The 230686-nt window shown below is 71.7% G+C and carries 206 protein-coding genes and 7 tRNA genes (2 of these 213 cut by a window edge); 153 read left to right on the top strand and 60 right to left on the bottom strand.

Features of this window, described 5'->3' with window-relative positions; genetic code table 11:
- The 5 genes from B0675_RS34380 to B0675_RS34360 all read right to left on the bottom strand — a co-directional run.
- Positions 1-557: the 5' portion of a FadR/GntR family transcriptional regulator gene (locus tag B0675_RS34380; protein WP_081223507.1), read on the bottom strand. Its footprint begins 115 nt before the window's first position; 557 of the gene's 672 nt are visible here — the first part of the coding sequence; its start codon is at positions 555-557; the stop codon falls past the left edge of the window.
- A 217-nt stretch (positions 558-774) separates the two neighbouring features.
- Positions 775-2391, bottom strand: a complete 1617-nt coding sequence (locus tag B0675_RS34375; RefSeq protein ID WP_081223506.1) for a glycerol-3-phosphate dehydrogenase/oxidase — start codon at positions 2389-2391, stop codon at positions 775-777.
- A 19-nt stretch (positions 2392-2410) separates the two neighbouring features.
- A complete protein-coding gene (glpK, locus tag B0675_RS34370; protein ID WP_081223505.1) occupies positions 2411-3949 on the bottom strand; it encodes a glycerol kinase GlpK in 1539 nt (512 codons plus the stop codon).
- Positions 3950-4010: 61 nt separating this feature from the next.
- Entirely contained in the window at positions 4011-4802 is a 792-nt protein-coding gene (locus B0675_RS34365) for an MIP/aquaporin family protein (protein WP_081223504.1), read from the bottom strand.
- Between the two features lie 388 nt (positions 4803-5190).
- A complete protein-coding gene (locus B0675_RS34360; protein WP_081223503.1) occupies positions 5191-5955 on the bottom strand; it encodes an IclR family transcriptional regulator in 765 nt (254 codons plus the stop codon).
- A 269-nt stretch (positions 5956-6224) separates the two neighbouring features.
- On the opposite strand from B0675_RS34360, the gene metH reads away from it, so the two are divergent.
- From metH to B0675_RS34335, 4 genes are all read left to right on the top strand, one after another.
- On the top strand, positions 6225-9752 hold the full coding sequence (metH, locus tag B0675_RS34355; RefSeq protein WP_081223502.1) for a methionine synthase: 3528 nt from the start codon (positions 6225-6227) through the stop codon (positions 9750-9752).
- Between the two features lie 141 nt (positions 9753-9893).
- Positions 9894-10595, top strand: coding sequence for an HAD family phosphatase (locus B0675_RS34350; protein ID WP_081223501.1), 702 nt, complete (start codon positions 9894-9896; stop codon positions 10593-10595).
- Between the two features lie 465 nt (positions 10596-11060).
- Positions 11061-12665 (top strand): ABC transporter substrate-binding protein, encoded by a 1605-nt coding sequence (locus tag B0675_RS34340; protein WP_081223500.1) that lies wholly within the window; start codon positions 11061-11063, stop codon positions 12663-12665.
- 69 nt (positions 12666-12734) lie between these two features.
- Positions 12735-14315: an ABC transporter substrate-binding protein gene (locus B0675_RS34335; protein ID WP_081224045.1), complete on the top strand. Its 1581-nt coding sequence runs from the start codon at positions 12735-12737 to the stop codon at positions 14313-14315.
- A gap of 126 nt (positions 14316-14441) precedes the next feature.
- Here B0675_RS34335 and B0675_RS34330 read toward each other — a convergent pair whose 3' ends face one another.
- Both B0675_RS34330 and B0675_RS34325 read right to left on the bottom strand, forming a co-directional pair.
- A complete protein-coding gene (locus B0675_RS34330) occupies positions 14442-15113 on the bottom strand; it encodes a response regulator transcription factor (RefSeq protein ID WP_081223499.1) in 672 nt (223 codons plus the stop codon).
- A 14-nt stretch (positions 15114-15127) separates the two neighbouring features.
- Positions 15128-16075, bottom strand: a complete 948-nt coding sequence (locus B0675_RS34325; protein ID WP_081223498.1) for a PD-(D/E)XK nuclease family protein — start codon at positions 16073-16075, stop codon at positions 15128-15130.
- A gap of 296 nt (positions 16076-16371) precedes the next feature.
- Here B0675_RS34325 and B0675_RS34320 point away from each other — a divergent pair, with 296 nt between their 5' ends.
- The 3 genes from B0675_RS34320 to B0675_RS34310 all read left to right on the top strand — a co-directional run bounded on the left by B0675_RS34320 (position 16372) and on the right by B0675_RS34310 (position 20036).
- On the top strand, positions 16372-18120 hold the full coding sequence (locus B0675_RS34320; RefSeq protein WP_081223497.1) for a site-2 protease family protein: 1749 nt from the start codon (positions 16372-16374) through the stop codon (positions 18118-18120).
- Between the two features lie 48 nt (positions 18121-18168).
- Positions 18169-19071: a tRNA (adenine-N1)-methyltransferase gene (locus tag B0675_RS34315; RefSeq protein WP_081223496.1), complete on the top strand. Its 903-nt coding sequence runs from the start codon at positions 18169-18171 to the stop codon at positions 19069-19071.
- A 389-nt stretch (positions 19072-19460) separates the two neighbouring features.
- A complete protein-coding gene (locus B0675_RS34310; protein WP_081223495.1) occupies positions 19461-20036 on the top strand; it encodes a hypothetical protein in 576 nt (191 codons plus the stop codon).
- Positions 20037-20154: 118 nt separating this feature from the next.
- Here the strand turns inward: B0675_RS34310 and B0675_RS34305 are convergent, their stop codons facing one another.
- Positions 20155-20460: a ferredoxin gene (locus B0675_RS34305; protein ID WP_081223494.1), complete on the bottom strand. Its 306-nt coding sequence runs from the start codon at positions 20458-20460 to the stop codon at positions 20155-20157.
- 253 nt (positions 20461-20713) lie between these two features.
- Between B0675_RS34305 and arc the strand changes: the two genes are divergently transcribed.
- From arc to prcA, 6 genes are all read left to right on the top strand, one after another.
- Complete coding sequence (gene arc, locus B0675_RS34295) at positions 20714-22480, top strand: proteasome ATPase (protein WP_081223493.1); 1767 nt, start codon at positions 20714-20716, stop codon at positions 22478-22480.
- Positions 22481-22714: 234 nt separating this feature from the next.
- Complete coding sequence (dop, locus tag B0675_RS34290; protein WP_343244288.1) at positions 22715-24226, top strand: depupylase/deamidase Dop; 1512 nt, start codon at positions 22715-22717, stop codon at positions 24224-24226.
- A 164-nt stretch (positions 24227-24390) separates the two neighbouring features.
- Positions 24391-24609: a ubiquitin-like protein Pup gene (locus B0675_RS34285; RefSeq protein WP_081223491.1), complete on the top strand. Its 219-nt coding sequence runs from the start codon at positions 24391-24393 to the stop codon at positions 24607-24609.
- Positions 24610-24646: 37 nt separating this feature from the next.
- A complete protein-coding gene (locus B0675_RS34280; protein ID WP_081223490.1) occupies positions 24647-25240 on the top strand; it encodes an endonuclease VII domain-containing protein in 594 nt (197 codons plus the stop codon).
- Positions 25192-26037, top strand: coding sequence for a proteasome subunit beta (prcB, locus tag B0675_RS34275; RefSeq protein ID WP_081223489.1), 846 nt, complete (start codon positions 25192-25194; stop codon positions 26035-26037). The genes B0675_RS34280 and prcB overlap by 49 nt, the downstream gene beginning before the upstream one ends.
- A gap of 57 nt (positions 26038-26094) precedes the next feature.
- Entirely contained in the window at positions 26095-26841 is a 747-nt protein-coding gene (gene prcA / locus B0675_RS34270; RefSeq protein ID WP_081223488.1) for a proteasome subunit alpha, read from the top strand.
- 79 nt (positions 26842-26920) lie between these two features.
- On the opposite strand, the gene B0675_RS34265 is transcribed toward prcA, so the two are convergent.
- Positions 26921-28000, bottom strand: a complete 1080-nt coding sequence (locus B0675_RS34265; protein ID WP_081223487.1) for a LacI family DNA-binding transcriptional regulator — start codon at positions 27998-28000, stop codon at positions 26921-26923.
- A gap of 66 nt (positions 28001-28066) precedes the next feature.
- Here B0675_RS34265 and B0675_RS34260 point away from each other — a divergent pair, with 66 nt between their 5' ends.
- The 12 genes from B0675_RS34260 to B0675_RS34205 all read left to right on the top strand — a co-directional run bounded on the left by B0675_RS34260 (position 28067) and on the right by B0675_RS34205 (position 40276).
- Positions 28067-29326, top strand: coding sequence for an MFS transporter (locus B0675_RS34260; RefSeq protein WP_081223486.1), 1260 nt, complete (start codon positions 28067-28069; stop codon positions 29324-29326).
- Between the two features lie 9 nt (positions 29327-29335).
- Positions 29336-30697: a Pup--protein ligase gene (gene pafA, locus B0675_RS34255; RefSeq protein WP_081223485.1), complete on the top strand. Its 1362-nt coding sequence runs from the start codon at positions 29336-29338 to the stop codon at positions 30695-30697.
- 128 nt (positions 30698-30825) lie between these two features.
- Positions 30826-31827 carry an FKBP-type peptidyl-prolyl cis-trans isomerase gene (locus B0675_RS34250; RefSeq protein WP_081223484.1) on the top strand — a complete coding sequence of 334 codons (1002 nt, stop codon included), beginning with the start codon at positions 30826-30828 and terminating at the stop codon, positions 31825-31827.
- Between the two features lie 57 nt (positions 31828-31884).
- Positions 31885-32256: an FKBP-type peptidyl-prolyl cis-trans isomerase gene (locus tag B0675_RS34245; RefSeq protein ID WP_081223483.1), complete on the top strand. Its 372-nt coding sequence runs from the start codon at positions 31885-31887 to the stop codon at positions 32254-32256.
- A 123-nt stretch (positions 32257-32379) separates the two neighbouring features.
- A complete protein-coding gene (locus B0675_RS34240; RefSeq protein ID WP_081223482.1) occupies positions 32380-33333 on the top strand; it encodes a WYL domain-containing protein in 954 nt (317 codons plus the stop codon).
- A gap of 16 nt (positions 33334-33349) precedes the next feature.
- Positions 33350-34375, top strand: a complete 1026-nt coding sequence (locus tag B0675_RS34235) for a WYL domain-containing protein (RefSeq protein WP_081223481.1) — start codon at positions 33350-33352, stop codon at positions 34373-34375.
- A gap of 95 nt (positions 34376-34470) precedes the next feature.
- Positions 34471-34731, top strand: a complete 261-nt coding sequence (locus B0675_RS34230) for a hypothetical protein (protein ID WP_081224044.1) — start codon at positions 34471-34473, stop codon at positions 34729-34731.
- A 10-nt stretch (positions 34732-34741) separates the two neighbouring features.
- On the top strand, positions 34742-34936 hold the full coding sequence (locus tag B0675_RS34225) for a hypothetical protein (RefSeq protein WP_081223480.1): 195 nt from the start codon (positions 34742-34744) through the stop codon (positions 34934-34936).
- A 238-nt stretch (positions 34937-35174) separates the two neighbouring features.
- On the top strand, positions 35175-35459 hold the full coding sequence (tatA, locus tag B0675_RS34220; protein ID WP_028801604.1) for a Sec-independent protein translocase subunit TatA: 285 nt from the start codon (positions 35175-35177) through the stop codon (positions 35457-35459).
- 47 nt (positions 35460-35506) lie between these two features.
- Entirely contained in the window at positions 35507-36454 is a 948-nt protein-coding gene (gene tatC, locus B0675_RS34215) for a twin-arginine translocase subunit TatC (RefSeq protein WP_081223479.1), read from the top strand.
- A gap of 29 nt (positions 36455-36483) precedes the next feature.
- Entirely contained in the window at positions 36484-37374 is an 891-nt protein-coding gene (locus B0675_RS34210; RefSeq protein WP_081223478.1) for a diacylglycerol kinase, read from the top strand.
- A 40-nt stretch (positions 37375-37414) separates the two neighbouring features.
- Positions 37415-40276: a DEAD/DEAH box helicase gene (locus B0675_RS34205; protein ID WP_081223477.1), complete on the top strand. Its 2862-nt coding sequence runs from the start codon at positions 37415-37417 to the stop codon at positions 40274-40276.
- A 60-nt stretch (positions 40277-40336) separates the two neighbouring features.
- On the opposite strand, the gene atzF is transcribed toward B0675_RS34205, so the two are convergent.
- The 4 genes from atzF to B0675_RS34185 form a co-directional block, all read right to left on the bottom strand.
- Positions 40337-42028: an allophanate hydrolase gene (gene atzF / locus B0675_RS34200; RefSeq protein WP_081223476.1), complete on the bottom strand. Its 1692-nt coding sequence runs from the start codon at positions 42026-42028 to the stop codon at positions 40337-40339.
- 105 nt (positions 42029-42133) lie between these two features.
- Positions 42134-45661 (bottom strand): 5-oxoprolinase/urea amidolyase family protein, encoded by a 3528-nt coding sequence (locus tag B0675_RS34195; protein WP_081223475.1) that lies wholly within the window; start codon positions 45659-45661, stop codon positions 42134-42136.
- A complete protein-coding gene (locus tag B0675_RS34190) occupies positions 45658-46257 on the bottom strand; it encodes an urea amidolyase associated protein UAAP2 (protein ID WP_081223474.1) in 600 nt (199 codons plus the stop codon). Before B0675_RS34190 ends, B0675_RS34195 begins: the two co-directional genes overlap by 4 nt.
- Positions 46254-47078 carry an urea amidolyase associated protein UAAP1 gene (locus B0675_RS34185; protein WP_081223473.1) on the bottom strand — a complete coding sequence of 275 codons (825 nt, stop codon included), beginning with the start codon at positions 47076-47078 and terminating at the stop codon, positions 46254-46256. The genes B0675_RS34190 and B0675_RS34185 overlap by 4 nt, the downstream gene beginning before the upstream one ends.
- Positions 47079-47291: 213 nt before the next feature.
- On the opposite strand from B0675_RS34185, the gene B0675_RS34180 reads away from it, so the two are divergent.
- The 6 genes from B0675_RS34180 (at position 47292) to B0675_RS34155 (ending at position 52838) form a co-directional block, all read left to right on the top strand.
- On the top strand, positions 47292-47918 hold the full coding sequence (locus B0675_RS34180; RefSeq protein ID WP_081223472.1) for a TetR/AcrR family transcriptional regulator: 627 nt from the start codon (positions 47292-47294) through the stop codon (positions 47916-47918).
- Between the two features lie 316 nt (positions 47919-48234).
- A complete protein-coding gene (locus B0675_RS34175; protein WP_081223471.1) occupies positions 48235-49830 on the top strand; it encodes an ATP-binding protein in 1596 nt (531 codons plus the stop codon).
- Positions 49827-50234, top strand: a complete 408-nt coding sequence (locus B0675_RS34170; protein WP_081223470.1) for a roadblock/LC7 domain-containing protein — start codon at positions 49827-49829, stop codon at positions 50232-50234. Before B0675_RS34175 ends, B0675_RS34170 begins: the two co-directional genes overlap by 4 nt.
- The gene (locus tag B0675_RS34165) at positions 50231-50695 is read left to right on the top strand and encodes a DUF742 domain-containing protein (RefSeq protein ID WP_081223469.1); all 465 of its coding nucleotides are present in this window, start codon (positions 50231-50233) and stop codon (positions 50693-50695) included. The genes B0675_RS34170 and B0675_RS34165 overlap by 4 nt, the downstream gene beginning before the upstream one ends.
- Positions 50676-51296 (top strand): ATP/GTP-binding protein, encoded by a 621-nt coding sequence (locus B0675_RS34160; protein WP_081223468.1) that lies wholly within the window; start codon positions 50676-50678, stop codon positions 51294-51296. The genes B0675_RS34165 and B0675_RS34160 overlap by 20 nt, the downstream gene beginning before the upstream one ends.
- 72 nt (positions 51297-51368) lie before the next feature.
- Positions 51369-52838, top strand: a complete 1470-nt coding sequence (locus B0675_RS34155) for a cytochrome P450 (RefSeq protein ID WP_081223467.1) — start codon at positions 51369-51371, stop codon at positions 52836-52838.
- On the opposite strand, the gene B0675_RS34150 is transcribed toward B0675_RS34155, so the two are convergent.
- The 4 genes from B0675_RS34150 to B0675_RS34135 all read right to left on the bottom strand — a co-directional run bounded on the left by B0675_RS34150 (position 52832) and on the right by B0675_RS34135 (position 57574).
- Entirely contained in the window at positions 52832-53791 is a 960-nt protein-coding gene (locus tag B0675_RS34150; protein ID WP_081223466.1) for an RluA family pseudouridine synthase, read from the bottom strand. The two genes, B0675_RS34155 and B0675_RS34150, sit on opposite strands and share 7 nt — an antisense overlap.
- Positions 53792-53795: 4 nt before the next feature.
- Positions 53796-55346 (bottom strand): amino acid permease, encoded by a 1551-nt coding sequence (locus tag B0675_RS34145; RefSeq protein WP_081223465.1) that lies wholly within the window; start codon positions 55344-55346, stop codon positions 53796-53798.
- Positions 55347-55698: 352 nt separating this feature from the next.
- On the bottom strand, positions 55699-56535 hold the full coding sequence (locus B0675_RS34140; RefSeq protein ID WP_081223464.1) for a siderophore-interacting protein: 837 nt from the start codon (positions 56533-56535) through the stop codon (positions 55699-55701).
- Positions 56536-56635: 100 nt separating this feature from the next.
- A complete protein-coding gene (locus tag B0675_RS34135) occupies positions 56636-57574 on the bottom strand; it encodes a 5'-3' exonuclease (protein WP_241540123.1) in 939 nt (312 codons plus the stop codon).
- A gap of 170 nt (positions 57575-57744) precedes the next feature.
- Here B0675_RS34135 and B0675_RS34130 point away from each other — a divergent pair, with 170 nt between their 5' ends.
- The 4 genes from B0675_RS34130 (at position 57745) to B0675_RS34110 (ending at position 63293) form a co-directional block, all read left to right on the top strand.
- On the top strand, positions 57745-58824 hold the full coding sequence (locus B0675_RS34130) for a glycine betaine/L-proline ABC transporter ATP-binding protein (RefSeq protein WP_081223463.1): 1080 nt from the start codon (positions 57745-57747) through the stop codon (positions 58822-58824).
- A complete protein-coding gene (locus B0675_RS34125; RefSeq protein WP_081223462.1) occupies positions 58817-61432 on the top strand; it encodes an ABC transporter permease/substrate binding protein in 2616 nt (871 codons plus the stop codon). Before B0675_RS34130 ends, B0675_RS34125 begins: the two co-directional genes overlap by 8 nt.
- A 499-nt stretch (positions 61433-61931) precedes the next feature.
- On the top strand, positions 61932-62513 hold the full coding sequence (locus tag B0675_RS34115) for an XRE family transcriptional regulator (RefSeq protein ID WP_081223460.1): 582 nt from the start codon (positions 61932-61934) through the stop codon (positions 62511-62513).
- Between the two features lie 66 nt (positions 62514-62579).
- Positions 62580-63293 carry a helical backbone metal receptor gene (locus B0675_RS34110; RefSeq protein ID WP_241540074.1) on the top strand — a complete coding sequence of 238 codons (714 nt, stop codon included), beginning with the start codon at positions 62580-62582 and terminating at the stop codon, positions 63291-63293.
- Here B0675_RS34110 and B0675_RS34105 read toward each other — a convergent pair.
- Positions 63262-64413, bottom strand: coding sequence for a TDT family transporter (locus B0675_RS34105; protein ID WP_081223458.1), 1152 nt, complete (start codon positions 64411-64413; stop codon positions 63262-63264). The two genes, B0675_RS34110 and B0675_RS34105, sit on opposite strands and share 32 nt — an antisense overlap.
- A gap of 70 nt (positions 64414-64483) precedes the next feature.
- On the opposite strand from B0675_RS34105, the gene B0675_RS34100 reads away from it, so the two are divergent.
- Complete coding sequence (locus tag B0675_RS34100) at positions 64484-65407, top strand: LysR family transcriptional regulator (protein ID WP_081223457.1); 924 nt, start codon at positions 64484-64486, stop codon at positions 65405-65407.
- Positions 65408-65466: 59 nt separating this feature from the next.
- Here B0675_RS34100 and B0675_RS34095 read toward each other — a convergent pair whose 3' ends face one another.
- Together B0675_RS34095 and B0675_RS34090 are read right to left on the bottom strand one after the other, a co-directional pair.
- On the bottom strand, positions 65467-66147 hold the full coding sequence (locus B0675_RS34095) for a gamma-glutamyl-gamma-aminobutyrate hydrolase family protein (RefSeq protein WP_081223456.1): 681 nt from the start codon (positions 66145-66147) through the stop codon (positions 65467-65469).
- 158 nt (positions 66148-66305) lie between these two features.
- Positions 66306-67043, bottom strand: coding sequence for an FCD domain-containing protein (locus B0675_RS34090; RefSeq protein WP_081223455.1), 738 nt, complete (start codon positions 67041-67043; stop codon positions 66306-66308).
- A gap of 77 nt (positions 67044-67120) precedes the next feature.
- On the opposite strand from B0675_RS34090, the gene B0675_RS34085 reads away from it, so the two are divergent.
- The 5 genes from B0675_RS34085 to B0675_RS34065 are packed head-to-tail and all read left to right on the top strand — an operon-like array spanning position 67121 to position 72944.
- Positions 67121-68491, top strand: coding sequence for a glutamine synthetase family protein (locus B0675_RS34085; RefSeq protein ID WP_081223454.1), 1371 nt, complete (start codon positions 67121-67123; stop codon positions 68489-68491).
- An 8-nt stretch (positions 68492-68499) separates the two neighbouring features.
- Positions 68500-69900: an aldehyde dehydrogenase family protein gene (locus tag B0675_RS34080; RefSeq protein WP_081224042.1), complete on the top strand. Its 1401-nt coding sequence runs from the start codon at positions 68500-68502 to the stop codon at positions 69898-69900.
- The gene (locus tag B0675_RS34075) at positions 69897-70688 is read left to right on the top strand and encodes a 3-oxoacyl-ACP reductase (protein ID WP_081223453.1); all 792 of its coding nucleotides are present in this window, start codon (positions 69897-69899) and stop codon (positions 70686-70688) included. The genes B0675_RS34080 and B0675_RS34075 overlap by 4 nt, the downstream gene beginning before the upstream one ends.
- Positions 70689-70714: 26 nt before the next feature.
- Positions 70715-71989, top strand: coding sequence for a hypothetical protein (locus B0675_RS34070; protein WP_081223452.1), 1275 nt, complete (start codon positions 70715-70717; stop codon positions 71987-71989).
- 28 nt (positions 71990-72017) lie between these two features.
- Entirely contained in the window at positions 72018-72944 is a 927-nt protein-coding gene (locus tag B0675_RS34065) for a DUF2510 domain-containing protein (RefSeq protein ID WP_107482908.1), read from the top strand.
- A gap of 34 nt (positions 72945-72978) precedes the next feature.
- Here the strand turns inward: B0675_RS34065 and B0675_RS34060 are convergent, their stop codons facing one another.
- On the bottom strand, positions 72979-74181 hold the full coding sequence (locus tag B0675_RS34060; protein ID WP_081223450.1) for an amino acid deaminase/aldolase: 1203 nt from the start codon (positions 74179-74181) through the stop codon (positions 72979-72981).
- A gap of 1622 nt (positions 74182-75803) precedes the next feature.
- On the opposite strand from B0675_RS34060, the gene B0675_RS34050 reads away from it, so the two are divergent.
- Both B0675_RS34050 and mycP read left to right on the top strand, forming a co-directional pair.
- The gene (locus B0675_RS34050; protein ID WP_241540122.1) at positions 75804-76904 is read left to right on the top strand and encodes a hypothetical protein; all 1101 of its coding nucleotides are present in this window, start codon (positions 75804-75806) and stop codon (positions 76902-76904) included.
- Positions 76901-78178: a type VII secretion-associated serine protease mycosin gene (mycP, locus tag B0675_RS34045; RefSeq protein WP_081223448.1), complete on the top strand. Its 1278-nt coding sequence runs from the start codon at positions 76901-76903 to the stop codon at positions 78176-78178. Before B0675_RS34050 ends, mycP begins: the two co-directional genes overlap by 4 nt.
- A 51-nt stretch (positions 78179-78229) precedes the next feature.
- Here the strand turns inward: mycP and B0675_RS34040 are convergent, their stop codons facing one another.
- On the bottom strand, positions 78230-79198 hold the full coding sequence (locus B0675_RS34040; protein ID WP_081223447.1) for a serine hydrolase: 969 nt from the start codon (positions 79196-79198) through the stop codon (positions 78230-78232).
- A 149-nt stretch (positions 79199-79347) separates the two neighbouring features.
- Here B0675_RS34040 and B0675_RS34035 point away from each other — a divergent pair, with 149 nt between their 5' ends.
- Complete coding sequence (locus tag B0675_RS34035) at positions 79348-80079, top strand: SseB family protein (RefSeq protein WP_081223446.1); 732 nt, start codon at positions 79348-79350, stop codon at positions 80077-80079.
- A 10-nt stretch (positions 80080-80089) separates the two neighbouring features.
- Here B0675_RS34035 and B0675_RS34030 read toward each other — a convergent pair whose 3' ends face one another.
- Positions 80090-80446 carry a DUF1844 domain-containing protein gene (locus B0675_RS34030; RefSeq protein WP_081223445.1) on the bottom strand — a complete coding sequence of 119 codons (357 nt, stop codon included), beginning with the start codon at positions 80444-80446 and terminating at the stop codon, positions 80090-80092.
- Positions 80447-80837: 391 nt separating this feature from the next.
- Here B0675_RS34030 and infC point away from each other — a divergent pair, with 391 nt between their 5' ends.
- From infC to B0675_RS33975, 10 genes are all read left to right on the top strand, one after another.
- Complete coding sequence (infC, locus tag B0675_RS34020; protein ID WP_107482907.1) at positions 80838-81554, top strand: translation initiation factor IF-3; 717 nt, start codon at positions 80838-80840, stop codon at positions 81552-81554.
- A gap of 106 nt (positions 81555-81660) precedes the next feature.
- Positions 81661-81855, top strand: coding sequence for a 50S ribosomal protein L35 (rpmI, locus tag B0675_RS34015; protein WP_003947156.1), 195 nt, complete (start codon positions 81661-81663; stop codon positions 81853-81855).
- A 95-nt stretch (positions 81856-81950) separates the two neighbouring features.
- Positions 81951-82334 (top strand): 50S ribosomal protein L20, encoded by a 384-nt coding sequence (rplT, locus tag B0675_RS34010; protein WP_024494113.1) that lies wholly within the window; start codon positions 81951-81953, stop codon positions 82332-82334.
- Between the two features lie 107 nt (positions 82335-82441).
- Positions 82442-83302, top strand: a complete 861-nt coding sequence (locus B0675_RS34005; RefSeq protein WP_081223443.1) for an RNA methyltransferase — start codon at positions 82442-82444, stop codon at positions 83300-83302.
- 53 nt (positions 83303-83355) lie between these two features.
- Positions 83356-84531 (top strand): ATP-binding protein, encoded by a 1176-nt coding sequence (locus B0675_RS34000; RefSeq protein ID WP_081223442.1) that lies wholly within the window; start codon positions 83356-83358, stop codon positions 84529-84531.
- A gap of 174 nt (positions 84532-84705) precedes the next feature.
- On the top strand, positions 84706-85833 hold the full coding sequence (pheS, locus tag B0675_RS33995) for a phenylalanine--tRNA ligase subunit alpha (RefSeq protein ID WP_081223441.1): 1128 nt from the start codon (positions 84706-84708) through the stop codon (positions 85831-85833).
- Positions 85833-88337: a phenylalanine--tRNA ligase subunit beta gene (pheT, locus tag B0675_RS33990; protein WP_081223440.1), complete on the top strand. Its 2505-nt coding sequence runs from the start codon at positions 85833-85835 to the stop codon at positions 88335-88337. The genes pheS and pheT overlap by 1 nt, the downstream gene beginning before the upstream one ends.
- 285 nt (positions 88338-88622) lie before the next feature.
- Positions 88623-89879 carry a PP2C family protein-serine/threonine phosphatase gene (locus tag B0675_RS33985; RefSeq protein WP_081223439.1) on the top strand — a complete coding sequence of 419 codons (1257 nt, stop codon included), beginning with the start codon at positions 88623-88625 and terminating at the stop codon, positions 89877-89879.
- 380 nt (positions 89880-90259) lie between these two features.
- Positions 90260-91600: a transcriptional regulator gene (locus tag B0675_RS33980; RefSeq protein ID WP_081223438.1), complete on the top strand. Its 1341-nt coding sequence runs from the start codon at positions 90260-90262 to the stop codon at positions 91598-91600.
- Between the two features lie 161 nt (positions 91601-91761).
- Complete coding sequence (locus B0675_RS33975) at positions 91762-92307, top strand: NUDIX hydrolase (protein ID WP_081223437.1); 546 nt, start codon at positions 91762-91764, stop codon at positions 92305-92307.
- 10 nt (positions 92308-92317) lie between these two features.
- Here the strand turns inward: B0675_RS33975 and B0675_RS33970 are convergent, their stop codons facing one another.
- A complete protein-coding gene (locus B0675_RS33970) occupies positions 92318-92575 on the bottom strand; it encodes a hypothetical protein (protein WP_081223436.1) in 258 nt (85 codons plus the stop codon).
- Between the two features lie 199 nt (positions 92576-92774).
- Entirely contained in the window at positions 92775-93638 is an 864-nt protein-coding gene (locus B0675_RS33965) for a 3-hydroxybutyryl-CoA dehydrogenase (RefSeq protein ID WP_179165494.1), read from the bottom strand.
- 168 nt (positions 93639-93806) lie between these two features.
- Here B0675_RS33965 and B0675_RS33960 point away from each other — a divergent pair, with 168 nt between their 5' ends.
- Positions 93807-95066 carry a family 10 glycosylhydrolase gene (locus B0675_RS33960; RefSeq protein WP_081223434.1) on the top strand — a complete coding sequence of 420 codons (1260 nt, stop codon included), beginning with the start codon at positions 93807-93809 and terminating at the stop codon, positions 95064-95066.
- A gap of 157 nt (positions 95067-95223) precedes the next feature.
- Here B0675_RS33960 and B0675_RS33955 read toward each other — a convergent pair whose 3' ends face one another.
- Positions 95224-96354, bottom strand: a complete 1131-nt coding sequence (locus tag B0675_RS33955; RefSeq protein ID WP_179165493.1) for a DMT family transporter — start codon at positions 96352-96354, stop codon at positions 95224-95226.
- Between B0675_RS33955 and B0675_RS33950 the strand changes: the two genes are divergently transcribed.
- Entirely contained in the window at positions 96353-97789 is a 1437-nt protein-coding gene (locus B0675_RS33950) for a PLP-dependent aminotransferase family protein (RefSeq protein WP_081223433.1), read from the top strand. The genes B0675_RS33955 and B0675_RS33950 overlap by 2 nt on opposite strands.
- Before the next feature lie 186 nt (positions 97790-97975).
- Complete coding sequence (locus tag B0675_RS33945) at positions 97976-98569, top strand: histidine phosphatase family protein (protein ID WP_081223432.1); 594 nt, start codon at positions 97976-97978, stop codon at positions 98567-98569.
- On the opposite strand, the gene B0675_RS33940 is transcribed toward B0675_RS33945, so the two are convergent.
- From B0675_RS33940 to B0675_RS33925, 4 genes are all read right to left on the bottom strand, one after another.
- Positions 98566-99102 (bottom strand): DUF6314 family protein, encoded by a 537-nt coding sequence (locus B0675_RS33940; RefSeq protein ID WP_081223431.1) that lies wholly within the window; start codon positions 99100-99102, stop codon positions 98566-98568. The two genes, B0675_RS33945 and B0675_RS33940, sit on opposite strands and share 4 nt — an antisense overlap.
- Before the next feature lie 85 nt (positions 99103-99187).
- Complete coding sequence (locus tag B0675_RS33935; protein ID WP_081223430.1) at positions 99188-99640, bottom strand: carboxymuconolactone decarboxylase family protein; 453 nt, start codon at positions 99638-99640, stop codon at positions 99188-99190.
- The gene (locus tag B0675_RS33930) at positions 99637-100056 is read right to left on the bottom strand and encodes a MerR family transcriptional regulator (RefSeq protein ID WP_081223429.1); all 420 of its coding nucleotides are present in this window, start codon (positions 100054-100056) and stop codon (positions 99637-99639) included. Before B0675_RS33930 ends, B0675_RS33935 begins: the two co-directional genes overlap by 4 nt.
- A 346-nt stretch (positions 100057-100402) precedes the next feature.
- Positions 100403-101209: a LysR family substrate-binding domain-containing protein gene (locus tag B0675_RS33925; RefSeq protein WP_081223428.1), complete on the bottom strand. Its 807-nt coding sequence runs from the start codon at positions 101207-101209 to the stop codon at positions 100403-100405.
- An 80-nt stretch (positions 101210-101289) separates the two neighbouring features.
- On the opposite strand from B0675_RS33925, the gene B0675_RS33920 reads away from it, so the two are divergent.
- The 6 genes from B0675_RS33920 to B0675_RS33895 all read left to right on the top strand — a co-directional run bounded on the left by B0675_RS33920 (position 101290) and on the right by B0675_RS33895 (position 106710).
- Entirely contained in the window at positions 101290-101682 is a 393-nt protein-coding gene (locus tag B0675_RS33920; RefSeq protein WP_081223427.1) for a DUF5997 family protein, read from the top strand.
- A 172-nt stretch (positions 101683-101854) separates the two neighbouring features.
- A complete protein-coding gene (gene argC / locus B0675_RS33915; protein ID WP_081223426.1) occupies positions 101855-102883 on the top strand; it encodes an N-acetyl-gamma-glutamyl-phosphate reductase in 1029 nt (342 codons plus the stop codon).
- On the top strand, positions 102880-104034 hold the full coding sequence (argJ, locus tag B0675_RS33910; protein WP_081223425.1) for a bifunctional glutamate N-acetyltransferase/amino-acid acetyltransferase ArgJ: 1155 nt from the start codon (positions 102880-102882) through the stop codon (positions 104032-104034). The genes argC and argJ overlap by 4 nt, the downstream gene beginning before the upstream one ends.
- Positions 104031-104945, top strand: coding sequence for an acetylglutamate kinase (gene argB / locus B0675_RS33905; RefSeq protein WP_081223424.1), 915 nt, complete (start codon positions 104031-104033; stop codon positions 104943-104945). Before argJ ends, argB begins: the two co-directional genes overlap by 4 nt.
- A complete protein-coding gene (locus B0675_RS33900) occupies positions 104942-106150 on the top strand; it encodes an acetylornithine transaminase (RefSeq protein WP_081223423.1) in 1209 nt (402 codons plus the stop codon). Before argB ends, B0675_RS33900 begins: the two co-directional genes overlap by 4 nt.
- A 23-nt stretch (positions 106151-106173) precedes the next feature.
- Positions 106174-106710: an arginine repressor gene (locus B0675_RS33895; RefSeq protein WP_081223422.1), complete on the top strand. Its 537-nt coding sequence runs from the start codon at positions 106174-106176 to the stop codon at positions 106708-106710.
- A gap of 85 nt (positions 106711-106795) precedes the next feature.
- On the opposite strand, the gene B0675_RS33890 is transcribed toward B0675_RS33895, so the two are convergent.
- From B0675_RS33890 to B0675_RS33870, 5 genes are all read right to left on the bottom strand, one after another.
- Positions 106796-107587 carry an FAD:protein FMN transferase gene (locus B0675_RS33890; RefSeq protein WP_081223421.1) on the bottom strand — a complete coding sequence of 264 codons (792 nt, stop codon included), beginning with the start codon at positions 107585-107587 and terminating at the stop codon, positions 106796-106798.
- On the bottom strand, positions 107580-108395 hold the full coding sequence (locus B0675_RS33885; protein WP_179165492.1) for an FMN-binding protein: 816 nt from the start codon (positions 108393-108395) through the stop codon (positions 107580-107582). Before B0675_RS33885 ends, B0675_RS33890 begins: the two co-directional genes overlap by 8 nt.
- A 19-nt stretch (positions 108396-108414) precedes the next feature.
- Positions 108415-109752 carry a ferredoxin reductase family protein gene (locus B0675_RS33880; protein WP_081224038.1) on the bottom strand — a complete coding sequence of 446 codons (1338 nt, stop codon included), beginning with the start codon at positions 109750-109752 and terminating at the stop codon, positions 108415-108417.
- Positions 109753-109907: 155 nt separating this feature from the next.
- Complete coding sequence (locus tag B0675_RS33875; RefSeq protein ID WP_081223420.1) at positions 109908-110603, bottom strand: L,D-transpeptidase family protein; 696 nt, start codon at positions 110601-110603, stop codon at positions 109908-109910.
- Between the two features lie 3 nt (positions 110604-110606).
- Complete coding sequence (locus B0675_RS33870) at positions 110607-111194, bottom strand: pyridoxamine 5'-phosphate oxidase family protein (RefSeq protein WP_081223419.1); 588 nt, start codon at positions 111192-111194, stop codon at positions 110607-110609.
- Between the two features lie 143 nt (positions 111195-111337).
- Between B0675_RS33870 and B0675_RS33865 the strand changes: the two genes are divergently transcribed.
- The 5 genes from B0675_RS33865 (at position 111338) to B0675_RS33845 (ending at position 117373) form a co-directional block, all read left to right on the top strand.
- Complete coding sequence (locus B0675_RS33865) at positions 111338-112531, top strand: argininosuccinate synthase (RefSeq protein ID WP_081223418.1); 1194 nt, start codon at positions 111338-111340, stop codon at positions 112529-112531.
- A 128-nt stretch (positions 112532-112659) separates the two neighbouring features.
- Complete coding sequence (gene argH, locus B0675_RS33860) at positions 112660-114093, top strand: argininosuccinate lyase (RefSeq protein WP_081223417.1); 1434 nt, start codon at positions 112660-112662, stop codon at positions 114091-114093.
- Positions 114094-114213: 120 nt separating this feature from the next.
- Entirely contained in the window at positions 114214-115185 is a 972-nt protein-coding gene (locus B0675_RS33855; RefSeq protein ID WP_081223416.1) for an aldo/keto reductase, read from the top strand.
- A gap of 122 nt (positions 115186-115307) precedes the next feature.
- On the top strand, positions 115308-115859 hold the full coding sequence (locus B0675_RS33850; protein ID WP_179165491.1) for a TetR/AcrR family transcriptional regulator: 552 nt from the start codon (positions 115308-115310) through the stop codon (positions 115857-115859).
- A complete protein-coding gene (locus B0675_RS33845) occupies positions 115856-117373 on the top strand; it encodes an MFS transporter (protein WP_081223414.1) in 1518 nt (505 codons plus the stop codon). Before B0675_RS33850 ends, B0675_RS33845 begins: the two co-directional genes overlap by 4 nt.
- Before the next feature lie 85 nt (positions 117374-117458).
- Here the strand turns inward: B0675_RS33845 and B0675_RS33840 are convergent, their stop codons facing one another.
- Entirely contained in the window at positions 117459-118130 is a 672-nt protein-coding gene (locus B0675_RS33840) for a lysophospholipid acyltransferase family protein (RefSeq protein ID WP_081223413.1), read from the bottom strand.
- Positions 118131-118538: 408 nt separating this feature from the next.
- Between B0675_RS33840 and B0675_RS33835 the strand changes: the two genes are divergently transcribed.
- From B0675_RS33835 to B0675_RS33825, 3 genes are all read left to right on the top strand, one after another.
- Positions 118539-119702 carry a glycerophosphodiester phosphodiesterase gene (locus B0675_RS33835; RefSeq protein WP_081223412.1) on the top strand — a complete coding sequence of 388 codons (1164 nt, stop codon included), beginning with the start codon at positions 118539-118541 and terminating at the stop codon, positions 119700-119702.
- 125 nt (positions 119703-119827) lie between these two features.
- On the top strand, positions 119828-120322 hold the full coding sequence (locus B0675_RS33830) for a sigma-70 family RNA polymerase sigma factor (RefSeq protein ID WP_081223411.1): 495 nt from the start codon (positions 119828-119830) through the stop codon (positions 120320-120322).
- Positions 120323-120379: 57 nt separating this feature from the next.
- A complete protein-coding gene (locus B0675_RS33825) occupies positions 120380-120883 on the top strand; it encodes a GNAT family N-acetyltransferase (RefSeq protein ID WP_081223410.1) in 504 nt (167 codons plus the stop codon).
- A gap of 64 nt (positions 120884-120947) precedes the next feature.
- Here B0675_RS33825 and B0675_RS33820 read toward each other — a convergent pair whose 3' ends face one another.
- The gene (locus B0675_RS33820; RefSeq protein WP_081224037.1) at positions 120948-121316 is read right to left on the bottom strand and encodes a hypothetical protein; all 369 of its coding nucleotides are present in this window, start codon (positions 121314-121316) and stop codon (positions 120948-120950) included.
- 109 nt (positions 121317-121425) lie between these two features.
- Positions 121426-121785 (bottom strand): hypothetical protein, encoded by a 360-nt coding sequence (locus tag B0675_RS33815; protein ID WP_081223409.1) that lies wholly within the window; start codon positions 121783-121785, stop codon positions 121426-121428.
- A gap of 69 nt (positions 121786-121854) precedes the next feature.
- Here B0675_RS33815 and B0675_RS33810 point away from each other — a divergent pair, with 69 nt between their 5' ends.
- The 9 genes from B0675_RS33810 (at position 121855) to B0675_RS33770 (ending at position 134146) form a co-directional block, all read left to right on the top strand.
- Positions 121855-122502: an HAD family hydrolase gene (locus B0675_RS33810; protein WP_081223408.1), complete on the top strand. Its 648-nt coding sequence runs from the start codon at positions 121855-121857 to the stop codon at positions 122500-122502.
- Positions 122503-122871: 369 nt separating this feature from the next.
- A complete protein-coding gene (locus B0675_RS33805; RefSeq protein ID WP_081223407.1) occupies positions 122872-123915 on the top strand; it encodes an ATP-binding cassette domain-containing protein in 1044 nt (347 codons plus the stop codon).
- Complete coding sequence (locus B0675_RS33800) at positions 123912-124649, top strand: methionine ABC transporter permease (RefSeq protein ID WP_081223406.1); 738 nt, start codon at positions 123912-123914, stop codon at positions 124647-124649. The genes B0675_RS33805 and B0675_RS33800 overlap by 4 nt, the downstream gene beginning before the upstream one ends.
- Positions 124650-124750: 101 nt before the next feature.
- Positions 124751-125587: a MetQ/NlpA family ABC transporter substrate-binding protein gene (locus B0675_RS33795; RefSeq protein WP_081223405.1), complete on the top strand. Its 837-nt coding sequence runs from the start codon at positions 124751-124753 to the stop codon at positions 125585-125587.
- A gap of 183 nt (positions 125588-125770) precedes the next feature.
- Positions 125771-126409, top strand: coding sequence for a GNAT family N-acetyltransferase (locus B0675_RS33790; RefSeq protein ID WP_081223404.1), 639 nt, complete (start codon positions 125771-125773; stop codon positions 126407-126409).
- Positions 126410-126581: 172 nt separating this feature from the next.
- Positions 126582-127793, top strand: coding sequence for a precorrin-6y C5,15-methyltransferase (decarboxylating) subunit CbiE (gene cbiE, locus B0675_RS33785; protein WP_081223403.1), 1212 nt, complete (start codon positions 126582-126584; stop codon positions 127791-127793).
- A gap of 345 nt (positions 127794-128138) precedes the next feature.
- On the top strand, positions 128139-131876 hold the full coding sequence (gene cobT / locus B0675_RS33780) for a nicotinate-nucleotide--dimethylbenzimidazole phosphoribosyltransferase (RefSeq protein WP_081223402.1): 3738 nt from the start codon (positions 128139-128141) through the stop codon (positions 131874-131876).
- A gap of 155 nt (positions 131877-132031) precedes the next feature.
- Complete coding sequence (gene cobA / locus B0675_RS33775) at positions 132032-133264, top strand: uroporphyrinogen-III C-methyltransferase (RefSeq protein ID WP_081223401.1); 1233 nt, start codon at positions 132032-132034, stop codon at positions 133262-133264.
- Positions 133265-133327: 63 nt separating this feature from the next.
- Positions 133328-134146 carry an RNA methyltransferase gene (locus B0675_RS33770; protein ID WP_081223400.1) on the top strand — a complete coding sequence of 273 codons (819 nt, stop codon included), beginning with the start codon at positions 133328-133330 and terminating at the stop codon, positions 134144-134146.
- A 36-nt stretch (positions 134147-134182) separates the two neighbouring features.
- Here the strand turns inward: B0675_RS33770 and B0675_RS33765 are convergent, their stop codons facing one another.
- Positions 134183-135499, bottom strand: a complete 1317-nt coding sequence (locus B0675_RS33765) for a serine/threonine-protein kinase (RefSeq protein WP_081223399.1) — start codon at positions 135497-135499, stop codon at positions 134183-134185.
- Between the two features lie 196 nt (positions 135500-135695).
- On the opposite strand from B0675_RS33765, the gene B0675_RS33760 reads away from it, so the two are divergent.
- The 4 genes from B0675_RS33760 (at position 135696) to B0675_RS33745 (ending at position 137952) form a co-directional block, all read left to right on the top strand.
- The gene (locus tag B0675_RS33760) at positions 135696-135929 is read left to right on the top strand and encodes a hypothetical protein (protein WP_081223398.1); all 234 of its coding nucleotides are present in this window, start codon (positions 135696-135698) and stop codon (positions 135927-135929) included.
- Between the two features lie 241 nt (positions 135930-136170).
- Positions 136171-136380 (top strand): hypothetical protein, encoded by a 210-nt coding sequence (locus tag B0675_RS33755; protein WP_081223397.1) that lies wholly within the window; start codon positions 136171-136173, stop codon positions 136378-136380.
- Positions 136381-136633: 253 nt separating this feature from the next.
- Complete coding sequence (locus B0675_RS33750; RefSeq protein WP_081223396.1) at positions 136634-137575, top strand: aminoglycoside phosphotransferase family protein; 942 nt, start codon at positions 136634-136636, stop codon at positions 137573-137575.
- Between the two features lie 74 nt (positions 137576-137649).
- On the top strand, positions 137650-137952 hold the full coding sequence (locus B0675_RS33745) for a zf-TFIIB domain-containing protein (protein WP_081223395.1): 303 nt from the start codon (positions 137650-137652) through the stop codon (positions 137950-137952).
- 117 nt (positions 137953-138069) lie between these two features.
- Here the strand turns inward: B0675_RS33745 and B0675_RS33740 are convergent.
- From B0675_RS33740 to B0675_RS33720, 5 genes are all read right to left on the bottom strand, one after another.
- A tRNA-Val gene (locus tag B0675_RS33740) sits at positions 138070-138144 on the bottom strand.
- 41 nt (positions 138145-138185) lie between these two features.
- Positions 138186-138257, bottom strand: a tRNA-Val gene (locus tag B0675_RS33735).
- 19 nt (positions 138258-138276) lie between these two features.
- Positions 138277-138348 (bottom strand) — tRNA-Val (locus B0675_RS33730).
- A gap of 1 nt (position 138349) precedes the next feature.
- Positions 138350-138423, bottom strand: a tRNA-Cys gene (locus B0675_RS33725).
- 39 nt (positions 138424-138462) lie between these two features.
- Positions 138463-138535, bottom strand: a tRNA-Gly gene (locus B0675_RS33720).
- Between the two features lie 156 nt (positions 138536-138691).
- Between B0675_RS33720 and B0675_RS33715 the strand changes: the two genes are divergently transcribed.
- From B0675_RS33715 to B0675_RS33705, 3 genes are all read left to right on the top strand, one after another.
- Positions 138692-139738 (top strand): chorismate-binding protein, encoded by a 1047-nt coding sequence (locus B0675_RS33715; RefSeq protein WP_081223394.1) that lies wholly within the window; start codon positions 138692-138694, stop codon positions 139736-139738.
- A gap of 83 nt (positions 139739-139821) precedes the next feature.
- Positions 139822-140643 (top strand): aminodeoxychorismate lyase, encoded by an 822-nt coding sequence (locus B0675_RS33710; protein WP_081223393.1) that lies wholly within the window; start codon positions 139822-139824, stop codon positions 140641-140643.
- Between the two features lie 81 nt (positions 140644-140724).
- Positions 140725-141549, top strand: coding sequence for a GNAT family N-acetyltransferase (locus B0675_RS33705; protein ID WP_081223392.1), 825 nt, complete (start codon positions 140725-140727; stop codon positions 141547-141549).
- A gap of 96 nt (positions 141550-141645) precedes the next feature.
- Here B0675_RS33705 and B0675_RS33700 read toward each other — a convergent pair whose 3' ends face one another.
- A complete protein-coding gene (locus B0675_RS33700; protein ID WP_081223391.1) occupies positions 141646-142176 on the bottom strand; it encodes a DsbA family protein in 531 nt (176 codons plus the stop codon).
- Positions 142177-142345: 169 nt separating this feature from the next.
- On the opposite strand from B0675_RS33700, the gene B0675_RS33695 reads away from it, so the two are divergent.
- Both B0675_RS33695 and B0675_RS41605 read left to right on the top strand, forming a co-directional pair.
- Positions 142346-142807, top strand: a complete 462-nt coding sequence (locus tag B0675_RS33695; RefSeq protein WP_081223390.1) for a hypothetical protein — start codon at positions 142346-142348, stop codon at positions 142805-142807.
- A gap of 248 nt (positions 142808-143055) precedes the next feature.
- Positions 143056-143208 (top strand): hypothetical protein, encoded by a 153-nt coding sequence (locus tag B0675_RS41605; RefSeq protein WP_179165490.1) that lies wholly within the window; start codon positions 143056-143058, stop codon positions 143206-143208.
- Positions 143209-143324: 116 nt separating this feature from the next.
- Here B0675_RS41605 and B0675_RS33685 read toward each other — a convergent pair whose 3' ends face one another.
- Positions 143325-143882 carry a CGNR zinc finger domain-containing protein gene (locus tag B0675_RS33685; RefSeq protein ID WP_081223388.1) on the bottom strand — a complete coding sequence of 186 codons (558 nt, stop codon included), beginning with the start codon at positions 143880-143882 and terminating at the stop codon, positions 143325-143327.
- Between the two features lie 221 nt (positions 143883-144103).
- Positions 144104-144517, bottom strand: a complete 414-nt coding sequence (locus B0675_RS33680; protein WP_003959770.1) for an SsgA family sporulation/cell division regulator — start codon at positions 144515-144517, stop codon at positions 144104-144106.
- A gap of 191 nt (positions 144518-144708) precedes the next feature.
- Between B0675_RS33680 and B0675_RS33675 the strand changes: the two genes are divergently transcribed.
- The gene (locus B0675_RS33675) at positions 144709-145143 is read left to right on the top strand and encodes a TIGR02611 family protein (RefSeq protein WP_081223387.1); all 435 of its coding nucleotides are present in this window, start codon (positions 144709-144711) and stop codon (positions 145141-145143) included.
- A gap of 79 nt (positions 145144-145222) precedes the next feature.
- Positions 145223-145294, top strand: a tRNA-Val gene (locus tag B0675_RS33670).
- Between the two features lie 1437 nt (positions 145295-146731).
- Here the strand turns inward: B0675_RS33670 and B0675_RS33665 are convergent.
- Positions 146732-149203: a hypothetical protein gene (locus tag B0675_RS33665; protein ID WP_081224036.1), complete on the bottom strand. Its 2472-nt coding sequence runs from the start codon at positions 149201-149203 to the stop codon at positions 146732-146734.
- Positions 149204-149367: 164 nt separating this feature from the next.
- Here B0675_RS33665 and B0675_RS33660 point away from each other — a divergent pair, with 164 nt between their 5' ends.
- Together B0675_RS33660 and B0675_RS33655 are read left to right on the top strand one after the other, a co-directional pair.
- Positions 149368-149814, top strand: a complete 447-nt coding sequence (locus tag B0675_RS33660) for an SRPBCC family protein (protein ID WP_081223386.1) — start codon at positions 149368-149370, stop codon at positions 149812-149814.
- Positions 149815-149853: 39 nt separating this feature from the next.
- Positions 149854-149925, top strand: a tRNA-Val gene (locus B0675_RS33655).
- Between the two features lie 131 nt (positions 149926-150056).
- Here the strand turns inward: B0675_RS33655 and B0675_RS33650 are convergent.
- Entirely contained in the window at positions 150057-150785 is a 729-nt protein-coding gene (locus B0675_RS33650) for a 3'-5' exonuclease (protein WP_081223385.1), read from the bottom strand.
- 170 nt (positions 150786-150955) lie between these two features.
- Between B0675_RS33650 and B0675_RS33645 the strand changes: the two genes are divergently transcribed.
- From B0675_RS33645 to thrS, 3 genes are all read left to right on the top strand, one after another.
- Positions 150956-151522: a DUF4365 domain-containing protein gene (locus tag B0675_RS33645; protein ID WP_081223384.1), complete on the top strand. Its 567-nt coding sequence runs from the start codon at positions 150956-150958 to the stop codon at positions 151520-151522.
- Positions 151519-152736 carry a hypothetical protein gene (locus tag B0675_RS33640; protein WP_081223383.1) on the top strand — a complete coding sequence of 406 codons (1218 nt, stop codon included), beginning with the start codon at positions 151519-151521 and terminating at the stop codon, positions 152734-152736. Before B0675_RS33645 ends, B0675_RS33640 begins: the two co-directional genes overlap by 4 nt.
- A gap of 137 nt (positions 152737-152873) precedes the next feature.
- Complete coding sequence (gene thrS / locus B0675_RS33635; RefSeq protein ID WP_081223382.1) at positions 152874-154850, top strand: threonine--tRNA ligase; 1977 nt, start codon at positions 152874-152876, stop codon at positions 154848-154850.
- Between the two features lie 33 nt (positions 154851-154883).
- Here the strand turns inward: thrS and B0675_RS33630 are convergent, their stop codons facing one another.
- A complete protein-coding gene (locus tag B0675_RS33630; protein ID WP_081223381.1) occupies positions 154884-155543 on the bottom strand; it encodes a potassium channel family protein in 660 nt (219 codons plus the stop codon).
- A 67-nt stretch (positions 155544-155610) separates the two neighbouring features.
- Between B0675_RS33630 and B0675_RS33625 the strand changes: the two genes are divergently transcribed.
- Both B0675_RS33625 and B0675_RS33620 read left to right on the top strand, forming a co-directional pair.
- Positions 155611-156171 (top strand): HIT domain-containing protein, encoded by a 561-nt coding sequence (locus B0675_RS33625; RefSeq protein WP_081223380.1) that lies wholly within the window; start codon positions 155611-155613, stop codon positions 156169-156171.
- A 143-nt stretch (positions 156172-156314) separates the two neighbouring features.
- Positions 156315-156830 carry a DUF4232 domain-containing protein gene (locus tag B0675_RS33620; protein WP_081223379.1) on the top strand — a complete coding sequence of 172 codons (516 nt, stop codon included), beginning with the start codon at positions 156315-156317 and terminating at the stop codon, positions 156828-156830.
- Between the two features lie 42 nt (positions 156831-156872).
- On the opposite strand, the gene B0675_RS33615 is transcribed toward B0675_RS33620, so the two are convergent.
- Both B0675_RS33615 and B0675_RS33610 read right to left on the bottom strand, forming a co-directional pair.
- Complete coding sequence (locus tag B0675_RS33615) at positions 156873-158540, bottom strand: hypothetical protein (protein ID WP_107482903.1); 1668 nt, start codon at positions 158538-158540, stop codon at positions 156873-156875.
- A 157-nt stretch (positions 158541-158697) separates the two neighbouring features.
- Positions 158698-160893 (bottom strand): elongation factor G-like protein EF-G2, encoded by a 2196-nt coding sequence (locus B0675_RS33610; protein WP_081223378.1) that lies wholly within the window; start codon positions 160891-160893, stop codon positions 158698-158700.
- 219 nt (positions 160894-161112) lie between these two features.
- Between B0675_RS33610 and pgsA the strand changes: the two genes are divergently transcribed.
- The 15 genes from pgsA (at position 161113) to B0675_RS33535 (ending at position 176731) form a co-directional block, all read left to right on the top strand.
- Positions 161113-161835: a phosphatidylinositol phosphate synthase gene (pgsA, locus tag B0675_RS33605; protein ID WP_081223377.1), complete on the top strand. Its 723-nt coding sequence runs from the start codon at positions 161113-161115 to the stop codon at positions 161833-161835.
- Entirely contained in the window at positions 161832-162833 is a 1002-nt protein-coding gene (locus B0675_RS33600; protein ID WP_081223376.1) for a phosphatidylinositol mannoside acyltransferase, read from the top strand. Before pgsA ends, B0675_RS33600 begins: the two co-directional genes overlap by 4 nt.
- Complete coding sequence (locus B0675_RS33595) at positions 162830-163990, top strand: glycosyltransferase family 4 protein (RefSeq protein WP_081223375.1); 1161 nt, start codon at positions 162830-162832, stop codon at positions 163988-163990. The genes B0675_RS33600 and B0675_RS33595 overlap by 4 nt, the downstream gene beginning before the upstream one ends.
- A 157-nt stretch (positions 163991-164147) precedes the next feature.
- On the top strand, positions 164148-164702 hold the full coding sequence (locus B0675_RS33590; RefSeq protein WP_179165489.1) for a hypothetical protein: 555 nt from the start codon (positions 164148-164150) through the stop codon (positions 164700-164702).
- Between the two features lie 152 nt (positions 164703-164854).
- Positions 164855-165775 carry a pyridoxal 5'-phosphate synthase lyase subunit PdxS gene (gene pdxS, locus B0675_RS33585; protein ID WP_081223373.1) on the top strand — a complete coding sequence of 307 codons (921 nt, stop codon included), beginning with the start codon at positions 164855-164857 and terminating at the stop codon, positions 165773-165775.
- 6 nt (positions 165776-165781) lie between these two features.
- Entirely contained in the window at positions 165782-166387 is a 606-nt protein-coding gene (gene pdxT, locus B0675_RS33580) for a pyridoxal 5'-phosphate synthase glutaminase subunit PdxT (protein WP_081223372.1), read from the top strand.
- 75 nt (positions 166388-166462) lie between these two features.
- The gene (locus B0675_RS33575; RefSeq protein ID WP_081223371.1) at positions 166463-167215 is read left to right on the top strand and encodes a YebC/PmpR family DNA-binding transcriptional regulator; all 753 of its coding nucleotides are present in this window, start codon (positions 166463-166465) and stop codon (positions 167213-167215) included.
- 105 nt (positions 167216-167320) lie between these two features.
- The gene (gene ruvC / locus B0675_RS33570) at positions 167321-167917 is read left to right on the top strand and encodes a crossover junction endodeoxyribonuclease RuvC (protein WP_081223370.1); all 597 of its coding nucleotides are present in this window, start codon (positions 167321-167323) and stop codon (positions 167915-167917) included.
- Positions 167914-168525 (top strand): Holliday junction branch migration protein RuvA, encoded by a 612-nt coding sequence (gene ruvA, locus B0675_RS33565; RefSeq protein WP_081223369.1) that lies wholly within the window; start codon positions 167914-167916, stop codon positions 168523-168525. Before ruvC ends, ruvA begins: the two co-directional genes overlap by 4 nt.
- Positions 168526-168622: 97 nt before the next feature.
- Positions 168623-169693 carry a Holliday junction branch migration DNA helicase RuvB gene (gene ruvB, locus B0675_RS33560; protein ID WP_081223368.1) on the top strand — a complete coding sequence of 357 codons (1071 nt, stop codon included), beginning with the start codon at positions 168623-168625 and terminating at the stop codon, positions 169691-169693.
- Positions 169694-169857: 164 nt separating this feature from the next.
- Positions 169858-170379, top strand: coding sequence for a preprotein translocase subunit YajC (yajC, locus tag B0675_RS33555; protein ID WP_081223367.1), 522 nt, complete (start codon positions 169858-169860; stop codon positions 170377-170379).
- Between the two features lie 141 nt (positions 170380-170520).
- Positions 170521-172281 carry a protein translocase subunit SecD gene (gene secD, locus B0675_RS33550; RefSeq protein WP_081224034.1) on the top strand — a complete coding sequence of 587 codons (1761 nt, stop codon included), beginning with the start codon at positions 170521-170523 and terminating at the stop codon, positions 172279-172281.
- 1 nt (position 172282) lies between these two features.
- Positions 172283-173401 (top strand): protein translocase subunit SecF, encoded by a 1119-nt coding sequence (gene secF / locus B0675_RS33545; RefSeq protein ID WP_081223366.1) that lies wholly within the window; start codon positions 172283-172285, stop codon positions 173399-173401.
- Entirely contained in the window at positions 173398-173937 is a 540-nt protein-coding gene (locus B0675_RS33540; RefSeq protein ID WP_081223365.1) for an adenine phosphoribosyltransferase, read from the top strand. The genes secF and B0675_RS33540 overlap by 4 nt, the downstream gene beginning before the upstream one ends.
- A 271-nt stretch (positions 173938-174208) precedes the next feature.
- Positions 174209-176731 (top strand): RelA/SpoT family protein, encoded by a 2523-nt coding sequence (locus B0675_RS33535; protein ID WP_107482959.1) that lies wholly within the window; start codon positions 174209-174211, stop codon positions 176729-176731.
- 102 nt (positions 176732-176833) lie between these two features.
- On the opposite strand, the gene B0675_RS33530 is transcribed toward B0675_RS33535, so the two are convergent.
- Together B0675_RS33530 and B0675_RS33525 are read right to left on the bottom strand one after the other, a co-directional pair.
- Positions 176834-178063: a DUF349 domain-containing protein gene (locus tag B0675_RS33530; protein WP_081223363.1), complete on the bottom strand. Its 1230-nt coding sequence runs from the start codon at positions 178061-178063 to the stop codon at positions 176834-176836.
- A gap of 135 nt (positions 178064-178198) precedes the next feature.
- Positions 178199-179017 (bottom strand): peptidylprolyl isomerase, encoded by an 819-nt coding sequence (locus B0675_RS33525; RefSeq protein WP_081223362.1) that lies wholly within the window; start codon positions 179015-179017, stop codon positions 178199-178201.
- A gap of 179 nt (positions 179018-179196) precedes the next feature.
- Between B0675_RS33525 and B0675_RS33520 the strand changes: the two genes are divergently transcribed.
- Together B0675_RS33520 and hisS are read left to right on the top strand one after the other, a co-directional pair.
- Positions 179197-179919 (top strand): MBL fold metallo-hydrolase, encoded by a 723-nt coding sequence (locus B0675_RS33520; RefSeq protein ID WP_081223361.1) that lies wholly within the window; start codon positions 179197-179199, stop codon positions 179917-179919.
- Between the two features lie 10 nt (positions 179920-179929).
- Entirely contained in the window at positions 179930-181192 is a 1263-nt protein-coding gene (gene hisS, locus B0675_RS33515; protein WP_081223360.1) for a histidine--tRNA ligase, read from the top strand.
- A gap of 108 nt (positions 181193-181300) precedes the next feature.
- Here the strand turns inward: hisS and B0675_RS33510 are convergent, their stop codons facing one another.
- Positions 181301-182146, bottom strand: coding sequence for an ABC transporter permease (locus B0675_RS33510; protein ID WP_081223359.1), 846 nt, complete (start codon positions 182144-182146; stop codon positions 181301-181303).
- The gene (locus tag B0675_RS33505) at positions 182143-183009 is read right to left on the bottom strand and encodes an ABC transporter ATP-binding protein (protein ID WP_081224033.1); all 867 of its coding nucleotides are present in this window, start codon (positions 183007-183009) and stop codon (positions 182143-182145) included. The genes B0675_RS33510 and B0675_RS33505 overlap by 4 nt, the downstream gene beginning before the upstream one ends.
- A 139-nt stretch (positions 183010-183148) precedes the next feature.
- On the opposite strand from B0675_RS33505, the gene B0675_RS33500 reads away from it, so the two are divergent.
- From B0675_RS33500 to rpsD, 3 genes are all read left to right on the top strand, one after another.
- The gene (locus tag B0675_RS33500) at positions 183149-183784 is read left to right on the top strand and encodes a vitamin K epoxide reductase family protein (protein WP_081223358.1); all 636 of its coding nucleotides are present in this window, start codon (positions 183149-183151) and stop codon (positions 183782-183784) included.
- 44 nt (positions 183785-183828) lie between these two features.
- A complete protein-coding gene (locus B0675_RS33495) occupies positions 183829-185184 on the top strand; it encodes a replication-associated recombination protein A (protein ID WP_081223357.1) in 1356 nt (451 codons plus the stop codon).
- Between the two features lie 340 nt (positions 185185-185524).
- Positions 185525-186139 carry a 30S ribosomal protein S4 gene (gene rpsD, locus B0675_RS33490; RefSeq protein ID WP_081223356.1) on the top strand — a complete coding sequence of 205 codons (615 nt, stop codon included), beginning with the start codon at positions 185525-185527 and terminating at the stop codon, positions 186137-186139.
- Positions 186140-186178: 39 nt separating this feature from the next.
- On the opposite strand, the gene B0675_RS33485 is transcribed toward rpsD, so the two are convergent.
- Positions 186179-188347, bottom strand: coding sequence for an AAA family ATPase (locus tag B0675_RS33485; RefSeq protein WP_081223355.1), 2169 nt, complete (start codon positions 188345-188347; stop codon positions 186179-186181).
- A 161-nt stretch (positions 188348-188508) separates the two neighbouring features.
- On the opposite strand from B0675_RS33485, the gene B0675_RS33480 reads away from it, so the two are divergent.
- From B0675_RS33480 to nusB, 13 genes are all read left to right on the top strand, one after another.
- The gene (locus B0675_RS33480) at positions 188509-188943 is read left to right on the top strand and encodes a DUF948 domain-containing protein (protein WP_081223354.1); all 435 of its coding nucleotides are present in this window, start codon (positions 188509-188511) and stop codon (positions 188941-188943) included.
- Between the two features lie 7 nt (positions 188944-188950).
- Positions 188951-189307, top strand: coding sequence for a DUF6167 family protein (locus B0675_RS33475; RefSeq protein WP_081223353.1), 357 nt, complete (start codon positions 188951-188953; stop codon positions 189305-189307).
- Positions 189307-191979: an alanine--tRNA ligase gene (alaS, locus tag B0675_RS33470; protein WP_081223352.1), complete on the top strand. Its 2673-nt coding sequence runs from the start codon at positions 189307-189309 to the stop codon at positions 191977-191979. Before B0675_RS33475 ends, alaS begins: the two co-directional genes overlap by 1 nt.
- 13 nt (positions 191980-191992) lie before the next feature.
- A complete protein-coding gene (gene ruvX / locus B0675_RS33465; RefSeq protein ID WP_164369973.1) occupies positions 191993-192457 on the top strand; it encodes a Holliday junction resolvase RuvX in 465 nt (154 codons plus the stop codon).
- Positions 192458-192580: 123 nt separating this feature from the next.
- A complete protein-coding gene (gene mltG, locus B0675_RS33455) occupies positions 192581-194395 on the top strand; it encodes an endolytic transglycosylase MltG (protein ID WP_081223350.1) in 1815 nt (604 codons plus the stop codon).
- On the top strand, positions 194376-195215 hold the full coding sequence (locus tag B0675_RS33450; protein WP_081223349.1) for a shikimate dehydrogenase: 840 nt from the start codon (positions 194376-194378) through the stop codon (positions 195213-195215). Before mltG ends, B0675_RS33450 begins: the two co-directional genes overlap by 20 nt.
- A gap of 234 nt (positions 195216-195449) precedes the next feature.
- Positions 195450-196634, top strand: coding sequence for a chorismate synthase (aroC, locus tag B0675_RS33445; protein WP_081223348.1), 1185 nt, complete (start codon positions 195450-195452; stop codon positions 196632-196634).
- 29 nt (positions 196635-196663) lie between these two features.
- Positions 196664-197146 carry a shikimate kinase gene (locus B0675_RS33440; RefSeq protein ID WP_081224031.1) on the top strand — a complete coding sequence of 161 codons (483 nt, stop codon included), beginning with the start codon at positions 196664-196666 and terminating at the stop codon, positions 197144-197146.
- Positions 197143-198234, top strand: coding sequence for a 3-dehydroquinate synthase (gene aroB / locus B0675_RS33435; protein ID WP_081223347.1), 1092 nt, complete (start codon positions 197143-197145; stop codon positions 198232-198234). The genes B0675_RS33440 and aroB overlap by 4 nt, the downstream gene beginning before the upstream one ends.
- A gap of 190 nt (positions 198235-198424) precedes the next feature.
- Positions 198425-199327: a Pro-rich N-terminal domain-containing protein gene (locus tag B0675_RS33430; protein WP_081223346.1), complete on the top strand. Its 903-nt coding sequence runs from the start codon at positions 198425-198427 to the stop codon at positions 199325-199327.
- 125 nt (positions 199328-199452) lie between these two features.
- A complete protein-coding gene (locus B0675_RS33425) occupies positions 199453-200562 on the top strand; it encodes an aminopeptidase P family protein (RefSeq protein ID WP_081223345.1) in 1110 nt (369 codons plus the stop codon).
- A 60-nt stretch (positions 200563-200622) separates the two neighbouring features.
- A complete protein-coding gene (gene efp / locus B0675_RS33420; protein WP_081223344.1) occupies positions 200623-201189 on the top strand; it encodes an elongation factor P in 567 nt (188 codons plus the stop codon).
- A 2-nt stretch (positions 201190-201191) separates the two neighbouring features.
- Positions 201192-201626, top strand: a complete 435-nt coding sequence (gene nusB / locus B0675_RS33415; protein ID WP_081223343.1) for a transcription antitermination factor NusB — start codon at positions 201192-201194, stop codon at positions 201624-201626.
- Positions 201627-201880: 254 nt separating this feature from the next.
- Here nusB and bldD read toward each other — a convergent pair whose 3' ends face one another.
- The gene (bldD, locus tag B0675_RS33410) at positions 201881-202381 is read right to left on the bottom strand and encodes a transcriptional regulator BldD (protein WP_037621142.1); all 501 of its coding nucleotides are present in this window, start codon (positions 202379-202381) and stop codon (positions 201881-201883) included.
- Positions 202382-202635: 254 nt separating this feature from the next.
- Here bldD and pyrR point away from each other — a divergent pair, with 254 nt between their 5' ends.
- From pyrR to B0675_RS33340, 14 genes are all read left to right on the top strand, one after another.
- Complete coding sequence (gene pyrR, locus B0675_RS33405; protein ID WP_081223342.1) at positions 202636-203226, top strand: bifunctional pyr operon transcriptional regulator/uracil phosphoribosyltransferase PyrR; 591 nt, start codon at positions 202636-202638, stop codon at positions 203224-203226.
- 82 nt (positions 203227-203308) lie between these two features.
- The gene (locus B0675_RS33400; RefSeq protein WP_081223341.1) at positions 203309-204286 is read left to right on the top strand and encodes an aspartate carbamoyltransferase catalytic subunit; all 978 of its coding nucleotides are present in this window, start codon (positions 203309-203311) and stop codon (positions 204284-204286) included.
- 5 nt (positions 204287-204291) lie between these two features.
- The gene (locus B0675_RS33395; protein WP_081223340.1) at positions 204292-205578 is read left to right on the top strand and encodes a dihydroorotase; all 1287 of its coding nucleotides are present in this window, start codon (positions 204292-204294) and stop codon (positions 205576-205578) included.
- The gene (locus B0675_RS33390; protein WP_081223339.1) at positions 205575-206141 is read left to right on the top strand and encodes a hypothetical protein; all 567 of its coding nucleotides are present in this window, start codon (positions 205575-205577) and stop codon (positions 206139-206141) included. Before B0675_RS33395 ends, B0675_RS33390 begins: the two co-directional genes overlap by 4 nt.
- Positions 206138-207295 (top strand): glutamine-hydrolyzing carbamoyl-phosphate synthase small subunit, encoded by a 1158-nt coding sequence (carA, locus tag B0675_RS33385; protein ID WP_081223338.1) that lies wholly within the window; start codon positions 206138-206140, stop codon positions 207293-207295. Before B0675_RS33390 ends, carA begins: the two co-directional genes overlap by 4 nt.
- On the top strand, positions 207288-210596 hold the full coding sequence (gene carB / locus B0675_RS33380) for a carbamoyl-phosphate synthase large subunit (RefSeq protein ID WP_081223337.1): 3309 nt from the start codon (positions 207288-207290) through the stop codon (positions 210594-210596). The genes carA and carB overlap by 8 nt, the downstream gene beginning before the upstream one ends.
- A 94-nt stretch (positions 210597-210690) precedes the next feature.
- Positions 210691-211797: a quinone-dependent dihydroorotate dehydrogenase gene (locus tag B0675_RS33375; protein WP_081223336.1), complete on the top strand. Its 1107-nt coding sequence runs from the start codon at positions 210691-210693 to the stop codon at positions 211795-211797.
- Complete coding sequence (gene pyrF / locus B0675_RS33370; RefSeq protein ID WP_081223335.1) at positions 211794-212636, top strand: orotidine-5'-phosphate decarboxylase; 843 nt, start codon at positions 211794-211796, stop codon at positions 212634-212636. Before B0675_RS33375 ends, pyrF begins: the two co-directional genes overlap by 4 nt.
- A 274-nt stretch (positions 212637-212910) precedes the next feature.
- Positions 212911-213234 carry an integration host factor gene (locus tag B0675_RS33365; protein ID WP_081223334.1) on the top strand — a complete coding sequence of 108 codons (324 nt, stop codon included), beginning with the start codon at positions 212911-212913 and terminating at the stop codon, positions 213232-213234.
- 37 nt (positions 213235-213271) lie between these two features.
- Positions 213272-213829, top strand: a complete 558-nt coding sequence (gene gmk / locus B0675_RS33360) for a guanylate kinase (protein WP_081223333.1) — start codon at positions 213272-213274, stop codon at positions 213827-213829.
- 37 nt (positions 213830-213866) lie between these two features.
- Positions 213867-214139 carry a DNA-directed RNA polymerase subunit omega gene (rpoZ, locus tag B0675_RS33355; protein WP_003982715.1) on the top strand — a complete coding sequence of 91 codons (273 nt, stop codon included), beginning with the start codon at positions 213867-213869 and terminating at the stop codon, positions 214137-214139.
- Between the two features lie 91 nt (positions 214140-214230).
- A complete protein-coding gene (coaBC, locus tag B0675_RS33350) occupies positions 214231-215433 on the top strand; it encodes a bifunctional phosphopantothenoylcysteine decarboxylase/phosphopantothenate--cysteine ligase CoaBC (RefSeq protein ID WP_081223332.1) in 1203 nt (400 codons plus the stop codon).
- A 239-nt stretch (positions 215434-215672) separates the two neighbouring features.
- Positions 215673-216881, top strand: coding sequence for a methionine adenosyltransferase (gene metK / locus B0675_RS33345; RefSeq protein WP_081223331.1), 1209 nt, complete (start codon positions 215673-215675; stop codon positions 216879-216881).
- A gap of 426 nt (positions 216882-217307) precedes the next feature.
- Entirely contained in the window at positions 217308-219509 is a 2202-nt protein-coding gene (locus B0675_RS33340) for a primosomal protein N' (RefSeq protein WP_081223330.1), read from the top strand.
- A 136-nt stretch (positions 219510-219645) separates the two neighbouring features.
- Here B0675_RS33340 and B0675_RS33335 read toward each other — a convergent pair whose 3' ends face one another.
- On the bottom strand, positions 219646-220185 hold the full coding sequence (locus B0675_RS33335; RefSeq protein WP_081224030.1) for a hypothetical protein: 540 nt from the start codon (positions 220183-220185) through the stop codon (positions 219646-219648).
- 348 nt (positions 220186-220533) lie between these two features.
- Between B0675_RS33335 and fmt the strand changes: the two genes are divergently transcribed.
- Complete coding sequence (gene fmt / locus B0675_RS33330) at positions 220534-221466, top strand: methionyl-tRNA formyltransferase (protein ID WP_081223329.1); 933 nt, start codon at positions 220534-220536, stop codon at positions 221464-221466.
- A 79-nt stretch (positions 221467-221545) separates the two neighbouring features.
- Positions 221546-222979, top strand: coding sequence for a transcription antitermination factor NusB (locus tag B0675_RS33325; protein ID WP_081223328.1), 1434 nt, complete (start codon positions 221546-221548; stop codon positions 222977-222979).
- Positions 222980-223013: 34 nt separating this feature from the next.
- Here the strand turns inward: B0675_RS33325 and B0675_RS33320 are convergent, their stop codons facing one another.
- The gene (locus B0675_RS33320) at positions 223014-225194 is read right to left on the bottom strand and encodes an MMPL family transporter (RefSeq protein WP_107482900.1); all 2181 of its coding nucleotides are present in this window, start codon (positions 225192-225194) and stop codon (positions 223014-223016) included.
- A gap of 134 nt (positions 225195-225328) precedes the next feature.
- Between B0675_RS33320 and rpe the strand changes: the two genes are divergently transcribed.
- The 6 genes from rpe to B0675_RS33290 all read left to right on the top strand — a co-directional run.
- Positions 225329-226015: a ribulose-phosphate 3-epimerase gene (gene rpe / locus B0675_RS33315; protein ID WP_081223326.1), complete on the top strand. Its 687-nt coding sequence runs from the start codon at positions 225329-225331 to the stop codon at positions 226013-226015.
- Between the two features lie 78 nt (positions 226016-226093).
- Positions 226094-227137, top strand: coding sequence for a sugar-binding domain-containing protein (locus B0675_RS33310; protein WP_081223325.1), 1044 nt, complete (start codon positions 226094-226096; stop codon positions 227135-227137).
- 49 nt (positions 227138-227186) lie between these two features.
- On the top strand, positions 227187-227633 hold the full coding sequence (locus tag B0675_RS33305) for a ribonuclease domain-containing protein (RefSeq protein WP_081223324.1): 447 nt from the start codon (positions 227187-227189) through the stop codon (positions 227631-227633).
- The gene (locus B0675_RS33300) at positions 227630-228007 is read left to right on the top strand and encodes a barstar family protein (RefSeq protein WP_081223323.1); all 378 of its coding nucleotides are present in this window, start codon (positions 227630-227632) and stop codon (positions 228005-228007) included. Before B0675_RS33305 ends, B0675_RS33300 begins: the two co-directional genes overlap by 4 nt.
- A gap of 107 nt (positions 228008-228114) precedes the next feature.
- Positions 228115-229557, top strand: coding sequence for a GuaB1 family IMP dehydrogenase-related protein (locus tag B0675_RS33295; protein ID WP_179165531.1), 1443 nt, complete (start codon positions 228115-228117; stop codon positions 229555-229557).
- Positions 229558-230033: 476 nt separating this feature from the next.
- On the top strand, positions 230034-230686 hold the 5' end (the start) of the coding sequence (locus tag B0675_RS33290) for an amino acid permease (protein WP_081223321.1). It continues 829 nt past the right edge of the window; the window shows 653 of its 1482 coding nt (coding positions 1-653); the start codon lies at positions 230034-230036; the stop codon falls past the right edge of the window.

The following is a 230686-nucleotide window of genomic DNA, read 5'->3' as shown; positions in this document are numbered from 1 at the left end:
AGGGTGCGGCTGACGGCGTCCTCCTGGGTCAGCCCCCGCCAGACCCGCGCCCGGGTGGTGGGCCCGGACAGCCCGTCGAGGAGCGAACAGAGCACCGAGTTGCCCGAGGCCCGCACGATGCCCCGGTGGAAGTCCAGGTCCGCGGCGACGAGTTCCTCCACGGACGGCTCCGGACCCAGCTTGGCCAACTGATCCGCGAGGGCGTCCAGTTCCGCCTCGCCGATGAGCGTGGCCGCCATCGCGGTGGCCGCGGGCTCCAGGATGCGGCGCACCGCGAGGAACTCCAGGACCGTGTCGTCGCGGTGGAAGTCCACGACGAAACTCAGGGCCTCCAGCAGCAGTTGCGGGTCGAGGCTCGTGACGTACGTGCCGTCGCCCTGGCGCACGTCCAGGATGCGGATGAGAGACAGGGCCCGGACGGCCTCCCGCAGGGAGTTGCGGGACAGCCCCAGGTCGGCCGCCAGCTCGCTCTCCTTGGGGAGCCGGTCGCCGGGACGCAGCGCGCCGGAGACGATCATTGCCTTGATCTTCTCGATCGCCTCGTCGGTGACTGCCATGGCGGGGCCTCCTGGTGGCTCAGGATGTCCCCTCAGACATCCGATGTCTCAGCCGTCATTATGCGGGGTGCGCCGGCCCGCACAGGGAGCATCCGGAGGCGGGACGCCCCACGCGCCCGCCGAGGGCCGGGACCGCGGGTCCGACCCGGAGGAACCCCGGGCGCGGGTGAGGGGCGGCACCCCCCGTGGGAGCCGCCCCTCACACCGCCGCGATTGCCTACTTCCGGTCGAGCAGGTCCTGCACGCGAGCACGGACGTCGTCCGTGGCCAGGCCGCGGATCGTCAGGGTGGTGCGGCGGCGCAGCACGTCGTCCGCCGTCTCGGCCCACTCGTTGTCGCGCGCGTAGACGACCTGCGCCCAGATCTCCGGGGCGTCCGGGTGGACGCGCTCGGCGAGTTCGGGGTTCTCGTTCGCCAGGCGCGCGATGTCGAAGGCCAGCGAGCCGTAGTGGGTGGACAGGTGCCGCGCGGTGTCGGCGGCCATACGGGGGCCGGGCGCGGGCCCGTCCACCAGGAGGCGGTGCGCGACGGCGCGCGGGTTGGCGACGCCGGGCAGCGGCATCTTCTTCGGCAGCTCGGAGATCGGTTCGAAGTCCTCACCCAGCGGGTGGCCGGGCAGCGACTCCAGCTTCTTCATGACGGTGCGGCCGATGTGCCGGAAGGTGGTCCACTTGCCGCCCGCGACGGACAGCATGCCGCCGCGGCCCTCGGTGACGACCGTCTCCCGCTTGGCCTTGGAGGTGTCGCCGGGACCGCCCGGCAGCACCCGCAGACCGGCGAAGGAGTACGTGATCAGGTCCCGGTCGAGCTGCTGGTCGCGGATGGAGAACGCGGCCTCGTCGAGGATCTGGGTTATGTCCTTGTCGTTGACCGCGACATCGCCCGGGTCGCCCTCGTACTCCTCGTCGGTGGTGCCGAGCAGGAGCATGTCCTCCCAGGGGAGGGCGAAGGTGATGCGGTACTTGTCGATCGGGGTCGCGAGCGCGGCCTTCCACGGCGCGGTCCGCTTGAGCACCAGGTGCGCGCCCTTGGACAGCCGGATCGACGGAGCCGCGTTCGGGTCCTCCAGCTTGCGCAGGTGGTCGACCCACGGCCCGGTCGCGTTCAGCACCAGACGGGCGTCCACACCGAACTCGTCCCCGGAGAGACGGTCCCGCAGCTCGGCGCCGGTGACCCGGCCCCGGGTGAAGCGCAGCCCGGTGACCTCGGCGTGGTTGAGGACCGCGGCGCCGGACTCGACGGCCGCGCGGACCGTCATGAGCGCCATGCGGGAGTCGTTCATCTGGTCGTCGCCGTAGACGGCGACGGCCTTGAGGTTGTCGGTGCGCAGCTCGGGCACGTCCTGCGCGGCCTTGGCGGGGCTGAGCAGGTGGCCGACGCCGTCGCCGAAGGCGGAGAGGGCGGAGTAGGCGAAGACGCCCGCTCCGAGCTTCGCCGCGCCGTGCGGCCCGCCCTTGTACACGGGGAGGTAGAAGGTGAGCGGATTCGCCAGGTGGGGGGCTACCTGACGGGAGACCGCACGGCGCTCGAAGTGGTTCTCCGCCACCAGCTTCACCGCGCCGGTCTGCAGGTAGCGCAGGCCGCCGTGCAGAAGCTTGGAGGAGGCGGAGGAGGTGGCGCCGGCGAAGTCACCGGCGTCGACCAGGGCCACCCGCAACCCGGACTGCGCGGCGTGCCAGGCGGTGGAGATGCCCAGGATGCCGCCGCCGATCACGAGAAGGTCGTACGTCGCCTTGGAAAGCTGCTCCCGGGTCTCGGCGCGGCTCGGGTTGGAGCCGGAGGCCGGGTGCGTACCGAGGGCAGGCACGGACTGCAGGGTGGACTGGCTGGTCATTGCGGGTTCTTACTCCTCGTCAGTTCTCGTCTTCGATCCAGCCCATGGTCCGTTCCACGGCCTTGAGCCAGCTCTTGTACTCACGGTCGCGGACGTCCGCGGCCATGTTCGGGGTCCATTCCGCGGCCCGGCGCCAGTTGGCGCGCAGGTCCTCGGTGTTGGTCCAGAAGCCGACGGCCAGACCGGCGGCGTAGGCGGCGCCGAGGCAGGTGGTCTCGGCGACCATCGGACGCACCACGGGGGCGTCCAGGACGTCGGCCAGGGTCTGCATCAGCAGGTTGTTGGAGGTCATGCCGCCGTCGACCTTGAGCGCCGTGAGTTCGACGCCGGAGTCCTTGGTCATGGCGTCGCTGATCTCACGGGTCTGCCAGGCGGTGGCCTCCAGGACGGCGCGCGCGATGTGCGCCTTGGTGACGTACCGGGTGAGGCCGGCGATCACACCGCGGGCGTCGGGACGCCAGTACGGGGCGAACAGGCCGGAGAAGGCCGGCACGAAGTAGGCGCCGCCGTTGTCCTCGACCGAGGAGGCGAGCGTCTCGATCTCGGCGGCGGACTTGATCAGGCCCATCTGGTCGCGCATCCACTGCACCAGGGAGCCGGTGACCGCGATGGAGCCTTCGAGCGCGTAGACCGGCTGCTGGTCGCCGATCCGGTAGCCGACCGTGGTCAGCAGGCCCGAGTACGAGTTGATGATCTTGTCGCCGGTGTTCATCAGCATGAACGTGCCGGTGCCGTACGTGGACTTGGCCTCACCCTCGGCGAAACAGGTCTGGCCGAACAGGGCCGCCTGCTGGTCTCCGAGCGCGGAGGCGACCGGGATGCCGCCGAGCAGCTCGCCGAGCGGGCCGCCGGTGACCTCGCCGTACACCTCGGCGGAGGAGCGGATCTCGGGCAGCATCGCCAGCGGGACGCCGATCGACTCGGCGATCTGCTCGTCCCAGGCCAGGGTGTGCAGGTTCATCAGCATGGTGCGCGACGCGTTCGTCACGTCGGTGACGTGCTTTCCGCCGTTCACTCCGCCGGTCAGGTTCCAGATGACCCAGCTGTCCATGGTGCCGAAGAGGATGTCGCCGGCCTCGGCGCGCTCCCGCAGGCCCTCGACGTTGTCCAGCAGCCAGCGGGCCTTGGGGCCGGCGAAGTACGAGGCGAGGGGCAGCCCGGTCTGGCGGCGGAAGCGGTCCTGGCCGACGTTGCGGCCCAGTTCCCGGCAGAGGGCGTCGGTGCGGGTGTCCTGCCAGACGAGGGCGTTGTGGACGGGCTCGCCGGTGTTCTTGTCCCAGAGCAGCGTGGTCTCGCGCTGGTTGGTGATGCCGATGGCCTTGATGTCGTCGCGGGTGATGCCGGCCTTCGAGATGGCTCCGGCGACGACCTCCTGGACGTTGGTCCAGATCTCGGCGGCGTCGTGCTCGACCCAGCCCGGCTTCGGGAAGATCTGCTCGTGCTCCTTCTGGTCGACGGAGACGATGCGTCCGTCGCGGTCGAAGACGATGCAGCGGGAGGAGGTGGTGCCCTGGTCGATCGCGGCGATGAAGGGCCCGGCGGTGTGGGCGTCGGTCACGGTGTGCTCCGTAGCTCTCGGGTGTCGTTCTCAGGCGTGATGACGAGTGACGGCCGTCGTGTCACTTGAAGGCGATGTTGTACAGGCCGCCGGCTATGGCGCCGCCGATGAGCGGGCCGGCCACCGGTATCCAGGCGTAGCTCCAGTCCGAGCCGCCCTTGTTGGGCAGCGGCAGCAGGGCGTGGACGATGCGCGGCCCCAGGTCGCGGACCGGGTTGATGGCGTAGCCGGTCGGTCCACCGAGCGAGAGACCGATCCCCACGACGACCAGCGCGGTCACCATGGCGCCGAGGACGCCGAGTCCGTTGCCGTTGTCGTTCAGACCCTGGGTGAGGATCGCGAGGACCAGGACGACGGTGGCGATGATCTCCGTCGCGAGGTTCTGCACCGCGTTGCGGATCTCGGGGCCGGTGGAGAAGATCCCGAGCACCGGACCGGCCTTCGGCGCGGTCTTCTGGTCGACCAGGCCTTCCTCGGCCGGCTGCTCGGCGAGGATCTCCGGGTCGGTGAGGTGCGCCTGGAACTGTCCGTAGTACGTGATCCAGACCAGGACGGCGCCGATCATCGCGCCGAGGAGCTGGGAGCCGAGGTAGAGCGGGACATCGCTCCACTTGGTGCCGCCCTCGATCGCGAGACCGATGGTCACCGCCGGGTTCAGATGGGCGCCGGAGACTCCGCCCGCGAGATACGCACCGGTCAGGACCGCGAAGCCCCAGCCGAACGTGATCGCGAGCCAGCCGGCGTTCTGCGCCTTCGAGCGCTTGAGAGTGACGGCGGCGCACACGCCGCCGCCGAGCAGGATGAGTACGGCGGTACCGATGGTCTCGCCGATGAAGATGTCGGAGCTGGACACCCGCGACTCCTTTGTCCTTCGTCCAGGGGAAGCCGAACCCCGGGTCCCACCGGTGGTTCGTGCTCTCGGGAAGTGAGAGCGGTGTCGGCCCTGGCATTGCCACACTGTAACTCTTATTGCCGGTAACTGTTCGACAATGCCGACCGATGGACGGGAGTCTTGCTCTCGCGTTACCAGCTCGTCAAGAGTCCTGTTATCGAAAACACGATCGTTATTGATTGCCGTGTGCTATCGATCGAGGCCGGCCGGTCGCGCTCCGGCGAGCGCCCGGCCCGGGGCACGGCGAAGGCCGGGAAGCGGAACGCTTCCCGGCCTCGTGCCGTACGAACCTCCCCGCGACGCCCGGCGCCCGGCGCCCCGCGTCCGGGACGACCCGGCGCCCCGCGCCTCAGAAGCGCCCGGCGCCCAGGTCCCGCGACACCGCGCGGGCGCAGTCGCGGACCGCGGCGATCAGGTCCGGGCGTAGCTCCCCGTCCTGGCAGACCCGCTCCACGGCCCCCGTGATGCCCACCGCGCCCACCGGCATCCGCCGCCGGTTGTGGATGGGGGCGGCGACGGAGGCCACGCCCGTCCAGGTCTCCTCGACGTCGGCCGCGTACCCGCGTGCGCGGGTGATGTCCAGGACGCCCTCGAACTGGTCGAGCGCGCTGACCGTCCGCGGTGTGAACGCCGTGCGTTCGACCTCCAGGACCTCGCTGTGCGCCACCGGGTCGTAGGCCGACAGCACCTTGCCGAGGGCGGTCGAGTGCAGCGGCTGCATCGCCCCCACCTCCAGGACCTGGCGGCTGTCGTCGGGCCGGAAGACGTGGTGCACGATCAGGACGCCCTGCTGGTGCAGCACGCCCAGATAGACGCTCTCGCCGCTGGAGCGCGCCAGGTCGTCGGTCCACACCAGGGCGCGCGCCCGGAGTTCGTGGACGTCGAGATAGGTGGTGCCGAGGCGCAGCAGTTCGGCGCCCAGTTGGTAGCGGCCGGAGGCCGGGTCCTGCTCCACGAACCCCTCCTGCTGGAGGGTGCGCAGGATGCCGTGGGCCGTACCCTTGGCCAGGCCCAGCGAGGAGGCGATGTCCGACAGGCCGAGCTGGCGCTCGCCGCCCGCGAGCAGCCGCAGCATCGCCGCCGCCCGTTCGAGCGACTGGATGTTCCGTGCCATCGCCGTGCTGCCTCCGTCCCCTTCGACCGTCGGCATGCGCCTGACCGCCACCGTTCGGCAATGTCGAACACTACCGGTCGTAGCCGGGCTCTCGCCAATGGGTGGTCGCCACATGTTTCGCCGTTCTCCACACCTTCGTCACCCGCGCCACGCCCGTCCGTCCCGTGGACGCCCACGACCGTTCCCCGGTGCTCCGGGCTACCCTGACGGCGTGCGCCTTCCACGGGAAGCGCAAAGCCGACAGCCGTCGCACTCCAGGGAGCACCTTCATGGCCTCGTTGCCGACCCCGTCCCTTTCGTCCGGTCCCGAGGAGGGCCGCAGGCGAACCGACGCACTCCGAGAGGCGCTCGCCACCCGTGTGGTGGTGGCCGACGGCGCCATGGGCACGATGCTGCAGGCGCAGGACCCGACGCTCGAGGACTTCGAGAACCTCGAAGGCTGCAACGAGATCCTGAACGTCACCCGTCCGGACATCGTCCGCTCCGTCCACGAGGCCTACTTCGAGGTCGGCGTCGACTGCGTGGAGACGAACACCTTCGGCGCGAACCACTCCGCGCTGGCCGAGTACGACATCCCCGAGCGGGTTCACGAGCTCTCCGAGGCGGGGGCCCGGCTGGCCCGCGAGGTCGCCGACGCGTTCGGCGCCCGTGACGGCCGCCAGCGCTGGGTCCTCGGCTCCATCGGTCCCGGCACCAAGCTGCCGACCCTCGGCCACGTCGCGTACGGCACGCTCCGCGACGGCTTCCAGGCCAACGTCGAGGGCCTGCTCGCCGGCGGCGCCGACGCCCTGATCGTCGAGACCACCCAGGACCTCCTGCAGACGAAGTCGTCCATCCTCGGGGCGCACCGCGCGATGGAGGCGACCGGCGTCCAGGTGCCCCTGCTCGTCTCCATGGCCTTCGAGACCACCGGCACCATGCTGCTGGGCTCCGAGATCGGCGCCGCGCTGACCGCGCTGGAGCCGCTCGGCATCGACATGATCGGCCTCAACTGCTCGACCGGCCCCGCCGAGATGAGCGAGCACCTGCGCTACCTCACCCGGCACTCCCGCATCCCGCTGCTCTGCATGCCGAACGCCGGCCTGCCCGTCCTCACGAAGGACGGCGCCCACTTCCCGCTCGACGCGGAGGGGCTCGCCGACGCCCAGGAGAACTTCGTCCGCGACTACGGCCTGTCCCTGGTCGGCGGCTGCTGCGGTACGACGCCGGAGCACCTGCGCCAGTTGGTGGAGCGCGTCAACGGAGTGGCGCCCGGCGAGCGCGACCCGCGCCCCGAGCCCGGTGCCGCCTCGCTCTACCAGACCGTCCCGTTCCGCCAGGACACCGCCTACATGGCGATCGGGGAGCGCACCAACGCCAACGGCTCGAAGAAGTTCCGCGAGGCCATGCTGGAAGCCCGCTGGGACGACTGCGTGGAGATGGCCCGCGACCAGATCCGCGAGGGCGCGCACATGCTCGACCTGTGCGTCGACTACGTCGGCCGCGACGGCGTCGCCGACATGGACGAACTGGCGGGACGCTTCGCCACCGCCTCGACGCTGCCGATCGTCCTCGACTCCACCGAGGTCCCCGTGATCCGCGCGGGCCTGGAGCGGCTCGGCGGCCGCGCGGTCATCAACTCGGTCAACTACGAGGACGGCGACGGCCCCGAGTCCCGGTTCGCGAAGGTCACGCGGCTCGCCCAGGAACACGGCGCCGCGCTGATCGCGCTGACCATCGACGAGGAGGGCCAGGCCCGTACCGTCGAGACCAAGGTCGCCATCGCCGAACGGCTCATCGAGGACCTGACGGGCAACTGGGGCATCCACGAGTCCGACATCCTCATCGACACCCTCACCTTCACCATCTGCACCGGCCAGGAGGAGTCCCGCAAGGACGGCATCGCGACGATCGAGGCGATCCGCGAACTCAAGCGCCGCCGCCCGGACGTCCAGACCACGCTGGGCCTCTCCAACATCTCCTTCGGCCTCAACCCGGCCGCCCGCATCCTGCTCAACTCGGTGTTCCTGGACGAGTGCGTCAAGGCCGGCCTCGACTCGGCGATCGTGCACGCGTCCAAGATCCTGCCGATCGCCCGCTTCAGTGAGGAAGAGGTCACCACCGCCCTCGACCTCATCCACGACCGCCGCGCCGAGGGCTACGACCCGCTCCAGAAGCTGATGGCGCTGTTCGAGGGCGCCACCACCAAGTCCCTCAAGGCCGGCAAGGCCGAGGAACTGGCCGCGCTGCCCCTGGACGAGCGCCTCAAGCGACGGATCATCGACGGTGAGAAGAACGGCCTGGAGGCCGACCTGGAAGCCGCGCTCCAGGACCGCCCCGCCCTCGACATCGTCAACGCGACCCTCCTGGACGGCATGAAGGTCGTCGGCGAGCTGTTCGGTTCCGGCCAGATGCAGCTGCCGTTCGTGCTCCAGTCCGCCGAGGTCATGAAGTCGGCCGTGGCCTTCCTCGAACCGCACATGGAGAAGTCGGACGCCGAGGGCAAGGGCACCATCGTCCTCGCGACCGTGCGCGGCGACGTCCACGACATCGGCAAGAACCTCGTCGACATCATCCTGTCGAACAACGGCTACAACGTCGTCAACCTCGGGATCAAGCAGCCGGTCTCCGCGATCCTGGACGCCGCCCAGGAGCACCGGGCCGACGTCATCGGCATGTCCGGCCTCCTGGTCAAGTCCACGGTGATCATGAAGGAGAACCTGGAGGAGCTGAACCAGCGCGGCCTGTCCGCCGACTACCCGGTGATCCTCGGCGGCGCCGCCCTGACCCGGGCCTACGTCGAACAGGACCTGTACGAGATCTACCAGGGCGAGGTCCGCTACGCCCGGGACGCCTTCGAGGGCCTGCGCCTGATGGACGCGCTGATCGGCGTCAAGCGCGGCGTGCCCGGCGCGGTGCTCCCGGAGCTGAAGCAGCGCCGGGTACGGGCCGCGGTGGACACGGTGGTCGAGGAGCGCCCCGAAGAGGGCCACGTCCGCTCCGACGTCTCCACCGACAACCCGGTGCCGACCCCGCCCTTCGCGGGCACCCGCGTCATCAAGGGCATCCAGCTCAAGGAGTACGCCTCCTGGCTGGACGAGGGCGCCCTGTTCAAGGGCCAGTGGGGCCTCAAGCAGGCCCGCGCGGGCGACGGCCCCACGTACGACGACCTCGTCGAGACCGAGGGCCGGCCGCGGCTGCGCGGTCTGCTGGACCGGCTCCAGACCGACAACCTGCTGGAGGCGGCCGTCGTCTACGGCTACTTCCCGTGCGTGTCCAAGGACGACGACCTGATCATCCTGGACGAGCGGGGCAACGAGCGGACCCGCTTCAGCTTCCCTCGCCAGCGCCGCGGGCGTCGGCTGTGTCTGGCCGACTTCTTCCGCCCGGAGGAGTCGGGGGAGACCGACGTGGTCGGCTTCCAGGTCGTCACGGTCGGCTCCCGCATCGGCGAGGAGACCGCCAAGCTCTTCGAGGCCAACGCCTACCGCGACTACCTCGAACTCCACGGCCTGTCCGTGCAGCTGGCCGAGGCGCTCGCCGAGTACTGGCACGCGCGCGTGCGTTCCGAACTGGGCTTCGCGGGGGAGGACCCCGCCGGGATCGAGGACATGTTCGCGCTGAAGTACCGCGGCGCGCGCTTCTCGCTCGGCTACGGGGCCTGCCCCAACCTGGAGGACCGCGCCAAGATCGCGGACCTGCTGCAGCCCGAGCGGATCGGCGTCCACCTCTCCGAGGAGTTCCAGCTCCACCCGGAGCAGTCCACCGACGCCATCGTGATCCACCACCCGGAGGCGAAGTACTTCAACGCACGGTGACCGCTCCGACGCGCTCCGCCGCGCGCCGCTCAGCACACTGATCGGATAAGTCGTACACTGGTCGGTCCACCGCAGGCCGGTTGTCCCTTGCACGAAAAAAGGGGCGACCGGCCTGATCGTCCCTCAAGGAGGTGCGCCAGGATGACCAGTACGGTCCCCGCGCTCGGAACCCGTACGGCCGAAGGCTCCGCCCTGCAGGCCGTTCTCCTCGACATGGACGGAACCCTGGTCGACACCGAGGGATTCTGGTGGGACGTGGAGGTCGAGGTCTTCAAGGCCCTCGGGCACACCCTGGACGAGTCCTGGCGGCACGTGGTGGTCGGCGGCCCCATGACCCGCAGCGCGGGTTTCCTCATCGAGGCCACCGGCGCCGACATCACCCTCGCCGAGCTGTCCGTGCTGCTCAACGACGGTTTCGAGGCCCTGATCGGGCAGTCGTTGCCCCTGATGCCGGGCGCGACCAGACTCCTGGCCGAACTGGCCGCCCACGAGATCCCCACGGCCCTGGTCTCCGCCTCGCACCGGCGGATCATCGACCGCGTCCTCGGCTCCATCGGCCCCCACTTCTTCACCCTGACCGTCGCGGGCGACGAGGTGGAACGGACCAAGCCGTTCCCCGACCCCTATCTCCTCGCCGCCTCCCGGCTCGGCGCGCAACCCGGTCGCTGCGCCGTCATCGAGGACACCGCGACGGGTGTCGCCGCGGCCGAGGCCGCCGGATGCCATGTGGTCGCCGTCCCCTCCGTCGCCCCCATCGAGCCCGCGTGGCGCCGCACGGTGGTCACCTCGCTGGAAGAAGTCGACCTGCCTTTCCTGCACGGGCTGATGACGGAAATGAACTGACCCTTCACCGAGGGTGCGCCGTCGAATCACTCCCTGTGCGGAGTCGAATACCGGAATTCGACCCGGGGGTTCCCTGTGGTAACCGCGGGCGAGGGCTCCCCGGGAACGCGCAATCGGGCGGATGGCTGAATTCCGGTACTCTCCAACCGAGTTGACACTGTGATGTTCGTCACTTAACGGGGGGTCGACAGGGGGACCGACTTGTGTGTTGACCCCCCATTCGTGAAGGCCCGGCACGCCCTTGTGTCCCGATTGATGGAACGCTGCACGAATCCTTCCCGTGTCGGGTTATCGGTGCGTCCGCGCCCGGTTTCGCAGCGTGAGCGCACCACAACTCCAGTGCCTGCGGGCCGTCCTGGCGGCGCGGACTAATGTCATCGCGAGAACGTCGCCGTAACCCCGTGACCCGCCGCGCCACCCCTGCATGCCGGCTCGCGGAAACTACAGCTCTGGAGAAACTCGAGCATGAACCGCAAGACTTTGGTGCTGCCGGCCGTGGTCGGTCTGCTCGCCCCGGTGCTCGCTGCGTGTGGTGGGTCCGACAGCGGCAGCAGCAGTGGCGATGCCATCGTTGTCGGCACCACGGACCGGTTCACCGCGTCGAAGGACGCCCCGGCTCCGTTCGACCCCGCCTACGCGTACGACGTCGGCACCTGGAACGTGCTGCGCCAGACCGTGCAGACGCTGATGATCCAGCCGCGCGGCGACGGTGAGCCCGAGCCCGAGGCCGCGGAGAAGTGCGGGTTCAGCGACAGCGGCAACGAGCGTTACTCGTGCACGCTGCGCGAGGGTCTGAAGTTCTCCAACGGCGACGCGGTCACCGCGAAGGACGTCAAGTTCTCCATCGACCGTGCGCGCGCCATCAAGGCCGACAGTGGTGTGTTCGCCCTGCTGTCCACCATCGACACGGTCGAGACCCAGGGCGACCGCCAGGTGATCTTCCACCTCAAGAGCGCGGACGCGACCTTCCCGTTCAAGCTGTCGACCCCCGTCGCCGGCATCGTGAACCCGAAGGACTACGACAAGGGCAAGCTGCGCGACGGCTTCTCCGTCGACGGCTCCGGTCCCTACACCCTGGAGTCCGAGGTCAAGGACGACGCGGTCGTCAAGGCCGTCTTCAGCAAGAACCCGAACTACAAGGGTCAGCTGAAGGTGAAGAACTCCAAGGTCGAGATGCGGTCCTTCGCGGACGCCGACACCATGGGAACCGCCCTCGAAAAGGGCGACATCGACCTGATGACCCGCTCGATGACGCCCACGCAGATCACCAAGCTGTCGAACGCCGCGGGCGGCAACGTCAACCTGAACGAGATGCCCGGTCTCGAGATCCGCTACCTGGCCTTCAACACCAACGCCCCGTCGGTGAAGAACAAGGCCGTCCGCCAGGCCATGGCACAGGTCATCGACCGCGGTGAACTCGTCGCCAAGGTCTACGGAACGCAGGCCGAGCCGCTCTACTCGATGGTCCCCGCGACCATCACCGGCCACTCCAACGCCTTCTTCAACAAGTACGGCGACCCGAGCGTCACCCGCGCCCGGACCGCGCTGAACAAGGCCGGCATCACCTCTCCGGTCAAGGTCACCCTGCACTACACGACCGACCACTACGGCTCGATCACCAAGCAGGAGTTCGAGATCCTGAAGAAGCAGCTCAACGCGAGCGGCCTCTTCGACGTCAGCATCCAGGGCACCGCCTGGGACAAGTTCGTCCCGGCCGAGCGCGCCAACGACTACGACGTGTGGGGCATGGGCTGGTTCCCCGACTTCCCCGACGCCGACAACTACCTGGCGCCGTTCCTCGACAAGGACAACTTCCTCAAGTCGCCCTACTCGAACAGCAACATCATCAACAACCTGATCCCGGAGTCCCGCCGCGAGGCCGACCGCCTCAGCGCGTCGAAGAGCCTCACGCAGATCCAGGACATCGTCGCCGACGACGTGCCGCTGATCCCGCTCTGGCAGGGCAAGCAGTACATCGCCGCGCGCGACGACATCACGGGTTCGGAGTGGGCGCTCAACTCCTCCTCCACCCTTCAGCTGTGGGAGCTCGGCCGCGGTGTGAGCGGCTGACCGACCGATCCGACCCGGGGCCCCTCGCGGGCCCCGGGTGCACCAGTTCCAACGACAAGGCACTTGCACGTGAACATGCGCAACCAGTGGCCAGTCCTGCCGATCGTGGCGGGGCTGGCCTCCGGCCTGTTGACCGGATGCGGCTCGGAGACGGGCGATTCCGGGAGCGACGGCTCCTCCGTGGTGATGGGGATGTCCGACGACGTCCTCGCCACCGACCCCGCCTCCGGCTACGACCCAGGATCGTGGCTGCTGTTCAACAACGTCTTCCAGTCGCTGTTGAGCTTCCCCAAGGGCGGCACCGAGCCCGAGCCCGAGGCGGCCAAGGAGTGCGCGTTCACCGACACCGGGACCAAGGTGTACAAGTGCACGCTCCAGGACGGTCTGAAGTTCAGCAACGGTGACGCGCTCACCTCCGCGGACGTGAAGTACTCCTTCGACCGCACCATGAAGATCGACGACTCCGCCGGTCCGGCCATCATGTTCCCCATGCTCGACTCGGTCGCGACGCCCGACTCCAAGACCGTCGTCTTCCGGCTCAAGTACGCCGACGCCACCTTCCCGAGCAAGATCGCCTCCGGTGCCGGCTCGATCGTGGACCACCGTGAGTACGCCACCAACGGCCTCCGCAAGGACCACACCGCCGTCGGCTCCGGGCCGTACCAGCTCGACTCGTTCGGCGACGACCAGGCCGTCTTCTCGGTCAACCCGCACTACAAGGGCACCGCGGAGGTCCAGAACTCCGGCGTCACGCTGAAGTTCTTCCACGGCGACCAGAAGGCGCTGAAGAACGCCGTCCTGAAGAAGCAGGTCGACCTCGCCTACCGAGGCCTCGCCGCCGACGACATCGCGGAGATCCAGAACGACTCCGCGAACAGCGGCATCAGCGTCATCGAGGGCAACAGCGCCGAGGTCCAGCACCTGGTCTTCAACATGAACGACCCGGTCGCCGGCAAGCTCGGCGTCCGCAAGGCCATCGCCTACCTCCTGGACCGCGACGCCCTCGTCGACGACGTCTATGAGGACACCGCCACCCCGCTGTACTCGATCATCCCGACCGGCATCACCGGCCACAGCACGTCCTTCTTCGACACCTACGGCGCCCGCCCCTCGCCGTCGAAGGCCGAGGCCGCCCTGCGCGACGAGGGCATCACCGGCAAGGTGAAGATCACCCTCTGGTCGACCCCCTCGCGCTACGGTCCCTCCACGGACCAGGAGTTCAAGGCGATCGCCAAGCAGCTCAACGCCAGCGGACTGTTCGACGCGACCGTGAAGTCCGTCGCCTACGACCAGTACGAGAAGGACATCGCCCACGGCAAGTACGGCGTGTACGTGAAGGGCTGGGTCCCCGACTACCCGGACCCGGACAACTTCACGGCCCCGTTCTTCGGCAAGGGCAACGTGCTGAGCAACAACTTCAGCAACAGCACGATCACCGGCAGCCTCATCCCGAAGACGGCCGCCGAGAGCGACCGCTCCTCCACCGACGGCTCCTACGGCAAGCTCCAGGACCTGGTCGCCGAGGACCTCCCGATCATCCCGATCTGGCAGGCCAAGCAGTACGCCGTGGCGCGCGACAACGTCTACGGCCTCGAATACTGCCTCGACGCCTCGACGGTGTTCCGCTTCTGGGAGATCAAGAAGGACTGACCTCGGCCCGACGCCGTACGCGAAGGGCGCCCGTTCCGCCAGGGAACGGGCGCCCTCCGCGTTGTCCGGGCCGTCCCGTCCGCCGCCGGGCCGATGCGGGCGCGCGAGCGGTCGGGCCCGGAGAGGTCACTGCGCCCCGGGACGCACCAGCCCGCTCTCGTACGCGTACACCGCCGCCTGCACGCGGTCGCGGAGCCCCAGCTTCGTCAGGACGTGCCCCACATGCGTCTTGACCGTGGTCTCGCTGACGAAGAGGTCGGCCGCGATCTCCGCGTTCGACAGGCCGCGCGCGACCAGCTTCAGCACCTCGACCTCACGGTCCGTCAGCGTGTGCAGGGTGTCCGGCACCGGCTCGTCACCGGACGGCAGATGGCCCGCGTACTTGTCGAGCAGCCGGCGCGTGATGCTCGGCGCGAGCATCGCCTCGCCCCCCGCCACCACCCGGATCGCCTGCACCAGCTCGTTGGCGGGCGCGTCCTTGAGGAGGAAACCGCTGGCGCCCGCGCGCAGCGCCTCCACCACGTACTCGTCGAGGTCGAACGTCGTCAGGACGAGCACCTTCGCCGGACCGTCCCGGCCGGGGCCGGTGATCTGCCGGGTCGCCTCGACACCGTCCATCCGCGGCATGCGGATGTCCATGAGAACCACATCGGGCTGCAGCGCCCGCACCTGATCCAGTGCCTGGAGACCGTCACCGGCCTCGCCGACGACCGCGAGATCCGGCTCCGCCTCCAGAATCATCCGGAAGCCGGTGCGCAGCAGCGGCTGGTCGTCGACCAGTAGGACGCGGATGGCCACGTAAGTCTCCTTCGCTAGTCCGGCCCCATTCTGCCCTGCTCGCGGGGACCCGACCCGGGCGCCCTGACCGCGAGCGGATACGGCGGGGGAGTACCGCCGAATTCCGGACACACCGCCTGGTGGTCGCACCAGCCGCAGAGCTTGGTGGGACGCGGCCGCCACTCGCCCGTCTCCGTCGCCAGCCGGATCGCCTCCCACAGCGCCAGCAACTTGCGCTCCACCCGCTCCAGGTCGGCGATCACCGGGTCGTACGTCAGCACGTCACCGCTTCCCAGATACACGAGCTGAAGACGGCGCGGGACCACCTGCTTCAGCCGCCACACCACCAGCGCGTAGAACTTCATCTGGAACAGGGCGCCCTCGGCGTACTCCGGACGGGGAGCCTTGCCCGTCTTGTAGTCGACGATCCGGACCTCGCCCGTCGGCGCGACATCGACCCGGTCGATGATGCCGCGCAGGGTGAGACCGGAATCCAGCCGCGCCTCGACGAACAGCTCCCGCTCCGCCGGCTCCAGCCGGGACGGGTCCTCCAGCGTGAACCACCGCTCCACGAGCTGCTCGGCCTCGGTCAGCCAGCGCGCCAGCCGCTCGCCCTCCGGGTCGTCGGCGAACAGCTCCACGACCTCCGGACGCGTCTCGCGCAACCGGTCCCACTGACCGGGGATCAGCGACTTGGCCCGCGGCGCGGTCCGGTCCGCGGCCGGGGCGTCGAACAACCGCTCCAGCACCGCGTGCACCAGCGTGCCTCGGGTCGCCGCCGCGCTCGGCTTCTCGGGCAGCTTGTCGATCACCCGGAAGCGGTACAGCAGCGGACACTGCATGAAGTCACTGGCACGCGAGGGCGACAGCGACGCGGGCGCACGCGCGACCGCCGGGGCCGGTCCGTCCGCGACAGGCACGACAACGGCCTCGCCGACCGCGGCCACTTCTTCGGGCGCGGCGCCCTCGGTGCTCGTTTCCATGACGACAGACCTTACGGCCCGCCACTGACACCCGGTGATCCCGTTCGGATCGGTCCATCCCGAATGCGCACACCACCCCGCCGGGCGTCGCGCCGCACACCGCGACCCGGGCCCGCACGGCCCCGGCACCCCTCCGCTATCCGTGCCGGCGTCCGACCGCCCCCGACACGGGCGACGGCACGGAAAACAGAGGGGGTGCCGGGGCGGAACGCGCCGCGACGGACGCATACCATCGACCACAGACCCTCCTGCTCCGCATGATCGGGGCGGGGAGACGCTTCGAACGAGGGGACATCGTGGACGAGAGCGGCGGGAGCGGGCAGCCGCGGTCCGGCACCGGCGAGGCGACCGAGGGCCCCGAGAGGCCCGGAGCCTCCGCCGGCCCGGCCGCCGACGCCCAGCGCCCCGGACCGGCCGGACCCGAGACCTCCACCGGGCCGGCGCCCACAGCCCCCGGACACGACGGCAGGACCGAGCCGGCCGACAGCGGCACGACACCGGCCCGGCCCGAGACCTCCACCCCCCGCCCCGCTCCGGGACAGAGCCCCGCACCCTCCACGCGCGAGACGCCGATCACCGCCTCGGCCCCCGACGCCCCCGGACCCACGCCGCACGACAGCTCCGCGACGCACACCCGGTCACGTTCCGAGGCGGACGACGACCCCGCCGCGCGCACCCGCTCCACGGCCGAGACCGCCGACGGAGACGACTCCCCGACCCCGCCGCACCAGGACCACGGGCACCACGACCCCACCGGTACCGGAAACACCCCCGGAACACCGCCCGAGCACCACGACGCCCACCGGACCCTCGCCCACAGCGGCAACACAGGCGGCGGAACCGGCGGCGACAGCGGTGGCGGCAAGGGCGGTCGCCCGCCCCGCCGCCCCAAGGAGCCCGGTGGCGGCCTTCTCATGGGACGGCCGTTCGGCGTCCCCGTGTACGTCGCACCCAGCTGGTTCCTCGTCGCCGCCCTGATCACCTGGGTGTTCGGCGGGCAGCTCGACCGCGTCCTGCCCGAACTCGGCGCCGCCCGCTACCTGGTCTCACTGTTCTTCGCGGTCGCCTTCTACGCCTCCGTACTCGTCCACGAACTCGCCCACACCGTCGCCGCCCTGCGCTTCAAACTGCCGGTGCGCCGCATCCAGCTCCAGTTCTTCGGCGGCGTCTCCGAGATCGAGAAGGAAGCCGAGACCCCCGGCCGCGAGTTCGTGCTGGCCTTCGTCGGCCCCCTGCTCTCCCTCGTCCTGTCCGGCGTCTTCTACCTCGCCATGCTCCCCGTCGAGCCCGGCACCGTCCCCGGCGTCCTGCTGGCAGGCCTGATGATCTCCAACCTCATCGTCGCCGCGTTCAACCTGCTGCCCGGCCTCCCCCTCGACGGCGGCCGGATGCTCCGCGCCGTCGTCTGGAAGATCACCGGCAGGCCGATGAGCGGAACCGTCGCCGCCGCCTGGGTCGGCCGCGCCCTCGCCGTGTCCGTCCTGATCGGACTGCCCCTGCTCACCCAGTCCTCCGTCCTCGGCGCCGCCCCCGAGGACATCAGCGGCATGGACACCGTCACCGACGCCCTGCTCGCCGCCATCCTCGCGGCGATCATCTGGACCGGCGCCGGCAACAGCCTGCGCATGGCCCGCCTCCGCGAACACCTCCCGGATCTGCGCGCCCGCTCCCTCACCCGGCGCGCCGTCCCCGTCGAGACCAGCACCCCGCTCTCCGAGGCCCTGCGCCGCGCCAACGACGCCGGAGCCCGCGCCCTGGTCGTCGTCGACGCCGACGGCGAACCCCTCTCCCTGGTCCGCGAAGCGGCCATCGTCGGCGTCCCCGAACACCGGCGCCCCTGGGTCGCCGTCAGCGGCCTCGCCCAGGACCTCACCGACGGCATGCGCGTCTCCGCCGAACTCGCCGGCGAGGAGCTCCTCGACGTCCTGCGCGCCACCCCCGCCACCGAGTACCTGGTGGTGGAGGACTCGGGCGACATCTACGGCGTCCTGTCCGCCGCCGACGTCGAGCGCGCCTTCGTGAAGGCCATGGCCCGGCCCTCCTGACCCTCCACCGTGGTCGGCGGCCCCGCCCCGGACCGGTAGGCTGTTCACATGTCCGAACCGACCGGTGCCGCCCGCAGGCGCGGGCCCTTCAAGGTCGGGGACCAGGTTCAGCTGACCGACCCCAAGGGCCGCCACTACACGTTCACGCTCGAGGCCGGGAAGAACTTCCACACCCACAAGGGTTCCTTCCCGCACGACGAGCTGATCGGCGCACCCGAGGGCAGCGTTGTCCGCACCACCGGAAACGTCGCCTACCTCGCGCTGCGCCCCCTGCTCCCCGACTACGTCCTGTCCATGCCCCGCGGCGCCGCCGTGGTCTACCCCAAGGACGCGGGGCAGATCCTGGCCTTCGCCGACATCTTCCCCGGCGCCCGCGTCGTGGAAGCGGGAGTCGGCTCCGGCTCGCTCAGCAGCTTCCTGCTGCGCGCCATCGGGGACCAGGGCATGCTGCACTCGTACGAGCGCCGCGAGGACTTCGCCGAGATCGCCCAGCAGAACGTCGAGCGCTACTTCGGGGGCCCGCACCCCGCCTGGCAGCTCACGGTCGGCGACCTCCAGGACAACCTGAGCGACGCCGACGTGGACCGCGTCATCCTCGACATGCTCGCCCCCTGGGAGTGCCTGGAGGCCGTCTCCAAGGCGCTCGTCCCCGGCGGCATCCTCTGCTGCTACGTGGCGACCACCACCCAGCTCGCGCGGACCGTCGAATCGATCCGTGAGATCGGCTCCTTCAACGAGCCGACCGCCTGGGAATCGATGATCCGCAACTGGCACATCGAGGGCCTGGCCGTCCGCCCGGACCACCGGATGATCGGCCACACCGGCTTCCTGCTCACCGCCCGCCGCCTCGCGGACGGCGTCGAGCCGCCCATGCGCCGCCGACGCCCCTCCAAGGGCGCCTACGGCGACGACTACACCGGCCCGAACGCCGACGGCGGCTCCGGCCGCTGAGCCACCCAACGCACCACGGCCGTGGCCGAGTTCCCGAATGTCCCGGGGAACTCGGCCACGGTGCTTTTCCGTTGACCCCGCTCAAGGACACCATCGGCGGCCCTCTTCACGACCCTTGTCAGGGGCGCCGGCCTTAGAAGCGTCGGGCCGGCCGGTCCGCGCGCCCCGGGCCCCCTCCACGAGCCGTTGGAGGCCGGCGCGGCCCCTCGGTCCGCCGTGGTCCACCCCCGCACCCCGGCTGCCGCCCGACCGTCGAGGGGACGCCTTCCCCGACAGGCTGAGAACTCGCTCAGAAGTCCGGACCCCGCCGTTCCCCAGGGCTGTGACGTGTGGCACCATGCGGGACACCCCACCCCCACCGGCACAGCCCCTCACGGGAGACACTCCTAGTGCAGCAATCCGCCGTCCCGGAACTGGCACACACGCACACCAGCCCCCTCCAGTGGGTCGCCACGGCCACCGCCATCGCCGGAGTCGTCGCGTTCTCCTCCGTCCTCCAGCCCGGTCCCGCTCGAGCCGCCCAGCCCGCCACCGGAGCGAAGGCGGCCGCGGCCCCCGTCACCGCCCCGGACCCGTCCGGTGTCGAGTTCCCGATCACCTGCGGGCCCGCCAAGGCACTCGTGACGAAGAAGGCCTCGGGCGACCTCGACGGCGACGGCCGCCCCGAGACCGTGGCCGTCGTCCGCTGCGACGCCGGCTCCGGAACCCCGCCCAGCGGCGTCTACGTCCTCACCCAGGGTGAGGACGCGAAGAAGCCCCGCGTCGTCGCGACCCTGGTCGACCCCAAGGACCGCCTCAGCGTCACGGACTTCGCGGTCCGCGACGGAGCCGTCACCGCCACCCTGCTCGGCTACTCCTCCGCCGACGTCCCGAGTTGCTGCCCGGACGTCAAGGACGAAGCCAAGTGGCAGTGGAAGAACGGCGCGTTCGTGCGCTCCACCCCCTCGGGCGCCCGGAGCGTCTGAGCCCGGACCCGGCTCCGGCACCTCCGCCGGGCCCGGCAGGCACGCACGGAAAAGACACCCCCCGCCGCGGCGGAGGGTGTCTGGAAGCGGACAACGGTGACACGGGGTGCCCCACGCGTCACTCCGCGTCGGGCCCGTACACCTCGACCTTGTCCGAAACCCTACGGACGTGGATGCAGTCGCCCGGACATTCCTTCGCCGAGTCCGCCACGTCACGCAGAAGCGTCAGCGGTACGGCCGTTGTGGCACCCACGGCCTGCAACAGCTCGTCGTCACCGCTCTTCACATAGGCCAGGCCGTCGATGTCCAGCTCAAAGACCTCGGGGGCGTACTGGGCACAGATCCCGTCGCCCGTACACAGATCCTGGTCGATCCAGACCTCGAGCGCCTCGCCGTCGGTTCCGGCCTCCTGCTGCACGGTCATTTCTCCTGCCGTTTTCTGCGTCGAGCGAACCGAAGATTGGGGAATCGGGCCAGCTCTGACGGGTGTTGAACACTTCGACCCTACCTCCGCCCGCTTCCCAATCATGTTCGGTGGGTATTCCCCTGGCGTGAGGGAGAGCGCAAGGGTGAAGATCGGACACACCCCGACAGTCTTTGTGATCTAGGGGTTTCAATCGACACCCACCCAGGTAGGGTCTGGAAGCGTCCAGCTCCCCTTGGAGGAGGTGAGGACCGTGGCAGCCCACGACGACGACATGAACCGCGGCATCCGCCCGGGAAGAGGGTCCGATGACCCCGCCGGGCAGATTGCCTACCTTGAGCAGGAGATCGCCGTCCTGCGACGCAAGCTCGCCGACTCTCCGCGGCACACGAGGATTCTCGAAGAGCGGATCGTCGAGCTGCAGACCAACCTGGCCGGCGTGTCCGCGCAGAACGAACGGCTGGCGAACACGCTCCGTGAGGCCCGCGACCAGATCGTGGCCCTCAAGGAAGAGGTCGACCGGCTGGCGCAGCCTCCGGCAGGCTTCGGTGTCTTCCTCGTGGCGAACGAGGACGGCACGGCGGACATCTTCACCGGGGGCCGCAAGCTCCGGGTGAACGTCAGCCCCAGCGTGGAGCTCCCAGAGCTCCGGCGCGGCCAGGAAGTGATGCTGAACGAAGCTCTCAACGTGGTCGAGGCCATGGAATACGAGAGCGTGGGCGACATCGTCACCCTCAAGGAGATCCTCGAGGACGGCGAGCGAGCCCTGGTGGTGGGGCACACCGACGAGGAACGGGTGGTGCGGCTCGCCGAGCCGCTCCTGGACGTCACCATCCGTCCCGGCGACGCCCTCCTCCTGGAACCCCGATCCGGCTATGTCTACGAAATCGTTCCCAAGAGCGAGGTCGAGGAGCTCGTCCTCGAAGAGGTCCCGGACATCGGCTACGAGCAGATCGGCGGTCTGGGCGGCCAGATCGAGATGATCCGCGACGCGGTCGAGCTCCCGTACCTCTACCCCGACCTCTTCAAGGAGCACGAACTGCGGCCGCCCAAGGGCGTCCTGCTGTACGGGCCCCCCGGATGCGGAAAGACGCTCATCGCCAAGGCCGTGGCCAACTCGCTGGCCAAGAAGGTCGCGGAAGTGACCGGACAGGCCACCGGCAAGAGCTTCTTCCTCAACATCAAGGGCCCCGAGCTCCTGAACAAGTACGTCGGCGAGACCGAGCGGCAGATCCGCCTCGTCTTCCAGCGCGCACGCGAGAAGGCCAGCGAGGGCACACCCGTCATCGTCTTCTTCGACGAGATGGAATCCCTCTTCCGCACCCGCGGATCCGGCGTCAGCTCGGACGTGGAGAACACCATCGTCCCGCAGCTGCTCGCCGAGATCGACGGCGTGGAGGGCCTGCAGAACGTCGTGGTCATCGGCGCCTCGAACCGCGAGGACATGATCGACCCCGCCATCCTGCGGCCCGGCCGGCTCGACGTGAAGATCAAGATCGAGCGTCCGGACGCCGAAGCGGCGAAGGACATCTTCCAGAAGTACCTCACCGAGCGTCTCCCCCTGCACCCCGAGGACGTCGGAGAGCACGGCGGCGACAGGGCGGCCACCGTCCACGGCATGATCCAGACCGCCGTGGAGCAGATGTACGCCGAATCGGAGGAGAACCGCTTCCTGGAGGTCACCTACGCCAACGGTGACAAGGAAGTCCTGTACTTCAAGGACTTCAATTCCGGCGCAATGATCGAGAACATCGTCGGCCGCGCCAAGAAGATGGCCATCAAGGACTTCTTGGAGCACAGCCAGAAGGGCCTTCGCGTCTCCCATCTCCTCCAGGCCTGCGTGGACGAGTTCAAGGAGAACGAGGACCTGCCGAACACCACCAACCCGGACGACTGGGCCAGGATCTCCGGAAAGAAGGGTGAACGGATCGTCTACATCCGTACGCTCATCACCGGAAAGCAGGGCGCGGACACCGGACGCTCCATCGACACCGTGGCCAACACCGGCCAGTACCTGTAAAAAGCAGGCCGGCTGCGGGTGCCCGACGCGGGTACCCGCAGCCGACTGCTTTTCGGGCCACGGCCGGAGTACAGCAATGACGCAAATGATCTCCCCACCACCGCAAAGGCGTTCTAGGCTCTTTCGTACCGCCGAATCGCGCAGTGCGGGGACGGGCACCGCACACGCACCGGAGCGCCAGCGGTACTTGAGCAGCGCCCCCGACCGAGGGCGCCGCCGGGCAAGGAGGGCCGCATGACCGTACGGCGAGTAATGGGCATCGAGACGGAGTACGGAATCTCCGTCCCCGGTCACCCCAACGCCAATGCCATGCTCACCTCGTCCCAGATCGTCAACGCCTACGCGGCGGCGATGCACCGGGCGCGCCGCGCCCGCTGGGATTTCGAGGAGGAGAACCCGCTGCGGGACGCGCGAGGCTTCGACCTCGCCCGGGAGACCGCCGACTCCACCCAGCTCACCGACGAGGACATCGGCCTGGCCAATGTCATCCTCACCAACGGAGCACGGCTCTACGTCGACCACGCACACCCCGAATACAGCGCCCCCGAGGTCACCAACCCGCGGGACGCGGTCCTGTGGGACAAGGCCGGCGAGCGCATCATGGCCGAGGCGGCCGAGCGCGCGGCCCAGCTCCCCGGAGCCCAGCCCATCCATCTGTACAAGAACAACACCGACAACAAGGGCGCCTCCTACGGCACGCACGAGAACTACCTGATGAAGCGGGAGACCCCCTTCTCGGACATCGTGCGCCACCTGACGCCGTTCTTCGTCTCCCGCCAGGTCGTCACCGGAGCGGGCCGCGTCGGCATCGGCCAGGACGGGCACGAGCACGGCTTCCAGCTCAGCCAGCGTGCCGACTACTTCGAGGTCGAGGTGGGCCTGGAGACCACGCTCAAGCGCCCCATCATCAACACCCGCGACGAGCCGCACGCCGACGCCGAGAAGTACCGCCGCCTGCACGTGATCATCGGGGACGCCAACCTCTCCGAGATCTCGACGTACCTCAAGCTCGGCACCACGGCCCTCGTCCTCTCGATGATCGAGGACGGCTTCATCGCCGTCGACCTGGCCGTCGACCAGCCGGTCCGCACGCTCCACCAGGTCTCCCACGACCCGACCCTCAAGCACCTCGTCACGCTCCGCAGCGGACGCACACTCACCGCGGTCCAGCTCCAGATGGAGTACTTCGAGCTGTCCCGCAAGTACGTCGAGGAACGCTACGGCGCGGACGCCGACGAACAGACCAAGGACGTCCTGCTGCGCTGGGAGGACACCCTGAACCGTCTGGAGAACGACCCGATGAGCCTCTCCGGAGAGCTCGACTGGGTCGCGAAGAAGGAGCTCATGGAGGGCTACCGCCGCCGCGACGACCTCGACTGGGACGCCGCCAAGCTGCACCTCCTGGACCTCCAGTACGCCGACGTACGGGCCGACAAGGGCCTCTACAACCGCCTCGCGGCCCGCGGCCGGATCAAGCGCCTGCTGGACGAGAACGAGGTCGAGCGGGCCCGTACGAAGCCGCCGGAGGACACACGCGCGTACTTCCGCGGCCGCTGCCTGGAGCAGTACGCGGACGACGTCGCGGCGGCCTCCTGGGACTCGGTGATCTTCGATCTGCCGGGCCGGGACTCGCTCCAGCGCGTCCCAACCCTGGAGCCGCTTCGCGGAACGCGTAATCACGTCAAGGAGCTCCTGGACCGCTGTCGCACGGCGGAAGACCTGGTCAAGGTCCTTTCGGGCAATTGAGCCCCCGCCCGGCCGGCACAGGACGGGCGGGCGCGACAGGGTGGAACACGTGGCGGACGGGAATCATCGAGATGGCCCCCGTACGTTGGTGAAACTGCGGGGCCGATGTCGGACCCTGCTTGTAGGGTCTGATCAAGAACGTCGAACCGAGCGGGGTGAGGGTTATGGCGACCAAGGACACCGGCGGCGGACAGCAGAAGGCGACGCATTCCACCGAGGAGGTCGAGGAGCAGGCGCAGGACGCGCAGGCGACCGACGACCTCAAGGAACGCCAGGAGAAGCTGAGCGACGACGTCGACTCGGTTCTGGATGAGATCGACGATGTCCTCGAAGAGAATGCCGAGGATTTCGTGAGGTCCTTCGTTCAGAAGGGCGGGCAGTAAGCCGCCTTTTCCTTCGAATCGTAGGTTCGAGTCGAGTATGACCGCCGAGGCGGAAATGCGGGGCTGCTCGCGGTGCAAGCAGAACAAGCCGCGGGCAGCCTTTGCCCGTCACACGTCGAGGCCTGATGGCCTTCAGGCGTACTGCCGAGAATGCTCCGCGGAGTACTACCGACAGCGTCAGGAGGCCAAAGGGCGGACCGTGCGGGTAAAAGTGCCCGTACCGAGAGGTCACAAGCGCTGCCCGCGGTGCCACGTCGTGAGACCGCACTCCGAGTGGGAGCGCAACAAGTCGTCGTCGGACGGCTGGGCGAGTTACTGCCGCGAGTGTCGGGCGGAGCGGAATCGCATCAGCTATTTCCGACGCAAGTACGGCCTCTCACCGGCCGAGTTGGATGCGATGGTCGCGGAGCAACGGGGAATCTGTTGCATCTGCCTCACTGCCCCCGCCGAGCATGTGGATCACTGCCATGAGACGGGTAGGGTCCGAGGCGTACTGTGCTTCAGCTGCAACGCCGCACTGGGGCAGTTCAAGGATCGGCCCGATGTCATCAGGCGGGCTGCGACATACCTGGAAGGAAACGCGTGGAAGCCAACACTCGTAGCACCGGGCGTCTACCGGCTGCCTTCCTGACGCCCGGGTCGTCGTCCTTCATGGACTTCCTCTCCGAGCAGCAGCCGGAGATGCTCCCCGGCAAGCGCCAGTTGCCGCCCGTCCAGGGCGTGATCGAGGCGCCGCACGGGACGACCATCGTCGCCGTCACGTTCGCGGGCGGTGTCGTCCTCGCCGGTGACCGGCGGGCCACGATGGGCAATGTCATCGCGCAGCGCGACATCGAGAAGGTCTTCCCGGCCGACGAGTACTCGGCGGTGGGCATCGCCGGTACGGCGGGTCTGGCCGTGGAGATGGTGAAGCTGTTCCAGCTGGAGCTGGAGCACTTCGAGAAGGTGGAGGGCGCGCAGCTCTCCCTGGAGGGCAAGGCGAACCGCCTGTCCACGATGATCCGTTCGAACCTCGGCATGGCCATGCAGGGACTCGCGGTGGTTCCTCTCTTCGCGGGCTACGACGTGGACCGCGAGAGGGGCCGCATCTTCTCGTACGACGTCACCGGCGGTCGCTCCGAGGAGCACGGGTACGCGGCCACGGGCTCCGGCTCGATCTTCGCGCGCGGCGCCATGAAGAAGCTCTACGCCAAGGGTATGACGGAGGATCAGGCCACGACGCTGGTCGTCCAGGCCCTGTACGACGCCGCCGACGACGACTCGGCGACCGGTGGTCCCGACGTGGCCCGCAGGATCTACCCGATCGTCACCGTGATCACCGAGGACGGCTTCCGCCGGCTCACGGACGATGAGTCCTCCGAGATCGCCCGCGCGATTCTGGAGCGACGTCTGGAGCAGCCCGACGGTCCGCGCGCCGCGCTGCTCTGAGCCCGGCTTCTTCAGCCCTGTGATCCAGTGACCTCGACAGAAAGGGACGGGTAGCCGGTGTCGACTCCGTTCTATGTCTCACCCCAGCAGGCCATGGCGGACCGGGCGGAGTATGCCCGCAAGGGCATCGCCCGCGGCCGGAGCCTGGTCGTGCTGCAGTACGCCGACGGCATCGTGTTCGTCGGGGAGAACCCGTCCCGCGCGCTGCACAAGTTCAGCGAGATCTACGACCGGATCGGCTTCGCGGCCGCCGGCAAGTACAACGAGTACGAGAACCTCCGGATCGGTGGCGTGCGCTACGCCGACCTGCGGGGCTACACGTACGACCGCGACGACGTGACCGCCCGAGGTCTCGCCAACGTGTACGCCCAGACGCTGGGCACGATCTTCTCGTCGGCGGCGGAGAAGCCGTACGAGGTGGAGCTGGTGGTCGCCGAGGTCGGTGACACGCCCGAGGGCGACCAGATCTACCGGCTGCCGCACGACGGTTCGATCGTGGACGAGCACGGTTCGGTCGCCGTCGGTGGCAGTTCCGAGCAGATCAGCACCTATCTGGACACCGAGCACCGTGAGGGCATGTCGCTGGCGGAGGCGCTGAAGCTGGCCGTCCGCTCGCTGTCCCGCGAGGCCAACGGCGGGGAGCGGGAGATCCCCGCGGAGCGTCTGGAGGTCGCGGTGCTGGACCGTACGCGTCCGCAGAAGCGCAAGTTCAAGCGGATCGTGGGGCGTCAGCTGGCCCGGCTCCTGGAGGCCGGGGGAGCGGAGACCGCGACCGAGGCGGAGGACGCCGACGACGAGGAGTGAGGTCCCGGCAGGGGCCTGAGGCGAGGGGTCGTTCCGGTGTACGCCGGGGCGGCCCCTTCCGTGTCGGCGCGGTCCGCCGTCACAGCCTGGTCTGTGCCGGGGCGGGGCGTGGCGGGGCCGTGGAGCCCCGTACGACGAGGTGGACCGGGATGTCCTCCTCGGGGGGTGTGCGGCCGTCCAGGACGGCCAGGAGGGCCTTCATCCCCTGTTCGCCGAAGAGTTCGGCGTCCAGGCGCACGGTCGTGAGTTCGGGGTCGAGCGCCTGGGCCAGGGCGAGGTCGTCGAGGCCGGTGATGGAGATGTCGTCCGGGATGCGCAGGCCGAGGCGCCGGGCCGCCTTGTAGACGCCCGCCGCCAGTTTGTCGTCGTCGCAGATGACGGCGGTGGGGCGCGGTCCGGCGGGGTCGGAGAGGGCGGCGTGCGCGGCGGCCAGGGCGTCCTCGAAGGAGATGGGGGCGCGGGCGGTGCGCAGATCGGTCCCGGGGGCGTCGGCGAGTCGGGCGGCGAGTGCGCGGGCGCGGACCTCGAAGGTCCAGGAGGGGATGTCGGCGGCGAGGTGCAGGAAGCGCCGGTGGCCCAGCGCGAGGAGGTGGTCGGTGACCTGGCGTACGCCGTCCTTGATGTCGAGGTTGACGGTGGCGGCGCCCTGGCTGCCGTGCGGGTCGCTGTCGAGCATCACGAGGGGGAGCTGGTCGCCGCGGATGGCGGTGAGGGCGTCGGCGGCCATCGAGGAGGCGATGACGCCGTCCAGGGCGGCCTGGGCGGAGCCGAAGGGGTCGCGGGCGGGTCCGATGCCCTCGGGGGAGGGGTACAGGACGACGCCGAAGCCGTGTTCGGCGGCCACCCGGGCCGCGCCGGTGTAGACGCCGGCGAAGAACTCCGTGGTGAGTGCCGGGACGACCAGGAGGACGGTGCGGGTGCGGCCGAGGCGGAGGTTGCGGGCGGCCAGGTTGGGCCGGTAGCCGAGCTCCTGGGCCGCCTCTCGAACCCGTTCGGCGGTCGTCTCGGAGACGCGGCCGCGCCATTTGTCGCCGAGCACCAGCGAGACGGCGGCCTGGGAGACCCCGGCGGCCTGGGCGACGTCCCTGCTCGTGGGGCGCGTACTACCTCGTGCCACCGTCGGCCTGCTCCTTCGTCTGGACTCCCGGACTGCGCACATGGTACGTATGAAAGACGACGTTATACGTAAAACTTGAGACGTCACGCGCTACGAGAAGGGCTCGACATGGCCGCGGGATACCTGGAGATCCTCAGGGCGAGGCATGCCGCCCGGCTCCTCGTCGGCACGCTCGTGGGGCGGCTGCCGAACGCCACCGCGGCCATCGCCGTCGTGCTGTTCGTGCGGGCCGAGGGCGGCACGTACAGCCTGGCCGGCGCGCTCGCCGCCGTGTACGGGGTGGCCAACGCGGTGGGGCAGCCGCTGCTCGGACGGCTCGTGGACCTCTACGGACAGCCCCGCGTGCAACTGCCCGCCGCGCTCGTCTCGGCCCTCGGGATGGCCGCCTTCGCCTTCCTCGGGTCGGATCCGGTACTGCTCGGCTGCGCCGCGATGGCCGTGGCGGGCCTGTTCACGCCGCCGCTGGAGGGCGGCCTGCGGGCGCTGTGGCCCTCCGTGCTCCGCAAGGAGGAGCAGGTGCACACCGCGTACGCGATGGACGCGGTGGCCCAGGAAGTCATGTTCACCGTCGGGCCGTTGCTCGTGACGCTGTGCGCGGCGCTCTGGTCCCCGCGGGCCGCGCTCCTGATCCTCGGTGTGATCGGCGTCCTGGGCGCCCTCTCGGTGGTGATCTCGCCGCCCTCGCGCGCGTGGCGCTCGGCTCCGCGTGAGGCGCACTGGCTCGGCGCGTTGCGTTCCCCGGGGCTGCTGGCCCTGCTCGGCGCGTTCCTGTTCGTCGGGATCGCGCTCGGCTCGATCACCGTCGCCGCGGTGTCCTACGCCGACGACCACGGCGGGGACGCCGTGTACGGCTGGCTCATGGCGGGCATCGGGCTGGGCGCGCTGCTCGGGGGAGTGGTCTACGGGGCGCGGCAGTGGGCGGGGGCGCCGGAGCGGCGACTGCGGGTGCTGGTGGCCCTTCTGGCGCTGTGTTACCTCCCGCTGACGCTCGCGCCCGGTCCGGTCGCGATGACCGCCCTCGCCACGCTCGCCGGTGTGTTCCTGGCGCCGTGCATCGCGTGCGCCTTCGTGCTGGTGGACCGGCACGCCCCGGTGGGTACGGTCACGGAGGCGTTCTCCTGGCTCGTGACGACGTTCACCGTGGGCGCGTCGGTCGGGACGGGCCTCGCGGGGCCCGTGGTGGAGTGGGGCGGGGCGGCCCGTGGTTTCGCCGTCCCGGGGGCCGCGGGTGCCGCCGCGCTGGTGGTTCTGCTGGCCACGGGGCGGGTCCTCGCAGCTACCGGCAGGGGCGCGGTTGTTGCGGTCTCATCGGAAAATGATCCAAACCGTGCCGTCGAACCCCGTTTCAGCTCAGGGGATCGGGCGTAATGTTCAGTCATGGACCGCCGCATTTTCGGGCTGGAGAACGAGTACGGCGTCACGTGTACGTTCAGGGGACAGCGGCGCCTGTCTCCCGACGAGGTGGCGCGGTACCTCTTCCGCCGTGTCGTGTCATGGGGCCGCAGCAGCAATGTCTTTCTGCGGAACGGCGCCCGCCTCTATCTCGACGTGGGATCACATCCGGAATACGCAACACCGGAATGTGACAACGTGACGGAACTCGTCACCCACGACAAGGCCGGCGAGCGCATTCTCGAAGGACTCCTGGTGGACGCCGAACGACGCCTGCACGAGGAAGGAATCGCGGGCGACGTCTACCTGTTCAAGAACAACACCGACTCGGCGGGCAACTCCTATGGTTGTCACGAGAACTATCTGGTGGCCCGGCACGGGGAGTTCTCCCGGCTCGCGGACATCCTCATCCCGTTCCTCGTGACGAGGCAGTTGCTGTGCGGTGCCGGCAAGGTGCTGCAGACACCGCGGGGCGCCGTCTACTGCGTCAGTCAGCGGGCCGAGCACATCTGGGAGGGCGTCAGCTCCGCGACGACCCGCTCCCGGCCCATCATCAACACCCGCGACGAGCCGCACGCGGACGCCGAGCGCTACCGCCGGCTGCACGTCATCGTCGGCGACTCGAACATGTCCGAGACGACCATGCTCCTCAAGGTCGGTGCCACCGACCTCGTGCTGCGCATGATCGAGGCGGGCACCGTCATGCGCGACCTCACCCTGGAGAACCCCATTCGGGCGATCCGTGAGGTGAGCCACGACATCACCGGCCGCCGCAAGGTGCGGCTCGCCAGCGGCCGCGAGGCCTCCGCGCTCGAGGTGCAGCGCGAGTACTACGAGAAGGCCGTGGACTTCGTCGACCGCCGCGGCATTCGCACCGGCACCGTCGAACAGGTCCTCGAACTGTGGGGCCGGGTGCTCGACTCGATCGAGGCCGAGGACCTCGACCGGATCGGCACCGAGATCGACTGGGTCATGAAGTACCAGCTCATCGAGCGGTACCGGGCCAAGCACAACATGACCATGTCCCACCCGCGGGTCGCGCAGATAGACCTCGCCTACCACGACATCCACCGCCGTCGTGGCCTCTACTACCTGCTGGAGAGGAAGGGGCAAGCCGCGCGGATCTGCAACGACTTGAAGATCTTCGAAGGCAAGTCGGTGCCGCCGCAGACCACTCGCGCGCGGTTGCGCGGTGACTTCATCCGCCGGGCCCAGGAACAGCGACGGGACTTCACCGTCGACTGGGTCCATCTGAAGCTCAACGACCAGGCACAGCGCACCGTGTTGTGCAAGGACCCCTTCCGATCCGTGGACGACCGGGTGGAGAAGCTCATCGCCGGAATGTGAGCCGGGTGTTCCGCGAGGGACGCGGAACGCAACGCGGGGCGCCGTACGTTTTCCGTACGGCGCCCTTCTCACGTCGTAGAGTTGCGCGCACGCCATCAACCAAGATCGACCGATACGAGGCCCCCACCGTGCGCCGACGCTCACTCCTCATCGCCGTTCCCGCCGGACTGGTCACACTCGCCGGATGCGGTGACGACGACAAGTCCGACACGGCCAAGTCCAGCAGCAGTCCGTCACCTTCGGCCTCCGCGTCGGCCCCGCCCCCGCCGAAGATCGTCGACGGACCGCTGCCGGCGATCACGGCCGGTACGAAGTTCGGGGAGAAGCCGACCGTCGCGAAGGGGTCCGGGGACCCCTCGAAGGACCTCGCGGTCAAGACGGTCATCGCGGGTGGCGGGAAGACGGTCGCGGAGAACGACTACATCCAGGCCAACTACCTCGGCCAGGTGTGGTCCACGGCGAAGGTCTTCGACAACTCCTACGACCGCAAGACGCCGCTGGTCATCCAGCTGGCGCAGGGCGGCATCATCGACGGCTGGCGCTACGGCCTGGTGGGCAAGAAGGCCGGCAGCCGCGTCGAGATGTCCGTCCCGCCGACCTGGGGCTACGGCACGCAGGGCAATGCGCAGGCGGGCATCAAGGGCACCGACACGCTGGTGTTCGTCGTCGACATCGAGAACACGTTCAACTCGAAGAGCTCCGCCAAGGGCAAGGACGTCCCGCAGAGCGACGCCGCGCTGCCCAAGGTCGGGACCAACACCGACGGCAAGGCCCCCTCCATCGACGTCCCGAAGACGGACGCGCCCACCAAGCTCGTCGCGGAGTACGTGATCGAGGGCGACGGCGAGACGGTCGCGGCCGACAGCAGCGTCCTCGTGCAGTACAAGGGCGTGCTGTGGGACGGCGGCAAGGAGTTCGACTCCACCTACAGCCGGGGACAGTTGACGTCGTTCTCGCTCCAGCAGGTCGTCAAGGGCTGGGCGCAGGGCCTCACCGGCAAGAAGGTCGGCAGCCGCGTCCTCATCGTCATCCCGCCGAAGCTGGGCTACGGGGACAAGCCGCCGGCCGGCAGCGGCATCAAGAAGGACTCCACCCTCGTCTTCTCGGTCGACATCCTGGCGAAGATGTGACCTCGGGGATGTAAGACTGTCAGCGTCGCCTTTACGTAGACAAGCAGGAGCAAAGACGTGAGCATCGAGAAGCCCGAGATCGACTTCCCGGGTGGCGAGCCCCCGGCGGACCTCGAGATCAAGGACATCTGGGAGGGCGACGGCGAGGTGGCCGAGGCGGGACAGACCGTCACGGTGCACTACGTCGGCGTGGCCTTCAGCACGGGCGAGGAGTTCGACGCCAGCTGGAACCGGAACTCTCCGTTCCGCTTCCCGCTCGGTGGCGGCCGCGTCATCAAGGGCTGGGACCAGGGTGTGCAGGGCATGAAGGTCGGCGGCCGTCGCCAGCTGACCATCCCCGCCCACCTCGCCTACGGCAACCAGAGCCCGACCCCGTTGATCCAGCCCGGTGAGACGCTGATCTTCGTGGTCGACCTGCTCGGAGTCTGATCACAGCGGACCGGACCCGATCATCCGGGGCCCATGCCTGTCCGGGCATGGGCCCTCGGCTTTTGTCCGGACACGTCGGAGCGGTACGGTCATCGGTCGGAAGCACCATAGGGAAGGGCGTCGATGGCCATTGCCAAGGCCGAGCGGCTGATGAACCTCGCGCTGTGTCTGCTCGGGACGCGGCGACCGCTCAGCAAGCGCGAACTCCGCGAGTCCATCGAGGCCTACCTGGAAGCCGGATCGGACGACTCCTTCAACCGGATGTTCGAGCGCGACAAGGACGACCTGCGCGAACTCGGTCTGGTCATCGAGACCGTCGAGAACCTCGACGGTGAGGTCGGCTACCTCGCCCGTCGCGACAGCAACCGCCTGCCGCCGATCACCCTCGACGCCGAGGAGGCCGCCGCCCTGGGCCTCGCCGCCAAGGTGTGGCAGCAGGCCCGGCTGGCCGGGGCGGCGAGCGGGGCCCTCCAGAAGCTGCGCGCCGCCGGACTGCCCGAGGACGTCGACCCCTACGGCTCGTTCGGCGCGCTGGAACCGCACATCCCCGTCCACGAAGCGGCCTTCGAACCCCTCATGCTGGCCTGCCGCGACCGTCGCCCGGTCGTCTTCGACTACCGCAAGGCCACCGCCGCGCACCCGGAGACCCGGCACGTCGAGCCGTGGGCCCTGGAGTGCTGGCGCGGCCACTGGTACCTCGCGGGCTGGGACCGCGACCGCGGCGCCGAGCGGGTCTTCAGGCTCTCCCGGATCACGGGCAAGGTCCGCGCGCGGGCCGGCCGGTACACCGCCGAGGTGCCCGACGTGGTCACCGTGCGCGAGACCGTCGCCGGCTGGGCCGGGGAGATCGCCGACCGCTCCGCGCTGATCCGGCTGCGCTCCGGCTCGGGCTACCCGCTGCGCGCCAAGGCCGTCTCCGTCCGGGAACTGGGAGAGGGCTGGGACGAGTTGGAGATTCCGTACGGGCACGGGCTGGACGCCTGGCTCGTCGAGTTCGGGCCGGACGTGGTGGTCCTGGAGCCCGCCGAACTGCGGGCCGAAGTGGTCGACCGGCTGCGCGCCGTGGCCAAGGGCTGAGGGGGAACGTAGGAAAGTGGCAGGAAAACCGGCCAGGCCCACGAACGCGATCGACCAGACCCGGCGCATGCTCTCCCTGGTGACGTATCTGCGTGAGCGCCCCGGCGCCCGCGTCGGCGACGTCGCCCGGGCCTTCGGGATCACCGAGGACGAGCTGATCTCCGACCTCGACGTGCTGCCGCTGTGCGGTACCAGCTTCCGCGGCGGCGACCTGCTCGACATCGACACCGACGGCGACCGGATCTGGTGGCACAACCCCGACGACGTGGCCGAACCGCTGCGGATCGCCGCCGACGAGGCGACCGCGCTCCTGGTGGCCGCCCGCGCCGTCTCCACCCTGCCCGGCCTGCGCGAGGGCGACCGGCAGGCACTGCTGCGCGCCACCGCCAAGGTCGAGGCGGCCTCGGGCGAGGCCGCCGGCGCCAGCGCCCGGCTGTCGGTGACCTTCGAGTCCGAGGGCGGTGTCTTCGCCGACGTGGACCGGGCCATCGCCGAGCGGCGCCGGCTCTGGATCCGCTACTACTCGCCGTCGCGGGACGAGCTGAGCGAGCGCGAGATCGACCCGATCCGCCTGGTCACCGTCGGCCACACGTACGTCGAGGCCTGGTGCCGCCGCTCCGAGGCGCGCCGCACCTTCCGGCTCGACCGGGTCGCCGAGATCCGCATCCTCGACGAGCCCTCCGCCCCGCCCGAGATCGAACTGCGCGACCTCTCCGAAGGACTGGTGCAGCCCGCCGCCGAGGACCCCGAGGTGGTCGTCGAGGTCGGTCCCGCCGGGCGCTGGGTCGCCGAGTACTACCCGCACGACAGCGCCGTTGAACTGCCCGACGGCGGATTGCGTATCACTCTGCGGACCCCCGACCCGACGTCGCTGCGGCGCCTCGCCCTGCGGCTCGGCGGTGACGGCCGGATCGTCGCACCGCAGGACCTCGCGGACAGCGCCCGCGGCGCGGCCCGCGAGGCGCTCGCCGCCTACGACGTGCCGGACGGGCCCACGGGGGCACAGTACGAACCGTACGAGAGGCGGGAGCGGGCGCTTTGAGCACGTTGTCGAGGTCGGACGCGCCGGGCGGGCCGGGCACCTCGGAGCGAACGGGTGCCGTGCGCCGGGCCGGGTCCCTCCCGGGCGCCGCCGAGATGTCGGTCGGGACCGCGTTCGCCGGGATGAGGAGGGCGGTCGACGTGATGTTCAAGGCCGCCTGTCCCGACTGCCGTGCCGGCTTCGAGCTCACCCCGGGCGCCCTGCGGCTGGCCATCGGCGCCAGCAGCCGGACCACGTTCTACTCGTTCACCTGTCCCGAGTGCGGCTCCGCCGTGCGCAAGCCGGCGGGGGAGCGGATCGTCGAGCTGCTCACCGGCGGTGGGGTGCGCACCCTGCGGCTGCACTCCACCCTCTAGGGTCGTCGTCATGTTCTGGCCGATGTTTGCCATCGCTGTGGGCTTCCTGGGCATCACCGTGCTCGGCGTGCTCGCCGTCCGTGTCTTCCTGGAAGCGGAGCGTCTCGGGAAGCAGGTCACCGAGGCGGCGCGCCGCATCGACCGCGCCGCCGCTGACCTGGAACAGGCCGCGGAGGGGGCCGCGCGCTCCATGGATGCGGTATGAGTCGTTCCATGGTTGCGCAATGAGTCACTTCGCCCTGTCAACTTCATGCTGCGGCCAGGTACGCTCAAGGTCGCGGGTCCGGATAACGAGGCGCGGACCGCGAACTGGGAGTACGCACAGGGATTGCCCCGCGTTCACCCCTGAGCGTTACGATCGCTGTCACCACGACGATCGGACACAAGTCCGACCGTTCGGACAGCACCCCGACCATGCAGCCTCGGTGAGAAGGTAAAGACTTATGTTCGGAAGGCTCGGCGCTCCCGAGATCATTCTCATCCTCGTCGTCATCATCCTGCTGTTCGGCGCGAAGAAGCTTCCGGACATGGCGCGGTCGCTCGGCAAGTCCGCCCGCATCCTCAAGAGCGAGGCGAAGGCGATGAAGGACGAGGGCAGCAACCCCGCCCCGGCCGGCCCGCCGAACACCGACGAGCAGCCCCCGGCGCAGCGCACCATCCAGGCCGCCCCCGGCGACGTGACCAGCTCGCGGCCGGTCAGCGAACCGACGGACACGACCAAGCGCTGACGCAGGGCCGGCGACGTCCGGCTCGCCGCATGAGATGAGGATGTGGGTTGCCCAAGCCTGCCCGCAACATGGAGAAGGATCCCGAGGGGCGCATGCCCCTCGCGGACCACCTTCGCGAGCTCCGCAACCGGCTCGCGAAGGCGATGCTGGCCATCGTCCTCGTGACGATCGTCGCCGCCTTCTACTACAACGACATCATCAACTTCTTCACCAAGCCGGTCCTGGACTCCGTCGGATGCCCGGAGACGTTCGCGGAGCTGGCGAAGCAGCCCAAGAACCACCAGTGCGCGCAGATCACCATCAACGGCCTGCTCGCACCGTTCACCCTGGCGCTGAAGGTCTCCCTGATGGCGGGCGTCGTGCTCGCCTCCCCGGTCTGGCTGTACCAGCTCTGGGCGTTCGTCGCGCCCGGCCTGCACAAGAACGAGAAGAAGTACGCGTACGCGTTCGTCGGAACCGGCGTGCCGCTGTTCCTCGGCGGTGCCTTCTTCGCCTACAAGGTGCTCCCCACCACGGCGAAGGTCCTGATGGAGTTCACTCCGCAGGGCGTCGACAACCTCCTGCCGCTCGACGACCTGCTCGACCTCGTCACGCGCATGGTGGTCGTGTTCGGCCTTTCCTTCGAGCTGCCGCTGCTCCTGGTGATGCTCAACCTCACGGGGATCCTCACCGGTCGGCGCATGCTCGGCTGGTGGCGCGGCATGATCATGGGCATCACGGTCTTCGCCGCCGTCGCCACCCCCAGTACCGACCCGCTGACCATGCTGGCGCTGGCCGGACCGATCTGGATCCTGTACTTCGGCGCGGTCGCCTTCTCGCTGTTCAACGACCGGCGCAAGCGTCGGCGCGACGAGGCGGGACCGGCCGACGACGAGGCGTCCGAGCTGGACCTCACGCCCGAGGACGTCGGCGCGATCGAGCCCGTCTCGGCGAGCCGGGCCCTGCCCGAGCAGGCGACCTCCGAGCGGGTCAACGGTTATGACGACGTGACCTGACGGAGGTCCGGACCTCGTAGGGTCAGCCTGTGACCAGCGAGATCACCCTCTTCGTCAACCCCACCGCGGGCCGCGGCCGGGGCGCCCACGCGGCGCAGCCGGCCGCTTCCGCGTTCCGGGCCGCCGGGTTCTCCGTACGGATCCTGCGGGGCGAGGACGCCGCGGACGGCCTCGCCCGTGCGCGGGCCGCCGTCGCGGACGGGACCGGGGCGCTGGTGGCCGTCGGCGGGGACGGCATGGCGAACCTCGCGCTCCAGGCCGTGGCCGGCACCGGCACGCCGTTCGGTCTGGTCCCCGTCGGCACCGGGAACGACTTCGCGCGCGCCCTGGGCCTGCCGCTCAACGCCCCGGCCGCCGCGGCGCGCCTGACGGCCGACGCGCTCAAGGAGGACCGGCTGCGCGCCGTCGACCTCGGGCGCGTCGACGGCACCTGGTTCGGCACCGTCCTCGCCTCCGGCTTCGACTCCCGGGTCAACGACCGGGGCAACCGCATGCGGCTGCCGGTCGGGCGGTTCAGGTACGACCTCGCCATGCTCGCCGAACTGGCGGCCTTCCGTCCCTTCGCGTACCGCCTGACCCTCGACGGCGGCGAGACCCGCGAGATCGAGGCGACCCTCGTGGCCGTCGGCAACGGATCCTCGTACGGCGGCGGCATGAGGATCTGCCCCGGCGCCGATCTCGGCGACGGGCTGTTCGACGTCACCGTGGTCGGGAACTGCGGCCGTGCCACGCTGCTCACGGTGTTCCCGAAGGTCTACCGCGGCACCCACGTCGACCATCCCGTGGTCACCGTGCACCGGGCCGCCCGCGTCGAGCTCGTCGCCCAGGGAGTCACCGGGTACGCGGACGGCGAGCCGCTGGGCGCGCTGCCGCTGACCGCGGAGTGCATACCCGGGGCCGTGCGCGTCGCACTTCCCTGAGCTGCGGGGATCCGAGGTTTCACAGGATCCGATCCGGATAATGATCGTCCCCATGTCAGTGGCTCCCGGTAGTCTCGAAAGCACGATGACAGAGGACCTCTCACCGGCCGAGCGGTACGCGGCAGCACGCAGGCGCGCTGTCGAGCAGGCCACCGCACTCGCACCCTTCCGCGAGATGTACGACTTCGGTCTCGACCCCTTCCAGATCGAGGCCTGCCAGGCGCTTGAGGCGGGCAAGGGGGTGCTGGTGGCGGCGCCCACCGGCTCGGGCAAGACGATCGTCGGCGAGTTCGCCGTCCACCTCGCCCTCCAGCAGGGCAAGAAGTGCTTCTACACCACGCCGATCAAGGCGCTCTCCAACCAGAAGTACGCCGACCTGTGCCGTCGCTACGGCGCGGACAAGGTCGGCCTCCTCACCGGTGACAACAGCGTCAACTCCGAGGCACCGGTGGTGGTCATGACCACCGAGGTCCTTCGGAACATGCTGTACGCGGGATCGCAGACCCTCCTCGGCCTCGGGTACGTGGTGATGGACGAGGTGCACTACCTCTCCGACCGCTTCCGGGGCGCCGTCTGGGAGGAAGTGATCATCCACCTCCCCGAGTCGGTGACCTTGGTGTCGCTCTCGGCGACCGTGTCGAACGCGGAGGAGTTCGGCGACTGGCTGGACACCGTCCGCGGCGACACCCAGGTGATCGTCTCCGAGCACCGGCCCGTCCCGCTGTTCCAGCACGTGCTGGCCGGGCGCCGGATGTACGACCTCTTCGAGGAGGGCGAGGGCCAGAAGAAGGCCGTCAACCCCGACCTCACGCGCATGGCGCGCATGGAGGCCAGCCGCCCGTCGTACCAGGACCGCAAGCGCGGCCGGGCGATGCGCGAGGCCGACCGGGAGCGGGAGCGCCGACAGCGCTCGCGGATCTGGACCCCGGGCCGCCCCGAGGTCATCGAGCGGCTCGACTCCGAGGGCCTGCTCCCCGCCATCACCTTCATCTTCAGCCGCGCGGCCTGCGAGGCCGCCGTCCAGCAGTGCCTGCACGCGGGCCTTCGGCTGAACGACGACGCGGCGCGGGCACGGGTCCGTGAGATCGTCGAGGAGCGCACCGCCTCCATCCCGGACGAGGACCTCCACGTCCTCGGCTACTACGAATGGCTGGAGGGCCTGGAGCGCGGCATCGCCGCCCACCACGCGGGCATGCTCCCCACCTTCAAGGAGGTCGTCGAGGAACTCTTCGTCCGCGGCCTGGTGAAGGCCGTCTTCGCGACGGAGACCCTCGCGCTCGGCATCAACATGCCCGCCCGCTCGGTCGTGCTGGAGAAGCTCGTCAAGTGGAACGGCGAGCAGCACGCCGACATCACCCCCGGCGAGTACACGCAGCTCACCGGCCGCGCCGGACGCCGGGGCATCGACGTCGAGGGCCACGCGGTCGTGCTGTGGCAGCGCGGGTTCAGTCCCGAGCACCTCGCCGGCCTCGCGGGCACCCGCACGTATCCGCTGCGCTCCAGCTTCAAGCCGTCGTACAACATGGCGGTGAACCTGGTGGAGCAGTTCGGGCGGCACCGCTCGCGCGAGCTGCTGGAGACGTCCTTCGCGCAGTTCCAGGCCGACAAGTCGGTCGTCGGGATCTCCCGGCAGGTGCAGCGCAACGAGGAGGGTCTCGAGGGCTACAAGGAGTCCATGACCTGCCACCTCGGGGACTTCGACGAGTACATGGCGCTGCGCCGCCAGCTCAAGGACCGTGAGAGCGAGCTGGCCCGGCAGGGTGTCTCCCTGCGCCGCGCGGAGGCCGCCGTCGCCCTGGAGAAGCTGAAGCCGGGCGACGTGATCCACGTGCCGACGGGGAAATACGCCGGGCTCGCGCTGGTCCTCGACCCCGGACTGCCCGCGGGCCGGTCGAACGGCCACCGGGGCTTCGAACAGCACGACGGCCCGCGCCCGTTGGTCCTCACCGCCGAGCGTCAGGTCAAGCGGCTCGCCTCGATGGACTTCCCCGTGCCGGTCGAGGCCCTGGACCGCATGCGGATCCCCAAGTCGTTCAACGCGCGCTCGCCGCAGTCCCGTCGTGACCTGGCGTCCGCGCTGCGCACCAAGGCCGGGCACATCGTCCCGGACCGGCACCGCAAGAAGCGCGCCGAGGCGGCCGACGACCGGGAGATCGCCCGGCTCCGCACGGCGATCCGCGCGCACCCCTGCCACGGGTGCAACGACCGCGAGGACCACGCCCGTTGGGCCGAGCGCTACCACCGGCTGCAGCGCGACACCTCGCAGCTGGAGCGCCGGATCGAGGGCCGGACGAACACCATCGCCCGTACCTTCGACCGGATCGTCGCGCTGCTCACCGAGCTGGACTACCTGCGCGGTGACGAGGTCACCGAGCACGGCAAGCGGCTCGCCCGGCTCTACGGCGAACTCGACCTGCTGGCCAGCGAATGCCTGCGCGCCGGCGTCTGGGACGGTCTGAGCCCCGCCGAACTGGCCGCCTGCGTCTCGGCGTTGGTGTACGAGTCTCGGGTCGCCGACGACGCGATGGCGCCGAAGGTCCCGTCCGGCCAGGCCAAGGCCGCACTCGGTGAGATGGTCCGCATCTGGGGCCGTCTCGACGCGCTGGAGGAGGACTTCGGGATCAGCCAGACCGAGGGTGTCGGCCAGCGCGAGCCGGATCTCGGCTTCGCCTGGGCGGCCCACGAGTGGGCGTCCGGCAAGGGCCTCGACGAGGTGCTTCGCGAGGCGGAGATGCCCGCGGGCGACTTCGTGCGCTGGTGCAAGCAGGTCATCGACGTGCTCGGCCAGATCGCGGCCGCCGCCCCCGTCTCGGGCGGCGGGAACTCGACGGTCGCGAAGAACGCGCGCAAGGCGGTCGACGGCCTGCTGCGCGGAGTGGTCGCGTACTCGTCGGTGGGCTGAGGATGCTCCCGGGTCCGGCGGTCGCGTCCCGCGGCCGCCGGACCTTTCCCGTACCGCGGATCAGGTCGTCCGGGGACCGGCCGCCCGCGCGTCCGCGTCCGTCCGGCTCACATAGGCGCGCCATCCGCCGTACGCGGTGATGTCGGGCGCGCCCTCCAGCGCGCCGGGCTCGCACAGGAAGCCGGTGACGTGGCCGCCGTCGGCCAGTTCGACGCTGCCCAGGGTCATCGGCCGGGGAAGCGCCGCGAGCAGGCGCCCGAGTCCCTCCGCCGGGAGGGACCACACCTCCGTCTCCACGGCGGCACCGCCCTCGCCGACGTGGACGAGCCCCGGCTTCGGCGGAGTGGTGGCCAGGGCGTGCAGCCGGTACTCCGGCGCGGTCGTGGTCGTGCGGTCGAGGCGTGCGCCCAGCGACAGCAGGTGCGGGTTGAGCGGCTGGCCGGACAGATGCGCTCCCACCACGGCGAGGCGGGTCTCCGGTTCCAGGGACCGGGCGATCCGCGCGAGCCGTTCGTCGGTGAAGGCGGGGCCGATCAGCATCACGCCGAACGGGAGCCCCGCCGGCGTGCGGCCGGCCGGTACCGCGACGGCCGCCAGGTCGAAGAGGTTCGTGGAGTTGGTGAACCGGCCCAGCCGCGCGTTGCTGCCGAGCGGGTCGGCGGCGACCTCGGCGAGCGTGGGATGGCCGGGCGCGGTCGGCAGCAACAGGGCGTCGGCGTCGCCCAGTTCGGCGAGTGCGCGAGTCCGCAGGCCGGCCAGCCGTTCCTGGTCCGTGTAGAGCCGGTGGGCCGGGATGTCGCGGGCGCGGGAGACGATGCCGGCGACGGTCGGGTCGAGGCCGGAGCCACCCTCGGCCATCAATGTGTCGACAAAGCTCCCCACCGCCGTGTAGCGCTCGGCGACGAACGCGCCGTCGTAGAGCATCGCGGCGGCCTCGGTGAACGGGGTGAGGTCGAGGGTGCGCACCTCGGCCCCGGCGGCCACGAGTCGCTCGACGGCCTCCTCGTAGGCCTCTGCCCATCCCTCGTCCAGCTCGCCGAGCTGCGCCGTCGGCGGCACCGCGACGCGCCAGGGGCCCGGCGCGCGCTGTGCGAGGGGCGGCAGCGCGCGGGCGGAGGGGGAGGCGAGGTGGGCGAGGGCCTGTTCGGCCTCGGGGAGGGTCCGGGCGAACACGGTCACACAGTCCAGGGACGCGCAGGCCGGGACGACGCCCGTCGTGGGGACCAGGCCACGGGTCGGCTTCAGCCCGACGATGCCGTTGAACGCGGCGGGGACGCGGCCGGAGCCCGCGGTGTCCGTGCCGAGCGCGAGGTCGACGATGCCGAGGGCGACCGCGACCGCCGATCCCGAGCTGGAGCCGCCGCTGATCAGAGTCGGGTCCAGGGCGCCCCGGACCGCGCCGTAGGGGGAGCGGGTGCCGACCAGGCCGGTGGCGAACTGGTCGAGGTTCGTGGTCCCGAGGGGGACGGCGCCGGCCGCCCGGAGCCGTCCGACCGCGGGGGCGTCGGTCCCCGGCGTGTAGGCGTAGGACGGACAGCCCGCGGTGGTCGGCAGACCCGCCACGTCGATGTTGCCCTTGGCGGCGAAGACCCTGCCCGCGAGCGGGAGGCGCTCGCCCGCGGCGACGCGGGCGTCCACGGCCCGGGCCTCCTCCTCGACCTCGGGCCGAGGGCGCAGGGCGATCCAGACCTCGGGCCGGTCGACTGCCTCGATCCGGGCGAGGGCCGCGCGGACTCGGACGAGAGCGGACATCGGAACTCCTTGTGCGGGCTGAGGGCCACGGTCCCCGGGGCCGCGGCGGCCCCGGGGACCCGGGGTGGACAGGGGTCGGGCAGGATGTGTGCGGCGGTTCGGGCCTCAGGCGGCCGGGGGCGTTGCCGGTGCCAGGACGAGCAGCGCCGTGCCGGCCTCGACCTGGTCGCCCGGTGAGACGAGGATCCGCTCGACGACCGCGTCCGTCGGCGCGGGCACCCTCGACTCCATCTTCATGGCCTCCAGGGCGAGGAGCGGCTGCCCCGCCGTCACGCGGGCGCCCGGCTCCACGTTCACCTGCCAGACGGACGCGGCGAACTCCGCCTCGACCAGACGACCGCCCACGGGCACGCTGAGGTCGGCGGCCGGGGACGCCGGTGCCGTCGCGGCCTCCGCGCGGGTGAACTCGCCGGCCGCCTCCCAGGCGTCGCGCTCCGCCGAGAAGGCGCCGCCCTGCCGGGACCGGAACTCCGCTATGGACGCCGCGTTCTCGACGAGGAAGGACTCGTACGCGGCCAGGGAGAAGGTGCCCTCCTCGATCCGCGGCACGAAGCGGCCGGAGATGATGTCGGCCCGCAGCTCCAGGAGTTCGTCCGCCCCGACCGGATACCACTTGACGCGGTCGAAGAAGCGCAGCAGCCAGGGCGACCCCGGCTCGAACGCGCCGCGCTGCTGCCAGCCCGACCACACCTGGGTCGTCCGCCCGACGAACTGGTAGCCGCCGGGGCCCTCCATGCCGTACACGCACAGATAGGCGCCGCCGATGCCGACCGAGTTCTCCGCGGTCCAGGTGCGCGCCGGGTTGTACTTCGTGGTGACCAGGCGGTGGCGGGGGTCGAGCGGGGTGGCGACCGGGGCGCCGAGGTAGACGTCGCCCAGCCCGAGGACGAGGTACTCCGCGTCGAAGACCGTGCGGTACACGTCGTCCACCGAGTCCAGGCCGTTCACCCGGCGGATGAACTCGATGTTCCACGGGCACCAGGGCGCGTCGTCGCGCACGCCCGCCATGTAGCGGGCGATCGCCTCGCGGGTGGCCGGGTCGTCCCAGGAGAGCGGCAGATGGACCGTCCGGGAGGGGACGACGAGCTGGTCGCTCGGGGGGAGGGCGCGGACCGTCTCCCGTACCGCTTCCAGGAGTTGCCGCTGGGGGAGCCGGGCCGGGTCGGTGCGGATCTGGAGGGAGCGGATGCCCGGGGTCAGGTCGGCCACCCCGTCGAGTCCGGCCTCCGCCACCGCCTCCATCAGTGCGTGGACCCGCATGCGCAGCGCGAGGTCCAGCTGCATGGGCCCGAACTCCACCAGCAGGTTGTCGTCGCCGCTGCGGCGGTACGTCACGTCGCCGTCCCGCGCGAGCACCCCGCCGTCGACGATCGCGGGGCGCGGCGAGCCGTCGTCGGCCAGTGGCCCGAACCGCACGGTGTCGCCGGGGCGGAGCTGGCCGAGCTTCCAGCGCTCCGTGCTGACCACGGTCGCCGGGCAGACGAAGCCGCCGAGTGAGGGGCCGTCCGGGCCGAGGAGCACCGGCATGTCCCCGGTGTAGTCGACCGCGCCGACCGAGTAGGGCGTGTCGTGGATGTTCGACGGGTGCAGTCCCGCCTCGCCGCCGTCGCTGCGGGCCCAGCGCGGCTTCGGTCCGACGAGCCGCACCCCGGTGCGGGCCGAGTTGAAGTGGACCTTCCAGTCGGCGGCGTAGAAGTCTTCGATGTCGTCCTCGGTGAAGAACTCCGGTGCCGCGTGCGGGCCTTCGAGGGCGCCGATCCGCCACACGTCCGTGAAAACGGGCCGGTCGCCGGGCGCCACGGGTGTGCCCGCGCCGGTGACGGTTCCGCCGTGCAGCACGTCGCCGGTGCGCAGGGCCCGGCCGCCGTGGCCGCCGAACCGGCCGAGGGTGAAGGTGGCGGCGCTGCCGAGGAAGGCGGGCACGTCCAGGCCGCCGCCCGCGAACAGCACGTAGGTGCGCAGGCCGTGCCCGGTGGGCGCGCCGATCTCCAGGACCGATCCGGCCGGTACGGTCACCGGCTCCCAGCGGCCGACCTCCGTGCCGTCCACCGTGACCGGTGCGGGTGCACCGGTGACGCACACCGTCGTCGTGCGGGTGAACCGCAACGCCGGTCCCTGCAGGGTGCATTCGAGGCCCGGCGCGCCCTCGGTGTTGCCGAGCGCCCGGTTGCCGAGCCGGAAGGAGAGGTCGTCCATCGGGCCGCAGGGCGGGACGCCGACCTGCCAGTAGCCGGTGCGGCCCGGCCAGTCCTGCACAGTGGTGAGCGTGCCGCCGGACACGACCTCGATCCGCGGGGTGGGGTCGCTCACGGCGGCCAGGGTCGCGGTGGAGTGGGCCGCCCGCCGGAAGGCGGGCTCGGCGAGCGCGGCCCGCACCAGCCCGAGGTTGGTCTCGATGCCGTCCACCCGGGTCCTGGCCAGCGCCTCGTCGAGCCGCTCCAGGGCGTGGGCGCGGTCGGTGCCGTACGCGACGACCTTGGCGAGCATCGGGTCGTACGAGGTGGTGACCTCGGTGCCGGCCTCGATCCAGCCGTCCACGCGGACACCGCCGGGGAACTCGACCCGGGTCAGCAGGCCCGCGCTCGGCCGGTGTTCACGGGAGGGGTCCTCGGCGTACAGCCGTGCCTCGACCGCGTGCCCACGCGGTGTCCCCGGATCCCGGACGACGGAGGACTCGCCGCGGGCCAGCCGCAGCATCCAGCCGACGAGGTCGACGCCGTAGATCTCCTCGGTGACCGGATGTTCCACCTGGAGCCGGGTGTTGACCTCCAGGAAGTAGGCCTCCTCGCGGGCGGCGTCGTACACGAACTCGACGGTGCCGGCCGAGCGGTAGTCGACCGAGGCGCACAGTTCGCGTGCGGCGGTGGCGAGGCGTGTCCGCACCGCTTCCGGGAGGCCCGGCGCGGGTGCCTCCTCCAGGACCTTCTGGTTGCGGCGCTGGAGCGAGCAGTCGCGGTCGCCGAGGGTGACGACCCGGCCGAGGCCGTCGCCGAAGACCTGCACCTCGATGTGGCGCGCGTCCTCGACGAGGCGCTCCAGGAACACGCCGGACGAGGAGAACGAAGCCGCCGCGACCCGCTGGACCCGCTCCCAGGCCTCGGCCAGTTCGGTGTCCGAGCGACATGCCGACATACCGATTCCGCCACCCCCGCCCGTGGCCTTGAGCATCACGGGATAGCCGATGCGTCCGGCGGCCTCCCGTGCCTCGGGGAGCCCGGCCAGCAGATCCGTGCCCGGGGCCAGCGGCACGCCCGCCGCCAGGGCCGCCGCCCGCGCCGTGTGCTTGGCGCCGAACAGTTCGAGCTGCTCCGGCGTCGGACCGACGAACACGATGCCGGCGTCCTCGCAGCGCCGCGCGAACGCCGCGTCCTCGGAGAGGAATCCGTACCCCGGGTGGATCGCCCCCGCCCCGGTGTCCTTGGCCGCCTTCAGGACGAGGTCGGCGTCGAGGTACGACTCCTTGGCGGGCGCGGGACCGAGCCGTACGGCCTCGTCGGCGAGCCGGACGTGCGGGGCGGCCCGGTCCGCGTCGGAGTACACGGCGACCGTGCGCAGGCCGAGTTCGCGGGCGCTGCGGATGATCCGGACCGCGATCTCGCCCCGGTTGGCGACGAGCAGCGTGTCGAACGTCATGCCGGCGCTCCGATCGTCATCGCGACCGCGGTCGGTTCGAAGCCGTTGCACGGGTTGTTGATCTGGGGGCAGTTGGACACCAGGACGATCACGTCGCGCTCGGCGCGCAGCGTCAGCCGCAGTCCGGGGGAGGAGATGCCGTCGACGATGCCGAGGGTGCCGTCCTTCTCGACCGGCACGTTCATGTACCAGTTGATGTTCGAGACGAGGTCGCGCTTGCCGAGGCCGTACCGGGCGCCCTCCGCGAGGAAGTTCTCGACGCAGGCGTGCTGGGACCAGGTGTGGTGCCCGTACCGCAGGGTGTTCGACTCCTTGGAGCAGGCGCCGCCGACCGTGTCGTGCCGGCCGACCTCGTCCGCCGTGACGGTCATCAACGGGGTGTGCTCGTTCGACATCAGGACACTTCCCGTGGTCAGGAAGATGCCGCCCTGCGCCTGGACGGTGTCGGGCGCGCTGTAGCGGACGGCGGTGTCCCCGGCGTCGTACACCAGGAAGTCGACGGCCTGATTGCCGTGCAGATCGGTGACGATGAGCGTCTCGCCGGTGCGGACGACCGCCGACCAGGCGGCCCGGGCCGGGACGGTGACGTGGGTCATGCGAGCCCCCTCGTGGCAAGGAATTCGGCGGTGTTGAGGAACGCGCGACGGCCCTCGGGCGTGGCCTCCCACAGCGGGTCGCCCGGAGCGGTCGCCGCGGAGCGCCAGGCCAGTACCTCCAGCGGGGTGCTCGTGTAGGCGGAGCGCGGGTCGGCCGGGTGCGGCACGTTCGCGACGAGCACGGTGACGTCCTGTTCGGCGCGGAGGGTGACGCTCCCGCCGGGGCCTGCCGAGCCGGTGAAGTCCAGCGAGCCGTCCTCGCGCACCTCGACGCCCTGGAAGAAGGAGAGCGACGGGGGCAGGTCGCGGGGCCCGAGCCCGTTCTTGGCGGCGGCCAGCTTGAACAGCTCCCGTCCGGCCGGGGAAGCGGACTGCGGTGTCCCGTCCCCGTACCGCCGTGTGTTGCGTACGAGCGTGGAGGTGCCGCACAGGGCGTCGTGCCGGCCGGAGGAGTCGCTGACCACCGAGGCCAGGACACGGCCCTGGTCGGAGAGGAGGAGCCGTCCCTCGCCCAGGTAGGCGTTCCACTGGACCTTGACGGTGTCCGCGACGTTCAGGCGCTCCCACGGGCGGTCCGCGACGTACAGCAGCAGATGCGCGCAGGCGTCGCCCACGAGGTCGGTCAGCCGCAGCTCCGTGCCCCGGGCCAGCACCCTGTGCGTGTAGCCGCCGCCCGCCACCGTCTCCGCCCATACCAGGTGGCCCGCCTCGCAGGGGGGCGTGGGCCAGTCGCCCGCGGGGACCACGGGCATGGCCTCGGCGCGGGTCCCCTCCTGGGCACGGGCGTGGTCGCGTGCTCCGTGCGTGGTCGCTGTCGCCATCGCGGGTCCTCCGGCTCCTGGGTCATTTCTGTCGCCCGACAGAAATTAGGGGCGGGGTGGGTCGGCGCCATGTCCCGTGTGTTGCCGCGCCGTTACCGGTCCCTCACGCGTAACGCCCGCGAAGGACCGGTGCCCGGAGGGCCGCCTCGCGGAGTCGGCCGCGGGGCTCCCGGCGCCCGTCCGGTGCGCGCCGTGTGTGCGAGGATCGAACGCATGGGAACGGACGGCGGGCGACGGGTCGGCAGGCCGCGCGCCGCGCAGCGGCCGGACAGCGGTCTCACCCCGCGGGCCGAACTGCTCGACGCGGCAGCCGAGTTGTTCACCGCCCGGGGTTACGCCGCCACCACCACCCGCGCGGTCGCCGAACGGGCCGGTATGCGCCAGGCGTCCATGTACCACTACGTGTCCGGCAAGGAGGAGCTGCTCGCCGAGCTCCTGGAGTCCACGGTCACCCCCTCGCTGGCGCTCGCCCGCCGGCTCCTCGCCGAGGACGCGGAGCCCGCCGGGCGGAGGCTGTGGCGGCTGTGCCGCACCGACGTGGAACTGCTGTGCGGCGGCCCGCACAACCTCGGCGGCCTCTACCTGCTGCCCGAGGTGCGCGCCGAACGCTTCGCCGGGTTCCATGCCGTGCGTGCGGAACTGAAGGACACCTACCGTCAGTTGCTGGCGGCCACCCCGGCGGGCGGCGCGCTCGCCAAGAGCGACCTGGACCTGCGGACGGACCTCGTGTTCGGGCTCATCGAGGGCGTCATCCTCGTGCACCGCTCCGATCCGGACCGCCCGGTGTCCGCCTTCGCCGAGGCGACCGCCGACGCGGCGCTGCGCATCGCCGGAGTCTGAGACTCCGAGCCGCCGTCACCCCTGCGAGCTGCGGTTTTCGTATGCCCGCACATGGTCACGCAGTGTGTTCGAATGGAGGCTCAGCGTACAAATGGGGCTGAGGGTACTCCAGTCGCGAGGGCGATTTCAGGTGCTTGCTGAATATGACACAGCGATGATCCGGTCGGACTAAGCTCGCCCGCAGCGCACCGAGTTGAGATGTATTCGTGCGCTTGTTCCCAAAGGTTCCGAAGATTCAGTTTGATCCATGCCGATCCATGCCGTTTCCCCACAAACATCCCCCACCCCCCCAGCCGACCTGTCTCAGAGGGCATACATGGTGAGTGTTCAATCGCCTCCCGGTGGCCGTGAACTTCCCTACGCGCGGGTGCTGTTGCTGCCCGCGATACTGATGGCCGTGGCCACCGGCGCCGCAGTCGCCCTGGTGACGGAGCCGGCCCGGACCGCGGTCGCCCTGTGCGGCGGCTTCGCCACCCTGTTGGTCATCACGATCGCCGGTGAGGCCGTCCGCCGCGGCCGGGTCGCCCGGGAACTGCGGGCCGACTTCGCACGCCGCACCGCATACCTGGAGCAGCGCATCGCCGCGCACGATCAGGAGATCGTGCACTTCACCGAGGAGATCGTCCCGCTCGCGCTCGACCGGCTGCACGGCGGCGACTCCCCCTCGGAGGTCGTGCGCACGCTCGGCCGCGACGACCCCGGCCATCGCGAACTGCCCGAGTCCCAGAAGGACCTGCTGAAGAAGCTCCTCAAGATCGTCGACACCGAGGAGTCGATGCGCGACGCCGCGCAGCGCTCCTTCGTCAACATCGCCCGGCGCGTGCAGGCCATCGTCCACCAGCAGAACAACGAACTCCGCGAGATGGAGGAGGACCACGGGCGCAACCCCGAGGTCTTCGACGACCTGCTGCGCATCGACCACGGCACCGCGCTGATCGGCCGGCTCGCCGACTCCATCGCCGTGCTCGGCGGCGGCCGCCCCGGCCGCCAGTGGCCCGAGCCCGTACCGCTGTTCAGCGTGCTGCGCGGCGCGATGTCCCGCATCCTGGAGTACCGGCGCATCGAGCTGCACAACATCGTCGACGTCGCCGTCACGGGTGTCTCCGTCGAACCGCTCATCCACGCGCTGGCCGAACTCCTCGACAACGCCACCCGCTACTCGCCGCCGCACACCAAGGTGCACGTCACCGCCATCGAGGTGCAGACCGGCGTCGCCATCGAGATCGAGGACGGCGGCGTCAGCCTCAGCGACGAGTCCCGCGGCAAGATCGAGGAGCTCCTCCGGCTGGCCGCCGCGGGCGTCGACCCGAACGTGATGGGTCAGGCACCCCGCCTCGGGATGGCGGTCGTCGGCCGACTCGCGCAGATGTACAGCATGCAGATCTCGCTGCGGCAGTCCGCGTACGGCGGTGTCCGCGCCGTCCTCGTCGCCCCGCGCGACATGCTCACCACCGACTTCGCGCCCGGTCTCGCGCACGGCATCGGGGCCACCTCCGTGACGGGCATCGACACCGGCGGGGTCGAGGCTCCCGCCCGCAAGCCCAAGAAGCGCCGTCCCACCACCGGCCCCCGCGTCCCCTCGTCGAGCGGCGACCCCCGCGACCCCCGCGAGGACGACGTCCCGGTCGTCACCGAATGGGCGCCGAACGGCCTGCCGCAGCGCCGCAGCCGGGTCAAGGTGCCACTCAGCCAGCGGATCGCCGAGGCGCGGGCCCTGGAGGCCGCGGAGGCCGCCGGCACCGGACCCTCGTGGGCGCCCGCGCCCCGACCGGAGCCGAAGGACGAACCCGAACCCGGCCTGTGGGTCGAGGCGTTCATGAACGGCCTCAAGGGCGACCCGGACCCGACCGCATCCAGCACGGACAACCAGCCGGCCCCTGCCGAGGGCGACGACGAGGGGGACCTCAAGTGATCCAGCAGCGAGCCAACTTCGACTGGATGCTCAAGGATCTCGCCGACGGGGTACCGGGCATCCGGCAGATCGTCGTGCTCTCCGCCGACGGACTGCGCATCGCCCGCTACGGCGGCGACCCGGACGCCGCCGACCGTGTCGCCGCCGCCTGCGCCGGCCTGCAGAGCCTCGCCGGAGCCGTCGCGGGCGAGATCCCCAACAGCGACGGCCGGATGCGCATGGTGATCATCGAGATCAACGGCGGCTACTTCTACCTGATGTCGGCGGGCCCCAACGCCTACCTCGCGGTGCTCGCCAACCAGACCGCGGAACCCGGCCTGATGAGCAACCGCATGCGCGACCTCGTCGTCCGCATCGGCGCCCATCTCACGAGCCCGCCGCGGCGCAACGGGCAGACCGTATGACTCCTCCGCAACGCCGGCGGCGCCAACCCGAGGAAGGGCCCCCCGAACCCGTCACGACGGACGTCCCCCTCGCGGGCCCCGAAGGCCCCGAGGGGGAAGGCCCCGAGGAAGAGGGCGGTGCGGGCAAGCCGAAGAACCCCGAGCGCCTCTACGTGCTCACGGGCGGCGCCGAGAACGGCGACCGGGCCGAACTCGACCTCGTCACCCTCGTCGTGGCGCGCGCCGAGTCACCGCCCCCCGCCACCCAGCCCGAGCAGTCCGCCCTGCTGCGGCTGTGCAGGGCGCCTCTGTCCGTGGCCGAGATCTCGGCCTATCTCAACCTGCCGTTCAGCGTGGTGACCGTCCTGCTCACCGAGCTGCTGGCGGCAGAACTGGTGAAGGCGCGCGCCCCGATCGTCCGTCAGGCGCTCCCCGACCGTTCCCTCCTCGAAGCGGTGATGCATGGACTTCAAAAGCTCTGACACCATCACGGGCCCTCGCGCCGAGGACCACCTCCCGCACACCACGCAGGCGGCGGTCAAGATCGTGATCGTGGGCGGCTTCGGAGTCGGCAAGACGACCATGGTGGGCTCCGTCAGCGAGATCAAGCCGCTGACGACCGAGGAGACCATGACGCAGGCCGGCATCGGAATCGACGACAACTACGGGTCCGAGACCAAGACGGCGACCACGGTGGCCATGGACTTCGGCCGGATCTCCATCACCGACCAGCTGGTGCTCTACCTGTTCGGCACCCCGGGCCAGGAACGCTTCTGGTTCCTGTGGAACGGCCTGTTCGAGGGTGCCCTCGGCGCCGTGGTGCTGATCGACACCCGCAGGCTGGAGGTCAGCTTCGACGTCATCGGCCGCCTGGAGGAACGCGGCGTGCCGTTCGTCGTCGCCATGAACGACTTCCCCGACGCACCGCGGTACCCCGTCGAGGAACTGCGGGCCGCGCTCGACCTGCCCGACGAGATCCCGATCGTGAAGTGCGACGCCCGGCGCAGAGCGTCGAGCCGGGACACCCTGATGACGCTGATGCGGTTCCTGCACTCGCTGGCGATGACCTCGTCACCCGCCTGAGATCCGCACGCGACGGACCCCGCACGACAACTCCCCCTCACAAGCTCTCATTTCAGCTTCGGAGCGATCATCGTGACGCCTGAATCCCCTTCCCCGACCGGCACCCAGGACCCCACGCTCGGCCCGCCGCCGGGCTGCCCCGCCCACAGCACCGGCCCGGGCGGCCTGCGCCGCCTCTACGGCCCCGAGGCGGAGGACCTCGGTGCCCTCTACGAGAAACTCCGCGCCGAACACGGCGCCGTCGCCCCCGTGCTGCTCCACAACGACGTGCCGATCTGGGTCGTCCTCGGGCACGGCGAGAACCTCCACATGGTCAGCACGCCCTCGCACTTCGCCCGTGACAGCCGGCTCTGGACGGCCGTCCAGGACGGCACCGCGGGCGACGACCATCCGCTGGCGCCCCACATCGCCTGGCAGCCCATCTGCTCCCACGTCGAGGGCGACGAACACCTGCGGCTGCGCGGAGCGGTCACCGGCGCCATGTCCACCATCGACTTCCGCAGCCTGCGCCGCTACATCAACCGCGCCACCCAGCGCCTGGTCAACGAGTTCTGCGAGCTCGGCGAGGCCGACCTGGTCGGACAGTTCGCCGAGCACCTGCCGATGTCCGTGCTCTGCGAGATCATCGGCATGCCCGAGGACTACAACGACCGTATGGTGCAGGCCACCCGCGACCTGCTCAAGGGCACCGACACCGCCATCGCCAGCAACGAGTACGTGATGGGCGTCCTCACCCAGCACACCGCGCGGCGCCGCACGATGCCCGAGGACGACTTCACCAGTCACCTCATCAACCACCCCGCCGGGCTGACCGACGACGAGGTCGCCCAGCACCTTCGCCTCGTCCTCCTCGCCGCCTACGAGGCCACCGCCAACCTCATCGCCAACGTGCTGCGCATGGTCCTCACCGACCCGCGCTTCCGCGCCCAGCTCAACGGCGGGCAGATGACGGTGCCCGAGGCGGTCGAGCAGTCCCTGTGGAACGAACCGCCGTTCAGCGCCGTCCTCGGCTACTTCGCGAAGCAGGAGACGGAACTGGGCGGTCAGCGCATCCGCAAGGGCGACGGACTCCTCTTCGGGATCGCGCCGGGCAACGTCGACCCCCGCGTCCGCCCCGACCTGGCCGCCAACATGCAGGGCAACCGCTCCCACCTCGCCTTCGGCGGAGGGCCCCACGAGTGCCCCGGCCAGGACATCGGCCGGGCCATCGCCGACGTCGGCGTCGACGCGCTGCTGCTCCGCCTGCCGGACGTCGAACTCGACTGCCCCGAGAGCGACCTGCGCTGGCGCGGGTCCATGTCGTCACGCCACCTCGTGGACCTGCCCGTGCGGTTCCAGCCCCGGCCGCCACAGGACGTCATGCAGCGACCCTCGGTCCGCGCGCTGCCCGTGCAGCGGCCCGGCTGGCAGGTCACCAGCGAGGGCGCGGCGCCGGCCGCGCCCGCACCGCACCCGGCACCCACCCCGCCGCCCCGGGCACCCGAGCCCGCCCACCGGCTCGGCGCCTGGCAGCGTCTCGTGCGCTGGTGGCGCGGCTACTGATCCCCGACCGGGCCCGCCGACCAGGCGTCGTACGCGGCCCACGCCTCTAACTCCCGCCCACTGACGAACCGATGGGCCCGTCCGGTGACCGGATCGGTGAACTCCAGCGCCCGCGCCAGCAGTTGCAGCGGACGCCGGAAGTCACCGGCCGGCACCGGCCCGGTCACCTCCGGGTAGAGCGGATCACCCAGCAGCGGCACACCCAACGCCGTCATGTGGACGCGGAGTTGGTGGGTCTGCCCGGTGCTCGGCGTGAGCCGGTAACGCCCGAGTCCGCCTCGGTGCTCCGCCAGTTCCACCCGGGTGACGGCGTTCGGCTCGCCCGCCACCTCGCGGGCGGCCATCACGCCGCGCTCCTTGAGAATGCGGCTGCGCACCGTGCGGGGGAGGACGAGACCGGGATCGTACGGAGCCACGGCCTCGTACTCCTTGGCGATCAGCCGGTCCCGGAACAGCGACTGGTAGGCGCCGCGTTCCCCGGGCAGCACGGTGAACAGCACCAGGCCCGCGGTCAGCCGGTCCAGACGGTGTGCCGCGCCCAGCTCCGGCAGCTCCAGCTCCCGCCGCAGCCGCGCCAGGGCCGTTTCGGCCACGTGGCTGCCGCGCGGGGTGGTGGCGAGGAAGTGCGGCTTGTCGGCGACCACGATGTGCTCGTCGCGGTACACCACCTCCACCGGGAACGGCACCCGCTCCTCGTCCGGCAGCTCCCGGTGGAACCACACGAACATCCCCGGCACGTAGGCCGTCGTGGCCGTCACCGGCCGGCCGTCCTCGCCGACGAACAGCCCGTCGCCGAGCATCGCGTCGACGACCCCGTCCCCGGCCGCGAGCCGCTCCACGAGGTGCTCCCGCACGGTGGCCCGGCTCCCCTCCCGCGGCAGCCTGATCCGCACGGGGTCGACCCCGTGGCGCTGCGGGAGGGGAGAGGGCGGGATCCGGGGCTTGCGTCTCACCTGGTCAAGCGTACGAGGCCGGGACCGCCGCGGCCGCCTCCGGTGCCGCCGCCCGCGCCCGGTACGCGCGGTACGCCGCACCGGCGACCAGGGTGACGCCGAGGAAGAGCAGGGTGAACCACTGGAAGTACCAGTGCCCGCCCGCCGGGTCGTACACCGTGGCGCGCGGCCAGGCGAGGTTGACGGTCATGAAGAGGCCGTAGAGAAGGGCGAGCGCGTTGACCGGGACGCCCCAGCGGCCGAGGGAGAAGAGCGGGGCGCCCGTCTCGTCCGTGCCGTCGGCGGTGAACTGTCCGCGCAGCCTGCGCACCAGCAGGGGGCCGGTGACCATCGCGTAGGCGAGGTACAGCATCACGATGCAGGTGGTGCCGATGGCGAGGAACGCGTCCGGCGAGGCGAAGTTCAGGAGGAGCAGCGCGGCCGCGAGGACGCCGACGACCAGGGCGGGCGCGCTCGGCATGCCGGTGCGCGGGTCGACCTTCGCGAGCCGCCCCGAGAAGGGGAGCTGCCGGTCGCGCGCCATCGAGAACAGCATCCGGCAGGCGGCGGTCTGGATCGCCAGGGTGGCCACCGCGACGGCCACCACCACGTCGGCGAGCAGCGCGCGGCCCACGCCGTCGCCCAGGCTGCTCGTGAGGACGTAGCTGAGGCCGTCGACGCCGAGGCGGCCGTCGGTGAGGCTCGGGGCGGCGAGCAGCCCGCCGAGCACGATCAGCCCGCCGAGCAGGCCGGCCGCGCCGAGGGCGGTGAGGATCGTACGGGGCGCGGTGCGGCGGGGGTTGTGGGTCTCCTCGCTCATCTCACCGGCACTGTCGAAGCCGATCATCACGTACGCGGCCATGAACGAGCCCACCATCAGCGCGCCGAGCAGACCCGTCCCGCCCGCGCCGGTGTGGAAGGTGATGCCCGGGGAGCGCTCGGAGTGGGTGAGCAGCAGCACGATGATGAGGACGGCGCCGATGATCTCGGCGGTGACGCCGATCCGGTTGACCAGGGACATCACGCGGTTGTCGAGGACGTTGACCAAAGTGGTGAGGACGAGCAGGACGACGCCGAGCACCGCCGCGTTGGCCGCGCCGTCCGGGCTGGTCGGGGCGGGGTCGTCGCCCACGAGCTGGAAACCGGACCAGATCGCGGGCAGCACCATCTGCAGCGCCAGCGCGGCGGCGGCCACCACCACGACCTGTCCGATCACCATGATCCAGCCCGCGAACCAGCCGAAGGAGAGGTTCGACAGGCGCGAGGACCACTGGTAGATCGCGCCGGAGATCGGGTAGCGCGCGGCGAGTTCGGCGAAGCAGGCCGCCACCGCGAGCTGGCCGATCAGGACGGCCGGCCAGGTCCAGAAGAAGACGGGACCGCCGAAGGCGTAGCCGAACGCGAAGAACTGGAAGACCGTCGTGAGGACGGAGATGAAGGAGAAACCGGCGGCGAACGAGGCGTACCGGCCGAGGCTGCGGTGCAGCTCCTGGCGGTAGCCGAACGCGTTCAGGGAGCGGTCGTCGGGGGACTGCGGCGGGTCGGGGCGTACGTCGGAGGGAGCGGTGGTGGTCACGGCGGCACCTGCCTTCGGCGCGGAAGGGCGAACGGGATTCCTGTCGGGTGACAGAAATTAGGGAGGCCCTGTTTCGCTCGCGTGACGCGGCCGTGTCGGCGACGGGCCGAAGTCCTCACGGGACCGCCGGGAGGTCGGAGTCGCCCGGCGCCCGCGCCCGTGGCCGTGCGTGAGGCGGCTGCGGCCCGCAGCCGGGTGCGCGGTATGGCGCGGCGTCAACTCTCCGTGGGGGCAGGCCGGTTCATCGCTTCAGCATGGTCGCGGGGGGTGGTCCGACCCCCGCGCATACGTCAGGAGGCGGCCCGCGTCGCGGTCGCCGCCTCCTGGGTGCTGCCTGCTGGGGTGCCGGGTGTCAGGCCGACGTCTCCTGCTCCGCCTCCACCTGGGCGTTCCACTCCCGCTTCGACGCCTGCCAGCCGTCCTCGTTGTGGCCGAGGCGCCAGTAGCCCGAGATGGACAGGTCGTCGCGCGGGATCTCCCGTTCGACGCGCAGCAGTTTGCGCAGTTCCTTGACGAAGCCCGCCTCGCCGTGGACGAACGCGTGCACCCGGCCCGCCGGGAACTCCAGCCCGCGTACGGCCTCCACCAGGGCCCTGCCGACCGGCCGGTCCCCGCGGTGCAGCCAGACGACGTCCACGTCGGAGTCGATCTTCTGCTCCTCCTCGGCGTCCGAGACCTCGACGAAGGCGCGGACGACGGAGCCGTCGGGCAGCGACTCCAGCGCGGCGGCGATGGCCGGCAGCGCGCTCTCGTCACCGGCGAGCAGATGCCAGTCGGCCTCGGTGTCCGGAGCGTAGGCGCCACCGGGGCCCATGAAATGGACGACCTCGCCCGGCTGCACCTTCAACGCCCAGGGGCCGGCGAGTCCTTCGTCGCCGTGCACCACGAAGTCCAGGGTCAGCTCGCGAACCGCGGGGTCCCAGGCGCGCACGGTGTACGTGCGGGTCACCGGCCAGTGCTCGCGGGGGAACTCCTCCCGGATGCGCTGTGGGTCGAAGGGCTCCGGATAGGTCACGCCCTCGGCGCCGAAGAGCAGCTTCACGTAATGGTCCGTGCTGGTGCCCGCGGCGAAGTCGGCGAGGCCCTCGCCGCCCAGCACGACCCGCTGCATGTGCGGGGTCAGCCGCTCGGTGCGGACGACCGTCGCGGAGTGCGGCTTCCTGGGCTTGCGTTCCGGGCGCTCTGCCATCACTGCCTCCTGGTCAACATAGTTAGGCTTACCTAAGTTAGCACTCCCTCCTTGGTGGCACCTATGCGTGAGCGCCACCAGTTATGCCGGAAGGGTTCCGCTATGTCTCCAGTGTGGCAAGGAGTCGGTTCAGCGATCCACCAAGGCCCCAGCGCGCCGCGAGTTCGTCCAGCGCCGCGGGGTCGCGCGGGGCGCGGGGCAGTGCGGTGTCCACCTCGGGCAGCGGGACGTCGCCGGCCACCTTGACCACGGTGGGCGCCACGGCGACGTAGGGCCGCGACTCCGTGAGGCGTTTGCGCTGCGAAGGGGTCAGCTTCGCCTTCGGGTCGTCGACCGCGGCCATGATCCCGGCCAGGTCACCGAACTCCGCGAGCAGTTTCGCCGCCGTCTTCTCCCCGATGCCCGGCACCCCGGGCAGTCCGTCGCTCGGGTCGCCGCGCAGTGTCGCCAGATCCGCGTACCCCGCGCCGTCCACGCCGTACTTCTCGCGCAGCCAGGCCTCGTCCGTGAGCTGGAGCGTGCCGACGCCCTTGAGGGGATACAGGACGCGCACACCGCGCGCGTCGTCGACGAGCTGATAGAGGTCGCGGTCGCCGGTGACGATGTCGACCGGGCCGGTGGCGCGCCCGGTGAACGTGCCGATCACGTCGTCCGCCTCGTACCCCGCGACGCCCACGCGGGCGATGCCCAGCGCGTCCAGGACGTCCTCGATGACGGGCACCTGCGGCGAGAGGGTGTCCGGCACCTCCTCCTCGTCCGGGCCGGTCTCGGTCTCGACCGCCACGCGGTGCGCCTTGTACGACGGGATCAGGTCGACCCGCCACTGCGGACGCCAGTCCGCGTCCATGCAGGCCACCAGGTCGTCCGGGTGGTGGTCCCTGACCAGGCGGTCGATGAACTCCAGCAGCCCGCGCACGGCGTTCACCGGTGTGCCGTCCGGGGCCCGCACGGATTCCGGCACGCCGAAATAGGCGCGGAAGTACAGCGAGGCGGTGTCGAGGAGCATGAGTCGTCGAGTCTGCTGTGTCACGAACCGCATCATGCCGTACGCCACTGACAGTGACCTGGACCACTCCTGTGTTTGCTTTGTGTAAGCGTGGGCAGGCGCGGCCTCTGAGCGGCTCGGTTGTTCATTCAACCGTCACCAGTTGTCGGGAACGCCGTGGGTGTTCGTTCAGCCCGTTCCCCTGTCCGACCGAGAGGCACCACGTGTCATCCAGGCTTGAGGCCGACCATCTGTACAAGGTGTTCGGAAGACGACCAGAAGCGGCCGTGGAGCGGCTCCGTGACGGAGTCGACCGTGAGGAACTGCGCGCCGACGGCACCACCGCCGCCGTGATCGACGCGTCCTTTACCGTCGAGCCGGGCCAGATCTTCGTCGTCATGGGCCTGTCCGGATCCGGCAAGTCCACGCTGCTGCGCATGCTCAACGGACTGCTGGAGCCCACCGCCGGGCACGTGCGCTTCGACGGCCAGGACCTGACCGGACTGAGCGACCGCGACCTGCGCGAGGTCCGCTCCCGCAAGATCAGCATGGTCTTCCAGCACTTCGCGCTGTTCCCGCACCGCAGTGTGCTGGAGAACGCCGCCTACGGCCTGGAGGTCCAGGGCGTCCCGGCCGCCGAGCGCAAGGAGCGGGCGACCAAGGCCCTCGAACTGGCCGGGCTCGCCGGCTGGGAGAAGTCCTGGCCCGACGAGCTGTCCGGCGGTATGCAGCAGCGCGTGGGTCTCGCCCGCGCCCTCGCCACCGACGCCGACCTGCTGCTCATGGACGAGTCGTTCAGCGCCCTCGACCCGCTGATCCGCCGCGACATGCAGGACCAGCTGATCGAGCTCCAGAAGAAGCTGAAGAAGACCATCGTCTTCATCACCCACGACCTGAACGAGGCCATGCGCCTGGGCGACCGGATCGCCGTCATGCGCGACGGCCGCATCGTCCAGATAGGCAGCGCCGAGGACATCCTCGTGCGCCCCGCCGACGACTACGTCGCCTCCTTCACCCAGGACGTGGACCGCTCGCGTGTCCTGACCGCGGGCGCCGTCATGGACACCGCGATACGCGGCGACGAGGCCGACTGCGCCTGCGAGACAGCCGCGCCGGACACCTCCTTCGTGGACCTCTGCGCGATCAGCGCCCGCCTCACCCACCCGGTCGCGGTCGTCGACAAGAAGCACACCCTCGTCGGGGTCGTCCCCCGGCAGCGACTCGTCGGCTTCCTCGGCGACGAGCAGGGCACGCCCGAGCCGTGTCCCAGCCCGCGGAACGAGGAGGTGAAGGCCGGTGCCTAGGATCCCCTTCGGCGACTGGGTCAACGACGCGGTCGACTGGCTGCTGAACCACATGGCGTGGCTCTTCGACTTCCTCAAGACCGTCTTCTCCGGCACCTACGACGGCATCGACGCCGTCCTCCAGGCGCCCCAGCCCCTCCTCCTCGCCGGCATCTTCGCCGTCATCGCCTTCTGGCTGCGCGGCACCTCGGCCGGTGTCCTCACCTTCGTGGGCTTCGCCTTCATCGACTCCCTCGAACTGTGGGAGGACGCGATGGTGACCCTCTCGCTGGTCCTCGTCGCGACGCTCATCGCCCTCGTCATCTCGGTGCCCGTCGGCATCTGGGCGGCCCGCTCCGACCGGGTCAGCGGCATCGTCCGGCCGGTGCTGGACTTCATGCAGACGCTGCCCGCGATGATCTACCTCATCCCGGCGATCCTGTTCTTCGGCACCGGTGCCCCCGCCGGCATCGTCGCCACCCTGATCTTCGCGCTGGCCCCCGGTGTCCGCATGACCGAGCTGGGCATCCGTCAGGTCGACAAGGAACTGGTCGAGGCCGCCGACGCGTTCGGCACCACCCCGCGCAACACCCTGCTGCGCATCCAGCTTCCGCTGGCGCTCCCCACCGTCATGGCGGGCGTCAACCAGGTCATCATGCTGGGCCTGTCCATGGCCGCCATCGCGGGCATGGTCGGCACCGGCGGTCTCGGCGGCGACGTCAACGAGGCCATCGGCCAGCTGAACGTCGGCCTCGGCTCCGAAGCCGGCGTCGCCATCGTCATCCTCGCCATCTACCTCGACCGCATGACCAGCGCGCTGGGCACCCAGGTCTCCCCGCTCGGCCGTCGCGCCGCCGCCAAGGCGCGTGCCGCACAGGGCCTGAAGATCTGGTCGTACCGCCCGCGTCCCGTCGTGGCCATGGCGGGTGTCGTCGTCCTCGCCCTGGTCGCGGGCGGCATGGGTGTCTTCGGCGGCACGGGCTCGACCTCCACCGCCGCCGACGGCGAGAACGTCGGCCAGGGCAAGAAGGTCACCATCGGCTACATCCCCTGGGACGAGGGCGTCGCCTCCACCTTCCTCTGGAAGGAGCTCCTGGAGGAGCGCGGCTACCAGGTCGACGTCAAGCAGTTCGACGCCGGCCCGCTCTACACGTCGCTCGCCCAGGGCGACGTCGACTTCGAGACCGACTCCTGGCTGCCGACCACGCACGCGCAGTACTGGAAGAAGTACGGCAAGCAGCTCGACGACCTGGGCTCCTGGTACGGCCCGACGTCCCTGGAGCTGTCGGTGCCCGCCTACATGAAGGGCATCGACTCCCTGGAGGACCTCAAGGGCAAGTCCGGCACCTTCGGCGGCAAGATCACCGGCATCGAGTCCAGCGCCGGAATGATGGGCCTGCTCAAGACCAAGGTCCTCAAGGCGTACGGCCTCGACAAGGAGTACAAGGTCGTCGACAGCTCCACGCCGGCGATGCTGGCCGAGCTGAAGCGCGACTACGCCGCGAAGAAGCCGATCGTCGCCACCCTCTGGTCGCCGCACTGGGCCTACAGCGACTACAAGCTGAAGAAGCTCAAGGACCCGAAGGGCGCCTGGGGCAAGGGCGACGGCGTGCACACGCTGTCCCGCAAGGGCTTCGCGCAGGACAACCCGGTCGTCGGCCAGTGGCTGAAGAACTTCAAGATGACCGAGAAGCAGCTCACCGGCCTCGAAGCCGAGATCAACAAGGTCGGCAAGGGCAAGCAGCAGGACGCCGTGCGCGCCTGGCTGAAGAAGAACCCCGGTGTCGTCGACAAGCTGGCCCCGGTCAAGAGCGCTTCCGCCGCCGCCCCGGCCGAGGCCAAGCGCGCGGTGGACGTCGCCTGGTTCCCCTGGGACGAGGACGTCGCCGTCACCTACCTCTGGAAGAACGTGCTGGCCCGTCGCGGCTACACGCTCAACCTCAAGCAGATGGACGTCGGCCCGGTGTACACCGGCCTGGCCTCCGGCGACCTCGACCTCAACTTCGACGCCTGGCTGCCGTACGCCCAGTCCAATTACTGGAACCAGCACAAGAACGACCTCAAGGACCTCGGCACCTGGTACAAGCCGACCTCCCTGGAGATCGCGGTGCCCTCGTACGTGAAGGACGTCAAGTCCCTCGCCGACCTCAAGGGCAAGTCGAAGACCTTCGGCGGGAAGATCATCGGGATCGAGCCGGGCACCGGTGAGATGAACCTCCTGAAGAAGAAGGTCCTTCCGGGCTACGGCCTCGACAAGGAGTACAAGGTCGTCGACGGCTCGACGCCCGCGATGCTCGCCGAGCTGAAGCGCGCGTATGCCAAGAAGGAGCCGATCGCGGTCGTGCTGTGGTCGCCGCACTGGGCCTACAGCGAGTACAAGCTCACCAAGCTCGCCGACGACAAGAAGCTGTTCGGCGAGGGCAACACGATCCGCACCATCTCCAGCAAGAAGTTCCCGGGCCAGTACCCGAAGCTCACCGAGTGGATCAAGAACTTCAGGATGAGCGAGGCCGAACTCGGCAGCCTGGAGAGCGAGATCAAGCAGCGGGGCCAGGGGCACGAGGAGGACGCCGTCTCCGCCTGGCTCAAGGAGCACCCGGACATGGTGCAGCGGATGACTCCGCAGTAGTCGCCGAGCGGTTCACCCCCAAGGGTGGTGGGCGGTTCACTCCGAGGGGTGGTCCTCGTCGTACGGGTCCTTCGACCCGTGGGGCGGGGGCCACCCCTCGTCGTGGTCCCGTCGCCCGCCTCCGCCCGTCCGGGCCGCCGCGGGTCCGCACATCCGGACGACACGGCCTGTGATGCCGTACTGACGTACGGGAGGGATCCGGACAACCGCGCCGGCGACGGACGACCCCGTGATGTCCGTCGAACTCCCGGCCCACGGCCGCCGGTCACCGTCGTGCGGACCCGGCACGCCCGCCGCTCCGGCACCGCGCCCCGAGGGGCGGGCGGGCGCTCGTTCTGGCGCGAACTGTAACCCTCGCACTCCCTCGATGTGACAGCGATGTGACGGGTCCATGAAACGGTTTGCCGAACATGCGTAGGGTGCAGACAACTCATCAGAAGGAGCGGGCCGGAAACCGGGCGGTTCGCGGACCGACGAGACGAGGGAGGGAGCCGGAGCGATGGGCGACCACAAAGAACAACCGCTTCGCGTGGGCGCTGCCGTGCGCCGAAGGCGCCGGGCGCTGCGACTCACTCTCGCCGTCGTGGCCGAACGCAGTGGCCTGTCGGTTCCCTTCCTCAGCCAGGTGGAGAACGAGCGGGCGCGGCCCAGCAGAAGCTCCCTGGAGAGAGTCGCCGGGGCCCTCGACACCTCCGCCGCCGAACTGCTCGCCGCGGCCGACCCGGCGTGCAGCGTGGACGTCGTGCGCGCCGACGCGGGCGCCGAGTTCACTCCCGAGGCCCATGTGCGTCCCCTGGTGCGCGGCCACCACCAGCTGCACGCCACCGAGTTCACCGGCGACCACGACGAGGGACGCGAACTCCAGCACCGCAACGACAAGTTGATGTACGTGTGCGACGGCGCGGTCGAGGTCGAGGCGGAGGGCCGCGCCCATCGCCTCGGACGCGGCGACACGCTCTATCTGACGGGCGGGGTCCGGCACCGGTGGCGCGCCACCGTTCCGGACACCCGTGTCATCGTCGTGGAGGTCGCCGACCACATCGACGCGGTGGAGGACCGGCACCGCTTCGGCAGGCGCTGACCGGTGGCTGCGGACCCGACGGGCGACGACCCGACGCCGGGGGAGAGGCGGCCGAAGGGTCCGCGCGTGGTGTCGCTCGTACCCTCGCTCACCGAGGCCGTCGCGGTGACCCTGCCCGGCGCCCTCGTGGCCGCCACCGACTGGTGCACCCACCCCGCGGGTCTCGACGTGCGACGCGTCGGCGGCACCAAGAACCCCGATGTCGACGCCGTCCTGCGGCTCGCGCCCGACCTCGTCCTCGCCAACGAGGAGGAGAACCGCGAGCCCGACCTGACCGCCCTGCGCCGGGCCGGAGTCGAGGTCCTGGTCACCGAGGTGCGGGACGTGCCGGGCGCCCTGCGCGAACTCGACCGGGTGCTCCGGGCCTGCGGTGCGCGCGGCCGTCCCCGGTGGCTGGACGAGGCCGAGGCCGCGTGGGCCGGGCCGCCGGCGCCGGACCGCCGCCGCAGCGCGGTCGTGCCCGTCTGGCGGCGGCCCTGGATGGTGCTCGGCCGCGACACGTTCGCCGGTGACGTGCTCGCGCGGCTCGGCGTCGACAACCTGTACGCCGGCCACGCGGACCGCTATCCGCGCATCCCGCTCGCCGAACTGACCGCCGCGTCCCCCGACCTGGCCGTCCTGCCCGACGAGCCGTACCGTTTCACCGCCGACGACGGTCCCGAGTCCTTCCCGGACATCCCCTGCGCCCTGGTCGACGGCCGGATGCTGACCTGGTACGGGCCCTCGATGGCCGAGGCACCGGGGAGGCTCAGCGCGGCGCTGCGGGCAGCCGGCCGCTGATCAGGCCCCGGGCGGTGCCGACGGCGGCCACCGACCAGGCCGCCACCAGCAGGGCGTAGAGCGCGACCGCCAGGATGTCGAAGGCGGCCGCCCCGGTGTGGCGCGCCAGGCTCTCCGCGCCGGTCGCGCAGGTGCCGAGCGGGAAGGTGAACGCCCACCAGGTCATCGCGAAGCCCATGCCCCGGCGGCGGGCCCGGACGACCAGGGCGATTGCCAATGCGAGCCACAGCAGGGCGAACCCCATGACGGGGACTCCGTAGAGGACGGCGAAGAAGGCGAAACCGTGGGCGTACGGGGCGGACAGCGCGCCCGGAGCGACGTCGGCGAACTTGCCGGCCGCCGTCGTCGACTGGCCCAGCGGACCGAGGACCAGGAACAGCGTCGGGGTCAGCACGAGCGGCGGCGGACCCGAGGTGACGAGCCGCGCGAACACCATCGGCAGCATCATCAGGACGGCCAGCAGGCTCAGCCCGAACAGCGCGACGCAGCCGAGGAGAAGCGTCTCCCGGGGCGGGCCGGCCGGCAGATGCGGCACCAGCAGCGGACCGAGGGCGGCCGACACCATCGGGGCGACGAGCGGCAGCAGCCACACCGGGGACGCCTGCCCCGGCTCGATCCGGTGGTGGACGACCATGAGGTACGGGACGGCCACCGCGGCGGCCAGTCCGAGCGCGGTCCCGGCCGTGAACAGGACGGTGTCCGCGGTGACCGCGGCCCCCGTTCCGATCCAGTCCGCGCCGACCACCAGGGTCCCGCCGCCGACGGCGAGCAGCGCCATCGCGAGACACCCGTAGAACGGGGCCGTCGCCGGGTCCAGGAGATGGGCGCGGGCCTGGTCGGCGTGGTACCTCCAGTGCGCGGCCCGGGCGACGAGCAACGTCACCAGCATCATGAGCGACAGCGCCCACACCACCGCGCAGGCCGTACGCAGCCCCGGCACGTGGACCGGCAGTCCCGCGCCCGCCGTCGCCACGATCGCCGTGCCCATCACCGACGCGTACCAGTTCGGGCCGAGATGACGGACCGCGGCGACGGCCCGGTCCCGTGTCGTGCGCGGGGACCGCGCGCCACGGACGGCGCCCGCCGGGTCGGCGGAGAAGGGCTGGGCTGCGGTGACCATGACTCCACGGTCGCGCGTGCCCGGGCTCCCCACCAGGGAGCTTGCGCCTATGAGGACATAAGCTGAGTTTATGAGTAGCAGTGCTGAGGAACGGACCGGACCCGGGATCGCCCACCGGGTCCCCGATCTGGGCGCGCTGGAACTGCTGCTCGCGGTGGCGCGGCTCGGGAGCCTCGGGCGCGCCGCGCGCGAGCTGGGGATCACGCAGCCGGCCGCGAGCAGCCGGATCCGCTCCATGGAACGCCAGCTCGGCGTGGCGCTCGTGGACCGCTCACCGCGCGGTTCCCGGCTCACCCACGAGGGGGCCCTCGTCACGGACTGGGCGCGCCGGGTGGTCGACGCGGCCGAGGCGTTCGACGCCGGGGCGCAGGCGCTGCGGGACCGGCGGGACTCGCGGCTGCGGGTGGCCGCGAGTATGACGATCGCCGAGTACCTGCTGCCCGGCTGGCTGATCGCGCTGCGCGCGCAGCGGCCCGACACGGCGGTCTCGTTGCGGGCCGGGAACTCGGCCGCCGTCGCCGAGCGGCTCCTGGCCGGGGAGGCGGACCTCGGATTCGTGGAGGGCCTCACCGTGCCGACCGGGCTCGACGCCGCGGTCATCGCCCGCGACCGGCTGATCGTGGTCACGGCACCCGGGCATCCCTGGGCGCGCCGCCGGGCACCGCTCGCCGCGGCCGAGCTGGCGGACACGCCGCTGATCCTCCGTGAGGAGGGGTCGGGGACGCGGCAGGTGCTCGACGCGGCGCTCGGGGGGCTCGCGCGTCCCCTCATCGAGCTGTCGTCCACCACCGCGGTGAAGGCGGCGGCCGTGAGCGGGGCGGGGCCCGCCGTGCTGAGTGAACTCGCCCTCGGGGAGGAGCTGTCGGGGCGGCGGCTCGTGAGCATCCCGCTCGCGGATGTCCGGCTGGCGCGCGACCTCCGCGCCGTCTGGCCCACCGGCCACCGCCCCACGGGCCCGGCCCGCGACCTGCTGTCCCTGACCCGGGGCGCGTAGCCGTACCCAGGGGGGCGGAGAGGGTGGAGGGGGCGAAGAACCGTGTGACCGACGTCCGTTCAGCCCGCCGCCGCGACCAGCCCCCGCATCACCCGCAGGTCCTCGCCCATCTCCGGATGCCACTGGACCCCCAGGACCCAGCCCCGGCCGGGGAGTTCGATCGCCTCCACGGTGCCGTCCGCGGCGTACGCGGAGATCACCAGGTCCTCCCCGAGGCGGTCCACCGCCTGGTGGTGGTGGGTCGGGACCTCGCAGGGTTCCGGTGCGAGCCCGCCGTACAGCGTCCCCGCCACGGGTGTCACCTCGTGGTACCCGAAGACGCCGGGTTCCTTCACATGCCCGTCGAGGTGCTGGACGAGCGTGCCGCCGCGGGCGACGTTCAGGAGCTGCTGGCCCCGGCAGATGCCCAGAAGCGGAGTGCCGGACTCCAACGCGGCCCGGATCAGGGCGAGTTCCCAGGCGTCCCGCTCGTGGGCGGGCGGGCCCGTCCGCGGGGAGCGCTCGGCGCCGTAGCGGGCGGGGTCGATGTCGGCGCCGCCCGCCACGACCAGCCCGTCGAGCCGGGCGACCGTGTCGGCGGCCAGCGCGGGATCGTCCGGCGGCAGCATCGCGGCGAGCCCGCCCGCCCGCTGCACGAGCCGCGGATAGGCGGCCGGAAGCAGCGCCGCCTCCAGGTGCCACACGCCCCAGCGCGCCCCGGTCTCCAGATACGTACTCACACCGATCAGCGGCCTGCCCACGCGGTTCTCCCTCGGATCCGGGTCGCCACGACGCCCGTGGAGCCGACCGGAGCCGGCCGAGGCCGACGGAGGCCGGGGCGACGGACGTCAATGGAACGGTCTCATACCTTTTGCTGCCGGTGGAGGGAAACCCGCGGGTCCCTCGCGTCCCGGCGCGCTCACGTCAGGAACCCGCGCAGCAGCGCCGCCGTGCCCGCGCAGTGCTCGCGCATCATCTCCCGCGCTCCGTCCGCGTCCCCGTCGAGAACCGCCTCGACGAGGGCGGTGTGCTGGCGCTGGGAGTGCTCCAGGTTGCGGACGAGGAGCGGGATGCAGTCCAGCAGGTCGTTCACGGAGGCGCGCACGGCCGCGTAGCGGGCGGCGAGGGAGGGGGAGCCGCTCAGCTCGGCCAGCGTGAGGTGCAGCAGGGTGTCCGCGCGCCGGTAGTCGGCGAGCGGCGCGTCGGCGGTGCGGGCGAGCGCGGCGCGCAGCCGGCCCGCCTGCCCGATGCCGAGGCCGTGCGCCGCGCACAGACCGGCCGCTCCCACCTCCAGCACCTCGCGGAAGCGCAGGACGTCCTCGACGTCGACCGAGGCGACCCGGCGGCGCAGCTCGTGCTCGTCCGGCGCGTCCGCGCGCGCCAGCACGAACGTTCCGCCGTACCGCCCGCGCCGCGACTCCACCAGACCCTGGTCCTGCAGCACCTTCAGGACCTCGCGCAGCGTGACCCGGCTGATCCCGAGCCGCTCCGCCAGCTCCCGCTCGGCGGGCAGCCGTTCACCGCCCGGCACCAGGCCCAGCCGGACGATCTGGAGGATCTGCTCCAGCGCCTCCTCGAAACCGTTGCCGGCCCGCACCGGCCGCAGCACCGGCGTCAGCCGGTCCTCCGGCCCACGGCCGGCTTCCGCCCCTGTCATCCGGTCGCGCCCCCTTCCCAAGCAATGGTTCTCGGCAATACCTTATGGCTCTCGGCTGACCCAAGGAGGCTTTTCCGGTGGCAGACCGCACACCCCCGCTCGCCGTCGAGGAACTGCGCGCCCTCGTGGCGGCCGGTGAGATCGACACCGTCGTCCTGGCCTTCCCCGACATGCAGGGCCGGCTCCAGGGCAAGCGGTTCGCCGCACCCTTCTTCCTCGACGAGGTCCTGGAACACGGCACGGAGGGCTGCAACTACCTCCTCGCCGTCGACACCGACATGAACACCGTCGACGGCTACGCCATGTCGTCCTGGGACCGGGGCTACGGCGACTTCGCCATGCACCCCGACCTCGGCACCCTGCGGCGCGTCCCGTGGAACGAGGGCACGGCCCTGCTCATCGCCGACCTCGCCTGGAACGACGGCTCCCCGGTGGTCGCCGCACCCCGGCAGATCCTGCGCCGCCAGCTCGACCGCCTCGCCGGCCTCGGCTACACCGCCCAGGTCGGCACCGAGCTGGAGTTCATCGTCTTCAAGGACACCTACGAACACGCCTGGGACACCGGCTACCGCGGACTCACCCCGGCCAACCAGTACAACATCGACTACTCCGTCCTCGGCACCGGCCGCATCGAGCCGCTGCTGCGCCGCATCCGCAACGAGATGCAGGCCGCCGGGCTCACCGTCGAGTCCGCCAAGGGCGAGTGCAACCCGGGCCAGCACGAGATCGCCTTCAAGTACGACGAGGCCCTCGTCACCTGCGACCAGCACGCCGTCTACAAGACGGGCGCCAAGGAGATCGCCAGTCAGGAAGGCGTCTCGCTCACCTTCATGGCGAAGTACAACGAGCGCGAGGGCAACTCCTGCCACATCCACCTCTCGCTCGCCGACGCCGACGGCACCAACGCGATGGCCGGCTCCGCCCAGGACCCCGGCGGCATGTCCGAGGTCATGCGCCGCTTCCTCGCCGGACAACTGGCCGCGCTGCGCGACTTCTCCCTGCTGTACGCGCCCAACATCAACTCGTACAAGCGCTTCCAGCCCGGCTCCTTCGCGCCGACCGCCGTCGCCTGGGGCTACGACAACCGCACCTGCTCCCTGCGCGTCGTCGGCCACGGCCGGTCGATGCGCTTCGAGAACCGGCTGCCCGGCGGCGACGTCAACCCGCACCTCGCCGTCGCCGGACTCGTCGCGGCCGGCCTGTACGGGATCGAGCACAAGCTGGAGCTGCCCGAGGCCTGCGCCGGCAACGCCTACACCTCCGAGTACGACCACGTCCCCACCACCCTGCGCGAGGCCGCCGAGCTCTGGGAGAACAGCCCCATCGCCCGCGCCGCCTTCGGCGACGAGGTGGTCGCGCACTACCGCAACATGGCGCGCGTCGAGCTGGAAGCCTTCGACGCCGCGGTGACCGACTGGGAGCTGCGCCGCTCCTTCGAACGCATGTGAGGACCGCCGTGCCGTACCCGTACACCTCGCCCCCGTACGACCACCAGCTCCAGGTGCTGAACCCGGCCACCGAGGAGGTCCTCGCCACCGTCCCGGCCGCCTCCGCCCAGGACGTCGACGCCGCCGTCGCGCGGGCCACGAGGGCACAGACCCGCTGGGCCGCCCTCGCACCCGACGACCGTGCCCGGCTGCTGCGCCGCTTCGCCGCCGTCGTCGACACCCACGTCGAGGAACTGGCCCGCCTGGAGGTCCGCGAGGCCGGCCACACCCTCGGCAACGCCCGCTGGGAGGCGGGCAACGTCCGCGACCTGTTCGACTACGCGGCAGGCGGTGTCGAACGGCTGACCGGACGGCAGATCCCGGTCGCCGGCGGACTCGACATCACCCTCCTCGAACCGCTCGGCGTCGTCGCGGTCATCGCACCCTGGAACTTCCCGCTGCCCATCGCCGCCTGGGGCACCGCACCCGCGCTCGCCGCCGCCAACGCGGTCATCCTGAAGCCCGCCGAGACCACCCCGCTCACCGCCCTGCGCCTCGCCGAACTCGCCCTGGAGGCAGGGCTGCCCGAGCACCTCCTCCAGGTGCTGCCGGGCGCCGGGCCGGTGGCGGGCGACGCACTCGTCGAACACCCCGGCGTCGCGAAGATCGTCTTCACCGGATCGACGACGGTGGGCAGACAGGTCCTCGCCAAGGGGTCCGCCCTCCTCAAGCGCGTCACCCTCGAACTCGGCGGCAAGAGCCCCAACATCGTCTTCGCGGACGCCGACATCGAGGCCGCGGCGGCGGCCACCCCCATGTCCTTCCTCGACAACTCCGGCCAGGACTGCTGCGCCCGCACCCGCATTCTCGTCCAGCGCTCCGTCCACGACCGCTTCCTCGAACTCCTCGCGCCCGCCGTCGAGTCCGTCGTCGTCGGCGATCCCTCCGACGAGCGGACCCAGATGGGCCCGCTGATCTCCAAGGTCCAGCTGGAGCGCGTCCGGTCCTACGTCGACGCCGACGCGCCCGGCATCCGCGGCAAGGCCCCCGAGGGTCCCGGATTCTGGTTCGCGCCCACCGTCCTCACCGGAGTCGACGCCCACGCGCGCGTGGCCGTCGAGGAGGTCTTCGGACCCGTCGCCGTGGTCCTGCCCTTCGAGGACGAGGCCGACGCCGTGCGGCTCGCCAACGCCACCGACTACGGCCTGTCCGGCTCGATCTGGACCCGCGACGTCGGCCGCGCCCTGCGCGTCTCCCAGGCCGTGCGGGCCGGCAACCTGTCCGTCAACTCGCACTCCAGCGTCCGCTACTGGACCCCCTTCGGAGGGTTCAAGCAGTCGGGGATCGGCCGCGAACTCGGCCCGGACGCCCTCACCGCCTTCACCGAAACCAAGAACGTCTTCATCAGCACGGAGGGCCCCGCACTGTGACCGAAGCGACCGAAGCAAACATCTGCCGCCGACTGGTCGGCCGTACCGCCGTCATCACCGGCGCCGGCAGCGGCATCGGCCTCGCCACCGCCCGCCGGCTCGCCTCCGAGGGCGCCCGGGTGGTCTGCGGCGACATCGACGAGCGCAGCGGCAAGGCGGTGGCCGAACAGGTCGGCGGGACCTTCGTCCAGGTCGACGTCACCGACCCCGAGCAGGTCGAGACGCTGTTCAGGACGGCGTACGACACCTACGGCTCGGTCGACATCGCCTTCAACAACGCGGGCATCTCGCCGCCCGACGACGACTCCATCCTCGACACCGGGCTGGAGGCCTGGAAGCGCGTCCAGGACGTCAACCTCACCTCCGTCTACCTGTGCTGCAAGGCCGCCATCCCCTACATGCGCCGCCAGGGCAGGGGCTCCATCATCAACACGGCGTCCTTCGTGGCCCGGATGGGCGCGGCGACCTCGCAGATCTCGTACACGGCCTCCAAGGGCGGCGTCCTCGCCATGTCCCGCGAACTGGGCGTCCAGTTCGCCCGGGAGGGCATCCGGGTCAACGCGCTGTGCCCCGGCCCGGTCAACACCCCGCTCCTCCAGGAACTGTTCGCCAAGGACCCCGAGCGGGCCGCGCGCCGCCTGGTGCACATCCCGGTCGGACGGTTCGCCGAGGCGGACGAGATCGCGGCGGCCGTCGCCTTCCTCGCCAGCGACGACTCCTCCTTCGTGAACGCCACCGACTTCCTGGTGGACGGAGGCATCTCGGGCGCGTACGTCACGCCTCTGTAGGTCCGGGCCGGTACGGTCCACTGGTCATGCGACACCGACAGAACCGACGAAACCCACGCATCCTCGCGTGGACCCTGGCCGCGGCCGCCCTGCTGGCGGCCGCGCCCCCCACCACGGCTCCCGCACCCTCGAACTGCCCCCGGCTGTCCGGTGGCTGGTACGGCGACAACCGCGCTCACCTTCAGGAGGTCATCGACGCCCGCGGCACCTGCGCGGGCGGCACGGGCCACGGACGGCACCCCGTCGCGGCGTTCGACTGGGACAACACGATCACCAAGAACGACGTCACCGACGCCACGATCTCCTGGGCCCTGCGGCACGACAAGATCCTGCGCCCGGCACGCTGGAAGGCCACCAGTGCCTGGCTCACCGACGCCGCCGACCAGGCGCTCACCACGGCCTGCGGCACCGCCGTCCCCGTCGGCGCACCCCTGCCGACCGCCACGAACACCCGCTGCACGGACGAGATCTTCGAGATCCGTGACACCGGCCGCACCATGAGCGGCGCCGCCGCGTTCGCCGGCACGTGGAACCACCGGCGCACCGTCCCGCAGTACGCCTGGGTGCCCCAGCTGTTCGCCGGACACACCGTCCCCGAACTGTCCTCGTACGCCCGACAGGCCCGCGCCGAGGCCCTCGCCGCGCCCGTCGGCTCGACCCGCGTGCTCGGCACCCACACGATCCCGGCCTACGTCCGCTACTACGCCCAGCAGCGCGACCTGATCCGCACCCTCCACCGCGCCGGATTCGACGTGTACATCGTCTCGGCGGGCTCCGAACCCGTCACCGAGGTCTGGTCGCGCGGAGTCGGCATCGACGCCGCCCACACCATCGCGATCCGCTCCGTGCTCGACCGGCGCGGCCGGATCACCACCCTCAACCAGGGCTGCGGCGGCGTCCCCGCGAACCGCGGCGCGGTCATCCCGTACATCGACGGCAAGCGCTGCTGGATCAACCAGGAGATCTACGGCGTGCGCGGCGGGGCGGCCTGGCAACGGCAGGACGCCCGCCACAGGACCGCGATCGCGGGCGGCGACGCCGACACCGACGTCACCTTCGTCGGCGACGCCACCGGCGCGCACCTCGTCGTCAACCGCAACAAGAACGAACTCATGTGCCGGGCGTACGACGACGCCGACGGCCGCTGGGTGATCAACCCGATGTTCATCGAGCCGCTGCCCCGCAAACCGGGCCTCTACCCGTGCTCCACGAGCGCCCGCACCGCCCCCGACGGCACCCTCGGCCCCCTCCGCAGGCCGGACGGCTCGATCGTGCCCGACCTCGCCGACACCGTGTACTGAGGTTCGGAGCACGTTTTAGAGTGCCGGGATGAGCATGACGCCCCCTCCCGGCTGGTACCGCGATCCCTCGTACCCGCTCGTCGAGCGCTGGTGGGACGGGGCCGCCTGGACCGACCACCGGCGTACGCCCGAGACCGTCCGACAGCCCCTCCCGGCACCGCCGGAGGCCCGCCCGCCCGGCGGTGCCTCCGGTCGCGCCAAGGCCGTCGCGCTCGGCGCCGCCGCCGCGGTCCTCGTCGCCGCCATCGTCACCGGCGCCGTCCTGCTGCGCCTCGACCACGGCGACGGGGACACCGCCGCGCAGACCACCCCGGCGGTCGCTTCCCCCGACGGCACCGACGGACCGTCGCCCACACCGTCCGGACCCTCGCCCTCCGCCGGCGATCCGTCCGTCGTCGTGGACCAGCTCAACGGCATCACCCTGCCGTTGCGGGCCGGCTGGACCCGGCCGAAGTACATCGCCGACCACGACGTCGTGATGACCACCCCGGGCACCTACGACTGTCCGGGCGACCCCGGCCTGTGCCGGCACGGCCAGGTCAGCTCACGGACGGCCACGGCCACCGACGTGACCTCCCCGAAAGCCCTCGCCGAGGGCGACATCAAGGACGCGATGGACAGCGTGTACGACCGCGACGCGCTCGGCAGCAGACCCTTCCGGGGCGTCACCTCGCACACCCTGGTCAAGACGGGCTCGGTCGCCGTCGCCGGACGCGCCGGGTACTTCGTGCGCTGGAAGGTCAAGACCCGTGTGGGCCCCGGGGGTTACGTCGAGTCGCTGGCCTTCCCGTCCAGCGTCGGCACCCAGGCCCTGGTCATCGTCCGGTTCGCCTTCGACGCGGGCCCGGACGGGCCGCCGCTGTCCGACATGGACCGGATCACCAAGGGGATCCGGTCCGTCGGCGGCACGGACGCGGGCGGCGGGGTGGGCAGCAGCATCGGCCCGTCGAACTGAGCGGGCGGCTCACCCGTCGAACCGAGCGGGCGGCTCAGAGGAACGTGTGCCCCTCACCGCGGTACGTCGGCACGGTCGCCGTCACCGCGTCGCCCTCGACCAGGCGCAACGCGTCGAACCGCTCGCACAGTTCACCTGCCTTGGCGTGGCGGAACCACACCTTGTCGCCGATGAGCAGATCGTCCGCCGGGGATCCCAGCAGCGGGGTCTGCACCTCGCCCGGCCCCTCCTGCGGGTCGTACGCCAGCCCCTCCGGGAGGTAGGGCACCGGCAGCCGGTCCGGGCCGGCCGCACCGGACGCCGGATAGCCGCCGCCCAGCACGGTCACGATCCCCACGCCCGGCCGCCGCACGACGGGCTGCGCGAACAGGGCCGCCGGACGGCCGCTGAACGAGGTGTAGTTGTCGAAGAGCCGCGGCACATAGAGCCCCGACCCCGCGGCGATCTCGGTCACCGCGTCCTCGGCGGCCGTGTGCTGGACGCTGCCGGTGCCCCCGCCGTTGACGAACTCGAGGTCGGGCTCGACGGCACGCACCGCGCGGACCACCTCCGCGCGCCGCTGGATCAGCTCCTTGCGGGCGGTGGCCTGCATCAGCCGCACGGCCCGTGAGCGCAGCGGCCGCCCCGCCACGGAGTCGCCGACGCCCGCGATGTGCCCCTCGTAGGCCATGATCCCCACGAGCTTGAAGCCGGGCGCGCGCTTGATCGCCCGGGCCAGGTCCGCGACCTGGGCGGGGGAGTGCAGCGGAGAGCGCAGCGCCCCGACCCTGACCCGGCCCCCGAACCGCTTCAGCGCGGTGTCCAACTCCAGGCAGACCCGCACCACTTCGGTGCCGCCCTGGCGCGCGTCGTCGATGAGCCGCAGCTGGGCCGGGTCGTCGACCATGACGGTCACCGCGGCGGCGAGCTTGGGGTCGGAGGTCAGCTCGGCGTAGCCCTTGCGGTCGGCCGAGGGGTAGGCGAGCAGGACGTCGTCGAAACCCGACCTGGCCAGCCACAGCGACTCGGCGAGTGTGAAGGACATGATCCCGGCGAAGCCGTCCCGGTCCAGGACGCGTTCCAGGAGGGCGCGGCAGCGCACGGACTTGCTGGCGACACGGATCGGCTTGCCGCCGGCCCTGCGGACGAGATCGTCCGCGTTCGCGTCGAAGGCCTCCAGGTCCACGATCGCGACGGGGGCGTCGAGGTGAGCGGTGGCCCGGTCGTAGCGGGCCCTGTCGGCGGCACGGGCAGTCATGCACGCAGCCTGCCAGACTCGATTACCGCAGGGTAGGGGGACGTTCCGGGCAGATGCCGCAGGGCTTCGGACTGCTTCCCTCCGGACGCGCGTCAACCCGTAGAGTGACGCGGACGCAGGGAGGGACGACCTTGCCCGACGGGCCCTGCCCGGGGTGACGGTCCACCGGTACGGGTATGCGTGCTCGTGGCGGTCCCCTTCCGCGCAGGAACGGTCCGGGTGGACTCCGCAGGTGGACTCCGCGAGGGCCGGCAAGCCCGGTACGAGGAAACGGGGGGTGCATGAGCACGGAAGCGCGTCGCGCCGCCCCTCCGCCGCGTCCCTCCGGCCCACCGCCGTCCGGACACCGGCCGGCCGCGCACCCGGACGGCGGCCCGGAGCCCACGGACACTCCGGCACCCGGCGAGACGCCGGCGCCCCCGCGGTCCTCGCCGCCTCCGCCGTACCCACCCCCCTCGACGACACCCGCCGCGCCCTCCTGCGCGCCGCCGGTGCCGCCCTCCACGCCTCCTCGCACGCGCCCCGCCGCGTCCGCCCAGCCCTCGACCTCGTTCGCGCCGCCTGCGGCGACCCCGCCGGTCCCGCCACGTCCGGCGGCCCCGCCGACCCCGGCGGCCTCGGGGGACGGGACGCCTCCGCCGAGGCCGGCCGGTCCTCCGCCCGTGCCGGGCGCCCGTCGTCCGGAGGCACCGCCCGCTCCGACGTCCGCTCCCGGTCCGCCGGCCCCGCCGCGTCCGGAACGGCTCCCGTCGGGCGGCGAAGCGTGGGAGTCCGGGGGCGGTTCGCCGACGGCCGGGACCACCGCGTCCGGACGCGGCTACGCGCCTCCGATCGAGGGGGAGTCGTGGTCCGACGAACCCCCGCCGCGGCCGGCGCAGGAACGGTCCCCCGTACACCCCTCCTCACGCGACCGGGACGCCACGCCCCGAACCCCCGCCACCCCGGAACAGGGCACCGAGCCCCGCCCTCCGTCCGCCCCGGAACAGGGCGCGGCATCCCGTCACCCGTCCGCGCCGTACGGGAGCACCGCACCCCAGGGCTTCTCGTCGGCCCGGCAGGACACCGAACCGGGCAACCGTCCGGCGGCCGGCGAGGGCGTGGCCTCCCGCAACGCCTCGGCCCCCGGCCGGGGCGCGGCATCGAGGAACCCTTCCTCTCCCGGCCGGGGCGCGGCATCCCGGTACCCGTCCACGCCGGACGGGAGCACCGCACCCCGGGACCGCTCCTCGTCCCGGCCGGACGCCGACTCCGGGAACCGGTCGGCTCCGGGGCAGGGCGCGGCCTCCCGCAATGCCTCGACCCCCGGCCGGGGCGCCGTGTCCGGGGACGCCTCCCCGACCGGCCGGAGCGCGTCCCCGCACCCCTCCTCACCCGGCCAGGGCGCCGCGTCCCGGTCGCGCCAGGCCGCGCCGTACTCCGGAGCGGGGGTTCCGCCCCGGCCGGAAGGCCCGCCCCGGGGTGCGGATCCGTCCGTGCCGCCGCAGTCCGAGGCGCCGACGGCGGAACGGGCCGCTGCGGAACGTCAACAGGAGCTGTACCGGCGGGAGTTCGGTGCCTCGGGTGCCGCGCCCACCGCGTCCGGCCAGGAGGCCCCGCGCTTCCCGCGGCTGCGCCCGGGCGCGATGACGCCGCCGCCGCCCGCCGCCACCGCACGCTTCCCCGACACGCCCCCCGCCACCGAGGACTCCCCGCGCGGCGACCGGGTGCCCCACCCGTCCCCGCCGTCGCAGCCCGGGAGGCCGGGGCGTTCCGCCGTTCCCGGTGAGCGGCCGGCGGAGACGACCCGACGACTGCGGCCCGTCCGTACGGAGGATCCCTCCACGCCCGCCGCAGCGGACCCGTTCCCGCCGCAGCCGACGACCCCGGCCCCGCCCGCGGGAGTCCCGGCTCCGGAGCGGCCCTTCGTGTCGTTCGCCGAGCCCGAGACCTACGGGAACAGCCCCGCACCGACCCGTCCGTTCTTCGGGCGGCCGCGAACCCGTACCGCCGCCGCTGCGGCCTGCGTCGTCCTCGGCCTCGGCCTCATCGGCGGTGCCGTGACGGGAAGTTGGCTCACCGGCGACGACACGGACACCCCCGGTTCCCGCGGCGCCTTCGCCGCGGCCGGGGAACTCTGGCACAGCGTGCCCGTGGACCGGCTCTTCCCGCCGAGCGTGCGCGGCGACGGAGCGGGCCCCGGCGGCTCCGACCGCACCTGGACACGGATCGCCGTCGCCCCGGACACCGGCTGCGCGAACGCCTTCGACCCGCTGCTGCGCAAGGCACTCGCCCCCGTCGGCTGCCTGCGGCTGCTGCGCGCCACCTACGTGGACGCGACCCTGAGCCACGTCACCACCGTCGGCCTGCTGTTCACCAAGGGGGACGCGGCGGCGATGACCGCGCTCAAGGCCCGTTTCGGCAAAGAGGACTTGGACCGGCGCACCGACCTGATGCCGCGCACCTACCCGGCCAAGGGCACCCCGGCGGCGGACTTCGGCGACGCCCAGCGCGCGTCCTGGACCGAGTCGGTCCTCACGGACGCCCCGGTCGTCGTGTTCGCCGTCTCCGGGTTCGCCGACGGGCGTACGGTCACCGCGCCGCAGCCCGCCGCCGACGCCATGAAGCCCGGGGCGACGACCGCCCCGGCCCAGGCCGGACTCGGCCACGAGGCACAGGGCCTCGCCGACCGGGTGGAGCGGAGCCTCCGCAAGACCGTCACCCCGGCCACGGAGAAGCCGTCATGAGCCGCGAGCCCGCTGCCGTCCACCCCGTCACCGCACCCGCGCGGACCGCAGCGGGCCGCGCCCGGCGTCTCCGCGCCGCCCCGGCCACCCGCGCCCCCCGGCTCTCCCGCCGGTCCGCCGCGCTCAGCGCCCTGCTCGCGGTCTCCCTCGCCCTGGTGCCCACGGCCGCCGCCCACGCCGACGGCATACGGGCCCAGCAGTGGGGCCTCGACGCGATGCACACGCAGCAGGCGTGGCGGACGACCAAGGGCAAGGGCATCACCGTCGCCGTCCTCGACACCGGCGTCGACGCCCGGCACCCCGACCTCACGGGCAACGTGCTCACCGGCAAGGACATGGTCGGTTTCGGCGCGAGCCGGGGCGACCGGGCCTGGGCCCGGCACGGCACCGCCATGGCGGGCATCATCGCCGGCCACGGCCACGGGGCCGGCGACGCCGACGGAGTCATGGGCATCGCGCCCGAAGCCAGGATCCTGCCCGTCCGCGTCATCCTCGAAGACGCCGACCCCGCCCGCTCCAAGGCCCGCACCACCCGGGGCAACGCCCTCGCCGAGGGCATCCGGTGGGCCACCGACCAGGGCGCGGACGTCATCAACCTCTCCCTCGGCGACGACTCCAAGTCCGCGCACCCCGAGCCCGCCGAGGACGCGGCCGTCCAGTACGCGCTGAAGAAGGGCGTCGCCGTCGTGGCCTCCGCCGGGAACGGCGGAGAGAAGGGCGACCACATCTCCTACCCGGCCGCGTACCCCGGCGTGATCGCCGCGACCGCCGTCGACCGTTACGGAACGCGCGCCTCGTTCTCCACCCGCCGCTGGTACGCCACCGTCAGCGCCCCGGGCGTCGACGTCGTCATCGCCGACCCGGACGACCGGTACTACGAAGGCTGGGGAACCAGCGCCGCGTCCGCGTTCGTTTCCGGAGCGGTCGCGCTCATCCGGGCCGCCCACCCGGGTCTCGCCCCCGCGCAGATCAAGCAGCTCCTGGAGGACACCGCGCGCAACGTGCCCTCGGGAGGCCGCGACGACGCGCGCGGCTTCGGCTTCATCGACCCGGCCGCGGCCATCGAGGCCGGCGGCCGGCTCAAGCCCGAGGGCCTCGCCTCGGCCGCGTACGGCCGGAAGTACTTCGGCCCCGGACCCGAGACCCCGGACGACGACGGCGGATCGGCCGACTGGGCCGGCCCGCTCGCGGGTGCCCTCGGCGTGAGCCTGCTGGCGGCGGCCGTCGTCCTGTGGCGCGGACGCAGGGGCGCGCCCCTGTTCGGCCGGCGCTAGACCAGGTCCCCTGCCGGCGACCGCTGTCCGGTCCGAGGCGCTGCCGGCCCCTCACTTCTCCCCGGCGGCACGGAACGCGGCGACCGCGGCCTCGGACGCCGCCTCCACCAGTGAAATCCCCTGAGCCTGCGTGGAGTTGCCGTCCGACAGTGCCGCCACCAGGTAGTCGTGGCCGTCGACGGTCACACGGCCGATGCTGTTGATGTCCCACAGCCCGGTCGCGGTCCGCGGCAGCCACCCGTTCTTCAGGGCCCACCGCCCGCCGTCCGCCGCGGCCGACACGCCCCACCGCTGGCCGGTCGCTATCTTCCCCATGAGCCCCTGGAGATAGGTGCGGGAGGCCGCGCCGAGTTCCGAGTCGTCCCCGAACACCTGCCGCAACAGGGTCAGTTGATCGCCCGCCGTGGTCCGGGTCAGCCCCCACAGCTCACCGTCGCCGCCCTTCGTGCCCGTGAGGCCGAAGCGCTTGTTCGCGGCGTCGAGGCCGTCCGCCCGGCCGATCGCCGCCCACAGCGCGGTCGCCGAGGCGTTGTCGCTGTTCTCGATCATCGTGGTGGCGTACGCCTTCTCCTGGACGGTGAGCCGCCGGTCCGCGTCCTGCGCCCGCAGCAGCAGGGCGGCCAGGATGTCCACCTTGACGATGCTCGCGGTGTCGAAGGTGCCGTCGCCGTACGAGGCGCTCTCACCGGAGTCGACGTCCAGGACGGCGACCGACACCCTCGCGCCGGCCGCAGGCGTCACCGACCTCATCGCCTTCGCGAGCAGCGCGTCCCGGTCCACCGACGGCTCCACCACGGGTTCCACCGATGCCTCCTCGCCGGCCGACGGCGACGCCGAGGGGAGTGCCGACGCCGACGACGCCGACGATACGAGGGTCTTGCCGTCGTGCGCATGCGCCTGGACGTAGACGGTCCCGGCTCCCGTGACGCCGACGAGCACGGCGGAGGCCACCAGGGTGCAGAGAATCGACGTGCGCCGGACGGGCCGGGCGCGGCGCCCGCGGGATCTGTGACGGTCCATGCCGCGATGCTGGACGGCCCGACTGTGCCTCCGGTTAGACGCGTGTTAGAGCTGTGTCAGCGAAGACTGAGAAACCCGTGAATCCCGTCACCGCCGGGTTTCGGGGCCCGCACAAGCGCAACAGCATCCCCCCGATAGGGTCAGGGACCGTGGCGAACAAGAACATTCCCGACTCCGGCTTTCCCGACGACGACGGCTCCGCCGATCCCCGGCTGAGCGCGGCGCTCGCCGCCTGGTCGGCGGACCGTTCCGCCGTGCCGCCGGTCCTGGAGGCCCTCAAGGACGCCCGGCTGCTCGTGCCGGTCGTGGCGGTCCTCGGCGAGGTCGAGGAGGACGAGAACGGGCTGCGCCACGAGAAGACCAGCGACATGGCGGTGCCCACCCTCAAGGCAGGGGACCGCACGGCGCTGCCCGCCTTCACCTCCACGGACTCGCTGGCCCGCTGGGACCCCGCGGCCCGCCCCGTCGCCGTACCCCTGCGCCAGGTGCTGGAGGCCGCCGCGCACGAGAAGGCGGACACGGTCGTGCTGGACCTCGCCGGTCCCGTCGCCTTCCAGCTGACCGGCTCCGCCCTGCTGGCACTGGCCGAGGGGCGGACGACCGCCGAACCGCTGGCCGATCCCGCCGTCGTCGAGGCGGTACGGGCCGCGGTGGCCGCCGAGCCCCTGGTGGTCCGGGCCCATCTCGGTCCGGGTCAGGCCGACGGCACGTTGGCCCTCGTGCTCGACCCGTCGGCAGCCCCCGCCGAGGCCGCCCGCGCGGTCGCCGAGCGGCTCGCGGCCGACGAGACACTGCGGGCCCGCCTGGTCCGCGGCCTCGACCTGGCACTCCTGCCGGCCGAGGCGACACCACCGGGCGAGCCCCTGTACGTGCGCCGCTGAGCGGGACGGTTCAGCCGTAGACCGGACCCGTGTACTTCTCGCCCGGGCCCTGGCCCGGCTCGTCCGGGACGAGGGAGGCCTCGCGGAAGGCGAGCTGGAGCGACTTCAGGCCGTCGCGCAGCGGCGCCGCGTGGAAGGAGCTGATCTCGGTCGTGCTCGCGTCGAGGAGCCCGGCGAGCGCGGTGACGAGCTTGCGGGCCTCGTCCAGGTCCTTGTGCTCGTCACCCTCCTCGGTGAGACCGAGCTTCACCGCGGCGGCGCTCATCAGGTTGACGGCGACCGTCACGATGACCTCGACCGCGGGGACCTCGGCGATGTCGCGGGTCATGGTGTCGAAGTCGGGGTTAGGGGGAGGGGTGTCACTCATGCCCCACACGATAGGCCCCGGCGCGCACGCCCCCGCCCGCGGGAGCGTTCCCCCTGGTGGGGGACGGTCCCGAGGCCGTCGGTTAGCGCGTACCCGGCGAAACTGCTAACCTTGTGTAACGACCGGCCGGACACGTATGTGCTCGGCCCACAAGTGGAGGCTCCGATCTCCCACCTGACCGTCCCCCGGGACGGCGGGTCACCCGGTCAGGCGGCCGCCACCGTTCCGTACGGACGGTGGAGTCGCCCGAATGTGCGCCCCGCGGTTGACCGCGGCGGTGCTCCGGTAATCCATGGAGCCCCGCCTGTGTCCCGTCAGGGGCATTTTTCATGCCCCGCAGCGGTTGGTCCCAGTGTCAGCAGAGACATACGCGGCTGTCCGCCAGACCGCCGTGTGGTGCTACCTAGGAGGATCCATCAGCGCCGAGCCCCGCATCAACGACCGGATTCGCGTTCCCGAAGTGCGACTTGTCGGTCCCAGCGGCGAGCAGGTCGGGATTGTTCCGCTTGCCAAGGCCCTTGAGCTTGCTCAGGAGTACGACCTCGACCTGGTCGAGGTGGCGGCGAGCGCTCGCCCGCCCGTCTGCAAGCTCATGGACTACGGCAAGTTCAAGTATGAATCGGCCATGAAGGCCCGCGAGGCGCGCAAGAACCAGGCGCACACGGTCATCAAGGAGATGAAGCTCCGGCCGAAGATCGACCCGCACGACTATGACACCAAGAAGGGTCACGTCGTCCGGTTCCTCAAGCAGGGCGACAAGGTCAAGATCACGATCATGTTCCGTGGTCGTGAGCAGTCCCGGCCGGAGCTCGGCTACCGACTGCTCCAGCGTCTCGCTTCGGACGTCGAGGACCTCGGGTTCATCGAGTCGAACCCGAAGCAGGACGGCCGAAACATGATCATGGTTCTCGGCCCGCACAAGAAGAAGACCGAGGCGATGGCCGAGGCCCGTGAGGCCCAGGCCGCTCGCAAGGCGGAAGCGAAGGCCAACCCCGGTCGCTCGCAGAACGCCGCCGACGGTGACCTGGCCGAAGGCGAGATCGCCGAGGGTGGGACCACCGAGGCCGAGTCCGCCGAGGCTCCGGCCGAGGCGTCCGCCGAGGCGTGATCCCAGGGCTCACGCCCCAGGATGTCAATCGATACATATGACGTTCCACCGTGCCCGGTCCCGCGACCGGGCACCGGAACGCCACTGACGAGGAGAGAACGGCGCTATGCCGAAGAACAAGTCGCACAGCGGTGCCAGCAAGCGCTTCAAGATCACCGGCTCCGGCAAGGTGCTCCGCGAGCGTGCCGGCAAGCGCCACCTGCTCGAGCACAAGTCGTCGCGCCTGACGCGCCGCCTCACCGGCAACGCCGAGATGGCCCCGGGCGACGCCAAGAAGATCAAGAAGCTTCTCGGCAAGTGACGTACCGGCGCCCAGGCGCCGCACGTCAGGACCGGGACCCCATCGATTTCGGGCCGTGTGACTCCCACCACGGCCCCGCTACAAGGAGTTAAAAAGTGGCACGCGTCAAGCGGGCAGTCAACGCCCACAAGAAGCGCCGGGCAATCCTCGAGGCGGCCTCCGGCTACCGCGGTCAGCGTTCGCGCCTGTACCGCAAGGCCAAGGAGCAGGTCACCCACTCGCTGGTCTACAACTACAACGACCGCAAGAAGCGCAAGGGCGACTTCCGTCGGCTGTGGATCCAGCGCATCAACGCTGCGGCCCGCCAGAACGGCATGACGTACAACCGCCTCATCCAGGGTCTGAACGCCGCCAACATCGAGGTGGACCGCAAGATCCTCGCGGAGCTGGCCGTCAACGACGCCAACGCGTTCGCCGCGCTCGTCGAGGTCGCGCAGAAGGCCCTGCCGTCGGACGTCAACGCGCCGAAGGCCGCCTGACACCGACGCCGGCCCTCGCCGGAAGTCACCGGACCCGCAGGTTTTCGCCTGCGGGTCCGTCGTGTTCCGTGCGGCAGAAACTCCCCCTGCAACGTGAAGGTGACCCCATGCCCCCCGCCGCCCCCGAGCTGATCTCCCCGCGCTCGCCGCGCGTCGCCGCCGCCCGTCGGCTCGCCAGGCGGAACTTCCGGGGCAAGGAGCGGCTCTTCCTCGCCGAGGGGCCGCAGGCCGTACGGGAGGCCGCCGCGCACCGCGTCGACGGCGACGCCACCCTCGTCGAACTGTTCGCCACCGTCGAGGCGGCCGAGCGGTACGCCGACATCGTCGGCGACGCCCGCGCCGCGGGCGCCCGCGTGCACCTCGCCGAGGAGGAGGTCATCGCGGACATCTCCACCACCGTCACCCCGCAGGGCGTCGTCGGGATCTGCCGCTTCCTCGACACCCCCTTCGAGGACGTCCTCAAGGCCCGGCCCCGCCTCGTCGCCGTACTCGCGCACGTCCGCGACCCCGGGAACGCCGGCACCGTGCTGCGCTGCGCGGACGCCGCGGGCGCCGAGGCCGTCGTCCTCACCGACGCCTCCGTCGACCTCTACAACCCCAAGGCCGTCCGCGCCTCCGTCGGGTCCCTGTTCCACCTGCCCGTCGCCGTCGGCGTCCCCGTCGAGCAGGCCGTCGCGGGCCTCAAGGACGCGGGCGTCCGGATCGTCGCCGCCGACGGAGCGGGCGAGGACGACCTCGACGACGAGCTCGACAAGGGGACCATGGGCGGACCCACCGCCTGGGTGTTCGGCAACGAGGCCTGGGGACTCCCGGAGGAGACCCGGGCGCTGGCCGACGCCGTCGTGCGCGTCCCGATCCACGGAAAGGCCGAGAGCCTGAACCTCGCCACCGCCGCGGCCGTATGTCTCTACGCGTCGGCCCGTGCACAGCGCGCCTCCACAGGGTGCCGCTCCGTCACCGACAGCTAGTAGGGTGACGGGCTCGGGGGCCCTCTGCGCCAGACGAGAGGTGGGGTACGGGGATGAGTGTCGGCACGGGCGGTGCGCACAGCGCGCTGCGAGCACGCGACGTGCGCGGCACCCCCGCGTCCCGGCCGGATGAAGGCACCGACCCGCAGGCCGGCACGGGTGTCGACCCCGACGACCTGCCCGACGGACTCGTCGTCGCCGACGAGCACGGCCGGGTCATCTGCTTCAACGCCGCCGCGGCGCGGATCACCGCCGTCCCCGCCGACCGGGCCCTCGGCCGCCGTCTGGAGACGGCACTGCCCCTGGAGGACCTGGAGGGCCGCCGCTGGTGGCAGCTGACCGACCCCTACGGCGGACTCACCATCCGCAACGGCCAGCCCGAGCGCAACCTGCTGCTCCCCGGCGGCCGTGAGGTCCTGGTCGCCGCCCGCTACGTACGGACCCGGCCCACCGGACCCGTCCGCCGCGTCGTCGTCTCCCTGCGCGACACCGAGGCCCGCCGCCGCACCGAGCGCAGCCACGCCGAGCTGATCGCCACCGTCGCCCACGAACTGCGCTCGCCGCTGACCTCCGTCAAGGGCTTCACCGCGACCCTGCTCGCCAAGTGGGAACGCTTCACGGACGACCAGAAGAAGCTGATGCTGGAGACCGTCGACGCCGACGCCGACCGCGTCACCCGGCTCATCGCCGAACTGCTCGACATCTCCCGCATCGACTCCGGCCGCCTGGAGGTCCGCCGCCAGCCCGTCGACATGGGGGTGGCCGTCGGCCGCCACATCCAGGCCTACGTCGCCTCCGGCCAGCCCGCCGACCGTTTCCTGCTGCGCATCGAGCAGCCGTTGCCCGCCCTGTGGGCCGACCCCGACAAGGTCGACCAGGTGCTGAGCAACCTGATCGAAAATGCGGTGCGACACGGCGAGGGAACCGTCACCATTGACGTGGCACCCTCGGTCTCCCCGCGCGAGCGGGCGGACGAGGAGGGCCCGGCGAGTGCCGTCACGTCGGTCACCGTGAGCGACGAGGGCACCGGAATCCCGGAGGAGTCCATGAACCGCGTCTTCACCCGCTTCTGGCGGGGCAGCAAGCGCGGTGGCACGGGCCTCGGGCTGTACATCGTCAAGGGCATCGTCGAAGCCCACGGCGGCACGATCACGGTCGGCCGCGCCCCCGGTGGAGGGGCAGAGTTCCGATTTACGTTGCCCGTGGGCACCCCGGCGTATCTCCTCTGACGCCGCGACGCACCCCACGGGCGCATCCGCACGGGAGCACCGCCAGGTCCTGGGCAGGCCCCCACCCCCGTTAGACTCGGCCTTTGGCACCTTTGCGTCCTCTCATCTGCGGACGATTCGTCTCCGAGTCGGTGACGGGGACCCTCAGCCAGCCAACCGGAAGCACGGGAAGAGATGTCGGCACCTAATAAGTCGTACGACCCTGTAGAGGTCGAGGCCTTGAAACCGGAAGAGATCGAGCGCATGCGGGACGAGGCGCTCGCCGCCTTCGCGGCCGCCGGCGACCTCGACGCGCTCCAGGAGGCCAAGGTCGCCCACACCGGCGGCACCTCTCCGCTGGCCCTCGCCAACCGCGAGATCGGCGCACTGCCCCCGCAGGCCAAGGCCGCGGCCGGCAAGCTCGTCGGCCAGGCCCGGGGCGCCGTGAACAAGGCCCTCGGTGCCCGCCAGGCCGAGCTGGAGGCCGAGCGCGACGCGCGCGTACTCGTCGAGGAGGCGGTGGACGTCACACTGCCCTACGACCGTGTACCCGCCGGCGCCCGGCACCCGCTGACCACCATGATGGAGCGCGTCGCCGACGTCTTCGTGTCCATGGGATACGAGATCGCCGAGGGCCCCGAGGTCGAGGCGGAGTGGTTCAACTTCGACGCCCTGAACTTCGGCCCGGACCACCCGGCCCGGCAGATGCAGGACACCTTCTTCGTCCAGGGCCCCGAGGGCGTGGAGGGCGACGAGTCCGGTGTCGTGCTGCGCACCCACACCTCCCCGGTGCAGGCCCGCGCCCTGCTCGACCGGGAGCCGCCCGTCTACGTCGTGTGCCCCGGCCGCGTCTACCGCACGGACGAGCTCGACGCCACGCACACCCCGGTCTTCCACCAGATCGAGCTGCTCGCCGTCGACGAGGGCCTGACCATGGCCGACCTCAAGGGCACCCTCGACCACATGGTCCAGTCGCTCTTCGGCTCGGACATGAAGACCCGGCTGCGCCCGAACTACTTCCCCTTCACCGAGCCGTCCGCCGAGATGGACATGCTCTGCTACGTCTGCAAGGGCGAGTCCGTCGGCAACCCCGACCGCCCCTGCCGGACCTGCTCGTCCGAGGGCTGGATCGAGCTGGGCGGCTGCGGCATGGTCAACCCGCGGGTGCTCGTCGCCTGCGGCGTCGACCCGGAGAAGTACAGCGGGTTCGCCTTCGGGTTCGGTATCGAGCGGATGCTGATGTTCCGCCACAACGTCGAAGACATGCGAGACATGGTCGAGGGTGACGTCCGGTTCACCCGGCCGTTCGGGATGGAGATCTGATGCGGGTCCCGCTTTCTTGGCTGCGGGAGTACGTCGACCTGCCGGCGACGGAGACCGGGCGCGACGTCCAGGCCAAGCTCATCTCGGCAGGCCTCGAGGTCGAGACCGTCGAGCCGCTCGGCGCCGACCTCAAGGGCCCCCTGGTCGTCGGCCAGGTGCTGACCATCGAGGAACTGACGGAGTTCAAGAAGCCCATCCGCTTCTGCACCGTCGCCGTCGGCACGGCCAACGGCACCGGTGAGCCCCAGGAGATCGTCTGCGGCGCCCGCAACTTCGCCGTCGGCGACAAGGTCGTCGTGGTCCTGCCCGGCGCCGTCCTGCCCGGCAACTTCGCCATCGCCGCGCGCAAGACGTACGGCAAGACCTCGCACGGCATGATCTGCTCGGGCGACGAGCTCGGCATGGGCGACGACGGCAGCGGCGGCATCATCGTGCTGCCGCCCGAGGTCGAGGTCGGCACCGACGCCATCGAGCTGCTCCAGCTCGTCGACGAGGTCCTCGACATCGCCGTCACGCCCGACCGCGGCTACGCCCTGTCGATGCGCGGCGTCGCCCGCGAGACCGCCATCGCGTACGGCCTGCCGCTGCGCGACCCGGCCCTGCTCGACGTACCGGCCCCGAACGCGTTCGGCTACCCGGTGCAGGTCTCCGACCCGATGGGCTGCGACCGCTTCACCGCCCGTACGGTGACCGGCCTCGACCCCGACGCCCAGTCCCCGATCTGGCTCCGCCGCCGCCTCCAGAAGGCCGGCATGCGCCCGATCTCGCTGGCCGTCGACATCACCAACTACGTGATGCTGGAGCTCGGTCAGCCGCTGCACGCGTACGACCGCGGCCGCGTCCAGGGCACCATCGGTGTGCGCCGGGCCGAGCAGGGGGAGAAGCTCACCACCCTCGACGGCGTCAAGCGCACGCTGAACGCCGAGGACCTGGTGATCACCGACGACCGCGGTCCCATCGGCCTCGCGGGCGTCATGGGCGGCGCCAACACCGAGATCGACGACACCGAGGGCACCACCACCGAGGTCGTCGTCGAGGCCGCGCACTTCGACGCCATCTCGATCGCCCGCACGGCCCGCCGTCACAAGCTGGCCTCCGAGGCGTCCAAGCGCTTCGAGCGCGGCGTCGACCCGCAGGCCGCCTCCGCGGCGGCCCAGCGGACCGTCGACCTCCTCGTCCTCCTCGCCGGCGGCACCGCCGACGCGGGGGTCACCGAGGTGATCACGCCGTCCGCGCCGCACACCATCACCATCCCGGCGAACCACCCGGACAAGGTGGCCGGTGTCGACTACGGCCGTGAGACCGTCGTCCGCCGTCTCCAGCAGGTCGGCTGCGACGTCTACGGCCAGGACGAACTGATCGTCACCGTGCCGTCCTGGCGTCCCGACCTGACGGACCCGAACGACCTGGCCGAAGAGGTCATCCGGCTCGAGGGCTACGAGAACCTGCCCTCGACGCTGCCCAAGCCTCCGGCCGGCCTCGGCCTCACGGACCGGCAGCGCCTGCACCGCCGTGTCGGCCGCGCCCTCGCCGGCGCCGGATACGTCGAGTCGCCGAACTACCCGTTCATGGGCGAGCAGGTCCTCGACCAGTTCGGCCTGGCGGACGACGACCCGAACCGCAAGGTCGTCAAGCTCGTCAACCCGCTCTCCGACGAGGAGCCCGCGCTCCGCACGACGCTGCTCCCGGGCCTGCTCCAGGCCCTGCGCCGCAACGACGGACGCGGCAGCCACGACCTGGCGCTCTTCGAGACGGGCCTGGTCTTCCACCCGCGGGCGGAACTGCGGATCGCCGGGCGGCTGCCCGTCGACCGCCGTCCCACCGACGAGGAGATCGCGTCCCTGACCGCCGCGCTGCCCGTCCAGCCCCGGCACGCCGCCGTCGTCCTCGCGGGCGCCCGCGAGCAGGCCGGCTGGTGGGGCAAGGGCCGCCCGGCCGACTGGGCCGACGCGATCGAGGCCGCGCGCATCCTGGCCCGTGAGGCGGGGACCGAACTCCTCGTCCGCTCAGGCCAGTACGGTCCGTGGCACCCCGGCCGCTGCGCCGAGCTCTCGGTCGTCGTGGACGGCACGCGGCGGGTCGTCGGACACGCCGGTGAACTCCACCCCCGTGTGCTGAAGGCGCTGGGCCTGCCCGCGCGCACCTGCGCGATGGAACTGGACCTGGACGCGCTGGAGGAGGCGAGTTCCGGCCACCCCAAGGGGCCGAAGATCTCGACCTTCCCGGTCGCCACGCAGGATGTCGCGCTGGTCGTCGACAAGGCCGTACCGCACGCCGACGTCGAGGCGGCGCTGCGCGAGGGCGCGGGTGAACTCCTGGAGTCCATCCGGCTGTTCGACGAGTACGAGAGCGAGCAGCTCGGCGGGGACCGCAAGTCCCTCGCGTACGCGCTGCGCTTCCGTGCCGACGACCGCACGCTCACCGTCGACGAGGCCTCCGCGGCCCGCGACGCCGCGGTGGCCCTCGCCACCGAGCGCACGGGAGCGGTACTGCGCGGGGCCTGACGGACCGGCAGGTCGTACCGGGGAGCTGTGAGCCGGACCGCGGATCGTTCCGCGGCCGGGCGCACGGCTCCCCGCCCGCTTTCCAGGGGCTCCGCCCGTCCTCGCCACGAGGTCGGGCGGAGCCCCTGCCTGCGTGGATGCAGGGGCGCGGGTGTCCGAAGACACCTCACTCATTCGGGTGACATGTCCGGACGATCTGGCCCGATCGGGCGGGTGGTCGACAGAATCGGACCGGTCTCGCCGAGGCCGTCTGCGCTGTCGGGGCCTATTGGGGGGCCAATCGGCATGATCCGTATCAAGGCTGGGGTTCCCCGCGGGGCGACGCCCCGGACGCATGCACGGGAGCCGGTCCGGGCGGGCCCGCCACCGGGGCGCCGGGGCCGGCTGAGGCTGGGCTTCGCCCGGGTGCTGCGCGGGGCCGGACCTCGCCCCGGACTCACCCGCAGGCTCCGCCGCCGCGGCAGGGAAGCGGGCCTCGGCCCGGTCGACCCCGCCCACGGGTCAGACCGGCCGCCGCTCCGCCGGGCCCTGACCCTCGGGCTGCCCACGGCCTGGGGTGCGCTCGCCATCTCGTACCGGATGGTCTGTCCGCTCGCGCAGCAGGACGGTCTCGGGGCCCGCATCGCCACCAGTGCCGTCTTCTTCGCCGTCGGCACGGGACTGGTGGTCCATGTCCGAGGGGCGCTGCTGCGGGAACTCCGGCAGATCCGCAAGGTCGCCGGAGCCGCCCAGAGCGTCCTCCTGCGACCGCTGCCCCCACGCGTCGACGGGATCGGCCTCGCGGCGACGCAGCTCTCCGCCGATCGCGGTGCGACCGTCGGCGGCGATCTGTACGAGGTGATCGCCACCGAACACGGCGTGCGGGTCGTGATGGGCGACGTCCGCGGGCACGGACTCGGCGCCATCGGGACCGTCGCCGCCGTCCTCGGCAGCTTCCGCGAGGCCGCGCACGACGAACCCGAACTCGGCGGTGTCCTCAGGCGGCTCGACCGCGCCCTGGCACGGCACCTGCGCGAACGGGCCCGTGGCGAACACCCCTCGTCCGGGCTGGACACCGACCACCCGGTCGCCGAGGACTTCGTCACCGTCCTCCTCCTGGAGATCCATCCCGACGGTGAGGTGTACGCCCTCAACTGCGGTCATCCCTGGCCGTATCTGCTCGGCACGGGCCGGGTCGCCCCGCTGGCGAGCGCCGACCCCCTGCCTCCGCTCGGGCCGTTCCCGCTGCCGGCCGCTCTCCTGGCCGAGGACTGCGGTCAACTCCTGCCGGGCGAGGGGCTCTTCCTGCACACCGACGGTGCCGAGGACGCGCGCGACTCCCGCGGGCGGTTCTTCCCGCTGCTGCCCGCCCTCGCGGAGGCCGTGCACGAGCGGCCCGTGGTGCCGGAGGCCGTCCTGCGGGCGGTCCTGGCGGGGCTGCTGCGCCACACCGGCGGCCGGCCCGTCGACGACGTCGCCCTGCTGGTGCTGCACAACGACCGCCGGCGCGTGCCTCTGCACCAGGGGCACGGTGTCTCCCGACACCTGCCGTACGGTCGGTGACCGACCGCACCACGGGCCGGCTCCGACGCCGTCCCGCACGCGACGACGCCGTCAACGGAGCCCGGCAGCAAGGAACTTCGCGGCCAGGGCCGTGCCGACGGCGGCCGTCCGCCCCGCCACGGAGTGTCGGGCAGGCAGCCGGGCGGACGGCGCGAAACGGGCCGCCGCACTGTACGAGGGGGAGCCGGCGGCCCGGCCGGCCTCTTGCGAGACAGCTCAGTCAACCGGCCCGCGACGCTCCGCGACAGCGCGCGCACCCGACGGATACGGGTATTCGCTTCACACCCCGTGTGAAAGGGACCCGCTACGCTGACTGGCGCTGTCGGGCGCGGAAGAGGACCATCGGCGCCGTCGGCCACGAGCCACCCGGGGGGCCCACCATGCAGCCCAACACTCTGCTCGACGCGATCCTCGACGAGGCGGGCATCTCGCACGCGGGACTCGCCGCGCACGTCAACCAGGCGGGACGGGCGCGCGGCCTCGCCCTGCGCTATGAACACACCGCCGTGGCACGGTGGTTGAAGGGGCAGCGTCCGCGCGGCCAGGTGCCCGACCTGATCTGCGAGGTCCTCGCGGGACGACTGCACCGGCCCGTCACGCTCGACGACATCGGCCTCGGACTGCCCGGCGAACCGTCCGCCCCGCACGCCACCTCGCTCTCGGGCTTCGTCGAGCGCGCCACCGCCCTGTGGCGGTCCGACGAGCAGCAGCGCCCGCACATCCTCGGCGCCCCGGCCGTCACCGGCACACCCGCCGTGATGCCCGTCTGGGAGTGGGAGAACCCCCCGGAGGACGTAGACGTCTCCCGCGGCGGCCGCCAGCAGGTCAGCATGGCCGACATCGAGATGCTCCGGGCGGCGCGGGCCCACTACGAGCAGATGTACCGCAAGGCCGGGGGCATCGCGACCCGCACCCGGATCGTCGGCTTCCTCAACTCCGAGACCGCGCCCCTGCTGCGCGGCAGTTACACCGACGCCACCGGCCGCCAACTCCACCGCGCCACCGGTGGGCTGGTGGCCATCGCGGGCATCTGCGCCTACGACTCCGACGCGCACGGGCTCGCCCAGCGCTACTTCCACCAGGCGCTGCGTCTGGCCAAGGCCAGCGGGGACAGGGGACTCGGCGCGTACGTGATAGCGCTGCTCGTCAACCAGTCGCTGTTCATGCGGGAGTACCGGCAGGCGGTCGCCTTCGCCGAGGCGGCGCTGCGCGCCGCGGGGCGCCACATCACGCCGGCGCTCGCCTCCGACCTCTACGCGATGCAGGCCAAGGCGTACGCGCACCTCGGAGACGGCAGCAGTGCGCTGTCCTGCATTCGGCGTGCGGAGCAGGCCGCCGAGCGTATCCGGCGTGGTTACGAGCCGGACGAGACCGGCTATGTCCAGCCGGGACTGGTCAACGTACAGGTGGCGGAGGCGCTGCTCAGCCTCGGTGACCTGGTGGCGGCGGCCGAGCACGCCGCGGCGGCCGTCGACACCCCGGCGCACGACCGGGGGCGGGTGCACCGGCTCGCCATGCTCAGCCAGATCGAGCTGCGCCAGGGCAACGCCGACAAGGCCGTGGAGACCGCGGTCCAAATGGCCGAACAGGCACGCGGGATGGAGTCCCAGCGGCTGCGCGACAGACTCCGCGCGGTACGCCGGCATCTCGTGAGCAGCGGCTGCGCGGGGACGGCCGAGGCCGCGGAACTCATCGACGGGGCCCTGCGCGTCCCGCTGTAGAGGCGCCTCGGCGGGCCGTGTCCGCCGCCCGCGCCGCCCCGGGCCGCTCTGTCGGCACACCGTCTTCACCTTCACCGCACCGTGCCCCGACCGCCGTGAGCCTGCTGCCGGAACGCTCCTGCTGCGATATTGCCCCTTACCTAGCGGAAGGTGGCAGAACTGTGCAGTGGACGAAACAGAACGAACAAACTGTGTACGCAAACCGCTGGTTCAGCGTCAACCTCGCGGATGTGCGGCTGCCGGACGGACGGCATCTCGATCACTTCCTGATACGGCTGCGGCCCGTCGCCGTGGCCACGGTGGTGAACGACTCCAACGAGGTCCTGCTCCTGTGGCGGCACCGCTTCATCACGGACAGCTGGGGGTGGGAGCTGCCGGCGGGCGTGGTCGAGGACGGCGAGGACATCGCCGTCGCGGCGGCCCGGGAACTGGAGGAGGAGACCGGCTGGCGGCCGGGGCCCCTGCGGCATCTGATGAGCGTCGAGCCCTCGAACGGACTCACCGATGCCCGGCACCACATCTACTGGGCCGACGAGGGGGAGTACATCGGGCACCCCGTGGACGACTTCGAGTCCGACCGCCGGGAGTGGGTGTCCCTGAAGCTCGTCCCCGACATGGTCGCCCGCGGCGAGGTCCCGGCCGCCAACATGGCTGCCGCGCTGCTGCTCCTGCACCATCTCAGGCTCGGGCAGGACGCGTTGCCCTGACGGGGCACCCCTAGTGGCCCAGAGCCTGCCAGAGCGTCACGGCCACCGCTCCGACGGCCGCGACGACGGAGACGGTGGGCAGGGGCCAGCGGGTGTGTTCGAGCGCGACGATCCGGGTGCTGAGGTCGTCGAGATCCTTGGCCGTCTGGTCGTCGCGCTGGGTGAGCAGCGCCAGTCCTCCCTCGATGCGGGTGAGCCCCACTTCGAGGGACCGGCGTAACTCCGCGAGTTCCTTCGGTGCCGCGGGATGCTCGGAGTCGGCGGTCACGAGTCCGCTCCTTTCCGTAGTCGCAGATCCCTTGTCTGCGCACGGAAAGTCAACTCGCCTGGTGGACACGTGGGGAGCGTGTGCGCGCGGCATATGCGGGCCCGGCGCGCACACTCCGTGTGAACGGCGCGGGCCCGGCACCCCGGAGGGTGCCGGGCCCGCGCCCGTCGTGCTCGACCCGGAGGTCAGCGGCCGGTCGTCACTGGCCGTAGGTGTAGAACCCCGAGTTGGTCTTCCGGCCGAGGCGGCCGGCGTCGACCATGCGCTGGAGCAGCGGGGGAGCGGCGTACAGCGGTTCCTTGTACTCCTCGTACATGCTGGACGCGACCGAGGCCACCGTGTCCAGGCCGATCAGGTCGGACAGCTTGAGCGGGCCCATCGGGTGGGCGCAGCCCATCTCCATGCCGTTGTCGATGTCCTCGCGGCTGGCGATTCCCGACTCGAACATCCGGATCGCGGACAGGAGATAGGGGATCAGCAGCGCGTTGACGACGAAGCCGGAGCGGTCCTGGGCGCGGATCGTGTGCTTGCCGAGCGACTTCTCGGCGAACAGCTGGGCCCGGCCGATCGTGCCCTCGGAGGTCGTCAGCGCCGGGATCAGCTCCACGAGCTGCTGGACCGGCGCCGGGTTGAAGAAGTGGATGCCGATGACCTGGTCGGGACGCGAGGTGGCGACGGCCAGCTTGACCAGCGGGATCGAGGAGGTGTTGGAGGCGAGGATCGCGTCCGGCCGGGTCACCACCTGGTCCAGCACCTGGAAGATCTCGGTCTTCACCTGCTCGTTCTCGACGACGGCCTCGATCACCAGGTCGCGGTCGGCGAACTCGCCGAGGTCCGTGGTGAAGCTGAGCCGGTTCTGGGTGGCCTCCAGCTCGTCCTCGGAGATCTTGCCGCGCCCGGCGGCCTTGGACAGGGAGTTGAACAGCCGGGTCCGGCCGATCTCCAGGGCCTCGCCGGTGGTCTCGGCGACCTTCACGTCCAGACCGGCGCGGGCGCACACCTCGGCAATGCCCGCTCCCATCTGGCCGCAGCCCACCACTCCGACGCGTTCGATGTCGGTCACATCGTCCCCTTCGCTGATCCGCACGGCTCGGCAGGATCTCCGTTGTTCGGCGCCTGCTCCGAACGTGCACGTTACCGCCAAGTATCGATGATCGATCGCGGGGGTCGTGCATGCTGGGCGGCGGGACGATCCGTGACCGGGCGGATCCACTGCGTAGGGGGTACGGCGATGGGGCGACTGCCACGCCGGGCGTTCGCGGCGGCGGCGCTGGCCACGCTCACGGGACTCGGTACGGCGGGGGACGCGGCGGCCGATCCCGTCCCGCCCCGCGGCGGGCGGGCGTCCCGCGTCGTACGCGGCATGTGGCTCGCGACCGCCTCCCACCGCGACTGGCCCTCGCGCACCGGACTCGACGCCGCCGAACAGCGCGCCGAACTCATCGCCCATCTCGACACGGCGGTCCGGCGGCGGCTGAACACCGTGTTCTTCCAGGTCCGCCCGTCCGCCGACGCGTTGTGGCCCTCGCCGTACGAGCCCTGGTCGCAGTACCTGACCGGGGTCCAGGGCCGGGATCCCGGCTGGGACCCGCTGGGCACCGCCGTACGGGAGGCCCACGCGCGCGGTCTCGAGCTGCACGCCTGGTTCAACCCGTACCGCGTCTCGGGGCAAGCGGATCCGGAGCAGCTCGCGGCGACCCACCCGGCCCGCGTCCACCCGGACTGGATCGTCCCGTACGGCGGGAAGCTCTACTACAACCCCGGGCTGCCGCAGGTGCGGACGTTCGTCCGGGCGGCGATGCTCGACGCGGTCGGCCGGTACGCGGTCGACGGGGTGCACTGGGACGACTACTTCTATCCCTATCCGGTGGCCGGCGAGGAGTTCGACGACGCCGCGGCCTACGCGGAGCACGGCGCCGACTTCCCGGACAGGGCTGCCTGGCGGCGCCACAACATCGACAAGCTCGTGCTGGAGATGGCGGCGGGCGTCCGGCGGACCCGCCCCGGAGTCAGCTTCGGGATCAGCCCCTTCGGGGTCTGGCGCAACGCCGCGACCGACCCCCTCGGCTCCCGGACCCGGGCAGGCGTCCAGACGTACGACGACCTGTACGCCGACACCCGGAAGTGGGTCCGGGAACACTGGATCGACTACGTCTGCCCGCAGTTGTACTGGCACATCGGCTTCGACGCCGCCGACTACGCCGAGCTGCTGCCCTGGTGGGCGCGGGTCGCCCGGGGCAGCGGTGTGCGGTTGTACGTCGGGGAGGCGTTGTACAAGGCGGGTGCCCCCGGGCAGCCCCCGCGCTGGCAGGACCCGGCCGAGCTCTCCCGCCATCTCACCCTCGCCGCCGGACACCCCGAGGTGGGCGGGCACGTCTTCTTCTCGGCGACGGAGGTCGCCGAGGACCGCGTCGGCGCGCTCGCCCGGGTGGTCGCCGACCACTACGGGCAGGCGACCCCCGCGGACCGGAGGGCGGGGCGCCCGCGCTGACCCCCACCCACCGGTGGGCCGTCGGCGCCGACCGTGGCCCGCGACCCGTCGGCCGTCAGCGCTGCCCCTGACTCGGTCGGCACTCGGTCGGCCGTCCACGCAGACCGCAGCCCCCGAACCCGGACGGCGCCGCCCCGACCGCGGCTCCCCGGGCGGGTCAGCCGCGCGCCCGCTGGGTGAGCGCGATGCAGACCAGGACGGCGGCCGCCGTCAGCGGAGCCGCGGGCGTCAGCCGCTCGCCCAGCAGCAGCACGGACCACACCAACGTCAGCAGCGGCTGGGCGAGCTGCAGCTGGCTCGCCTTGGGGATGCCGATCGCCGCCATTCCCCGGTACCAGACGACCAGGCCGAGGAACTGCGAACCGGCCGCGACCCACAGCACTCCGGTCACGCTGTGCGCGGTGAGGTGAACCGGCTCGTACGACAGCGCGACCAGCGCGCCCGGCACGCTGAGCGGCAGACACAGGACGAGGGCCCAGCCGATGACCTGCCAGCCCGGCATCAGACGGGCGAGCCTGCCGCCCTCCGTGTAGCCCGCCGCGCAGATCAGCAGTGCGCCGAAGAGAAAGGCGTCCGCCCCGGTCAGGGCCCCTCCGCTCTGCTGCACGGTGAACGCGATGACGGCGGCCGCGCCCGTGCAGGCCGCCAGCCAGAACATCCGGGAGGGGCGGGCGCCGGTGCGCAGCGCCGAGAAGAGGGCCGTCGTCAGCGGCAGCAGCCCGACGACCACCGCCGCGTGCGCGGTGGTCGAGGTCTGCAGCGCGAGCGTCGTCAGCAGCGGGAAGCCGACGACGACACCGGCCGCGACGACGGCCAGACCCGCCAGATGCCGACGTGCCGGGACGGGGACCCGCAGCGCGAGGAGAGCGCCGCCCGCGATGACCGCGGCGAGGACGCAGCGCACGGACACCAGGGACCAGGGGCCGAAGCCCTCCAGACCCCAGGCCGTGGCGGGGAAGGTGAGGGAGAAGGCGGTGACGCCGAGGGCCGCCTGCAAGGTGCCGGCGCGGCGGTCCGCACGGGAGGGGCCGGACGCGCGGCCTCCTGCGCCGGCCCCGGTGCCCTCGGCTCCGTGTCCGACGGTCGCGGAGCCGGTCCCCTGGTGGCACGGTGCGGCGTCGGTGGTCCCGTCGGCCGACGCGGGCGCTGCTTCGGCGGGCGTCCCGCCCCGGTGCCGGTGGGCACCCGCGACGGCGGTGGATCCCGGGGCCGACGCTGTCGCCCCTGGCTCGGTGTCGCCGTCGACCGCTATCCCGCCGGACTCGATAGCGCTACTCTCTGCTCTCATGCAAGAGCGTAGCAGCGTAGGAGATCTGGCGAACAGGCTGCGACAGGAGCTGAACCGCTACTCACCCGGAGGAAAGCTGCCGTCGAGCCGGGCGCTCGTCGACCGCTACCGTGTGAGCCCGGTGACCGTGACCCGGGCGCTCGCCCAGCTGGCCGCCGAGGGCCTCGTGGTCACCCGGCCCGGAGCGGGCGCTTTCCGTGCGGAGCCCCGGACCACCGCCCGCCCCGGTGGGGACACCTCCTGGCAGGAGGTGACGCTCAGCGCGGACGCAGCCGCGGAACCCGTCCCCCGCACCGTCGACGCGTCCGGCGTCCTCGCCTCGCTGGCCGCCCCGCCGCCCGGTGTCGTCGAGTTCAACGGCGGCTACCTCCATCCCTCGCTCCAGCCCGAGCGGGCCATGGGCGCCGCCCTCTCCCGGGCGGGCCGGCGCCCCGGCGCGTGGTCCCGGCCGCCCATGGAGGGACTGCCGGAACTGCGCGAGTGGTTCGCGCGGGGGATCGGCGGAGCGGTCGGCGCGGCCGAGGTGCTCGTCACGGCGGGCGGCCAGTCCGGCCTGACGACCGCGCTGCGCGCGCTCGCGCCGCCCGGCGCCCCCGTCCTGGTCGAGTCACCCACGTATCCGGGCATGCTGGCGATCGCGCGGGCCGCGGGCCTGCGTCCCGTGCCGGTCCCGGTGGATCCCGACGGGGTGAAACCCGAGCTGCTCGCCGACGCCTTCCGGGCCACCGGGGCCCGGGTCTTCGTCTGCCAGCCGTTGTTCCAGAACCCGACCGGCGCCGTGCTCGCCCCCGCGCGGCGCGGCGAGGTGCTGCGGATCGCCCGGGACGCCGGAGCCTTCGTGATCGAGGACGACTTCGTCCGCCGGCTGGTGCACACGGACGCGGGCCCGTTGCCGCGTCCGCTCGCCGCCGAGGACCAGGACGGGGTCGTCGTGCACGTGGGTTCCCTGACCAAGGCGACCTCCCCGAGTTTCCGGGTGAGCGCGCTGGCCGCACGCGGCCCGGTCCTCGAACGGCTCCGCGCCATCCAGGTCGTCGACACCTTCTTCGTGCCCCGCCCGCTCCAGGAAGCCGCGCTCGAACTCGTCGGTTCGCCCGCCTGGCCGCGCCATCTGCGCACTGTTTCGGCCGAGTTGAAGGCGCGACGCGACGCCATGACCGCCGCGCTGCGCCTGCGCCTGCCCGAACTCGCCCTGCCGCACGTCCCGTTCGGCGGCTACCACCTGTGGGCCCGGCTGCCCGACGGCACCGACGAGTCCGCGCTGGTCGCCGCCGCGCTCCGGGCCGGCGTGGCCGTCGCTCCCGGCCGCCCCTACTTCAGCGCCGAACCCCCCGCCGCGCACCTCCGGTTGAGCTTCGCGGCGGTGGCCGGAACGGAGGAGATCGCGGAAGGGGTGCGCCGGCTGAGGACGGCGTACGACGAGGTCCGGATCTGAACCCTGCCCGGACCGCCCTCCTACCTGCGCGACCCGGCCCGGACCCGGCGGGCCACCCCGTCCCGACCGGGTCTCCGAGCCCGCGGACAGCGGGCCCACAGGCTGCGGCGGGGAGGTCCGGTGAACTTTCGGACACCCTGAGTAACCCCTATTGACCTGCGGAGTCCCGCGTTCCACCATCTGGCCATGCATCTTCGGGTCACGTTCGTCGCCGCCGCGCGCAGCTCCTCGCTGCTGGCGGAACGCTTCGAGGACGACCGGCCGCTGGACCAGGCCGGCTGGGAAGAAGTGCTGCGGGCCGCCAACGAACTGACACCCCTGGCGGCGGCGGAGTTGCGCTACTGCTCGCCGACCCCCCGCAGCAGGGCGACCGGCGACGCGCTCGGCTACGCGCCCCTGGTCCAGCTCGCCCTGCGCGACTGCGACATGGGCCGGTGGCGGGGTTTCACGCTGGGGGAGGCGATGGCCCGTGAGCCCGAGGCGGTGGACGCCTGGCTGGCCGACCCGCGCTCGACGCCCCACGGCGGGGAGTCCCTGCTGTCCTTCATCGGCCGGGTCGGTTCCTGGCTCGACACCCGGCCCGCCGACGACGGGGGCAGCATCGTCGCGGTAGCCGAACCGGCCGTGGTGCGCGCCGCACTGGTCTACGCCCTGAAGGCGCCGCCCTCCACCTACTGGAACATCGACGTCCGGCCGCTGTCGGCGATCTCCGTGACGGGCCGGGCGGGCCGCTGGAGCCTGCGCTTCGACGGCTCCTCCACCCAGCCCACGCGCACCTAGGGCCTGTTCCGTCGGCCGTCCGGGGCGGAGCGGTCGCGTGTGTAGTCGGTGGTGAGCACGAGATCCTTCGCCGGCCCCCGGACGCGCCACACGGTCCGCCAGTGGTCCTGGTCCCCGACCGTGAACTCCCCGCGGTACAGGTCCGCCGAACAAGGATGGTCGGCGACGTACCGCCCGGTCGCGAGGTCCAGGTCGTGGAACGGGCGGCCGTCGGAGAACCGTACGAGAGCGGTGCCCGGGTCCGCGCCCGGCAGGAACCGCAGGGTCCGCTCGGCGGGCCGGGCGACGCCCTGCCACACGAACGTGCCGGTCTCGTGATGCAGCAGTCCGCGGCCCCGGAGCCGCCCCCCGCTCTCCGGAGGCGACGGCTCCGCGTCGGAAGGCCGCACGTCACCGTCCTGGAGCGGTCCGAAGTGCGTGGCACCGGTGAACCGTCCCTCGCCGTCTCCCGCGAGGTCCCGGACCGTGCGCCGCACCTGCCAGTTCCCGGCCAGATACGCCAGCGCGTCCCGCACCGGCCAGAACTCGCCCATACCGTCCCGCTCTCCGTCCCGTGCGTCGCCGCGCGCCCCGTCGGCGCGTCTTCTGTCGTCCCCCATCCTGCCTTCGTCCCGCGGCTCAGGCGGCGGCGGTGCCGGTCTCGGGCCGCCCGCCGACGGGGAGCAGCCCGCGCTCGCCGAAGACCTTCTTCGCGACCAGGCTCGCGTTCATCGCCTTCGGGATGCCGCAGTAGACGGCCGAGTGCAGGAGCGCCTCGACGATCTGGTCCGGGGACAGGCCGACGTTCAGCGACGCGTTGACGTGCACCTCCAGCTGGGTCTCGCAGCCGCCGAGCGCGGTGAGCATGCCGAGGGTCACCAACTGCCGGTCCCGCGCGGCGAGTCCGGGCCGGTCGTAGATGTCGCCGAAGGCCCAGGCGATGATCTGGTGCCCCAGTTCGGGGTTGATGTCGGACAGTGCGTCGACGACCCGGTGGCCGGCCTCGCCGTCCACCTGGTCCAGGATCTTCAGGCCGTGCTCGAACCGCTCCTCGCGCGTGGTGGAGGCGGGGTTCTTCGTCGTGTCGCTCATGAGAGGTCGTCCGATCCCGGCCCGTCGAGGAGCCGTTCGTAGTGGCGGATCTTGTCGTCGAGCGCGGCCGCGTTCCGGCGCAGGGCGCGCATCCGGTCCGCGAGGTCGGCGCGGTGCTCGCGGAGCATCGCCAGCCGGTCGGGGACCGAGCCGTCGCCCCGCGAGCGCAGCTCGGCGAACGTCTGCATGTCCGCGATCGACATGCCCGTCCCGCGCAGCCGGATCAGGAACTCCAGCCAGGCGAGGTCCGCCGCCGCGTAACGCCGCTGGTTGCCGGTGGTCCGGCCGACCCGTTCGATGAGGCCGGCCTTCTCGTAGTACCGCAGCGTGTCGTGCGAGAGGCCGGTGCGCTCGACGACCTGGGCGATCGTGAGGGTGGGTTCCGCCGCTCGCGGGAGGGGCTGTCCGCTGGTCATGAGAAGACCGTAGAACCTGGAGCGTGCTCCAGGTCAAGCGCTGATCGCGGGCATCGGGAGAATGAGGCTCCGTCGGGAGGTCGGCCGCGCGCACCTGGGGTGGCGCCCGGTCGCGCCCGGCGCAGGAGGGTGCGTCGGCAGGCCGAGGTGCCGGCGCCTCGCGGGAGGGGCGGTCCGCGTGACCGTCCGTGCTGAGGGGGCGGGAACCGGCGGCAGCCGACGGGCCGGCCGACCGGGGTGCGGCCGGTGCGGGACCGCCGTCGTCGGGAGGGCCGTGGCGCGCGGACCGTTGGGCGGTCCGGGACGCGGCGTCCCGGAGCCCCTGACCGGAGGGGCCGGGGTGGGATCAGCCGTTGCGGCGCGGCTTGCCGCGCTTCGCGCCGCCCTTGGCGCCGCCACCGCCGCGAGGGTTCTTGCCCGCGGTCCTGCCGCCCGCCTTCCCGGCGGCGGGCTTGCGCCGCGCGCCGCCCCCCGCGTCGCCCTTGCGGGGCGCGGACTTGGCGCCGCTCCTGGACTTCTGCTGATCGGCGGCCGGCGCCGGAGCGCGTCCGCGCGTGCTGTTGACCGTCCGGCCGCGCACGATGCCGATGAAGTCCTCGACCAGATCCGTGGTCCGGTCCTCCGGCCAGGCCAGTGCCACGCGGGACTCGGGAGTGTCCGTGACCGTGCGGTAGGTGAGGTCCTTGCGGTGGTGGAGCCGCGCCAGGGACTGCGGGACCAGCACGACGCCGATGCCCGCGGCGACCAGCTCGACCGCGTCCGCGGTGGTCGCGGGCCGCTCCAGCGCGGGCCTGCCCGGCAGCTTCTCCCAGTCCAGCGGGTCGTCGAGGGGGTGCAGCACGATGTCGTCGTCGAGGTCCCCGGGGGAGATCTGCTCGACCGCGGCGACGATGTGGTCCTTGGGGACCACGACCACCGTCGTCTCGGTGTAGAGCGGGATCGCGCTCAGGTCGTCCTGGTCGACGGGGAGCCGGACGAAGCCCGCGTCGACGTCGCCGTCGCGCAGCAGCGCGTAGATCTCGTCGGGGGACGCCGGGACGAGGGACAGGGGTACGTCGGGCAGCCGCTCGTGCCAGATCCGCACCCACTTCGAGGGCGTCACCCCCGGAACGTAGGCGAGCCTGAAGGAAGGGGATGCGTCGGAGCCGGTCACCCGGCCAGGTTACCCGGCGTGGCCCGGCGGCCTCACCTGCGATGGTCGGCGGTCGCTCGCGCGCTCGATACCCTGGACCCATGAGTTCGCACCAGACCACCCAGACGATGAAGCCCGCCACGGCGGCCAAGAAGCTGGGTGTGTACCTCGAGGCCACCCCCGCCGAGTTCCAGGAGGGTGTCGTCTCCCGTGCCGAGCTGAACGCCCTCCAGGCCGACCCGCCCGAGTGGCTCCAGGAGCTGCGCCGCAACGGTCCGCACCCGCGGCCGGTCGTGGCGTCCCGCCTCGGCGTCTCCATCGCGGGTCTCGCCCGCGGCGGCGTCAGCGAGGCACTCACCACCGAGCAGATCGACGCGCTCAGGGACGAGGACCCCGAGTGGCTGCGCCGTGAGCGCGCCACCCAGGCCGAGGTCCGCAAGGAAGCCGCCCGCATCAAGGAGAAGCACGCCGAGCAGGCCGCCAAGCGCTCCTGACCCGCGCCCGACCGGTCCGGCCGCCCTCGCGGGGCGGTCGAGCCCCGGACGACGACCGCCCCCCAGCCGTTGACGGCCGGGGGGCGGTCGTCGTATGCCGGTCATTGATCGCACCAGGATTGCATAAACGTGCATGGAAACGTATAGTCATGCCATCTAGGAGGAGGGTTCCATGACGGTACGCGCGGCAGTGGCGGGAGCGAGTGGATACGCGGGCGGGGAACTGCTGCGCTTGCTCCTGACACACCCCGAGATCGAGATCGGCGCCCTGACCGGCGGCTCCAACGCGGGCCGCCGGCTCGGGGAGCTCCAGCCGCACCTGCTGCCCCTCGCCGGCCGCGTCCTCGCGGAGACCACCCCCGAGGTCCTCGCCGGCCACGAGGTGGTGTTCCTCGCGCTGCCCCACGGGCAGTCCGCCGCGGTCGCCGAGCAGCTCGGCCCCGACGTCCTCGTGGTCGACATGGGCGCCGACTTCCGGCTGAGGAACCCGGCCGACTGGGAGCGGTTCTACGCCTCCCCGCACGCCGGGACCTGGCCCTACGGCCTCCCCGAACTGCCGGGTGCCCGCGCCGCGCTGGAGGGGTCCAGGCGCATCGCGGTGCCCGGTTGCTACCCGACGGCCGCCTCCCTGGCCCTCTTCCCGGCGTACGCGGACGGACTCGCGGAGAACGAGGCCGTGATCGTCGCCGCCTCCGGCACCTCGGGAGCCGGCAAGTCGCCCAAGGCGCACCTCCTCGGCAGCGAGGTCATGGGGTCGATGACCCCGTACGGCGTCGGAGGCGTCCACCGGCACACCCCCGAGATGATCCAGAACCTGAGCGCCGCCGCCGGGGAGGCCGTCACCGTCTCCTTCACGCCCACGCTCGCGCCGATGCCCCGCGGCATCCTCGCGACGTGCAGCGCCAAGGCGAAGCCCGGGGTCACCGCCGACGCCGTGCGCGCCGCCTACGAGAAGGCCTTCGCCGACGAGCCGTTCGTCCATCTCCTCCCCGAGGGCCAGTGGCCCGCCACCGCGTCCGTCTACGGTTCCAACGCCGTTCAGGTCCAGGTCGCGTACGACGCCGCCGCGCACCGCATCATCGCGGTCAGCGCCATCGACAACCTGACCAAGGGCACCGCGGGCGGTGCCGTCCAGAGCATGAACCTCGCGCTCGGCCTGCCCGAGGAGCTGGGGCTTTCCACGATCGGAGTCGCACCGTGAGTGTCACGGCAGCACAGGGATTCACGGCGGCGGGAATCGCCGCCGGAATCAAGGAGAACGGCAACCCGGACCTGGCCCTCGTGGTCAACACCGGGCCCCGCCGCGCCGCCGCGGGCGTCTTCACCTCCAACCGCGTCAAGGCCGCCCCGGTCCTCTGGTCGGAGCAGGTGCTCAGGTCCGGCGAGCTGACCGCCGTCGTCCTCAACTCCGGCGGTGCCAACGCCTGTACGGGGCCGAAGGGCTTCCAGGACACCCACGCCACCGCCGAGAAGGTCGCCGAGGCCCTCGGTGACACGGGCGCCGGGAGCGTCGCCGTGTGCTCGACCGGCCTCATCGGTGTCCTGCTGCCCATGGACCGGCTGCTCCCCGGCGTCGACCGGGCGGTCGCCGCGCTCAGCCCGCACGGCGGCGAGAGGGCCGCCATCGCCATCAAGACCACGGACACCGTGCACAAGACGTCCGTCGCGACGCGGGCCGGCTGGACCGTCGGCGGCATGGCCAAGGGCGCCGGCATGCTCGCGCCGGGCCTCGCCACCATGCTCGTCGTGATCACCACCGACGCGGACGTGCCCGCCGAGTCCCTCGACCTGGCCCTGCGCGACGCCACCCGCACGACCTTCGACCGCGTCGACTCCGACGGCTGCATGTCGACCAACGACACCGTGCTGCTGCTCGCCTCCGGAGCCAGTGGGGTCACCCCGGAGCACGCGGAGTTCGCCGAGGCCGTGCGCGAGGTCTGCGACGACCTCGGACAGCAGCTCATCCGCGACGCCGAGGGCGCGACCAAGGACATCAGGATCGAGGTCGTGGGCGCCGCGACCGAGGACGACGCCGTCGAGGTGGGCCGCTCCGTCGCCCGCAACAACCTCCTCAAGTGCGCCCTCCACGGCGAGGACCCCAACTGGGGGCGGGTGCTGTCCGCGATCGGCACCACGAAGGCCGCCTTCGAGCCGGACCGGCTGAACGTCGCCATCAACGGCGTCTGGGTCTGCAAGAACGGCGGTGTCGGCGAGGACCGCGACCGGGTCGACATGCGCTACCGCGAGGTCCACGTCGTCGCCGACCTCGCCGCGGGCGACGCCACGGCCACGATCTGGACCAACGACCTCACCGCCGACTACGTCCACGAGAACAGCGCGTACTCCTCATGAGCAATGTGACCCGCAAACACACCGCTCTGCCCAAGGCGCAGATCCTCATCGAGGCGCTGCCGTGGCTGACCCGGCACCGGGGCAAGACCGTCGTCGTCAAGTTCGGCGGCAACGCCATGATCGACGACGGCCTCAAGGCCGCCTTCGCGCAGGACATCGTCTTCCTGCACCACGCGGGCCTCAAGCCCGTCGTCGTGCACGGCGGCGGCCCGCAGATCAGCGCCGCCCTCGACCGGCACGGCATCGTCAGCGAGTTCAAGGCCGGCCTGCGCGTCACCACCGAGGACGCGATGGACGTCGTCCGCATGGTGCTCGCCGGGCAGGTCCAGCGCGAGCTGGTCGGCCTGCTCAACGAACACGGACCGCTCGCCGTCGGCCTCACCGGCGAGGACGCGCACACCATCACCGCAACCAAGCACCTGCCGACGATCGACGGCCGGTCGGTCGACATCGGGCGGGTGGGCGAGATCACCGCGATCGACACGGGCGCGATCGAGGCGCTGCTCGCCGACGGCCGTATCCCGGTCGTCTCCTCGATCGCCCGGAGCCAGGACGACGGACATGTCTACAACGTCAATGCTGATACGGCGGCTGCGGCACTCGCTGCTGCTCTGGGGGCCGAGACCCTCATGGTCCTCACGGACGTCGAGGGCCTCTACGAGGACTGGCCGAACAGCGACGAGGTGATCAGCCGCCTCACCGCTTCCCAGCTGGAGAAACTCCTTCCCGAGCTGGCCAGCGGCATGGTGCCGAAGATGGAGGGCTGCCTGCACGCCGTACGCAACGGCGTGACGACCGCCCGGGTCATCGACGGCCGGGTCCAGCACTCGATCCTGCTGGAGATCTTCACCGACGAGGGCATCGGCACGATGGTCGTGCCGGACGACGAGGAAGCGGGGGACGCAGCATGACCGGCAGCGCCACGAACGCAGAGCTCACCGAGCGGTGGCAGGGCTCACTGATGGACAACTACGGCACCCCGCGCCTGCCGCTCGTCCGCGGTGCCGGCACGAAGCTGTGGGACGCCGACGGCACGCGGTACCTCGACTTCGTCGGCGGCATCGCGGTCAACGCGCTCGGCCACGGCCACCCCGCGATCGTCGAGGCCGTCAGCCGGCAGATCGCCGAACTCGGCCATGTCTCCAACCTGTTCGTCGCCGAACCGCCCGTCACCCTCGCCGAACGGCTGCTCCAGCTCTTCGGCCGCGACGGCCGGGTGTACTTCTGCAACTCCGGCGCCGAGGCCAACGAGGGTGCCTTCAAGATCGGCCGGCTCACCGGCCGGACCCACATGGTCGCCACCACCGGCGGTTTCCACGGCCGCACCATGGGCGCCCTCGCCCTCACCGGACAGCCCGGCAAGCAGGAGCCCTTCCTGCCGCTGCCCGGCGACGTCACGCACGTCCCCTACGGCGATCCGCAGGCCCTCGCCGAAGCGGTCACCCCGGACACCGCCCTGGTGATCATCGAGCCCATCCAGGGCGAGAACGGCGTGGTCGTGCCGCCCCCCGGCTATCTGAAGGCGGCCCGCGCGATCACGGCGGCCAACGGCGCGCTGCTCGTCCTGGACGAGGTGCAGACCGGCATCGGCCGCACCGGCCACTGGTTCGAGTACCAGGCCCACGAAGGTGTCCTGCCCGACATCGTCACGCTCGCCAAGGGCCTCGGCGGCGGACTCCCGCTCGGCGCCACCGTCGCGTTCGGCCGTGCCGCCACCCTGCTGAAGCCCGGTCACCACGGCACGACCTTCGGCGGCAACCCGGTCGTCTGCGCCGCCGGACTCGCCGTCCTCGACACGATCGAGTCCGAGGGCCTGCTGGAGAACGTGAAGCGCGCCGGCGAGAAGCTGCGCGACGGAATCGAGGGCGCCGACGGCGGAGCCCGCCACCCGCTCGTCGACCATGTCCGGGGTGCGGGCCTGCTCCTGGGTATCGTGCTCACCGAGCCGCTCGCGCCCCAGGTGCAGCAGGCGGCTCAGGACGCCGGTTTCCTGGTGAACGCGCCCGCCCCCGATGTCGTACGGCTGATGCCGCCGCTGAACCTGGGCGATGACGAGGTGGACGCGTTCCTCCAGGCGCTTCCCGGCATCCTCGACGCAGCCAACGGGGACGGATGATCCCGGGAAATGGGACGACGACGATGAGCCAGGCGCAGGACCACGAGCCAGCAGGGCCTGCCGTGCCGCAGACCCGCACCGCACGCCACCGCCGGATCGTGGACATCCTCAACCGGCAGCCGGTGCGCTCGCAGAGCCAGTTGGCGAAGCTCCTCGCCGACGACGGGCTGAACGTCACGCAGGCGACGCTCTCCCGGGACCTCGACGAGCTGAACGCGGTGAAGATCCGCAACAACGACGGCGACCTCATCTACGCGGTGCCGAGCGAGGGCGGTTTCCGTACGCCCCGCGCGCCGCTCGGGGAGTCGGCGAAGGAGGAGCGGATGCGGCGGCTCTCCTCGGAGCTGCTGATCTCCGCGGAGGCCTCGGCGAATCTCGTGGTCCTGCGCACCCCGCCGGGGGCCGCGCAGTTCCTCGCCTCGGCGATCGACCAGGCCGAACTGCACGACATCCTCGGCACGATCGCCGGGGACGACACGCTGCTGCTGATCAGCCGGGGCCCGACCGGTGGCCAGGCGCTCGCCGACCACCTGCTGAGGCTCGCGCAGAACGCCCACTGAGGCGGGCGCGGGACCGGCCGGCACGGACACGCGCGAGGAGGCGCGCCCCGCTGGGGGCGCGCCTCCTCGCGCGTGGGTCCCTCGGTCACCCCAGGCGCCGGGCCAGCCCGCCCGTGCACCGGACCTCGTCGCCCGCCGTGACCAGCAGGCCCTCCACGTCCGGCAGGGATTCCAGCCAGTCCAGACCCGCCCGCGATCCCATCGCGAAAGCGGCGGTCGCCCAGGCGTCCACCCAGGTCAGGCGGGGGCCCACCACCGTCACGGCCAGCAGGTCGGTGACCGCGGGCCTGCCGGTGCGGGGGTCCACGATGTGCGCGCCGCGCTCGGCCGTCCCGGAGGTCGCCACGGCCAGTTCGTCGGCCCCGGCCGCGGAGACGACCGCGGCCAGCGCACCCGGGCGGAGCGGGTCCGACACGCCGATCCGCCACGGCCGGTGCGACCCCGGGACACCGCACAGCTGGACGTCACCGCCGCCGTTGACGCTCACCCCGCTCGCCCCGGCCTCGGTGAGCCGCAGGGCCGCGCGTTCGGCCGCCCAGCCCTTGACGATCCCCGTCGGGTCCAGCCGGCCCTCGTACCGTGTGCTGAACCAGCCGTCGCTGATCCGCTGTGCCTCGGCGCCCAGGCCGAGCACCTCGGCGACCTCCTCGTCGCACTCCTCGACGGTCAGTTCGCCGCGCGCCAGGCGCGAGATCTGGCTGTCCTCCCGGTAGGTGCTGAACACCGCGTCCACCCGGTGCAGTTGGGCGACGGCCTCCTCCAGTGCGGTCCGGACCGCGTCCGGGTCCCCACCGCGCACGTCGAAGGAGAACACCGTGCCCATGACCTCCTCGGCGTGCCGCAGAGCGGCCGGTGCCTCCTCGGCCGGCTCAGCCACCGGCCTTGTCCAGCGCCGACTGGAGGGACTTCTTGTAGCCCCCGGAGGTGTAGGTCGCCCCCGACACGGCGTCGATGTCGGCACTGCCCGCCGCGACGGTCTCCTGGTTCAGCTTCGGCACGGCGTCGGCGGTGACCTGCGTGCTGCGCCCGCCGCTCGGCGCCTGCACCGTCTCCGCCTTCGTGATCTTCGTCCCGGCGAGCACGAGGCGGACCTGGACCGGGCCGTACTCGGTCCGCGCGACGTCTCCGGTGATGACGCGGGTCTGGGCGGCGGGCGCCTCGGCGGCCGGCGCCTTCGGCGAGGCGGACGTCCCCGACGCTCCCGCGGAACCCGAACCGCCGCCGGCCGCCCTGGCCTTGTCCAGGGCCGACTGAAGGGACTTCTTGTAGCCGCCGGAGGTGTAGGTCGCCCCCGACACGGCGTCGATGTCGGCGCTCTGCGCGGCGACGGCCGCCTTGTTGAGCCGGGGAACGGCCAGGGCGGTCTTCTGGTCGCTGGTCCCGCCCCGCGGGGCCTGGACCGCGTCGGCCTTGACGATCCTGCCGTCGCTCAGCGACAGCCGGACCTGGACCGGGCCGTACTCGGTCTTCACCACGTCGCCGGTGACCGTCCGGGTGCCGGTCTGCTGAGCGCTGCCGCCCTGCGGCGACTCCTGCCCGGCCGCCGTCCGCTGGGGTGCCGCGCCGCCCTGCGCCGACGCGGCGGCCGGATCGCCCGCCGGTTTGAGCGAGAGCAGCAGCACGATCCCGGACACGGTGGCTGCGGCGGCGAGCATGGTGCGCCGTATGGGATGACTCTTCTTCATCGCTCCTGACTCCCGTCGCTCACATCTCGAACGACTCGTGATGGATGCGGCGGGCGGGAACCCCCGCGCCGCGCAGTGCGTCGTACACCTGCTGCGCGAAACCGGGCGGCCCGCACATGAAGACGTCGTGGCGTTCGATGTCCGGCAGCTTGCGGCGCAGGGTGTCCGCCGAGATGTCCGGGCGTTCGCCCTCGGGGCTGTTCACCGCGTACATCAGCCGGGCCCCGCGCTCCTTGGAGATGGAGGCCAGTTCGTCCCACAGAGCCAGGTCCTGGGTGCTGTTGGCGCGGTAGAGGAGCGTGATGTCGCCGGACGCGCCGGGGAGGGTCTCGAACAGGGCCCGCATCGGGGTGATGCCCACGCCGCCCGCCACCAGGAGGACCTTGCCGCGGCTGCGCTTGCCCGCGGTCAGCGCGCCGTAGGGGCCCTCGGCCCAGACCCGGGTGCCCGGCTCCAGGTCGCGCAGCGCGGAGCTGTGGTCGCCGATCGCCTTGACGGTGATGCGCAGCATGTTCGGGCGGGGCGCCGCCGACAGTGAGTACGGGTGGGAGCTGAGCCGCATCCCGGGCGCCAGGAACCGCCAGCGGAAGAACTGCCCCGCCTCGGCGCCCATCCGGTGCAGCTTGCGCCCGCTGATGAGCACGGACACGATGCCGGGCGTCTCCTCGATGACCGCCTCGACGCGCATCCGGTGCTTCAGGTTCAGCCGGATCGGCGAGAGGATCCGGTACCAGAGGACGAGCGCGGTCACCGAGCCGTACAGCCCGTACCAGACGGTCTTGGCGACCGGTTCGACGGCGAAGTCGTTCCCGGTGGACAGCTGGTGCCAGAACGTCAGGAACACCGCGGCGTACGTCAGCAGATGGACGTGGTACCAGGTGTCGTACGGGATCAGCCGGCGGACCGGGCCGACGGAGATGAACCCGATGAGCACGAGCAGACCGGTGCCGATCGCCGCCTTGCCCATGTCGGGGAGCTGGTCGACCGAGTCGATCGTCTGCTGCACGATCGCGCCGAGCCCCTTCCCGGACTGCAGGGCGTAGCCCCACATGGTCAGGAAGAGGTGGGCGAGGACCAGGGAGATCGTGTAGCGGCCGGTCATCGCGTGCCAGCGCGCCACGCGGTCGGATCCCACCCGGCGTTCGAGTGCGGGGACGCGGGCCATCTGCAGCACCACGAGCGCCATCAGGTATCCGGCGAGCAGGCCGGTGATCCGGCCCGCGTTGAGGATCCTGCTGTTGTCGTCGGCGATGGACGGAGTGTTGTTCCACCACAGCCAGATCACCCCGGCGGCGCCCGCCCAGACGGCGAGCAGCAGGGGGACGGCGGGCGAGCGTCGTGGGCGGATGCGGCGCATGGTCTGGCGCCGCGCGGCGCGGCCACCGGCGATCGTGGACACGGTTCCTCCGTGTTCGTCCGTGGGGACGGGGCGAGGGGAGTGGCCCCCTGGCCCAGAGATACGGTCCACGACGCCCGTGCGTTCACCCGTCGCACGGACTCTCCCGCCGAACTTCAGTACCGGGTCAGGGCGGTGGGCCCGCTCGCGGTGCCGATGGCGATGTGCGGGTCACGTGCCGGGTCCGCCCAGGTGAGCAGGCGCCGCATGGTGTCCGCCGGCACGGACACGCAACCGGCCGTCGGCCCGCTCCCGTTGACGTGCAGGAAGATCCCGGCGCCGCGTCCGCGCACCGGGCGGGCGTAGTTGAACCCGATGACGAAGGCGTGCGCGTACTGCTTCTCGTAGGCGACCAGGTGTTCGGACTCGGCGGCCCGGCAGTCCGCGGGGCGCGGCTCGGTCCAGCGGTTGTACGACCGGGACGCGTTGTCCTGGCACCACCACGAGTCCTGCCGCACCGGCCGGTAGGGCACCGAGGTCCCGCCCGGCGCGGGGCTGGTCCCGAACGCGTACGGCAGGTCGTACAGGCCGGTGGGTGTCGTGTTCGTGCCCTGGCGCCGCGCCCCGCCCTCGACGAGTCCGTTCGCCCCGAAGCGCGCGGTGACGGAGCCCGCCCGCACCCAGCGTCCGTCCCGCCGGTCCCACCAGCTGAGGGTTCCCGACGTGGCGCTCCCGCGCGGGGCCTGTGCGGTGATCAGCTGGGTGCCGCCGCCGGTGTCGCTCATCAGCTCGGGCAGTTCGCGCGGCGGCGGCCCGCCCGGGGCCAGGGCGAGCAGGGACGCGGACGCGAGGGCGACGGCTCCGAGGCGCATGGCTCAGACCGTACTGGGGGGCAACGGCAGCGGCAGCCCGGGAAGGCCGTCCAGGCTCGTCGCGATGTGCTCCTTCTTGGTGAAGTACGCGTCCAGGGAGGCGTCGTCCTCCCGGGCGAACCGCCTGCCGTGCAGATCGCGGTCCTCCTCGTACGCCATGAAGGGGACGGCGTAGCCGCAGGAGTCGCGGACGGTCTCGGCGGTGACGACGATGACCGCGCGCAGCCCGTGCTGCGCCGGGTCGATGGCGGGGAAGCGGCCGACGAGTTCCTTGAAGCGCGGGTCGTCCCGGAAGACGGGTTCGCCGCGGCCGTGCACCCGCACGATGGTGGGCGGCCCCTGGAACGCGCACCACATGAGGGTGATGCGGCCGTTCTCGCGCAGGTGCGCGATGGTCTCGGCGGTGCTGCCCGCGAAGTCCAGATAGGCGACGGTCAGCTCGTCGAGCACGACGAAGGAGCCGGCGAGGCCCTTGGGGGACAGGTTGACGGTGCCGTCCCCCGACAGCGGTGCGGTGGCGGTGAAGAAGAGGGGCTGTGCCTCGATGAACGTACGGAGGCGGCCGTCGATGCGCTCATAGGTCTTTCCCATGGCTAACGATTATGGCGGAAAATCTTTCGTTCGCCTAAGGAATTTCCCGTTCCGTGCGCGGGGTCGCGGGTGGCGGCGTTGACGAATCATGCAGACTCCTGCATACTCATGCATGTCAGCGAACGCACTGTGAGGAGAAACCCGTGACCGAGCGCGTCGTACTCGCCTACTCGGGCGGCCTGGACACCTCCGTCGCCATCGGCTGGATCGCCGAGGAGACGGGTGCCGAGGTCATCGCGGTCGCGGTCGACGTCGGCCAGGGTGGCGAGGACCTGGACGTCATCCGCAAGCGCGCCCTCGCGTGCGGCGCCGTCGAGGCCGAGGTCGCGGACGCCAAGGACGAGTTCGCCGACGAGTACTGCCTTCCGGCGATCAAGGCCAACGCCCTCTACATGGACCGCTACCCGCTGGTCTCCGCCCTCTCCCGGCCGACGATCGTCAAGCACCTCGTCGCCGCCGCGCAGAAGCACGGCGCGACCACGGTCGCCCACGGCTGCACCGGCAAGGGCAACGACCAGGTGCGGTTCGAGGCCGGCATCGTCGCCCTCGCCCCGGACCTCAGGTGCATCGCCCCGGTCCGCGACTACGCGATGACCCGGGACAAGGCGATCGCCTTCTGCGAGGAGAAGCAGCTCCCGATCGCCACCTCCAAGAAGTCCCCGTACTCCATCGACCAGAACGTCTTCGGACGCGCGGTCGAGACGGGCTTCCTGGAGGACATCTGGAACGCGCCGATCGAGGACATCTACGAGTACACCTCGAACCCCGCCGAGCAGCGCGAGGCCGACGAGGTCGTCATCTCCTTCAAGGAAGGCGTGCCGGTCGCGATCGACGGCAGGCCCGTCAGCGTCCTCCAGGCCATCCAGCAGCTCAACGAGCGCGCCGGCGCCCAGGGCGTCGGCCGGATCGACATGGTCGAGGACCGGCTCGTGGGCATCAAGTCCCGCGAGGTGTACGAGGCTCCGGGCGCGATCGCACTGATCACCGCCCACCAGGAGCTGGAGAACGTCACCGTCGAGCGTGAACTCGCCCGCTACAAGCGGCAGGTCGAGCAGCGCTGGGGCGAGCTGGTCTACGACGGCCAGTGGTTCTCCCCGCTCAAGCGCGCCCTGGACGGCTTCATCACCGAGGCCAACCAGCACGTCAACGGCGACATCCGGATGGTCCTGCACGGCGGCCGCGCGGTCGTCACCGGCCGGCGCTCCGACACGTCGCTCTACGACTTCGACCTCGCCACGTACGACACGGGCGACACCTTCGACCAGGCCGCGGCCAAGGGCTTCATCGACATCTACAGCCTGTCGTCGAAGATCGCCGCCAAGCGGGACCTGGCGTAAGGCGCGAGGGACTCGGCGGTCCGGTCGTGTCCGCCGTCCCCGGGCACCCCACCCACTAGCCTGACAGCCGCCTCCTCACCCGCGTGAGGGGGCGGTGGCACATCCAACCCCCGCGAGGAGCAACGCAAGTGAGCAGCAACAGCGGTGACGTCCGGCTCTGGGGCGGACGGTTCGCCGACGGTCCCGCCGAGGCCCTGGCCAAGCTGTCCGCGTCGGTCCATTTCGATTGGCGCCTCGCGCCGTACGACATCGCCGGATCGCGTGCCCACGCGCGCGTTCTGCACGGTGCGGGCCTGCTCACCGAGGACGAGCTCACCCGCATGACCGAGGGGCTCGACCGGCTGGAGGCCGACGTAGCCGACGGCTCGTTCGTCGGGACCATCGCCGACGAGGACGTCCACACCGCCCTGGAGCGCGGTCTGCTGGAGCGCCTCGGCGCGGACCTGGGAGGCAAGCTGCGCGCCGGCCGCTCCCGCAACGACCAGGTCGCCACGCTCTTCCGGATGTACCTGCGCGACCACGCCCGGATCGTCGGCGGCCTGATCGCCGACCTCCAGGAGGCGCTCATCGGGCTCGCGGAGGCCCACCCGGACGTGGCGATGCCCGGCCGGACCCATCTCCAGCACGCGCAGCCGGTGCTCTTCGCCCACCACGTCCTCGCCCACGTCCAGTCCCTGTCCCGGGACGCCGAGCGGCTGCGCCAGTGGGACGAGCGGACCGCCGTCTCGCCGTACGGCTCCGGCGCCCTGGCCGGTTCCTCCCTCGGCCTCGACCCGCAGGCGGTCGCGAAGGACCTCGGCTTCGAGCACGGCAGCGTCGCCAACTCCATCGACGGCACGGCCTCCCGCGACTTCGTGGCGGAGTTCGCCTTCATCACCGCGATGATCGGCGTGAACCTCTCCCGGATCGCCGAGGAGGTCATCATCTGGAACACGAAGGAGTTCTCCTTCGTCACCCTCCACGACGCGTTCTCCACCGGCTCCTCGATCATGCCGCAGAAGAAGAACCCGGACATCGCCGAGCTCGCGCGCGGCAAGTCGGGCCGGCTGATCGGCAATCTCACCGGACTGATGGCCACCCTCAAGGCGCTGCCCCTCGCCTACAACCGCGACCTCCAGGAGGACAAGGAACCCGTCTTCGACTCCTGCGACCAGCTGGAGGTCCTGCTCCCCGCCTTCACCGGCATGATGGCGACGCTCACCGTGCACCGCGAGCGCATGGAGGAGCTGGCCCCGGCGGGCTTCTCGCTCGCCACCGACATCGCCGAGTGGCTGGTCAAGCAGGGCGTGCCGTTCCGTGTCGCGCACGAGGTGGCCGGCGAGTGCGTGAAGGTCGCCGAGGCGGACGGCAAGGAGCTCGACGAACTGACCGACGAGCAGTTCGCCAAGATCTCCCCGCACCTGACCCCGCAGGTGCGGTCCGTCCTGAACGTGCCCGGCGCCCTCGCCTCCCGCGACGGCCGCGGCGGCACGGCCCCCGTCGCGGTCGCCGCCCAGCTCGCCGACATCAAGGCGGACGTGGCGGACCAGCAGCACTGGGCGCGGGCCAAGCGGAAGCAGTAGCCCGGGCGCGGGCGCGCGGCACGGCGGGTGCCGCGTCCCGGAGCGGGTGCCGTACGACGGAGGGCGTCGCGGGTTACGTTGGTCGGGAACCGTAGAGGAGCCGACCGGAACGGAGCCGCGATGCCCTTCGCACGCCTGGCCTCAGCCACGACGCCCACCGCCCGCATCGGTCTGGGCCTCGCCGCCGTCGGCCGCCCCGGCTACATCAACCTCGGGCGTGAGGAGGACCTCCCGGCCGACCGCAGTGTCGACGCCCTGCGCGAGCGCACCCACGAACTCCTCGACGCCGCCTACGCCCAGGGCGTCCGCTACTTCGACGTGGCCCGCTCCTACGGCCGCTCCGAGGAGTTCCTCGCCGACTGGCTGCGCGACCGCCCCGGCGTCGACGACGTCGTCGTCGGCAGCAAGTGGGGCTACACGTACACCGCGGACTGGCGCACCGACGCCGAGGCCCACGAGGTCAAGGACCACGGCCTCGCCACGTACGAGCGGCAGCGCGCCGAGACCGCCGGGCTGCTCGGCGACCGCCTCGACCTCTACCAGATCCACTCGGTGACCCCGGACAGCCCGGCCCTCACCGACAAGGAACTGCACGCCGCGCTCGCCGAGGCGGCCGCCGGGGGACTGTCGATCGGCTTCTCCACCAGCGGGCCCGCGCAGGCCGACGCGATCCGTGCCGCCCTCGCCGTGACCGTCGACGGCGAACCCCTCTTCCGTACGGTCCAGTCCACGTACAACGTCCTGGAGACCTCGGCCGGGCCCGCGCTCGCCGAGGCCCACGACGCCGGACTGACCGTGATCGTCAAGGAGGGCATGGCCAACGGCCGGCTCGCCGGGCCCCACGCGCCCGAGGCGCTGCGCGCCGTCGCCGACGGGACGGGCCTCGGCTGCGACGCGGTCGCCCTCGCGCTCGTCCTGCGGCAGCCCTGGGCCGGCGTGGTGCTCTCGGGCGCCGCCACCGCGAACCAGCTCGCCTCGAACCTGCACGCGGCCGTCGTCGACCTCGGCGACGAACAGCTGCACCGGCTCGCCGCCCTCGCGGAGACGCCCCGCGCGTACTGGGAGCGGCGCGGGCAGCTCCCCTGGCACTGACCTTCCGCTCCGCCCTCCGGGGTCCGCGTCCTCAGCCCTCTCACGCGCCGCGCATGCGGCATCGGTGAGACACATACGCCCCAGATGAGACATGACTGTCTCATCTGGGGTACTCTTGTCTCATGGCTGTCGATCGTGACCACGTGCTGCGCAGCGCAGCCGCCCTGCTGACCAGGAAATCCACCGCGACCATGGACGAGGTCGCGAAGGCCGCCGGGATCAGCCGGGCCACGCTGCACCGCCAGTTCGCCGGGCGCGACGCGCTCGTACGGGCGCTGGAGGCCCTCGGCATCGAGGAGTGCGAGGCGGCCCTGGACGCCGCCCGCCTGGACGAGGGCACCGCCCAGGAGGCCGTGCGCCGCCTGGTGAAGGAGCTGGAGAAGGCGGCCGGACTGCTCGCCTTCCTCTACACGGAGAACCAGCTGTTCGAGGGCGACGGGCAGCACGAGGGCTGGGCCCGGCTCGACGCCCGGATGTCCGCGCTGTTCCGGCGCGGCCAGGAGAGCGGCGAGTTCCGCATCGACCTCACACCCCCCTGGCTCACCGAGGCGCTCTACGGCCTGATGGCCTCCGCGTCCTGGGCCGTCACCGAGGGCCGGATCGCCGCCAACGACTTCCACCACATGATCGTCGAGCTGCTGCTCGGCGGAGCGCTACGGAGAGAGGAACCATGACCAGCACCCTGCAGCCGGCCGTCGCGGCGGAGGTGGAGAAGCGCCCGGGCCGCTGGCTCGCGCTCTCCGTCCTCGTCCTCGCCGTGCTGTTGGTGGCCGTCGACGCGACCGTCCTCGGCCTCGCGACCCCGTACATCAGCGAGGACCTGAAGCCCTCGGGCACCCAGCTCCTGTGGATCGGGGACGTCTACTCCTTCGTCATCGCCGGACTGCTCGTCTCGATGGGCAGCCTCGGTGACCGCATCGGCCGCAAGAAGCTGCTGCTCGTCGGCGCGACGGCGTTCGGGCTCATATCCGTGCTCAACGCGTACGCGACGACACCCGAGATGATGATCCTGGCGCGGGCGCTGCTCGGCGTCGCGGGCGCGACCCTGATGCCCGCCACCCTCGCCCTGATCCGCAACATCTTCCACGACCCGCGCGAGCGCAGCCTCGCCATCGGCATCTGGGGCGCGACGGCCTCCGCCGGCACCGCCGTCGGTCCGGTGGTCGGCGGTTTCCTGCTCGAACACTTCTGGTGGGGCTCGGTCTTCCTCATCAACCTTCCGGTGATGGTGGTCCTCGTCCTCGTCGGCATCAAGCTGCTGCCCGAGTCGAAGAGCCCCAGCCACGGGCCCTGGGACCTGATCAGCGTGACGCTGTCCCTCGTCGGCGTGATCGGCGTGGTCTACGCGGTGAAGGAGGCCGCCGCGCACGGCCCGAGCGGCGCGGTGTTCGCCACCGGACTGCTCGGCGTCGCCGCGCTCGTCTGGTTCGTGCGCCGCCAGCTCACGCTGCCCGCGCCCCTGCTGGACGTCCGCCTCTTCCGCCACCGGGGCTTCTCCGGTGCCGTGCTCGCCGACCTGTTCACCGTCCTCGGCCTGTCCGGGCTGGTGTTCTTCCTCTCCCAGTACCTGCAACTCGTGCAGGGACGCGGCCCGTTCGAAGCCGGGCTCGCCGAGATCCCGGCCGCGGTCGGCGCCGTCGCCGCCGGTCTGGTCGCGGGCCGCTACGCCCGCCGGTTCTCCGTGCGCGTCGTCGTCTCCGGTGGCCTCGCCGCGGTGGGCCTCGCGCTCGGCACGCTCACCGTGCTCGGCCAGTCGACGGGCTACCCGGTCCTCGGCGCCGCCCTGCTGGTCGTCGGCATCGGTGCCGGCTTCTCGTTCACGGTGACGGCCGACGTGATCCTGTCGACCGTGCCCAAGGACCAGGCCGGCGCCGCGTCCGCGGTCTCCGAGACGGCGTACGAACTCGGCGCGGCCCTCGGCATCGCCCTGCTCGGCTCCGTCGTGACCGGCGTCTACGCCGGCTTCACCGGCCCGGCGGGCACCCCCGCCGCGGCGCACGACTCCCTGGGCGGAGCGGTGGAGGCGGCCGCGAGCCTGCCCGCACCGGCCGCCGAGGCGATGCTGAACGCCGCCCGCGAGTCCTTCGTGGACGGGCTGGCCCTGGCGTCCGGCGCGGGAGCCGTCGTGCTGCTCGCCACCGCGGTCGCGGCCTGGTTCCTGCTGCGCGGCCAGAAGCTGGAGGCCTAGGACCGCGAACGCGAAACGGGGTGGGCCCCGACCGGTATCCCCCGGTCGGGGCCCACCCCGTTTCGCGTGTCGTGCGGGCGAAGCCCTACGCGGCCTTCGCCTTCGTCGCGTACATGTCCACGTACTCCTGGCCGGACAGCCGCATGACCTCGGTCATCACCGAGTCGGTCACGGCGCGCAGCACGTACCGGTCGCGGTCCATGCCCTCGTACCGGGAGAACTCCATGGCGGGGCCGAAGCGGACGGTGACCTTGCCCGGGCGCGGGATGCCCGCGCCGCCCGGCTGGAGCTTGTCGGTGCCGATCATCGCGAACGGCACGACCGGGGCCCCGGTCATCAGGGTGAGGCGGGCGATGCCGGTGCGGCCGCGGTACAGCCGGCCGTCGGGGGAGCGGGTGCCCTCGGGGTAGATGCCGAAGACCTTGCCCTCCTCCAGGATGCGGCGGCCGGTCATCAGCGCCGCGACACCGCCGTTGGCGCCGTCGCGGTCCACCGGGATCATGCCGACGCCGGTGAAGAACCACGCCATCAGCCGGCCCTTGAAGCCCTTGCCCGTGACGTACTCGTCCTTGCCGATGAACAGCACCTGCCGGTCGCAGACCAGCGGAAGGATCATCGAGTCGATGAACGTGAGGTGATTGCCGGCCAGGATCACCGGACCGTCGCCCGGAATGTGCTCCACGCCCTCCACCCGAGGACGGAACATCAGGCGCATGATCGGTCCGAGCGCTGCCTTGATGAGCGCGAAGCGGGACAACAGGCCCTCCGGTGTCAAGGGATCGGTATGGAGTCTGTGCAGGTGAGGACGATACTCGCGGTTCCCGGGTGATTGCACATCGGGTTCACCGACCGGATACGCGGTGTTGACGCACGTTTACCTGCGGTGGCACGCCTGTGGGCGGCCGACATCGGGGCGACACGATGTGACGGACATCGCGCGCCGCACCGGCGAACGGGTGACCCCGCCAAGGTTCGCCGCCCACTCGCCGCTGCCCCCCGGGTACCCCGCCGCCCCGGACCGAAGCGGACGGACCGTCAGGTTCCGTATCCCGGGCACCCGCCCGGAGTCATCGACTGTTCCGCCGCAGGCCTCCCTCCCGTCACACGGGGACACCTACGATCGTCCCGCTCGACAGGCAGGGCACCTACGGCGGGAGGAACGCTCATGGGAGTGCAGGAGTCGAACGGTCAGGAGCGGGGCACGGCGCGGCGGACGCTGCTCGGGGCGGCGGTGCTCGGCGCCGGGGGAGCGGTCCTCGGACTGCCCGGCGCCGCGAGCGCCGGCGAGCGCCACGGGGGCGGCGGCTACCGGAGCCTGCCCAAGCCGACGATCATCGGACATCGCGGCGCCAGCGGCTACCGGCCGGAGCACACCTTCGGCTCGTACCAGCTCGCCCTGGACCTCGGCGCCGACGTCGTCGAGGCGGGTGACCTCGTCCCGACCAAGGACGGTCACCTCGTCTGCCGCCACGAACCGGAGATCGGCGGGACCACCGACGTCGCCGCGCACCCCGAGTTCGCCGCGCGCAGAACGACCAAGACCCTGGACGGCATCCCCACCACCGGCTGGTTCACCGAGGACTTCACCCTCGCCGAGCTGAAGACGCTGCGGGCCGTCGAGCGCATCCCCGCCAACCGTCCGCACAACACCCTCTACAACGGGCGCTGGGAGATCCCCACCTTCGAGGAGGTGCTCCGCTGGCAGGACGAGCAGACCCGCAAGCGCGGCAAGCAGGTCTGGATCTACCCCGAGACCAAGCACCCCACCTACTTCCGGGCGCTCGGCCTCGGCCTGGAGGAGCGCGTGGCCAAGCTCCTGCGCAGGTACGGAAAGGACAAGAAGGACTCGCCGGTCATCCTGCAGTCCTTCGAGCCGACCAGCATCCAGCGACTGAACAAGCTCGTCGGCAACCCGCTCGCCGTACTGCTCTCGGGCGCGGACACCCGCCCCTGGGACTTCGTCGCGACGGGAGACCCGCGCACCGTCGCCGACCTGGTCACGCCCCAGGGCCTGAAGTGGATCGCCTCGTTCGCCCAGGGCATCGGCCCCACGCTCGACCTCGTCATTCCCAAGGACGCGGCCGGCAACCTCACCACGCCGACCACGCTCGTCGCCGACGCGCACCACGCGGGTCTCGTCCTGCACCCCTACACCATGCGCAACGAGAACCCCTTCCTGCCGGCCGACTTCCGCAAGGGCACGGACCCGACCGCGTACGGGGACGCCTTCGGCGCGTTCAAGGCGTACTTCGAGACGGGCATCGACGGCGTCTTCTCCGACAACGCCGACACGGCGCTGCTGGCCCGCGCGGACTTCCTCGCCCGCTGAACCGCCGGCCCGCAGGCACACCGCACCGTACGCCGGACCGTCAACCGGCGCCCGCGTCACCCCGGATGGGGTGACAACCGGCCGTCCCGGCAACCTCCTGCCGGGGCGGCCGCGTCGTGCCGCACATGACCCACGAGATGGTTTCCGCGCTCCGGCCGCTGCTCGCCGCCGAGGCGTCGGCCGAGGCCCACGCGTCCGGCACCGAGCAGAACGATCTGGAACAGGCCGTCTGGCTCCGCCTCCTGGAGCGGCTGGACACCGCGGGCCCGCCCGCCGACCCGCCGGGATGGCTGCGCCGCGCGGTGCGCTCCGAGGCCCGCCGCAGCCGCCGTACGGCACGCGCCGAGCAGCCGTACGCCGTCGAACCCGCGGACGACCGGCGGCACGGCCCCGAACAGCAGGCGATGACCGCCGACCGGCGCCGCGAACTGCACGCGGCCGTGCGCCGGCTGCCCCGCCGGTGCCGTGGCCTGATGGCCGCGCTGCTCTCCCCGGAAGACCTCACGTACCGGGAGATCGCAGGCGAGTTGGGTATCTCACAGGGCAGTCTGGGTCCGGAACGTTCCAGATGCCTGGGATGTCTGCGGCGATTGCTCGCGGTGGAGGTTGCGGCCCACTGACGACGGGGATAGGAGTGGGGGACGACCGGTGAACAGGTGAGCGGGAGGCATGCACACATGGGCATGAGCGTGACCATCTCGGCGGCGACCGAGCAGGACGCAGAACAGATCCTGAAGCTGCAGTACCTCTGCTACCAGAGCGAGGCCGAGCTGTACGGCGACTACGGCATCGAGCCGCTCACCCAGCCGCTCGACTCCCTCAGGGCGGAACTCGCGGGCGGCACGGTCCTGGTGGCCCGGCTCGGCGACGAGGTGGTGGCCTCCGTGCGGGGCGCCGTCGACGCCGACGGGACGGCCCGGATCAACAAGCTCATCGTGCACCCGCGCATGCAGCGGCACGGCCTCGGCGGACGGCTGCTCGCCGCGATCGAGACCCGGCTGGGCGCGGACGGCGCGGCCACGTCCTTCCAGCTCTTCACCGGCCACCGCAGCGAGCACAACCTGCGCCTGTACCGCAAGCACGGCTACGCGCCCGTCTCCCGGGAGCAGGTCGACGATCGGCTGACCCTGGTGACCCTCGCCAAGGGCGCCGACACCGCCGCGTACGCCACCAGCGCCTGACGGCCCCGGCCGTCGGCCGGCACCCCGCCGAGAGGCGGGAGCGGTCCGGCGGCCGCAGCGGTCGCTATCGGGCGGTGGTACGCGCGGTGCGCAGCCAGTACATCGCCGACAGCGGCAGCAGGACCGGGATGAAGAGATAGCCCATGCCGTAGTCCGACCACACCGTGGCGTCGGGGAAGGCCGACGGCTCCACCAGCGTCCAGGTCCCGACGACCAGCACGCCCGCGAGCTCGGCGGCGCAGCACACCAGCGCCGCCCTGCGCGCCGTCTCCCCGCCCCGCACGAGCGAGTACGTGATGAAGCCGTAGACGAGACCGGCGACCGCGGACAGCGAGTAGGCGAGCGGAGCCTTGTCGAACTCCGTGGAGATCTGTACGGCCGACCGCGAGACCGCGCCGACCACCATCACCCCGTACAGCCAGACCAGCAGCATGCCCGGGCCGCTGATCAGCCGGGTGCGCCCGGTGGCCGCGGGCTCCCCGCCCACCGTGTCGTCCCGCCCGTCCCGAGGCACGCTCGTGTTCTCCTCCGTGGCCGTCATCTCAGCCTCCCCAGATGTCGTAGAGCCGCACCTCGAGCACGGCGAGGACGATGCCGCCCGCCGCCACCGTGACCGAACCCCAGCGAGTCCGCTCCGCCAGCGACATGAACGCCACGGCCGGGACGCACGCGAAGGCGCCGAGCAGATACGCCACGAAGATCGTCGTGCCCTGCTCCGGCTTCTCGCCGCGCGCCAGCTGGACCACGCCGACCACCAGCTGGACCGCGGCGAGCAGCGACACCACGGCCATGCCGATGAAGTGCCAGTCCTTCGTCGGCTGATCACGGTAGGCGGCCCAGCCGCACCAGGCGGCGAGCGCGAGCGCGGCGACGGCCGTCGCGACCGTCAGGGCATCAAGCATGCCGCGACCCTATTACGGGCCAAAAGGCCCGATGCGCTCGCCCCCGGGGTGGCCCGTAGGGTCGAGGGCATGAAGATCCACGCTGAGGCCCTCCTGTTCGACAACGACGGCACCCTCGTCTCGTCCCTGGACTCGGTGAACCGCTGCTGGACCCGCTGGGCGCAGGAGTACGGCATCACCGCCGAGGACTTCGCCCGCATCGAACTGCACGGCCGCCCCGCCGCCGAGATCGTCGCCGACCTGCTGCCCCCCGAGACCGCACCCGAGGCCCTCGCCAGGGTCGAGCAACTGGAGATCGAGGACGTCGCGGGCGGGGTCGTCCCGCTGCCCGGCACCCTCGCGCTGCTCGCCGCCCTGCCCGCCGAGCGCTGGGCCGTCGTCACCTCGGCGACCCGCCGGCTCGCCGAGGCCCGGCTCGCCGAGGTCGGCATCCTCCCCAAGACGCTGATCGCCGCCGACGACATCACCCGCGGCAAGCCCGACCCGGAGCCCTACCTGCTCGCCGCCCGCCGGCTCGGCGTCGACCCGGCCCGCTGCGTCGTCTTCGAGGACGCCCCGGCCGGCCTCCAGTCGGGCCGCGCCGCAGGGATGACCACCGTGGCGTTGGCCACAACGCACCAGGCCCACGAGCTGGACGCCGACCACGTCGTCGAGGACCTCTCCGCCCTGTCGGTCCTGGTCACCGACGGGGGCGTGGAGCTCTCCGCCCGGGACTGAACCGTGTCCACCGCTGTCCGCTATACGGACAGCGGTGGCGGCTCCCCGCTTGGCGTCTGCTTTACTTCATCCCATGACCACGACGAGCAGCCGCATCCTTGCGACCGAGGCGACCATGACGCCCGGTGCTCGCTGTATGTGTCGAATGTGCGCCTTCTAGAGGGCCCCCGCACCACCGCCTGATCCCGCGCCCCGAAGCGGGATCGCCGCGCCCTGTGTCCGTACCGCGTACGTGACCGGGTTGCCCCGCGCACCTGTTCTCCCTCCGGTTCATCGCCATCGCGAGAATCCGTGTCGCGTTCCCGCCCGCATGCACCCGTGCCCCGGCGTACACCCACGCCCGCACTCGACAGTGACGGAATCCCCCCAGTGATCACGACAACGGGCCTCACCAAGGTCTACCGCTCGCGCGGCCGTGAAGTGACCGCCCTCGACGGCGTCGATCTGCATGTCCGCGAAGGCGAGGTGTACGGCGTCATCGGTCAGTCCGGCGCCGGCAAGTCCTCCCTCATCCGCTGCGTCAACCTGCTGGAGCGCCCCACCGCCGGCACGGTCACCGTCGCCGGACAGGACCTCACGGCGCTCGCCGGGCGCGGCCCGCGCGCGGGCCGCGAGCTCCGCCAGGCGCGCAGCCGGATCGGCATGGTCTTCCAGCACTTCAACCTGCTGTCTTCGCGCACGGTCCAGGACAACGTCGAGCTGCCGCTGGAGATCCTCGGCGTCTCGGGCAGGCGGCGGTCCTCCAAGGCACTCGAACTCCTGGAGCTGGTCGGCCTCTCCGACAAGGCCAAGGCCTACCCGGCGCAGCTCTCCGGCGGTCAGAAGCAGCGCGTCGGCATCGCCCGCGCCCTGGCCGGCGACCCCAAGGTGCTGCTCTCCGACGAGGCGACCAGCGCCCTCGACCCGGAGACCACCCGCTCCATCCTCCAGCTGCTGCGCGACCTGAACCGCCAGCTGGGCCTGACCGTCCTGCTGATCACGCACGAGATGGACGTGGTCAAGTCGATCTGCGACTCGGCCGCGCTGATGGACCGGGGCCGCGTCGTGGAGTCCGGCACCGTCAGCGAACTCCTCGCGACGCCCGGCTCCGAACTGGCCTCCGCGCTCTTCCCGGTCAGCGGCGACGTGTCCGGCGACGACCGCACCGTCATCGACGTCACCTTCGTCGGTGAGGCGGCCACCCGGCCGGTCATCTCGCAGCTCTCGCGCACCTACAACATCGACATCTCGATCCTCGGTGCCGCGATGGACACCGTCGCGGGACGCCAGGTCGGCCGCATGCGCATCGAACTGCCCGGCGGCTACGAGGAGAACGTCGTGCCCATCGGCTTCCTCCGCGAGCAGGGCCTGCAGATCGACGTCGTGGAACGGGCCGCCTCGGAGTCCGTACTGGTGAAGGAAGGTGCCAAGTGACCTGGTCCGAGATGCAGCCCCTGCTGTCCCAGGCGTGTTGGGACACCCTCTACATGGTCGGCTGGTCCACGCTCATAGCCATCGTCGGCGGTCTCCCGCTCGGAGTCCTGCTCGTCCTCACCGACCGCGGCGGACTCCTGCAGAACGTCGTCGTGAACAAGATCGTCGGGCAGGTCGTGAACGTCGCCCGCTCACTGCCGTTCATCATCCTGATGGTCGCGCTGATGAGCTTCACGCGCACGATCACCGGGACCACCATCGGACGCGAGGCGGCCATCGTGCCGCTCGCCGTCGGCGCGATCCCGTTCTTCGCCCGCCTGGTCGAGACGGCGGTCCGCGAGGTGGACGGCGGACTCGTCGAGGCCGTGCAGGCGATGGGCGGCAACACCTGGACGGTCGTCCGCCGGGTCCTCGTGCCCGAGTCGCTGCCCTCGCTGATCTCCTCGGCGACCACCACGATCGTCGCCCTCATCGGCTACTCGGCGATGGCCGGCACCGTCGGCGCGGGCGGCCTCGGCGACATCGCGATCCGGTACGGCTACCAGCGCTTCGAGACCACCATGATGTGGATCACCGTCGCCATCCTCGCGGTCGTCATCTCCCTCATCCAGTTCGCCGGCGACTACGCGGCCCGCGGCCTGCACCGCCGCGGCGGTGGGTCGGGCGCCGCCCCGAAGCTGCGGTTCCTGAAGTCCCGGGAGACCTCCGCCGCCGACGTCGGCACGGTCGCCTGACACCCCGGCGGCCCGTCCTCCGGGCGCCGGCATCCACCCCCCTCGGTTTCCCCGTCCACCTCATGACGGGGCGGCACCACCCATAAGGAAAGGCACTTTTCGTGCGTAACACCGCCAAGATCACCACCGCTGTCCTCGCCGCCGGAGCCCTCACCCTCGGTCTCTCCGCCTGCGGCTCCGACAAGGACTCCGCGTCCTCCTCCGACACGAGCGGCCCGCTCGTCGTCGCCGCCAGTCCCGTCCCGCACGCCGAGATCCTGAACTTCGTCAAGAAGAACCTGGCGAAGAAGGCGGGCCTGGACCTGGAGGTCAAGGAGTTCCAGGACTACATCGTCCCGAACACGGCGACCGAGGACGGCTCGGTGGACGCCAACTACTTCCAGAACCAGCCGTACCTCGACGACTTCAACAAGAAGCGCGGCACCCACATCGTGCCCGTCGTCACCGTGCACCTGGAGCCGCTCGGCCTCTACTCCCACAAGGTGAAGAGCTCCGACGCCCTGAAGAGCGGTGCGACCGTCGCCGTCCCCAACGACGCGGTGAACGAGGCGCGCGCCCTGAAGCTGCTCGCCTCCAAGGGGCTCATCACCCTCAAGGACGGCGTCGGCAACGAGGCGACCCCGCAGGACATCTCCAAGAACCCGAAGAACCTGAAGTTCAAGGAGGTCGAGGCGGCCCAGACCCCGCGCTCCCTGGACGACGTGGACGCCGCGGTGATCAACGGCAACTACGCCATCTCCGCCGGTCTCAAGCCCGCCAAGGACGCCCTCGTCCTGGAGTCCGCGACGAACAACCCCTACGGCAACTTCCTCGCCGTCAAGAAGGGCAACGAGAACGACCCGCGCGTGAAGAAGCTCGCGAAGCTCCTCACCTCGCCCGAGGTCAAGAAGTTCATAGAGGACAAGTACGCCGGCTCCGTCATCCCCTCCTTCAAGTAGGCGGAAAGCGGCAGTTCACCGACCGAGGGGCCGCACGGCCCCGCCGGTCACCGCACGGGGTCCACTCCATTACCGGGAGTGGACCCCGTTGTGCGGTTCGGTGGTTTCATGCTGCATGCTGGGCAGTTCAGCGAACCTGGCGGTACATCAGGTCCGAAGTCCCCGACGGTTACGGAGCGTCGCATGACGAGCACCTTCCCCGACATCTCCATCAGCACGGAGCGGTTGGTCCTGCGTGCGCTCGACGAGGACGACGTCGCTCCGCTGGCCGAGATGATGAACGACGAGATGGTGGCGGCCTGGACGTCGATCCCGCAGCCGTTCTCCGAGGACGGCGCCCGCCACTGGATCACCGACTACGCGCCCACGGAACGCGCCGAGGGGCGTGGACTCGACCTCGCCGTCACCGAGTTCCTCACCCAGCGCCTGGTCGGCGTCATCCAGCTCGGCAAGACGAACTGGCGCGTGCGCTCCACCGAGCTCTCCTACATCATCGCCCCCTGGGCGCGCGGTGAGGGCTACGCCTCCGAGGCGGCGCTCGCGACCGCCCGATGGCTCTTCGGGGACCAGAAGTTCGAACGGCTCGAATTGCGTACGGCCGCCGACAACACCGCCTCCCAGCAGGTCGCCCAGAAGATCGGCTGCATCAGCGAGGGCGTGCTGCGCAACGCCTGCATAGCGCGTACCCGGACCGAGGACGGCACCTGGGCCGACCTGCGCACCGACTTCATCGTGTGGAGCCTGCTCCCCGAGGACCTGGAGGACGTCGGCGAGCACCGCGCCGACGCCGGCGGCTACACCTCGTACAACGACTGGAACTGAGCGGGGCGGGCAGAGGGAGGGCGGTCCACGCGCCGGAAGCGCCGGCGCACCGGAGCCCGCGCGTCGCGCCGTCCGGACCGGCAGGGCACCGCCCGGGCCCACCAGGTACCCTCACGGAGCCCGCTCGGGCAGTACCTGAGGACCCGCGACGACCTTCTGGAGACTGACGACGATGGCCGACCGGGTCACGGTGATCGGCTGGGACGGTTCGCCCCTGACCGCCGCGGCGCGCTCCGCTCTCGGCGCCGCCACTCTGGTGGCGGGCGCGGCCCACCATCTCGCGCTCCCCGAGGTGCCCGAGCGCGCCGAACGCATCCGCCTCGGCAGCGTCGGGCTCGCCGCCCGCCGCATCGCCGGCCACCGCGGCACCGCCGTCGTCTTCGCCGACGGGGACCCCGGGTTCTTCGGAGTCGTGCGCACCCTGCGCGCTCCCGAGTTCGGCCTGGAGGTCGAGGTCGTCCCCGCCGTCTCCGCGGTGGCCGCCGCCTTCGCCCGCGCGGGGATGCCCTGGGACGACGCGCAGGTGGTCGTCGCCCACGGCCGTACGCTGCGCCGCGCGGTGAACGTGTGCCGTGCCCACACCAAGGTCGCCGTCCTCACCTCGCCCGGCGCCGGCCCCGCCGAACTGGGGTTGTTGCTGGACGGCGTGCACCGCACCTTCGTCATCTGCGAGGAACTCGGCACCTCCGCCGAACAGGTCACGATGCTGACCTCGGACAAGGCGGCCGACCACACCTGGCGCGACCCCAACGTCGTGATCGTCATCGGCGGATTCGTGGCCACCGCCGAAGGGGGCGGCTGGATCGCGGGCAGGGAGCCCGGCGCCGGACCGCGCGGCTGGGCGCTGCCCGCCGAGGCGTACGGCGGAGCGCTCGGCGAGGGCGAGACGGATCTGCTGCGAGCCGCCCAACTCGCCCGCCTGGGGCCGCGCGTCGGCGACCTCGTCTGGGACATCGGCTGCGGCAGCGGGGCGTTCGCCACCGAGGCCGCCCGCACCGGTGCCGCCGTCATAGCGGTCGACCGCAGCCCGGGCTCCTGCGCCCGCACCGAGCACGCGGCCCGGCGCTTCGGCGTCCAGATGCAGGTCGTGCACGGAACCGCCCCGCACATCCTCGAAGACCTGCCCGAACCGGACGTCGTCCGCATCGGCGGCGGGGGAGCGGCGGTCGTCTCCGCCGTCGCCGACCGCCGTCCCCAGCGCATCGTCGCGCACGCGTCCACCCGTGACGCCGCCGAACTGATCGGCCGCGACCTGACCGAACACGGTTACGACGTCGAGTGCGCCCTCATCCAGTCCGTCGAACTCGACACGAAGGCCTGGACGGAGAAGGAGCGGAGCGTCGCGTTCCTGCTCAGCGGCCGTCTGCCGGATCGCGCCCCGTGATCCTGTTGTCGTACTGCGCGCGGTAGGCTGGCCGATCGTTGTACCGCTCCCGTGGGGTCGGCCTTTCGTAGGCCAATGTCCGGAAAACCCGCCCGTTTTGAGGCGTGTGTGGTACGGCAGAACCGGAGGACGCGCAACGTGGCGCAGTCCACAGCGGGCGCTCGCGGATCATGCCGCCGCGAGGGCGGGACGACCGGGACAATGCCAGTTAATGGCTTTGTCGTCTTTGTTGGCCGGTCGTTCGTGCCGCTGGGCACGCACGCTCGTTCTTGACTACGGGGCGGTCGGTGCGCCGTTCCGGGCGAGCTGGACTTGGAAGCACTAACCGATGGGCGAGGGGTACGCATGACCGACACCGGCCAGGTCCCGGGCGAGGGAATGCCGGAGAGCGCAGGCATGGTGGAGCAGCCGGGCGTCGCCGCGCCGGGCGCGTACACCTACCTCGACCCCTCCGTGAGCTCCGCCGAGGACGACGACCTGCTTCTGCTGCCGGGCGCCCCCGGTGCCCAGGGCGCCTGGGGCAACGAGGTGCCGCCGCCGGCCCCGATGCCCTTCGCCCCCGAGCCGGGCCCGCACGAGCCCGGTCCGCACGAGCCGGGCCCGCACGAGACGGCCGGACGCGACACCGGCTCGGTCGATCTGGGCGCCGTCCGCGCGGTCGGCCAGGTCCCCGCGCCGCAGCCCGTGCCGCCGCGGCGCCCGCTGCACCTCGGCCCGCCCACGCCCGACGGCTCCTCCAGCCCCGTGCGCTCGCTGGCCGACCGCGGGCCCGCGGGCTCCCGGCCCGGTTCCCTGGCCGCGCCGGTCACCCCGATGCGGCACGCGGGCCCGCCGACCGTGGGACCCGAGTACCTCGACGTTCCGCCGGCGGGGGACACCTCGCCGCAGGGCGCCGTGCCCTGGGGCGCACCGCAGCCGGTCCCCGAGGCCCCGGCTGCAGAAACGGTCGTCCCGGAGCCGGCCGCGATCCCCGAGACCGTGATCCCCGACACCGGGATTCCCGGAACCGCTCCCGACGCCGAGGCGCACGACGACGCGGGCGCCGGGCAGCAGCCGGAGTTCCCCGCCGCCCCCTTCGACCACGGCCAGGAACCGGAGCCCGCACAGGCACCCGAGCCCCAGGCCGCGGAAGCGGCCCTCGACCTCCAGGACGCCGAGCCCCAGGACGTCGGCCCGCAGCACGTCGATTCCCTGGACGTCGCCCAGGCCCAGGCCGAGGTGGAAGGCCCCGCACCCGAGGCGGCGCCCGCGGTGGACGTCCCGTCGGCCCCGCAGGTCTCCGACGCCCCGCAGTTCCCGGACACCCCGCTGACCCTCGGCGCTCCGGACGACGTCCAGGCGGCCGAGCAGCCGGCGCCCACGGACACCGCTCCCGCCCTGTACGCGACGGACGCCCCCGCGCAGGGGGACGCCGAAGCCGTCGTCGCCGAGCCGTATCCGGCGCCGGTCGAGGAGCCCGTAGCCGAGCAGGCCCCCCAGGAGACCGGCGAGCAGGACGTGTACGAGGCACAGCCCGCCCCGTTCGCCGAAGAGAACGGCCATCTGCCGGACCCGGCCGCCCCGTTCGCGGAAGAGACGCCCCTCGCGGACGTCGAACAGCCCCCCGCCCAGCACACCTTCGACGCCTCCGAGTCCGCGCTGTCCGCCCTCACCGCGCACACCGACGGCTCCCACGGCCGTCCCGTCGACGGTCTCGACGACTTCCGGGCGCAGCAGTTCACGGAGCCGGTCGCGTTCGCCGACGCCTCCTTCATCTCGAACGGCGCCGCCCTCCCCGTGGACGGAGCCTTCGCACCCGACGGCATCGCCTTCGCCGAGGACGCCGCGCCGCCCGCCCCGCACGGCGTCCCGGTCGGCGTGGCGGCGCACGCCGCCTCCCACCCGGCGCAGGGCCACCCGCACGGCGAGCAGCACCACCAGGACCTGTCGGCCGCCCCCGGTTTCGCCGGAGCCGCCCCGGAGCCCTCGGAGGACCACTCCTTCGGCCAGTTCGTGCCGGTGGAGGGCCAGGTCCCGACCACACCGCACCTGGCTCCCACCCCGCCGCACGCCATGGTCGTGCCGCCGCTTCCCGCGGAGGAGGAGCAGCCGGTCCAGGAGCCCGAGTTCGTCGCGGCGCCCGTGCCCGCGCAGGAGCCGGCCGGCGAGACCGTGGACGCCGATCCCCTCGCCCAGGCGGCCGTTCCCGCGCCGCGCGAGGCCGAGGCCGCGCCCGGGACGACCGCCGAACCCGGCCCGCTCGACGTGGAGCCGGAACCCGTCGCCGCACAGCTCGCGGACGACCTGGACACCCGGGTCGCCGACCAGGAGGAGAGCACGGCCGCAGTGGAAGACGTACGAGAGTCCAGCGGCCCCGCTGCCCCCGGCTACGACGACGCCGAGCGCGAGGCGGTGCTGCGCGTGATGCGCGAGCGCCGCGACATCCGCAACGGCTTCCGCAGCGACCCGATCCCGCACGACGTGCTGCTGCGGGTCCTGGAGGCCGCGCACACCGCGCCGTCGGTCGGCCACTCCCAGCCCTGGGACTTCGTCGTCATCCGCTCCGCCGACACCCGGCGCAGCATGCACGAACTCGCCCAGCGCCAGCGCGAGGCCTACGCCAAGTCGCTGCCCAAGGGCCGCGCCAAGCAGTTCAAGGAACTGAAGATCGAGGCCATCCTCGACACCCCGGTGAACATCGTCGTGACCGCCGACCCGACCCGCGGCGGCCGGCACACCCTGGGCCGGCACACCCAGCCGCAGATGGCCCCGTACTCTTCCGCCCTCGCGGTCGAGAACCTGTGGCTCGCGGCCCGCGCCGAGGGCCTCGGCGTCGGCTGGGTCAGCTTCTTCGACGAGCGCGAGATGGTCCGCGCCCTCGGACTCCCCGACCACCTGGAGGTCGTCGCCTACCTGTGCGTCGGGTACGTCGACGAGTTCCCCGACGAGCCCGAGCTGATGCAGGCCGGCTGGTCCAAGCGCCGCCCGCTGTCCTGGGTCGTGCACGAGGAGACGTACGGCCGACGCGCGCTGCCCGGCGAGGAGCCGCACGACCTGCTCGCCGAGACCGTCTCCAACATCCGCCCCCTGGACGCCAAGGCGCTCGGCGAGGCGTGGGAACGCCAGAAGCGGATGACCAAGCCCGCGGGCGCCCTCGGCATGCTGGAGATCATCTCCGCGCAGCTGTCGGGCCTGTCGCGGATGTGCCCGCCGCCGATCCCCGAGCCGGCCGCCGTCGCGATCTTCGCCGGCGACCACGGGGTGCACGCCCAGGGCGTCACCCCCTGGCCGCAGGAGGTCACCGGTCAGATGGTGGCCAACTTCCTGGGCGGCGGAGCGGTCTGCAACGCCTTCGCCAACCAGGTGGGCGCCGAGGTCTGCGTCATCGACGTGGGCGTCGCCTCCGACCTGCCGGCCACTCCGGGACTGCTGCCGCGCAAGGTCCGCGCGGGCACCGCCGACATGACGACGGGTCCCGCCATGACCCGCGAGGAGGTCGTGGCGGCGCTGGAGGTGGGCATCGAGACGGCCCGCGACCTGGTGGCCGCCGGCAACAAGGCGCTGCTCACCGGTGAGATGGGCATCGCCAACACCACGGCGTCGGCCGCCCTGATCGCCGTCTACACCGGCGCCGACCCCTCCGAGGTCACGGGACGCGGCACCGGGATCAACGACGAGACCCTGGCCCGCAAGACCGAGGTCGTCCGTCGTGCCGTCGAACTCCACCAGCCGGACCCCGCGGACCCCATCAGCGTCCTCGCGGCCGTCGGCGGACTCGAACACGCCGCCATGGTGGGCCTCCTCCTCGGCGGCGCGTCCCTGCGCACGCCGGTGATCCTGGACGGCGTCAGCGCCGGCGCCGCCGCCCTGGTGGCCCGCGCGATCGCCCCCGAGGTCCTGGCCGCCTGCATCGCGGGCCACCGCAGCGCCGAGCCCGGTCACGTGGCCGCCCTGAACAAGCTGGGCCTGCGCCCGCTGATCGACCTCGACCTGCGCCTCGGCGAGGGAACCGGCGCCCTGCTGGCCCTCCCCGTCGTGCAGAGCGCGGCCCGCGCCATGCACGAGGTGGCGACGTTCGACTCGGCCGGGGTGACCGAGAAGTAGGTCCGCCGCCGGCGGACCGGGTGGGCAGGCGTTCCGCGCCCCCCACCCGGCTCCGCCGTACGCTGGACGCGCACCTAAGATCCCCACGTCAGGGCAGCTCCGATGTCGCAGCGCGCCCGCCCGCACCGCCTGCCCGTACGAGGAGCCGCACCTCCATGGCCGAACACCCCGCCTACCCCGTGGGCCTCCGCCTGACCGGACGTCGCGTCGTCGTCCTCGGCGGCGGCCAGGTGGCCCAGCGACGGCTCCCGGCGCTCATCGCGGCAGGCGCGGACGTCCACCTCGTGTCCCCGGGGGCGACCCCGTCGGTCGAGGCGATGGCCGACGCCGGCGAGATCACCTGGACCCGGCGCCCGTACCAGGAGGGCGACCTCGCCGACGCCTGGTACGCGCTGATCGCCACGACCGACGAGGACGCCAACACCGCCGCGTCCGCCGAGGCGGAACGCCACCGCGTCTGGTGCGTCCGCGCGGACGACGCCGACCGGGCGACCGCCTGGACGCCGGCCACCGGGCACAGCGAGGGCGTGACCGTCGCCGTTCTCACCACGAACGCCAAGGGCCGCGACCCCCGCCACACCGCCGCGATCCGTGACGCCGTGGTCGAGGGACTGCGCGACGGCACCCTCGTCGCGCCGCACCACCGCACCCGCACCGCCGGCGTCGCCCTGGTCGGCGGCGGACCCGGCGACCCCGACCTCATCACGGTCCGCGGCCGCCGCCTGCTCGCCGAGGCCGACGTGGTCATCGCCGACCGGCTCGGCCCCCGCGACCTGCTCGCCGAACTCCCGCCGCACGTCGAGGTGATCGACGCGGCGAAGATCCCGTACGGCCGGTACATGGCCCAGGAGGCCATCAACAACGCGCTCATCGAGCACGCGAAGCAGGGCAGGTCCGTGGTCCGGCTGAAGGGCGGCGACCCGTTCGTCTTCGGCCGCGGCATGGAGGAGGCCCAGGCCCTCGCCGAAGCGGGCATCCCCTGCACGATCGTCCCCGGCATCTCCAGCTCGATCTCGGTCCCGGGCGCGGCGGGCATCCCCGTCACCCACCGGGGTGTCGCACACGAGTTCACCGTGGTCAGCGGCCATGTCGCCCCCGACGACGAGCGCTCCCTCGTCGACTGGCCCGCCCTCGCGCGGCTCCGCGGCACCCTCGTCGTCCTCATGGGCGTCGACAAGATCGGCAGGATCGCCGACACCCTCGTCGCGCACGGCAAGCCGGCCGACACCCCCGTCGCACTCGTCCAGGAGGGCACGACCGCCGCACAGCGCCGCGTCGACGCGACCCTGGCCACCGTCGCCGAGACCGTCCGCGCCGAGGACGTCCGCCCGCCCGCGGTCATCGTCATCGGCGAGGTCGTGAACGCCGGCCCCGGAACCCTGAAGTAACCACGGGTAACCAACCCGTTCCCAGCCGTTGGCACCACACCCAGGACAAGGCAGTATCACCCTGTGGCCGATCTCATCACCGTCGACAACCCCGACGACCCCCGTCTGAGCGACTACACGGGCCTGACCGACGTGGAACTGCGCCGCAAGCGCGAACCCGCGGAGGGCCTGTTCATCGCCGAGGGCGAAAAGGTCATCAGACGTGCCAAGGACGCCGGGTACGAGATGCGCTCCATGCTCCTGTCGGCCAAGTGGGTCGACGTCATGCGCGACGTCATCGACGAACTCCCCGCGCCCGTCTACGCGGTCAGCCCGGAGCTCGCCGAGCAGGTCACCGGCTACCACGTGCACCGCGGAGCCCTCGCCTCGATGCAGCGCAAACCGCTCCCGACGTCCGACGAACTCCTGCGCACCGCGCGCCGGGTGGTCGTCATGGAGTCGGTCAACGACCACACCAACATCGGCGCCATCTTCCGCTCCGCCGCGGCGCTCGGCATGGACGCGGTCCTGCTCTCACCTGACTGCGCCGACCCGCTCTACCGTCGCTCCGTGAAGGTCTCGATGGGCGCCGTCTTCTCCGTCCCGTACGCCCGGCTGGACGCCTGGCCGAGGAGCCTGGACTCGGTCCGCGACGCCGGATTCAACCTGCTCGCCCTCACCCCGGACGAGAAGGCCAGGTCCCTCGACGAGGCGGCCCCGCACCGCATGGACCGGGTCGCGCTGATGCTCGGTGCCGAGGGCGGAGGTCTGTCCACCCGGGCCCTGATGGCGGCCGACGAGTGGGTCCGCATCCCCATGGCCCACGGCGTCGACTCCCTGAACGTGGGCGCGGCGGCGGCGGTCGCCTTCTACGCCGTGGCCACGGGCCGCCCCGAGAGCTGACGAGCCCGCGCGGACGGCCACCGGCCGCCCGCGCGCTCAGTCGTCCAGGCGCGTGTCGCCGCGGTACGGGTCGGCCATCAGGTCGTCCCCGGGCGGCGGCGTGGCCGACGGCTGCTCCCGGCCCACCTCCCTGCGCCGGTCCCCGCCGTCCAGCCCCCGGGCCGGACCCTGGCACCCCTGGGCGACCGCGATCCCCAGCGCGACCAGCAGCGTCACCACGACGAAGACGAAGAGCCGCTGACGCAGCAGCCGCGGATTGGCGGGCCGCCGGCCCGTGCCGGTCGTCCGCGGGCCCGGCCGTCCGGCGCCACTGCGGGGCGCCGGCCTGCTGCCGGAACGCCCGGTGTTGCGGGCCGGAGCGGGGCGCGTCCCCGAGCGCGATCCACCGCTCGTGCCGCCGGTGCGCGGCGGGGGAGTGCCCTGCGGTCGTCGCTGGGTGCGCTGCTCGGCGTACTGCTCGGCCAGCCGGCCCGAGGGGCGGTCCGGGTCGTTGCGCGGCGCGGGCGGACGTACGTCCGGCATGCCCTGTGCCTCGCGTGCGGCGATCTCCTTGAGCCGCAGCGACAGTTGGAGCGTGCTGGGCCGCTCCTCGGGGTCCTTCGCCAGGCAGGCGCGGACGAGCGGCGCGAGCGCGTCCGGCACACCCTGCAACTGGGGCTCCTCGTGGACCACGCGGTAGAGCATGACCTCGGAACTGCCCTGTCCGAAGGGCGAGTCCTGGGTCGCGGCGTACGCCAGGGTGGCCCCGAGCGCGAAGACGTCCGTGGCCGGCGTGACGGCCGCGCCGCGCACCTGCTCGGGCGCCAGGAAGCCGGGTGAGCCGACGGCCGTGCCGACGTGGGTGAGCGTGCTGGCACCGGTCGCCCAGGCGATGCCGAAGTCGATGATCCGCGGGCCCTTCGGGGACAGCAGAATGTTCGAGGGCTTCAGATCACGGTGGACCACCCCCGCCTCGTGCACCGCGACCAGACCCTCGGAGAGGGCGGCGCCGACGGCGGCCACGTCGGCGGCCGACAGGGGCCCCTCCTCCGCGACCTTGTCGTGCAGGGAGGGGCCGGGCACGTACTGGGTGGCGAACCAGGGCCGGTCGGCCTCCAGGTCGGCGGCGACGAGCCGCGCCGTGCAGCCGCCCCTGATCCGCCGGGCGGCCGAGACCTCGCGGGCGAACCGGGAGCGGAACTCCTGATCCTCCGCCAGATCGGGCCGGATCACCTTCAGGGCGACCCGCTGTCCACGCCGGTCGGAGCCCAGGTAGACAACGCCCATCCCGCCCGCGCCGAGCCGTCGGTGAAGCCTGAACGAGCCGACGACACGCGGGTCCTCGCGCCTCAGGCGCATCATCGCCATGTCCATCCCCGCTGCCCGGTCCGTTTGACGAGCCACAGCTTACGTTTCCGCGGCCGGGTGCGCGCAGAGGCCGCGCCCTCTCGTTCCGATCGATTGTCAGTGCCGGGTGGGAAACTTGAAAGGTGGTCAGGGAGCGTGCGCCCAGGACCTCTTTGGGGAGCTCGTGATCCCAACCACCCGTCGCAGAAGGGGGATTGAGCCCGTGAAGGGTGACCGCGTGGAGATAGTCGTGGACGCAGGGGACACGACGCGTACGTACGAGGTGGTGGCGAGCAGGGCGGGTCGCCGGGTGGAGACGGCGGTGCGCCGAGGGGTGGTGGAAGTGAGCGAAGTCACCCGAAGCGGATCAGTGGTGCGGACCGCCCGCTTCATGGCGACCCGGGTGCTGGCGCTCGTCGAGCAGCCGGTCCCCCGCGAGGACAGCTCGGAACAGTAGGGGCACATCGGACACCCTCTCCGGGAAGACCCTGAGACCCAGGTCCCCGTCTCCACCCAGGGGAGTAGTCCGCAGGTCATCGCTCATCCTCCGGGAGGCCCGGCAATCGGTACGAGGGCATGACGACCCGCCCTCGCCGCGCACCTAGATTTGAGGTCAAGCGGCGGGTGCAGCACTCGTCCCCCGAGGTCAAGCACCCGCCGCTGCCAACCACAACAGAAGCTCGGTCAGGAGAGGGACCATGGCCCAGACGGCACCGCGGACAGCGCTCCGCACGCAGGGACGCAGGGCGTACAGCGCGGCGTTCGGCACCCGCCGTCAGGGGCAGCGCCACCCCTTGGTGGCGACAGCGATGGTCCTTCCTCTGGCGGCCCTGCTCGTGGTCGTCTTCGGCGGCTGGGACGCAGTGGTCACACAGGCGTCGTCCGTGGGCGTGATGCTGGGGCGCTGAGCGGCGCCCCAGGCCCGGAAGAGCGGTCCGGGCGGGGACATCCGGCCATGAAACCCCGTGGGGACGGGGGTGCGGCGGACGGCACGAGGAATGCCCGCGCAGCTGGGGAGCTGCGCGGGCATTCCTCATTCCCGCCGCAGGCGTGACGCCCGGCATCTCCGGGCAGGGTGCCGCGAGGCGAGAGCCGGGCCCCGGGCCCGTTCCCCGCCTGCGTACGCTCACCGGCAGACGTCGAACCACCCCAGGGGGACCCGTGACCGCAGACACCCTGCTGCCCGCGCTCACCGCCAGCGCCCGCCACGCGGTCCACCCCGCGGCGGACACGGACTGTTCCTGCGCCACCGAGGACGCGCTGCTCGCGGACCGGGACGACGGCACCGTGGTCCGGCACGGCGACACCGTCGCCAAGGCCCACGCCCCGGACACCGACCCCGCGGCCCTCGCCCGCCGCCTGTCCGTGGCCGCGGACCTCCCCGGCGTTCTCCTGCCTCCCCTGGACCGCGCCCCCGCCGCCCTCCTCGGCCGCCAGGTGACCCTCTGGCCCTACGGCAGCCCCGTGGACCCCGACACCCCCGACGCGGCCCCCTGGGAGGCGGCCGCGACCCTGCTGGCCCGGCTGCACCGGGCGCCCGTCCCCGTCGGTCTGCCGCCCATGCGGGGGCCGCTCAAGGCCGCCCGGGCGATCGGGCGGCTGCGCGCGGCCGGCCCGCACCCGGGCGCCGCCGCCGTGCTGCGGGCCTGGGCCGGCCTGCCGGACTGGGCCCGGGCGCAGGCACCGATGGACGCCAGGGCGCTCTGCCACGGCGACCTGCACCTCGGACAGCTCGTCCGCCATCCCGTGCCGGACGGCCCCTGGCTCCTCATCGACGTCGACGATCTCGGTGCCGGTGACCCCGCCTGGGACCTGGCCCGACCGGCCGCCTGGTACGCCTGCGGGCTGCTCCCGCCCGACGCGTGGCTCCGCTTCCTGACCGCGTACCAGGACGCCGGCGGCCCGGCCGTCCCCGCCGAGGGCGATCCCTGGCCCGCCCTGGACGTCGCCGCCCGCGCCCTCACCGTGCAGACGGCGGCTCTGGCCGTCGCCAAGTCCGCAGCGGCGGACCGGCCGTTGGACGAGGTGCAGCAGGCCGTGGTCGACGCCTGTGACCGAATGAGTGGCGAATCACCCGAGTTGGGTCAAGGTTTCGCGACGTAGGGTGCAACCGACCGAAGCAGGGCAGTGTCTGTCCTGGCGGAAGCAGTACCGACCGGCGAGGAGTTGAGCCGAGCATGCAGTGTCCGAAATGCCATGCGCCGATGCACACGTACAACCGCAATGGCGTCCAGATCGAGCAGTGCAGCGGCTGCCGCGGGATATTTCTCGACTACGGCGAGCTGGAGGCGCTGACGCGCGTGGAGTCGCAGTGGTCGCAGCCCGCGCCGCCGCCCCAGGGCGCCCCGCAGGCGTACCCGTCCGCTCCCGCGCCCGCGTGGGGAGCCCCGCAGCACGGCGGCCACGGCGGTGGTCACTACGGCGGGCACGGCGGCCACCACCGCCACAAGAGCTTCGGCCACATGCTCTTCTCGTCCTGAACGACCGAAGGGGGCCCCTCCGTTCCGGAGGGGCCCCCTTCGCCGTCCGCGCCCGGCCACGCGCTCACCGGGGCACGACGAAGCCCCCGACCGTACGAGACGGCCGGGGGCTTCGGGTGGTGCGCGATACTGGGATTGAACCAGTGACCTCTTCCGTGTCAGGGAAGCGCTCTCCCGCTGAGCTAATCGCGCAGGTCACGCGGCCAGAAGCCACGCTTGCTGCTGTTCCTGCGTGCGCGATACTGGGATTGAACCAGTGACCTCTTCCGTGTCAGGGAAGCGCTCTCCCGCTGAGCTAATCGCGCGGGGATCCTTGCGGACCAGTGGACGATACTGGGATTGAACCAGTGACCTCTTCCGTGTCAGGGAAGCGCTCTCCCGCTGAGCTAATCGTCCTTGGAGGTGGAGACGGGATTTGAACCCGTGTAGACGGCTTTGCAGGCCGTTGCCTCGCCTCTCGGCCACTCCACCAGGAGTGCGGGGGTTCGGGAAGATCCCCCACTTCCTGCGAGCGGACGACCAGGTTCGAACTGGCGACCTCAACCTTGGCAAGGTTGCGCTCTACCAACTGAGCTACGTCCGCTTGTCGTTTCCGTTCCGCTTGCGCGGCCCGGCGACGAGTTGAACTCTAGCGGATTCCCGGGCCAGCACAAAAACGCGTTTGTGCAGCGTGCTGCGTTCTGTCCGCCCGAGGACATGGTCAGGGCACCCGCAGGACACCCGCTCTAGACTCGGCTGCGTGCTCGACCTCCCACCTCTCGCCCGCTTCGGCGGTCTCGTCGCGACCGGTCTCCTCGACGTCACCAGTGATCCCGCCGCCCTGGACTCGGCCGGCTTCTGGGCCGTCGCGGCCGACTTCGAGGGGCGTCTGACCTGCGCCCGCTTCCGCGACGTACGCCCGGAACCGGTGCCCGCGCCGGTGCCCGGCCGATGGCACGGACCCGCGGCCGGTGACTGGACGTCGTCCCTCGACCGCGCCGCGTACACCGCGGGCGTACGCCGGATCCGCGAGCACATCGCCGCCGGCGAGGTCTATCAGGCGAACCTCTGCCGGGTCCTGTCCGCGCCCGTCCCGCCCGACGCGGACGTGGACGCGCTGACCGCCCTGCTGGCCCGCGGCAACCCGGCCCCGTACGCCGGAACGATCCGGCTGCCCGCCCACGGCGTCGAGATAGCCACGGCCTCGCCGGAACTCTTCCTGCGCCGCGCGGGCCGCGTGGTGGAGTCGGGGCCGATCAAGGGCACCGGACGCACCGAGGCCGACCTCCTGGAGAAGGACTACGCCGAGAACGTCATGATCGTGGACCTCGTCCGCAACGACATCGGCCAGGTCTGCGTCCCCGGCAGCGTGACCGTGCCGGACCTGTGCGTCGTCGAGAAGCACCCGGGACTCGTCCACCTCGTGTCCTCCGTCCACGGCGAACTGCGCGCGGACGCGGGCTGGCCGGAACTCCTCGGCGCCGCCTTCCCGCCCGGCTCCGTCACCGGGGCGCCGAAGTCCAGCGCCCTGCGGATCATCGACACCCTGGAGACCGCGCCGCGCGGCCCGTACTGCGGCGGCATCGGCTGGGTCGACGCCGACCGCGGCACCGGCGAGCTGGCCGTGGGCATCCGTACCTTCTGGATCGACCGCGCCGACGCCGTCCTGCGCTTCGGCACGGGAGCCGGCATCACCTGGGGTTCCGACCCCGAGGGGGAGTGGCGGGAGACCGAACTGAAGGCCTCCCGGCTGCTCGCGGTAGCGTCGGGAGAGTACGAGGCGGGTGACGGGACTCCCACCCCCTGAGCCGGGTCCGGGGCACCGCACACACCACCGGGGCGACGACGCCATGCCGGACGACGTGTCCGGCACTCTCATGCGAGGTAACAGTGAAGCTTTGGCTCGACGGCGGGCTCCAGGACATCGACACCGCCCGCGTCTCCGTCTTCGATCACGGACTGACCGTGGGTGACGGCATCTTCGAGACCGTGAAGGCCGTCGACGGCAGGCCGTTCGCGCTGACCCGCCACCTCGACCGGCTGGCCCGCTCGGCGCGTGGTCTCGGGCTGCCCGAACCCGACGCCGACGAGGTGCGCCGCGCCTGCGCCGCCGTCATCGACGCCAATCCGATGCCGCTCGGCCGCCTGCGCATCACCTACACCGGCGGTCACGGCCCGCTCGGCTCCGACCGCGGCGATCAGGGACCGACCCTCGTCGTCGCCCTCGGCGCCTCCGACCGGCGGCCCGACGCGACCGCCGTCGTCACCGTCCCCTGGACCCGCAACGAACGCGGCGCCCTGACCGGCCTCAAGACCACCTCGTACGCGGAGAACGTCGTCGCTTTGGCCCGCGCGCGTGAACACGGCGCGTCCGAGGCGCTGTTCGCGAACACGGTGGGCCAACTCTGCGAGGGCACCGGGTCGAACGTCTTCGTCGTGCTCGACGGTGAGATCCACACCCCGCCCGTCTCCTCCGGCTGCCTCGCCGGCATCACGCGCGCCCTCGCCGTCGAATGGACCGGCGCCCGGGAGACCGACCTGCCGCTGGACGTGCTGGAGCGTGCCGACGAGGTCTTCCTCACGTCCACGCTGCGCGACGTGCAGGCCGTGCACCGGGTCGACGGGCGTGAACTGCCGGGCGCACCGGGCCCGGTGACCGCCAAGGCGATGCGGGTCTTCGACGAGCGCGCCGGCGACGACCTGGATCCCTGACGGGTCCGCGGTGGCCGTTCCACCGCTGATCGTGGGGTAATTCGGCTGACCTCGCCCGCCGCAGGGGGTACAACTCCTCTGATGACCACCACCCTGCGGCCGACCGAGCCGCTTCAGCTCGCCGACGACGGGACGCGTTCACGCCGCTACCAGGTGTGCGTGAACAGCCGCCCGGTCGGTGCGGTGCACCTCGCGACGAGTCCCGAACTCGGGCCGGCCTTCGCCAAGATCCATGCCCTCCGGATCGAGGAGCCCGACCGGGGCCGCGGCCGGGGCACCGTGGCCGCGCTGGCCGCCGAGGAGGTGGCGCGCGGCTGGGGCTGCCGGCAGATCGAGGTGACCGTCCCCGGCGACGCGCCCCGGGCGCTCGGGCTGACCCGGGCACTCGGTTACGTCCTCCGCAACCGTGCCATGGAGAAGGCCCTGGACGGCGCGGTGCCCGCTCTGCCGCCGGGCAGCGCCGAACGGCCCATGAACCGCGCCGAGTACGAGGTCTGGGACCGGACCGGCCGACAGGAGTACGCGGCGGACTGGGTGAAACGGGGCCTGCCCGAGAGCGAGGCGCGCACCAAGGCCGACCGGGACTTCGGCCGGGCGTTGCCGCAGGGGCCGGACACCGACGGCGCGCGGCTGACCGTCCTGGAGCACGAGGGCGTCCCGGTGGGCGAACTGTGGCTGGGCCACCGGGGCGACCGCGCCTTCGTGTACGACGTCGCGGTCCGTGAGGCGCACCGCGGTCACGGCCACGGCCGTACGCTCATGCTCCTCGCGGAGGCTCAGGCGGCGGCCGCCGGATTCCGCCGCCTCGCGCTCAACGTCTTCGCGGGCAACCTCCCCGCCGAGCGGCTCTACGAGTCCCTCGGCTACGCGGTGACCGAGGCCCATCTCTACAAGGACCTGCTCTAGCCGACGGGGCGGCGGTCGGCCACGAGAGCTGTCGGACCGTCGGCCGGTACGCCAAGTCGCCCTCGGCGTAGGCCCGTCGGGTGGTCCGGTGCGGCGTCAGGCCTGTTCGGCGAGCAGCCGGTCGGTGATCTCCTGGATGCGCTCGAGCAGCCCGTCCTGGCTCTTGCCGCCGTCCAGGCGCTGACCGTCGACGACGTACGTCGGTGTCCCGGTGACGCCGATCGCCTTGCCCTCGGCCTGGTCCGCGTCGACGATCAGGATGTGCCGGCCGTCGATCAGGGCCGTGTCGAACTCCTCGGCGTCCAGGCCGAGTTCCCCCGCGATCTCGATCAGGAGGGGTTCGCCCTCACGGTCCAGCTCCGCCACGCGGTCGAGCACGGCCTCCACGTACGGCCACGCGCTGCCCTGCTCGGCGGCCTCCTCGGCGGCCTGCGCCGCGGCGAACGCGTACTTGTGCTTCTCCAGCGGGAAGTGCCGCAGCCGCAGCTCCAGACGGTCGCCGTAGCGGGCGCGCAGGGCGCGCAGATCGGCGAGGGCGTCACGGCAGTCGGCGCACTGCAGCTCGCACCACACGTCCAGGACGACGGGGGCCGGACGCTGGGTGGAGGAGGCGGGGGAGTCGTTCATGGGTCCAGTCTCCCAGTCCCGGAAGGGGGCGGACCAACCGGGACCTGGGGAGGAGGGCATCCCCGAGATGTCCCTGAGGTTGGCCCGGGGCGTGGCCCCCGGGGTGGGTGACGGTGCAGGATGGAAGGGACGAACCGCCCGTTCGACCGAGCCCTGCCTGGAGGACCGGATGATTGCAGAGACCGTCTGTTCAGCCGTCTCCGTCGCAGGCCTCGGCATCGCCGCGGTCACGGCCTACCGCAAGCGTTTCCTGTCGGCGGCCCGGATCGCCGCGTACTCCCTGGTGCCGATCGGCCTGGTCATGACCGGTGTGGTCGGGTGGCTGGCCGACACCGCGTTCAGCCCGACAGCGTGGGCCGGCTTCGTGGTGCTCGGCGGCGCCTGGGTCCTGTTCATGATCACCCGGGCCGTGGAGCGGCGCGGTGGTGGGACGCGCAAGGAGCGCAAGGCGGCGAAGGCGGCCGCGGAGCGCGACGCGGTCGCCCCGGCGGCGTCGGCCCCGTCCCTGGGCCAGGCCTCCCGGCCGGCGGCCCGGCCCGCGGACCGGCCCGCCGCACAGCCGCGGCGGTCCGAGGGCTCCGGCGACGACTTCAGCGACATCGAGGCGATCCTGAAGAAGCACGGCATCTGAGAGCGCGGAAACGGGCGCGGCCGCCCGTCCGGGCAGCCGGGCCTGTGATCTCTCCGAGCCGAGAATCCCCGCAGCGGAGCGGTGCGGCTTCCGGGGGCCGACCTGCCACAAGATCGCACGCGGGGCGCACGGAACGTACGGAACCGTTCAGGTTCGGGCACGCCCGTCACATGATCCAGCGAACTCCCGTATATTCCGTGCGTGTTGATCGCGCAGAGGGTGCTGCCTGCGTCATCATCGCCCGCGAGATGCTGGACACAACACCGAGCGACACCGCCGCCCCGCCCAAGGAGCGGCGAGGTTGTCTCTTCGCGCTCTCCCAGCCGCCACTGATGATCTTCCTGACAGTGATCGGCTGCCTGCTACTCATGGCTTCGCTGCACGACCTGCTGCTGCTCTGAGCTGTACACGGAGCCCCTGGCGTCACCCGCCGAGGGCTCCGTCGGTCCGGTTCCCCGAGAGGATGACCGGCCGTCGTACCCGTGTCCGTGTCCATGGTTTCGCGGCATTCCGCCGTTCAGCCCGCGGCTTCCTTGCGGCGTGCCCGGTACGCGGCGACGTGGAGCCGGTTCCCGCAGGTCCGGCTGTCGCAGTAGCGGCGCGACCGGTTGCGGGAGAGATCCACGAAAGCCCGCCGGCAGTCCGGCGCCTCGCAGCGGCGCAGCCGCTCCTGCTCCCCGGCGACCACGAAGAAGGCCAGCGCCATCCCGCAGTCGGCCGCGAGGTGGTCCGCGACCGAGGCCCCCGGCGCGAAGTAGTGGACATGCCAGTCGTAGCCGTCGTGGTCCGTCAGCCGGGGCGTGGTGCCGGCGGTGGCGATCAGCTCGTTGATGAGGGAGGCCGACGTCCGGGGATCGTCGGAGGCGAAGATCGCGGCGAACCGGCCACGGATCCGGTGCACGGCGGCGAGATCGTCCGCCGACAGCACCCCGACATCGCTGATCTCGTGCTTTCGTACGAAATCCGCGAGGGCGGCGACGTCCACGAGCCCGTCGGTCGTCTCGTCCTCCGGCGCGGTGTTCACCAGATCCACCACGGTGTCGAGTGAGCACCGGGTGTCGTGGGTGATCAGCACGATTCGCTCCCTGGCCTGTGGCCGGGCGAGGGCGCCCGTCCGATGCTGGCCGATCGTAGTGCTTCCCGGCCGGACGGAGGCGGGCGTGGGGCCCCGGGAACGCACCGGCGCCGCCGCCGCGGACTTTCCGCGACGCCGGCGCCGGTGTCATCCCTATGCGGTTGTCTAGGCCCGAGCCGTCTCCCCGAGTGGACGGCGCCGGGCGGCTCTGTGGAGACGCGTCAGCTCTCGGCCAGGATGTGTGAGAGCTCCGTGTCGAGGTCGAAGTGCCGGTGTTCCGTACCCGGGGGCACGGCTGCGTCCGTTCGCTTCAGGAAGGATTCCAGGGCCCTCGCGGGGGCTTCGAGCAGGGCTTCACCCTCCGGGGAGCTCAGGGCGATGCATACGACGCCCTGGCCGTGGCTCCGGGACGGCCAGACTCGGACGTCGCCGGTACCGGTGGGCCGGTGCAGGCCCTCGGCGAGGAGGTCGCGGGCGAACACCCACTCGACGGTTTCCTCGGCTCCGGTGTGGAAGGTGGCGTGCACGGCGTAGGGATCGGCCGTGTCATACCGCAGTCCTGCGGGTACAGGCAGTGAGGACTCGCTCGACACAACGAGGCGCAGGTGCAGCTCGCAGCTGACCGTGGTGTTCATAAGCGCCAGGGCCTTTCGCTCAGTGTGCGCTCGGGGATTCGCACGTCGGCGAAATCGACATGCCACCTACGGTGGCGTTGTAAACCCCTCTGAGGGTTTTGCGTGTCTTTATGTAACTCATCCGGCCGAGGGTGCCTTCGCCGGATAGGGCCATTCCGGTGACCGGTTTCTCTCGGGTAGGGTTTGGTCGTATGAATACGGGGAGTGACGAGCCGGGCGAGGTCGCCATGGCGGACGACGAGGCGGACAATGAACGAGCGCTCGGTTCGCGGGCGCCGGAATTCGTCAAGGCGCGGCGTGCGCTGCACGTGAGCTGGCAGGTCGGCGTTTTCGTCGTGGGGCTCGCGGTGGTGGGCGCGGGCGTGGTCATGCTGCCGCTGCCGGGCCCCGGCTGGCTGGTGATCTTCGGGGGCATGGCGATCTGGGCGACCGAGTTCGTCTGGGCCCAGTTGGTGCTCCGCTGGACGAAGCGCAAGGTCACGGAGGCGACCCAGCGCGCACTCGACCCCAGGGTCCGGCGCCGCAACATCATCCTGACGTCGATCGGCCTCGTGATCGTGGCCGTTCTCGTCGGCGTGTACGTCTGGAAGTTCGGCTTCGAGATGCCCTGGAACATCAAGGAGTGACCGGGCGGACCTGGCCTCGCGAGCCGTCCGAGCTGGTCGAAGCCATCCCCTGACATGGGGTAATGTTCTCTCTGCGCCCGGGCGATTAGCTCAGCGGGAGAGCGCTTCGTTCACACCGAAGAGGTCACTGGTTCGAACCCAGTATCGCCCACTTGTACGAATCGGCTCCGGTCCACGACCTCGTGGACCGGAGCCGTTCGCGTTGTCGTGTGAGAGGGCTCGTCGGGCATGCGGGCCGCGACCCGCTTCGGAGCCGACGGGTGCGCATGTGCCCTGGTCATCTGCTTCCGGACTGCCTCGGGTCGGGCCCCTGGCGCCGGGCGGCCGGCCCGTGAGGCCGACGAGGGAGCCCTCGGGGAGCCGCAGGTTCGAGGTCGGTTCACGCGACACGCGGTGATCGGGAACTGCCGGTGCGGGCGCCGCGCGGGCCGGTGTCGGTCCGCTCCCGACCCGAGGGCGTCGCCCGGTCGGATCGCGTCGGCGGTTCCGCGCCGGGTCTCCCGCCGCCTCCTTGTACGCGGCTTCCGCCGAGCCTCGCGTCGTCACCCCTCACGCTCCGTTCCGTGCCCCGTCGCCCGCGCCTCCGGCAGCCGCACGTTTTCGGCCGCGCCCCCCTTCACCCGGCGATGCGAAACATGTTCGATCAATCGATCGTGTGCGCCCGACCTGCGGAGTCCCGTCCACGGATGCGGCCCTCGTGGCACCGTCGTCGGAACGCGCGCGTGGAGGGGCGCGACCGGTACCTGTCCGGATCACGGGTGCGCCGCACGGTGAGGCCACGGGCGATGCCCGTGCCAGGAACGGACGGTGACGGTCCGTCGCGTGCGGGACCCGTCGAGCGGGACGGAGTTCGTCGAGGTGGGTGGGGACGGTGGCAGGTTCGGAACCCGTTCTTCCGGGAACAAGCGGAAGTTTCGGAAGGGTTGGCGAAGCACACTTCCCGGATTATGTGGACTTCTGAGGGAAGTTCTTGTGCCCGGATCTCCCTGGAAATGTGGCGCGGGTATTTCGGAACGCCATCCGATTTCTGCGGAAGTACGACAAGAGCGGGACTCCGTTCGGCCCAAGTCGCGGATAGGCGCGGAGAATATTGTGCGGCGCGGAAATCGTCGAACCAGAGTTGGGAAAATGAGGCGGGTCGGCGGAAAGAGGCCGGTATTCCGAGCCGACCCGACGCCGTGTCACTTCCCCGTGGCGGGGCGGTGCTTGGGGACCCGCCGCCTTCGTGCGGGCGAGGAGCTGAGCGGTGGCCTTTGCCGGCGACGCACCCGAGGCGATCCCTGGCCCGCGCGTCAAGCACGCTTTGCGCGACGCGCCGGAGATACGCCCGGTCGGCCCCGGTGCGGAAATGCGCGGGGGCCCGGAACGGGGCCCAGGACATCTCTCCCCGGCGCTGTGGACCGGCGGCTTCCGCCCGTCGGCGGGGGCTGCGACGGCCGCGCCGCGCCGCCGTTCCCATACCGGTGGCGGCCGTCCGAATTTCCGGAAGCGGTACGCGACGGGGTTCCGTCCCGGCGGCGTCCCGAGATGCACGGCGGCGCCGGTGGCGGAGGCCGACCGGCGCCGTCGTGGGACGCGACCCGTCCGTTCAGTCCATCCGTCCCAGCACATCCCGCACGCGCCGCGCGTCGCGGATCCGCTGCTCGTACGTGGCGCCCAGAGCGAGCAGCAGCACCCCGGCGAGCGCGGGCGCCACCCAACGGGGGAGTGCGTCGACCACCTGCACGATGTACGGCGCGAGTTCGTGCAGCGCGTCCAGGGCGAGCACCGTGCCGCCCAGCAGCAGCGGCGCCTGGAGGCGGTGCCGCGCGCCCAGCAGGGTCACGGCGAGCGCCGCCGCGCCGAGGACGAGGGGGCGCGGCGCCTGCGGGTCGGCCCACGCCGCCAGCAGGCTCGGGAAGAGGCTCACGGACAGGCCCGGCGCGTACGCGGTCCAGGACGAGACCGCCGGGTCCTTGCGACGCCGGTACAGACCCACGAGCAGCGCGGGGACGGTCACCGGCAGCGTGTAAGCCTCTGGCGACGTCACGTCCCAGGCCACCAGGCGCACCCAGGCGGCCAGCACGAACAGGACGGCCGCCGCGTATCCGGCGGACCGACGGTCCTCCCGTACGGCCGTGCCCGCGGCGATGACTCCGCACAGCGCGAGGACCGTTGCCAGCATCGGCGGGTCCGTGGCGGCGAGCGCGACGGCGAGCAGCGCCGCGACGGCACCGGTGATCTCGACGGACACCGTCGTCGGCGCGTCGTCGAGGCGCGCCGCGAGGAGGGCGGCCAGGAGAGGGACCGCCAGCACGAGCAGGGCCGTGTGCTGGGGCTGCCAGCCGAGGGACGCGCCCACCGCGCAGGCCGTGGCGGCGAGGTGGCCGAGGGCGGCGGGCGCCCCGACCGGGCCGAGGCCGGGCTGCCGGGCGGTGACCGCGAACAGGGCCGTCAGCGCGGCGAACACGATCAGGGTGGCGGTCTGCGACGCCAGCGCCAGGAACGCGAGATCGATGGAGGTGACCAGGGCCAGGACCACGGGAACCACCGGGGGACGCGTGCGGCGGGCGAGCGCCGGCAGAGCCACCGCCGTCAGCGCGTGGACGGAAAGGCCCGCAGCGTAGGGGAGTTCGAGGGCGGCCGGGAGCGAGAGGGCCGTCGACCACGCCAGAACGAGCGCGCCGGTCAGAGCCCGCGGACGCCAGGCGGCGGAGCGGACCCCGACCGCCAGGACCGCTGCGACGAGGCCGAGGACGAGCGGTGCCGTGAACGCGCCGGGCGGCCAGGGCAGCTCGCTCGTCACCGCGTCCCGCGCGGTCGCCGGAGCGCCGGACCAGACCGAGCCCACCTGCGCGAGCGGGCCCACGAGCGAGACCACGACCACGGGCAGCGCCCAGACCACGGCCAGCCCCTGAACGGAGCCGGAAGCCGCGGCGATCCCGCGGCGCACCGGTTCCGGCAGCCCGGGCCGAACGGCCGCCAACAGGGCCAGCCCGCACACCAGATGGCCGGGAACGGTCCACGCGCCGGGCAGCACCGTACGCAGCACACCCCCGAAAGCGACGACCGTGACCAGCCCGCCGGCCGCGGCGATGCCGGTCGCGAGGGCAGGCTTCTCGGCGGCCCACGCCGCCGAGAAGGCGATCGAGGCGGCGAGGAGCAGCAGTGCCCCCGCCCGGGCCGCGGCGCCCGGTCCGGCGGCGGTCCAGGACAGGTAGCAGCCGGCGAACGTGCCCCAGCCGCCCAGGCCGAACGCGCCGACGGCGGCGACGACCCGGACGGCCGTCGAGGACGCGCGCAGAGCGATCACGGCGTCGAACGCGGCCGTCACCAGCAGCGCGGCCGTGACGGCGTGCGCTCCCGCCCCGGCCGCGCCCGCCCACAGGACGAGCGGGAACTGGGCGGCGACCACGGCGGCCGGGACAGGGAGCCGCAGACCGAGGACGGCCGCTTGTCGTACCGCTCCGAACACGGGGTGCGGGGCACGGCCGCCGGTCGCGGCCTCCCCGGTGGTCCGGTCGTCGCCGGACACCTGCCGGCCCGCGGCACCGGGCCGCCCGCCGACCGTGAGCCCGTACGCGGCCCACCCGACGGCCAGGGTCGCCGAGGCGAGCGCCGCGTACCCGACGCCGTCGGTGTCCGGCAGCGCGACCGTGTGCAGGGCGTACGCGTCCAGCACCGTCAGGACGAGACCGAGGCCGGCCAGCGACTCGGCGGTCGACCGCAGGCCCCGCCGCAGGAGGAGCACGGGTGAGCCGAGCGCGGCCAGCGTCACCGCGCCGAGCACGGCGGACCGCCCCACGATCCCCAGACGGCCCCAGCTCACGAGCGTGAACGCGACGGCGGCGACGGTGAGCAGGAGACCGCCGAGGATCAGGAGCACGTTCTGCACCCCCGGCGCCGTGGCCTCGGGCCGCCGGGCGGGCGGCGACGGAGGCGCTGTCGGGGTGGGCCGCGGCTGGAGCAGATGGACCAGCCAGGCACGGCGGTGCAGCAACACGGCCCGGCGTGCGTCCAGTTGCCGCAGTTCGGCGTCCAGGAGCCGCAGCTCTTCGACCGGTGGCGGGAGAGGGGTCATGTAGCGGAGTGTGGTTCCGGCCACGTGTCCGGGACATGAGTCCGCGTACTCACCCCGTACTCAGAACCGCAGGCGAGTCCGTGCGGACGGGAGCCCGGCCGCCCGCGAACAAGGCAGCGGACGCGAGGACATGGGCACCGCCCGAACGTGGGCACACTCGTTCCATGGACTGGAGTCACTACCGCTTCCACAGCGAGTGGGAGCTGCCCGCGCCCCCCGCCGCCGTGTACGCGGCCCTGGAACGCGCCGAGAACTACCCGCTCTGGTGGCCCCAGGTGCGCGCGGTGACACCGGTCGACGACCGCAGCGGTGTCATCCGGATCCGCTCCACGCTGCCGTACGACATCACCTTCACCGCTCGCGCGGCACGCCGGGACCCGGCGGCCTGCGTCCTGGAGATCGCGATGACGGGCGACCTGGACGGCTGGGCGCGCTGGACCCTCGACGTGACCGGACCCGGCACACGCGCGCGGTACGACCAGGAAGTGCGCGTGACCACGGCGCTGCTGCGCCGGCTGGCGGTGCCCGGACGGCCCTTCTTCCGCGCCAACCACGCCCTGATGATGCGCGCGGGGCGACGCGGTCTGAGGACCTACCTCGAAGCGGTTTGAACCCCACCCGCCCGGACCTGTATGGTTCAGTCCGTTCCCGGGCGATTAGCTCAGTGGGAGAGCGCTTCGTTCACACCGAAGAGGTCACTGGTTCGAACCCAGTATCGCCCACCCGGAAAAGACCGGTCCGTCACCGACGGACCGGTTTTTCGTTGCGCCCGTCTGCCCGTCTGCCCGTCTGCCCGTCTGCCCGTCTGCCCGTCTGCCCGTCTGCCCGTCTGCCCGTCTGCCCGTCTGCCCGTTCAGGCCGCGGCCGCCGGCAGATCGGGTCGCAGCGGCCACGCCGGATCTACCGCCTCCTCCGAACCGCTGCGCGCGAACCACGCCTGCAGCCCGCGCGCCTGCGCCGCGTGCCACACCGCCTGGAGCGTGTGCAGTTCGGCCGGCGACAGCCGTTCGAGCCGCGAGGCGAACCGCCGTCCCACCGCCCGCACCAGCTCCAGCGACGCCAGCGCGTCCGCCGCCGCGTCGTGCGCGCCCTCCAGCACCACGTCGTAGTGCGCGCACAGATCGGTCAGGGTGCGGCGGCCCTTGCGATAGCGGTCCAGATGTTTGTCCAGAACCCGCGGGTCGAGCACCCGCAGCGCCGCCGGGTCGAACCAGCGGTCCAGCGACGACGCCCGGTGCCGGCGCAACTCCCGGTCCAGGAGCGTCAGATCGAACGGGGCGTTCATCACCACCAGCGGCCGGCCCGCCGCGGCCTGTTCGCCCAGCTCGCGCACTATCTCCTCCAGCACCGGCGACGGCCAGCGGCCGTTGCGCTGCAGATGTTCGTCCGTGAGCCCGTGCACCGCCGTCGCCCCCGCGGGCACCGGCACTCCGGGGTTCACCAGCCAGCGGGTCACCCTGGGGCGGGTCCCCGCGGCGTCCTGGACGACGACGGCGGCCGACACGATCCTGTCGGTCTCGACGTCCACGCCCGTCGTCTCCGTGTCGAACGCGGCCAGAGGGCCCTCGTACCAGCACGTCATACCAATACAACTCCTCGTTCACCCACGGCAGCTGACGCACCGTCTTCTGCCCGTTTGGTGATACCCGGGCTGTTTGCGCCGTACGCCGGAAGGAGACAACTGAGGTACGGGTCTTTGCAGTTCAGCGACCCGAAGCGCGGACACACCAAGCCTGGAAGGCTGTTGGACTCATGGCACTCGCCCAGCCCGAACGGGGCGGGCTGCTGCCCCAGCGGACGGCACCCCATCGCGGCTCCCTCGCCACCACCGCCTGCATGGAGACCCTGCAGGTGGGCTACCTGCACGCCGTGGCGGCGGCGGCCGGCTGCTCGCTCTCCCAGCCGTTCCCCGACAACGGCATCGACTGGCACGTCAGCCACAGCGCCCCCGGGCACACGGTCGACGACGAAGTCACCATCAAGGTGCAGCTCAAGTGCACCTACCAGATACCGCCGGACCCACCGGGGCCCGCGTTCTCCTTCCCGCTCGACAACGCCCACCTGGCGAAGCTCGCGCGCACCCCGGTCTCCGTGCACAAGATCCTGGTCGTGATGCTCGTGCCCAGATCCCAGGACGACTGGCTGCGCGCCGGTCACGACCGCCTCGACCTGCGGCACTGCTGCTACTGGATCAACCTCGCCGGGCACGCCGTCACGGGCCGGCACCGGACCACCGTCCGTATCCCGACGACCCGGATCTTCGACGACCGTGCCCTCTGCGAGATCATGACGAGGGTCGGGACGGGAGGCAGACCATGACACACCGCCCGATCGACGAGCCCCTTCGGCCCGTGCGGCCGCACCCCGCCGAAACGCCCTGGGACGCCCCTCCGGCCCCCGACCAGGTCGACCCGGCCGTCCTCGGCGCCCTCCTGCACCGCCACGGCTGGCAGCGGCGCGGGGGAGCCCCGGGACGGTACGGCCGGTGGACACCACCCGGGCCCGGGGGCAACGGCACCAGCCTGCTGGTGCCCGAGAACCGGGCCTTCCCCGACAGCGACGACCTGCTCGGCGAAGCTCTCGTCGCGCTCGCCCGCAGCGGCTCGTCGTCCGCACGCGACGTGCTGCTCGCGCTCGCCGTCCCCAGCGACGAGATCCGCTGGTGGCGGGACGTGCCCACCGGACCCGCGGGCGCCGCGCCCTGGACCGTCGAGGAACAGCTGCGCGGTGCCGCCCGCCGGATGCTGCTCGCCGCCGCGCTCGCCACCCGCGCGCGGGCCGGCTACTACGGCGCCCGGCACCGCAGGGCCGCCGCCGCCTCCCTCGATGACGTGCTGGTCGGAGCCGAACCGGGCGGCCGCCGCCTCACCGCGTTCGTGCCCGTCGCCGCCGGCAGGCCCCTCGCCGTCCGCCTGCACCAGGCGCTGTACGCGGCCCGCGAGGCGATCGACTACCAGCGGGCCACCGGCGGCATGGACGCGTTCGACGCGGCCGTCGAGGCCGGCGTCAGCCACGAGCTGATGGAAGCCCTGGTGGCCCTCGTGCGCGGGACGGAGGGCGCCCGGATCGCCGTCGAGTGGTCGCCCGCAGAAGGCGTCCCCGAGGGCGGGGCGAACCCCGCCGAGGCCGTCGAGTTCTCGCCCGGCGACCTTCCCGTGCTCCGTGAGGCCGGCGCCCGGTACCTGCGCGAGGAACCGTCCGTCCCCGTGCGCATCACCGGCGCGGTCGTCAGGATGCGCCGCTCTGGCCCGCGCGGCGCGGGCACCGTACGGCTGCGGGTCATCGCCGGTGCGGAGGTCCCGCACGTACGGGTCACCCTGGACGAGGAGGCCTACCGGATCGCGGGCCAGGCCCATCTGGTGGGGCTGCCCGTGCGCGTGCACGGACGGCTGGAGAGCCGCGGCGGCTTCCGGCGGCTCACCGACGCCTCCGGAGTCGTCCCCGTACAGGTCGACGAGGCGGAGCGGGACCGGCTGATGAAGTCGCTCCAGGAGAACCTGGACTTCTTCGAGGAGGCCTGCAGCGGCGACTGAGGCGGCCCGGTGAGGGGACCTTGGCGGGGGCCCGTCCACAACCCTTTCGCGGAGGGGTCCCCGGGCTCGGTAGGATTCGGGGCATTGCCATGCCATGCCGTATGTGGTGTGGAGTCGCCTTCAGTCAGGAGAGTCCGGTGTCAGACGTCCGTGTGGTCATCCAACGCGATTCCGAGCGGGAAGAGCGCGTGGTGACGACGGGCACTACGGCCGCCGAGCTCTTCGCCGGCCAGCGCACCATCATCGCGGCCCGCGTGGCCGGCGAGCTGAAGGACCTCGCCTACGAGGTGCGGGACGGCGAGGAGGTCGAGCCCGTCGAGATCTCCTCCGAGGACGGCCTGAACATCCTGCGCCACTCCACCGCGCACGTCATGGCCCAGGCCGTGCAGGAGCTCTTCCCCGAGGCCAAGCTCGGCATCGGCCCCCCGGTCAAGGACGGCTTCTACTACGACTTCGACGTCGCGAGGCCCTTCACCCCCGAGGACCTCAAGGCCGTCGAGAAGAAGATGCAGGAGATCCAGAAGCGCGGCCAGCGCTTCTCCCGTCGCGTCGTCACCGACGAGGACGCCCGCGAGGAGCTCGCCGCCGAGCCGTACAAGCTGGAGCTCATCGGCATCAAGGGCTCCGCGTCCTCGGACGACGGCGCGGACGTCGAGGTGGGCGGCGGCGAGCTGACCATCTACGACAACCTCGACGCCAAGACCGGCGACCTGTGCTGGAAGGACCTCTGCCGCGGTCCCCACCTGCCCACCACCCGGAACATCCCGGCGTTCAAGCTCATGCGCAACGCCGCCGCGTACTGGCGCGGCAGCGAGAAGAACCCCATGCTGCAGCGCATCTACGGCACCGCCTGGCCCTCCAAGGAGGAGCTGAAGGCCCACCTCGACTTCCTCGCCGAGGCCGAGAAGCGCGACCACCGCAAGCTGGGCAACGAACTGGACCTGTTCTCCATCCCGGACCAGATCGGCTCCGGCCTCGCCGTCTTCCACCCCAAGGGCGGCATCATCCGCCGGGTCATGGAGGACTACTCGCGCCGCCGGCACGAGGAGGAGGGCTACGAGTTCGTCTACACCCCGCACGCCACCAAGGGGAAGCTCTTCGAGACCTCGGGCCATCTGGACTGGTACGCCGACGGCATGTACCCGCCCATGCAGCTCGACGAGGGCGTGGACTACTACCTCAAGCCCATGAACTGCCCGATGCACAACCTGATCTTCGACGCGCGCGGCCGTTCGTACCGTGAACTGCCCCTGCGCCTCTTCGAGTTCGGCACCGTGTACCGGTACGAGAAGTCCGGCGTCGTGCACGGCCTGACCCGTGCGCGCGGTTTCACCCAGGACGACGCGCACATCTACTGCACCAAGGAGCAGATGGCGGAGGAGCTCGACAAGACGCTCACCTTCGTCCTGAACCTGCTGCGCGACTACGGCCTCACCGACTTCTACCTGGAGCTGTCCACGAAGGACCCGGAGAAGTTCGTCGGCTCGGACGAGGTCTGGGAAGAAGCCACCGAGACGCTGCGCCAGGTCGCCGAGAAGCAGGGCCTCCCGCTGGTCCCGGACCCGGGCGGCGCCGCCTTCTACGGCCCGAAGATCTCCGTGCAGGCCAAGGACGCCATCGGCCGCACCTGGCAGATGTCGACCGTGCAGCTCGACTTCAACCTGCCCGAGCGCTTCGACCTGGAGTACACCGGCCCGGACGGCACCAAGCAGCGCCCGGTCATGATCCACCGCGCGCTCTTCGGTTCCATCGAGCGCTTCTTCGCCGTACTCCTCGAGCACTACGCGGGCGCGTTCCCGGCATGGCTGGCGCCCGTCCAGGCGATCGGCATCCCGATCGGTGACGCGCACGTCGAGTACCTGCAGAAGTTCGCCGCGCAGGCCAAGAAGCAGGGGCTGCGCGTCGAGGTGGACTCGTCCTCGGACCGGATGCAGAAGAAGATCCGCAACGCGCAGAAGCAGAAGGTGCCCTTCATGGTCATCGCGGGCGACGAGGACATGGCGGCCGGCGCCGTCTCGTTCCGCTACCGCGACGGCTCGCAGGAGAACGGCATCCCGCTCGACGAGGCCATCGCCAAGATCGCCCGTGTCGTCGAGGAGCGCGCGCAGATCTGATCCGCCGCACCTGACGAGAGGCCTCCGCGAAGCTCAGCTCCGCGGAGGCCTCTCGTCGTCGCCCTCACGCGAGAACACCTGCAGCAGCCACGACGAGAACGAGCCCGTGACCGCGCCGAGCAGGGCCAGACCGCACGCCATCATGGCGACCGCGATCACGCGTCCCCGTGCCGTCACCGGCGTCACGTCTCCGTAGCCCACCGTCGCCAGCGTGGAGGACGCCCACCAGACGGAGTCCCCGAAGGTACGGATCGTCGCGCCCGGCGCCTCGTACTCCGCCTGGTAGACGGCGAGGGCCCCGGCGAAGCCGAGCAGCAGGACGGCGATGCTCGCGTAGAACATCACCCGCGCGTACAGCGGCAACCGGGGCTCGCCCCGCCGGCGCAGCACGGCGTCGTAGAGCCGGACGACCCGCAGCGGCCGCAGCAGCGGCAGGACGAGGACCACCGTGTCCAGGACATGGGTCCGCACGAACGCGAGGCCTCGTCCGCTCAGCCGCCACAGGACCAGGTAGTCGACGAGGAACATCGCCCAGGCGACCGCGATGACGATGAGGCAGACCCGGCGCCCCCAGTCGGGCATCCCGTGCGCCAGCACGTGCACCGCGTAGGCGGTCAGGAAGAGCAGCGACGCGATCCCCAGCGGTACCTCGGTGCGCTGCGCCCAGCGGCTCGTCGGGCTGTCGTCGTCCATGGCCCCAGCTTGGCCGCAGGCACCTTTCCCGGGCACCCGCCGACACGCCGCGAACGGGCGAAGCAATATGCTGCATCACATGACGAGTGAGCCGGAGCAGCAGATCGGAGTGGGAACGCAGGACGCGTTCCAGCGCCTTTGGACGCCCCACCGGATGGCTTACATCCAGGGCGAGAACAAGCCCACCGGCCCGGGGGCCGACGACGGCTGTCCCTTCTGCTCGATCCCGGCCAAGTCCGACGAGGACGGGCTGATCGTGAAGCGCGGCGAGCAGGTGTACGCGGTGCTGAACCTCTACCCGTACAACGGCGGGCACCTGATGGTCGTGCCCTACCGGCACGTCGCCGACTACACGGATCTCACCGGTCCCGAGACGGTGGAACTGGGCGAGCTGACCAAGCAGGCCATGACCGCCCTGCGGACGGCCTCCGGCGCGCACGGCTTCAACATCGGCATGAACCAGGGCACGGTCGCGGGCGCCGGCATCGCCGCCCACCTGCACCAGCACATCGTGCCCCGCTGGGGCGGCGACACCAACTTCATGCCGGTCGTCGGCCACACCAAGGTCCTGCCCCAGCTCCTCGCGGACACCCGCAAGATGCTCGCGGACGCCTGGCCCGCCGCCTAGAACCCGTCTTCCCGGGCCTCGGCCGTCTCGTCGCGGGGACGTCATCCGTACGAGGGGAACGCGGTGGGGGCGCGATTGCGCGGGGGGCCGTGGCGGACAGGTCGGAGGTGCTCGCCCGGATCCGCCGGGACCACAGGAGGGGGATGCTCGTGCATCGTCGCAGCGCCCTGATCGCAGCCACCGCCACCCTGCTCGTCGGCGCGGCAGGAATCGGAACGGCGCAGGCGTCGTCACCGTCGGCCCTCGCCGCCGGTGCGGCTCCGTCCGCGTGCCGTCCGGCGAACCACACCGCCAGGATCACCGCGGGCCCCGCCACCGCGGGGCACCGCCACTACCGGGTCACCCTGACCGCCGCGCGGGGGTACGAACCCTGCCGGCTGGCCGGTTCACCCGCGGACGTCCGCTTCCACCAGCACGGTTCCCTCCGAGGAGTCACCCCCGGCCGGTACGGCTCGCAGCGCGCCGTGGTGACGTTCGGCCCGGGGCGTCCGGTCCACTTCGACATCCAGGTGCCGGTCGGCCCCGGCGGTGTCCGGGCCGACCGGGCCACCTTCACGCTGAGGGCCCCGGACGGGGTGATCCCCGGTGAGTCCAGCGCCTCCGGCCGGTTGGTCGTGGCGGCCGGCACCGCCGTCGGTCCGGTGCGGCCCGGAGCCTGACTGCTCGGGGCGGGCGGGCCGTCCCCGGCCCGCCGTCCCGTCCTACGCGTCGTACAGGTCGGCCTTGCGCGGCGCGGCGTCCTGCACCGCGGTGCTGAGGAACGACGAGCGGTTGCCGAACTTCTCGGTGTCCACGCCGTTCTCCTCCAGGACCTTGATCGCGGCCGCGTGCACCACCCGCAGCACGGGCGTCGCGGCCCGCAGCGCGTCGTCCGCCATGAAGCGGTGCCGCCACGGCTGGTCGGCCCAGGCGTGCCGCAGCCCGAACGGCTCGGGCAGCGCCAGCGAGCCGCCCAGCCAGTCCAGAAGCGGCGGATACCAGCTGAGGGGGGCCCGCGCGGCCAGCCGTACGACCTCGTCGGCGGTGACCAGCGGCAGGCTCACCTTGCGGGTCTCCCAGAACCGGACGGTCTTCGCGACCTCCTTGGTCGGGGCCTCCGGCTTGGTGGTGAACAGGGAGTTCACCGGGCCGAGCGCGTGCCCGGTGACCTCGATGCGCAGCGTCTCGTGGAGCACGGTCACCGTGATCAGCATCGTGATGACCAACTGGCCGTCCCAGAGCGTCCACTGGACCCCCAGGTAGTGCCGGTCGCCGCTGCCGAACTGCTGCTTGTTGCAGATGTCCTGGATGGCGTGGTTCCTGACCGTGTACGCGTCCACGTCCGTGCCGCCCGGCCGGGACACCGCCTTCGCGTTCTCCCCGATCGGCGTGACCACCCAGTGCTTGAGCGAAGGCGCGGGGAAACCACCGGTGTTGAGCGGACCGCGCTCCAGCATGCGCAACTGGTCGTGGATGCTGCGGATCACGTCCCAGCTGCGGAACGGGTGGATCTCCTTGGCCGCGTCCCGGGGCACCAGGTCCTCGGCGAGCTGCCAGCTGCCCCAGCGCGTCCCCATGCCGAGGATGCCCTTGGGGCCCGCGTAGAACACGGAGTTGGACTGCTGCTCGGCGCTGAGGCGGGCGAGGGACTGGCGCAGGCGCTCGGCGGCCGTCTCACCCGGGCTGCCGGGGACCGCCTCCGGGATCTTCGCGCCGAGACCGCCGCCGGACAGGAGGCTGTCCCAGCGGGCGCGCAGGTCCTTGGCCGTGCGCTCGCAGATCTGCTTGGCCCAGAGCCAGCCGACGACGGGCAGGACCACCGACGCGCGTCCGTACCAGCCCCAGAAACCCGTGAACGGCATCTTCAGGAGGAACAGGACGGCGAGGGCGCCGGCCGCGAACAGGAGCGTGGTGCCGAGGGCCGAGGCGCGCTTGTTCTCGCTCTTGGCGATCTGCGTGCGGATCGTGAAGACGAGCAGCCACACCACGAGGCCCGGCAGGAACAGCAGCCCGCAGAGCACCATGACGGCCGACAGCCAATTGTCCCGGTCCCGGCGGATGTTGGTCGCCGCCAGGCAGTGCTCCACGACGACCTGCGGCTCGGTGCCGAAGGACTGGATGAGCGGTTTGCGGCCGACACCCAGCATGCGGCCGGTGACCGCCGTCGAGAAGGCCTCGCCGAGGTTCGGCGCGAGCAGCTTGAACCGCGGCGCCTTGACGGTCGACTGGTGCCATTCGTTGTCGGCCTTGAGGATCTCCGTGACCGGACTGTCGCGATACGCCGCCGAGGCCAGGGCGAAGGTGGCCGCCGTCTGTCCCGCGGAGCCCGTGAGCGGCACCTGCGCCCCGGGAGTGAAATCGAACCCCTCGAACGTCACTTCCGCCCCCATCGCCGCCGCACCCGCTCCTGCGGCTTTCCCGACTTCGGTGCTCCGCACACCTGTTGATCAGGTCATCGTCTTGATCAGGTTCTCAGAGTAACGGGCATGACCGACATTCGTCGGCGGACGGCCGAAGCCGTCCGCCGCCTCACGACGCCCCGAACCCTCAGGAGTCGGCGGGCCGTTCGCGGATCCGTTCGGCGATCTGCTGCGGCATCGGTTCGTGCCGCGCGTAGTGCCGGTCGAACCGCGCGGTGCCGTGCGAGATGGACCGCAGATCGACGGCGTACCGTCCGATCTCGATCTCCGGCACCTCCGCCCGTACGAGCGTGCGCCCGCCGCCTGCCTGCTCGGTGCCCACCACCCGGCCGCGCCGCCCCGACAGGTCGCTCATCACGGCGCCCACGTAGTCGTCGCCGACCAGCACACTCACCTCGGCCACCGGCTCCAGGAGGTGGATCCTGGCGTCGGCCGCCGCCTCGCGCAGCGCCAGCGCCCCCGCCGTCTGGAAGGCGGCGTCGGAGGAGTCGACCGAGTGCGCCTTGCCGTCGCGCAGCGTGACCCGGACGTCGATGAGCGGATAGCCGGCGGCCACCCCCTTGGCCGCCTGGGCGCGCACGCCCTTCTCGACGGACGGGATGAACTGACGGGGTACGGCGCCTCCGATGACCTTGTCCACGAACTCGATGCCCGAGCCGTTCGGCAGCGGTTCCACCTCGATCTCGCAGATCGCGAACTGACCGTGTCCGCCGGACTGCTTCACGTGCCGGCCCCGCCCGCTGGACGTGCCGGCGAACGTCTCGCGCAACGACACCTTGTGCGGGACGACGTCGACCTGCACGCCGTACCGGTTGCGCAGCCGCTCCAGCGCGACGTCCGCGTGCGCCTCGCCCAGGCACCACAGGACGACCTGGTGGGTGGCCGGATTCTGCTCCAGCCGCATGGTGGGGTCCTCGGCGACCAGCCGGCCGAGCCCCTGGGAGAGCTTGTCCTCGTCCGCCTTGCTGTGCGCCTCGATGGCGAGCGGGAGCAGCGGGTCGGGCATCCGCCAGGGCTCCATGAGAAGCGGGTCGTCCTTGGCCGAGAGGGTGTCGCCGGTCTCGGCGCGGTTCAGCTTCGCCACGCTCGCGAGATCGCCGGCGATGCAGTGGGTGAGGGCCCGCTGCTGTTTGCCGAACGGCGCGGACAGGGTGCCGATGCGCTCGTCGACGTCGTGGTCCTCGTGGCCGCGGTCGGTGAGTCCGTGCCCCGAGACGTGCACGGTCGCGTCCGGGCGCAGCGTCCCCGAGAAGACCCTGACCAGGGACACGCGGCCGACGTACGGGTCGGACGCCGTCTTCACCACCTCGGCGAGCAGCGGGCCGTCCGGGTCGCACGCCTCGACCGCGCGCGCGGTGCCGTCCGGGGTGGTCACCGAGGGCGCCGGGCGTTCCAGCGGGGTGGGGAAGCCGCCCGTGACCAGTTCGAGGAGCTCGACCGTGCCGAGACCCTGCCGGGCGCCCTCGGCGGCCGGGGCGGCGGCCAGCACCGGGAAGAAGGTGCCGCGGGCCACGGCCCGTTCCAGGTCCTGCACGAGCGTCTTGAGGTCGATCTCCTCGCCGCCGAGGTAGCGGTCCATGAGGGTCTCGTCCTCGCTCTCGGCGATGATTCCCTCGATCAGCCGGTTGCGGGCGTCCTCGATGAGCTGCCGCTGCTCGGGGCCCGGTTCCGCCTCCTTGCGCTCCCCGGAGGCGTAGTCGAACAGCCGCTGGGTCAGCAGGCCGATCAGGCCGGTCACGGGAGCGTGCCCGTCCGGTGCCTCGGGCCCCCGCAGCGGCAGGTACAGCGGCAGGACGGCGTCCGGGTCGTCCCCGCCGAAAGCCTCCGCGCAGATCCTGGTCATCTCCTCGAAGTCCGCCCTGGCCGATTCGAGGTGGGTCACCACGATGGCGCGCGGCATCCCGACCGCCGCGCACTCCTCCCACACCATCCGGGTCGAACCGTCCACGCCGTCCGAGGCCGAGACGACGAAGAGGGCCGCGTCCGCAGCACGCAGACCGGCCCTCAGTTCCCCGACGAAATCCGCGTACCCCGGGGTGTCCAGAATGTTGATCTTGTATCCGTCCCAGTCGACGGGGACCAGGGAGAGCTGCACCGAGCGCTGCTGCCGGTGCTCGATCTCGTCGTAGTCCGAGACGGTGCCGCCGTCCTCCACGCGGCCCGCCCGGTTCACCGCTCCCGCGGTCAGCGCGAGAGCCTCCACCAATGTCGTCTTGCCCGATCCGCTGTGGCCGACCAGCACCACGTTCCTTACGGACGCGGGGTGGTCGGCCGCCGTAGCCCTGCCGGCGGCTCCGGGGTGTGCGTGCGCCTTGTCGCCCATGGCCTTGCCTCCCGTGCACGGTGAGGTCTCTGTGGGCGCGGACATGCTCAGGCCGCGTGCGGTGGCGGCACCGGTGACGCCCGCGGTGTCTTCGAGCTTCGCACTCGCGTCACGGCGCGTCCATACAGTGGACGCGACGGCGCCGCGACACCGACGGCATCGCGTCGTGACACGGGGGTGCGGGTGCCCGGCCGTCGCACAGGCGCACGCGTGACTACGATGGGGCGGCCGGTGGCCAGCAGGGGCCGCGCGGCGACACCGACCCTCGGGAAGGCCATGCTGAACAAGTACGCGCGTGCATTCTTCACGCGTGTCCTCACACCGTTCGCCGCGTTTCTCATCCGCCGGGGGGTAAGCCCCGACACGGTCACCTTCCTGGGCACGGCCGGAGTGATGGCGGGCGCACTGGTCTTCTTCCCGCGGGGAGAGTTCTTCTGGGGCACGATCGTCATCACGCTGTTCGTGTTCTCCGACCTCGTCGACGGGAACATGGCGCGCCAGCTCGGCCGCTCCAGCCGCTGGGGGGCCTTCCTGGACTCCACGCTCGACCGGGTGGCCGACGGCGCGATCTTCGGCGGCTTCGCGCTCTGGTACGCGGGTGACGGCGACAACAACGTCCTGTGCGCCGTCTCGATCTTCTGCCTGGCCAGCGGCCAGGTGGTCTCCTACACCAAGGCGCGCGGCGAGGCGATCGGCCTGCCGGTCGCCGTCAACGGCCTGGTGGAGCGCGCCGAGCGACTGGTGATCTCCCTGGTCGCGGCCGGGCTCGCGGGCCTGCACGCGTTCGGCGTGCCCGGCATCCAGGTGCTGCTGCCGATCGCGCTGTGGATCGTCGCCGTCGGCAGCCTCGTCACGCTGGTCCAGCGCGTCGTCACCGTCCGCCGGGAGTCCGCCGAGGCGGACGCCGCCGCTGCCGCCGCGAACAGCGAGGCCACCTCGTGACCAGCCTCCAGGACCGGCTGGCGGACGGCGCGTACGCCCTCGGCTGGAGCACCGTCAAGAAGCTCCCCGAGCCCGTCGCCGTGCGCCTCGGCCGGACGATCGCGGACCTCGCCTGGAAGAAGCGCGGCAAGGGCGTGCTGCGTCTGGAGAGCAACTACGCGCGCGTGCTGCCCGACGCGACACCGGAGCGCCTGGCCGAACTCTCCAAGGCGGGCATGCGCTCGTACCTGCGCTACTGGATGGAGTCGTTCCGGCTCCCCGCGTGGAGCGCGGACCGGGTGCGGGGCGGCTTCGAACCGAAGGACCTGCACCACCTCACCGACGGCCTCGCCGCGGGCAAGGGCGTCGTCCTCGCCCTGCCGCACATGGCCAACTGGGACCTCGCCGGCGCCTGGGTCACCACCAAGCTGGAGACGCCCTTCACGACCGTCGCCGAGCGCCTCAAGCCCGAGTCGCTGTACGACCGTTTCGTCGCCTACCGCGAGGGTCTCGGCATGGAGGTCCTGCCGCACAGCGGCGGCACCGCCTTCGGCACGCTCGCCCGGCGGCTGCGCGACGGCGGACTGGTCTGCCTGGTCGCCGAACGCGACCTGTCCTCGTCGGGTGTCGAGGTGCGGTTCTTCGGCGAGGCGACCCGGATGCCCGCCGGACCGGCCCTCCTCGCGCAGCAGACCGGCGCCGCGCTGCTGCCGGTGACGCTCTGGTACGACGACTCGACCGTCATGCAGGGCCGCGTCCATCCGCCCGTCGAGGTTCCCGTGTCAGGCACCCGTGCCGAGAAGACGTCCGTCATGACACAGGCGATGGCCGACGCCTTCGCCACCGGAATCGCCGACCACCCGGAGGACTGGCACATGCTGCAGCGGCTGTGGCTCAAGGACCTCGACGCCGGGAAGGCTCCGCGGGAGCCCCGCCCGCAGGAATCCGTGACCCCCGGGCCTCCGGTCGAGCCCGGGACCTCCCTGGCCTCCGAGACTCCCGAGAAGAGGACCCCGTGAGGATCGGCATCGTCTGCCCGTACTCCTGGGACGTCCCGGGCGGCGTCCAGTTCCACATCCGGGACCTGGCCGAGCACCTCATCGCCCTGGGACACGACGTCTCCGTGCTCGCCCCCTCGGACGACGACACCCCGCTGCCCCCGTACGTCGTCTCGGCGGGCCGCGCCGTCCCGGTGCCCTACAACGGCTCGGTGGCGCGGCTGAACTTCGGCTTCCTGTCGGCCGCGCGGGTACGGCGCTGGCTGCACGACGGCACCTTCGACGTGGTCCACATCCACGAACCGTCCTCGCCGTCCCTCGGCCTGCTGACCTGCTGGGCCGCGCAGGGCCCGATCGTCGCGACCTTCCACACCTCCAACCCGCGCTCCCGGGCGATGGTCGCCGCGTACTCGATCCTCCAGGCCGCCCTGGAGAAGATCAGCGCGCGCATCGCGGTGAGCGAGTACGCGCGCCGGACCCTCGTCGAGCACCTCGGCGGCGACGCCGTCGTCATCCCGAACGGCGTCGACGTCGACTTCTTCGCCCGTGCCAAGCCCAAGCCGGAGTGGCAGGGCGACACGATCGGCTTCATCGGCCGCATCGACGAGCCCCGCAAGGGACTGCCGGTGCTCATGAAGGCCCTGCCGAAGATCCTCGCCGAGCGCCCGCAGACGCGGCTCCTGGTCGCCGGACGCGGGGACGAGAAGGAGGCCGTCGAGTCGCTGCCCGCGGAGATGCGGTCGCGCGTCGAGTTCCTCGGCATGGTCAGCGACGAGGACAAGGCCCGCTTCCTGCGCAGCGTCGACCTGTACATCGCGCCCAACACGGGCGGCGAGAGTTTCGGGATCATCCTGGTCGAGGCGATGTCCGCCGGCGCGCCCGTGCTCGCCGCGGACCTCGACGCGTTCGCCCAGGTCCTCGACCAGGGCGCGGCCGGCGAGCTGTTCGCGAACGAGGACGCGGACGCCCTCGCCGCCGCCGCGCTGCGGCTGCTCGCCGACCCGGAGCGCCGCGCCGAACTGCGGAAGCGGGGGAGCGCCCACGTGCGGCGCTTCGACTGGTCGACGGTCGGCGCGGACATCCTCGCCGTCTACGAGACGGTGACGGACGGCGCGGCGGCGGTGGCCACGGACGAACGCACGGGCCTGCGCGCACGGTTCGGGATGGCCCGGGACTGATGTCGGGGCCGGCGCCCGGTCCGCCCAGGGGCCGGGCCCCCGGCGGCGGGCCGACCCGGCGACCGGCCGACCGGGCACCGGACCGACGGGCGGACCCGGCACCGAGTGCGAAGGGGGGCCCGGTGCCCGACGGGGCCACGGGTCCGCACGGGTAGCCTTGCCGCCCGTGACCGCAACCCTCATCTGGATCCTCGTCGCGCTCGTGGCGATCGGCCTCTACCTGAGCTGGACCGCCGGACGGCTCGACCGGCTGCACGCCCGGATCGACGCCACCCGTGCCGGCCTCGACGCCCAGCTGCTGCGCCGGGCCTCCGTCGCGCAGGAACTGGCCACCTCCGGAGTGCTCGACCCGGCCGCCTCGATCGTCCTCTACGAAGCCGCCCACGCGGCCCGGCAGGCCGAGGAGGAGCAGCGGGAGGTGGCCGAGAGCGAACTGAGCCAGGCCCTTCGCGCGGTGTTCGGGGAGGCCCAGCAGGTCGAGGCGGTCCGCGAGGTACCCGGCGGCGAGGAGGCCGCGGGCGAACTGGCCCAGGCCGTCCGGCGCGTGCCGATGGCCCGGCGCTTCCACAACGACGCCGTACGGGCCGCCCGCGCCCTGCGCCGCCACCGCAAGGTCCGCTGGTTCCGGCTCGCCGGCCACGCCCCCTTCCCGATGGCCTTCGAGATGGACGACGAGCCCCCGACCGCTCTGGCGGACCGCCCCACCGGCTGAGACCGCCACCCGGACCGGCGGGAGGAGAGCCGGGGGAGGAGTCCGGTCGCGGGAAAACGATCCACCGCCTCCTCATTGGCCCTTGCAGTGGACTGGTCGCTTCGCGTTTCCTCGAAAGCGCACAAACCCTCTTTCACCCAGCGAGGTCACCCGTGTCCAGCACGCTTCCCAGCACCGCCCCGTCCGAGAACACCGCGATCGGCACCGCCCGCGTCAAGCGCGGCATGGCCGAGCAGCTCAAGGGCGGCGTGATCATGGACGTGGTCAACGCCGAGCAGGCGAAGATCGCCGAGGACGCCGGCGCCGTGGCCGTCATGGCCCTGGAGCGGGTCCCCGCCGACATCCGCAAGGACGGCGGCGTGGCCCGTATGTCGGACCCGAACATGATCGAGGAGATCATCGACGCGGTCTCCATCCCGGTGATGGCCAAGTCCCGCATCGGCCACTTCGTCGAGGCCCAGGTCCTGCAGTCCCTCGGCGTCGACTACATCGACGAGTCCGAGGTCCTCACCCCGGCCGACGAGGTCAACCACTCCGACAAGTGGGCCTTCACGACCCCCTTCGTCTGCGGTGCCACCAACCTGGGCGAGGCCCTGCGCCGTATCGCCGAGGGCGCGGCCATGATCCGCTCCAAGGGCGAGGCCGGCACCGGCAACGTCGTCGAGGCCGTCCGCCACCTGCGCCAGATCAAGAACGAGATCGCCAGGCTGCGCGGCTTCGACAACAACGAGCTGTACGCCGCCGCCAAGGAGCTGCGCGCCCCGTACGAGATCGTCAAGGAGGTCGCCGAGCTCGGCAAGCTCCCGGTCGTCCTGTTCTCCGCCGGTGGTGTCGCCACCCCCGCCGACGCCGCGCTCATGCGCCAGCTCGGCGCCGAGGGCGTCTTCGTCGGGTCCGGCATCTTCAAGTCCGGCGACCCGGCCAAGCGCGCCGCCGCCATCGTGAAGGCCACCACCTTCTTCGACGACCCGAAGATCATCGCGGACGCGTCCCGCAACCTCGGCGAGGCCATGGTCGGCATCAACTGCGACACCCTCCCCGAGACCGAGCGCTACGCCAACCGCGGCTGGTAGTCACCCATGAACACTCCTGTGATCGGTGTCCTGGCACTCCAGGGCGACGTACGGGAGCACCTCATCGCCCTGGCCGCGGCGGACGCCGTGGCCAGGCCGGTGCGGCGCCCCGAGGAGCTCGCCGAGATCGACGGCCTGGTCATCCCCGGCGGCGAGTCCACCACCATCTCCAAGCTGGCCGTCCTCTTCGGAGTGATGGACCCGCTCCGCGCCCGCGTCCGTGACGGCATGCCCGTCTACGGCACCTGCGCCGGCATGATCATGCTCGCCGACAAGATCCTCGACCCGCGCTCGGGCCAGGAGACCATCGGCGGGATCGACATGATCGTCCGCCGCAACGCCTTCGGACGTCAGAACGAGTCCTTCGAGGCAGCGGTCGACGTCCGCGGCGTCGAGGGGGATCCTGTGGAGGGCGTCTTCATCCGTGCCCCCTGGGTCGAGTCCGTGGGCGCCGAGGCGGAGGTGCTGGCCGAGCACGAGGGCCACATCGTCGCCGTCCGCCAGGGCAACGCGCTCGCCACGTCGTTCCACCCGGAGCTGACCGGCGACCACCGGGTGCACGGTCTGTTCGTCGACATGGTGCGCGCGAACCGGACAGCGACGTCCTTGTAGGATCTGGGGGTCCCCTCAGGCTCCGCAAGCCCGGGGGAGTTCGTCCAGGTTGGGTTACGCGAGGGAGACAGGCAGATGTCCGGCCACTCTAAATGGGCTACGACGAAGCACAAGAAGGCCGTGATCGACGCCAAGCGCGGCAAGCTCTTCGCGAAGATGATCAAGAACATCGAAGTCGCGGCCCGTACCGGTGGCGCGGACGTGTCCGGCAACCCGACGCTGTTCGACGCCATCCAGAAGGCCAAGAAGAGCTCGGTCCCGAACAAGAACATCGACTCCGCGGTCAAGCGCGGAGCCGGTCTCGAAGCCGGCGGCGCCGACTACGAGACGATCATGTACGAGGGTTACGGCCCGAACGGTGTCGCGGTGCTCATCGAGTGCCTCACCGACAACCGCAACCGCGCCGCCTCGGACGTCCGCGTCGCCATGACCCGCAACGGCGGGAACATGGCCGACCCGGGCTCCGTGTCGTACCTCTTCAACCGCAAGGGCGTCGTCATCGTCCCCAAGGGCGAGCTGAGCGAGGACGACGTCCTCGGCGCCGTCCTCGACGCGGGTGCCGAAGAGGTCAACGACCTCGGCGAGACCTTCGAGGTCCTCTCCGAGGCCACCGACCTGGTCGCGGTGCGCACCGCGCTCCAGGACGCCGGCATCGACTACGACTCCGCCGACGCCAACTTCGTCCCGACCATGCAGGTCGAGCTCGACGAGGACGGCGCCCGGAAGATCTTCAAGCTGATCGACGCCCTGGAGGACAGCGACGACGTGCAGAACGTCTTCGCCAACTTCGACGTCAGCGACGAGGTCATGGAGAAGGTCGACGCCTGAGGGCTCGTACCGAACGACGGGCCGACGGGACACACCCGTCGGCCCGTCGCTTTGTCGGTGCCACCCGATAGCCTGCACGAACAGGCGAACCGAGGAGGGGCCGGCGTGCGGGTGCTGGGGGTTGACCCGGGGTTGACCCGGTGCGGTGTCGGGGTGGTCGAGGGAGTCGCGGGCCGGCCCCTGACCATGTGCGGCGTCGGCGTCGTCCGCACCCCGGCCGACGCCGAGCTGGGCCTGCGTCTGGTCGCCGTCGAGCAGGGCATCGAGCAGTGGCTCGACGAGTACCGGCCCGAATTCGTCGCCGTGGAGCGGGTGTTCAGCCAGCACAACGTGCGTACGGTGATGGGCACCGCCCAGGCCAGTGCCGTCGCGATGCTCTGCGCGGCCCGGCGCGGCATCCCGGTCGCCCTGCACACACCGAGCGAGGTCAAGGCCGCCGTCACCGGCAGCGGACGCGCGGACAAGGCGCAGGTCGGCGCGATGGTCACCCGGCTGCTCCGGCTCGACGCGCCCCCGAAGCCCGCCGACGCCGCCGACGCCCTCGCGCTCGCCATCTGCCACATCTGGCGGGGCCCCGCCAAGAACCGCCTCCAGCAGGCCGCCGCCACGAACGGACAGCACCAGGCCGTAGCGCAGAACCGCCTGCAGCAGGCCGTCGCCGCACACGCCTCACGTCAAGCCTCGAAAGGCCGTACCGCATGATCGCCTTCGTCAGCGGCCCGGTGGCCGCCCTCGCCCCCGACTCCGCCGTGGTCGAGGTCGGCGGTATCGGCATCGCCGTCCAGTGCTCGCCCAACACGCTGTCCGGGCTCCGCATGGGCCGCGAGACCAAGCTCGCCACCTCCCTCGTGGTCCGCGAGGACTCCCTCACGCTCTACGGCTTCGTCGACGACGACGAGCGCCAGGTCTTCGAGCTGCTCCAGACCGCGAGCGGGGTCGGTCCGCGTCTCGCCCAGGCGATGCTCGCCGTGCACAGCCCGGACGCCCTGCGCCGCGCCGTCTCCACCGGCGACGAGAAGGCGCTCGTCGCCGTCCCCGGCATCGGCAAGAAGGGCGCGCAGAAGCTCCTGCTGGAGCTGAAGGACCGGCTCGGCGAACCCCTCGGCCCCGGTGGCCCGGCCATCGGCACGGCGGTCACCGCCGGCTGGCGCGAACAGCTGCACGCCGCGCTCATCGGTCTCGGGTACGCGACCCGCGAGGCCGACGAGGCGGTCTCCGCCGTCGCCCCGCAGGCCGAGGCCGCCGAAGGCACCCCGCAGGTCGGCCCCCTCCTCCGGGCGGCCCTTCAGACACTGAACCGGGCGCGCTGAGGCCCCGGGCCGCCCTGTCAGGCCGCCGAGGCGCGACTGACCCGCGTCCGCCGAACCGCCGACCGCCCCACCACCACGAGACCGCGAGGCACCACCGATGAACTGGGACGACACGACCGACGAAACCGCCGCGGAGCGGTTGGTGGGCTCTGTCGCCGACCGTGAGGACCAGGCCGTCGAGGCCGCCCTGCGCCCCAAGGACCTGGACGAGTTCATCGGACAGGAGAAGGTCCGCGAACAGCTCGACCTGGTCCTGCGGGCCGCCCGCGCGCGGGGTGCCACCGCGGACCACGTGCTCCTGTCCGGCGCCCCCGGACTCGGCAAGACCACCCTCTCCATGATCATCGCGGCCGAGATGGGCGCGCCCATCCGCATCACCAGCGGCCCCGCCATCCAGCACGCGGGCGACCTCGCCGCGATCCTCTCCTCCCTCCAGGAGGGCGAGGTCCTGTTCCTGGACGAGATCCACCGCATGTCCCGGCCCGCCGAGGAGATGCTCTACATGGCGATGGAGGACTTCCGGGTCGACGTCATCGTCGGCAAGGGTCCCGGCGCCACCGCCATCCCCCTTGAACTGCCGCCCTTCACCCTGGTGGGCGCCACCACGCGCGCGGGACTGCTCCCGCCGCCCCTGCGCGACCGCTTCGGCTTCACCGCGCACATGGAGTTCTACGGACCCGGCGAGCTGGAACGCGTCATCCACCGCTCCGCCGGCCTCCTCGACCTGGAGATCGGCACGGAGGGCGCCGCCGAGATCGCCGGCCGCTCCCGCGGCACGCCCCGTATCGCGAACCGCCTGCTGCGCCGCGTGCGCGACTACGCCCAGGTCAAGGCCGACGGGATCATCACCCGGGAGATCGCCGCGGCGGCCCTCAAGGTGTACGAGGTCGACGCGCGGGGCCTGGACCGGCTCGACCGCGGTGTCCTCGAGGCGCTCCTCAAGCTGTTCGGCGGCGGTCCGGTCGGCCTGTCCACACTCGCCGTCGCCGTGGGGGAGGAGCGTGAGACCGTGGAGGAGGTCGCCGAGCCCTTCCTCGTACGGGAGGGACTCCTCGCCCGTACTCCCCGTGGCCGGGTGGCGACACCCGCGGCATGGGCGCATCTCGGCCTCACGCCACCCCGCCGGTCCGCGGGCGGAAAGGGACAACAGGACCTGTTCGGGGCGTGACGGCGCGCACAGGGGCCGGGCCAGGAACCCCGGTGCCATGCCGAGCGTTGTTCCCTGAGCGCGGACTCGCTTAGACTCCGCCGATGCCGCCCTTGCCGACGGCAGACATACCCCCATCCAGCAGGCCGCTCACCATGTGCGGTCGAAGAAGGAAGTTCCGACCCGTGAGTCTCGTGACCCTCCTCCCGTTCATCGTGCTCATCGGGGCCATGTTCCTGATGACCCGGTCGGCCAAGAAGAAGCAGCAGCAGGCGGCTTCCATGCGCAACGAGCTGCAGCCCGGCTCCGGCGTGCGCACGATCGGTGGTATGTACGCCACCGTCAAGGAGGTCAACGAGGAGACGGTCCTCCTCGACGCGGCCCCGGGCGTGGACCTGCTCTTCGCGAAGAACTCGATCGGCGCCGTCCTCACGGACGACGAGTACAACCGCATCGTGCACGGCATCGAGCACGACCTGAAGGCCGACGGCAGCTACGTGCCGGACGACGCCTCCTCCCTCACCGAGACCGACGAGCCCGCCGCCGACGCCTCTTCCGACGCCTCCGACGACAAGCCCCTCGACCTCGGCAAGAAGGACGCGCCCGTCGCGCCCGCCGACGAGGTCACCGAGGCGAAGGCCGACCAGGCCGCCGACGTCGACGCGATCGAGCCGAAGAAGACCGACGGCGAGGCCGACGCGAAGTAGCCACGAACCGGGAGCGCGGTGCGACCCGCTCGCACTCCGCACCTCCCGGGACGTGCTGTTCTCGCACGGAGTCCCGACACCATGGCATGGCCGTCCACGCGCTCACCCGGCGCGGAGCGGCCCGAGAGGGAGTACGAGAAGGTGGCAGCACCGAAGAAGGGCCGGAGCGCCAGCGCCCAGAGCAGGCCGGGGCGCGCGCTGGTCCTGATCCTGATCGCCATCGCGGCGCTCACCGGGGGGATGTTCGCCTCCGGACACACCACTCCGCGTCTCGGCATCGACCTCGCCGGCGGCACGAGCATCACGCTCACGGCGAAGAACGAGCCCGGCCAGCCCAACGCGATCAACAAGACCAACATGGACACCGCGGTCGACATCATGAACCGCCGTGTCAACGGTCTCGGTGTGTCCGAGGCCGAGGTGCAGACCCAGGGATCCGACAACATCATTGTCAACATCCCCAAGGGCACGAACTCCAAGCAGGCCCGTGAGCAGGTCGGCACCACGGCCAAGCTCTACTTCCGTCCCGTGCTGACCACCGAGGTCTCCGGCGCCGACAAGTCGGCCACCCCCTCGCCGAGCACGTCGAGCAGCTCCAAGGCCACGGACAAGTCCACCGACAAGGCGACCGCGTCCCCGTCGTCGTCCTCGTCGTCCTCCGTGACGCCCTCGGCGACCGCCACCTCCCAGGGCCGCGCGGTCACCGACGCCCTGAAGGCGGACTCCAGCCCGTCGGCCGGCTCCTCCGCCTCGTCGAGCCCCACGCCGACCCCGAGCGGCAGCGTGGACCCGGCGACCGCGAAGCTCCAGGCCGCGTACACCGCGCTCGACTGCTCGAACAAGGCCGACCGCGCCACGGCCGGTGACGGCGCCAAGCCCGCCGACCCGACCGTGGCCTGCGGCCAGAACGGTTCGGGCCAGTGGCAGAAGTACGTGCTCGGCCCGGCCGAGGTGGCCGGTACGGACATCAAGAAGGCCGGCGCCGTCTTCGACACCCAGAGCGCGGCGGGCTGGAAGGTCACCATGGACTTCACGTCCGGTGGCTCCAAGAAGTTCGCCGCCATCACCGGCAAGCTCGCCCAGCAGCAGCCCCCGCAGAACCAGTTCGCCATCGTCCTCGACGGTGAGGTCGTCTCCGACCCGTCCGTGGCCCAGTCGCTCAGCGGCAGCGCGGAGATCTCCGGCAGCTTCACGCAGACCGAGGCGCAGGACCTGGCCAACATGCTGAAGTACGGCGCCCTGCCGCTCAGCTTCAAGGAGTCCAGCGTCACCACGGTGACCGCCGCGCTCGGTGGCGAGCAGCTGCACGCCGGTCTGATCGCCGGCGCCATCGGCCTCGCCCTGGTGATCCTCTACCTGGTGATCTACTACCGAGGTCTGTCGGCCATCGCCATCGCCTCGCTGCTCGTCTCCGCCGTCCTCACGTACGTGCTGATGGCGCTGCTCGGCCCGGCCATCGGCTTCGCGCTGAACCTTCCGGCCGTCTGCGGAGCGATCGTCGCGATCGGTATCACAGCGGACTCGTTCATCGTGTTCTTCGAACGCATCCGGGACGAGATCCGCGAGGGACGCTCCCTGCGGCCCGCCGTCGAGCGGGCCTGGCCGCGCGCCCGGCGCACCATCCTGGTCTCCGACTTCGTGTCGTTCCTCGCCGCCGCGGTGCTCTTCATCGTCACCGTCGGCAAGGTCCAGGGCTTCGCGTTCACCCTCGGTCTGACCACCGTGCTGGACGTCGTCGTGGTCTTCTTCTTCACGAAGCCGCTCATGACGATCCTCGCCCGCAAGAAGTTCTTCGCGAGCGGCCACCCCTGGTCCGGCCTCGACCCGAAGCGACTGGGCGCCAAGCCGCCGCTGCGCCGTACCCGTCGCCCCTCCGCCCCCGTCGACACGAAGGAGGCGTGAGATGTCGAAACTCGGCACCCTCGGCGCCCGACTGCACCGCGGCGAGATCGGCTACGACTTCGTCGGCAAGCGCAAGATCTGGTACGGCATCTCGATCCTGATCACCATCACGGCCATCCTCGGCCTGACGGTGCGGGGCCTGAACATGGGCATCGAGTTCCAGGGCGGCGCCGTCTTCACCACCGAGAAGAGCAGCATCTCGGTCAGCCAGGCGGAGACCTTCGCGGAGGACGCCTCCGGCCACGACGCGGTCGTCCAGAAGCTGGGCAACGGCGGACTGCGCGTCCAGATCGCCGGCATCGACACCGACAAGTCGGACACGATCAAGGACCAGCTCGCCAAGGACCTCGGCGTCGACTCGGAGAAGATCAACGCCGACCTGGTCGGCCCCAGCTGGGGTGACCAGATCGCCAACAAGGCCTGGGAGGGCCTGGCGATCTTCATGGTCCTGGTCGTGATCTACCTGGCCATCGCGTTCGAGTGGCGCATGGCCATCGCCGCCCTGGTGGCCCTGATCCACGACATCACCATCACGGTCGGCATCTACGCCCTGGTGGGCTTCGAGGTCACCCCGGGCACGGTGATCGGTCTGCTCACGATCCTCGGTTACTCGCTCTACGACACGGTCGTCGTCTTCGACAGCCTCAAGGAGCAGACGAAGGACATCACCAAGCAGACCCGCTGGACCTACAGCGACGTCGCCGACCGCTCGATCAACAGCACCCTGGTGCGCTCCATCAACACCACGGTGGTCGCGCTGCTGCCGGTCGCCGGTCTGCTGTTCATCGGCGGCGGCGTGCTCGGCGCGGGCATGCTCAACGACATCTCGCTGTCGCTGTTCGTCGGCCTCGCGGCCGGCGCGTACTCCTCGATCTTCATCGCCACGCCGCTCGTCGCCGACCTCAAGGAGCGCGAGCCGCAGATGAAGGCGCTGCGCAAGCGCGTCCTCGCCAAGCGGGCGCAGGCCGCGGCCAAGGGCGAGTCCCTGGAGCCGCAGGCCGCCGAGGCGTCGTACGACGACGAGGAGCCCGAGGACGTCGCCCCCGCCGTCGTCGGTCCCCGCAACCAGCCCGCGTCGCGTGCCCGCGGCCGTGGCCGTCCGTCGGGGAAGCGCCGATGACCGGTATCGAGGAGTTGCTGTCCAGCCGCATCCGTGACGTGGCGGACTACCCGGAGCCGGGCGTGATGTTCAAGGACATCACCCCGCTCCTGGCCGACCCGGCCGCGTTCGGCGCGCTGACCGACGCCCTGGCGGACGTCGCCACCCGCACCGGTGCCACCAAGATCGTCGGGCTGGAGGCGCGGGGGTTCATCCTCGGCGCCCCGGTCGCGGTGCGCGCCGGGCTGGGCTTCATCCCCGTGCGCAAGGCGGGCAAGCTCCCCGGAGCGACCCTGTCCCAGACGTACGACCTGGAGTACGGCTCCGCCGAGATCGAGGTGCACGCCGAGGACCTGAGCGCGGGCGACCGTGTGCTGGTCGTCGACGACGTCCTCGCCACCGGCGGCACCGCCGAGGCCTCGCTGCAGCTCATCCGCCGCGCGGGCGCCGAGGTCGCGGGCGTCGCCGTCCTGATGGAGCTGGGCTTCCTGGGCGGTCGCGGCCGCCTGGAGCCGGCGCTGGCCGGAGCTCCGCTGGACGCGCTGCTCACGATCTGAGAGCCCTTCGCGGGTTCCGGGAGGAAAGTCCCGGGCAAGCCCGCCGAAAGGCCCGAGACACCCGCAGGACACCCTGGAGGCGGGCCCCGGAGGAATCCGGAGCCCGCCTTCGGCGTTCCCGCTGTACGAGGCGGTCCCGGCGGCCGGCAGAGAGTCCGGCGCCCGGGATCGCTACCATGGGGTTTCCGGAGCCTGACCGGGGGACCCGGAACGCGCACGAGGAGCCCTCTTGCCAGACGAGGCCCAGCCACTCGCCCCCAGTGCGGAACGCCTGGGAGGAACCGCCTCCACCAAGCCCGAGCCCGTCTCGGGTCCCGTGGAGAAGCCCGCCGAGAACGCCGCGAGCGGGCCGGTGGAGCACGCCCAGTCCGCACCGGACGGCACGGCGGCCGAGCAGCCACGTCCCAAGCCGGCTCCTCCCGAGCGCACCGAGAACACCCCGGCGGTCCGCCCCGCGGCCGGCCAGCCCGCCCGCACGGGCGGCTCCTCCAACCGCGTCCGCGCCCGCCTGGCCCGGCTCGGCGTCCAGCGCTCGAACCCGTACAACCCGGTTCTGGAGCCGCTGCTGCGGACGGTGCGCAGCAACGACCCCAAGATCGAGACGGCCACGCTGCGGCAGATCGAGAACGCCTATCAGGTCGCCGAGCGCTGGCACCGCGGCCAGAAGCGCAAGAGCGGCGACCCGTACATCACGCACCCGCTCGCCGTCACCACCATCCTCGCCGAGCTGGGCATGGACCCGGCCACCCTGATGGCCGGTCTGCTGCACGACACCGTCGAGGACACCGAGTACGGCCTGGACACCCTCAAGCGGGACTTCGGCGACCAGGTCGCGCTGCTCGTCGACGGCGTCACCAAGCTCGACAAGGTCAAGTTCGGTGAGGCCGCGCAGGCCGAGACCGTGCGCAAGATGGTCGTCGCCATGGCCAAGGACCCCCGCGTCCTGGTCATCAAGCTCGCCGACCGCCTGCACAACATGCGCACCATGCGTTATCTCAAGCGCGAGAAGCAGGAGAAGAAGGCGCGCGAGACCCTGGAGATCTACGCGCCGCTCGCCCACCGCCTGGGCATGAACACCATCAAGTGGGAGCTGGAGGACCTCGCCTTCGCGATCCTCTACCCCAAGATGTACGACGAGATCGTCCGGCTGGTCGCCGAGCGCGCCCCCAAGCGCGACGAATACCTCGCCATAGTGACCGACGAGGTCCAGTCCGACCTGCGCGCGGCCCGCATCAAGGCGACCGTCACCGGCCGCCCGAAGCACTACTACAGCGTCTACCAGAAGATGATCGTCCGCGGCCGTGACTTCGCGGAGATCTACGACCTGGTGGGCATCCGCGTCCTCGTGGACACCGTCCGCGACTGCTACGCGGCACTCGGCACCGTGCACGCGCGATGGAACCCGGTCCCCGGCCGGTTCAAGGACTACATCGCGATGCCCAAGTTCAACATGTACCAGTCGCTGCACACGACGGTCATCGGTCCGAACGGCAAGCCCGTCGAGCTGCAGATCCGCACCTTCGACATGCACCGCCGCGCCGAGTACGGCATCGCGGCGCACTGGAAGTACAAGCAGGAGACCGTCGCCGGATCCTCCAAGATCCGTACCGACGTGCCCCGTGCCGCCAAGGGCAGCGCGGGCCAGGACACCGTCAACGACATGGCGTGGCTGCGTCAGTTGCTCGACTGGCAGAAGGAGACCGAGGACCCCAGCGAGTTCCTGGAGTCCCTGCGCTTCGACCTGTCGCGCAACGAGGTCTTCGTCTTCACGCCCAAGGGCGACGTGATAGCGCTTCCGGCCGGTGCCACACCGGTGGACTTCGCGTACGCGGTCCACACGGAGGTCGGCCACCGGACCATAGGAGCACGGGTCAACGGCCGGCTCGTGCCCCTCGAGTCGACCCTGGACAACGGCGATCTCGTCGAGGTCTTCACCTCCAAGGCGGCCGGCGCGGGCCCGTCCCGCGACTGGCTCGGCTTCGTGAAGTCGCCGCGCGCCCGCAACAAGATCCGCGCGTGGTTCTCCAAGGAGCGCCGCGACGAGGCGATCGAGCACGGCAAGGACGCCATCGCGCGCGCGATGCGCAAGCAGAACCTGCCGATCCAGCGCATCTTCACCGGCGACTCACTGGTCACCCTCGCGCACGAGATGCGCTACCCGGACATCTCGTCGCTGTACGCGGCGATCGGCGAGGGACACGTCACCGCGCAGAGCGTCGTCCAGAAGCTCGTCCAGGCACTCGGCGGCGACGAGGCCGCCACCGAGGAGATCGACGAGTCCGTACCGCCCGCCCGGGGCCGCGGCCGCAAGCGGCGCAGCAACAACGACCCCGGTGTGGTCGTCAAGGGCGTCGACGACGTCTGGGTCAAGCTCGCCCGGTGCTGCACCCCGGTGCCCGGCGACCCGATCATCGGCTTCGTCACCCGCGGCAGCGGCGTCTCCGTCCACCGCAGCGACTGCGTCAACGTCGACTCGCTGTCCCGTGAGCCCGAGCGCATCCTCGAGGTCGAGTGGGCGCCCACCCAGTCCTCGGTCTTCCTCGTCGCCATACAGGTCGAGGCGCTGGACCGCTCCCGGCTCCTCTCGGACGTCACACGCGTCCTGTCCGACCAGCACGTCAACATCCTGTCGGCGGCCGTCCAGACCTCCCGCGACCGGGTGGCCACCTCCCGCTTCACCTTCGAGATGGGCGACCCCAAGCACCTGGGGCACGTCCTGAAGGCGGTCAGGGGCGTGGAGGGCGTGTACGACGTGTACCGCGTGACCTCGGCCCGCAGGCCCTCGGAGGCCTGACCTCCGGGCCGCCCGGCCGGCGGCGCGGACACCACGCGAAAAGGGGCTCCCGTACGGTGCGTACGGGAGCCCCTTTTCGCGTCGAGCGTTGCGGCCGAAGCCTCAGCCGCCGAACTCCTGAAGACCCTTCAGGGCCTGGTCCAGCAGCGCCTGACGGCCGTCGAGCTCCTTCTGGAGCTTGTCGGCCCTCGCGGTGTTGCCCGCGGTGCGCGCGGCCTCGATCTGGCCCTGGAGCTTGTCCACGGCGGACTGCAGCTGACCGGTCAGACCCTCGGCACGCGCGCGTGCCTCCGGGTTCGTCCGGCGCCACTCGGTCTCCTCGGACTCCTGGAGAGCACGCTCCACCGCGTGCATCCGGCCCTCGACCTTCGGGCGGGCGTCCCGCGGCACATGGCCGATGGCCTCCCAGCGCTCGTTGATCGAACGGAAGGCCGCACGGGCCGCCTTCAGGTCCTGCACCGGGACGAGCTTCTCGGCCTCCTCGGCCAGCTCCTCCTTGAGCTTGAGGTTCTCCGTCTGCTCCGCGTCCCGCTCGGCGAAGACCGAACCACGGGCCGCGAAGAACACGTCCTGGGCGCCGCGGAAGCGGTTCCACAGGTCGTCCTCGTGCTCGCGCTGAGCGCGGCCCGCCGCCTTCCAGTCCGCCATCAGCTCGCGGTAACGGGCGGCCGTCGGGCCCCAGTCCGTGGAACCGGACAGCGACTCGGCCTCCGTGACCAGCTTCTCCTTGGTCTTGCGGGCCTCCTCGCGCTGCGCGTCCAACGAGGCGAAGTGCGCCTTGCGCCGCTTGGAGAACGCCGAGCGGGCGTGCGAGAAGCGGTGCCACAGCTCGTCGTCCGACTTGCGGTCGAGCCGGGGCAGCCCCTTCCACGTGTCCACCAGGGCACGCAGCCGCTCGCCCGCGGCACGCCACTGGTCGCTCTGCGCCAGCTCCTCGGCCTCGACGACCAGCGCCTCCTTGGAGTGCCGGGCCTCGTCGGACTGCTTGGCCCGCTGGACCTTGCGCTCCTCACGACGCGCGTCGACCGTCTCCACGAGCTTGTCGAGCCGGACCTTCAGGGCGTCCAGGTCACCCACCGCGTGGTGGGCCACCACCTGCTCGCGGATGTGATCGATGGCGGCCTGGGCGTCCTTCGCCGACAGGTCGGTGGTCTTCACTCGCTTCTCGAGGAGGCCGATCTCGACAACCAGGCCTTCGTACTTGCGCTCGAAGTAGGCCAGCGCCTCATCGGGGGAGCCGGCCTGCCAGGAACCGACGACCTGCTCGCCGTCGGCCGTACGCACGTACACGGTCCCCGTCTCGTCGACGCGTCCCCACGGGTCGCTGCTCACAGCGCCTCCTCCACATGATGCCTGCGAGGGGCGTCAGCGCCCCCGGGCATCGTCCACAGTTTCGTCACGGCCAACATAGGCGACCGGCGGGGCGGCTGTCCGCATCCCGCGCGACCGAAATTAAGCAGGCGGCGGTCAGGATTTCGTCACGGTCATCTTGTTGATCACGACGGTCGCGTTGGGGGCGCCGTCGCCCTGGCCCGTGCTCTCGCCGGCCGCCGCGATCTTCTTCAGGACCGTCATGCCGGACTTGGAAATAGTTCCGAACGGTGTGTAGCTGGGCGGCAACTGACTGTCCTGGTAGACGAGGAAGTACTGGCTGCCGCCGGTGTGCTTCTGGCCGGTGTTGGCCATGGCGATCGTGCCCGCCGGATACACCCCGCCCTTGAGCGTCTTGTCCTTCAGGTTCTCGTCCGGGATCGTGTAGCCGGGACCGCCGGAGCCCTGGGCGGTCGGGTCGCCGCACTGCAGGACGTAGATGCCGTTGGTGGTGAGCCGGTGGCACTTGGTGTGGTCGAAGAAGCCCTTGCCGGCGAGGTACGAGAACGAGTTCACCGTGTGCGGGGCCGCGGACGCCTTGAGGGCGATGTCTATGTCGCCACACGTCGTCGCCATCTTCATCGTGTAGGCGGCGGACTTGTCGATGGTGACCGCCGGCTCCTTCTTCCAGCTGAGCGACTTCACCTTGCCCGCCGCCGGCTTCTCGCACGGGTCGGACGCCTTGCTCGGGGTGGCGCTCGGCGACACCTCCGAACCGGCGCTGGTCTTCTTGTCGTCCTTCTTGAAGACCCCGGTCGCGAACGACAGCGCACCGCCGGCGACGAGCACGCCGACGACCGACGCGATCACCGCGTTGCGTGTATGGGTCTTGCGTCGCGCGGCCGTGCGGCGCTGCTGCTGTCGCAAGAACTTCTCCCGGGCGAGCTGACGCCGCCGCTGTTCCTGGCTGACCACCGGGTTTCTCCTCGTGCGTCTCGTACGTCGATGGGACGCGTGCGTCTTGTGAGCCGACCGCCTGCGTGTGCCCCGTACCGTATATGGGTTCGCTGAGGAATCGGCAGCGCCGGTAGGCTCTGATCCACAGCCACCCGCCCCGTACGACACCAGCGCGTACGCCACCACGAAGGACGATCGTGCTCATTGCCGGGTTCCCCGCCGGGGCCTGGGGGACCAACTGTTACCTGGTCGCCCCCGCCGCGGGTGAGGAGTGCGTGATCATCGACCCGGGCCATCAGGCCGCCCAGGGCGTCGAGGAAGCACTCGCCAAGCATCGGCTCAAGCCCGTCGCGGTCATCCTCACCCATGGCCACATCGACCACGTCGCCTCGGTCGTTCCCGTGTGCGGGGCGCACGACGTGCCCGCCTGGATCCACCCCGAGGACCGGTACATGATGAGCGACCCCGAGCGGGCGCTCGGCCGTTCCATCGGGATGCCGCTGATGGGCGAACTGACCGTGGGGGAGCCGGACGACGTGCGGACGCTGACCGACGGCACGGAGCTGAAGCTGGCGGGCCTCGACCTGTCCGTCGCGCACGCGCCGGGCCATACGAAGGGGTCGGTGACGTTCCGGATGCCCGAGAGCGCGGACATCCCGTCCGTGTTCTTCTCCGGGGATCTGCTCTTCGCCGGCTCCGTCGGACGCACCGACCTGCCCGGCGGCGACATGGACGAGATGCTCGACTCGCTGGGCCGTGTGTGCCTGCCGCTCGACGACTCGACCGTGGTGCTGTCCGGCCACGGCCCCCAGACGACCATCGGCCAGGAGCGCGCCGCCAACCCGTATCTGCGGCAGGTGGCGGCGAACCGCCAGGAACGCGGAGCGGACCCGACCTCCGCTCCTCGACGAGGAATGTGACGAGACTTCCGTGAGCACCTTCAAGGCCCCCAAGGGCACGTACGACCTGATCCCGCCGGAGAGCGCCAAGTACCTCGCGGTCCGCGAGGCCATCTCCGCGCCGCTGCGCAACTCCGGTTACGGCTACATCGAGACACCCGGTTTCGAGAACGTCGAGCTCTTCGCCCGCGGAGTCGGCGAGTCCACCGACATCGTGACCAAGGAGATGTACGCCTTCGAGACCAAGGGCGGCGACCGCCTGGCCCTGCGTCCCGAGGGGACCGCCTCCGTCCTGCGCGCGGCCCTCGAGGCGAACCTGCACAAGGCGGGCAACCTCCCCGTCAAGCTCTGGTACTCCGGCTCCTACTACCGCTACGAGCGTCCCCAGAAGGGCCGTTACCGCCACTTCTCCCAGGTGGGCGCCGAGGCGATCGGCGCCGAGGACCCGGCGCTCGACGCCGAGCTGATCATCCTGGCGGACCAGGCGTACCGCTCGCTGGGCCTGCGGAACTTCCGCATCCTGCTGAACAGCCTGGGCGACAAGGAGTGCCGCCCCGTCTACCGTGCCGCGCTGCAGGAGTTCCTGCGCGGCCTGGACCTCGACGAGGAGACGCTGCGCCGCGCGGAGATCAACCCGCTGCGCGTGCTCGACGACAAGCGGGACGACGTCCAGAAGCAGCTGACCGGCGCGCCGTTGCTGCGGGACTACCTCTGTGACGCGTGCAAGGCGTACCACGAGGAGGTGCGCGACCTGATCACCGCCGCGGGCGTCACCTTCGAGGACGATCCGAAGCTGGTGCGCGGCCTGGACTACTACACGCGCACCACGTTCGAGTTCGTGCACGACGGTCTCGGCTCGCAGTCCGCGGTGGGCGGCGGCGGCCGCTACGACGGGCTGTCCGAGATGATCGGCGGCCCCGCGCTGCCGTCCGTCGGCTGGGCCCTCGGCGTCGACCGTACGGTGCTGGCCCTGGAGGCGGAGGGCGTCGAGCTCGAAATCCCCGCGTCCACCAGCGTGTTCGCGGTGCCGCTCGGGGAGGAGGCGCGCCGGGTGCTGTTCGGCGTGGTCACCGAACTGCGCAAGCTCGGTGTCCCCGCCGACTTCTCGTACGGAGCCAAGGGCCTGAAGGGCGCGATGAAGAACGCCAACAGGTCGGGCGCGCGGTACACCGTCGTGGCCGGCGAGCGCGACCTCGCCGAGGGCGTCGTGCAGCTCAAGGACATGGAGTCCGGTGAGCAGGCGGCGGTCGGCGTCGGCGAGATCGTGGCCGAACTGCGGTCGCGCCTCGGCTGACCGGCCGTTCCCGTCCCCTTCGCCGTGCGGAGGGGACGGGGCGTCGGAGCGCCGGGTACCGGGGTGTGAGCAACAGGGGCACCGGCCCCGCCCGCGAGGCCGGAACGGTCATCCGTCGCGCCGGTTCTTCCAGCGGAACGTCAGCAGGCACAGCAGCAGTCCTCCGACGCACCACGCCCCCAGCACCAGGGCGACCCGCCCGAACTCCCAGCCACCGGTCTGCTCCAGGACCTGAGCCGACTCGGGCAGGAACACCCCGCGCAGCCCCTGGCACATCCACTTGAGGGGGAACAGCGCGCCGATGTTCAGCATCCAGTCCGGGATGGTGTCGATGGCGATGTAGACGCCGGAGATGAACTGGAGGACCAGGAACGGCAGGACGACCACCGAGGTGGCGCTCTTGCCCGACTTCGGGACCGAGCTGACCGCGATGCCGAGGAGCGCGCAGGCCGTCAGGCCGAGGACGAAGATCCAGGCGAAGTCCGCCCACTTGCCGGCGTCCGCGGGCAGGTCGACGTCGTACAGCGTGGTGCCGGCGAGGAGCAGGATCGCCGTCTCCAGCGCGCCGGTGACCAGGACCAGCCAGATCTTGCCGAGGAAATACGCGGCCGGCGGCATCGGCGTGCCCCGCAGCCGGCGCAGCACCTTCTCGTCCCGTTCGATCGTGATCGATATGCCCAGGGACTGGAAGCTGGTGGACATGATGCCCGCGGCCATCATCGCCGGTACGTACAACTGGGAGGCCGTGATGCCCGCTCCCTTCACGTCGTCGCTGAAGATCGACGCGAACAGGAAGAGGAAGACGACCGGGAAGGCGAAGGTGAACACCACCTGGTCGCGCTGCCGGAAGAACTGCTTGATCTCCAGGGCGCCGCGCCTCAGCCCGAGTCCCCAGGCGCCGGGCAGTCTTCCGGTCGCCGTCGCGGTGCGTTCGCGTACGTCGGTCGTGGTCATCGCGCGTCCTCCTGGCCGGTCAGTCGCAGATAGACGTCCTCCAGGGTCGGCCGGCTGATCCGGAGCCCCGGGATCTCCCCGTCGAAGCGGTGGACGAGTTCGGAGACGGTCCTGGTGGGCTTGTCCGTGCGCTCGCTGCGCGCCGTGCCGTCGGTCTCGGTCCACGCGACCGTCGCCTCCGTGCCGAAGCGCTCCCGCAGCGCGTCCGGTTCGCCCTCGGCGACGACCCTGCCCCGCGCGACCACCGCCAGCCGGTCGGCGAGGGCCTCCGCCTCCTCCAGGTAGTGCGTGGTCAGCAGGATCGTCGTGCCCTCGTCGGCGAGCCCCCGGATCAGCTCCCAGAACTGCCGTCGCGCCGCCGGGTCGAAGCCCGTGGTCGGCTCGTCCAGGAGCAGCAGTTCGGGGCCGCCGATGACGCCCAGGGCGACGTCGAGCCGCCTGCGCTGTCCGCCCGACAGCGACTTGATCCGGCTGCCCGCCTTCTGCTCCAGACCGACGAGCCCGATGACCTCCTCGGGATCACGTGGATTCGGGTAATACCGGGCGAAATGCCGCACCGTCTCGCTCACCGTCAACTCGGCGGGCGCCGATTCGTCCTGCCAGACGATGCCGACGCGTGAGCGCCACGCGCGTGTGCCCGAGGCCGGGTCCGAGCCCAGCACCGACACCTCGCCCGCGTCCCGGCGCCGGTTGCCCTGAAGGATCTCCACCGTGGTGCTCTTGCCCGCTCCGTTCGGCCCGAGCAGGCCGAACACCTCACCCCGCCGGATCCCGAGATCGATGCCGTCGACGGCGGTCACGTCCCCGTACTGCTTGCGCAGTCCCCGTACGTCCACCGCGAGTTGCTCCGCCTGTGTCGTCATGGCGACGAGCATCCCCCCGAACCGAACGCTCCGGGGAGAGTGCGCGTACTTTCTTATGTCCACCGAACGGTGGACAAGGGGGCTCGTGCGGCACAATGAGCCTGCCCGCAGGCCCCTTCGAAGCAACGGAAACGGCGTGATGAGCAAGACGACAGTCAAGGACGTCCCGACCGAGCGGGAACGCACCGCGGCTCCCCGGACGGCCGGCGGCAGTCGCGCCCTCGCCCTGCTGCTCGTGATCACGGGCGCGGCCGGTCTCCTTGCCGCGTGGGTCATCACGATCGACAAGTTCAAGCTCCTGGAGAACCCGAACTTCGTGCCCGGGTGCAGCCTGAACCCGGTGGTCTCCTGCGGCAACATCATGAAGAGCGACCAGGCCTCCGCCTTCGGCTTCCCGAATCCGATGCTCGGTCTCGTCGCCTACGGCATCGTGATCTGCGTCGGCATGAGCCTGCTCGCCCGGGCCACCTTCCCCCGCTGGTACTGGCTCACCTTCAACTTCGGCACGCTCTTCGGCGTCGCGTTCTGCACCTGGCTGCAGTTCCAGTCGCTGTACCGGATCAACTCGCTGTGCCTCTGGTGCAGCCTCGCCTGGGTCGCCACGATCACCATGTTCTGGTACGTGACGTCCTTCAACGTCCGCAACGGCTTCCTGCCCGCCCCGCGCTGGGCGAAGGGCTTCTTCGGCGAGTTCACCTGGGTCCTGCCCGTGCTGCACATCGGCATCATCGGCATGCTGATCCTGACCCGCTGGTGGGACTTCTGGACCAGCTGACCGCCCCGCGGGGATTGTCAGTGGCGTGACATAGGGTTTTGGACGTGGAGCCCGACCTGTTCACCGCCGCAGCAGAAGAACGCCAGGAGAAGGACCCGTCCAGCAGTCCCCTGGCGGTGCGGATGCGCCCGCGCACCCTCGACGACGTCGTGGGCCAGCAGCATCTGCTGAAGCCGGGCTCACCCCTGCGCAGACTCGTCGCCGAGGGCGGCGGCGGTCCGGCCGGGCCGTCCTCGGTGATCCTCTGGGGCCCGCCCGGCACCGGAAAGACGACCCTCGCGTACGTCGTCTCCAAAGCCACCGAGAAGCGATTCGTCGAGCTCTCCGCGATCACCGCCGGCGTCAAGGAGGTGCGCGCCGTCATCGACGGCGCCCGCCGGGCCACCGGCGGCTTCGGCAAGGAGACCGTCCTCTTCCTCGACGAGATCCACCGCTTCAGCAAGGCCCAGCAGGACTCCCTGCTGCCCGCCGTCGAGAACCGCTGGGTCACCCTGATCGCCGCCACCACCGAGAACCCGTACTTCTCGGTGATCTCCCCCCTGCTCTCCCGCTCCCTGCTCCTCACCCTGGAACCGCTCACCGACGACGACCTGCGCGCGCTGCTGCGCCGGGCCCTTGATGACGAGCGCGGCCTCAAGGGCGCCGTCGGCCTCCCCGAGGACACCGAGGAGCACCTGCTGCGGATCGCCGGCGGAGACGCCCGCCGGGCCCTGACCGCGCTGGAGGCCGCCGCCGGCGCGGCTCTCGACAAGGGCGAGCCGGAGATCACCCTCCAGACCCTGGAGGAGACGGTCGACCGCGCCGCCGTGACGTACGACCGCGACGGCGACCAGCACTACGACGTGGCGAGCGCGCTCATCAAGTCCATCCGCGGCTCCGACGTGGACGCCGCCCTGCACTACCTCGCCCGGATGATCGACGCCGGCGAGGACCCCCGCTTCATCGCCCGCCGCCTGATGATCTCCGCCAGCGAGGACATCGGCCTCGCCGACCCGAACGCGCTGCCGACGGCCGTCGCCGCCGCCCAGGCGGTCGCGATGATCGGCTTCCCCGAGGCCGCGCTCACCCTGAGCCACGCGACGATCGCCCTCGCCCTCGCCCCGAAGTCCAACGCGGCGACGACCGCCATCGGCGCCGCCCTGGAGGACGTCCGCAAGGGCCACGCGGGACCCGTGCCGACCCATCTGCGCGACGGGCACTACAAGGGCGCGGCCAAGCTCGGCCACGCCCAGGGCTACGTGTACCCGCACGACCTGCCCGAAGGCATCGCCGCCCAGCAGTACGCGCCGGAGGAGCTCAAGGACCGGGAGTACTACACCCCGACCCGCCACGGATCCGAGGCGCGCTACGCGGACGCCGTGGAGTGGACGAGGAAGCACCTCGGTCGAGGGCGCTCCTGAGCACCCTGTACGATGTCTCGAAGCGCTGCGTCCCGTGTCCGGCTCCGGTCGGCACCACCAGAACGGGACATTCAGCCGGAGCCCCTGCCGTCATGGAGGGATTCCAGGAGCGTCGCGCACCGTCGAAGGTGTCGCGGGCAACCCACCACCACCCGGATCTCCGGGACCGGTCGGTGGGTCACTCGCGTGCTGCACGTATGTGCCCAGACCCAGGAGCGGCTGCCCGCCCCGCCCACGTGGATCCTCACGTCGACGGGAAGGGTTTCCCGGGCTGCGGATTGCGACCTCCCCTAACCCTGGTGAAGCCGTATTCGCATCCGAAACATGAGGTGTTTGGTTCATGCCGAACCAGTCCCGCCCCAAGGTCAAGAAGTCGCGTGCCCTCGGCATCGCGCTGACCCCGAAGGCCGTCAAGTACTTCGAGGCCCGCCCCTACCCGCCGGGCGAGCACGGCCGAGGCCGCAAGCAGAACTCGGACTACAAGGTCCGTCTGCTGGAGAAGCAGCGTCTGCGCGCGCAGTACGACGTGTCCGAGCGTCAGCTCGTCCGCGCCTACGAGCGTGCCGCCAAGACGCAGGGCAAGACCGGTGAGGCCCTGGTCATCGAGCTCGAGCGCCGTCTCGACGCGCTGGTGCTGCGTTCGGGCATCGCCCGCACGATCTACCAGGCCCGCCAGATGGTCGTCCACGGCCACATCGAGGTCAACGGCGGCAAGGTCGACAAGCCGTCGTTCCGTGTCCGTCCCGACGACGTCGTGATGGTCCGCGAGCGCAGCCGCAGCAAGACCCTGTTCGAGGTCGCCCGTGCCGGTGGGTTCGCCCCCGACGGTGAGACCCCGCGCTACCTCCAGGTGAACCTCCCGGCCCTGGCGTTCCGCCTGGACCGCGAGCCGAACCGCAAGGAGATCCCGGTGATCTGCGACGAGCAGCTCGTCGTCGAGTACTACGCCCGCTGATCTTCTTCCGGCGGACGTGGCACCACCTGCGCGTCAGTGTCAGCCCGTCGTCTCCCCGCCCTTCGCGGTGGGGGAGACGGCGGGCTTTCGCATGTCCGGGGGCAGTCTGCGCGGCGACGGCACCACCCCGAGGGGCGGCGTTCCCGCCCCGCCGAGCGCCCGGGCGACGGCGGCCTCCTGCCCGAGCAGCTCCCCCTCCCGCACGCACGCCTCGTACCGCTCGTCGCCCAGCAGCTGCCGGGCCAGCGACGCGCAGCGCTCGTGCGGCGCGTTGTAGTACGCCGAGCCGAACAGCGGCAGGCCCACCGACGGCCACATCCGCGACGCGGCCCCCTGGAGCAGCGCGGCCTCGGCCGGATCGCCCTCCACCACCGTGATCAGCGCGAGCAGCTCCACCGCGAGGACGGCGCCGAGCAGATCGTGGAAGGCGTGCGCGATACCGAGCCCGCGTCGCAGGAGGTCCCGGGCGCGCCCGGGGTCGCCGCCCGCCTGGGCCTCGTACGCCAGGACGTAGAGCGCGTACCCGAGCGCCCAGCGCTCTCCGTGGTCCTCGCAGACCCTGCGGACGTCCTCGCAGAGTTTCACCGCGCCCGGCAGATCGCCCTGGAAGGCGAGCGCCATCGCCAGTTCGACCTGCCCCATCAGCACGTTGCTGTTGAGCTCGCCGATCTCGTGATAGCGGTCGAGGGCCGAGCGCAGCAGCGTCTCGGCGCGCGTCATGTCGTCCGTGACCAGGGCCAGACAGCCGGTGCGGTGCTCGGCGTACGCGATCGCCACGGCGTTCTCGGCGCGCTCCGCCTCCTCACGGCATTCGTGGAGCGCCGACAGCGCGGGCACCGAGTCGCCCTGGAGGACCGCCACATAGCCGAGCACCCACAGGGCCTTCAGCCGCGACTGGTCCCGGTCGCCGTCCAGTTCGACACTGCGCTCCAGCCAGTGCCGGCCCTCGGAGAGCCGGCCGCAGCCCACCCAGTAGAACCAGAGGGCGCCCGCCAGGTACTGGCCGAGATGGGCGTCGTCCGGCTCGGTCAGCGAGAACTCCAGCGCACAGCGCAGATTCGGCAGTTCCGTCTCGACCCGCGCCGCGACCTCGCCCTGGCGCGGGGAGAACCAGTCGAGCTCGCACCAGGTGGCGAGCCCCATGTACCAGTCGCGGTGCCGGCGGCGCAGCCGCTCCGCGTCCCCCGTCGCCTCCAGCCACTCGGCGCCGTACGCCCGGACCGTGTCGAGCATCCGGTAGCGCACCCCGGCCGCCGTCTCCTCGCGGGACAGCACGGACTGCGCGAGCAGCGCGTCCAGTACGTCGAGGACATCGTCGGCGTGCAGCCCGTCCCCGCTGCACACGTACTCGGCGGCCTCCAGGTCGAACCGGCCGGCGAACACCGACAGGCGCGACCACAGCAGGCGCTCCTCCGGGGTGCACAGCTCATGGCTCCAGCCGATCGCGGTCCGCAGCGTCTGATGCCGGGGCAGCGCGTCCCGCCCGCCCCCGGTCAGCAGCCGGAACCGGTCCTCCAGCCGCGCGAGCAACTGACCGGGGGAGAGGGCGCTGAGGCGTCCGGCCGCCAGCTCCACCGCCAGCGGGATCCCGTCCAGGCGACGGCACAGCTCCCGGACGTCGGACCGGTTCCCCTCGTCCAGCGTGAACCCGGGGACCCGCGCCGCCGCCCGGTCCACGAACAGCTCCGCCGCCTCCGCCTCGGCCAGCGGGGCCAGCGGGAAGACCCGCTCGCCCGCGAGATCCAGCGGCCGGCGCCCCACGGCCAGCACCCGCAGTTCCGGCGCTCTGCGCAGCAGCTCGGCCACCAGCGAGGCGGTCACCTCCACCAGGTGCTCGAAGCCGTCCAGCACGAGCAGGAGGCGCCGGTCGGCGAGATGGCCGAGCAGCACCTGACGCGGTGGCTTCGCGGTGTGGTCCGTCAGGCCGAGGGCCTCCAGTACCGCGTACTCGACGAGTCCCGGATCGTGCACGGCGGACAGATCCACGCGGTGCACCGCGTCCGGGCGTTCCGCGCTCGCCGCCGCGTGCACCGCGAAACGGGACTTTCCGACGCCACCGACCCCGGTCACCGTGACCAGCCTGACCGTTTCCAGCAGCTCGGCCAGCCGCGCCAGTTCGGCCGAACGCCCCACGAACGCGTCGAGTTCCAGGGGCAGATTGCCGGATGTCGCGGGAGCGGAGCGCCGGGCGGGCTGAGAACGCTGCATGGGATACGGAGCGTACTGACCTGTGAGCACTCCGTACAATCGCTTCGCGCAACTCCGGGTGCGGCAGCCGGTAATGCGGTACGGAGCCGCGGCGTCGGCGCGATAGGCTCGGGTGACGACTTTTCGATGATCAGGCACGCAGTCAGGGAGCGGGTGCAACAGTGACCGGTGGTGAGGTGGCCGGGATCCTGGTGGCCGTGTTCTGGGCGATCCTGGTGTCCTTCCTCGCCGTCGCGCTGGCGAGGCTGGCCCAGACGCTCCGGGCGACCACCAAGCTCGTGGCGGACGTGACTGAACAGGCCGTCCCGCTCCTGGCGGACGCGTCGGCGGCCGTGCGCTCCGCGCAGACCCAGATCGACCGCGTCGACGCCATCGCGTCGGACGTCCAGGAGGTCACGTCGAACGCGTCGGCCCTGTCGACGACCGTCGCCTCCACCTTCGGCGGCCCCCTGGTCAAGGTCGCGGCGTTCGGTTACGGCGTGCGCCGGGCCATCGGAGGCCGTCGAGAGAACGAGCCCCACAAGGCGTCCCGGCGAACCGTGATCGTGGGTCGCACCGTCCCGTCGTCGCGGCGGGGAAAGCGGAAGAAGGACTGACGCAGCGATGTTCCGCCGTACGTTCTGGTTCACCGCAGGCGCAGCCGCGGGTGTATGGGCCACCACCAAGGTCAACCGCAAGATCCGGGCGCTGACCCCCGAGAGCCTCGCGGCGCAGGCCGCCAACAAGGCGATCGACGCGGGTCACCGCCTCAAGGACTTCGCCCTCGACGTCCGGGACGGGATGGCCCAGCGGGAGGCCGAACTCGGCGAGGTGCTCGGCCTGAACGGCCGCACCGACCCCGAACTCCCCACGCAGCGCAGGATCGCCGCGATCGGCGAAGCCGGGCAGCCCGGCATCGACAAGCAGATCAAGTACATCGAGAACACGACGTACACGTACAACCGGAATGAGGACCACTGATGGAGTCGGCTGAAATCCGCCGCCGCTGGTTGAGCTTCTACGAGGAGCGCGGTCACACCGTCGTCCCTTCGGCGTCGCTCATCGCGGACGACCCGACTCTGCTCCTGGTCCCCGCCGGCATGGTCCCCTTCAAGCCGTACTTCCTCGGTGAGGTCAAGCCGCCGTGGTCGCGCGCCACCAGCGTGCAGAAGTGCGTGCGCACGCCCGACATCGAAGAGGTCGGCAAGACCACCCGGCACGGCACGTTCTTCCAGATGTGCGGCAACTTCTCCTTCGGCGACTACTTCAAGGAAGGCGCCATCACCTACGCCTGGGAGCTGCTCACGCTGCCCCGGGACAAGGGTGGTTACGGGCTCGACCCCGAGCGCCTGTGGATCACGGTCTACCTGGAGGACGACGAGGCCGAGGCCATCTGGCGCGACAAGATCGGCGTCCCGGCCGAGCGCATCCAGCGCCTCGGCAAGAAGGACAACTACTGGTCCATGGGCGTCCCCGGACCCTGCGGCCCGTGCTCCGAGATCAACTACGACCGCGGCCCCGAGTTCGGTGTCGAGGGCGGCCCGGCCGTCAACGACGAGCGCTATGTGGAGATCTGGAACCTGGTCTTCATGCAGTACGAGCGCGGCGAGGGCATCTCGAAGGAGGACTTCGAGATCCTCGGCGAGCTGCCCAGCAAGAACATCGACACCGGCCTCGGCCTGGAACGTCTCGCGATGATCCTGCAGGACGTGCAGAACCTGTACGAGATCGACACCTCCATGGCGGTCATCAAGAAGGCCACCGAGCTGACCGGTGTCGAGTACGGGGCGGCCCCCGACTCCGACGTCTCGCTGCGCGTGGTCACCGACCACATGCGCACCTCCGTCATGCTCATCGGCGACGGCGTGAGCCCCGGCAACGAGGGCCGCGGCTACGTGCTGCGCCGCATCATGCGCCGCGCCATCCGCAACATGCGCCTGCTCGGTGCCACGGGTCTCGTCGTCAAGGACCTCGTCGACGTCGTGATCGAGATGATGGGCCAGCAGTACCCCGAGCTGGTCAGCGACCGGCAGCGCATCGAGACCGTGGCCCTCGCCGAGGAGGCCGCCTTCGTCAAGACGCTGAAGGCCGGCACGAACATCCTCGACACCGCGATCTCCGACACCAAGGAGTCCGGCGGCACGGTCCTCGCCGGCGACAAGGCGTTCCTGCTCCACGACACCTGGGGCTTCCCCATCGACCTCACCCTGGAGATGGCCGCCGAACAGGGCCTCTCGGTGGACGAGGACGGGTTCCGCCGCCTGATGAAGGAGCAGCGGGACAAGGCCAAGGCCGACGCCCGCGCCAAGAAGACCGGTCACGCCGACCTCGGCGCCTACCGCCAGATCGCGGACGCCGCCGGCGAGACGGACTTCATCGGGTACGACCGCACCGAGGGCGAGTCGACCATCGTCGGCATCCTGGTCGACGGCGTCTCCTCCCCGGCCGCCACCGAGGGCGACGAGGTCGAGATCGTCCTCGACCGGACCCCCTTCTACGCCGAGGGCGGCGGCCAGATCGGCGACACCGGCCGCATCCGGGTCGAGTCCGGCGCGATCATCGAGATCCGCGACTGCCAGAAGCCCGTTCCCGGTGTGTACGTCCACAAGGGCGTCGTGCAGGTCGGCGAGGCCACCGTCGGCGCCAAGGCCCAGGCCGTCATCGACGTGCGCCGCCGCACCGCCATCGCCCGCGCCCACTCGGCGACCCACCTCACGCACCAGGCGCTGCGGGACGCGCTGGGCCCGACGGCCGCCCAGGCCGGCTCCGAGAACCAGCCCGGCCGCTTCCGCTTCGACTTCGGTTCCCCGTCGGCCGTCCCCACGGCCGTCATGACCGACGTCGAGCAGCAGATCAACGAGGTGCTCGCCCGCGACCTGGACGTCGAGGCCGAGGTCATGAGCATCGACGAGGCCAAGAAGCAGGGCGCCATCGCCGAGTTCGGCGAGAAGTACGGCGAGCGCGTCCGCGTCGTGACCATCGGCGACTTCTCCAAGGAGCTGTGCGGCGGCACGCACGTGCACAACACCGCGCAGCTCGGCCTGGTCAAGCTGCTCGGTGAGTCGTCCATCGGCTCCGGCGTGCGCCGCATCGAGGCCCTCGTCGGCGTCGACGCGTACAACTTCCTCGCCCGTGAGCACACGGTCGTCGCCCAGCTCCAGGAACTGGTCAAGGGCCGCGCCGAGGAGCTTCCGGAGAAGGTGTCCGCCATGCTCGGCAAGCTGAAGGACGCCGAGAAGGAGATCGAGAAGTTCCGCGCGGAGAAGGTCCTCCAGGCCGCCGCCGGTCTCGTCGAGTCCGCCCAGGACGTCAACGGCGTCGCCCTGGTCACCGGCCAGGTACCGGACGGCACCGGCGCCGACGACCTGCGCAAGCTGGTGCTCGACGTGCGCGGCCGCATCCAGGGCGGACGGGCCGCCGTCGTGGCCCTGTTCACCGTGGCCGGCGGCAAGCCGCTGACGGTCATCGCCACCAACGAGGCCGCCCGTGAGCGCGGGCTCAAGGCCGGCGAGCTGGTGCGGGCCGCGGCCAAGACCCTCGGCGGTGGCGGCGGCGGCAAGCCGGACGTCGCCCAGGGCGGCGGCCAGAACCCGGCCGCCGTCGGCGACGCCGTCGCCGCGGTCCAGCGCCTCGTCGCCGAGACGGCCAAGTAAGAAGACCGTGGAGATGCGCAGAGGACGACGGCTCGCGATCGACGTCGGGGACGCCCGGATCGGGGTCGCCTCGTGCGATCCCGACGGGATCCTCGCGACACCGGTGGAGACGGTCCCGGGACGTGACGTCCCGGCCGCCCACCGCCGGCTGAAGCAGCTCGTCGAGGAGTACGAGCCGATCGAGGTCGTCGTCGGTCTCCCTCGCTCCCTCAAGGGGGGCGAGGGGCCCGCCGCCGTCAAGGTCCGCGCCTTCACCCAGGAGCTCGCGCGGGGGATCGCGCCCGTTCCGGTGCGGCTCGTGGACGAGCGGATGACCACGGTGACGGCCAGTCAGGGTTTGCGCGCCTCGGGCGTGAAGTCGAAGAAGGGCCGGTCGGTCATCGACCAGGCGGCCGCCGTCGTCATTCTCCAGCAGGCCCTGGAATCCGAACGGGTGTCAGGTAAATCTCCCGGCGAGGGCGTCGAAGTGGTCATGTGATCGCGATACGGTAACGTTCCGCGCGATGCGGTGGTGTTCGAACAGCCCCCGCACAGCAAAGAGGCGGACGGGAGCCGAGCCACTGGAGCCGGCAGCTGCCGGCTCGCGGCTCGTAGGGGATCGATGACTGAGTATGGCCGGGGCCCAGGCTCCGAACCGTGGCATCCGGAGGACCCGTTGTACGGGGACAGCGGATGGGGCGGACAGGCCGCCGACGGCCGGTCCGCCTACGACGGCGGCCAGCCGCAGCACTATCCGCAGGCCCAGCCGCACCAGGCCCAGCAGGGCGACTGGGGCACCGGCGGGCAGGCGTACGGCCAAGGGCAGCAGCAGTACCAGCAGCCTCAGGGCGGTCCCGGCCAGTACCAGGACCAGGGGCAGCCGCAGTACCAGGGCCAGCAGCAGTTCCACGGGCAGCAGCAGTACCCCGGCCAGGGGCACCCCCCGTACACGGACCAGGCGCAGCAGCACTACAACGGCCAGGGCCAGCAGCAGTACCCCGATCAGGGGCAGCAGCAGTACGGCGGTCAGGGCGGGCAGCAGTACGAGTCGGGCGAATGGCAGACCGGGGGTCATCCCCAGGTGACCTACGGCGCCGACCCGACCGACCCCTACGCGGGCCAGTACACCGGCGAGCAGCCCGACTTCTACAACACCCCCGAGGCCTACCCGCCGCCCGAGCCCCCCGCCCGGCGCCGTGCCGAGCCCGAGCCGAAGACGGACTGGGACCCGGGGCCCGACCAGGGCGAGCACGCCTTCTTCGCCGGCGGCGACGATGACGACGACCTCGACGACGATGACGACCCCAAGGGCCGCCGGGGCCGCGGCGACCGCAAGGGCCGGGGCGGCGGCAAGGGCAAGAAGCGGCGCAGCGGCTGCGCGTGCCTGGTGGTCGTCGCGGTCTTCGGCGGCGGCCTCGCCGGTGTCGGCTACTTCGGCTACCACTACTACCAGAACCGTTTCGGCTCGGCCCCCGACTACGCGGGCGACGGCTCGGGCCAGGTGACCGTCGAGATCAACAAGGGCGCCGGCGGCTACGAGATCGGCCAGAAGCTCAAGGAGCTCGGGGTCGTCAAGAGCGTGGACGCCTTCGTCTCCGCCCAACAGGAGAATCCGCAGGGGCAGAAGATCCAGGCGGGCGCCTATCTGCTGCGCAAGGGCATGTCCGCGGCGAGTGCCGTCGAATTGATGCTCGACCCCAAGAGCCAGAACAACGTGGTCGTCGCCCCGGGGAACCGGAACGCCACGGTCTACGCGTCGATCGACAGACAGCTCGGCCTCTCCAAGGGCACGACGAGTGGTGTCGCGAAGAAGGACTACAAGAGCCTCGGTCTGCCGAGCTGGGCGAACAGCGACAAGGACATAAAGGATCCCCTCGAAGGATTCCTCTGGCCCGCCACCTACCCCGCGGCCAAGGGGATGAAGCCGGAGAGCGTGCTCAAGGGCATGGTGAAGCAGGCGTCCAGCAACTACGCGGCCATGGGGCTCGCGGAGAAGGCGAAGTCCCTCAAGCTCGCCGACCCGTTGCAGGTCGTCACGGTCGCCAGTCTCGTCGAGGCCGAGGGCAAGACGCACGACGACTACCGGAAGATGGCCGAGGTCGTCTACAACCGTCTCAAGTCCACCAACACCGAGACGAACCAATTGCTGCAGTTCGACTCGACCTTCAATTATCTGAAGGGCCAGAGCAACATCCACATCAGCGAGTCCGAGATCAACAGCAACAAGGACCCGTACAACACGTACACGCAGAGGGGACTTCCGCCCGGCCCGATCGGCAATCCGGGCGTCGAGGCCCTGAAAGCGACGCTCAATCCGACGAGCGACGGCTGGATGTATTTCGTGGCGACCGACGGTCACAGCAAGACCGAATTCGCCAAGACGAACGCCGACTTCGAGAAGCTCAAGGAAAAGTTCAATGACAGTTCGGGCAATTGATGCCCGCCGGGCCGCCGTGCTCGGGTCGCCGATCGCCCACTCCCTCTCGCCGGTGCTGCACCGCGCCGCGTACCGGGAGCTGGGCCTCGCCGACTGGTCGTACGACCGTTTCGAGGTCGACGAGGAGTCGCTGACCGGCTTCTTCGACGGGCTCGGCCCCGAGTGGGCCGGGCTGTCGCTGACCATGCCGCTCAAGCGGGCCGTCCTTCCGCTGCTCGACGGGGTCACCGAGACGGCCGCCTCCGTCGAGGCCGTCAACACCGTGGTGTTCTCCGAGGACGGGCGGCGCACCGGGGACAACACCGACATCCCGGGGATGGTCGCGGCGCTGCGCGAGCGCGGGATCGAGCAGGTCGACTCGGCCGCGATCCTCGGTGCCGGGGCCACGGCCTCCTCCGCTCTGGCCGCGCTCGCGCGGATCTGCACCGGCGAGGTCGTCGCCTACGTCCGCAGCGCGGAGCGGGCCGCCGAGATGCGGCAGTGGGGCGAGCGGCTCGGCGTCGAGGTGCGGACCGCCGACTGGGCGGACGCCGCCGAGGCGCTGCGGGCACCGCTGGTGATCGCCACGACCCCGGCGGGCACCACGGACGCCCTGGCCGGGGCCGTCCCGGAACGCCCGGCGACCCTGTTCGACGTGCTCTACGACCCGTGGCCCACGGACCTCGCGGCCCGCTGGTCGGCGTACGGCGGTGCCGTCGTCGGCGGACTCGACCTGCTCGTCCACCAGGCGGTGCTGCAGGTGGAGCAGATGACCGGGCGCGCCCCCGCCCCGCTCGACGCCATGCGCAAGGCCGGCGAACACGCCCTCGCGGCCCGCTAGAGCCCGGCGACAGGACGCTCCGCACACCGTCCGGGCCCGCCCCGGCGCGCCGCTCAGGAGCCGCCGCGCCCCGGCCGGCCGCGTCCGCCTGATGGACCTGCGGCCGGTTCCCCCCGTCGGACGTGGGAGGATCGGGGGTGGCGGGCCAGGGCCGCGCACCCGGTCGCGCCGTCGCCGTACGCGAGGACGCGCGTACGCAGCAGCAGCACCAGGGCGCGAGCATGAGGAGCACCGTTGAGCAGGTTGCGCTGGCTGACCGCGGGGGAGTCCCACGGTCCCGCACTCGTGGCCACGCTGGAGGGACTTCCCGCCGGCGTGCCGATCACCACGGACATGGTGGCGGACCACCTGGCCCGGCGGCGCCTCGGCTATGGACGCGGTGCCCGGATGAAGTTCGAGCGTGACGAGGTCACCTTCCTCGGTGGCGTCCGGCACGGACTCACCCTCGGCTCCCCGATCGCCGTCATGGTCGGCAACACCGAGTGGCCCAAGTGGGAGCAGGTCATGGCGGCCGACCCGGTCGCCCCGGAGATCCTCGCCGACCTCGCCCGCAACGCCCCGCTGACCCGCCCCCGGCCCGGCCACGCCGACCTCGCCGGCATGCAGAAGTACGGCTTCGACGAGGCCCGGCCGATCCTGGAGCGCGCCTCCGCCCGCGAGACCGCGGCCCGCGTCGCGCTCGGCGCGGTCGCCCGCTCGTACCTCAAGGAGACGGCCGGGATCGAGATCGTCTCCCACGTCGTCGAGCTGGCCGCCGCCAAGGCGCCCTACGGCGTCCTGCCCAAGCCCTCCGACGTCGAGAAGCTCGACGCCGACCCGGTGCGCTGCCTCGACGCCGACGCGTCGAAGGCGATGGTCGCGGAGATCGACCAGGCCCACAAGGACGGCGACACCCTCGGCGGCGTCGTCGAGGTGCTCGCGTACGGCGTGCCGGTGGGCCTCGGCTCGCACGTGCACTGGGACCGGCGCCTCGACGCCCGGCTCGCGGCCGCGCTCATGGGCATCCAGGCGATCAAGGGCGTCGAGGTCGGCGACGGCTTCGACCTGGCCCGCGTCCCCGGCTCGCAGGCGCACGACGAGATCGTCCACACCGCGGACGGCATCCGGCGTTCCACCGGCCGCTCCGGCGGCACCGAGGGCGGCCTCACCACCGGCGAACTGCTGCGCGTCCGCGCCGCGATGAAGCCGATCGCCACCGTGCCGCGCGCGCTGGCCACCATCGACGTCGCCACCGGCGAGGCCGCCAAGGCCCACCACCAGCGCTCGGACGTCTGTGCCGTCCCGGCCGCCGGCATCGTCGCCGAGGCCATGGTCGCGCTCGTCCTCGCCGACGCCGTGGCGGAGAAGTTCGGTGGCGACAGCGTCACCGAGACCCGCCGCAACGTGACCGGCTACCTCGAGAACCTGGCCATCCGGTGACCGCCCCACGACTGGTCCTCGTCGGCCCCATGGGGGTCGGCAAGTCCACGGTGGGCGCGCTCGTCGCCGAGCGGCTCGGCTGCGCCTACCGGGACACGGACGACGACATCGTCACCGCGCAGGGCCGCACCATCGCCGACATCTTCGTCGACGAGGGCGAGGCCGCCTTCCGCGCGATCGAGAAGCGTGCCGTGCACGACGCGCTCGCCGGACACGACGGCGTCCTCGCGCTCGGCGGCGGCTCGATCCTCGACGAGGACACCCGCGCGCTGCTCGCCGGCCACCAGGTCGTCTACCTCTCCATGGACGTGGAGGAGGCGGTCCAGCGCACCGGCCTGAACGCGGCCCGGCCACTGCTCGCCGTCAACCCGCGCCGGCAGTGGCGCGAGCTGATGGAAGCCCGCCGCCCCCTGTACACCGAAGTCGCCCGCGCGGTCGTGGCGACCGACGGCCGCACCCCCGATGAGGTCGCCCGAGCGGTCCTCGACGCACTGGAGTTGAAGGAAGCATGAGCGAGGCAGTGACCCGCATCCAGGTCGGTGGCACCGCGGGCACCGATCCCTACGAGGTCCTGGTCGGCCGTCAACTCCTCGGCGAGCTGGCCGGGTTGATCGGCGAGAAGGCCAAGCGGGTCGCCGTGGTCCACCCCGAGGCACTCGCCGGGACGGGTGAGGCGCTCCGCGCCGACCTCGCGGACCAGGGCTACGAGGCCATCGCCATCCAGGTGCCGAACGCCGAGGAGGCCAAGACCGTCGAGGTCGCCGCCTACTGCTGGAAGGCGCTCGGCCAGTCCGGCTTCACCCGCACCGACGTGATCGTCGGCGTGGGCGGGGGAGCCACCACCGACCTGGCCGGATTCGTCGCCGCCAGCTGGCTGCGCGGGGTGCGCTGGATCGCCGTCCCCACCACCGTGCTCGGCATGGTCGACGCGGCGGTCGGCGGCAAGACCGGCATCAACACCGCCGAGGGGAAGAACCTCGTCGGCGCTTTCCACCCGCCCGCCGGCGTCCTCTGCGACCTGGCCGCGCTCGACTCGCTGCCGGTCAACGACTTCGTCTCCGGACTTGCCGAGGTCATCAAGGCCGGCTTCATCGCCGACCCGGCGATCCTCGAACTCATCGAGTCCGACCCGGAGGCCGCACGGACGCCCGCGGGCCCGCACACCGCCGAGCTGATCGAGCGTTCCATCAAGGTCAAGGCGGAGGTCGTCTCCGGCGACCTCAAGGAGTCGGGGCTCCGCGAGATCCTCAACTACGGCCACACGCTCGCGCACGCCATCGAGAAGAACGAGCGCTACAAGTGGCGGCACGGCGCGGCCGTCTCCGTCGGCATGCACTTCGCCGCCGAACTCGGCCGTCTCGCGGGCCGGTTGGACGACGCGACCGCCGACCGCCACCGCGCGGTCCTGGAGTCCGTCGGTCTTCCGCTGACCTACCGCTACGACCAGTGGCCGAAGCTCCTGGAGAACATGAAGGTCGACAAGAAGTCCCGCGGCGACCTGCTGCGCTTCATCGTCCTCGACGGACTCGCCAAGCCCACCGTCCTGGAGGGCCCCGACCCGGCCGTCCTCCTGGCCGCGTACGGCGAGGTCGCCGAGTAGCAGCGGCGGCCCGGCGCACGTATGCACCGGGAACACCCTGCTCAACCCGTTCTGCCCCTCCCCACCGGGCACTTCGCACGTTCCCCGGCCGTTCACACAACGACGGCCGGGGAAGGTACCGTTCGGTAGCGGCGGGACCGATGTCCCGTCCGCCAGCGCCCATTGCCTGTACGAGACGGAGTGGCACCGGATGCAGCACGCAGTGGGGGCTCCGCTGCCGCCGCCCCATCAGCCGGGGCACGGACCGGCCGCGAGCTGGTCACCGGCCGGACATCACCCGGGGCAGCCGGGTCCGGCACCCGCTCCCGGATTCGCCGGAGGACCGGTTCCTCCGGGTGCCCCTCCCGCCCAACCCCCGCAGCACCCCATGGCGCCGCACCACGCGCCCGGGCCGCCTCCGCAGCACCCCTCCGCGCCGCCCCCGCAGCACCTCCCCGGGCCGCCGCCGGAGACCACCGGGCACGTCCAGCTGCCGCCGGGCGGCCCGGTCGCCATGCCGAGCCCGCCGCCGGCGCCCGGCACCCCCGACCCGGCCGCCACCACCCTCGCGGTGCTGCTCATCGGCCCCGCGGGCGCCGGCAAGACCAGCGTCGCCAAGTACTGGGCCGACCACCGCCGCGTGCCCACCGCCCACATCAGCCTCGACGACGTACGCGAGTGGGTGCGCTCCGGCTTCGCCGACCCGCAGACGGGGTGGAACGACCACTCCGAGGCGCAGTACCGCCTGGCCCGCCGCACCTGCGGCTTCGCCGCGCGGAACTTCCTGGCCAACGGCATCTCCTGCATCCTCGACGACGCGGTCTTCCCGGACCGTCCCGTCGTCGGCCTCGGCGGATGGAAGCGGCACGTGGGCCCCGGTCTGCTGCCGGTCGTGCTCCTGCCGGGCCTGGAGGTCGTCCTGGAGCGCAACGCGGAGCGCTCGGGAAACCGCCGCCTCAGCGACGAGGAGGTCGCCCGCATCCACGGCCGGATGGCCGGCTGGTACGGCTCGGGCCTGCCCATCATCGACAACTCCCAGCTCGACGTGGCGGCCACGGCCCGCGTCCTGGACGACGTCCTCGCCCGGTCGATCGCCAGCCCGCCCCAGTGGTGACGCACCCCTGACGCCGGGTACGACACCGTCCGGCCCGCCCGCCACGGACCCGTCCGGCCTCACCGGCGGACCCGTCCGGCCCTCTGGAACGGCGCCATCCGCCCGCCGCTCGTACGCTCGGTCTCATGTCAGAGGTGTACGCGACCCGCAGAGAGCGGCTCCGGGAGCGCTGTGCGGCGAGCGGCAGCGCGACCGCGCTGGTGACCCGCCCCGCCAACGTGAGGTATCTCGCCGGCGCGGCCCCGCACGGCTCCGTCCTGCTGCTGCTCGGCCGCGGCGAGGACGTGCTGCTGTGCGGCGGACCGCCGACCGGTGACGCCGTCGAGGGACGCCCGGACGAGGCGGTGGACGTCAGGGTGCTGCCGCGGGCCGGCGGAGATCCGGCCGTCGCCGCGGCCGGCATGGCCGCGGGACAGGGCGCCGAGTCCCTCGCCGTCGAGGAGCACCACCTGACCGTGACCCGTCACCGCGCCCTCGGCTCGGTGGCACCCCGGCTGCGCCTCGCGGACCTGGGCGGCGCGGTCGAGCAGCTGCGTGTCATCAAGGACGAGGAGGAGATCTCCTCCCTGCGGATCGGTGCGGAGATCGCCGACCAGGCACTCGGTGAACTCCTCGAATCCATCCTCGTCGGCCGGACGGAACGTCATCTCGCGCTGGAACTGGAGCGCAGGCTCGTCGACCACGGAGCGGACGGCCCGGCCTTCGCGACCTCGGTCGGCACCGGCCCGAATTCGGGCAGGCGGGGCCACCGGCCCACCGACCGGCGGGTGGAGGAGGGCGACTTCCTCTCCGTCTGTCTCGGCGCGACCTACCGGGGCTACCGCTGTGAGGTCGGCCGTACGTTCGTGATCGGGACCTCGCCCGCCGACTGGCAGATCGAGCTGTACGACCTCGTCTTCGCCGCTCAGCGCGCCGGACGGGAGGCGCTGCTGCCCGGCGCCGCCTACCGCGACGTGGACCGCGCGGCCCGTCAGGTGCTCGACTCCGCGGGACACACGGAAGGCGTCTCCTCCCTCACCGGGCACGGCGTCGGGCTCGAAATCGACGAGGACCCGCAGCTTGCCCCCGCGGCCATGGGTAAACTGGACGCTTGCGTGCCGGTCACCGTCGAACCGGGGGTCCACCTCCCGGGACGGGGCGGCGTCCGGATCGATGACACGCTCGTCGTACGCCCTGAGGCGGACGGCGGACCCGAGCTACTCACCATCACGACCAAGGAGCTGCTCGCGCTCTAGCTCTCCGAGCTGTGCGCCTGCGCCGGGGTCGTCCACGTCAGTCCAGGAGATTCCGCAACCGTGGCTTCCACGAACGACCTCAAGAACGGCCTGGTGCTCAAGCTCGACGGAGGCCAGCTCTGGTCCGTCGTCGAGTTCCAGCACGTCAAGCCCGGCAAGGGCCCGGCCTTCGTGCGCACCAAGCTGAAGAACGTGCTCTCCGGCAAGGTCGTCGACAAGACGTTCAACGCCGGCGTCAAGGTCGAGACGGCCACGATCGACAAGCGCGACATGCAGTTCTCGTACATGGACGGCGAGTACTTCGTCTTCATGGACATGGACACGTACGACCAGCTCATGGTCGACCGCAAGTCCGTCGGCGACGCCGCCAACTTCCTGATCGAGGGCTTCACCGCCACCGTCGCCCAGCACGAGGGCGAGGTGCTCTTCGTCGAGCTTCCCGCCGCCGTCGAGCTGGTCATCCAGGAGACCGAGCCCGGCGTCCAGGGCGACCGCTCCACCGGTGGCACCAAGCCCGCCACCCTGGAGACCGGCCACCAGATCCAGGTCCCGCTCTTCATCACCACCGGTGAGAAGATCAAGGTCGACACCCGCTCGAGCGACTACCTCGGCCGGGTGAACAGCTAACCGTGGCTGCCCGCAACACGGCCCGCAAGCGCGCTTTCCAGATCCTCTTCGAGAGCGACCAGCGCGGCGTGGACGTCCTGACGGTCCTCGCGGACTGGATCCGGCACTCCCGGTCCGACACCCGGCAGCCGCCGGTCAGCGAGTACACGATGCAGCTGGTCGAGGGGTACGCCACCAAGGTGCGCCGGATCGACGACCTCATCGCGCAGTACGCCGTCGGCTGGACGCTGGACCGGATGCCGGTCGTCGACCGCAACATCCTGCGTCTCGGCGCCTACGAGCTGATCTGGGTCGACGAGACCCCCGACGCCGTGGTGCTCGACGAGTCGGTGCAGCTGGCCAAGGAGTTCTCCACGGACGAGTCGCCCTCGTTCGTGAACGGCCTGCTCGGCCGTTTCAAGGAGCTGAAGCCGTCGCTGCGCCGCGACGAGGACTAGCCGCGACCAGCGCGAGAACGACAGACGCGTACGGCCCGCAGGGGACGTAGGCATCGCCGGAGGGCCCGCAGCCGACCGCTGTGGGCCCTCCGGCGTTCCTCCCGGGGCCCTCGGGGGCGCAGGAGGTCTCCCGCCTCTCGTGGTGCCTCTGGTGCCTTTGAGGCCGTCGAGGACGCAGAAAGCCGCCGGGGTGGCCGGAACCATCAGGTTCCGGCCACCCCGGCGGCACGTTTCTGCTGCGCTGTACTGCGGGATCAGCCCTCGTCGTGGGCGACCGCGCGGCGCGCGTCGGCGTCCAGGACGCCCCAGCTGATCAGCTGCTCGGTCAGGACCGAGGGGGACTGGTCGTAGATCACGGCGAGCGTGCGCAGGTCGTCCTGGCGGATCGACAGCACCTTGCCGTTGTAGTCACCGCGCTGCGACTGGATCGTCGCCGCGTACCGCTGGAGGGGGCCCGCCTTCTCGGCCGGCACGTGGGCCAGCCGCTCCAGGTCGAGGACCAGCTTCGGCGGCGGCTCGGCGGCACCGCCGGGCGTCGTGCCGGGCAGCAGCTCCTGCACCGGGACCCCGTAGAAATCGGCCAGCTCGGCGAGGCGCTGGACGGTCACGGCGCGGTCGCCGCGCTCGTACGAACCGACCACGACGGCCTTCCAGCGTCCCTGGGACTTCTCCTCGACGCCGTGGAGGGAAAGGCCCTGCTGGGTGCGGATGGCGCGGAGCTTGGCCCCGAGCTGTTTGGCGTATTCGCTGGACATATAGCTCCCCGGACGCTGTATCAACGTGCGGCTCCGCCGCGCGGCTGGTGACTCTGGTGACTCACTGTGAGGTTACGCAGCGTTACTCTCCCCCGTCAAGCGGAAGGGGTCGGACCCGGTCCCCGCGCAGGAGTCACCGGGGGTGGCTCAAAGGGGGGTGATCAGGCGCGTTGCCGGGCTGGTACCGTGGATGGCGCAATTCCGACGTCCTTTAATGATCCGTCCCGTGAGGCGGAGAAGGAGGTCCGTTTCCTATGGACTCAGAGCAGGACAAGCAGCAGTACGAAGCCGATGCGCGGCCCGTTCTGGAGGCACCCGACATCGCCCGGGTGCTGACCCGCATCGCCCACGAGATCGTCGAGCGCGCCAAGGGCGCCGACGACGTCGTGCTCCTCGGCATCCCGACCCGGGGCGTCTTCCTCGCCCGTCGGCTGGCCGACAAGCTCGAGGAGATCACCGACCGCAAGATCCCCGTCGGCTCCCTCGACATCACGATGTACCGCGACGACCTGCGCATGCACCCGCCGCGTGCGCTGGCCCGCACCGAGATCCCCGGTGACGGCATCGACGGCCGCCTCGTCGTCCTCGTCGACGACGTGCTCTTCTCCGGCCGCACCATCCGCGCCGCGCTCGACGCCCTGAACGACATCGGGCGCCCGCGCGCCGTGCAGCTCGCGGTCCTGGTCGACCGGGGCCACCGCGAACTGCCCATCCGCGCCGACTACGTCGGCAAGAACCTCCCCACGTCGTTGCGGGAGACGGTCAAGGTCCAGCTCGCCGAGGAGGACGGTCGCGACACCGTGCTGCTCGGTGCCAAGCGGACCGCCCCGGACGCGCAGCAGTAGCACTCCGGCCCACGCCGCGCAGTGCGCGCCCGCGCGCCCGCATGCCCGAATCCTCCCTGAACTTCCCTACGGAGCCTGACAGATGCAGCGTCATCTCATCTCGGCCGCCGACCTCACCCGCGACGACGCCGTCCTGATCCTCGACACCGCCGAGGAGATGGCCCGGGTCGCCGACCGGCCGATCAAGAAACTGCCGACCCTGCGCGGCCGGACCGTCGTCAACCTCTTCTTCGAGGACTCGACCCGGACCCGGATCTCCTTCGAGGCCGCCGAGAAGCGCCTCTCCGCCGACGTCATCAACTTCACCGCCAAGGGGTCGAGCGTCTCCAAGGGCGAGTCCCTCAAGGACACCGCCCAGACCCTGGAGGCCATGGGGGTCGACGCCGTCGTCATCCGGCACGGCGCCTCCGGAGCCCCCTACCGCCTCGCCACCTCGGGATGGATCGACGCCGCGGTGATCAACGCGGGCGACGGCACCCACCAGCACCCCACGCAGGCCCTGCTCGACGCCTTCACCATGCGCCGCCGCCTGGTCGGCCGGGACGCCGGGATCGGCCAGGACCTGGCCGGCCGGCGCATCACGATCGTCGGTGACGTCCTGCACAGCCGGGTCGCCCGCTCGAACGTCGACCTGCTGCACACCCTCGGCGCCGAGGTCACGCTCGTCGCGCCGCCCACGCTGGTCCCGGTCGGCGTCGAGTCCTGGCCCTGCGAGATCTCCTACGACCTCGACAGCACGCTCTCCAAGTCCGACGCGGTGATGATGCTCCGCGTCCAGCGCGAGCGGATGAACGCCGCGTTCTTCCCGACCGAGCGCGAGTACTCGCGGCGCTACGGCCTGGACGGCGAGCGCATGGCGAAGATGCCCGAGCACGCCATCGTGATGCACCCCGGTCCGATGGTCCGCGGCATGGAGATCACCGCCGAGGTCGCCGACTCCGACCGCTGCACCGTCGTCGAGCAGGTCGCCAACGGCGTCTCGATCCGCATGGCGGTGCTCTACCTGCTGCTGGGCGGCAACGAGCCCGCCGTCACCCACACCCGTACCGAGGAGAAGTAAGAACCATGAGCAAGATCCTTATTCGTGGTGCGAAGGTGCTCGGCGGCGAGCCGCAGGACGTCCTCATCGACGGCGACACGATCGCCGCGGTCGGCACCGGACTGCCGGCGGAGGGCGCCGAGGTCGTCGAGGCCGACGGCAAGGTGCTCCTGCCGGGCCTGGTCGACCTGCACACCCACCTGCGCGAGCCCGGCCGCGAGGACTCCGAGACCGTGCTGACCGGCACGCGCGCGGCGGCGAGCGGCGGTTTCACGGCCGTGTTCGCCATGGCCAACACCTTCCCCGTCGCCGACACCGCCGGCGTCGTCGAGCAGGTCTACCGGCTCGGCCAGCAGCACGGCTACTGCGACGTGCAGCCCATCGGCGCCGTCACCGTCGGCCTGGAGGGCAAGAAGCTCGCCGAGCTGGGCGCCATGCACGAGTCCGCCGCCGGCGTCACGATCTTCTCCGACGACGGCAAGTGCGTGGACGACGCGGTCATCATGCGCCGCGCCCTGGAGTACGTGAAGGCCTTCGGCGGTGTCGTCGCCCAGCACGCCCAGGAGCCCCGCCTCACCGAGGGCGCCCAGATGAACGAGGGCGTCGTCTCCGCCGAGCTGGGTCTCGGCGGCTGGCCCGCGGTGGCCGAGGAGTCGATCATCGCCCGCGACGTCCTGCTCGCCGAGCACGTCGGCTCCCGCGTCCACATCTGCCACCTGTCGACCGCCGGATCCGTCGAGATCGTCCGCTGGGCCAAGTCCCGCGGCATCGACGTCACCGCCGAGGTCACCCCGCACCACCTCCTGCTCACCGACGAGCTGGTGCGCACCTACAACCCGGTCTTCAAGGTCAACCCCCCGCTGCGTACCGAGAAGGACGTCATGGCGCTGCGCGAGGCGCTCGCCGACGGAACGATCGACATCGTCGCCACCGACCACGCGCCGCACCCGCACGAGGACAAGGACTGCGAGTGGGCCGCCGCCGCCATGGGCATGGTCGGCCTGGAGACGGCGCTGTCCGTCGTCCAGCAGACGATGGTCGAGACCGGCCTGCTCGACTGGGCCGGCGTCGCCGACCGCATGTCCGCCAAGCCCGCGCGGATCGGCGGGGCCACCGGCCACGGACGCCCCGTCTCGGAGGGTGAGCCCGCCAACCTCACGCTGGTCGACACCGCATACCGTGGGGACGTGGACCCCGCGGGCTTCGCCTCGCGCAGCCGCAACACCCCCTACGAGGGCCGCGAGCTGCCGGGCAGGGTCACCCACACCTGGCTGCGGGGCAAGGCCACCCTCGTCGACGGGAAGCTCGCGTGACACCTCTCCTCCCCCTGGCCGCCGAACAGAAGTCGGCGGAAGTGACCGACTGGGCCGCCCGTATCGGCTGGCTCGTCGGCATCGTCCTCTTCATCGCGCTCGTCTACTGGCTGATGCGCGAGGGCTGGAAGTGGCGCGGCACCCTCCAGGGCGACCTGCCCGAGCTCCTCACCGCGCCGGAAGACACCGGCCCGGTGAGACTGGGCATGAGCGGTCGCTACCACGGCTCCACCACCGCCGGGCAGTGGCTCGACCGGATCGTGGCGCACGGCCTCGGCACCCGCAGCCGGGCCGAGCTCACGCTGACGGACGCGGGACTGGACGTCGTACGCCCCGGTGCGCGCGACTTCTTCGTCCCGGCCGGGCAACTGCGTGAGGCCCGGCTCGACAAGGGCATCGCGGGCAAGGTCCTCACCGAGGGCGGACTGCTCGTCGTCACCTGGCAGCACGGCGACCGGCTGCTCGACTCCGGCTTCCGCTCGGACCGCGCGGACGAGCACGCGGCCTGGGTCGAGACCCTGAACAACATGATCAAGACGACGGAAACGGAAGGCGCACGATGACGACCTCCACCCAGGGGAACGCCTCGCAGAGGAAAAAGGCGCTTCCCGCCGTACTCGTCCTGGAGGACGGCCGGGTCTTCCACGGCCGCTCCTACGGGGCCGTGGGGGAGACCTTCGGCGAAGCGGTGTTCTCCACCGGCATGACCGGCTACCAGGAGACCCTCACCGACCCGTCCTACCACCGCCAGGTCGTCGTGATGACCGCCCCGCACGTCGGCAACACCGGCGTGAACGACGAGGACCCCGAGTCGCAGCGGATCTGGGTCGCCGGCTACGTCGTCCGCGACCCCGCGCGCGTCCCGTCCAACTGGCGCTCCCGCCGCTCCCTCGACGAGGAACTGCGCACGCAGGGCGTCGTCGGCATCAGCGGCATCGACACCCGCGCCCTCACCCGCCACCTCCGTGAGCGCGGCGCCATGCGCGTCGGCATCTTCTCCGGCAACGCGCTGCCCGACGAGGGCACCATGCTGGCCGAGGTCCGCCAGGCGCCCGAGATGAAGGGCGCGAACCTCGCCGCCGAGGTCGCCACCAAGGAGACCTACGTCGTCCCCGCGATCGGTGAGAAGAAGTTCACCGTCGCCGCAGTCGACCTGGGCATCAAGGGCATGACCCCGCACCGGATGGCCGAGCGCGGCATCGAGGTGCACGTGCTGCCCGCGACCGCCACCGCCGAGGACGTCTACGCCGTGAACCCGGACGGCGTCTTCTTCTCCAACGGCCCCGGCGACCCGGCGACCGCCGACGGACCCGTCTCCGTCATGCGGGAGGTCCTGGCCCGCAAGACGCCGCTCTTCGGCATCTGCTTCGGCAACCAGATCCTCGGCCGCGCCCTCGGCTTCGGCACCTACAAGCTGAAGTACGGCCACCGCGGCATCAACCAGCCGGTGCAGGACCGTACGACCGACAAGGTCGAGGTCACCGCGCACAACCACGGCTTCGCCGTCGACGCCCCGCTCGACAAGGTCTCCGAGACCCCCTACGGCCGCGCCGAGGTCTCCCACGTCTGCCTCAACGACGACGTGGTGGAGGGTCTCCAGCTGCTCGACCAGCCGGCCTTCAGCGTCCAGTACCACCCCGAAGCGGCGGCAGGACCGCACGACGCCGCCTACCTGTTCGACCGCTTCGTTTCTCTGATGGAGGGCCAGCGTGCCTAAGCGCACCGATATCCAGTCCGTCCTGGTCATCGGCTCCGGCCCGATCGTCATCGGCCAGGCCGCCGAGTTCGACTACTCCGGCACCCAGGCGTGCCGCGTCCTGCGGGCGGAGGGCCTGCGGGTCATCCTCGTCAACTCCAACCCCGCGACGATCATGACCGACCCGGAGATCGCCGACGCCACGTACGTCGAGCCGATCACCCCCGAGTTCGTCGAGAAGATCATCGCCAAGGAGCGCCCGGACGTCCTGCTGCCGACCCTCGGCGGCCAGACGGCCCTCAACACCGCGATCTCCATGCACGAGCAGGGTGTGCTGGAGAAGTACGGCGTCGAGCTGATCGGCGCCAACGTCGAGGCCATCAACAAGGGCGAGGACCGCGACCTCTTCAAGGGAGTCGTCGAGGCCGTCCGCGAGAAGATCGGCCACGGCGAGTCCGCCCGGTCCGTGATCTGCCACACCATGGACGACGTGATCGCGGGTGTGGACACGCTCGGCGGCTACCCCGTCGTCGTCCGCCCCTCCTTCACCATGGGCGGCGCCGGCTCCGGCTTCGCCCACGACGAGGAGGAGCTGCGCCGCATCGCCGGCCAGGGCCTGACGCTCTCCCCGACCACCGAGGTGCTCCTGGAGGAGTCCATCCTCGGCTGGAAGGAGTACGAGCTGGAGCTGATGCGCGACAAGAACGACAACGTCGTGGTCGTCTGCTCCATCGAGAACTTCGACCCCATGGGCGTCCACACCGGTGACTCGATCACCGTCGCCCCGGCGATGACGCTCACCGACCGCGAGTACCAGCGGCTGCGCGACATCGGCATCGCGATCATCCGCGAGGTCGGCGTCGACACCGGCGGCTGCAACATCCAGTTCGCGGTCAACCCCGAGGACGGCCGCATCATCGTCATCGAGATGAACCCGCGCGTCTCACGTTCCTCGGCGCTCGCCTCCAAGGCCACCGGCTTCCCGATCGCCAAGATCGCCGCCAAGCTGGCCGTCGGCTACACGCTCGACGAGATCCCGAACGACATCACCGAGAAGACCCCGGCGTCCTTCGAGCCGACCCTCGACTACGTCGTCGTGAAGGCGCCCCGCTTCGCCTTCGAGAAGTTCCCGTCCGCCGACTCCACCCTCACGACCACCATGAAGTCGGTCGGCGAGGCCATGGCGATCGGCCGCAACTTCACCGAGGCCCTCCAGAAGGCACTGCGCTCGCTGGAGAAGAAGGGCAGCCAGTTCACCTTCGTCGGCGAGCCCGGAGACAAGGCCGAGCTGCTGCGCGAGGCCGTCCGGCCCACCGACGGCCGCATCAACTCCGTCATGCAGGCCATCCGGGCCGGCGCCACCCCCGAGGAGGTCTTCGAGTCCACGAAGATCGACCCGTGGTTCGTCGACCAGATGTTCCTGATCAAGGAGATCGCGGACGAGCTGGCCGCCGCCGACAAGCTCGACCCCGAGCTGCTCGCCGAGGCCAAGCGGCACGGCTTCTCCGACACGCAGATCGCCGAGATCCGCGGCCTGCGCGAGGACGTCGTGCGCGAGGTCCGGCACGCGCTCGGTGTGCGCCCGGTCTACAAGACGGTCGACACCTGTGCCGCCGAGTTCGCCGCGAAGACGCCGTACTTCTACTCCTCCTACGACGAGGAGAGCGAGGTGGCGCCCCGCGAGAAGCCCGCGGTGATCATCCTCGGCTCCGGCCCCAACCGCATCGGCCAGGGCATCGAGTTCGACTACTCCTGCGTCCACGCCTCCTTCGCGCTCAGCGACGCGGGGTACGAGACCGTGATGGTCAACTGCAACCCCGAGACCGTCTCCACGGACTACGACACCTCCGACCGCCTGTACTTCGAGCCGCTGACGCTCGAGGACGTGCTGGAGATCGTGCACGCCGAGACGCTGGCCGGGCCCGTCGCCGGGGTGATCGTGCAGCTCGGCGGTCAGACCCCGCTCGGTCTCGCGCAGGCACTCAAGGACAACGGCGTGCCGGTCGTGGGCACCTCGCCCGAGGCGATCCACGCCGCCGAGGACCGCGGCGCCTTCGGCCAGGTCCTCGCGGAGGCGGGGCTCCCCGCGCCCAAGCACGGCACCGCCACCACCTTCACCCAGGCCAAGGCCATCGCCGACGAGATCGGCTACCCGGTCCTCGTCCGCCCGTCGTACGTCCTCGGCGGCCGCGGCATGGAGATCGTGTACGACGAGACGCGGCTCTCCTCGTACATCGCCGAGTCGACCGAGATCAGCCCCTCCCGGCCGGTCCTCGTCGACCGGTTCCTCGACGACGCGATCGAGATCGACGTCGACGCGCTGTACGACGGCGAGGAGCTGTACCTCGGCGGCGTCATGGAGCACATCGAGGAGGCCGGCATCCACTCCGGCGACTCGGCGTGCGCGCTCCCGCCGATCACCCTCGGCGGGTTCGACATCAAGCGGCTGCGCGCCTCGACGGAGGCCATCGCCAAGGGTGTCGGCGTCCGCGGCCTGATCAACATCCAGTTCGCGATGGCCGGTGACATCCTCTACGTCCTGGAGGCCAACCCGCGCGCGTCGCGCACCGTCCCCTTCACCTCGAAGGCGACCGCGGTGCCGCTCGCGAAGGCCGCCGCCCGCATCTCGCTGGGCGCGACCGTCGCCGAACTGCGCGCCGAGGGCCTGCTCCCGGCCGAGGGCGACGGCGGCACCCTGCCGCTCGACGCGCCGATCTCCGTCAAGGAGGCCGTCATGCCGTGGTCGCGCTTCCGCGACATCCACGGCCGCGGCGTCGACACGGTGCTCGGCCCGGAGATGCGCTCCACCGGTGAAGTCATGGGCATCGACTCGGTGTTCGGCACCGCCTACGCCAAGTCCCAGGCCGGGGCCTACGGTCCGCTGCCGACCAAGGGCCGCGCCTTCATCTCGGTCGCGAACCGGGACAAGCGCTCGATGATCTTCCCTGCGCGTGAACTCGTCGCCCACGGCTTCGAGCTGCTCGCCACGTCCGGCACGGCCGAGGTGCTCAAGCGCAACGGCATCAACGCCGTCGTCGTGCGCAAGCAGAGCGAGGGCACCGGCCCGAACGGCGAGAAGACCATCGTCCAGCTCATCCACGACGGCGAGGTCGACCTCATCGTCAACACGCCGTACGGCACCGGCGGCCGCCTCGACGGCTACGAGATCCGCACCGCGGCCGTCGCCCGGGCCGTCCCGTGCCTGACGACCGTGCAGGCGCTCGCCGCGGCCGTCCAGGGCATCGACGCGCTCAACCACGGAGACGTGGGCGTGCGCTCGCTCCAGGAACACGCCGAGCATCTGACCGCCGCGCGCGACTAGCGGCCCAGAGGGGGACACCGGGAACGGTGTCCCCCTCTTCATGAGGCCCCCAGACCGCCCGAGGCCCGCATCGGGCTCTTCCGAGGACACGATCATGTACAAGCCCTTCTTCCACCTCGTCTTCAAGCGGATGGACCCGGAGCAGGCCCACCACCTCGCCTTCCGCTGGATCCGGCTCACCGCCCGCGTCCCCGTCCTGCGCACCTTCGTCGCCGCCGCGCTCGCCCCCCGCCACAAGGAACTGCGCACCGAGGCGTTCGGACTGCGGATGCACGGCCCCTTCGGACTCGCCGCCGGGTTCGACAAGAACGCCGTGGCCATCGACGGCATGGCCATGCTCGGCTTCGACCACATCGAGATCGGCACCGTCACCGGGGAGCCGCAGCCCGGCAACCCCAAGCAGCGCCTGTTCCGCCTCGTCCAGGACCGTGCGCTGATCAACCGCATGGGCTTCAACAACGAGGGCTCCGCGGCCGTCGCCGAGCGCCTGGCGGCCCGCACACCCGTCTTCAGGACCGTGGTGGGCGTCAACATCGGCAAGACCAAGGTCGTCCCCGAGGAGGAGGCCGCCGGCGACTACGTGAAGTCCACCGAGCGGCTCGCCCGGCACGCCGACTACCTCGTCGTCAACGTGTCCTCCCCGAACACGCCCGGCCTGCGCAACCTCCAGGCCACCGAGGCGCTGCGCCCGCTGCTGAGCGCGGTGCGCGAGGCCGCGGACCGCTCGGTCACCGGCCGGCGCGTCCCGCTCCTGGTCAAGATCGCCCCCGACCTCGCCGACGAGGACGTCGACGCGGTCGCCGACCTCGCCGTGGAACTCGGCCTCGACGGGATCATCGCGACGAACACCACCATCGCGCGCGAGGGCCTCGGCCTGTCGTCCGACCCGGCGCTGGTGGGGGAGACCGGCGGACTGTCGGGCGCGCCGCTCAAGGCGCGCTCGCTGGAGGTGCTCCGCCGCCTCTACGCGCGCGTGGGCGACCGCATCACCCTGGTGGGCGTCGGCGGCATCGAGAACGCCGAGGACGCCTGGCAGCGCATCCTGGCCGGCGCCACGCTGGTGCAGGGCTACAGCGCCTTCATCTACGAGGGGCCCTTCTGGGCCCGCGCCCTCCACAAGGGGCTCGCCGCCCGTCTGCGGACGAGCCCGTACGCCACCCTCGCCGACGCGGTCGGCGCCGACGTGAGGAAGTCCGTATGAGCCTGGAACCCTTCGGCGCCCGCCTGCGCCGCGCCATGGACGAGCGGGGCCCGCTGTGCGTGGGCATCGACCCGCACGCCTCCCTCCTCGCCGACTGGGGCCTGGCCGACGACATCGCGGGCCTGGAGCGCTTCAGCCGCACGGTCGTCGAGGCGCTCGCCGACCGGGTCGCCGTCCTCAAGCCGCAGAGCGCCTTCTTCGAGCGGTTCGGCTCGCGCGGGATCGCCGTCCTGGAGAAGTCGGTCGAGGAGGCCCGCGCGGCCGGGGCGCTGGTCGTGATGGACGCCAAGCGCGGCGACATCGGCTCGACCATGGCCGCGTACGCCGAGACCTTCCTGCGCAAGGACGCGCCCCTCTTCTCGGACGCGCTGACCGTGTCGCCCTTCCTCGGCTACGGCTCGCTGCGGCCCGCGGTCGAGCTGGCGCGCGAGAGCGGGGCCGGGCTCTTCGTCCTCGCGCTCACCTCCAACCCGGAGGGCGGCGAGGTCCAGCACGCCCTGCGCGAGGACGGCCGGAACGTCGGGGCGACGATGCTCGCGCACCTGGCCGTCGAGAACGCGGGCGAGGCGCCGCTCGGCTCCTTCGGCGCGGTCGTCGGCGCCACGCTGGGCGATCTGTCCTCCTACGACCTCGACATCAACGGTCCGCTCCTCGCGCCCGGTATCGGCGCCCAGGGAGCGACGGCGGCCGATCTGGCGGGCGTCTTCGGCCCCGCGGTGCGCAACGTCGTCCCGAACGTGAGCCGGGGCGTCCTGCGGTTCGGTCCGGACGTGGTCGCGCTGCGTTCCTCCGCGGACCGCTTCGCGGAGGAGATCAGGGCCGCCGTGACCGCCGCCTGAGCCCTTCACGACACTCCGGAACGGCCTCGGCGAGGGTCTTCCGGGCGCCCCGAGTCTGAATACATTCTCAAATCCGGGGAGTTATGTCGGAAATGTCGGGCTCCAGGGAGGCTGACCAGGACTTTTCCGCTGTTCTCGCTGACTCTGGCGCACTTGCCCGCTAGTCTCCGTCGAGAGAACGGGCAAGCGTGTTGCTCGTACCTCCCCAGGTGTGGGGCGAACAGGTTCCTCACCGGTCCGTATCCGACAGTTCGACATCCGAGGTGACGTAGGCGTGGCTCTTCCGCCCCTTACCCCTGAACAGCGCGCAGCCGCGCTCGAAAAGGCCGCCGCGGCTCGCCGGGAGCGGGCCGAGGTCAAGAATCGACTCAAGCACTCCGGTGCTTCTCTCCATGAGGTCATCAAGCAGGGCCAGGAGAACGACGTCGTCGGCAAGATGAAGGTCTCCGCCCTTCTGGAGTCCCTGCCGGGCGTGGGCAAGGTCCGCGCCAAGCAGATCATGGAGCGACTCGGGATCTCCGAGAGCCGCCGCGTTCGCGGTCTCGGCTCGAACCAGATCGCCTCTTTGGAGCGCGAGTTCGGCGGTTCCGGCGCCTGAGTCCTGGGCACCCCGGGATTGCTGGAATAATCGCTGCATGAGTGAACGTCCGCGGCTGACCGTGCTCTCCGGCCCCTCAGGGGTCGGCAAGAGCACGGTCGTCGCTCATATGCGCAAGGAACACCCCGAGGTCTGGCTCTCGGTGTCGGCGACGACCCGCAAGCCCCGCCCCGGTGAGAAGCACGGGGTGCACTACTTCTTCGTCTCCGACGAGGAGATGGACAAGCTGATCGCCAACGGCGAACTGCTGGAGTGGGCCGAGTTCGCGGGCAACCGCTACGGGACCCCGCGCGCCGCCGTCCTGGAGCACCTGGAGTCGGGTGTGCCCGTCCTCCTGGAGATCGACCTCCAGGGTGCGCGCCAGGTGCGCGAGTCGATGCCCGATGCGCTGCTCGTCTTCCTGGCCCCGCCCTCGTGGGAGGAGCTGGTCCGCCGGCTCACCGGTCGTGGCACCGAATCCCCCGAGGTGATCGAGCGTCGCCTCGCGGCGGCGAAGATCGAACTGGCGGCCGAGCCGGAGTTCGATGTCACCCTGGTCAACACCTCCGTCGAGGACGTGGCGCGTGAGCTGCTAGCCTTGGTGGAAGTTGTTTGATCTTTCAGGTCTTTTTCCACCATTCGGAAGGCAGAGCGTGTCCTCTTCCATCACCGCTCCCGAGGGCATCATCAACCCTCCGATCGACGAGCTTCTCGAGGCCACCGACTCGAAGTACAGCCTGGTGATCTACGCGGCCAAGCGTGCCCGCCAGATCAACGCGTACTACTCGCAGCTCGGCGAGGGCCTCCTCGAGTACGTCGGTCCGCTCGTCGACACCCACGTCCACGAGAAGCCGCTGTCGATCGCCCTGCGCGAGATCAACGCGGGACTGCTGACGTCCGAGGCCGTCGAGGGCCCCGCCCAGTAGTCGTTCACCTCCTCATCCCGGGCCCGGCGGCGCGACCGCCGGGCCTGTGGTGTGTCATGGAGTCGTACGTTTCCTAGTGCGGGGAGAGACGGTGGACAAGCCGAGGGTCGTCCTGGGGGTCAGCGGTGGCATCGCCGCCTACAAGGCCTGTGAGCTGCTGCGACGGCTGACGGAGTCGGGCCACGACGTACGGGTCGTGCCCACCGCGTCCGCCCTGCACTTCGTCGGCGCCGCCACCTGGTCCGCGCTCTCGGGCCACCCCGTCTCCACCGAGGTCTGGTCGGACGTCCACGAGGTCCCGCACGTACGCATCGGACAGCACGCCGACCTCGTGGTGGTGGCCCCCGCGACGGCGGACATGCTGGCCAAGGCCGCCCACGGCCTCGCCGACGACCTGCTCACCAACACGCTGCTCACCGCCCGCTGCCCGGTCGTCCTCGCGCCCGCCATGCACACCGAGATGTGGGAGCACCCGGCCACCCGGGAGAACGTGGCGACCCTGCGGCGCCGCGGAGCCGTCGTCATCGAGCCCGCCGTGGGCCGACTGACCGGCGTCGACACCGGCAAGGGCCGGCTGCCCGACCCGGGGGAGATCTTCGAGGTCTGCCGCCGCGTCCTCGCCCGGGGGGTCACCGAGCCGGATCTCGCCGGACGGCACGTCGTCGTCAGCGCCGGCGGCACCCGCGAGCCCCTCGACCCCGTCCGCTTCCTCGGCAACCGCTCCTCCGGAAAGCAGGGGTACGCGCTGGCCCGTACCGCCGCCGCGCGGGGCGCCCGCGTCACCCTGATCGCCGCGAACACCGGCCTCCCGGACCCGGCAGGGGTCGACGTGATCCAGGTCGGGACCGCCGTGCAGCTGCGGGAAGCCGTGCTGAAGGCGACGCCCGACGCCGACGCCGTGGTGATGGCGGCCGCGGTGGCGGACTTCCGCCCTCAGACGTACGCGGCCGGAAAGATCAAGAAGAAGGACGGCCAGGAGCCGGAGCCGGTCGTGCTCGTCCGCAATCCGGACATCCTCGCCGAGATCTCCGCCGAACGGGCGCGCCCCGGCCAGGTGGTCGTCGGCTTCGCGGCGGAGACGGACGACGTCCTCGCCAACGGACGGACGAAGCTGGCGCGCAAGGGCTGCGATCTGCTGGTGGTGAACGAGGTGGGCGAGAGCCGCACGTTCGGCTCCGAGGAGAACGAGGCCGTGGTGCTCGGGGCCGACGGAAGCGAGACGCCGGTGGCCCACGGACCCAAGGAAGCGCTGGCCGACACGGTGTGGGACCTCGTGACACGCCGACTGGGGTGAATGTCTCATCCACCCCTCCGGAAGCCGCGAAGTCCGTGAAATCGGGCGTGGCGACCCTGGCGGACCCCCCTGGACATGGCGCAGAATGCCCGTGCCGCAGGTCACAGGCTTCCCGAGAGGCGAGACAGGCGTCCCGCGGCTGAGCGCGACCGATAAACTGTTCTCGGACGACGCCGGGCGCAGCCCCCGGCCCGTCCACCCATGATCAGCCAGCAGCCGCTGCAACCACAGGGAGCGTTGTGTCCCGTCGCCTGTTCACCTCGGAGTCCGTGACCGAGGGTCACCCCGACAAGATCGCTGACCAGATCAGCGACACCATTCTCGACGCGCTTCTGCGAGAGGACCCGACGTCCCGGGTCGCCGTGGAGACGCTCATCACCACCGGCCTGGTGCACGTGGCCGGAGAGGTCACCACCAAGGCGTACGCGCCGATCGCGCAGCTCGTCCGGGACAAGATCCTGGAGATCGGCTACGACTCGTCGAAGAAGGGCTTCGACGGAGCGTCCTGTGGCGTGTCGGTGTCGATCGGCTCCCAGTCCCCGGACATCGCGCAGGGTGTCGACACGGCGTACGAGTCCCGTGTCGAGGGTGATGAGGACGAGCTGGACAAGCAGGGTGCGGGCGACCAGGGCCTGATGTTCGGGTACGCGACGGACGAGACCCCGAACCTGATGCCGCTCCCGATCCACCTCGCGCACAAGCTCTCGCGCCGGCTGTCCGAGGTCCGCAAGAACGGGACCATCCCGTACCTGCGCCCCGACGGCAAGACCCAGGTCACCATCGAGTACGACGGCGACAAGGCGGTCCGTCTGGACACCGTCGTCGTCTCCTCGCAGCACGCGTCGGACATCGACCTGGAGTCGCTGCTCGCCCCCGACATCCGCGAGTTCGTGGTGGAGCCGGAGCTGAAGGCCCTCCTCGACGACGGCATCAAGCTGGAGACCGAGGGCTACCGCCTGCTGGTGAACCCGACCGGCCGCTTCGAGATCGGCGGCCCGATGGGCGACGCCGGCCTCACCGGCCGCAAGATCATCATCGACACGTACGGCGGCATGGCCCGCCACGGCGGCGGCGCCTTCTCCGGCAAGGACCCGTCCAAGGTCGACCGCTCCGCCGCGTACGCGATGCGCTGGGTCGCCAAGAACGTCGTCGCCGCGGGCCTCGCCTCCCGCTGCGAGGTCCAGGTCGCGTACGCCATCGGCAAGGCCGAGCCGGTCGGTCTGTTCGTCGAGACCTTCGGCACCGCCAAGGTCGACGCCGAGAAGATCGAGACCGCCATCTCCGAGGTCTTCGACCTCCGCCCGGCGGCCATCATCCGTGACCTCGACCTGCTCCGCCCGATCTACTCCCAGACCGCCGCCTACGGCCACTTCGGCCGTGAGCTGCCGGACTTCACGTGGGAGCGGACCGACCGGGTGGACGCGCTCCGCCAGGCCGCGGGCCTGTAGCCCCCGCCTTCTCCGGCTGATCCGTGAGGCCCGGCACCCCAGGGTGCCGGGCCTCACGGCTGCCCGGAGCCCGGTGGCGGGGAAACCGGTGGCCCGGGCGGCCCCCGATTCGTACGCTGGTGATCTCCCGGTGCGCCGGTCGCGGTTCCTTCGGTGGAGTACGCCCCTGGGGCGTGCGGTGAATCTGAGTCAGGTCAAGCCGCTGCCACCCTGATCTCGGGAGAGCCCCCGGCACCGCCGTGCCCGGTGCGACGGCCGCGGATACTTCCGGGTGATGTCCCCTCGCAGGTTCGAATCCTGCTGCCGGTCCTGGACCGGCATGGCCGAGCGGCCCATGGCAGAAGCGCCCTCGTGGCGTTCGTGATCCGCGGCCGGCCTGATCTCGGGCCCACGGCGGTGTCGGTGCGGTCTGGTAGGAATACTGCTGTGAGCAGCAGGAACGGGCAATCCGAGGGTGACGGAGCTGACGGGGCTGACGGCGCCGAGGCGGCGGACACGGGCGGCGCGGACGGCGGGCCGCCCGAGCAGCTTGCGCTGATCCGGGAGACGGTCCGCCGGTCGAAGGAACCGAGGGCGCCCAAGGCCAGGCCGCGGACCTGGCGCGGGGCGGCGGTGGCGAAGGAGCTTCCGGTCGCGCGGGTCCTCGTCGACAAAGGGGTGCTGCACCTCGACCGCTACTTCGACTACGCCGTGCCCGAGGATCTCGACGAAGCCGCTCAGCCGGGCGTGCGGGTACGGGTGCGGTTCGGCGCGGGGGGACGCAACGTCCGGGGCGGCCGGCGCGAGGGCGGCGGTCTGATCGACGGTTACCTCGTCGAGCGGGTCGCCGAGTCCGACTACGCGGGGCCGCTCGCCGCCCTCGCCCAGGTCGTCTCGCCCGAGCCCGTCCTCGGGCCCGAACTGCTGGGCCTCGCCCGCGCCGTCGCCGACCGGTACGCGGGATCGCTCGCCGACGTCCTACAACTGGCCGTTCCGCCACGGCACGCCCGCGCCGAGGCCCGCGAATCGCCCCCGCCCCCGCCGCCGCCCGCCGCTCCCGACCCCGGGACCTGGCGGCGGTACGGGCGGGGCGCCGACCTCCTCGCCTCACTCGCCTCCGGCGGCGCCCCGCGCGCCGTGTGGACGGCGCTGCCCGGGCCGGAGTGGGCCGAGGAGATCGCCCGGGCCGTGCAGGCGACGCTCGCCTCGGGGCGCGGCGCCCTCGTCGTCGTGCCGGCCGGACGTCCCACCGCCCGCGTGGACGCGGCGCTCCGGGCCCTGCTGGGGGAGGGGCGGCACGCGGTGCTGACCGCCGACGCCGGACCCGAGCGGCGCTACCGCGAGTGGCTGGCCGTGCGACGCGGTGCGGTGCGGGCGGTCGTCGGCACCCGCGCCGCGATGTTCGCGCCCGTACGGGACCTCGGACTCGTCGTCGTGTGGGACGACGGCGACGCCGGACACAGCGACGACAACGCCCCCTTCCCCCATGTCCGCGAAGTGCTGGAGCTGCGCGCTTCGCGGGACAAGTGCGGCTTCCTGCTGGGTAGTTGGACATGCACCGTGGAGGCCGCGCAGCTGGTCGAGAGCGGCTGGGCGCTGCCGCTGGCCGCCGACCGGGAACAGGTGCGCGCCGCCGCGCCCCTGGTACGGACCGTCGGGGACGGCGATCTCGCGCGCGACGAGGCGGCCCGCGCCGCGCGCCTGCCCACGATCGCCTGGCAGATCGTGCGGGAGGGGCTCCGTAAGGGCCCCGTGCTGGTCCAGGTGCCCCGGCGGGGTTATGTGCCGCGGATGGCGTGCGCCCAGTGCCGGACGCCCGCCCGGTGCCGGCACTGCGCGGGCCCGCTGGAGGCACAGGACGCGCAGGCCCTGCGGTGCGCCTGGTGCGGGCGCGACGAGACGGCCTGGCACTGCCAGGAGTGCGGCGGGTTCCGGCTGCGGGCGCAGATCGTCGGCGCGCGCCGGACCGCCGAGGAACTGGGACGCGCGTTCCCGGCCGTGCCGGTCCGCACGTCAGGGCGCGAGCAGGTGCTGGACACGGTGTCCGGGACCCCTGCCCTGGTGGTGAGCACTCCGGGCGCCGAACCGGTCGCCGAGGGCGGCTACGCGGCGGCCCTGCTGCTCGACGGCTGGGCCATGCTCGGCCGCCCCGACCTGCGGGCCGGGGAGGACGCGCTGCGCCGCTGGATCGGCGCGGCGGCCCTGGTCCGCCCGCAGGGCGACGGCGGCACGGTCGTGGTGGTGGCCGAACCGACCCTGCGGCCCGTGCAGGCGCTCGTGCGGTGGGATCCCGTCGGCCACGCGGTGCGTGAACTCGCAGAGCGGGCCGAGCTGGGCTTCCCGCCGGTCTCCCGGATGGCGGCCGTGTCCGGTACCCCGGAGGCGCTCGCCGGTTTCCTGTCCGGCGTCGAACTGCCCGGCGACGCCGAGGTGTTGGGGCCCGTACCGATCCCGGCCGCCGAGGGCGCCCGCGGACGTCGGCCCGGAGGCCCGGCCACCGGGGAGCCGGCGGAGCGCGTGCTGGTGCGGGTGCCACCGGGCAGCGGCGCCGCGCTGGCGGCGGCCCTGAAGCACGCGCAGGCGGCCCGCACGGCCCGCGGCGGAACCGAGCCCGTACGGATCCGGATCGATCCCCTCGACATCGGCTGACGCACCGGCCCGCCCAGGGGCGTTCCACCGGCCCGACGGGTGAGGGACGGGTGTCCGTGTCCGGCGGGGGCAGACGCGCGACTGCCTCCCGGGGCCCTGGCCGGGAGGCAGTTCTGGTCTCTGGTGGGGGAGTGGGTCAGCCGTTGCGCGGACCGGGGAAGGCCGTGGGCCGGACCTCGTCGCGGAAGGGGCTGCCCGCGGTCGGCTGGGTGGGCATGGAGCGGGCGGCGGGGACCGTGGGCACCGCGGGGAGGCCGGCGCCGACGGAGACCGTGCGGGTGCTCGCCGTCTCCGTGGCCCGCTCCGCCTCGGCGGCGGCCTGGGCGGCGGCGCGGCGGGCGCCGTACCGACGGTGCACCGCCTGCTTGGTGACCCCGAGGGCCGATCCCACCGCGTCCCACGAGAATCCGAGAGAGCGGTCGAAGTCCACGGCGGCCGTCACCAGGGTCTCGACGCTGTCCCGCAGCTCCTGCGCGAGGCGGACGGTCGGGGCGGGGGCACGCCCGTAGACGACGAAGCCCGTGGAGGGGCCGGAGCGGCGCGGGCGGTAGACGTTGCCCAACTGGGCGGTGAGCGTGCGCAGTGCGTCCACCTGCCGGCGGACCCGCTCGATGTCCCGCACCAGCAAGTGCAGGCTGGCCCGAGCCTGGGCGTCGTGGGTTGCGTGGTCGGCCATGAACAAGCCTCTCGAACCGGCGTTGAAAAGGATCGGGCCGCTCGTGCAGCCCGCTGTGGTCAACTCTTTCTTGACCAACGCGTGGACGGGTGAGTGGTCACGCTGCGGGGGCGTGAGGGCATACGCACGGGGCGCGTCGCGGGACGTACGCCCCCTGTCCTGAGGTTGACGCGCCCCCCGGCCCGGCACTCGGACGCGGTCCCGCCCGGGCCCGCCGGACGGCGGCTGGAGAACCCCCGAGCCGCGGTGCCGCAGGCGGCATAGACTGGTGCGCTGCCCCGCGCTCCGCCCTTCCCGGCGCGCGCGTGGGCGTCGAAGTGCTCCCGCCCGAGAGGCCAACCGCCACCCATGAAGCTCGTCTTCGCAGGTACCCCCGAGGTCGCCGTTCCCGCCCTGGACGCCCTGATCGCCTCCGGGCGGCACGAGGTGGCCGCCGTCGTGACCCGGCCGGACGCCCCGGCCGGCCGAGGACGGCGGCTCGTCGCGAGCCCGGTCGCCGTACGGGCGGAGGAGGCCGGGATCGAGGTGCTCAAGCCCGCGAAGCCCCGTGACGAGGAGTTCCTGGCCCGGCTGCGCGAGATCGGCCCCGACTGCTGTCCCGTCGTCGCCTACGGCGCGCTGCTGCCCCGCGTAGCCCTCGACGTCCCCGTGCACGGCTGGGTCAACCTGCACTTCTCGCTGCTGCCCGCCTGGCGCGGCGCCGCCCCCGTGCAGCACGCGATCATGGCCGGCGACGAGATCACCGGTGCCTCCACCTTCCTGATCGAGGAGGGCCTCGACTCGGGCCCCGTCTACGGGACGGTCACCGAGGAGATCCGGCACACCGACACCAGCGGCGACCTGCTGACGCGACTCGCGTTCGCCGGTTCGGGACTGCTCGCCGCCACGATGGACGGCATCGAGGACGGCACCCTCAAGGCCGTGCCGCAGCCCGCCGACGGTGTCAGCACCGCGCCGAAGATCTCCGTCGAGAACGCCCACGTCGACTGGGCCGCCCCGGCCCTGCGGGTCGACCGCGTGGTGCGCGGGTGCACCCCCGCCCCCGGCGCCTGGACCGTCTTCCGGGACGAGCGGCTCAAGCTCGTCCAGGTCGCCACCGTGCCCGACCGTACGGACCTCGCCCCGGGCGAGCTGTCCGTCGCCAAGAACAACGTGTACGTGGGCACCGGCTCCCACGCCGTCGAGCTGCTCTGGGTGCAGGCCCAGGGCAAGAAACCGATGCGCGCGGCGGACTGGGCCCGCGGGGTGCGGATCCCCTCCGGTGAGCGGCTCGGGGTCTGACGGCCGCCCCACGGCCGGCCTGTGCCGCGCGGCGTAGGCTGATGAACGCACCCTTTCCTGGATCCGGAGCACCTTTTTCGTGAGTGAGCAGTCCCGTCGGCCGGCCAAGCCCGGCAAGCCCTACCGTCGCCCCCAGAAGGACCCGGTCCGCATGCTCGCCTTCGAGGCGCTGCGGGCCGTGGACGAGCGCGACGCGTACGCCAACCTCGTCCTGCCGCCGCTGCTGCGCAAGGCGCGGGAGAAGGGCGACTTCGACGGCCGGGACGCCGCACTCGCCACGGAACTGGTCTACGGCACGCTGCGCCGGCAGGGCACGTACGACGCCGTCATCGGGGCCTGTGTCGACCGGCCGCTGCGCGAGGTCGATCCGCCGGTCCTCGACGTGCTCAGCCTCGGCGTCCACCAGCTGCTGGGCACGCGCATCCCGACCCACGCCGCCGTCTCCGCCTCGGTGGAGCTGGCCCGGGTGGTGCTCGGCGACGGGCGGGCCAAGTTCGTCAACGCCGTCCTGCGCAAGGTCGCGCGGCAGGACCTCGACGCCTGGGTCGAACAGGTCGCGCCGCCCTACGACGAGGACCCCGAGGACCACCTCGCCGTCGTGCACTCGCACCCCCGCTGGATCGTCTCCGCCCTGTGGGACTCCCTCGGCGGCGGCCGGGCCGGCATCGAGGACCTGCTGGAGGCGGACAACGAAAGGCCCGAGGTGACGCTCGTCGCCCGGCCCGGACGCACCACCGCCGACGAGATCCTCGGCGCGCTCGACGAGGACTCGGCCCTGCCGGGCCGCTGGTCGCCGTACGCCGTGCGCCTCTCCGAGGGCGGCGAACCCGGTGCGATCGACGCCGTCCGCGAGGGGCGTGCGGGCGTCCAGGACGAGGGCAGCCAGCTCGTCGCCGTCGCCCTCGCGAACGCGCCGCTCGACGGGCCCGACCGGGTCTGGCTGGACGGCTGCGCCGGACCCGGCGGCAAGGCCGCGATGCTGGCGGGGCTCGCGGCCCGGCGCGGTGCCACGCTGCTCGCCTCCGAGAAGCAGCCCCACCGCGCGGGACTGGTCGCCAAGGCACTCGCCGGGAACCCCGGCCCCTACCAGGTCATCACGGCGGACGGCACACGTCCGCCGTGGCGTCCCGGCACCTTCGACCGGGTGCTCATGGACGTGCCCTGCACCGGTCTGGGCGCCCTGCGGCGTCGTCCCGAGGCCCGCTGGCGGCGCCGCCCCGAGGACCTCGACGGCTTCGCCCCGCTCCAGCGCGGGCTGCTGCGCACGGCCCTCGACTCGGTGCGGATCGGCGGTGTCGTCGGCTACGCGACCTGCTCGCCGCACCTCGCGGAGACCCGCGCGGTCGTCGACGACGTCCTCAAGCACTACGACGGCGGCTCCGCCGAACTCCTCGACGCCCGCCCGCTGCTGCCCGGCGTCCCGGCCCTCGGCGATGGCCCCGACGTCCAGCTGTGGCCGCATCTGCACGGCACCGACGCGATGTACCTGGCACTGATCCGCCGGACGGGCTGACCGCCGCTCCGCTCTCCCCCGTACTGCTGCGCCATCAGCCCGGGGGAGCGGCCGGTCCCGGAGTCCTGTCCGGACCCGGAGAGGCGGGGTCCGGCGGAGGCCGGGTGCCGCCGTCCTCGTGCGCCAGCCGGTTCGGCCACCACACCTTCGGGCCCACGTCCAGGAAGAGCGAGGTCACGAGGACCGAGCGCACGATGAAGGTGTCCAGCAGCACGCCGAAGGCGACCGCGAACCCGATCTCGGCGAAGCCCACCACCGGAAGCGTGCCGAGCGCGGCGAACGTGCCCGCGAGGACCAGACCGGCCGAGGTGATCACCGCCCCGGTGGTGGCCAGTCCGGTGACCACTCCGCGCCGGGTGCCCTGATGGGCCGCCTCCTCGCGGATACGGGTGGTCAGGAAGATGTTGTAGTCGATGCCGAGCGCCACCAGGAACACGAAGACGAACAGCGGGAAGGAAACGTCCTCGCCCGCGTAGTCGAAGACGTGCCGGAAGACCAGCGCGCTCACCCCGAGCGCGGCGGCCAGCGAGAGCACCACGGTCCCGATCAGCAGCAGTGGGGCCACCAGGGCCCGTAGCAGCACGCTCAGCACGAGCAGGACCACGATCAGGACGAGCGGGATCACCAGGTAGTTGTCGTGCGTCTGGGCGTCCTCCATGTCCAGCAGGGCCGCGGTGCCGCCGCCGACCTTCGCGTCGGCGTCGGGCAGCGCGTGCACGGAGTCCCGTACGCGGTCCACCGTGGCCTTCGCCGCGTCGCTGTCGGACGGATCGCGCAGCGTGGCCTCGAACAGCACCTTGCCGTCGTGCTCCGGCGCCGTGCCCGGTGGCACCCCGATGCTCGCGGGCACCACGCCCGGATCCGCCGCCACGGTCCGGCGCACCTGCCCGGCCGCCGCCGCGTCCGAGACCACCACCAGCGGATCGCCGGCGCCCGCAGGGAAGTACTGCTCGGAGATCTCCTGGCCCACGATCGAGTCCGGCTTCCCGGTGAACTGATCGGCGGCCGGGATGCCCGCGGCCCGCAGTTCGACGAGCCCGACGGAGAGGGCGGCGAGGACCAGCGCCGTCCCGATCCAGGTGGTCCGGGGACGGCGGGCGATGCGGTGGCCGACGCGCGACCAGAAGCCGCTGCGGGTCGGGTCGGACGAGCCGACGTGCGGCACGGCGGGCCAGAAGATCCAGCGCCCGAACACGAGGAGCAGGGCGGGGAACAGGGTGAGCATGGCGAGCAGGGCGACGGCCACGCCGATCGCCGCGACCGGGCCGAGACCCCGTGTCGAGTTCATCTCGGCGACCAGCAGTACCAGCATGCTCAGGACGACCGTCGCGCCCGAGGCGAGGACCGCCGGGCCCGCCCGGTTCATGGCGCGCGCCATCGCCTCGTGCCGGTCCTCGTGACGGCGCAGCTCCTCCCGGTAGCGGGCGACGAGCAGCAGGGCGTAGTCGGTGCCCGCGCCGAACACGAGCACCGTGAGGATGCCGGCGCTCTGCCCGTTGACGGTCAGCCCGGCATGGGTCGCCAGCAGATAGATCAGCGCCTGGGCCGTGAACAGGGCGACGATCACCCCGAGCAACGGCACGAAGAGCAGGGTCGGACTGCGGAAGGTGATCAGCAGCATCACGATGACGACGGCCATCGCCGCGTAGAGCAGCGTGGAGTCGATGCCCTCGAAGGCCTTCGAGGAATCGGCCGAGGTGCCGCCGGGCCCGGTGATGTGCACGGCGAGCCCGTCGCCGCCCTTGCCCACCTGGTCGCGGATGGAGTCGACGGCGGGAGCGATCCGCTGCCAGCCGGCCGCGTCCATGGTGATGGGCACGTAGATCTGCGCGGCGCGCGGATCGGCCGGCCGGTCGAAGACCGGGCCCCGGGTCTCCGCCCCGCGGATGCCGTGGTCCCGCAGCTTCTCGATCTGCCGGACGTCCTCGGCGATCTGCCGCCGGTCCTGCACCGTCAGGCCGCCCTCCCGGGCGTAGACGACGACCGCGGGGATCTGTTCGGGACGGAACTCGTTGGACACGTCGAGGACTTGGGTCGACTCCGCCGAGCCGGGCAGCCAGGACTGCGCGTCGTTGTCCTGGGCGTCGCTGAGCTTCATGCCGAGCGGTGCCACGAAGAGCAGCACCAGCAGCCACAGGGCCAGCACCAGCCACTTGGACCGGCGTCCGCACACGACGCCGACGCCCGCCCGCTTCCAGGCGTCGAGCCGCTTCATGCCCGCCCCCGTGACCGGACGCGGCGCCGCTGGGCCGCTGGGCACGGCACGCGGGACGCCCGCCGCACGTCGGCGGAGAGACCGAGGTCCGGACCGAGGAGAGCAACCGGCCCGGGACATGGCAGGCTTGGGGCATGGCCGCGCAGATCAACCCCAGCATCCTGTCCGCCGACTTCGCCCGTCTTGCCGAGGAGGCAACAGCGGTGCAGGGGGCGGACTGGCTCCATGTGGACGTGATGGACAACCATTTCGTACCGAACCTCACGCTCGGTGTTCCGGTCGTGGAGTCCCTGGCGCGGGCGACCGACACTCCGCTGGACTGCCATCTGATGATCGAGGACGCCGATCGGTGGGCGCCCCAGTACGTGGAGGCGGGGGCCGGCTCGGTCACCTTCCACGTGGAGGCGGCCGCGGCACCGATCAGGCTCGCCCGCGAGATCCGGGCCAAGGGTGCCCGTGCCTCGATGGCACTCAAGCCGGCGACGCCCATCGAGCCGTACGAGGATCTGCTTCCCGAGCTCGACATGCTGCTGATCATGACCGTCGAGCCCGGGTTCGGGGGTCAGGCCTTTCTCGACATCATGCTCCCGAAGATCCGCCGCACCCGCGAGTTGATCAAAAAGCACGGCCTCGAACTGTGGCTCCAGGTCGACGGCGGCGTCTCGGCGTCCACCATCGAGCGGTGCGCCGAGGCGGGGGCCGACGTCTTCGTCGCCGGATCGGCCGTCTACGGGGCCGCGGACCCGGCCCAGGCGGTACGTGCACTGCGCACCCAGGCCGAGGAGGCGACGGCCCGCGCCTCGTGGGCGTGCGGCCACTGAACCAAGGGAACGTGAACGCCGCCCTTCGGGGCGGATCAAGTGCGCCGGATCTGCGAGGATGAACGGCGAATCCAGAGTGTGAACAGCAGTGAGGAGATCGCCGTGTCGGGTATGTCGGCGGGCCGGTCAGCCATGCGGATGGGACCCGCTGAGCTGGTGCAGGCGGCGGCCATGGCCCGCCGCTTCTACCTCGAGGGCAAGTCCAAGATCCAGATCGCCGAGGAGTTCGGCGTCAGCCGCTTCAAGGTGGCCCGGGTCCTGGAGACCGCTCTCGAACGGGATCTCGTGAGGATCGAGATCCGCGTCCCCGCCGAGCTGGACGCGGAGCGCTCGGACGCGCTGCGCGCCCGCTACGGCCTTCGGCACGCCGTGGTCGTCGAGTCCCCGGCGGACGCCGAGGAGTCGCCCGACCCGGAGAACCTCGGTGAGGTGGCCGCGGACCTGCTCGGCGAACTGGTCAACGAGGGCGATGTGCTCGGACTCGCCTGGGGCCGCTCCACGATCCACATGGCGGCGGCGCTGGACCGGCTCCCGCCGTGCACCGTGGTGCAGCTGACGGGTGTCTACGACGCCGGGACCGCCGAGCGCGGCTCCGTCGAGGCCGTACGGCGTGCGGCGCAGGTGTCGGGCGGCGACGCCCACCCCATCTACGCGCCGATGCTGCTGCCCGACGAGGCCACCGCGGCGGCGCTGCGCAACCAGACGGGGATCGCCCGCGCCTTCGAGTACTTCGACAAGGTCACGGTCGCCTGCGTCTCCATCGGCTCCTGGGAGCCCGGCATCTCGACGGTGCACGACATGCTCAGCGACGAGGAGCGCGCCCACTACGCGTCCCTCGGTGTCGCCGCGGAGATGTCCGCCCACCTCTTCGACGCCGAGGGCCGGCGGGTCGGGCGCGATCTGGGCGAGCGCTGCATCACGGTCGAGGCCGACCGGCTGCGCCGTATCCCCGAGGTGGTGGCGATCGCGGGCGGCCAGCGCAAGGCGGCCGCCATCGACGCGGTGCTGCGCTCCGGGCTGGTCACCAGCCTGGTGACGGACACCTCCGCCGCGGACTACCTGATGACGGCGGGCACGACCCCGCGTCCGGCGCTGAACCGGGCGGACCCGGACGGCCCCTGAGGGCGCCTCAACGCGTGCCTGGAGGGGACGGCCGTGGCAGCATCGACTCATGCTGCTACGGCCGTCCCCTCGCGCGTTCGCGGGCCCTTTGACGGCCGTTCTGCTGGCCTGTCTCGCGCTGCTGCTCACGGGGTGCTCGTCCACGGACACCGCCGCCCCGGGCGACCGCGGGACCACCACCGCGAGCGGGTCCGCGGCCCTGCCCTCCTGGGTGGGCGACCGGCCGACCGTCAGCGCCGCCGAACTGCCGGCCGAGGGCCGCGCGACGCTCGCCCTCATCGACCGGGGCGGCCCGTACCCGTACGCCAAGGACGGAGCCGTCTTCGGCAACTTCGAGCGGGAGCTGCCGCAGCGTCCCCGGGGGTACTACCACGAGTACACCGTGCGGACGCCCGGCGAGGGCGACCGGGGCGCCCGGCGCATCGTCACGGGGCAGGGCGGGGAGATCTACTACACCGATGATCACTACGACTCGTTCAAGGCGGTGCTGAGATGACCCGTGGGCCGCTCGCGGAGGTGTGCCACTCGGCCGGGTGGCAGGTCAGCGAGCTCGACCTCTCCGGCGTTCTCGACAAGGCCGGCTTCATGGCCCGCTGCGTCCGCGCCCTCGACCTGCCCGAGTGGTTCGGCCGGAACTGGGACGCGCTCGCCGACGTCCTGGGCGACCCCGACTGGGGACCCGCCACCCCGGGCAGGCTCCTCGTGGTGAGCGGCTGGCGCCCGTACGCGCGGGCACGGCCCGCCGAGTGGGAGACCGCCCAGGAGATCCTGGAGGCGGCCTCCGGCCACTACCAGCAGTTCGACGCCACGCTGTCGGTCGCCCTCGTTCTTGGAGGATCCGACCAATTGCTCCCTGACCTGCCTGGATGATCTGTCCGGGCACCGCACACCAGCCGTCATGGGACAATGAAGTACGTGCTCTTCCCCCTGGCTGACCTGTCCGGGGGCCACCTCTGATCGACTGGGATGTGCAGCACGTGCGTTTCCTCAACGACATCCAGCCCCCGTACGACCTGACGTACGACGACGTGTTCATGGTGCCCAGCCGCTCCGCGGTCGGCTCGCGTCAGGGCGTGGACCTCAGCTCTCCGGACGGCACGGGCACCACCATCCCGCTCGTCGTCGCCAACATGACGGCGATCGCCGGCCGGCGGATGGCGGAGACCGTCGCCCGCCGCGGTGGCCTCGTCGTCATCCCGCAGGACATCCCGATCGAGGTCATCACCGAGGTCGTCTCCTGGGTCAAGGGGCGCCCCCTGGTGCTCGACACCCCGATCGTCCTCGCACCCCACCAGACCGTCGCCGACGCGCTGGCGCTGCTGCCCAAGCGTGCCCACAACGCCGGCGTCGTCGTGGACGAGGACGGCCGCCCGGTCGGCGTGGTCACCGACGCCGACCTCACCGGCGTGGACCGCTTCACACAGCTGTCCGAGGTCATGTCCAAGGACCTGCTGCTCCTCGACGCGGACATCGAGCCCCGCGAGGCGTTCAACCGGCTCGACGGCGCCAACCGCCGCTACGCCCCCGCCGTGGACGCCGACGGCCGCCTCGCCGGCATCCTCACCCGCAAGGGCGCCCTGCGCGCCACGCTGTACACCCCGGCCACCGACGCCGACGGAAAGCTGCGCATCGCCGCCGCCGTGGGCATCAACGGCGACGTGGCCGGCAAGGCCAAGCAGCTCCTCGACGCGGGCGTCGACACGCTCGTCATCGACACCGCGCACGGCCACCAGGAGTCGATGATCAGCGCCGTGCGCACCGTGCGCGCGCTCGACCCGCAGGTGCCGATCGTCGCGGGCAACATCGTCGCCGCCGAGGGTGTCAAGGACCTCATCGACGCGGGCGCCGACATCATCAAGGTCGGCGTCGGCCCCGGTGCCATGTGCACCACCCGCATGATGACCGGCGTCGGCCGGCCGCAGTTCTCCGCCGTCCTGGAGTGCGCCGCCGAGGCACGGAAGTACGGCAAGCACGTGTGGGCCGACGGCGGTGTCCGCCACCCGCGCGACGTCGCGATGGCGCTGGCCGCCGGCGCGTCCAACGTCATGATCGGCTCCTGGTTCGCCGGGACGTACGAGTCCCCGGGCGACCTCCAGCAGGATGCCGACGGACGCCTGTACAAGGAGTCGTTCGGCATGGCGTCGGCGCGCGCCGTCAAGAACCGCACCAGCGAGGAGTCGGCGTACGACCGGGCCCGCAAGGCACTGTTCGAGGAGGGCATCTCCACCTCGCGCATGTTCCTCGACCCGTCCCGCCCGGGCGTCGAGGACCTGATCGACTCGATCATCGCGGGCGTCCGGTCCTCCTGCACCTACGCGGGCGCCAACTCCCTGGAGGAGTTCGCCGAGAACGCGATCGTCGGCATCCAGAGCGCCGCCGGCTACGCCGAGGGCAAGCCGCTGCACGCCAGCTGGAGCTAGCCCCGCGCAAGGTTCGGAGCCGCCGCACGCCGACCGCCGCGGCTCCGTCCGTCGCCTCCACGGCCCCTGTCCCCCTCGTGGGAACAGGGGCCGTGCGCGTGCCCGGGCGCCCCCGCGACGGGCGGACGGGTGCCTCGCCGACGGCGGACAGGTCTCCCGCGAGGAGCGGACGGGCGTCCTGGGAGCGGGAATTGACGCACCGTCGGTTCAGCGGTCGGCGAACCCCTTTCACCAGCGAAAAGGCGCTGTGCGCAACCATCGAAAGGCCCCGCGCAACGAACATCCGCACCACCGCGATGAACGCAACGATCTTGCGGAGACGCGCAAGGTTGCTGCATTACGCCCGCGAAGCCCTGGCTCATAGGGTCAAGCGCTGTACACAGGCGTGGCGGGGACCCCGCTCGGTGGGTCCCTCCTGTCAGGGGTGCCGCCGGTCTCCGCCCTTTTCGACCGGCAGCGATGAAGGAGCCACCCGCGTGCTCGACCACGGCGCACCCCCGCAGTCCCGAACCACCTCGTCCCCACCGTCCCCGGGGTTCGGCGCGCGCCTGATGCGCCGCAAGCCCGTGGAACGCCTGGTCGCGGAGGGTGGCCAGGGCGAGGGAGGCTCACTGCGCCGCTCCCTCGGGCTGTGGCAGCTCACGATGATCAGCATCGGTGCCACGCTCGGCACCGGCATCTTCGTCGTCCTCGGCGAGGCCGTCCCCAAGGCCGGTCCCGCGGTCACCCTTTCCTTCGTGATCGCCGGCCTCACCGCGCTCTTCTCCGCCCTCTCCTACGCCGAACTGGCGGGCACCATCCCGGTCGCCGGGTCGTCGTACTCGTACGCGTACGCAACGATGGGCGAACTGATCGCCTGGATCTGCGGCTGGTGTCTCGTCCTGGAGTACGGCGTCTCGGTCGCGGCCGTCGCGGTCGGCTGGGGCGAGTACCTGAACGAACTGCTCGACGGCACCATCGGCGTCACCATCCCGGACGCGCTGTCAGCGCCGCCCGGCGACGGAGGCGTCTTCAACCTGCCGGCCCTCATCGTCGTCCTGCTCGCCATGGCATTCCTGCTCGGCGGAGCCAAGGAGTCGGCGCGCGCCAACACCGTCATGGTGACCGTGAAGATCGCCGCGCTGGTGAT

Origin of the sequence: Streptomyces sp. M41(2017), assembly GCF_002078175.1 — a bacterium.
Classification (GTDB): domain Bacteria; phylum Actinomycetota; class Actinomycetes; order Streptomycetales; family Streptomycetaceae; genus Streptomyces.
Note: the sequence above shows the minus strand (reverse complement) of the source record. Positions and strands in the feature narration are given on the sequence as shown.

Excerpts from the sequence above, each read along its gene's own strand:
- B0675_RS34375 (WP_081223506.1), bottom strand. The coding sequence starts at position 2,391 with ATGACCAGCCAGTCCACCCTGCAGTCCGTGCCTGCCCTCGGTACGCAC.
- B0675_RS34360 (WP_081223503.1), bottom strand. The coding sequence starts at position 5,955 with ATGGCACGGAACATCCAGTCGCTCGAACGGGCGGCGGCGATGCTGCGG.
- metH (WP_081223502.1), top strand. The coding sequence starts at position 6,225 with ATGGCCTCGTTGCCGACCCCGTCCCTTTCGTCCGGTCCCGAGGAGGGC.
- B0675_RS34350 (WP_081223501.1), top strand. The coding sequence starts at position 9,894 with ATGACCAGTACGGTCCCCGCGCTCGGAACCCGTACGGCCGAAGGCTCC.
- B0675_RS34340 (WP_081223500.1), top strand. The coding sequence starts at position 11,061 with ATGAACCGCAAGACTTTGGTGCTGCCGGCCGTGGTCGGTCTGCTCGCC.
- B0675_RS34325 (WP_081223498.1), bottom strand. The coding sequence starts at position 16,075 with ATGGAAACGAGCACCGAGGGCGCCGCGCCCGAAGAAGTGGCCGCGGTC.
- B0675_RS34315 (WP_081223496.1), top strand. The coding sequence starts at position 18,169 with ATGTCCGAACCGACCGGTGCCGCCCGCAGGCGCGGGCCCTTCAAGGTC.
- B0675_RS34305 (WP_081223494.1), bottom strand. The coding sequence starts at position 20,460 with ATGACCGTGCAGCAGGAGGCCGGAACCGACGGCGAGGCGCTCGAGGTC.
- dop (WP_343244288.1), top strand. The coding sequence starts at position 22,715 with ATGACCGTACGGCGAGTAATGGGCATCGAGACGGAGTACGGAATCTCC.
- B0675_RS34285 (WP_081223491.1), top strand. The coding sequence starts at position 24,391 with ATGGCGACCAAGGACACCGGCGGCGGACAGCAGAAGGCGACGCATTCC.
- B0675_RS34280 (WP_081223490.1), top strand. The coding sequence starts at position 24,647 with ATGACCGCCGAGGCGGAAATGCGGGGCTGCTCGCGGTGCAAGCAGAAC.
- B0675_RS34265 (WP_081223487.1), bottom strand. The coding sequence starts at position 28,000 with ATGTGCGCAGTCCGGGAGTCCAGACGAAGGAGCAGGCCGACGGTGGCA.
- B0675_RS34260 (WP_081223486.1), top strand. The coding sequence starts at position 28,067 with ATGGCCGCGGGATACCTGGAGATCCTCAGGGCGAGGCATGCCGCCCGG.
- pafA (WP_081223485.1), top strand. The coding sequence starts at position 29,336 with ATGGACCGCCGCATTTTCGGGCTGGAGAACGAGTACGGCGTCACGTGT.
- B0675_RS34240 (WP_081223482.1), top strand. The coding sequence starts at position 32,380 with ATGGCCATTGCCAAGGCCGAGCGGCTGATGAACCTCGCGCTGTGTCTG.
- B0675_RS34230 (WP_081224044.1), top strand. The coding sequence starts at position 34,471 with ATGTCGGTCGGGACCGCGTTCGCCGGGATGAGGAGGGCGGTCGACGTG.
- B0675_RS34225 (WP_081223480.1), top strand. The coding sequence starts at position 34,742 with ATGTTCTGGCCGATGTTTGCCATCGCTGTGGGCTTCCTGGGCATCACC.
- tatA (WP_028801604.1), top strand. The coding sequence starts at position 35,175 with ATGTTCGGAAGGCTCGGCGCTCCCGAGATCATTCTCATCCTCGTCGTC.
- B0675_RS34205 (WP_081223477.1), top strand. The coding sequence starts at position 37,415 with ATGATCGTCCCCATGTCAGTGGCTCCCGGTAGTCTCGAAAGCACGATG.
- atzF (WP_081223476.1), bottom strand. The coding sequence starts at position 42,028 with ATGTCCGCTCTCGTCCGAGTCCGCGCGGCCCTCGCCCGGATCGAGGCA.
- B0675_RS34195 (WP_081223475.1), bottom strand. The coding sequence starts at position 45,661 with ATGACGTTCGACACGCTGCTCGTCGCCAACCGGGGCGAGATCGCGGTC.
- B0675_RS34190 (WP_081223474.1), bottom strand. The coding sequence starts at position 46,257 with ATGACCCACGTCACCGTCCCGGCCCGGGCCGCCTGGTCGGCGGTCGTC.
- B0675_RS34185 (WP_081223473.1), bottom strand. The coding sequence starts at position 47,078 with ATGGCGACAGCGACCACGCACGGAGCACGCGACCACGCCCGTGCCCAG.
- B0675_RS34180 (WP_081223472.1), top strand. The coding sequence starts at position 47,292 with ATGGGAACGGACGGCGGGCGACGGGTCGGCAGGCCGCGCGCCGCGCAG.
- B0675_RS34175 (WP_081223471.1), top strand. The coding sequence starts at position 48,235 with ATGGTGAGTGTTCAATCGCCTCCCGGTGGCCGTGAACTTCCCTACGCG.
- B0675_RS34165 (WP_081223469.1), top strand. The coding sequence starts at position 50,231 with ATGACTCCTCCGCAACGCCGGCGGCGCCAACCCGAGGAAGGGCCCCCC.
- B0675_RS34160 (WP_081223468.1), top strand. The coding sequence starts at position 50,676 with ATGGACTTCAAAAGCTCTGACACCATCACGGGCCCTCGCGCCGAGGAC.
- B0675_RS34140 (WP_081223464.1), bottom strand. The coding sequence starts at position 56,535 with ATGGCAGAGCGCCCGGAACGCAAGCCCAGGAAGCCGCACTCCGCGACG.
- B0675_RS34135 (WP_241540123.1), bottom strand. The coding sequence starts at position 57,574 with ATGCGGTTCGTGACACAGCAGACTCGACGACTCATGCTCCTCGACACC.
- B0675_RS34115 (WP_081223460.1), top strand. The coding sequence starts at position 61,932 with ATGGGCGACCACAAAGAACAACCGCTTCGCGTGGGCGCTGCCGTGCGC.
- B0675_RS34105 (WP_081223458.1), bottom strand. The coding sequence starts at position 64,413 with ATGGTCACCGCAGCCCAGCCCTTCTCCGCCGACCCGGCGGGCGCCGTC.
- B0675_RS34100 (WP_081223457.1), top strand. The coding sequence starts at position 64,484 with ATGAGTAGCAGTGCTGAGGAACGGACCGGACCCGGGATCGCCCACCGG.
- B0675_RS34090 (WP_081223455.1), bottom strand. The coding sequence starts at position 67,043 with ATGACAGGGGCGGAAGCCGGCCGTGGGCCGGAGGACCGGCTGACGCCG.
- B0675_RS34070 (WP_081223452.1), top strand. The coding sequence starts at position 70,715 with ATGCGACACCGACAGAACCGACGAAACCCACGCATCCTCGCGTGGACC.
- B0675_RS34065 (WP_107482908.1), top strand. The coding sequence starts at position 72,018 with ATGAGCATGACGCCCCCTCCCGGCTGGTACCGCGATCCCTCGTACCCG.
- B0675_RS34060 (WP_081223450.1), bottom strand. The coding sequence starts at position 74,181 with ATGACTGCCCGTGCCGCCGACAGGGCCCGCTACGACCGGGCCACCGCT.
- B0675_RS34050 (WP_241540122.1), top strand. The coding sequence starts at position 75,804 with ATGACGCCGCCGCCGCCCGCCGCCACCGCACGCTTCCCCGACACGCCC.
- mycP (WP_081223448.1), top strand. The coding sequence starts at position 76,901 with ATGAGCCGCGAGCCCGCTGCCGTCCACCCCGTCACCGCACCCGCGCGG.
- B0675_RS34040 (WP_081223447.1), bottom strand. The coding sequence starts at position 79,198 with ATGGACCGTCACAGATCCCGCGGGCGCCGCGCCCGGCCCGTCCGGCGC.
- B0675_RS34030 (WP_081223445.1), bottom strand. The coding sequence starts at position 80,446 with ATGAGTGACACCCCTCCCCCTAACCCCGACTTCGACACCATGACCCGC.
- rpmI (WP_003947156.1), top strand. The coding sequence starts at position 81,661 with ATGCCGAAGAACAAGTCGCACAGCGGTGCCAGCAAGCGCTTCAAGATC.
- B0675_RS34005 (WP_081223443.1), top strand. The coding sequence starts at position 82,442 with ATGCCCCCCGCCGCCCCCGAGCTGATCTCCCCGCGCTCGCCGCGCGTC.
- B0675_RS34000 (WP_081223442.1), top strand. The coding sequence starts at position 83,356 with ATGAGTGTCGGCACGGGCGGTGCGCACAGCGCGCTGCGAGCACGCGAC.
- pheS (WP_081223441.1), top strand. The coding sequence starts at position 84,706 with ATGTCGGCACCTAATAAGTCGTACGACCCTGTAGAGGTCGAGGCCTTG.
- pheT (WP_081223440.1), top strand. The coding sequence starts at position 85,833 with ATGCGGGTCCCGCTTTCTTGGCTGCGGGAGTACGTCGACCTGCCGGCG.
- B0675_RS33985 (WP_081223439.1), top strand. The coding sequence starts at position 88,623 with ATGATCCGTATCAAGGCTGGGGTTCCCCGCGGGGCGACGCCCCGGACG.
- B0675_RS33980 (WP_081223438.1), top strand. The coding sequence starts at position 90,260 with ATGCAGCCCAACACTCTGCTCGACGCGATCCTCGACGAGGCGGGCATC.
- B0675_RS33960 (WP_081223434.1), top strand. The coding sequence starts at position 93,807 with ATGGGGCGACTGCCACGCCGGGCGTTCGCGGCGGCGGCGCTGGCCACG.
- B0675_RS33950 (WP_081223433.1), top strand. The coding sequence starts at position 96,353 with ATGCAAGAGCGTAGCAGCGTAGGAGATCTGGCGAACAGGCTGCGACAG.
- B0675_RS33955 (WP_179165493.1), bottom strand. The coding sequence starts at position 96,354 with ATGAGAGCAGAGAGTAGCGCTATCGAGTCCGGCGGGATAGCGGTCGAC.
- B0675_RS33945 (WP_081223432.1), top strand. The coding sequence starts at position 97,976 with ATGCATCTTCGGGTCACGTTCGTCGCCGCCGCGCGCAGCTCCTCGCTG.
- B0675_RS33940 (WP_081223431.1), bottom strand. The coding sequence starts at position 99,102 with ATGGGCGAGTTCTGGCCGGTGCGGGACGCGCTGGCGTATCTGGCCGGG.
- B0675_RS33935 (WP_081223430.1), bottom strand. The coding sequence starts at position 99,640 with ATGAGCGACACGACGAAGAACCCCGCCTCCACCACGCGCGAGGAGCGG.
- B0675_RS33930 (WP_081223429.1), bottom strand. The coding sequence starts at position 100,056 with ATGACCAGCGGACAGCCCCTCCCGCGAGCGGCGGAACCCACCCTCACG.
- B0675_RS33920 (WP_081223427.1), top strand. The coding sequence starts at position 101,290 with ATGAGTTCGCACCAGACCACCCAGACGATGAAGCCCGCCACGGCGGCC.
- argC (WP_081223426.1), top strand. The coding sequence starts at position 101,855 with ATGACGGTACGCGCGGCAGTGGCGGGAGCGAGTGGATACGCGGGCGGG.
- argB (WP_081223424.1), top strand. The coding sequence starts at position 104,031 with ATGAGCAATGTGACCCGCAAACACACCGCTCTGCCCAAGGCGCAGATC.
- B0675_RS33900 (WP_081223423.1), top strand. The coding sequence starts at position 104,942 with ATGACCGGCAGCGCCACGAACGCAGAGCTCACCGAGCGGTGGCAGGGC.
- B0675_RS33895 (WP_081223422.1), top strand. The coding sequence starts at position 106,174 with ATGAGCCAGGCGCAGGACCACGAGCCAGCAGGGCCTGCCGTGCCGCAG.
- B0675_RS33885 (WP_179165492.1), bottom strand. The coding sequence starts at position 108,395 with ATGAAGAAGAGTCATCCCATACGGCGCACCATGCTCGCCGCCGCAGCC.
- B0675_RS33880 (WP_081224038.1), bottom strand. The coding sequence starts at position 109,752 with ATGCGCCGCATCCGCCCACGACGCTCGCCCGCCGTCCCCCTGCTGCTC.
- B0675_RS33875 (WP_081223420.1), bottom strand. The coding sequence starts at position 110,603 with ATGCGCCTCGGAGCCGTCGCCCTCGCGTCCGCGTCCCTGCTCGCCCTG.
- B0675_RS33870 (WP_081223419.1), bottom strand. The coding sequence starts at position 111,194 with ATGGGAAAGACCTATGAGCGCATCGACGGCCGCCTCCGTACGTTCATC.
- B0675_RS33855 (WP_081223416.1), top strand. The coding sequence starts at position 114,214 with ATGCCCTTCGCACGCCTGGCCTCAGCCACGACGCCCACCGCCCGCATC.
- B0675_RS33850 (WP_179165491.1), top strand. The coding sequence starts at position 115,308 with ATGGCTGTCGATCGTGACCACGTGCTGCGCAGCGCAGCCGCCCTGCTG.
- B0675_RS33845 (WP_081223414.1), top strand. The coding sequence starts at position 115,856 with ATGACCAGCACCCTGCAGCCGGCCGTCGCGGCGGAGGTGGAGAAGCGC.
- B0675_RS33835 (WP_081223412.1), top strand. The coding sequence starts at position 118,539 with ATGGGAGTGCAGGAGTCGAACGGTCAGGAGCGGGGCACGGCGCGGCGG.
- B0675_RS33830 (WP_081223411.1), top strand. The coding sequence starts at position 119,828 with ATGACCCACGAGATGGTTTCCGCGCTCCGGCCGCTGCTCGCCGCCGAG.
- B0675_RS33825 (WP_081223410.1), top strand. The coding sequence starts at position 120,380 with ATGGGCATGAGCGTGACCATCTCGGCGGCGACCGAGCAGGACGCAGAA.
- B0675_RS33820 (WP_081224037.1), bottom strand. The coding sequence starts at position 121,316 with ATGCTGCTGGTCTGGCTGTACGGGGTGATGGTGGTCGGCGCGGTCTCG.
- B0675_RS33815 (WP_081223409.1), bottom strand. The coding sequence starts at position 121,785 with ATGCTTGATGCCCTGACGGTCGCGACGGCCGTCGCCGCGCTCGCGCTC.
- B0675_RS33810 (WP_081223408.1), top strand. The coding sequence starts at position 121,855 with ATGAAGATCCACGCTGAGGCCCTCCTGTTCGACAACGACGGCACCCTC.
- B0675_RS33790 (WP_081223404.1), top strand. The coding sequence starts at position 125,771 with ATGACGAGCACCTTCCCCGACATCTCCATCAGCACGGAGCGGTTGGTC.
- cbiE (WP_081223403.1), top strand. The coding sequence starts at position 126,582 with ATGGCCGACCGGGTCACGGTGATCGGCTGGGACGGTTCGCCCCTGACC.
- cobT (WP_081223402.1), top strand. The coding sequence starts at position 128,139 with ATGACCGACACCGGCCAGGTCCCGGGCGAGGGAATGCCGGAGAGCGCA.
- cobA (WP_081223401.1), top strand. The coding sequence starts at position 132,032 with ATGGCCGAACACCCCGCCTACCCCGTGGGCCTCCGCCTGACCGGACGT.
- B0675_RS33765 (WP_081223399.1), bottom strand. The coding sequence starts at position 135,499 with ATGGACATGGCGATGATGCGCCTGAGGCGCGAGGACCCGCGTGTCGTC.
- B0675_RS33755 (WP_081223397.1), top strand. The coding sequence starts at position 136,171 with ATGGCCCAGACGGCACCGCGGACAGCGCTCCGCACGCAGGGACGCAGG.
- B0675_RS33745 (WP_081223395.1), top strand. The coding sequence starts at position 137,650 with ATGCAGTGTCCGAAATGCCATGCGCCGATGCACACGTACAACCGCAAT.
- B0675_RS33705 (WP_081223392.1), top strand. The coding sequence starts at position 140,725 with ATGACCACCACCCTGCGGCCGACCGAGCCGCTTCAGCTCGCCGACGAC.
- B0675_RS33700 (WP_081223391.1), bottom strand. The coding sequence starts at position 142,176 with ATGAACGACTCCCCCGCCTCCTCCACCCAGCGTCCGGCCCCCGTCGTC.
- B0675_RS33695 (WP_081223390.1), top strand. The coding sequence starts at position 142,346 with ATGATTGCAGAGACCGTCTGTTCAGCCGTCTCCGTCGCAGGCCTCGGC.
- B0675_RS41605 (WP_179165490.1), top strand. The coding sequence starts at position 143,056 with ATGCTGGACACAACACCGAGCGACACCGCCGCCCCGCCCAAGGAGCGG.
- B0675_RS33680 (WP_003959770.1), bottom strand. The coding sequence starts at position 144,517 with ATGAACACCACGGTCAGCTGCGAGCTGCACCTGCGCCTCGTTGTGTCG.
- B0675_RS33675 (WP_081223387.1), top strand. The coding sequence starts at position 144,709 with ATGAATACGGGGAGTGACGAGCCGGGCGAGGTCGCCATGGCGGACGAC.
- B0675_RS33665 (WP_081224036.1), bottom strand. The coding sequence starts at position 149,203 with ATGACCCCTCTCCCGCCACCGGTCGAAGAGCTGCGGCTCCTGGACGCC.
- B0675_RS33660 (WP_081223386.1), top strand. The coding sequence starts at position 149,368 with ATGGACTGGAGTCACTACCGCTTCCACAGCGAGTGGGAGCTGCCCGCG.
- B0675_RS33650 (WP_081223385.1), bottom strand. The coding sequence starts at position 150,785 with ATGACGTGCTGGTACGAGGGCCCTCTGGCCGCGTTCGACACGGAGACG.
- B0675_RS33645 (WP_081223384.1), top strand. The coding sequence starts at position 150,956 with ATGGCACTCGCCCAGCCCGAACGGGGCGGGCTGCTGCCCCAGCGGACG.
- B0675_RS33640 (WP_081223383.1), top strand. The coding sequence starts at position 151,519 with ATGACACACCGCCCGATCGACGAGCCCCTTCGGCCCGTGCGGCCGCAC.
- B0675_RS33630 (WP_081223381.1), bottom strand. The coding sequence starts at position 155,543 with ATGGACGACGACAGCCCGACGAGCCGCTGGGCGCAGCGCACCGAGGTA.
- B0675_RS33625 (WP_081223380.1), top strand. The coding sequence starts at position 155,611 with ATGCTGCATCACATGACGAGTGAGCCGGAGCAGCAGATCGGAGTGGGA.
- B0675_RS33620 (WP_081223379.1), top strand. The coding sequence starts at position 156,315 with ATGCTCGTGCATCGTCGCAGCGCCCTGATCGCAGCCACCGCCACCCTG.
- B0675_RS33615 (WP_107482903.1), bottom strand. The coding sequence starts at position 158,540 with ATGGGGGCGGAAGTGACGTTCGAGGGGTTCGATTTCACTCCCGGGGCG.
- B0675_RS33610 (WP_081223378.1), bottom strand. The coding sequence starts at position 160,893 with ATGGGCGACAAGGCGCACGCACACCCCGGAGCCGCCGGCAGGGCTACG.
- pgsA (WP_081223377.1), top strand. The coding sequence starts at position 161,113 with ATGGGGCGGCCGGTGGCCAGCAGGGGCCGCGCGGCGACACCGACCCTC.
- pdxT (WP_081223372.1), top strand. The coding sequence starts at position 165,782 with ATGAACACTCCTGTGATCGGTGTCCTGGCACTCCAGGGCGACGTACGG.
- B0675_RS33575 (WP_081223371.1), top strand. The coding sequence starts at position 166,463 with ATGTCCGGCCACTCTAAATGGGCTACGACGAAGCACAAGAAGGCCGTG.
- ruvA (WP_081223369.1), top strand. The coding sequence starts at position 167,914 with ATGATCGCCTTCGTCAGCGGCCCGGTGGCCGCCCTCGCCCCCGACTCC.
- ruvB (WP_081223368.1), top strand. The coding sequence starts at position 168,623 with ATGAACTGGGACGACACGACCGACGAAACCGCCGCGGAGCGGTTGGTG.
- secF (WP_081223366.1), top strand. The coding sequence starts at position 172,283 with ATGTCGAAACTCGGCACCCTCGGCGCCCGACTGCACCGCGGCGAGATC.
- B0675_RS33540 (WP_081223365.1), top strand. The coding sequence starts at position 173,398 with ATGACCGGTATCGAGGAGTTGCTGTCCAGCCGCATCCGTGACGTGGCG.
- B0675_RS33510 (WP_081223359.1), bottom strand. The coding sequence starts at position 182,146 with ATGACCACGACCGACGTACGCGAACGCACCGCGACGGCGACCGGAAGA.
- B0675_RS33505 (WP_081224033.1), bottom strand. The coding sequence starts at position 183,009 with ATGACGACACAGGCGGAGCAACTCGCGGTGGACGTACGGGGACTGCGC.
- B0675_RS33500 (WP_081223358.1), top strand. The coding sequence starts at position 183,149 with ATGAGCAAGACGACAGTCAAGGACGTCCCGACCGAGCGGGAACGCACC.
- rpsD (WP_081223356.1), top strand. The coding sequence starts at position 185,525 with ATGCCGAACCAGTCCCGCCCCAAGGTCAAGAAGTCGCGTGCCCTCGGC.
- B0675_RS33485 (WP_081223355.1), bottom strand. The coding sequence starts at position 188,347 with ATGCAGCGTTCTCAGCCCGCCCGGCGCTCCGCTCCCGCGACATCCGGC.
- B0675_RS33475 (WP_081223353.1), top strand. The coding sequence starts at position 188,951 with ATGTTCCGCCGTACGTTCTGGTTCACCGCAGGCGCAGCCGCGGGTGTA.
- alaS (WP_081223352.1), top strand. The coding sequence starts at position 189,307 with ATGGAGTCGGCTGAAATCCGCCGCCGCTGGTTGAGCTTCTACGAGGAG.
- ruvX (WP_164369973.1), top strand. The coding sequence starts at position 191,993 with ATGCGCAGAGGACGACGGCTCGCGATCGACGTCGGGGACGCCCGGATC.
- mltG (WP_081223350.1), top strand. The coding sequence starts at position 192,581 with ATGACTGAGTATGGCCGGGGCCCAGGCTCCGAACCGTGGCATCCGGAG.
- B0675_RS33450 (WP_081223349.1), top strand. The coding sequence starts at position 194,376 with ATGACAGTTCGGGCAATTGATGCCCGCCGGGCCGCCGTGCTCGGGTCG.
- B0675_RS33440 (WP_081224031.1), top strand. The coding sequence starts at position 196,664 with ATGGGGGTCGGCAAGTCCACGGTGGGCGCGCTCGTCGCCGAGCGGCTC.
- aroB (WP_081223347.1), top strand. The coding sequence starts at position 197,143 with ATGAGCGAGGCAGTGACCCGCATCCAGGTCGGTGGCACCGCGGGCACC.
- B0675_RS33430 (WP_081223346.1), top strand. The coding sequence starts at position 198,425 with ATGCAGCACGCAGTGGGGGCTCCGCTGCCGCCGCCCCATCAGCCGGGG.
- B0675_RS33425 (WP_081223345.1), top strand. The coding sequence starts at position 199,453 with ATGTCAGAGGTGTACGCGACCCGCAGAGAGCGGCTCCGGGAGCGCTGT.
- bldD (WP_037621142.1), bottom strand. The coding sequence starts at position 202,381 with ATGTCCAGCGAATACGCCAAACAGCTCGGGGCCAAGCTCCGCGCCATC.
- pyrR (WP_081223342.1), top strand. The coding sequence starts at position 202,636 with ATGGACTCAGAGCAGGACAAGCAGCAGTACGAAGCCGATGCGCGGCCC.
- B0675_RS33400 (WP_081223341.1), top strand. The coding sequence starts at position 203,309 with ATGCAGCGTCATCTCATCTCGGCCGCCGACCTCACCCGCGACGACGCC.
- B0675_RS33395 (WP_081223340.1), top strand. The coding sequence starts at position 204,292 with ATGAGCAAGATCCTTATTCGTGGTGCGAAGGTGCTCGGCGGCGAGCCG.
- carA (WP_081223338.1), top strand. The coding sequence starts at position 206,138 with ATGACGACCTCCACCCAGGGGAACGCCTCGCAGAGGAAAAAGGCGCTT.
- B0675_RS33375 (WP_081223336.1), top strand. The coding sequence starts at position 210,691 with ATGTACAAGCCCTTCTTCCACCTCGTCTTCAAGCGGATGGACCCGGAG.
- pyrF (WP_081223335.1), top strand. The coding sequence starts at position 211,794 with ATGAGCCTGGAACCCTTCGGCGCCCGCCTGCGCCGCGCCATGGACGAG.
- gmk (WP_081223333.1), top strand. The coding sequence starts at position 213,272 with ATGAGTGAACGTCCGCGGCTGACCGTGCTCTCCGGCCCCTCAGGGGTC.
- B0675_RS33335 (WP_081224030.1), bottom strand. The coding sequence starts at position 220,185 with ATGGCCGACCACGCAACCCACGACGCCCAGGCTCGGGCCAGCCTGCAC.
- fmt (WP_081223329.1), top strand. The coding sequence starts at position 220,534 with ATGAAGCTCGTCTTCGCAGGTACCCCCGAGGTCGCCGTTCCCGCCCTG.
- B0675_RS33320 (WP_107482900.1), bottom strand. The coding sequence starts at position 225,194 with ATGAAGCGGCTCGACGCCTGGAAGCGGGCGGGCGTCGGCGTCGTGTGC.
- rpe (WP_081223326.1), top strand. The coding sequence starts at position 225,329 with ATGGCCGCGCAGATCAACCCCAGCATCCTGTCCGCCGACTTCGCCCGT.
- B0675_RS33305 (WP_081223324.1), top strand. The coding sequence starts at position 227,187 with ATGCTGCTACGGCCGTCCCCTCGCGCGTTCGCGGGCCCTTTGACGGCC.
- B0675_RS33300 (WP_081223323.1), top strand. The coding sequence starts at position 227,630 with ATGACCCGTGGGCCGCTCGCGGAGGTGTGCCACTCGGCCGGGTGGCAG.